General features: G+C 68.5%; 146 protein-coding genes, 3 tRNA genes and 3 pseudogenes. 62 read left to right on the forward strand and 90 right to left on the reverse strand.

Annotated elements, in window-relative coordinates:
• Window positions 1-211: 211 nt before the first annotated feature.
• The 7 genes and pseudogenes from ACFQ4H_RS07115 to ACFQ4H_RS07145 form a co-directional block, all read right to left on the reverse strand.
• Window positions 212-1687, reverse strand: a complete 1476-nt coding sequence (locus ACFQ4H_RS07115) for a tyrosine-type recombinase/integrase (protein ID WP_377568261.1) — start codon at window positions 1685-1687, stop codon at window positions 212-214.
• Entirely contained in the window at window positions 1684-2085 is a 402-nt protein-coding gene (locus ACFQ4H_RS07120) for a hypothetical protein (RefSeq protein WP_377568263.1), read from the reverse strand. Before ACFQ4H_RS07120 ends, ACFQ4H_RS07115 begins: the two co-directional genes overlap by 4 nt.
• Window positions 2082-3011, reverse strand: coding sequence for a DUF2637 domain-containing protein (locus tag ACFQ4H_RS07125; RefSeq protein WP_377568625.1), 930 nt, complete (start codon window positions 3009-3011; stop codon window positions 2082-2084). The genes ACFQ4H_RS07120 and ACFQ4H_RS07125 overlap by 4 nt, the downstream gene beginning before the upstream one ends.
• 388 nt (window positions 3012-3399) lie before the next feature.
• A complete protein-coding gene (locus ACFQ4H_RS07130) occupies window positions 3400-4290 on the reverse strand; it encodes a replication-relaxation family protein (protein WP_377568265.1) in 891 nt (296 codons plus the stop codon).
• Between the two features lie 1224 nt (window positions 4291-5514).
• Complete coding sequence (locus ACFQ4H_RS07135; protein ID WP_377568267.1) at window positions 5515-5913, reverse strand: GNAT family N-acetyltransferase; 399 nt, start codon at window positions 5911-5913, stop codon at window positions 5515-5517.
• A gap of 108 nt (window positions 5914-6021) precedes the next feature.
• The gene (locus ACFQ4H_RS07140) at window positions 6022-6585 is read right to left on the reverse strand and encodes a kinase (RefSeq protein ID WP_377568270.1); all 564 of its coding nucleotides are present in this window, start codon (window positions 6583-6585) and stop codon (window positions 6022-6024) included.
• Window positions 6586-6735: 150 nt separating this feature from the next.
• Window positions 6736-7179: pseudogene (locus ACFQ4H_RS07145) on the reverse strand (SitI3 family protein).
• Window positions 7180-7861: 682 nt separating this feature from the next.
• Here ACFQ4H_RS07145 and ACFQ4H_RS07150 point away from each other — a divergent pair.
• Window positions 7862-9238, forward strand: a complete 1377-nt coding sequence (locus ACFQ4H_RS07150; RefSeq protein ID WP_377568272.1) for a helix-turn-helix domain-containing protein — start codon at window positions 7862-7864, stop codon at window positions 9236-9238.
• Here ACFQ4H_RS07150 and ACFQ4H_RS07155 read toward each other — a convergent pair.
• Entirely contained in the window at window positions 9235-9798 is a 564-nt protein-coding gene (locus ACFQ4H_RS07155; protein ID WP_377568275.1) for an NUDIX hydrolase, read from the reverse strand. The genes ACFQ4H_RS07150 and ACFQ4H_RS07155 overlap by 4 nt on opposite strands.
• 257 nt (window positions 9799-10055) lie before the next feature.
• On the opposite strand from ACFQ4H_RS07155, the gene ACFQ4H_RS07160 reads away from it, so the two are divergent.
• The 8 genes from ACFQ4H_RS07160 to ACFQ4H_RS07195 are packed head-to-tail and all read left to right on the forward strand — an operon-like array spanning window position 10056 to window position 16954.
• Window positions 10056-10301 (forward strand): hypothetical protein, encoded by a 246-nt coding sequence (locus ACFQ4H_RS07160; RefSeq protein ID WP_377568278.1) that lies wholly within the window; start codon window positions 10056-10058, stop codon window positions 10299-10301.
• 51 nt (window positions 10302-10352) lie between these two features.
• Window positions 10353-10955, forward strand: a complete 603-nt coding sequence (locus ACFQ4H_RS07165) for a DUF4254 domain-containing protein (RefSeq protein WP_377568281.1) — start codon at window positions 10353-10355, stop codon at window positions 10953-10955.
• Window positions 10952-12847, forward strand: a complete 1896-nt coding sequence (locus tag ACFQ4H_RS07170) for a nucleotidyltransferase domain-containing protein (protein WP_377568283.1) — start codon at window positions 10952-10954, stop codon at window positions 12845-12847. Before ACFQ4H_RS07165 ends, ACFQ4H_RS07170 begins: the two co-directional genes overlap by 4 nt.
• Window positions 12844-13398, forward strand: a complete 555-nt coding sequence (locus ACFQ4H_RS07175) for a phosphoribosyltransferase (protein WP_377568286.1) — start codon at window positions 12844-12846, stop codon at window positions 13396-13398. The genes ACFQ4H_RS07170 and ACFQ4H_RS07175 overlap by 4 nt, the downstream gene beginning before the upstream one ends.
• Entirely contained in the window at window positions 13377-14474 is a 1098-nt protein-coding gene (locus ACFQ4H_RS07180) for a glycosyltransferase family 9 protein (RefSeq protein WP_377568289.1), read from the forward strand. Before ACFQ4H_RS07175 ends, ACFQ4H_RS07180 begins: the two co-directional genes overlap by 22 nt.
• A complete protein-coding gene (locus tag ACFQ4H_RS07185) occupies window positions 14462-15607 on the forward strand; it encodes a hypothetical protein (protein WP_377568291.1) in 1146 nt (381 codons plus the stop codon). The genes ACFQ4H_RS07180 and ACFQ4H_RS07185 overlap by 13 nt, the downstream gene beginning before the upstream one ends.
• Window positions 15597-16343 (forward strand): SDR family NAD(P)-dependent oxidoreductase, encoded by a 747-nt coding sequence (locus ACFQ4H_RS07190; RefSeq protein ID WP_377568294.1) that lies wholly within the window; start codon window positions 15597-15599, stop codon window positions 16341-16343. Before ACFQ4H_RS07185 ends, ACFQ4H_RS07190 begins: the two co-directional genes overlap by 11 nt.
• Window positions 16340-16954 (forward strand): histidine phosphatase family protein, encoded by a 615-nt coding sequence (locus ACFQ4H_RS07195; RefSeq protein WP_377568297.1) that lies wholly within the window; start codon window positions 16340-16342, stop codon window positions 16952-16954. Before ACFQ4H_RS07190 ends, ACFQ4H_RS07195 begins: the two co-directional genes overlap by 4 nt.
• Here ACFQ4H_RS07195 and ACFQ4H_RS07200 read toward each other — a convergent pair.
• Entirely contained in the window at window positions 16920-17360 is a 441-nt protein-coding gene (locus ACFQ4H_RS07200) for an NUDIX hydrolase (protein WP_377568299.1), read from the reverse strand. The two genes, ACFQ4H_RS07195 and ACFQ4H_RS07200, sit on opposite strands and share 35 nt — an antisense overlap.
• 691 nt (window positions 17361-18051) lie before the next feature.
• On the opposite strand from ACFQ4H_RS07200, the gene ACFQ4H_RS07205 reads away from it, so the two are divergent.
• Window positions 18052-19911 (forward strand): ATP-dependent nuclease, encoded by a 1860-nt coding sequence (locus ACFQ4H_RS07205; protein WP_377568301.1) that lies wholly within the window; start codon window positions 18052-18054, stop codon window positions 19909-19911.
• A 266-nt stretch (window positions 19912-20177) separates the two neighbouring features.
• Here ACFQ4H_RS07205 and ACFQ4H_RS07210 read toward each other — a convergent pair whose 3' ends face one another.
• From ACFQ4H_RS07210 to ACFQ4H_RS07245, 8 genes are all read right to left on the reverse strand, one after another.
• Window positions 20178-20897 (reverse strand): M48 family metallopeptidase, encoded by a 720-nt coding sequence (locus ACFQ4H_RS07210; RefSeq protein ID WP_377568303.1) that lies wholly within the window; start codon window positions 20895-20897, stop codon window positions 20178-20180.
• Window positions 20884-23970, reverse strand: coding sequence for a type I restriction endonuclease subunit R (locus tag ACFQ4H_RS07215; RefSeq protein ID WP_377568306.1), 3087 nt, complete (start codon window positions 23968-23970; stop codon window positions 20884-20886). Before ACFQ4H_RS07215 ends, ACFQ4H_RS07210 begins: the two co-directional genes overlap by 14 nt.
• Window positions 23967-25202 carry a restriction endonuclease subunit S gene (locus ACFQ4H_RS07220; RefSeq protein WP_377568308.1) on the reverse strand — a complete coding sequence of 412 codons (1236 nt, stop codon included), beginning with the start codon at window positions 25200-25202 and terminating at the stop codon, window positions 23967-23969. The genes ACFQ4H_RS07215 and ACFQ4H_RS07220 overlap by 4 nt, the downstream gene beginning before the upstream one ends.
• A complete protein-coding gene (locus ACFQ4H_RS07225) occupies window positions 25199-27613 on the reverse strand; it encodes a type I restriction-modification system subunit M (protein ID WP_377568628.1) in 2415 nt (804 codons plus the stop codon). Before ACFQ4H_RS07225 ends, ACFQ4H_RS07220 begins: the two co-directional genes overlap by 4 nt.
• Before the next feature lie 518 nt (window positions 27614-28131).
• A complete protein-coding gene (locus tag ACFQ4H_RS07230; protein ID WP_377568311.1) occupies window positions 28132-29604 on the reverse strand; it encodes a tyrosine-type recombinase/integrase in 1473 nt (490 codons plus the stop codon).
• Complete coding sequence (locus ACFQ4H_RS07235; RefSeq protein WP_377568314.1) at window positions 29601-30002, reverse strand: helix-turn-helix transcriptional regulator; 402 nt, start codon at window positions 30000-30002, stop codon at window positions 29601-29603. The genes ACFQ4H_RS07230 and ACFQ4H_RS07235 overlap by 4 nt, the downstream gene beginning before the upstream one ends.
• Window positions 29977-30903 carry a DUF2637 domain-containing protein gene (locus ACFQ4H_RS07240; protein ID WP_377568631.1) on the reverse strand — a complete coding sequence of 309 codons (927 nt, stop codon included), beginning with the start codon at window positions 30901-30903 and terminating at the stop codon, window positions 29977-29979. Before ACFQ4H_RS07240 ends, ACFQ4H_RS07235 begins: the two co-directional genes overlap by 26 nt.
• 381 nt (window positions 30904-31284) lie before the next feature.
• On the reverse strand, window positions 31285-32172 hold the full coding sequence (locus tag ACFQ4H_RS07245) for a replication-relaxation family protein (protein WP_377568316.1): 888 nt from the start codon (window positions 32170-32172) through the stop codon (window positions 31285-31287).
• Window positions 32173-32658: 486 nt separating this feature from the next.
• Here ACFQ4H_RS07245 and ACFQ4H_RS07250 point away from each other — a divergent pair, with 486 nt between their 5' ends.
• The gene (locus ACFQ4H_RS07250) at window positions 32659-33171 is read left to right on the forward strand and encodes an HAD domain-containing protein (protein WP_377568319.1); all 513 of its coding nucleotides are present in this window, start codon (window positions 32659-32661) and stop codon (window positions 33169-33171) included.
• A gap of 113 nt (window positions 33172-33284) precedes the next feature.
• Here the strand turns inward: ACFQ4H_RS07250 and ACFQ4H_RS07255 are convergent, their stop codons facing one another.
• The 6 genes from ACFQ4H_RS07255 to amcA (ACFQ4H_RS07280) form a co-directional block, all read right to left on the reverse strand.
• On the reverse strand, window positions 33285-33854 hold the full coding sequence (locus ACFQ4H_RS07255; protein ID WP_377568322.1) for a kinase: 570 nt from the start codon (window positions 33852-33854) through the stop codon (window positions 33285-33287).
• Window positions 33855-33869: 15 nt separating this feature from the next.
• Complete coding sequence (locus tag ACFQ4H_RS07260; RefSeq protein ID WP_377568324.1) at window positions 33870-34532, reverse strand: pentapeptide repeat-containing protein; 663 nt, start codon at window positions 34530-34532, stop codon at window positions 33870-33872.
• Window positions 34533-34594: 62 nt separating this feature from the next.
• A complete protein-coding gene (amcA, locus tag ACFQ4H_RS07265) occupies window positions 34595-34777 on the reverse strand; it encodes a multiple cyclophane-containing RiPP AmcA (protein WP_377568327.1) in 183 nt (60 codons plus the stop codon).
• On the reverse strand, window positions 34774-35910 hold the full coding sequence (gene amcB, locus ACFQ4H_RS07270) for a cyclophane-forming radical SAM peptide maturase AmcB (protein WP_377568330.1): 1137 nt from the start codon (window positions 35908-35910) through the stop codon (window positions 34774-34776). The genes amcA (ACFQ4H_RS07265) and amcB overlap by 4 nt, the downstream gene beginning before the upstream one ends.
• A complete protein-coding gene (locus tag ACFQ4H_RS07275) occupies window positions 35907-36254 on the reverse strand; it encodes a hypothetical protein (RefSeq protein ID WP_377568333.1) in 348 nt (115 codons plus the stop codon). Before ACFQ4H_RS07275 ends, amcB begins: the two co-directional genes overlap by 4 nt.
• Complete coding sequence (gene amcA / locus ACFQ4H_RS07280) at window positions 36251-36415, reverse strand: multiple cyclophane-containing RiPP AmcA (protein ID WP_377568336.1); 165 nt, start codon at window positions 36413-36415, stop codon at window positions 36251-36253. Before amcA (ACFQ4H_RS07280) ends, ACFQ4H_RS07275 begins: the two co-directional genes overlap by 4 nt.
• Before the next feature lie 370 nt (window positions 36416-36785).
• Between amcA (ACFQ4H_RS07280) and ACFQ4H_RS07285 the strand changes: the two genes are divergently transcribed.
• Window positions 36786-38012, forward strand: coding sequence for a helix-turn-helix domain-containing protein (locus ACFQ4H_RS07285; RefSeq protein WP_334459561.1), 1227 nt, complete (start codon window positions 36786-36788; stop codon window positions 38010-38012).
• Between the two features lie 6 nt (window positions 38013-38018).
• Here ACFQ4H_RS07285 and ACFQ4H_RS07290 read toward each other — a convergent pair whose 3' ends face one another.
• Window positions 38019-38699 carry a YdcF family protein gene (locus tag ACFQ4H_RS07290; protein ID WP_309223766.1) on the reverse strand — a complete coding sequence of 227 codons (681 nt, stop codon included), beginning with the start codon at window positions 38697-38699 and terminating at the stop codon, window positions 38019-38021.
• Window positions 38700-38845: 146 nt separating this feature from the next.
• A complete protein-coding gene (locus ACFQ4H_RS07295) occupies window positions 38846-39643 on the reverse strand; it encodes a DeoR family transcriptional regulator (protein WP_334459562.1) in 798 nt (265 codons plus the stop codon).
• A 523-nt stretch (window positions 39644-40166) separates the two neighbouring features.
• Here ACFQ4H_RS07295 and ACFQ4H_RS07300 point away from each other — a divergent pair.
• On the forward strand, window positions 40167-41054 hold the full coding sequence (locus ACFQ4H_RS07300) for a hypothetical protein (protein WP_377568340.1): 888 nt from the start codon (window positions 40167-40169) through the stop codon (window positions 41052-41054).
• Here the strand turns inward: ACFQ4H_RS07300 and ACFQ4H_RS07305 are convergent.
• The 4 genes from ACFQ4H_RS07305 to ACFQ4H_RS07320 form a co-directional block, all read right to left on the reverse strand.
• Window positions 41047-41469 carry a DUF4326 domain-containing protein gene (locus tag ACFQ4H_RS07305; protein ID WP_377568343.1) on the reverse strand — a complete coding sequence of 141 codons (423 nt, stop codon included), beginning with the start codon at window positions 41467-41469 and terminating at the stop codon, window positions 41047-41049. The genes ACFQ4H_RS07300 and ACFQ4H_RS07305 overlap by 8 nt on opposite strands.
• Before the next feature lie 469 nt (window positions 41470-41938).
• Window positions 41939-48106: a hypothetical protein gene (locus ACFQ4H_RS07310; RefSeq protein WP_377568346.1), complete on the reverse strand. Its 6168-nt coding sequence runs from the start codon at window positions 48104-48106 to the stop codon at window positions 41939-41941.
• 129 nt (window positions 48107-48235) lie between these two features.
• The gene (locus tag ACFQ4H_RS07315) at window positions 48236-50635 is read right to left on the reverse strand and encodes a hypothetical protein (protein WP_377568349.1); all 2400 of its coding nucleotides are present in this window, start codon (window positions 50633-50635) and stop codon (window positions 48236-48238) included.
• Entirely contained in the window at window positions 50632-56718 is a 6087-nt protein-coding gene (locus tag ACFQ4H_RS07320) for a DEAD/DEAH box helicase (protein ID WP_377568351.1), read from the reverse strand. Before ACFQ4H_RS07320 ends, ACFQ4H_RS07315 begins: the two co-directional genes overlap by 4 nt.
• A 1015-nt stretch (window positions 56719-57733) precedes the next feature.
• On the opposite strand from ACFQ4H_RS07320, the gene ACFQ4H_RS07325 reads away from it, so the two are divergent.
• From ACFQ4H_RS07325 to ACFQ4H_RS07335, 3 genes are read left to right on the forward strand one after another with little or no spacing between them, the layout of a single operon-like run.
• Window positions 57734-58846, forward strand: a complete 1113-nt coding sequence (locus tag ACFQ4H_RS07325; protein WP_377568354.1) for a pPIWI_RE_Y domain-containing protein — start codon at window positions 57734-57736, stop codon at window positions 58844-58846.
• Window positions 58843-62187 carry a pPIWI_RE_Z domain-containing protein gene (locus ACFQ4H_RS07330; protein WP_377568356.1) on the forward strand — a complete coding sequence of 1115 codons (3345 nt, stop codon included), beginning with the start codon at window positions 58843-58845 and terminating at the stop codon, window positions 62185-62187. Before ACFQ4H_RS07325 ends, ACFQ4H_RS07330 begins: the two co-directional genes overlap by 4 nt.
• Window positions 62188-64767, forward strand: a complete 2580-nt coding sequence (locus tag ACFQ4H_RS07335; RefSeq protein ID WP_377568360.1) for a pPIWI_RE module domain-containing protein — start codon at window positions 62188-62190, stop codon at window positions 64765-64767.
• Between the two features lie 58 nt (window positions 64768-64825).
• Here ACFQ4H_RS07335 and ACFQ4H_RS07340 read toward each other — a convergent pair whose 3' ends face one another.
• The 4 genes and pseudogenes from ACFQ4H_RS07340 to ACFQ4H_RS07355 form a co-directional block, all read right to left on the reverse strand.
• Window positions 64826-66301: a tyrosine-type recombinase/integrase gene (locus tag ACFQ4H_RS07340; RefSeq protein WP_377568362.1), complete on the reverse strand. Its 1476-nt coding sequence runs from the start codon at window positions 66299-66301 to the stop codon at window positions 64826-64828.
• The gene (locus tag ACFQ4H_RS07345; RefSeq protein ID WP_377568365.1) at window positions 66298-66702 is read right to left on the reverse strand and encodes a helix-turn-helix transcriptional regulator; all 405 of its coding nucleotides are present in this window, start codon (window positions 66700-66702) and stop codon (window positions 66298-66300) included. Before ACFQ4H_RS07345 ends, ACFQ4H_RS07340 begins: the two co-directional genes overlap by 4 nt.
• Window positions 66677-67494: pseudogene (locus ACFQ4H_RS07350) on the reverse strand (DUF2637 domain-containing protein). The gene ACFQ4H_RS07345 and the pseudogene ACFQ4H_RS07350 overlap by 26 nt, the downstream one beginning before the upstream one ends.
• A gap of 380 nt (window positions 67495-67874) precedes the next feature.
• Window positions 67875-68762: a replication-relaxation family protein gene (locus ACFQ4H_RS07355; protein ID WP_377568367.1), complete on the reverse strand. Its 888-nt coding sequence runs from the start codon at window positions 68760-68762 to the stop codon at window positions 67875-67877.
• Window positions 68763-69275: 513 nt separating this feature from the next.
• On the opposite strand from ACFQ4H_RS07355, the gene ACFQ4H_RS07360 reads away from it, so the two are divergent.
• Window positions 69276-69764, forward strand: coding sequence for an HAD domain-containing protein (locus ACFQ4H_RS07360; RefSeq protein WP_377568634.1), 489 nt, complete (start codon window positions 69276-69278; stop codon window positions 69762-69764).
• A gap of 125 nt (window positions 69765-69889) precedes the next feature.
• Here the strand turns inward: ACFQ4H_RS07360 and ACFQ4H_RS07365 are convergent, their stop codons facing one another.
• Complete coding sequence (locus ACFQ4H_RS07365) at window positions 69890-70687, reverse strand: DeoR family transcriptional regulator (protein WP_377568369.1); 798 nt, start codon at window positions 70685-70687, stop codon at window positions 69890-69892.
• Between the two features lie 623 nt (window positions 70688-71310).
• Here ACFQ4H_RS07365 and ACFQ4H_RS07370 point away from each other — a divergent pair.
• Window positions 71311-71472 (forward strand): NUDIX domain-containing protein, encoded by a 162-nt coding sequence (locus ACFQ4H_RS07370; RefSeq protein WP_377568371.1) that lies wholly within the window; start codon window positions 71311-71313, stop codon window positions 71470-71472.
• Window positions 71397-71657, forward strand: a complete 261-nt coding sequence (locus tag ACFQ4H_RS07375) for an NUDIX hydrolase (RefSeq protein WP_377568647.1) — start codon at window positions 71397-71399, stop codon at window positions 71655-71657. The genes ACFQ4H_RS07370 and ACFQ4H_RS07375 overlap by 76 nt, the downstream gene beginning before the upstream one ends.
• Window positions 71658-71777: 120 nt before the next feature.
• On the opposite strand, the gene ACFQ4H_RS07380 is transcribed toward ACFQ4H_RS07375, so the two are convergent.
• The 5 genes from ACFQ4H_RS07380 to amcA (ACFQ4H_RS07400) all read right to left on the reverse strand — a co-directional run bounded on the left by ACFQ4H_RS07380 (window position 71778) and on the right by amcA (ACFQ4H_RS07400) (window position 73945).
• Window positions 71778-72230, reverse strand: a complete 453-nt coding sequence (locus tag ACFQ4H_RS07380) for a SitI3 family protein (RefSeq protein ID WP_377568374.1) — start codon at window positions 72228-72230, stop codon at window positions 71778-71780.
• Window positions 72231-72240: 10 nt separating this feature from the next.
• On the reverse strand, window positions 72241-72639 hold the full coding sequence (locus ACFQ4H_RS07385; RefSeq protein WP_377568377.1) for a CdiA C-terminal domain-containing protein: 399 nt from the start codon (window positions 72637-72639) through the stop codon (window positions 72241-72243).
• Between the two features lie 158 nt (window positions 72640-72797).
• Window positions 72798-73316 carry a DUF6244 family protein gene (locus ACFQ4H_RS07390; protein ID WP_377568637.1) on the reverse strand — a complete coding sequence of 173 codons (519 nt, stop codon included), beginning with the start codon at window positions 73314-73316 and terminating at the stop codon, window positions 72798-72800.
• Between the two features lie 156 nt (window positions 73317-73472).
• Window positions 73473-73784: a hypothetical protein gene (locus ACFQ4H_RS07395; protein WP_377568380.1), complete on the reverse strand. Its 312-nt coding sequence runs from the start codon at window positions 73782-73784 to the stop codon at window positions 73473-73475.
• Window positions 73781-73945, reverse strand: coding sequence for a multiple cyclophane-containing RiPP AmcA (amcA, locus tag ACFQ4H_RS07400; RefSeq protein ID WP_377568382.1), 165 nt, complete (start codon window positions 73943-73945; stop codon window positions 73781-73783). The genes ACFQ4H_RS07395 and amcA (ACFQ4H_RS07400) overlap by 4 nt, the downstream gene beginning before the upstream one ends.
• Before the next feature lie 426 nt (window positions 73946-74371).
• On the opposite strand from amcA (ACFQ4H_RS07400), the gene ACFQ4H_RS07405 reads away from it, so the two are divergent.
• The 3 genes from ACFQ4H_RS07405 to ACFQ4H_RS07415 all read left to right on the forward strand — a co-directional run bounded on the left by ACFQ4H_RS07405 (window position 74372) and on the right by ACFQ4H_RS07415 (window position 76861).
• Window positions 74372-75709, forward strand: coding sequence for a hypothetical protein (locus ACFQ4H_RS07405; protein WP_377568385.1), 1338 nt, complete (start codon window positions 74372-74374; stop codon window positions 75707-75709).
• Complete coding sequence (locus ACFQ4H_RS07410) at window positions 75706-76281, forward strand: flavoprotein (RefSeq protein WP_377568387.1); 576 nt, start codon at window positions 75706-75708, stop codon at window positions 76279-76281. Before ACFQ4H_RS07405 ends, ACFQ4H_RS07410 begins: the two co-directional genes overlap by 4 nt.
• A gap of 64 nt (window positions 76282-76345) precedes the next feature.
• On the forward strand, window positions 76346-76861 hold the full coding sequence (locus ACFQ4H_RS07415; protein ID WP_377568390.1) for a P-loop NTPase family protein: 516 nt from the start codon (window positions 76346-76348) through the stop codon (window positions 76859-76861).
• A 153-nt stretch (window positions 76862-77014) separates the two neighbouring features.
• Here ACFQ4H_RS07415 and ACFQ4H_RS07420 read toward each other — a convergent pair.
• A tRNA-Lys gene (locus ACFQ4H_RS07420) sits at window positions 77015-77090 on the reverse strand.
• Between the two features lie 191 nt (window positions 77091-77281).
• Between ACFQ4H_RS07420 and ACFQ4H_RS07425 the strand changes: the two genes are divergently transcribed.
• Both ACFQ4H_RS07425 and ACFQ4H_RS07430 read left to right on the forward strand, forming a co-directional pair.
• Complete coding sequence (locus ACFQ4H_RS07425) at window positions 77282-78541, forward strand: L,D-transpeptidase (protein ID WP_377568392.1); 1260 nt, start codon at window positions 77282-77284, stop codon at window positions 78539-78541.
• Window positions 78542-78734: 193 nt separating this feature from the next.
• Window positions 78735-80024, forward strand: a complete 1290-nt coding sequence (locus tag ACFQ4H_RS07430; RefSeq protein WP_377568394.1) for a L,D-transpeptidase — start codon at window positions 78735-78737, stop codon at window positions 80022-80024.
• 148 nt (window positions 80025-80172) lie between these two features.
• On the opposite strand, the gene ACFQ4H_RS07435 is transcribed toward ACFQ4H_RS07430, so the two are convergent.
• Window positions 80173-80248, reverse strand: a tRNA-His gene (locus ACFQ4H_RS07435).
• Window positions 80249-80347: 99 nt separating this feature from the next.
• Complete coding sequence (orn, locus tag ACFQ4H_RS07440; RefSeq protein WP_377568397.1) at window positions 80348-80944, reverse strand: oligoribonuclease; 597 nt, start codon at window positions 80942-80944, stop codon at window positions 80348-80350.
• Between the two features lie 67 nt (window positions 80945-81011).
• On the opposite strand from orn, the gene ACFQ4H_RS07445 reads away from it, so the two are divergent.
• Entirely contained in the window at window positions 81012-82274 is a 1263-nt protein-coding gene (locus tag ACFQ4H_RS07445; RefSeq protein WP_377568400.1) for a glycosyltransferase 87 family protein, read from the forward strand.
• A 479-nt stretch (window positions 82275-82753) separates the two neighbouring features.
• On the opposite strand, the gene ACFQ4H_RS07450 is transcribed toward ACFQ4H_RS07445, so the two are convergent.
• The 4 genes from ACFQ4H_RS07450 to ACFQ4H_RS07465 all read right to left on the reverse strand — a co-directional run bounded on the left by ACFQ4H_RS07450 (window position 82754) and on the right by ACFQ4H_RS07465 (window position 87479).
• A complete protein-coding gene (locus ACFQ4H_RS07450) occupies window positions 82754-84223 on the reverse strand; it encodes a hypothetical protein (protein ID WP_377568403.1) in 1470 nt (489 codons plus the stop codon).
• A 142-nt stretch (window positions 84224-84365) separates the two neighbouring features.
• Window positions 84366-85106 carry a YcnI family copper-binding membrane protein gene (locus ACFQ4H_RS07455; protein ID WP_377568406.1) on the reverse strand — a complete coding sequence of 247 codons (741 nt, stop codon included), beginning with the start codon at window positions 85104-85106 and terminating at the stop codon, window positions 84366-84368.
• A gap of 16 nt (window positions 85107-85122) precedes the next feature.
• Window positions 85123-86790, reverse strand: a complete 1668-nt coding sequence (locus tag ACFQ4H_RS07460; RefSeq protein ID WP_377568410.1) for a copper resistance CopC/CopD family protein — start codon at window positions 86788-86790, stop codon at window positions 85123-85125.
• Between the two features lie 35 nt (window positions 86791-86825).
• Window positions 86826-87479 carry a zf-HC2 domain-containing protein gene (locus ACFQ4H_RS07465; RefSeq protein ID WP_377568413.1) on the reverse strand — a complete coding sequence of 218 codons (654 nt, stop codon included), beginning with the start codon at window positions 87477-87479 and terminating at the stop codon, window positions 86826-86828.
• A 101-nt stretch (window positions 87480-87580) separates the two neighbouring features.
• On the opposite strand from ACFQ4H_RS07465, the gene ACFQ4H_RS07470 reads away from it, so the two are divergent.
• From ACFQ4H_RS07470 to ACFQ4H_RS07485, 4 genes are all read left to right on the forward strand, one after another.
• Window positions 87581-88165 (forward strand): sigma-70 family RNA polymerase sigma factor, encoded by a 585-nt coding sequence (locus ACFQ4H_RS07470; RefSeq protein ID WP_377568416.1) that lies wholly within the window; start codon window positions 87581-87583, stop codon window positions 88163-88165.
• A gap of 243 nt (window positions 88166-88408) precedes the next feature.
• Complete coding sequence (locus tag ACFQ4H_RS07475) at window positions 88409-88933, forward strand: MauE/DoxX family redox-associated membrane protein (protein WP_377568419.1); 525 nt, start codon at window positions 88409-88411, stop codon at window positions 88931-88933.
• On the forward strand, window positions 88920-89633 hold the full coding sequence (locus tag ACFQ4H_RS07480; protein ID WP_377568421.1) for a DsbA family protein: 714 nt from the start codon (window positions 88920-88922) through the stop codon (window positions 89631-89633). The genes ACFQ4H_RS07475 and ACFQ4H_RS07480 overlap by 14 nt, the downstream gene beginning before the upstream one ends.
• Complete coding sequence (locus ACFQ4H_RS07485; protein ID WP_377568424.1) at window positions 89630-90901, forward strand: hypothetical protein; 1272 nt, start codon at window positions 89630-89632, stop codon at window positions 90899-90901. Before ACFQ4H_RS07480 ends, ACFQ4H_RS07485 begins: the two co-directional genes overlap by 4 nt.
• 101 nt (window positions 90902-91002) lie before the next feature.
• Here ACFQ4H_RS07485 and ACFQ4H_RS07490 read toward each other — a convergent pair.
• The 4 genes and pseudogenes from ACFQ4H_RS07490 to ACFQ4H_RS07505 all read right to left on the reverse strand — a co-directional run.
• Window positions 91003-91752, reverse strand: a pseudogene (locus ACFQ4H_RS07490) (energy-coupling factor ABC transporter ATP-binding protein); the annotation flags it as partial.
• Window positions 91749-92519, reverse strand: coding sequence for a cobalt ECF transporter T component CbiQ (gene cbiQ, locus ACFQ4H_RS07495; protein WP_377568427.1), 771 nt, complete (start codon window positions 92517-92519; stop codon window positions 91749-91751). The pseudogene ACFQ4H_RS07490 and the gene cbiQ, both read right to left, overlap by 4 nt.
• 10 nt (window positions 92520-92529) lie before the next feature.
• A complete protein-coding gene (locus tag ACFQ4H_RS07500; protein WP_377568430.1) occupies window positions 92530-92955 on the reverse strand; it encodes a PDGLE domain-containing protein in 426 nt (141 codons plus the stop codon).
• Window positions 92952-93677: an energy-coupling factor ABC transporter permease gene (locus tag ACFQ4H_RS07505; RefSeq protein ID WP_377568432.1), complete on the reverse strand. Its 726-nt coding sequence runs from the start codon at window positions 93675-93677 to the stop codon at window positions 92952-92954. Before ACFQ4H_RS07505 ends, ACFQ4H_RS07500 begins: the two co-directional genes overlap by 4 nt.
• A 178-nt stretch (window positions 93678-93855) precedes the next feature.
• Here ACFQ4H_RS07505 and bcp point away from each other — a divergent pair, with 178 nt between their 5' ends.
• From bcp to ACFQ4H_RS07520, 3 genes are all read left to right on the forward strand, one after another.
• Window positions 93856-94332, forward strand: coding sequence for a thioredoxin-dependent thiol peroxidase (bcp, locus tag ACFQ4H_RS07510; RefSeq protein WP_377568434.1), 477 nt, complete (start codon window positions 93856-93858; stop codon window positions 94330-94332).
• A gap of 102 nt (window positions 94333-94434) precedes the next feature.
• Window positions 94435-94515: transfer RNA gene (locus tag ACFQ4H_RS07515), tRNA-Leu, on the forward strand.
• Between the two features lie 104 nt (window positions 94516-94619).
• Complete coding sequence (locus tag ACFQ4H_RS07520; RefSeq protein WP_377568436.1) at window positions 94620-95138, forward strand: GNAT family N-acetyltransferase; 519 nt, start codon at window positions 94620-94622, stop codon at window positions 95136-95138.
• Between the two features lie 31 nt (window positions 95139-95169).
• Here the strand turns inward: ACFQ4H_RS07520 and ACFQ4H_RS07525 are convergent, their stop codons facing one another.
• Together ACFQ4H_RS07525 and ACFQ4H_RS07530 are read right to left on the reverse strand one after the other, a co-directional pair.
• Complete coding sequence (locus ACFQ4H_RS07525) at window positions 95170-95988, reverse strand: MOSC domain-containing protein (protein WP_377568439.1); 819 nt, start codon at window positions 95986-95988, stop codon at window positions 95170-95172.
• Between the two features lie 51 nt (window positions 95989-96039).
• Window positions 96040-96873 (reverse strand): class I SAM-dependent methyltransferase, encoded by an 834-nt coding sequence (locus ACFQ4H_RS07530; protein ID WP_377568442.1) that lies wholly within the window; start codon window positions 96871-96873, stop codon window positions 96040-96042.
• Window positions 96874-96974: 101 nt separating this feature from the next.
• Here ACFQ4H_RS07530 and ACFQ4H_RS07535 point away from each other — a divergent pair, with 101 nt between their 5' ends.
• Complete coding sequence (locus ACFQ4H_RS07535) at window positions 96975-98036, forward strand: LCP family protein (RefSeq protein ID WP_377568444.1); 1062 nt, start codon at window positions 96975-96977, stop codon at window positions 98034-98036.
• A gap of 104 nt (window positions 98037-98140) precedes the next feature.
• Here the strand turns inward: ACFQ4H_RS07535 and ACFQ4H_RS07540 are convergent, their stop codons facing one another.
• Window positions 98141-99691 carry a sugar transferase gene (locus tag ACFQ4H_RS07540; protein WP_377568447.1) on the reverse strand — a complete coding sequence of 517 codons (1551 nt, stop codon included), beginning with the start codon at window positions 99689-99691 and terminating at the stop codon, window positions 98141-98143.
• 103 nt (window positions 99692-99794) lie between these two features.
• Complete coding sequence (locus ACFQ4H_RS07545) at window positions 99795-100772, reverse strand: endo-1,4-beta-xylanase (RefSeq protein ID WP_377568449.1); 978 nt, start codon at window positions 100770-100772, stop codon at window positions 99795-99797.
• A gap of 518 nt (window positions 100773-101290) precedes the next feature.
• Here ACFQ4H_RS07545 and ACFQ4H_RS07550 point away from each other — a divergent pair.
• Entirely contained in the window at window positions 101291-102736 is a 1446-nt protein-coding gene (locus ACFQ4H_RS07550; RefSeq protein ID WP_377568451.1) for a lipopolysaccharide biosynthesis protein, read from the forward strand.
• On the forward strand, window positions 102733-103776 hold the full coding sequence (locus tag ACFQ4H_RS07555; protein WP_377568454.1) for a glycosyltransferase: 1044 nt from the start codon (window positions 102733-102735) through the stop codon (window positions 103774-103776). The genes ACFQ4H_RS07550 and ACFQ4H_RS07555 overlap by 4 nt, the downstream gene beginning before the upstream one ends.
• Window positions 103777-103880: 104 nt before the next feature.
• Here the strand turns inward: ACFQ4H_RS07555 and ACFQ4H_RS07560 are convergent, their stop codons facing one another.
• From ACFQ4H_RS07560 to ACFQ4H_RS07570, 3 genes are all read right to left on the reverse strand, one after another.
• On the reverse strand, window positions 103881-104795 hold the full coding sequence (locus tag ACFQ4H_RS07560) for a glycosyltransferase family 2 protein (protein WP_377568457.1): 915 nt from the start codon (window positions 104793-104795) through the stop codon (window positions 103881-103883).
• A gap of 196 nt (window positions 104796-104991) precedes the next feature.
• A complete protein-coding gene (locus ACFQ4H_RS07565) occupies window positions 104992-106836 on the reverse strand; it encodes a hypothetical protein (RefSeq protein ID WP_377568460.1) in 1845 nt (614 codons plus the stop codon).
• 101 nt (window positions 106837-106937) lie between these two features.
• The gene (locus ACFQ4H_RS07570) at window positions 106938-108950 is read right to left on the reverse strand and encodes a trypsin-like peptidase domain-containing protein (RefSeq protein WP_377568463.1); all 2013 of its coding nucleotides are present in this window, start codon (window positions 108948-108950) and stop codon (window positions 106938-106940) included.
• 140 nt (window positions 108951-109090) lie between these two features.
• On the opposite strand from ACFQ4H_RS07570, the gene ACFQ4H_RS07575 reads away from it, so the two are divergent.
• The 7 genes from ACFQ4H_RS07575 (at window position 109091) to ACFQ4H_RS07605 (ending at window position 117606) form a co-directional block, all read left to right on the forward strand.
• Window positions 109091-109936 (forward strand): MurR/RpiR family transcriptional regulator, encoded by an 846-nt coding sequence (locus tag ACFQ4H_RS07575; protein ID WP_377568466.1) that lies wholly within the window; start codon window positions 109091-109093, stop codon window positions 109934-109936.
• A gap of 14 nt (window positions 109937-109950) precedes the next feature.
• On the forward strand, window positions 109951-111597 hold the full coding sequence (gene hutU, locus ACFQ4H_RS07580; protein ID WP_377568468.1) for a urocanate hydratase: 1647 nt from the start codon (window positions 109951-109953) through the stop codon (window positions 111595-111597).
• Window positions 111598-111611: 14 nt separating this feature from the next.
• Window positions 111612-112829 (forward strand): allantoate amidohydrolase, encoded by a 1218-nt coding sequence (locus ACFQ4H_RS07585; RefSeq protein ID WP_377568470.1) that lies wholly within the window; start codon window positions 111612-111614, stop codon window positions 112827-112829.
• Window positions 112826-114151, forward strand: coding sequence for a formimidoylglutamate deiminase (locus tag ACFQ4H_RS07590; RefSeq protein ID WP_377568472.1), 1326 nt, complete (start codon window positions 112826-112828; stop codon window positions 114149-114151). The genes ACFQ4H_RS07585 and ACFQ4H_RS07590 overlap by 4 nt, the downstream gene beginning before the upstream one ends.
• Window positions 114152-114182: 31 nt before the next feature.
• A complete protein-coding gene (gene hutI / locus ACFQ4H_RS07595; protein ID WP_377568474.1) occupies window positions 114183-115397 on the forward strand; it encodes an imidazolonepropionase in 1215 nt (404 codons plus the stop codon).
• Window positions 115394-116950 (forward strand): histidine ammonia-lyase, encoded by a 1557-nt coding sequence (gene hutH, locus ACFQ4H_RS07600; RefSeq protein ID WP_377568477.1) that lies wholly within the window; start codon window positions 115394-115396, stop codon window positions 116948-116950. The genes hutI and hutH overlap by 4 nt, the downstream gene beginning before the upstream one ends.
• Window positions 116951-117060: 110 nt before the next feature.
• Window positions 117061-117606 carry a DUF1877 family protein gene (locus ACFQ4H_RS07605; protein ID WP_377568640.1) on the forward strand — a complete coding sequence of 182 codons (546 nt, stop codon included), beginning with the start codon at window positions 117061-117063 and terminating at the stop codon, window positions 117604-117606.
• A gap of 104 nt (window positions 117607-117710) precedes the next feature.
• On the opposite strand, the gene rdgB is transcribed toward ACFQ4H_RS07605, so the two are convergent.
• The 3 genes from rdgB to ACFQ4H_RS07620 all read right to left on the reverse strand — a co-directional run bounded on the left by rdgB (window position 117711) and on the right by ACFQ4H_RS07620 (window position 120028).
• Window positions 117711-118331 (reverse strand): RdgB/HAM1 family non-canonical purine NTP pyrophosphatase, encoded by a 621-nt coding sequence (gene rdgB, locus ACFQ4H_RS07610; protein ID WP_377568480.1) that lies wholly within the window; start codon window positions 118329-118331, stop codon window positions 117711-117713.
• Window positions 118328-119056, reverse strand: a complete 729-nt coding sequence (gene rph / locus ACFQ4H_RS07615; RefSeq protein ID WP_377568482.1) for a ribonuclease PH — start codon at window positions 119054-119056, stop codon at window positions 118328-118330. Before rph ends, rdgB begins: the two co-directional genes overlap by 4 nt.
• A 225-nt stretch (window positions 119057-119281) precedes the next feature.
• A complete protein-coding gene (locus ACFQ4H_RS07620; protein ID WP_377568485.1) occupies window positions 119282-120028 on the reverse strand; it encodes an MBL fold metallo-hydrolase in 747 nt (248 codons plus the stop codon).
• A 419-nt stretch (window positions 120029-120447) separates the two neighbouring features.
• On the opposite strand from ACFQ4H_RS07620, the gene ACFQ4H_RS07625 reads away from it, so the two are divergent.
• The gene (locus ACFQ4H_RS07625; protein WP_377568488.1) at window positions 120448-120831 is read left to right on the forward strand and encodes a hypothetical protein; all 384 of its coding nucleotides are present in this window, start codon (window positions 120448-120450) and stop codon (window positions 120829-120831) included.
• 99 nt (window positions 120832-120930) lie between these two features.
• Here the strand turns inward: ACFQ4H_RS07625 and ACFQ4H_RS07630 are convergent, their stop codons facing one another.
• The 4 genes from ACFQ4H_RS07630 to ACFQ4H_RS07645 form a co-directional block, all read right to left on the reverse strand.
• Entirely contained in the window at window positions 120931-121896 is a 966-nt protein-coding gene (locus ACFQ4H_RS07630; protein WP_377568490.1) for a PLP-dependent cysteine synthase family protein, read from the reverse strand.
• A 10-nt stretch (window positions 121897-121906) separates the two neighbouring features.
• Window positions 121907-122242, reverse strand: coding sequence for a MoaD/ThiS family protein (locus ACFQ4H_RS07635; protein ID WP_377568493.1), 336 nt, complete (start codon window positions 122240-122242; stop codon window positions 121907-121909).
• A gap of 73 nt (window positions 122243-122315) precedes the next feature.
• On the reverse strand, window positions 122316-122819 hold the full coding sequence (locus ACFQ4H_RS07640; RefSeq protein WP_377568496.1) for a M67 family metallopeptidase: 504 nt from the start codon (window positions 122817-122819) through the stop codon (window positions 122316-122318).
• Between the two features lie 97 nt (window positions 122820-122916).
• Window positions 122917-123723, reverse strand: coding sequence for a TetR/AcrR family transcriptional regulator (locus ACFQ4H_RS07645; RefSeq protein WP_377568499.1), 807 nt, complete (start codon window positions 123721-123723; stop codon window positions 122917-122919).
• A gap of 108 nt (window positions 123724-123831) precedes the next feature.
• Between ACFQ4H_RS07645 and ACFQ4H_RS07650 the strand changes: the two genes are divergently transcribed.
• Both ACFQ4H_RS07650 and ACFQ4H_RS07655 read left to right on the forward strand, forming a co-directional pair.
• On the forward strand, window positions 123832-124794 hold the full coding sequence (locus ACFQ4H_RS07650; protein WP_377568502.1) for an ATP-binding cassette domain-containing protein: 963 nt from the start codon (window positions 123832-123834) through the stop codon (window positions 124792-124794).
• Entirely contained in the window at window positions 124791-125573 is a 783-nt protein-coding gene (locus ACFQ4H_RS07655; protein ID WP_377568505.1) for an ABC transporter permease, read from the forward strand. Before ACFQ4H_RS07650 ends, ACFQ4H_RS07655 begins: the two co-directional genes overlap by 4 nt.
• 105 nt (window positions 125574-125678) lie before the next feature.
• Here ACFQ4H_RS07655 and ACFQ4H_RS07660 read toward each other — a convergent pair whose 3' ends face one another.
• The 3 genes from ACFQ4H_RS07660 to ACFQ4H_RS07670 all read right to left on the reverse strand — a co-directional run bounded on the left by ACFQ4H_RS07660 (window position 125679) and on the right by ACFQ4H_RS07670 (window position 128055).
• On the reverse strand, window positions 125679-126200 hold the full coding sequence (locus ACFQ4H_RS07660) for a DUF2017 domain-containing protein (protein ID WP_377568507.1): 522 nt from the start codon (window positions 126198-126200) through the stop codon (window positions 125679-125681).
• Entirely contained in the window at window positions 126176-126466 is a 291-nt protein-coding gene (clpS, locus tag ACFQ4H_RS07665; RefSeq protein ID WP_377568511.1) for an ATP-dependent Clp protease adapter ClpS, read from the reverse strand. The genes ACFQ4H_RS07660 and clpS overlap by 25 nt, the downstream gene beginning before the upstream one ends.
• A gap of 80 nt (window positions 126467-126546) precedes the next feature.
• Complete coding sequence (locus ACFQ4H_RS07670) at window positions 126547-128055, reverse strand: hypothetical protein (RefSeq protein WP_377568514.1); 1509 nt, start codon at window positions 128053-128055, stop codon at window positions 126547-126549.
• 307 nt (window positions 128056-128362) lie between these two features.
• Here ACFQ4H_RS07670 and ACFQ4H_RS07675 point away from each other — a divergent pair, with 307 nt between their 5' ends.
• From ACFQ4H_RS07675 to ACFQ4H_RS07685, 3 genes are read left to right on the forward strand one after another with little or no spacing between them, the layout of a single operon-like run.
• Entirely contained in the window at window positions 128363-131044 is a 2682-nt protein-coding gene (locus ACFQ4H_RS07675) for a helix-turn-helix transcriptional regulator (protein WP_377568517.1), read from the forward strand.
• A gap of 16 nt (window positions 131045-131060) precedes the next feature.
• Entirely contained in the window at window positions 131061-132347 is a 1287-nt protein-coding gene (locus ACFQ4H_RS07680; RefSeq protein ID WP_377568520.1) for a nicotinate phosphoribosyltransferase, read from the forward strand.
• 40 nt (window positions 132348-132387) lie between these two features.
• Window positions 132388-132969 carry an isochorismatase family protein gene (locus ACFQ4H_RS07685; RefSeq protein ID WP_377568523.1) on the forward strand — a complete coding sequence of 194 codons (582 nt, stop codon included), beginning with the start codon at window positions 132388-132390 and terminating at the stop codon, window positions 132967-132969.
• 127 nt (window positions 132970-133096) lie between these two features.
• Here ACFQ4H_RS07685 and ctaD read toward each other — a convergent pair whose 3' ends face one another.
• A complete protein-coding gene (gene ctaD / locus ACFQ4H_RS07690; RefSeq protein ID WP_377568526.1) occupies window positions 133097-134857 on the reverse strand; it encodes an aa3-type cytochrome oxidase subunit I in 1761 nt (586 codons plus the stop codon).
• Between the two features lie 153 nt (window positions 134858-135010).
• The gene (locus ACFQ4H_RS07695) at window positions 135011-136117 is read right to left on the reverse strand and encodes an FAD-dependent monooxygenase (RefSeq protein ID WP_377568529.1); all 1107 of its coding nucleotides are present in this window, start codon (window positions 136115-136117) and stop codon (window positions 135011-135013) included.
• Between the two features lie 361 nt (window positions 136118-136478).
• Here ACFQ4H_RS07695 and ACFQ4H_RS07700 point away from each other — a divergent pair, with 361 nt between their 5' ends.
• Window positions 136479-137648: a GH12 family glycosyl hydrolase domain-containing protein gene (locus ACFQ4H_RS07700; protein ID WP_377568532.1), complete on the forward strand. Its 1170-nt coding sequence runs from the start codon at window positions 136479-136481 to the stop codon at window positions 137646-137648.
• A 42-nt stretch (window positions 137649-137690) separates the two neighbouring features.
• Here ACFQ4H_RS07700 and ACFQ4H_RS07705 read toward each other — a convergent pair whose 3' ends face one another.
• The 7 genes from ACFQ4H_RS07705 to ACFQ4H_RS07735 form a co-directional block, all read right to left on the reverse strand.
• Window positions 137691-138662, reverse strand: coding sequence for a hypothetical protein (locus ACFQ4H_RS07705; protein WP_377568535.1), 972 nt, complete (start codon window positions 138660-138662; stop codon window positions 137691-137693).
• A gap of 80 nt (window positions 138663-138742) precedes the next feature.
• On the reverse strand, window positions 138743-139522 hold the full coding sequence (locus ACFQ4H_RS07710) for an aldo/keto reductase (RefSeq protein ID WP_377568537.1): 780 nt from the start codon (window positions 139520-139522) through the stop codon (window positions 138743-138745).
• A gap of 64 nt (window positions 139523-139586) precedes the next feature.
• Complete coding sequence (locus ACFQ4H_RS07715) at window positions 139587-141419, reverse strand: glycoside hydrolase family 15 protein (RefSeq protein WP_377568642.1); 1833 nt, start codon at window positions 141417-141419, stop codon at window positions 139587-139589.
• A gap of 128 nt (window positions 141420-141547) precedes the next feature.
• Window positions 141548-141940 carry a cupin domain-containing protein gene (locus ACFQ4H_RS07720; RefSeq protein ID WP_377568540.1) on the reverse strand — a complete coding sequence of 131 codons (393 nt, stop codon included), beginning with the start codon at window positions 141938-141940 and terminating at the stop codon, window positions 141548-141550.
• Window positions 141941-142001: 61 nt separating this feature from the next.
• Window positions 142002-142892 carry a hypothetical protein gene (locus ACFQ4H_RS07725; protein WP_377568543.1) on the reverse strand — a complete coding sequence of 297 codons (891 nt, stop codon included), beginning with the start codon at window positions 142890-142892 and terminating at the stop codon, window positions 142002-142004.
• Between the two features lie 148 nt (window positions 142893-143040).
• Window positions 143041-143451: a hypothetical protein gene (locus ACFQ4H_RS07730; RefSeq protein WP_377568546.1), complete on the reverse strand. Its 411-nt coding sequence runs from the start codon at window positions 143449-143451 to the stop codon at window positions 143041-143043.
• 242 nt (window positions 143452-143693) lie between these two features.
• Window positions 143694-146867: a BTAD domain-containing putative transcriptional regulator gene (locus ACFQ4H_RS07735; RefSeq protein ID WP_377568549.1), complete on the reverse strand. Its 3174-nt coding sequence runs from the start codon at window positions 146865-146867 to the stop codon at window positions 143694-143696.
• 247 nt (window positions 146868-147114) lie between these two features.
• On the opposite strand from ACFQ4H_RS07735, the gene ACFQ4H_RS07740 reads away from it, so the two are divergent.
• Window positions 147115-147984: a hypothetical protein gene (locus ACFQ4H_RS07740; protein ID WP_377568552.1), complete on the forward strand. Its 870-nt coding sequence runs from the start codon at window positions 147115-147117 to the stop codon at window positions 147982-147984.
• 28 nt (window positions 147985-148012) lie between these two features.
• Here ACFQ4H_RS07740 and ACFQ4H_RS07745 read toward each other — a convergent pair whose 3' ends face one another.
• Complete coding sequence (locus ACFQ4H_RS07745; protein ID WP_377568555.1) at window positions 148013-149230, reverse strand: SdiA-regulated/phytase-like domain-containing protein; 1218 nt, start codon at window positions 149228-149230, stop codon at window positions 148013-148015.
• 270 nt (window positions 149231-149500) lie between these two features.
• Here ACFQ4H_RS07745 and ACFQ4H_RS07750 point away from each other — a divergent pair, with 270 nt between their 5' ends.
• Window positions 149501-149641, forward strand: a complete 141-nt coding sequence (locus tag ACFQ4H_RS07750) for a hypothetical protein (RefSeq protein WP_377568558.1) — start codon at window positions 149501-149503, stop codon at window positions 149639-149641.
• A 15-nt stretch (window positions 149642-149656) separates the two neighbouring features.
• Here ACFQ4H_RS07750 and ACFQ4H_RS07755 read toward each other — a convergent pair whose 3' ends face one another.
• Window positions 149657-150412 (reverse strand): hypothetical protein, encoded by a 756-nt coding sequence (locus tag ACFQ4H_RS07755; RefSeq protein ID WP_377568561.1) that lies wholly within the window; start codon window positions 150410-150412, stop codon window positions 149657-149659.
• Window positions 150413-150591: 179 nt separating this feature from the next.
• Between ACFQ4H_RS07755 and ACFQ4H_RS07760 the strand changes: the two genes are divergently transcribed.
• Together ACFQ4H_RS07760 and ACFQ4H_RS07765 are read left to right on the forward strand one after the other, a co-directional pair.
• Window positions 150592-151719, forward strand: coding sequence for a DNA/RNA non-specific endonuclease (locus ACFQ4H_RS07760; protein WP_377568563.1), 1128 nt, complete (start codon window positions 150592-150594; stop codon window positions 151717-151719).
• 341 nt (window positions 151720-152060) lie between these two features.
• On the forward strand, window positions 152061-153215 hold the full coding sequence (locus tag ACFQ4H_RS07765) for a DUF3103 family protein (RefSeq protein WP_377568566.1): 1155 nt from the start codon (window positions 152061-152063) through the stop codon (window positions 153213-153215).
• A 97-nt stretch (window positions 153216-153312) separates the two neighbouring features.
• Here the strand turns inward: ACFQ4H_RS07765 and ACFQ4H_RS07770 are convergent, their stop codons facing one another.
• The 3 genes from ACFQ4H_RS07770 to ACFQ4H_RS07780 form a co-directional block, all read right to left on the reverse strand.
• Window positions 153313-153957 (reverse strand): MmpS family transport accessory protein, encoded by a 645-nt coding sequence (locus tag ACFQ4H_RS07770; RefSeq protein ID WP_377568570.1) that lies wholly within the window; start codon window positions 153955-153957, stop codon window positions 153313-153315.
• A gap of 104 nt (window positions 153958-154061) precedes the next feature.
• Window positions 154062-154421 carry a nucleotide pyrophosphohydrolase gene (locus tag ACFQ4H_RS07775; RefSeq protein WP_377568573.1) on the reverse strand — a complete coding sequence of 120 codons (360 nt, stop codon included), beginning with the start codon at window positions 154419-154421 and terminating at the stop codon, window positions 154062-154064.
• 54 nt (window positions 154422-154475) lie between these two features.
• The gene (locus ACFQ4H_RS07780) at window positions 154476-156080 is read right to left on the reverse strand and encodes an LLM class flavin-dependent oxidoreductase (protein ID WP_377568575.1); all 1605 of its coding nucleotides are present in this window, start codon (window positions 156078-156080) and stop codon (window positions 154476-154478) included.
• 106 nt (window positions 156081-156186) lie between these two features.
• Between ACFQ4H_RS07780 and ACFQ4H_RS07785 the strand changes: the two genes are divergently transcribed.
• On the forward strand, window positions 156187-156864 hold the full coding sequence (locus ACFQ4H_RS07785; RefSeq protein WP_377568578.1) for a MarR family winged helix-turn-helix transcriptional regulator: 678 nt from the start codon (window positions 156187-156189) through the stop codon (window positions 156862-156864).
• 49 nt (window positions 156865-156913) lie between these two features.
• On the opposite strand, the gene ACFQ4H_RS07790 is transcribed toward ACFQ4H_RS07785, so the two are convergent.
• A complete protein-coding gene (locus ACFQ4H_RS07790; RefSeq protein WP_377568581.1) occupies window positions 156914-158137 on the reverse strand; it encodes a sodium:proton exchanger in 1224 nt (407 codons plus the stop codon).
• Between the two features lie 157 nt (window positions 158138-158294).
• Window positions 158295-158585 (reverse strand): HesB/IscA family protein, encoded by a 291-nt coding sequence (locus tag ACFQ4H_RS07795; protein WP_377568584.1) that lies wholly within the window; start codon window positions 158583-158585, stop codon window positions 158295-158297.
• Between the two features lie 299 nt (window positions 158586-158884).
• On the opposite strand from ACFQ4H_RS07795, the gene ACFQ4H_RS07800 reads away from it, so the two are divergent.
• Window positions 158885-159637: an SDR family oxidoreductase gene (locus ACFQ4H_RS07800; RefSeq protein WP_377568587.1), complete on the forward strand. Its 753-nt coding sequence runs from the start codon at window positions 158885-158887 to the stop codon at window positions 159635-159637.
• Between the two features lie 61 nt (window positions 159638-159698).
• Here ACFQ4H_RS07800 and ACFQ4H_RS07805 read toward each other — a convergent pair whose 3' ends face one another.
• From ACFQ4H_RS07805 to ACFQ4H_RS07815, 3 genes are all read right to left on the reverse strand, one after another.
• Window positions 159699-160157 (reverse strand): lamin tail domain-containing protein, encoded by a 459-nt coding sequence (locus ACFQ4H_RS07805; protein ID WP_377568589.1) that lies wholly within the window; start codon window positions 160155-160157, stop codon window positions 159699-159701.
• A 236-nt stretch (window positions 160158-160393) separates the two neighbouring features.
• Complete coding sequence (locus ACFQ4H_RS07810) at window positions 160394-160678, reverse strand: hypothetical protein (RefSeq protein ID WP_377568592.1); 285 nt, start codon at window positions 160676-160678, stop codon at window positions 160394-160396.
• A gap of 213 nt (window positions 160679-160891) precedes the next feature.
• Window positions 160892-161365 (reverse strand): MarR family winged helix-turn-helix transcriptional regulator, encoded by a 474-nt coding sequence (locus ACFQ4H_RS07815; protein WP_377568595.1) that lies wholly within the window; start codon window positions 161363-161365, stop codon window positions 160892-160894.
• Between the two features lie 74 nt (window positions 161366-161439).
• Here ACFQ4H_RS07815 and ACFQ4H_RS07820 point away from each other — a divergent pair, with 74 nt between their 5' ends.
• Complete coding sequence (locus tag ACFQ4H_RS07820; protein ID WP_377568598.1) at window positions 161440-161814, forward strand: cupin domain-containing protein; 375 nt, start codon at window positions 161440-161442, stop codon at window positions 161812-161814.
• A 58-nt stretch (window positions 161815-161872) separates the two neighbouring features.
• On the opposite strand, the gene ACFQ4H_RS07825 is transcribed toward ACFQ4H_RS07820, so the two are convergent.
• Window positions 161873-162502, reverse strand: a complete 630-nt coding sequence (locus ACFQ4H_RS07825; RefSeq protein ID WP_377568601.1) for a DUF6642 family protein — start codon at window positions 162500-162502, stop codon at window positions 161873-161875.
• A gap of 326 nt (window positions 162503-162828) precedes the next feature.
• Here ACFQ4H_RS07825 and ACFQ4H_RS07830 point away from each other — a divergent pair, with 326 nt between their 5' ends.
• The gene (locus tag ACFQ4H_RS07830; protein WP_377568603.1) at window positions 162829-165384 is read left to right on the forward strand and encodes a tetratricopeptide repeat protein; all 2556 of its coding nucleotides are present in this window, start codon (window positions 162829-162831) and stop codon (window positions 165382-165384) included.
• 73 nt (window positions 165385-165457) lie between these two features.
• On the opposite strand, the gene ACFQ4H_RS07835 is transcribed toward ACFQ4H_RS07830, so the two are convergent.
• The 3 genes from ACFQ4H_RS07835 to ACFQ4H_RS07845 form a co-directional block, all read right to left on the reverse strand.
• Window positions 165458-166483, reverse strand: coding sequence for a hypothetical protein (locus ACFQ4H_RS07835; protein WP_377568606.1), 1026 nt, complete (start codon window positions 166481-166483; stop codon window positions 165458-165460).
• Window positions 166484-166554: 71 nt separating this feature from the next.
• Window positions 166555-167874 carry an AAA domain-containing protein gene (locus ACFQ4H_RS07840; RefSeq protein ID WP_377568608.1) on the reverse strand — a complete coding sequence of 440 codons (1320 nt, stop codon included), beginning with the start codon at window positions 167872-167874 and terminating at the stop codon, window positions 166555-166557.
• 112 nt (window positions 167875-167986) lie between these two features.
• Window positions 167987-168601 carry a LysE/ArgO family amino acid transporter gene (locus tag ACFQ4H_RS07845; RefSeq protein WP_377568645.1) on the reverse strand — a complete coding sequence of 205 codons (615 nt, stop codon included), beginning with the start codon at window positions 168599-168601 and terminating at the stop codon, window positions 167987-167989.
• A 162-nt stretch (window positions 168602-168763) separates the two neighbouring features.
• Between ACFQ4H_RS07845 and ACFQ4H_RS07850 the strand changes: the two genes are divergently transcribed.
• From ACFQ4H_RS07850 to tmk, 5 genes are all read left to right on the forward strand, one after another.
• Window positions 168764-170101, forward strand: a complete 1338-nt coding sequence (locus ACFQ4H_RS07850; protein WP_377568611.1) for an MFS transporter — start codon at window positions 168764-168766, stop codon at window positions 170099-170101.
• Between the two features lie 74 nt (window positions 170102-170175).
• Window positions 170176-173265, forward strand: a complete 3090-nt coding sequence (locus ACFQ4H_RS07855; RefSeq protein ID WP_377568613.1) for a DUF3427 domain-containing protein — start codon at window positions 170176-170178, stop codon at window positions 173263-173265.
• A 119-nt stretch (window positions 173266-173384) separates the two neighbouring features.
• Window positions 173385-174191, forward strand: coding sequence for a DNA glycosylase family protein (locus tag ACFQ4H_RS07860; protein WP_377568616.1), 807 nt, complete (start codon window positions 173385-173387; stop codon window positions 174189-174191).
• Entirely contained in the window at window positions 174124-175629 is a 1506-nt protein-coding gene (locus tag ACFQ4H_RS07865) for a B12-binding domain-containing radical SAM protein (protein WP_377568619.1), read from the forward strand. Before ACFQ4H_RS07860 ends, ACFQ4H_RS07865 begins: the two co-directional genes overlap by 68 nt.
• Before the next feature lie 4 nt (window positions 175630-175633).
• Window positions 175634-176245, forward strand: a complete 612-nt coding sequence (gene tmk / locus ACFQ4H_RS07870) for a dTMP kinase (protein ID WP_377568622.1) — start codon at window positions 175634-175636, stop codon at window positions 176243-176245.
• Window positions 176246-176371 lie beyond the last annotated feature (126 nt).

A 176371-nucleotide genomic window follows, 5' to 3' on the forward strand; every position in this document is an offset into this window, starting at 1 on the left:
CCTGAAACGCGGCCTCGGCAACCTCGCTGTCCGTGGCGTCGAGCACCTCGCTCAGGTGGTGAAACAGCGGTTACGACACATCCAGCGCGAGCCTGATCTCATCGCCGGCTTCCTCGCTCAGACCGGCATGACCCTCGAACCCGAAAGGACGTGACGGATCAGACCTCAGCCTTTCAACCTCTGTAGCGTGCCGAGACGTAGCCCTATGGCCCTACGCCGGCTGCGCTCCGCCACCGGGACGTCGTGGCACAAGAGCGGCGGTGGCTTCGGCTGCGGCGTGGGAGAGCTCGGGTAGGACGTCGCCGTAGAACTTGGCGGTGAAGTATGGGCTGGAGTGGCGGAGCCGGTTGGAGATGACTTTCATCTGAACGCCGGCTGCGAGTCCCATGGTCGCGGCACCATGCCGGAGGTCGTGGAGCCGGATAGGTGGTAGCCCGGCTTGGGTGGCGAGGTGGTGGAAGTGGTCGGTGACGTCGGCGGGGTGTAGCCGATCGCCGGTCGGGGCGGTGAAGACGAGCCCGGTCTTGGTCCAGGCGGTTCCGGCGGCGAGGCGTTCGCGGTGCTGCCGGGCGCGGTGAGCGCGCAGGACGGTGACGGTCTCGGTGTCGAGGGCGACGACTGCTTCACTGTCGGTGGTTTTAGGGGCGTCGATGGCGGTGGCCCAGCCGTGTTGGACGAGTTGCCAGCGGACGGTGAGAGTCAGGGCGTCGAGGTCGAGGTCGTCCCAGTGCAGGCCGCATGCTTCGCCTCGGCGTAGGCCGGTGAAGGTGATGAGGTGGTAGAGGGCGTAGAGCCGGTCGCCTGCGTCGTGGGTGTGGTCGAGGAACCGGCCGGTGTGTTCGGGGGTCCAGATCATGACAGGGCTCGGGGTCTTGCCGGTGTCACGCCAGGTGCGGATGCGTTGGTCGGTCCAGACGGTGGGCTTGGGTGGTCGGGCTGTGGGTAGTTCGATCATGAGGGCGGGGTTGGTGTCGAGGTAGCGGTGGCGGCGCATCGCGTCGTTGAGGGCTTTGCGCAGGGTGGCGTGGATGACGTGCAGGGTTCTGGGGCCGACGATCCGCTGGTTCTTGACCTGGTCGCGTTTCGCGGGGTCGCGGCTGGCGCGCAGGGTCGCGATGGTGGCGTTGCGTTCGGCGATGGCGTCGTACATGGCGTCGATGTGGCCGGGCCGGAGCCGGTCGATGCGCAGGTGCCCGAGGTGTGGAATCAAGTACAGGCGGATGTGCCCTTCGTAGGAGCGCAGAGTGCCTGCCTTGATGTTCTTGCGTCCAGCGAGCCAGTCGGTCAGGTACACCTCCATCGTCGGAAGTTCGGTCGGGGTGATATCCAGGTGCAGCGCCCGCCGAACCTGATCCGGGCTGGGAACGGGCGCGCCGGTCTTGACGGCGGTCTCGATGAGGTCGCCGGTCTTGACGGTGGCGTGCGGGTCGCTGGCGTCGGGAACGGCCAGGGCGGCGCGGATGCGGTCCAGAATGCTGTCGGCGTCGGCTTGGGTGGGGTAGGGGCCGTGGCGTAGCGAGCGGCGGGTGCCGTCGGCGCGGGCAGGAATTTCGATCTGCCAGTGCCATTGGCCGTGGTTGCGGGACCAGCCGCCGCCGGGCCGGCGAAGCTGGGGACAGGAGCGTCCCAGCCTGCGGCCAGTGGTGGTGTCGCGGCAGCCACAGCGTTTGAAGGTGGAGCCCTTCACTCATCGTCTCCTGGGTGCTCGGGGTGGTGCCGCCAGCGGTGGTGGGTGTAGTCCGCTGGCGGCGGGGTCGTTGCATCCACGCTCGACACCGGACCGGGATCAAGTCGCCGGCCGCTGCCCGGGTCCTGGGTGGTCGGCTCGTCGAGCAAGAGGAGTCGGAGGAGGCCGGCGACCGGGACGATGATGCGGGTACCGGCGCGGATCAGCGGTGCGGGAAAGGCGTCGGTGGCGGCCAGGCGGTAGGCCTGGGATCGGCTGATACCGAGTACGGCTGCGGCGGTGGGCAGGGTGGTGGCCGCGCCGAGCGCACGGATCTGCTCGGCGGTCCACACCCCAGCCGCATGCGGTCGTGGGGTGTTCAGCGGTGCGTGGTACGTCGAGTCGGCGTTGGTGCTCATGGCGTCGGTTCTCCTTGCGGTAAGTGGGGTACCCGTCGTGCGGGCGAGGTGTCAGGCTCGGCGGTGGCGTACGTCGTAACGGGCTGGGTGTCGGCCGCGAGGTCCGGGGCTTCCTGGTCCTGCTGCGGTGACCGACCTGCCGGGGGCTGTTCGTCTCTGAGGGTTTTCAGCAGGTGTGATGCCCTGGTGTTGGACACGGTGTGCCCGGCGGTACGCAGCGCTGTGGCGAGCGCCGCGCGGGTCAGTGGCTGTTCCTGGGTGGCGAGTTGGTCGCGGGCACGTCGTGCCGCTGGGAGGAGTTCGTCGGATCCGTTCGTGCGGCCGGCGGACGGTCCACGCCGTGAGGTGCGGCGCCGGTGGACCGGTCCGCCCGTATGGTGGCGGTCCGGTCCACCAGGACGGTGCTCGTCATCGGCCTCGTGGTGGACAGTCCGCGCGGAGGCGGACCGGTCCGCGACAGGCACGGGAGACGGGACCTCGCTGTCCGGGGCGGTCGGCGGGGCGGTGCTGTCGATGGACGGCTCCGCAAGTTGGACGGCGGCGGGGTCCACCGGTTGGGTGGTGGACGGGGTGACATTGGTCCAGCCGGTCCCGGACCTGGTGGTGGTGTAGCCGAGGGCGATCTTGACCATGACGAGGAAGCCGAGCGCGGGTACGGCTGCGGCGATCCAGCCGATCGGTGACGGCTCAGCCTCGACGACCTGCGCCAGGGACAGTGTGACCGCGCAGACCAGCACACTCGCCGGGCATGCTGTCGAGGCGTGGGCGCGTTTGCGACGGCGTAGTTCCAGGCCGGCGGCGATGGACATCAGTTCCAGCACAATGGCGTCGGCCCAGGCCAGCCATCCGGGTTGGCCGTAAGCGGCGGCGACGTTATGGACGTGGGTGAAGCTGGCCGCACCGGCCGCGCCGCCGATGGCAAGCATGATCACGATCTGGACGCCGCCCTCGGCCCGGCTGTGGCGCGTACCAGGAGCCAGGTCATCTGCCGATGGCGTCGTGGCGGACCACCTCCCCCGCCAGGTCCGCGAGGGTAATCTGGCCGCCGTGTGGTGTGTACTGGGTAGGCGGGCGGGCAGTCCGGACGGCCCGGTCCGTAACCGGGCGGCGGACCGGCGGGCCTCCGATCGCGGACCGGACCGCGCAGGGGCGCGGACGATACCCGCATCCCTGCATCCTGGGAACGGTGCCGGTCTGTCACGGGTCTGTCAGCCGTCGCGTACCGGATGCTGACAGACCCGTGACAGTGGCCAGTGGTTCCGATCCCGACCACTGTCGAGGTACCGTGCGCGGCTGCCCGCGCGATACGGGATGTCATACGACCTCGCCCGGGTAGTCTCGGCCGTCGACGACGTAGCGAGCGAGATCGGCCAGGCGGTGCCGGGGCCCTCCCCTACCGGCGGCGGCCCACACCGCCTCGGCCGGACACAACCCGGCTCCGGTGGCGTGGTCGCGGGCACCGGTGGCCACCGGCAACAACGACGGGGGCAGGTCGGCGAGCAGGCGGCGCAGGTTGGCCTCCCGGGCAGCGGAATGCAGCCAGAACAACACCGGCCACGCCCGCCCGGTCGTGGCGAACAACTCCCCGTAGCCGGCCAACTTGCCGACCAGCACCGACAGCGGCTCGCGACCGGTGTCGTACTCGACGAAGAACGGCACCCTGGCACCGTCTTCGGCCCACCGGCCGTAGCCGTCCGGACGCACCCGCGGCTGGTAGGCGCGTACCAGCCCCGAGTCCGCGCGTGTGGTGAAGGCGCCAGCGCGGGCGCAGGCGGCCTCCGGCAGCCACTCGACCAACCCCACGTCACGGTGGGTGCGGGCGTAACCGGCCAGTTCGGTAAAGAAGCCGTTCACCCCGAGGCGGTGCGCCAGCGTGCGGCTGGATGTCCACCGCCGCCGCTCGACGCGGGCATGGTCACGCCGAGGTAGCCGCTCCTGCCGGTCGACGGCGACAACCTCGGCGCCGAGCCGGTCGATCACGTAGTGGTAGGGATAAGAGCCACCGTCGGCGCGCTGCGGCCGGAACCGGGCCATCAGCCGCAACCGGTAGAGGGTACGCAGCCGGCGTTGGCAGAAATCCAGCAACGGGAACAGGGCATGGGCGATCTGGAACGAGGTCAACACCCCGTGGTCGAAGAGCCAGCCCAGCAGAATCCGATCCCGATCGGTCAGCTGGGACTGAACGCGAAGGACTGGATCATCCACCGGATCTCACGCTCCTATCGGATTTCGTGATGCGGATGCGGGTCCCTGGGGAGAGACCCGAGGCCATGCAGGGTCTCTCGCAGGACACGTGGCAGGTGCTGACAGAGGTCGTGACCTGCGTTGTGAGCGATAGTCGGGGGTCAGTTCGGGGGTCCGGCTGAAGACTGACCCCAACCCGGACGTCAAGAAGGACGCCCAAACCGAGGTCAAGTTGGGATCTGTCACTGCCGCCGGCAAGAAGCCGAAGCGGCGAGGGGAAGCAGTCGGAGAACAACACAACTCCTTCATTGAAGGTCTCGACGGCGCCGACAGTCAGGACGCCGTGGTGAGGTCGCTGGCCGCACCCGCCGCACGGCCAGATCGAGACGTGCGGCGGGCAGCCGGCACCCAGCCGGGTCACGCCTGGCAGGGCGGGCCGCGCGAGGACGGCTGGAGGGAATGCTCACTGTGGAGGTGTCAACGAACACGCCGCCGGGCGCACCGGAGAACACGAGACGGATCAGGGCAGCAGTCATCGCCACGACCGTGACCAGCACGATCGTGTACACGAAGATGAACATCAACGGCGACCCGAACCGGCGGGACTCACACCCGCTTCCGGCAACCGGAGCAACCGCTCTGGGACAGGGGCACTCCCGCTCCGGCCGCTCAGCACACCGTGCTGCGGCCAGACGGGCGTCGGCTCAACCCGCCGGGAAAAGATCCTTCATCGCGGTCCTCCTGTCACTCGGTCGGCACCCCGTCGACGGGACCGCCGCACCAGGCCACAACGAGAAGAAGCGCCCTGACGGGCGCCCACCCATCGACCAGTTGGCCCAGCGAACAAGCCCGCCGTACGGGGAACGTGCGTCCAGTACCTCTCGACCAGGCTGCCGCTGTCAAGCGAGTCAACCCCAACGATCGACGGCCTCGGCACGCCCTCGACGCGGCACGGCGCGGGACAGCGCTGGTCCGGCCTCACCAGGCCCGCTACCTGCCGTAACGGTTCCCACCATCCACACGACCCGACCGTCCCACTCGGATACGCCCGACCTGAGAGCGCGTCGAAATAGATGGCCTTGACCGAAAGCCGAGCATTCTCTGGAGCACTTTGTGACGACGAACACGGAGTCCTCATGCTCGCCGACACCCGCCCGCCTAAGTCAGTCCGGGTTCTGGCCGATCAGATACCCCTCGCCAGCGACGGTGACCCCCAGCCGGAGTCAGCACGCGTGTCGACGGAGCTCACGAGCCGACGCGGCACTCGTACACGGCGCGCTGCTTCCCGAGCCCCTTGTAATCGAAGATCACGGACACGCCGTCTGCCCATCTGTCGCCATCGGTGTTGACGAAGCCGAGCGGAAGCCAGGCATCGTGAGCGGGGCGATTGTCGGGTTCGGACGTCAGGTAGAGGCATCGACAACCCCAACGAAAGGCCTGCCGCCGGACATCGCCCACCAGTGACCGGGCGATCACGCAGCCGACGACCTCACCGTCCGGAACGGCAACAGGGCAGGTCGTGGAGAACAGCTTCGCGTACAACCAGTAGTCGGATGACACGCGCAGCTTGATGTAGGGCTTGCCGAGAGCGAGCAGCGTCTCCACGTCGGGAATCCGGTCGGTGGTGGCCGGAACGACCTTCATGAGCGTCTCTCCGGTTCGTTGGATCGCTGCGGGTTATGCCGATACGCGACCTGCTGAAAGGAGAACTCGAGCCAAGATCTGGATGGCCAACGTGGCCAGCTGTCCGGTTTACGGGAGGAGTGGGAGTAGGTCATCGTCGTGTCCGGTCTGAGACAGCCCGGCGGTTGCGGCGATGATCTCGACTGCCTCCTCGAACGTGGTGCTCTCCGGGAGAACGAGTTCGTCGGGCCAGCCCAGGATGTCGTGGGCGGCGTACCAGCCGCTCATGTGCTCGGCGGTGAACTCGCTGGCCTGCGGACGGGTCAAGTGCCGGCGCAGAGTCTCAGGCAGGGACACGTCGAGGTAGCAGAACAGTGACCGCCCCCGGTGACCGTCGCGGAGGTCGGTCAGCACGCTCCGGTAGCGGTAGCTGTGCATGATGCCTTCCAGAACGACGTGGTAGCCGTGATCCAGCGCGAACCGGACGGTCTGCGCGATCAGCGCGGGGGCCGCGCCGCCAAGCTTGTCCCGCTCGCGCAGCACGATGCGGCGCAGGTAGTCCTGCTCGACTAGGGCGCAGCCCCGGCCATGCCGGTGCCGCAACTCCCGGGCAATGCTGCTCTTGCCCGACCCGGAGTTGCCCCGGATACACACCAGGATCGTGTCCAGGCTGCCAGTAGGTTCAACGGGCACGATGCCTCCGCAGATTCAGTCGCTGCCCACGACGAGGTCGAAAGCCTTCATGGTCAGCTGCGTACGATCGGGAAGTGGTCCACGGGCCAGCGACACCATCGCTCGGCCCGAAAAAGCCAACACCCAGCATGAGTCAGTCCGGCACCCCGATCAGAGGGCGAGGATGTTGCCGACGCCGTAGTGATCCCACCATGTCGTCCTGTGCTCGCGCAGTTCGCCGCCGGTGTGTATCAGCAGCAGATAGTTGCCGTTCTGCACCAGGGCCGCGTCCGCGCCACGGCCAGCCAGGATCCGGGCCACCGCCGCAACCATGTTGGGGATCCCCTTGTCCAACAAATCGTCCGCGCGCATGGCAAAATCGACGTTGACGCACCTCTCCGGCTCCCACTCCCAGCGTCCCGTCGTCGTCCTCGGCATCGAAGTAGCCGTTATCGCCGGAGTAGACACTCAGGGCGTAGCCTCGCTGCTCATAGAGTCGGACGCTGAGCAGTCGGGAGTTGGCAGTCGGTACCGGCCTCTCGGTGATGTCGGCGGCAGCGAGTGCGTCACGTCCCCGAGCAGGACAGCACCGGCCAGTGTCAGTCGGAACTCCACGGCCGTCTCTGCTACCTCTTCTCAATCTCGCCGCACGATCTGCACGATCCCACCGTCCGATTTCACCGCGACGAGTTCCTTGAGCCCTGTCCGGCGCGATCGGCCCCGGGCCTTGTCCCAGTGCGACTCATGAACAGGGCCAGCGCCGATCCCGTCAGCCACCATCGGCTAGGCTGCGGCAGCGCATCGGCTCACCCAGCCGGGAGAAAATCCTTCATTGGTGGTCCCCTGTCACTCAGAACCATCGACGGCCTACCCGCCCCCGAACGACGGGCGACGGGCGACGCCCCGAAAACGCGCCACCAAATCGGCCGATCGAACCCGGCAGGCAAACCGCCAAAGCGGTCACGTGCATTCCAGTACGCCTCCGCCAGCAGCGCCCTGTCAACCAGCTTCACCGGCAATCGATCATGACGCTTCCGGACGCAGCAGGACGCGTCAGCACCGGTCAACCCGCACTGGTCTCAGTCAGCACGGATTCCCCGCCCGGATAGGCAGGATAATTTTGGCACGCATTCCCCTTGATCTCACAAGTGAGATGTGGTGGCGGATAGTGGATCTCGGCAGACAGCCGACACGTTTCGTGATCCCGTGGTCGCGGAACAGGCGGTACCGTCAAGCCACACCGTCGTTACCGGACAGCCCAGCGACGGCTCCATGATTCCGCTCCGAGGAGCGCGCCATGCCGCGACAGAACCTCGCCGTCAACCCGACCTTCGGGCCACGTCTGAGGGAGCTACGCATACAGCGAGGGCTGTCGCTGCGGCGGCTCGGCCAGCAGGTGCACTGCTCTCACGGATACCTATGGGACCTTGAGGCAGGTGGCAAGCGTCCGAGCGCCTCCGTCGCCGCACTGCTCGACGCCGCCCTCGGTGCCGGTGGACAGCTGCGCGCCCTGGTTACGAGCGTGTCAGCCGACAGCGGCGGACTGACCGCAAGCGTCGCAGCGCCGGTTCTCGACGGGCTGGGCGGGCTAGAGTTCGCACCGGACTGGCGACACGGTGCAGAGGTCGCGGCGGAGCTCTGGCGGAGAGACATGCAACGGCGAGATCTCCTGGTGGGGGCCGGGTTCAGCGCGGCGGCGTTCGTCGCTCCGGCTTTCCGCTGGCTGACCGTGCGACTCGATGAGCCACCAGTCGGTGACGGCGAGCGCCTCGTTGGCCAACCGGACGTAGACACCATCCGACAGATCACCAGCGTCTACCGAGGGCTGGACAACCGGTACGGCGGCGGCCACGTCAGGGATGGGCTGGTCCGATTCCTCGACATGGAGGTGGCGACGCTGCTGCGGGGCCGCTTCGACGCCGGCACCGGTGCCGCGCTGTTCTCGGCGGCAGCGGAGGCCACCCAACTCGCCGGGTGGACGTCGTACGACGTCGGCCTGCACGGTTTGGCTCAGCGGTACATGGTCCAGGCGTTGCGGATGGCGGCCACGGCAGGCGATCGGCCTCTCGGTGCGGAGATCCTCGCCGCGATGAGTCATCAGGCGGCCTACCTCGGCGCGTCGGCGGAGGCGGTCGACCTGGCGCGCGCAGCGGGACGGACAGCGGCCGAGTCCGGCATCGCCGCGATCCAGGCTGAGTCAGCCGTTCTGGAGGCGCAGGGCCATGCCGTCGGCGGCGACGAGGCCGCGTGCGCGGCGGCGTTGGACCGCGCCGAGCGCGCCTTCGATCGGGCAGAGCGCACCAGCGCGCCACAGTGGATCGGGTACTTCGACGAGGCGTACCTGTCGGCGAAGTTCGGCCACTGCTTCGTTGCTCTCGGCCGTGGCGAGACTGCGGCCCGTTTCGCGGTGCGTTCGTTGGAGATGGACGGCCATGCCTATGCCCGAGGGCGGCAGTTCAACCTGGCGCTGCTGGCGCTTGCCCACGCGCAGGCCGGCGACCCGGAGCAGGCCAGCGTGGTGGGATGCCAGGCCGCCGAGGCAGCCGAAGGGCTTCGCTCGGAGCGGGCGCGTGGCTACCTCGCCACCCTCGCGGACCGGCTCGCCCCGCACGCCGGCCTGGCCGCCGTCCAGGAGTTCTCCCACCGGGTGCGGCCGGTGATCCAGGCTGTCTAGATTCGCCCGGTCGCTCTGGCCAGCAGGACTGCGAGCAGGCCGGCGACCGAACCAGCGCCGACGATCTCTCCAGCGTTGATCCGCTGCTCCACCTCGCTCAGCGGGATCCAGCCGATCCGCTCCGCCTCGTTGACATCCGGCGCGGCGCCCGTCGGATCTGCTCCGCGCGCCAGATAGACCAGATTCTGCTGGTCGATGGTGCCGACCATCGGCTGGAACTCCAGCAGCGGCTCCATGGTTCTCGGCCGCCACCCGGTCTCCTCCTCGACCTCCCGAGCGGCGCACACGGCCGGATCCTCGTCGTGGTCGAGATAACCGCCGGGCAGCTCCCACACCCAGCGGTCGATGATGAAGCGATGCCGCCACATCATCAGCACCCGGTCGGCATCGTCGAGAACGATCACCATCGCCGCCGACGGCACCCGCAGCACGTACTGCTCGAACCGGACGCCATCCGGTAACTCGACATCGGCGATGCTGAGCACCGCCCGGCGGGTGTCGTCGACGACCCGTTCGCCGTGGATGGTCCACTCGCTGGCCCGCCGAGCGTCGGTAGTCATGTTCGCACCCTATCGCCGAGTCGGCAGTCGTCGTACTCAGCGGAACCAGCAGCGTCGGCTGACACCGGCTGACGGCGCACCACTTCATCTGGGCTGGAGGCGCAGCCAACCTATCTATCGAGGGATGTGACGGTCGGCGCCGCAGCGGCCAGGCCGTTGGGTCCTTGGTAACGGCGGCGGCGATCGGTGTCGGCTGGAGCCAGCTCGCGCGACCCGCTCACCGCCGCCGGGCCAATCAGACAGAGAAGTGGGGAGTCATGGCTACGTATCTCGGCGGCGAGCAGATCGAGGAGGCGCAGGCCGTTCTGGCAAGGCACGTCGTGTCCTGCGCCGACGGCAGATGCTTGGCCTGCGACGTACCGGGTCCGTGTCCCGCGCACGAGCGGGCCACGAGCGCCTTCTTCCAGTCGCTGCGGCTACCCCGACGCACGCCCGGTGCATCCCGCCCCGAGCTGTGCGGTGCTCGCCGCACCGCCGTGTCGGGCTCGTGGTGGTCGGCGTGACGACAACGCGCATCGCCCCATGCGGCTATCGCTATCGATTCGCTTCACGGCATGCCGAACGAGGCTTTTGGAGGCTTCATCGTGCCCCTTGATGCTGTAACTGACTCCGCCAACCCTGCAGGCCAGCTCGGCAGGCAGAACGTCCTCCCGGCCTCCGGTCTGGTCATCGACTCGTTCCGGGACGGCTCCGCCTGCTTGATGTCTGCGTGGCAGATCCCGTTGCGGGCAGCCGGGCGACTTGCCGTGCACCACGGCGACCAGTGGTCAGCTGAGATGATCTCTCGGGATCCGAACGCTGATGATCATGTCGTAGCCGCCGCGAAGCGATCCATCGACCTGCTGAACCGCGTTCGGGTGGACCTGGTCACGGAGATCGACACGTGGGTCGACCGCGTGCTCGACGATCCGGGCACCGGACCGCTGCACACCGAGACGATCGGATCGATCATCGACCGGTTGGCCATTGCCTGGGTGCGGTGCCAACGCCTCATCGACCACGAGGGGCAAGGACGGAGTGACAGCCAGGCCGATACGGCTTTGCGGCAGTTTCGGGAGCTGGCGCGCGCGTACGACGATCTTGTGCGGGATGTGCGCGAGGGTTGCCGACGGATTCCTCGTTGGCGTGCCCTCAAGAGCTACGGCGAGCGCCGATGAACGTCGCGGTGACGCTCAACGGTGCGGACAACGTCGGCAAGTCCACGAATGCGCAGTGGCTGGCCTCGGCGATACCGGGGATCACCCTGACCGGGACCATCGACCGGTGGGACCCACAATGGGCGGAGGTGTCACGGGACGACTTCAGCCGATGGTGGTTCGTCGACAGCACCACCGACAAGCATGTCGATCTCGTGTTCCGTTCCTACGCCGCCCGGTGCCAGGGAGGCGGCATGTTGGCGCTGGAGGACCGGGGCTACCCGATGCTCCTCGCCACCTGCGCGGCGACGGCCGCGGTGAAGGACGGAACGCCGATCGGTGAGGCCCTTGCCGAGGTAGAAGCCCGAGCACTCCGATACCTCCCCATCGACAGACGCGAAATCCACATCCTGCTGCGTCACGATTTTGATCCTTCCGCCGAGGCGCGGCAGGCGTTGGCCCGGGACCGGACGCTCGCATCCGATCAGTACGCCGCCTACCAGCGCCAACTGGCCGAAGCCATCGAGCTCCAGGTCCAGCGAGGGGACTACCACAGATTGATCGTGCGTGGTGATCGGCCACTGCTCGATGTGCAGCGTGAGGTTCGCGAGGCCGTCGCCCAGTTCGGCGTGCCCGTCACCCTGCTGGCTCCGGATCGCGTCGACCGGCTCTGGGTCCTCGCCGGCATGTCCGAGAGCGGCAAGAGCACCGTCGGGGAGTTGTTCCGTACCGAGCACGCCGTCACGCGGCTGAAGATCGGATATCTCCTCCGCCTTGCGGCCGACCGGGTCGGCGTGACCGACCCGTACCAGGCGTGGGACGAACTGACCGAGGCACGGATGCTGTCCGAGGAGATCCTCCGCTTCGCCGCGCTCAATCCCGGCTCCCACCGGATCAGCGTCGAAAGTGCGCATCGCTTCGAAGCAACCAGGCATGTACGGCAGATCTGGGGAGATCGCTGCGAGATCATCTATCTCGATGCACCGCCGGCAGTGCGTCTGGCCCGTGGCGAAGAATCACCCGATTCGCTAGCGTCTCGGGACGCGACGAAGCAGAGCCGGGGTGCCGAGCGCATCGCGGCGATCGCCGACTCCGTCGTCGACAACACGGGCAGCCTCCTCGCCCTGAAACGAGCGGTCGCCGAGCTGGTGCACCGCGCTTCCGGCGACCGACGACCGCCGCAACGTGAGACCCTGGTGCCAGCGGCCCTGCAGCCCTTCCTCGCCGCCTACGCCGCCGAGTTGGTCGACGACGAGACGGCACTGGTCGCGGTAACCGGAAGCCTGGCCTACGGGAACTGGCAGCCTGGCTGGAGCGACGTGGATGTCCTCGTCGTCCGCGACACCCTTCCGGTGCATTGGCTCGCCAACCCATCGCTCCCACCTACCGGCCCGGACGGGGCGAAGATCGCGCTGTCGGCGTTCACCACCAACGAGGCGCGCACCGGCAGGCTGCCGCCACGGCTGCTCTATGCGCTGCGGCAGATCGCGCACGACGGCCGAGGAGTGTTGTACCGCCGACCCGGTCTCGTACTCCATATCCTCGACCACGCCAACGACGAGCGCGCCGCCCGCAGTGACCTGCCGCTGGTTGTCATGACGCTACGGCGGCTGGCTGCCCGACCCGACACCGATGTCAGAGCGCTCTACAAGCACGTCGTCCTCGCCATGAAGATCATGCTTCGAGCGGACGGCATCGACTTGGACGCCAGTGACGATGTCCGCCGGGCCTTCGCCAGCCGGCATCCAGCAGCCCGCGTCCACCTGCCCTCGGTCACCGACGCCAGTCGCGCCGGCTGGCGCTCGGACGACGAACTCACAGAACGAATCCGCCGCGCCGCCAGCGATCTGCTGGCCTACGACGAGACCCTCGGCTACACCCGGGACCATGGAAAGGACGACGAAAGTCAATGACGGCCACCACACGTAAGGCGATCACCGCCGACCGAGTAGCCCGCCTCGGAGTCGGCGACACCACCCGCCCGGTCAGGATCATTCACGAGCTCGACGGTGTCCGCAGTGATACCGCGCCGGATCGGGTGATGGCCGCCGGTGACCACCTCTGGCGGCGCTGGTGCGAGCATCCCGCCTACCGGCCGCACGACGTGCTACTCGGCCTGGACGCTGGCGGCATCATCCCCACGCTCGCGGTCGCCTGGGCGAGCGGCAGCCACTACCGCATCGCCTGGAAGGTCAACCTCGACCTGCCGGACAAGCTCGTCTTCCACGAACCTCACGCTCGCCGACTCGAGGTGTTCGCCTACGGCCGCTTCAAGGATCAGCGCGTCCTCATCGTGGACGACGAGATCACGACCGGGCTCACCCTCACGAACCTCGTCACCGCGCTCCGCAGTGCCGGAGCCGACGTCACAGGCGTGCTCTGTCTGGTCGAGGACACGACCGGAGGCGGACGGGATCTGCTCGAACAACACGAGGTCCCGCTGTGCGTACTGACCACGCTCTGACCGCCACCGACAGCCCAACCTGTTGGCAGGGCGGGCCGACGTTCGTCCGACGCGATCGGGCCCCGCTTGGCCGACTCCTGCCGTACCGGCGGGCCGCGGGAGAGCTGCCACCACCGAAGGCCACCCTCGACGCGGTACACGAAAACGGCTGGCACCTCGACTTCGGCGCACGAGGGCTCGGCGACGTACTGCTGGGTCTCGCCCTAGCCCAGGCTCTTCACGAGGCCACCCGCGACCGGTACCCGCAGCTGGCATACGTCGGCCCCCGGGCGGCTCTCCTCGCCCGATGCACCCTGCCGCTCACCGTCACCTCCGCGAACGGCCACCACTCGATCGGCACCGAAAGCCCAACACCGCGCACCTTCGACGCCGTTCCCGAGATCCCGCCGACGAGGCTCGACATCGTCGACGCCAACATCCTCCAGGTGCACGCCGCGCTGCCGATGCGCTACTACCTCGACATCGAGCAGACCCTCGGGGTACGGCTGCCTGCTGACAGCGACCCGTGCCCGCGGTTCCGCGCCACGGAGCCCACACCTACGCCCTACCACGTGCTCTTCGTGTCCACCACCAGCCGGCCAGAGCGCAAGGACTACGGCATCGAGAACTTCGGGGCAATCGCGCGCTGCCTCACTGCTCAACGTCCTGACGTGCCCTGGCGGTTCACCCTGATAGCCGCGCCGGACCGAGCGGCACCGCCGCCCGTCGCGCTGATCGAGGTCTTCCACGGTCCGACGGCCGTGGACTGCGTCGATCTGTTCGGTACCGCCGAACTGGTCGTCGGCAACGACACCGGCCTGACCCACCTCGCCGCTCTCACCGAAAGACCGGACGGCACCGGGCCTACCGTTGTCGGCCTGTACGGGCGGCACGCGCACACCAAGTGGATTACCGGCTCAGCCCGTCACCACGCGGTGGCGACGCCGTTCTCGCAGCTCATGTCCATTGCCGACGCGTGCCCGGTCCGGGACGGCTACGACGACACCGTCTGGTCCGCTGCCAGCGACCTGCGAGCCGTACCGGCTGAGCTGATCGCGCGTTTCGCCGGCCGGTGCGCTGGCTGGTGGGACTCGTGATCCGCGTCGCCCGCCACCGGCGGTTCACCGCGAACCACACCTTCCATCTCGATGTCGGCGCACGCCGGCTGTTCGTCAAGATCAACCCGAATCCTGCCGAAGCTGCCGCCGAGATCGCCGGGTACCGGCGGATACAGCACCACTATCCGCTTCCCGCCCTACACGCGCACCACCGCGTCGGCCGTTGGACCCTGACCGTTTACGACCGGCACCGGCCCGACCAGCCCGACACCGGCCTGCTCCTGGACGCCATCACGGCCGGCAACGTCGGCGCCCTTGCCAACCTCGACCACGGGCTCGACGCCATCCTCAGCCACTACCGGCACGTCATCGGCACGACGATGCGTCACCTGCCCGCCTCCCAGACCATCGGCAAGCTCTATCGCGACCGTGCCCAACCCGGCGGCCGGCTCGACCTGTACTACGGCCACAACCCAAACCTGCTGACGATGCCCGACAGCTCCGGCATCCGCTGCGGCGACCTACACGAGACGACCCTCATCATCAACGGACAGCCTCGACGACTCGACTTCGACGCACTGGTCACCGATCTCCGCACCGCCCTGCAACCGGACCAGCAGATATGGGCAGCGACGACCCAGGGCGATCCCACCGACGTCAACATCGGCCTGGACGACCAGAACCGACCCGTCTGGTTCGACTACGACACCGCCGGCCTCAACTCACTCGCGGGGGAGATCGCCTGCTTCCTCTGGTACCAACGGCTACACGCCGCATGGCTCGTACCGCGCTACAACCCCGGAGCCTTCGCCGACCACCGGCGGGCACTCACCGACGCCGTCAGACCACAGATCCGACTGGCGAGGCTGTCGGCCCGGACGATCGCGATCGACTACCAGCACCGGCCGTCAGCCGCGCGCCAGCACACCGTCGCCCGCTACCTCGGCCAGCTCGCCCAACCACTCGCCACCAGCATCGGCACCGACCTGCTCACGTGGCTACGGCCGTACCTCGCCATGCGCCTACTGGCCGTCTACCCACTGCACCAGCTGGAGCCGGCGGACGCCGCGTTGTCGATCGGCTTGCTCGCGGACCTGTACGCGCCCGAAGCCGACCTGGCCCAACTGCTGGGACTCACCACCACACGTGGGAGGACAGTCCATGAATCGTGAAGTCGCAATCGTGACCGGAGCTGGCGGCGGCATCGGAGCCGCGATCGCCGCCCGTCTCGCCGCCGACTTCGACCTGGTCCTGGCCCACCGCCACGACGATGACGACCTCGGGGCAGTCGTCGAGTCGGCCCATCAGCGCGGCGCACGCACCAGCACCATCATCGGCGATCTGACACGGTCCACCACACAGGCAATGTTCCAATCCACGGTCGATGCCCATGCCGACCGGCTGGTTGCCGTAGTCAGCAATGCTGGCGCATACCCCCGAATCCCCTGGCACGAACTGGACCTGGACACGTTCCGCAGTCAACTCGAACTCAACCTGGTGACCCACGCCGCGTGCATCCGAGCCGTCACGCCCGTCCTGATCGCGAACGGCCACGGCCGTATCGTGGCCGTCTCCTCGATCCTGACCCAACTCGGCCGCATCGACCTGGCCGGCTACATCGCAGCCAAGAACGGGCTCGAAGGCCTCGTCCGGGCCCTGGCCCGTGAACTCGGCCCGAATAACATCACCGTCAACACGGTACGCCCGGGCTCGATCGAGGTCCCCGCCGAGCGCGCCGTCGTCGACGACCACGCCGCCATGGTGCAACGCCAACTCGACCGGCAGTGCATCAAGCGTCGTGGCCAGCCTGCCGATGTGGCCGCCGCCGTCGCCTTCCTGCTTTCTGCCGCCGCCGGGTTCATCACCGGGCAGGCGCTCAACGTCGACGGCGGCTGGCATCTGTCGTGAACGACCGGCTTCTCTGGATGCGCCACGGCACCTGCCTCGACGGCCTCTGCCGCCCCCGCGCCCACGCCCGTCCCGACACGCCACTGACGATGCGTGGGATCGCCGAGGTCGTCAGCACAGCCCGCCGGCTGTCTGAACGAAACGCCAAGCCGAACGTCATCCTCACCAGCCCTCTACCGCGAGCGACGATGAGTGCCAACATCCTGGCCGAGATCCTTGATGCGCCGATCGCGCCGCCAGATCCGCTCTACGCGGAATGGCGCGCACCCGACTGCGTACTCGGCCTGAGCCCCGACGACTACCCGAGCGAGTACCAAGCGTGGCGCAGCGAACGCCTTCGTGATCCGGATTCGGCTCTCCATGGTGGGGAGAGCCCGACCGCGCTACGACAACGCGCGGTGGAAGCCGTACTGCGCGCCCACGAGGCCGCCCAGCAGGGCGTAGCCCTCATCGTGTCGCACCGCGTCTTCATCGGCGCCGTAGCCGCAAACCTGGAGGGTGCCCGCAGCCCGCAAGAAGCGTTCCAGGCAGCCCGGGACTTCAGACTCGGACCGGCGATGGTCTGGCCAACCTGCCCTACACCGAGAGCAGGGCCTCCTCGTTGGAGATGATGAACTCTTTCAGCGCATCCGGCTTAAGATCCACCGCAGGCAGCTTGTCGATCGCCACCCGGTCGAGCTGGTAGCCACCACGCAACGGATCAGCGAACTCCTCCCCGGTACGGGCATCCTCATTCAGCTGACGTAGCCGACAGGCGAAGAAATGCTGAACGGAAACGCCCTCACCAGCGGGGGCGGTGAACAGGAACACCTGGGCGAACCGGTCCGCCTCGGCACCGAGTTCTTCGTGCAACTCGCGGCGAAGCGCCGCCTCCAGGGAGACATCCGTCGACTCCAGGCCGCCGCCCGGCGTTGTCCAGTACGGTGCCTGGCCGGGCTTGATCCGCTTGATCAGCACGAGTCGGTCGTCCTCATCCAGAAGAACGGCCCGCACCGACCTACGTACGATCTGACGCACGACTTGCCCCTATCCGCGCCCAGAAATCACTAACAGTAGCGTGAAGGTACCCGTCGCAGAGTTGGACGCACAACGAGGCACCTGGTTCAAGCCGCACCCGCCGACACGAGGCTTCAGGTAGTTAATCCATCTCTCCACCGACAAGGCACCCTGTCCCGCGAAGCGCGGATTGGTCCAACGGCTCCCGAGCACCCGCCGAGCGACCACCGACCACCGGCGTACACGAAAAAGGCCCCGACCGGCAGAGAACTACCAGGTCAGGGCCTTGCTCGTTGGTGCGCCGCCAGGGACTCGAACCCCGAACCCGCGGATTAAGAGAATGATCTTGGTTGAGTCATTTAATCCATGTCGGTCGCTGAAGTCCACCTGTTCGTGTTCATGGCCCTGCTTCCTCAAGATGGTGTCCCGCTCAGTCCGTCCGTTGCGAGCCTGTCCCTGGCACCGGAGCACCCGGTGAGCACCCACTGATGCGCCCCGTTGATCGACGGGAATGGCCGCGTCAAAGATGACGAGGTTCAGAGGCCGGGCCTGCCGATTCCGGGCATCGGCGCGCTGCACAGGGCTTCGTCACAGCGGGCGTCCCACGAGGTACCCGGCCGCCACGGGACCCGAAAGGCAGCGGGAGTTGTCAGCGGTCGCGACTACGCTACGTGGGCATTCGATCAACGAAGATCAACCTAAGAGAGGCCAGATGCGCGTCACCAAGGCGCAGATCACGAAGTACAAGAGCGTCACCGACTCCGGCGAGTTCGCAGTCAACGACCGCCTCACGGCACTCGTGGGCAAGAACGAGGCTGGTAAGACCGCCGTCCTAGAGGCCATCTACCGCTTCAACCCCCTGGCGAGCGGTCACCCGACGACGTTCGATCCGCTACGGGATTACCCCCGCAGCAGCTACAACCGCGACAAGGCTCAGATCAGCGCCATTGAGCCGATCCAGCTAACGTTCGCGCTCGACCCTGACGACATGGCTGCCGTCGAGGCCACGTTCGGCAAAGGCTCGGTGATTGCTACCCACGTGAGGGTCGCCCGCCGGTACAACAGCACGACCACCTACTGGAGTTCGCCGATTATCAGCGAGGCCAAGGCGATCGGGCACCTAGTGGAGAAGGCCGGGCTCGACCGGGGCAAGTACGCCAAGCAGACGCGCGGGGCGACGATCGCCGCACTCCGGGCCGAAGAAGAACCGCCGACAGCGGCGGCGGAACTGGCCGGCGACCTGGAAGACCGCGATCTTGTGAGCGAGGCTTGGAGCATCCTGGCCCGTCGACTTCCGAAGATCCAGTATTTCGACGAGTACAGTGTGCTACCGGGCAGCGTCTCGATCGAGCGCCTGCAGAAGGCCGCTGAGGACGATCTCAGCCCGGGCGAGCGCACCGCGCTGGCGCTGCTGCGGCTGGCCGGCGTTGACAGCGAGGAGTTCGCTGAGGCGGACTACGAGGCCCGGAAGGCGTCGCTGGAGGCCGCAGCCAACCAGCTCACCGACGAGCTGTTCGAGTACTGGACGCAGAACGACGGCCTGTCCGTCGAGCTCGACATCGAATCGCGGCCGGTGCCTAACCGGCCGGGGCAACCGGAGCCGTGGCTGCAGATCCGGGTGCGCAACGCGACCCACCGAGTCACCCTCAACATGGCCGAGCGGTCCAAGGGCTTCATTTGGTTCTTCTCGTTTCTGGCCGCGTTCTCTGAGTACGCCGAGGAGGACCGCCGGGTAATCCTGCTCGACGAGCCGGGCTTGAACCTACACGCCAAGGCTCAGGGCGACCTGTTGCGCTACATCGACGAGCGGCTGGCCCCGGACCACCAGGTCATCTACTCCACCCATTCGCTGTTCATGATCCAGCCGCGGCACCTGGAGCGGTGCCGCACGGTCGAGGACCTCCCGAAGCAGGGAACCCAGGTCAGCGAAGACGTGTGGGCCGCGCGGCCCGAGACCGTGTTCCCGCTGCTCGGCGCCCTGGGCGTGGACATGTCCCAGGCGCTGATTGTCGGCCCGGATCAACTGGCCGTCGAGGGCCCAGCCGACGTGGTCTACCTCTCCGTCATGAGCGACCTCGCCCGGGAGAAGGGCAAGACATCGCTCGATCCTCGGTGGACCATTACTCCTATCGGCGGGCTCGACAAGATTCCGACGTTCGTCGCGCTGCTGCGCGCCAGCGACCTGAACATCGCGGTCGTCATGGACGTCGCCGCCGGCGGCAACCAGAAGATCACCAACATGGTCCAGCGCGGGCTGCTGGCCCAGGACCACCTCATCCCGCTGACCGACATCACGGGCACGCCGGAGGCGGACATCGAGGACCTTTTCGATCAAGGTTGGTACCTGAAGCTGCTCAAGGAGAGCAAGGTCGGGGTCGTCGCCAAAAACAAGCTCACCGGCGGCCGCATCGTCAAGCAGGTCGAGGCCGCCCTTGGCTCCCGATTCGATCACTACCAGCCCGCCAGCTACCTCATGCGCACGGCCACCAAGCTACGCGACGAGGTGGACGACGCCACCATCGACCGGTTCGCACAGCTGTTCGCCCGGATCAACAACCTGCTCAGCACCTAGCCCGCCCGTGCCTCGGCGTCCGCCCTGGCCCGGGCGCCGGGGCGCGGCCCGATGCGGCCGGCACGTCGAATCAGGGCCGGAGCTCGTGGACATACTCTTCTCGCTCGATGAGCCGGAGCCGAACCCTCAACGAGCGTCGATGGCGGCCTGCAGATTCGTGTCGGGATCAGGGTGCCATCGACGATGGCGATTTGGTCGACCCGGCGTCGGCGTACCGGGCCAGAGCGAGTAGGGGCCGCGGGTGTCGATGACGACGAGTCCGAACCTCACCAGGTCTCCTCGGCTAGAGGAGCATCGTTTAGCTGGTCGCGAAGACTCCGCCAGTTGGGCATGAACCGGTCCATGAGCTTGGTGAAGCGCGGGCCGTGGTTGCGTTCAAGGTGATGCGTCATCTCATGGACGACGATGTAGTCCAAGCAGTCTGGGTGCTTCTTGGCAAGCTCGACGTTGAACCAAATGTGTCCGCTCTCCCGGTTGCATGACCCCCACTTGGTCTTCATGCGCCTGATTGTCCATCGCGGCACCGACACTTCTAGGATCGGTTCCCACTTGGCAATTAGGTTTGGAATCGCTTGTCGTAGCTGCTCCCGATACCATCGATCGAGCAGTTCACGTCGTCGTTCGGCTGTGGTGCCTTCCGGGACGTACAGCAGCAGCCGTTCGCCGTCTACCTCGAAGTGCGCCCGCCCTGGGCGCTCTATGACCTTTATTCGGCGGCGGACGCCCCAAACATAGTGGGACTCGCCTGTGACCATTTCTCGCTCGGACTGGCGCGCGGCCGAGCGCAGCTGCTCACGCCGGTGTTTGATCCACGGCAGCCGCTGAATCACGGCCAATCGAACGTGCTCGTCGTCAAGCCTGTGGGGAGCTGCGACCCGGACCCGCCCGAGTGGTGGATAGACGCCTATGTGCAGGTTCTTGATGTCCTTGTAGATGACATCGACGTCGATGCCAAGGACCGTCAGGTGCGTGTTAGCGGTACTCATGGCGTGCCCGTACCAGCTCAAACAGTTCATCAAGCCGGTCGAAGTCGTCCGGCAGTGCCCGAGCGATTGCGCGCTTGACCTTCTTTTCCTTGATCGGGTTGCCCACCCACGAGTCTGGCTTGGTGTGCCGGATCGTCGTGTCGATCTCGGCAGCGATCTCGGTCGACGGCCAGAAGAAGTCGATCAGGGCTCGGCGAGCACCGTTATTGGCCCACTCCGGGTATTCGGTGTCGGAATCGCCCTTGCCGAGCTTGGTCGCGTGCTCCAGGAGCTTCGCGAGGTAGTCCTTGTAGTTCAGTGCTCCCTGACGCCGCTCTTCGAGGATGGCGTCGAGCAGTTCGGACATCTTGTCGTAGTACTTAGGGTTCATTGCGCGCTCGTCGATGATCACCTTGCGCATGTTGTTGGTGATGGTCTCCGCTACCGCTTCAGGGTCCTTCTTGATTCCTGCGGGAAGCCTGTCGAGCGCACTGGCACCCATTTGCACAATCAGCTGAATAAGCCCGGCGTCCTGAAAGTCGGACACCACCTCGGAGGGCTTGGCACTGATATAGGTGTCAAGCAGGTGGCGCATGCCGGCCTCGTACTGCTTGAAGTCGACGTTCTCGCCGGCGCCCAGCTTGACCTCGTCGCGCACGTTGGCATAGTGGGTGATCTCGTCCTTGATCACTGCGGCTTCGGCATCGCTGTAGCCAGCGGCGTTCATCTCGTTGGCGAGGTTGCCGTACGCGCGAGTCACGGCCGCCACAGCCTTATACAGCGCCACACGCTTCGGCTCGTTGGACTTAAGCTGCTCGGCGTTGCCCTGCTCGCGGGCACAGAAGTACTGCTGATACTGCAAGGTGTTCTTCGGCGGCTCGACGGGCTCACACAGCGCCCTAATCTTCTCCAAAGCTCCGTCGAGGTCCTCGCGGGCCTTCTCGACCCGGTCGGACAGCAGGCCCTCGATGTCCTTCTTCTCGTAACCTTCCAAAGCACCGCCGGTGTAGTCCGTGATCGCGGATTCAAGCGAGTTGAACAGGTCCCGATAGTCGACGATGTAGCCATAGTCCTTGTCGTCGCCGTCGAGGCGGTTGACTCGGCAGATGGCTTGGAACAGCCCGTGATCCTGCATTTTCTTGTCGATGTACAGGTAGGTAGCGCTCGGGGCGTCGAAGCCGGTCAGGAGCTTGTCGACGACGATGAGCAGGCGCATCTGACCGGGATGGTCGATGAACCGGTCCTTCACGTCCTTCTCGAACTGCTCGACCTTGGCCATCGCCTTGTCGGCAGCCTCGTTGAAGTGGTCGGCAAGCATCTGCCGGTAGATCTCGTACTGGCGCAGTCGCTCGGTAGCACCATGGCCGGAGTCTTCCTTGGCGATATCGCCCGCCTGCGGCGCGTAAGACGTTACTATGGCGCACTTGCCCTTGAACCCCGCGCGCGTGAAAAGTTCGTAGAACTTGCAGGCCTGATATATGCTCGAACTGACTAGGATTGCATTGCCGCGACCGTTCGACAGACGCGGTTTGATCTCCATATCGAGCAGAATGTCGTCGACGATCTGCCGGGCACGCGGCTCTGAACTGACAACCTTCTGCATGGTTCCCCAGCGCTTCTTAAGCTCAGCGCGAGACAGGTCCGTCATGCCCTTGGTCTTAGTTTCGAACCACTTGTCAACCTTTTCGGGGGACGTCAGCTCCTGGTCGATGTTGCGCGCCTCGTAGCGCAGGTCGAGTACGACGCCGTCTTCCACAGCCTCATCGAACTTGTAGGTGTGGATGCAGCTGCCGAATTTATCGATCGTGGTGGCCTTGTCGGCCTTGAGCAGCGGCGTGCCGGTGAAGCCGATGAACATGGCGCCCGGCATGAGCGCCTTCATGGAGTCGTGCATCTTGCCCGACTGGGTGCGGTGAGCCTCGTCGACGAAGACGAAGAGGTTGCCCTTGGCGCGGAAGTCCTTGGGGATGGCGGCGTTTAGCTCGCGGATGAACTGGGTCTCGGCCGGGTCGGGGGCCGACTCGTCCTCTGAGCTGCGGAGCTTGTGGACCAGCGAACAGACCAGCCACTCCTCGCCCGTGTTGAGGGTGGCCAGCAGGTCGGCGCCGCTCTTGGTTCGGTAGATCGACTCGTTGACACCACGGAAGACCTTCTCGATCTGCTCGTCCAGCTCGGTGCGGTCGGTGATGAGCAGCACGCGGCCATTCGGCTGGTTCTCGCGAATCCACTTGGCCAGCCACACCATGGTCAGCGACTTGCCGGACCCCTGGGTGTGCCAGATGATGCCACCCTCGCGCTTGGCGATGCGCTCCTGGGCCGCCTTGACGCCGAAGTACTGGTTATGCCGGCAGGTCTTCTTCTGTCCCGCGTCAAAAACCATGAAGTCGTGGACCAGCTCAAGCAGACGCTCTTTCGAGCAGAGCTGGGTCAGGGAACGATCGAGCGGGTCGGCGATGTCAGACGGCTCGCGCCAGGCCAGCCAGTACTTCTCCGGTGTGTCGACGACGCTGTAGCGCAGCCCTTCCACATCGTTGCCAGCCATCACGAGCTGCACTGTCGTGAAGAACGACCGGATGAACTCGGGACGCTGGTTCCCGTAGCTCTGCCGGATTCCCTCGGAGACCGCGACCTTCGAGCGCTTCAGCTCGATCGTCCCGAAGGCGATGCCGTTGACGTACAGCACGATGTCCGGCCGCTTGGTGTGCTGCCCGAGCACCGTCACTTCCTCAGCCAACGCAAAGTGGTTAGCCTCCGGGTGTGCCCAGTCGATCAGCCACACCGTCTCCGTCTGCTCGCCCACACCGGGCTTGACCTTCACCCCATAGCGCAGCAGGCCGTACACGTCGCGGTTCGCCTCGTACAGGTCACGGCCACCACCGAGCGAAGCGTCGCTCTTTAGCTTGTCGACAGCCTTGTTGATCAGGTTGTCGCTGTAACCGCGAGCACGTAGGTTCTGCGCAAGCAGCTCGACCTCAACGTTCGAGTTCCCATCGCGGTATTCCCAGTTGCCGAGGTACTCGTAACCCAACAGGTTCCGGAACAGCGCGACGACGCGGTCTTGAGCCTTGCGCTCTGGTTGCCCAACATTACTCATGCCGCACTCTCCTCGACCGGAAGACGGGTACGACCAGTCAGAAGCTGCTGCATCATTCCGATCTTGATCTCGCGGGCCTTGGTTAGGCGGGCCCCGAGAGCCTCGATCTCAGAGTCCGCATCGCGGAACGCGCAGACAATCGCCTGCTGCTCATCAATCGGAGGTAAATACAGCTGGACGTCAACCAGCTTGGTCTTCGCGATGTTGTATCTCGTGGCACCTTGCGCCAACGAGGCCACCAGCTTCCGCCCAACATTGGAGCGAAAGAAGTAGGCTAAGTATGTCGGATCAATAAGCTGTGCATTTCTAAGTCGGTAACCGAAGCAGAAGCTGTTCAGGTATGTCGCGGGAGGCGGATCGAAGTCGACGACAGCCGCAAGAGCAACCTCATCGGGGGTTTCAGAGGAGCCGTTGAAAAGGACATCCCATCGCTGCACCTGGTTCTGGTGTTCGCCTGAATTAACGCGTACCCGCTCAAGTCCACGACCGCGGAGCCTCGCGCCTTCCATCACCTCCGTAAAGGTCACGAAGGATGCCGATCCAGAGCCAAAGTCGTGCTTGTCCTTGCCAATAAGGCCACCGTATGTAGCGCCCGCCTCGCGGAGCCTGACTTCCCGCCAGTCGCCAGCAAAGCCGGCGAGGCGCGTTTTCCCGGTCAGGAGTTGCTGCATCATGCCCTGCTTGATCGCCTGCTTCTTGGCAATCATCCGCGCCAGCGTGGCGATCAAGTCGTCTACGTCATCTAGCGCGCGACCGATCGCCCTCTGCTCACGTGAGGGTGGGACGGTCAGCCGGTACTCGGACAGCTCCGCACGGTTAATCTTCGGGATCCCGCTCCTCGCAGACACACTCGTTGCGAAGTTCGTGAAGTCGCTACCAAGAATCGTGTGCAGAACAAAGGAGGCGTCAACGCCTGGCCGCGGGGTAAGCGGATACATGTCTGCACTACAGAGTGCGTCGAAGTCGCACTTGTATGCCTTCTGCAGGTATGGACGAATCTTGCTGTAGATGACGTCTCCGGGCTTCACAAGGTACTTGCCGCTGATGGCACCTTGCGCCGCTGCCGACTCCTTCTTGAGCAAGCGTCCCGTCTGAGAAGCCAAGTGATCCGGTGCGATAAGCGGAAGGTTCCGATACGCAGGTGCCCGGGGATCGACTTGGCCGCTCTTGACCGTCACCAAGTCGAGCAACGCCGTCTCGTTCCACGTTGACAACGTGGTGGACGAGGTCATGACTCGACCCCCATGCTCGCCAGGTGAGTGGCGACCTTCGCTTCGAGCCTCTCTAGTTTGGCATCGAGCGCACTGACGGTCTCGGCGTACCGTTCACCAAGTTCCTGGATCCGCGCAACCAGGACAAGCGTCAGCGAGCTGCCCACACGGGCAATGCGATCCGCGACCGTGGCGTGCCACTTGTCGTCGAGCACGAGCTGCTTGATCTCGGGCAGCGTGAGGTCGCCGTACTTCTTGACGGTCGCCAGATCGAGCGCGGCCTGAGCCTCCTTGGCGGCCTTTTTGGCGATGGCTTCATCGTTGTACAGCTTGATCAGGTGTTGGAGAGCCTTGATCTCTTCTGAGTCAGCTCCTTCGTGCCGGGCTACCGTGAGCCGCGTCGAAGCGAGCACCTTTGAGATCTTGCCGTCGTCCATCGCCTCGGCGAGCAAGCCGTCTTCGACGGCATGCTCCTCGATGTACTCCTCGACAGCGCGGCCGGCTTCCTCGGCCGCCGCGTTCAGCGTGTCAACCTCGGTCTGCTCGTCTGCAAAGTAGCGGGCGACGACGAGCGCAGGCGAGATGAGGTCCATCTTGTACTTGATGGCTCTACGGCCCGAACCAACGATGAGATCGGGCGTCTCAGTGAGCTTGCGATCCTTGTCCTCGATGGTCTTGCGAGGCTTCGCCCCGTCGAGCCATCCATCGTTCATGATGAGGAAGACATCATCGTGCATGTCGCCGTGCCAGTACGTCATGAGCTGCTCGTAGACGTCGTACTCGTCGAGCAGCGGGGTGTCCTTGAACCGGGCCAGTAGATCGTCGCTGATGTGGGCGATCAGGTCCTTCGGGACGGTGTTGGCGTCGATCGCTTGCAGGATAGGCCGGTGGGCTGCGAACCAGTCGTCAACCTGGCCGCGCACATCGGTAGCGAACTTCTGGAACTCGTCGGAGTCCAGGATGGTCTGCTGCACCTCGGTCACGCCGACCGCAAGGTCGCTGTAGCCGGGGCGGTTTGGCTTGAAGAGCGTGGCGCGAAGGTTCGGGAAGGCCTCCCAGTATCCGCTCAGCGCGTCCAGGTCGCGGTCTGGGATACCGCCGTGCAGGTGGGCGTGGAGGTCCTGGATGTCCTCCGGTTCTGACGAATCGATGTAGCGCGGGATGTTGAGATTGTAGTCGTTCTTCGGATCGGCAATCTCGTGCAGCGGCACCATGCGCGAGTAGCGCTCGATCTCGACCTGCCGATTAAAGACGTCGACAATCTTGTGGATGTCCTGGCTGCGGAGGCGATTCTTGTTGCCGTCCTTGATGAAGCCCTTGGATGCATCGATCATGAAGACGCCGGTGCGTGCCTGGGCATTCTCCTTGTCGAGGACGACTATGCAGGCCGGGATGCCGGTGCCGTAGAAGAGGTTGGCGGGCAGGCCGACGATGCCCTTGATGTAGCCACGGCGCAGCAGTTCCTTGCGGATGCCGGCCTCAGAGTTACCGCGGAAGAGCACACCGTGCGGCAGGATGACTGCGGCCTTGCCGTTGCTCTTGAGAGACTTGAGAATGTGCAGCAGGAAGGCGTAGTCACCGTTCTTCTCCGGCGGCCGGCCAAGTTCGAAGCGACCGTACTCGTTCTCCAGGCCGTTGCTCCACGACTTGATCGAGAACGGCGGATTGGCGACAGCGAAGTCGAAGGTCCGTAGTTGCGCACCCTGGGTGAACTGCGGGCTGGTAATCGTGTCACCCTTGCGGATGTCGCGGTCCTCGTAGCCGTGGAGGATCATGTTCATCTGGGCCAGCGCCCAGGTAGCGTTGTCCTTCTCTTGACCGTAGATGGTGAGGCCGCGCGGGGCCTCATCAGCAACCTTGAGGAGCAACGAGCCAGACCCACAAGTGGGGTCGTACACCGTGTGGTCCTGCCGGGTGCCCGGTCCGATACCGACGACTTTGGCAAGTACGCGCGAGACCTCGGCCGGGGTGTAGAACTGTCCCTTCGACTTGCCCGACTCCGTGGCAAAGTGCCGCATCAGGTACTCGTAGGCGTCGCCGAGCAGATCGTCGCCCTCGGCGCGGCTCCCTCGGAAGTCCAGGTCAGCGAAGATCGTCACCAGCTTGGAGAGGCGATCCTGCATCTCCTTGCCCTTGCCAAGCTTCTCCTCGTCGTTGAAGTCGGCCAGGTCAATGACCTTCTCCAGCCCGTTGGCCTCGGCGAGCTTGCCGATGATCTTGTTGACCTTGTCGCCGATCTCCTTGTCCCCCTTGAGGGCGACCATGTCATCGAAGGAGCCACCTACGGGCACGTCGATCAAGGAGGTCCGGTCGGACTTGGCCTTGTCCGTCACGTACTTCACGAACAGCAACGTGAGGATGTAGTCCTTGTACTGACTGGCATCCATGCCGCCGCGCAGCTCGTCGCAGCTCCGCCAGAGTGAGCTATACAGGTCCGACTTCTTGAGAGCCAACGTCACTCCACCCCCTTGTCCATGTCGAGAGCGGGGCCTGCCCACAGGACAGGGCGGGAGTGCGACTTGTGCATGCTGGGACGTCCATCCTTCATAACGCTGAGCGACAGTTTCGTCACATTGAGCAACGCCTGAACTGCGTGCCCTAACGATAGCGTCGGGCACTGACGGGTCACGTCCCGCGCTGACGGCGCGGCGGATGGCACGGGGTCTCCTTGCAGGGCCGGGGAAGGGGGTCCGGCGAGGAGGGCAGACCAACTTCGGGCTTAACAGACCGCTCTCGAGCCACTCCCGCCACCGGTTGTGGCCGGGGCGCAGGCCGTTAGGGAGCCAGCCCGTGGGCGGGAAGTGTTTCCCGAGCGACCCCGACCACAACCTCGAAGATCATGGCTGCAGACCCTGATCTCCGGCCACCAATTCAACAAGTTGGAGACCTCTCTACTGTCGGCGGGTTGACAAGAGAGGTGCCGTTAGATCCACACTCCCGCAGGTCGCGGCTACGCCGGCTTTGTCGCGCCACGGCGCCGAGGGACGACGGCGGCGGTGGCTTCGGCGGCGGCGTGGGATAGCTCGGGAAGGACGTCGCCGTAGAACTTGGCGGTGAAGTGTGGGCTGGAGTGGCGCAGCCGACTGGAGATGACTTTCATCTGGACGCCGGCGGCGAGTCCCATGGTGGCGGCGCCGTGGCGGAGGTCGTGGAGCCGGATGGGTGGTAGCCCGGCTTGGGTGGCGAGGTGGTGGAAGTGGTCGGTGACGTCAGCAGGGTGGAGGCGACCACCGGTCGGGGTGGTGAAGACGAGCCCGGTGGTGGTCCAGGCCGCCCCGGCCGCGAGGCGTTCGCGGTGTTGCCGGATGCGGTGGGCGCGCAGCACCGCGACGGTTTCCGTGTCGAGGGCGATCGCGGCTTCGCTGTCGGTGGTTTTGGGTTTGTCGATGGCGGTGGTCCAGCCGTGTTGGACGAGTTGCCAGCGGACGGTGAGGGTGGCGGCGTCGAGGTCGAGGTCGTCCCAGTGCAGGCCGCAGGCTTCCCCGCGGCGTAGGCCGGTGAAGGTGATGAGGTGGTAGAGGGCGTAGAGCCGGTCGTCGGCGTCGTGGGTGTGGTCGAGGAATCTGCCGGTGTGTTCGGGTGTCCAGATCATGACGGGGCTGGGGGTCTTGCCGGTGTCGCGCCAGGTGCGGATGCGTTGCTCGGTCCAGACGGTGGGCTTGGGTGGTCGGGCGGTGGGGAGTTCGATCATGAGGGCGGGATTGGTGTCGATGTAGCGGTGGCGGCGCATCGCGTCGTTGAGGGCCTTGCGCAGGGTGGCGTGGATGACGTGCAAGGTCCTCGGCCCAATGTTCCGCTGGTTCTTGACCTGGTCGCGTTTCACGGGGTCGCGGCTGGCGCGCAGGGTGGCGATGCTGGTGTTGCGCTGGGCGATGGCGTCGTACATGGCATCGATGTGGCCGGGCCGGAGCCGGTCGATGCGCAGGTGGCCGAGGTGCGGGATCAGGTACAGCCGGATGTGCCCTTCGTAGGAGCGCACGGTGCCGGTCTTGATGTTCTTGCGTCCGGCAAGCCAGTCGGTCAGGTACGCCTGCATCGTGGGTAGCTCGGTCGGGGTGATGTCCAGGTGCAACGCCCGCCGGACCTGCTCCCGGCTGGGGATGGGCGCGCCGGTCTTGACGGCGGTTTCGATCAGGTCGCCAGTCTTGACGCTGGTGTCCGGGTCGGTGGGGTCAGGGACGGCGAGCGCTGCACGGATGCGGTCGAGGACGGCGTCGGCGAGCGCCTGGGTGGCGTAGGGGCCGTGGCGTAGTGGGCGGCGGGTGCCGTCGGCGCGGGCGGGGATTTCGATCTGCCAGTGCCAGTGGCCGTGGGTGCGGGACCAGGCGCCGCCGGGCCGGCGAAGCTGGGGACAGGTACGTCCCAGTCGCCGGCCCGTGACGCTGTCGCGGCAGCCGCAGCGTTTGAAGGTGGATCCCTTCACTCATCGTCTCCTGGATGCTCTCTGTGGTGCCGCCAGCGGTGTCGGGTGGAATCCGCTGGTGGCGGGGTCATCGCATCCACGCTCACCTTCGCAGCAGCATCAAGTCGCCCGCCCCCGGTCGCGGCGGGTTCGGGTTGGAGGAGGTGGAGCAGGGCGGCGACCGGGACGATGATGCGGCTGCCGGCCCGGATCAGCGGTATAGGGAACTGGTCGGTGGCGGCGAGCCGGTACGCCTGGGATCGGCTGATCCCGAGCACCGAGGCGGTGGTGGCGAGGGTAGTGGTGACGCCGAGCGCACGGATGCGCTCGATCGTCCACACCTCCCCGATGCCAGGCGCGGTGGTGTTGTCGGTCGTGGTGCGGGTGGTCTGGTCAGCGTGATTCGTTGCGCTGTTCATGATCAGGCTTCTCCTGGCTGTGAGAGGGATGGCTGCGCGGTAGGAGCGGGGTAGCCCCGTCGCTGTCGACCGGGACAGGGGTGGCTGCTCCGCCACCGTTGCGCCGCTCCGGTGACAGAGGCAGTGACGTCGGGTTGGTCGGCGTGACTGGGTTGACGGTCGTGTCGGGTGGTGCCGACGACTCGGTCTTGAGGGTCTTGAGGGTCTTGAGGAGTTCGGATACTCGGGTGTTGGACACTGTGTGACCGGCTGCGCGGAGGGCTTCGGCGAGTGCCGCCCGGGTCAGTGCCTGCCCGTCCGCGGCGAGCCGGTCCCGAACAGTTCGCGCCGCCGGCAGCAGCTCGGCCACGTCACCGGACGGCTGCGCGGACGGTCCCCGGTCCGCTCGCCGCTGCCGGTCCCGTCCGCCATGTCGGCGACGAGCCTCCGGTGAGCGGACGGTCCGGGTGCTGGACCGCTCCCCCGCCGTGACAGCGGACCGGGTCGCCTCGTCCGGTCCGCTGTCCGCAGCGGTCCGTCCGGCTTCGTACAGTCGGTTGTGCCCGACGGTCCCGGGTTTGGTGGGCGTGGCGGTGCCGGTGCGGCCGAGGGCGATCTTGACCATGACGAGGAACCCGAGCGCGGGGACGGCGGCGGCGACCCAGCCGATGATCGAGGGTTCGGCCTCGACGACCTGCGCCGCCAGGGACAGGGTGACGGCGCAGGCGAGCACGGTGGCGGGGAACATGGTGGAGGTGTGGGCGCGTTTGCGGCGGCGGAGTTCCAGGCCGGAGGCGATGGACATCAGTTCCAGGACGATCGCGTCGGCCCAGGCCAGCCAGCCGGGTTGGCCGTGCGCGGCGGCCACGTTGTGCACGTGGGTGAAGCTGGCCGCCCCCGCTGCGCCGCCGATGGCCAGCATGATGACGACTTGGACGCCACCCTCGGCGCGGCTGCCGCGCGGACTGGTGTCCGGGTCAGGGACCGGTGCTGTCGTGGCCAATCACCTCCCCGACCCCGGACAGGGGTTCCGGTCCGTCCGTCAGTCGCAGGAGGCGGGACCGGATGGCGGACCGACCCAGCGTCGGACAACCATCGGGACAGGGACCTGACTCTGGTCGGGGACCGCCCGCAGCGGACGCGGGACTCGGACGCGGTCCGCCCGGTGTGGGAAGGGACGTCCGGTCTCTCACGGATCTGTCGGGACCGGCTGAGCCGGTCCCGACAGATCCGTGACAGACGCCGACCTCTGCCGTCCGCCCGGCGGTAGAGGTACCGTCCGCCGCCGTCCTGCGGTCGCCGATCACGCCACCTCACCCGCCCGACGCGAGGCGTCCACCACGTACCCGGCAAGGTCGGCAAGCCGCAGCCGCTGCCATCCCCCGCTGGCCACCGCCCACACCGCCTCCGCCGGGCTCAGGCCCGCCGTGACGGCGTGGTCGCGGGCACCGGTGGCGACCGGCACCGACAGCGGCACCTCGCCCAGGACGCGGCGCAGATTGCGTTCCCGGGCGGCCGAGTGCAGCCAGAACAGCACCGGCCACGCCCGCCCGATCTTCGCGAACAACTCCCGGTAGCCGTCCACCTTGCCGGCCAGGATCGACAGCTGCTCGGCGCCGGTGTCGTACTCGACGAAGAACGGCACCTCGACACCGTCCTCGAGCCACCGGCCGTAGCCGTCCGGACGGACCCGCGGCTGATACGCCCGCACCAGCCCCGGATCCTGCAGGCTGGTGAATGTTCCGGCGCGCTGGCACACCGCCTCCGGTAGCCACTCCACCAAGCCGGTGCCCGGATGGGTGCGGGCGTGCCCGACCAGGTCGGTGAAGAAGCCGTTCACCCCGAGGCGGTGGCTGAGGGTGCGGGTCGAGGTCCAGCGCCGCCGCTCCACCCGGGCGTGGTCCCGCCGCGGTGGGCGTTCGTCCCGGCTGGCCGCGATGACCTCGGCGCCGAGCTGGTCGATGACGTAGTGGTACGGGTACGAGCCGCCGTCGGCCCGCTGCGGCCGGAACCGGGCGACGAGGCGCAACCGGTACAGGGTCCGCAGCCGCCGCTGACAGAAATCGAGGGACGGGAACAGGGCGATCGCGAGCTGGAACGACGTCAGCACGCCGTGGTCGTACAACCAGCCCAGCAGCACACGGTCACGGCCGGTCAGCTGGGACTGGACCCGAAGGACCGGATCATCCACCAGCTACCACCTCCTTCCCGGGTAGGGAATGCCAGCCCCAGGGGGAGAGACCCGAGACCAGGCAGGGTCTGTCGCAGGACAAGGCGACGGCTCTGACAGCCGGGGTGACCTGCGGTGTGAGAGGAAACAGGGGGTCGGTTCGGGAGTCCGGCTGAAGACTGACGTCAACGCTGACGCCAAGCCCGACCCTCGAACGGGGATCAAGCCGGAACTTGTCACTGCCGATGCCTATGGCAGCAGGTGAGGGTGTGGGCGAAAGCACGAGAACTCCTTGGTTGGGGATGGGGAATGTGATGTTGCTGGCGCGGTCGGGTCACCGGCGCCGCGGAGCGGAAGAGTCCCGGTGAGAGGCATCCCTGCGCCGCCCCTGCCGTCATCGTCGTCAGCGGCGCACGACTGCCGGCCGCCGTGAGCACCGGCAGACGAATGGACCTGGGAAAGCGCGAGCAGGTAGTTGACGGCGGAGTGGGGCTAGCCTGTTGGGTCATGTCCGCCCCTGCGCCGCGTCCGTTGCTGTTCCTTGACGTGGACGGCACCCTTATCCCGTTCGGGACATCGACGGCGGCTCCGCCGGGCATGTCACACGATTCGACCGGGGCAGCGGCCCTACCGGCCGACGCCCATCCCCTGCTGCACAGGGTCGATCCGGAACACGGCCGCCGGCTGAGGGCCCTGCCATGTGATCTCGTGTGGGCGACAACCTGGATGAACGACGCGAATGACATGCTCGCGCCGCTGCTCGGGCTACCGCCTCTGCCGGTCGTGGACTGGCCCGACTCCGACGAGGTGGGGATCCTGCACTGGAAGACCCGCGGGCTGGTCGAGTGGGCGCAGGGAAGCCCCTTCGTCTGGGTCGACGACGAGATCTCCTACACCGATCAGGAATGGGTGTCGACGCATCACCAGGCTCCGGCCCTGCTACATCGGGTCGACCAACGTCGCGGGCTGACCGAGCGCGACTTCACGGTCATCGAGGGCTGGCTCATGCAGGCGCGGTAGGGCGAGTTCCATGCCACCGCAGTCACCGTGCTTGACGGGCTGTCTAGCCAGTCGGGCCGGCGTTTGCGGACGGTGCGCGTGGAACGGGGGCACCGTTCGCCGGCTGGGCCGCTCTACGGGGACGGAACGTTAGGAAGCTGGTCGTCGTCACGTCCGGTCTGGGGTAGCCCGGCGGCAGCGGCGAGGGCCTCGACGGCCTCGTCCAGACCGGTGGTCTCGGGGAGCACCAGTTCGCCCGGCCAGCCGAGGACGTCATGGGCGGCGTACCAGCCGCTCATGTTCTCGGCGGTGAACTCACCGGCCTGCGGGCGGGTGAGGTGCCGGCGCAGGGTCTCCGGCAGGGACACATCGAGGTAGCAGAACAGCGACCGGCCGCGGTGGTCGTCCCGCAGGGCGGCCAGCATGCTGCGGTAGCGGCTGGCATGCATGATGCCCTCCAAGACCACATGGTAGCCGTGGTCGAGGGCGAACCGGACGGTCTGCCCGATCAACGCCGGTGCCGCGCCGCCGGGCAGGTCCCGCTCCCGCAGCACGATCCGGCGCAGGTAGTCCTGCTCGACCAGGGCGCAGCCCCGGCCGTGCCGGCGTCGTAGCTCGCGGGCGATGCTGCTCTTGCCCGAGCCGGAGTTGCCCCGGATGCAGACGAGGATCGTGTCCGGGTTGCCGGTGGGTTCAGCGAGCACGATCCCTCCTCGGATTCACTCGTTGCGCACGGTGAGGTCGAGGGCGGCGACGGTCAGCCGGGTGAGGTCAGGAAGTTGGTCTTCGTCGACGGTGACGCCGCGCAGGTTGTCCAGCGACGTCTTGAGACCGTGGAGGCGGCTGCCCCGCAGGTCGGTCCCGTCGAGGTGACAGGAGTCCAGTTCCAGACCGGCGAGGTCACATGACCGCAGCGCGATACGCGGTAGCCGGCAGGAAGACCACGCGCCGTTTGTGAGAGTGCAGTCGGTGAACGCGACCGAGCCGGCGGCGGTGACGCGCTGGAGGGTGGCGTAGTCGAAGCGGCAGCCGTCGAACAGGACGTCCTTGAGGCGTACGTCGGTGAGTCTGGTGCCGGTGAACCGGGAGCCGGTGATCGCGCAGCGTTCGATGGTGATGCCGGTCAGGGTCGCGCCGGAGAAGTCGGTGCGGGTGATCTCGCAGCCGTTAAGGCTGCCGGCTTCCCAGGTGCTCTCGCTCAGGTTCACGCCGGTGATCAGGCTGCTGCGGATGCTGATGTCCTCGAGGTGCGAGCCGTGCCGCGCGGCACCCTCGACGAGGGCCTCGGTGAGGCTGCCGGCCAGGTCCGTGGCGGTGTCGAGGTCGTCTGGTTCGAGGTCCGGCAGCAGGATCTTCACGTCGCCGATCGTGGTGGTGCGCATGTGTCCTCAACCTGTGTGGGCGCGGGGTGGGCACGCCACCCCGCGCGTCCCGTGGTGGGGTATTACTTCTTCTTGTTCCAGTTGTCCCAGCCGGGTCGGCTGTCGAACTTACCCTTGTTGTCCCAGGTGGGGCGGTTGTCGAACTTCGCCGCGTCGATTGACGCTACCGACCGCTGCGGGTCGACGCCGAGGCGGGCGAGTTGCTCGGGTGCGGCGTTGATGAGGGTCGCGAGGGCGTTGGTCATGGGGCTCCTCCTTGAGGGGTGAGGTGATCCGCGGCGGCGCAGACGAGGGCCTGTCGGGTGGTCCGGCAGTAGGTCGTCTCGCGGGCAGTGAACGTCGCGTGCTCGAAGTAGCGGTTACCGGCCTGGGCGCCACGGCAGAAGTCGTAGAAGGCGCAGTGGTCGGCGCAGTCGTTGAGGGCCGTGACGAACTCGGCGACATAGGCCAGGTCGCCGGCGCGGGCGAGCATGGCCGTGATCGGCTGATGGAGGACGTTGCCGGCGATGAAGTCGCCGTATCGCGGCTCGGCGATGCCGAGCAGCTCCGGTGACAGCAACACCACCTGCCCATCCCAAGAGACGGTCGGGATCGGCTCATACGGCTCGTGGTCGACGCGGCCAGCGCGGGTGGCGGCGAGATAGTCGGCCAGCCGGTCCACGTCGCGGATCCGCAGCGGACTGCCGCCGACGCGACGGGCGATGACGTGCTGCCAGAACCGGTACGCGGCATCCTCCGACACCGGCGCCCGGTCGGCGACCTCCTGCTCTTCGATGTTGAAGCCGACCGACTGACAGCCGGGCAGGCCGGTGAAGAAGTCGACGAGGGCTTCCGCGTGGTCGATGGTTTCCGGGGTGACAACACAGATCACCGAGTACCTCAGCCCCGCTTCGGCCAGGGTCTGCATGCCGCGCAGGGTACGGGCGTCCGTTCGGTTGGCGGCCCGGTCGAGGCGGTTACGGTTCAACGCGCGCGGTCCGTCGATGCTGACCCCGACCTCGAAACCGTAGGTGGTGAACAGCTCGCACCACTGGCGGTTGATCAGCGTCGCGTTCGTCTGGATCTCGTGACGCACCATCCCCGCGCGCCGCAGCTCCTCAAACGGGGCCAGCAGGCCCCGGAACAGCCCGATGGGTGTGGCGGTGGGTTCACCCCCGTGCCACACGACACTCACGGGATGACCGCTGTTCTGCTGGGCGATCGACTCGGCACAGGCCCGCGCGACCGCGCCGCTCATCAGGCGGAGGGATCTCCGATCGGGCAGGTAGCAGTAGGTGCAGTCGAGGTTGCAGAAAGTCGTCGGCTGCACGACCAGAGTGTGGAAGCTGCCAGCGATCGCCGGCTGGTCGGTGGCGTTGATGAGGCCGATGCCGTTCACGAGGGGGCCTCCTCGATGCTGGCGGCCGTGGTGGTGCTGACGCGGTAGGCGTGGGTGTGGCGGGCGGGCCAGCCGAGGAACCGGTCGAACATGTCGGCGGCGCTGCCCGTGACGTTCGGGTTGAGCCGGTGCAGGTCGTCGATCGCGTCGTGCAGGCAGCCGGCCAGGTAGAGGAACAGGCTCACCGGCACTTCTCGATACTCGGCCAGGAGCGCGAGCTTCGCCGCGCCGCAGGGCCACGGCTGCCCGCACCGGCGGCACAGCCACAGCGGGCGCATCGGCAGATGCTCCACCTCGGCTGGCGCGAGCCGATTCGCCGCGAGACGGCGCTGCTGGCCGGTCACCGGCGACCGCCCTCGCGGGCCTGCTGCTCGAACAGCCGACGCCACACGAAGGTGAGCAGCGGCGGATCAGCGGGCCACACCTGCCCCGGCGAGGCCGTCCACCTGGGCTCGGGGCGCCGGGACTGGCCGGCTATGGCGTTACGCGAGACGTACACCGTCATGCCGCCACCCCCACCAGGGACGATGAGCGGCGGGCTCGCCGGGGGAAGGGCGGGCCCGCCGCCGCACCACGGCGGCTGGGAGCAGACCGCCGATCACCCACCCGCGCAGCCCTCATGGCGGTACGCAGGCGGGGAAAGCGCCGAGACAGTTCGCTCCTGGACAGGCCGAGCCAGCGGCCCAAGCCGTGGTGTGGTGCGCCGCTCATCGATCCCTCCATCTGCAGCTCCCTGTCAGTCATCCCTAACACCGGCATCGACACGCGCCGGTGATCCGGGGTGAACTGAACGTAGGGGCGGCCGGTACGGAGGACCGGGAAAATCCGTACCGGGTCCGGCGGGCTTCAGCGGGCAGGGTGATGGTGTGCGAGGGATGACGGACGACATGACGATCGGCCAGCGCGTCGCCTTCTACCGGCGTCGGCGAGGGCTCTCCCAGGAGGTGCTGGCCGGTCTGGTCGGCAAGACGCAGGAGTGGTTACGCAAGGTCGAGACGAACCGGGCCGACCTGGACCGGCTGTCGGTCATACGCGCGATCGCCAAGGCCCTCGACGTGTCCCTCGGCGACCTGATCGGCGCCCCGAGCCTGTTCGAGTGGTCGGACGACTCCGGACGCGAGACCATCCCCGCCTTGCGGGCCGCGCTTCACGACTATCGTCACCTCGCGCCGGCGCTTGCCAGCACGGGAGACGTCGAGGCACCTGCCCTGCGCGAGATCGAGAACGACGTAGCCGAGATCTGGACCGCCTACCAGCACTCCCGTTATGGCACCCTTGCCCGCCGGCTGCCCTACCTCATCCACGACTGTCTCACCGCCACTGAGGCGTACGACGGAGACGACGGCCAGCGCGCGCACGCGATGACCGCCTACGCGCACCAGCTCGCCGCGTTGTTCCTCACCAAACTCGGCGAAGGTGACCTCGCGTGGACCGCCGCCAGCCGAGGGCTGGCGGCCGCTAACGCCAGCCACGATCACGTCGTCATCGGCTCACTTAGCCGCTCCGCCGCGCACTCGCTGGCGTCCATCGGTGAGTACGCCCAAGCCCGCGGCCTCGCCGCCACGGCGGCGCGGTTCCTGGAACCCCGGCTCGTCAGGCCGACTCCGCAGCTGCTGTCGGTCTACGGCAGCCTGCACCTCGTCTGCGCGCTGGCCGCCGCTCGAGACGACGACCGCGCCTCGGCCGACACCCACATCACCGAGGCCGATGCCGCCGCACAGCGACTCGGTGCCGATGGCAACCACGTGTGGACCGCGTTCGGGCCGACCAACGTGTCGATCCACAAGACCACCGTGGCGATGGAACTCGGCGACGTGCAACGCGCCATCGCCATCGGCGCCCCACTCGACACCAGCACCGTGCCCGTCGAGCGGCGGGTCCGGCACGCCATCGAAACCGCCCGAGCCCTCGCCCGATGGAACCGCATCGACGACGCGCTCGCCGCGCTCCTAGACGCCGAGACCCTCGGGCCCGACCAGGTGCGCTACCACCAGCTCTCCCGCGACCTCGTCCGAGACATCCTCACCCGCCCCCGGCCACCACGACTGGCCGTCGAACTCAGCGACCGAATGGGCGTCCGGACGGGAGGCCCCCGCTGGTAAATGGACTCAGATCAACCGGCTCGTGTAGCCGACTGCCACCAGGCGCTCGAAGGCCGCCCGCACCTCGTCCGGCATCTCCTGCGGGATCGCGAACCCGCGCTCGGCGTACACCTCGATCCGCTGCGTGTCGCCGACCAGCATGTCCACCACCCGCCGCGGGTCGCCAATGCTGCGCACGTAGTCGTCCAGTTTTAGTGGATTCGAGGCGCACACCACATCGACCTCCGGCCAGATCAGCCTGCAGGTGGCGTAGGCCCGACGCTGTTGGTAGGGCCGCGACATGATCAGCACCGACTTCACCGGAATCTGGTGTTCGGTCAGGAGCTGACGCGAGTACTCCAGGTTCTGAGCGGTGTTCGTGGCACGCGGCTCCACGAGAATCGCTTCCCCGGGTACGCCCTGCTCGATGGCGTACTCGCGGTAGTGCACTGCTTCTCCACGCGGAAAACGCTCGACGGTCGTCGGGGCGTTCGCGCCGGTGAACACGATCCTGGGGAACAGGCCCTCGTGAAACAAGCGCGTCGCGATGACAGCCACCCCGAGGTCATGACTGCCCAATCCGATCCCCACGTCGCACGGGCGCAACTCGTGACGCATGTCGTGGTAGCGCCACAGCGTCTCCACATCAGCCCGGATCGCGTCAGGGATCGCCTCGGCAGGTGCCTCTGCATGCCGGTTCATCAGCACCTACCAGGTCCGGTCCGCGCTGGTTCCCTCATGCCGCCAGCGTAGGGCTAGCAGGGCAGCAGGACGCCGCTGACTCCAGCACCACGCCGCTGACCTCGTCAGGACCAGAGGGCTGGCGGCGGCCAAGGCATCGTGAAGGGCTGCGGTCAGTATCCGACCTCGACGAGGCAACGCCTGCCGCCTTCGCCCGGCACCTGCCACACCTGCTCGTCCGGCCAGTGGCGATACAACAGCTGCCGTGTGGTCGTGGCGACAGCGTTCGGCAGCGGCCCACGAAACAGGTCGGCCTGCAGTCGTTCCTCCCGCTCGGCGTCCTGCGCGATCAGCAGAACCGCCCCGACCGGCACCAGCCGGTCCGCACGCCGGTAGCCGGCCAACAGTCCACCCAGCCCTGACGCCGGCCGCTCATGCTCGGCGACAACGTCGCCGACCGGGCCACGGTCGACGTGTACCAGGAACCGCAGGCACCGCCCGTCCTGCAGCCATATGCCGTAGCCGTCGGCCCGCAACTGCGCGAGGTCGTGCTGGCGCAACCATGACGAGGTCTCCATCGTCGCCAGCCACTGGAACAGCTCGCACCGCCCCGGGTTGCGCCGCGACACCTCGATCAACGGCAGGAACAGCAGGGCATCCGCCCTGCCGGAGGGCCGCTGACCCAACCGCAGCGGAACCGGCCGCCCCGACGCCGTCAGGGCGCGGCGGAGCACCTCCGTCCCCTCGGCCGTGACCTCGTACCACCAGGTGTGGGTCCGGTCCTCCGGCGAGCGTTCACGGCGCACCAGCCCCGCCTCGTGCAGCCACACCAGGTCGCGGTGGGCCGTCAGCCGCGACACCGCACAGACGAGCGCCACGTCCAGCGTCGACGCGGAACCGTGCTGCGCCAGGTACGACAGGATCCGCCACCGCCGCGGGGACAACCGCCGCGCGGCACCCTGGTCGCCCATCCCCTGATGATCCCTCCGAGCCCCGGCGGTCCGACATCCTGTTTCCCACAGCTGCAACAGAGAGTGATCGATGCTTTGACCGGGAGATCGGAAGTTGGGACCGCCGTGGCCGGAGACAGCGCCCGCCGTGGGCCGTTGGGCCAGGCGTCGGCGAGCCGTGCGAGCACCCACATACCCAAACCGTGGTTTTGGGGCCGATTTTGGAGATCACTGTTCAATGAATCAGCCGAAGAGCTGAGGACGAAGGAAGCGAAGCGGTTAAACCGGGCCACCAAAAGTTGATCTCCACGGAGTGCACCGCACTGCGGTACCGATCGCCAGAAACGCCTGACGCACGCCTTCCCGGCTCGGCGATGAAGCGCCACCCACCGAGACAGTGGTTACTGAAAGTGATCAATTCAGGAGAACTCTCCGCGCCAGCGTTCGGCTGGGCAGCCGCCTTCGCCCCCGGCCGGCTAGCGCCAGATCCCCAGATGTGAGACTGTCTATGTAACTAACAGTGCATGTCCAACTGCGTTGAGCAATGTGGGTGGTTCCGTTGGAACAGCTTCCGTTGTGGGGACCGAGCACCGACGAAGAGCCGAGGCCGAAGCCAGTCCTGGCACGACCAGCAAAGCTGCGCCTCCTGATCACGGTGAAAGCGGCACCCAACCCCTCCGCGCGGTACGGGGAGACGGTCTGCGTCGGGGCACTGGGCATAGACCCACCCTGGACGGGCTGGATTCGCCTCTACCCGGTCCACTATCGAGACCTCGACGACGACGGCAAGTTCCACAAGTACGACATCATCTACGTCGACGCACTGCCAGCCAGGCAAGACCAGCGACGCGAGAGCTGGAAGCCGATCGTGGACACCATCACCACCGAACGGCACCTCGCCAGTCGGCAGTCGCGTCGAAACCTCCTCGATCCACTCGTCGAAGACTCCATGTGCCGGCTCAACAAACAGGCCCGCGACGACCCGAGCGCACGATCGATCGCACTGATTCGCGTGGCCGACATCTCGGCTCTGCAGGTCAAGCGACATCCCGGATGGTCGGCGGAGGATCGCAGGAAGATCACTGGCTACCTCAACCAGCTCGACCTACTGGAACCGGCGAAACGCAGCCCGCTTCAAGCACCACGCTTCACCGGCGCCTACCGCTACCGCTGCGCGGACCGTCAGTGCCGCGGCCACCAGCAGACACTCTGGGACTGGGAGTTCGTCGCCCTACAACGTCGCCTGGGCCAGCTCACCGACCCGGAGGCCGAGGAGCAGCTGAAGAACAAGTTTCTCACCCAGCTCTGCGCCGCCGACCGCGACGTCGCCTTCTACGTAGGCAACCAAGCGGCAAGACCGCAGTCCTTCAGCATCGGCGGCGTCTACGCACCGAGACGGCCCACCGCCCGGTACCGGCTGCACGTCAACTAATGACGTCGGCCAGCACGTCGGCATGGCACGCATCCTCGACCCGACACCAGCACGCCAACTGCTTCCCCGCGAGTTCCCGACGCGCCCGGTCAACAAGGGCCGGCTGCCCCACAAGCCACTGCCGATAGAGGCGTAACGCCTCCGCCCGATCATGCTTCCGCAGGCTAAACGGATTGGCCCAAGGAGAACGCCGCAACCCGAACCCCTGCCGCCCCACGTACACGGCACCCGGTGGTACCACCGGGTGATAGAGATCCCCCTGCACACGAACCCGAGGCTGTCCCCCCACGCCGCCAGCGTAATCGGCGACGACCGGCCCCGCGTGGATGCTCGAAGGAAGCGCATCGACGCCCGGACTGGCGGATGCTCCAATGACCACGGCCCGATGCAGGCTGGCCACCTCAGAGATGACCATGAGGGCAGTCGTCCACGGAACAACTACATGTCCCAGCAACCCCGGCCCGGTCCAACGGCTCCCGAGCACCCACCGAGCGACCACCCACCACCCACGTACACGAAAAAGGCCCCGGCCCGGTGTGAACCACCAGGCCAGGGCCTTGATCGCCTGTGCGCCGCCAGGGACTCGAACCCCGAACCCGCGGATTAAGAGCCAGCGTCAATCGATGCCCCGCGTGCCCACGCTTCCCACCAGTCCACGAATCGGCAGGTCTCGGCTGATACCACCGGACGCACGTACCACACAGTCCATATGACGCCGACCCTGTCCACGGCGACCGAGCACCCGCCGAGCACCCGGATGTACGTCGCCCGGCGCTACGCCGACAGGCGATAACCGCCACCCCACGACGAAACCCAATGCTTCGGGCCAATGGTTCACCAATCTGTTCCGGCGGCAGTCACGAACCCGCCGCCGGACCAGCCTGTCACTGCTGTCGCGCTTTCCTCCACGCCGCCGCGAACACCGGCTCCGGTTCCCACAGCCCGTCGTCGGGTCGCTCGACGAGCACGTCGAAGTACCGCAACGCCTCCACCGACCGGGCGCCGCCACATTCGGTTACCTCAAGCCAGGTGGCCAGGTCTTCGCTGCTCATCGGAGCGTTGTAGTCGAGCAGCGAGTCGAAAGCGGCCGCCAGCGTCGGGTTGTTCGCCAGTCCGACCTGGTCGACGAACACACTGGCGACTTCGGCGCTGTTGAGCCTTGCTGCGGTGATCGCATCGCACACGCGTCGGGCGGTGCGTTCGGTGGCCGCGAGCCGTGCGGCGTCGTCGAGTAGCACCGTCCATCCGCCGGTGGCCTCCAGCAGCATCTTCTGGCTGGCCGCGTCACCGAAACACGAGATCTCGTTGTCGACGACCCACGACCGCAGCCCGCCCGGCGACAGCCGGCGCAGCACGATCACCCGGTCGGTGACCTCCCCCAGCGGCGGAGCGTCGTCCTTGGTGAACAGTTCGCTGACGCTGGCGTCGACGACCGCGACCAGGGAGCGGGTCACCCCGGCTGCCGGCAGCAGGGTGTCGGCCTGGAGCAGTTCGTTGAGCGCGTTGTCGAGCCTGGTTGTCGACAGGTCGCTGAGCACGACCCGGTGCCGGTCACCGGGCGCCCCGCCGCGCAGTTCCCGCCGGTAGCCCGCTGGCCCCCTGGTCACATGCAGGGTGAATCGCGCCCCGATCATGTCCGCTTCCTCGGTCAGCCGTGCCGCGACCCGGTCGATCCCAGTCGCCTGGGTGCCGACGACCACCCACAGGTGGTTGCTCCGTTCGGTCAAGGTGGCCAGCTGCTTCTCGCTCACCGGCGAGATGCGGCCGTCGGTCAGCGTGCGGCGGGCCTGCTCGGCCGACAGGATTGTGACAACGTTACGCCATTCCAGCGCGCACAGCTCTTCCTCGATGGTCTCCGCGGTGCCGAGAAGACGCAGCACGTTGCTGGACCGCAGCCGCCACCGGCCGCCAGTTTCCGACAGGACCCCTAGGCCGCTCATCTCCGACAGCAGCGACCGGAACTCGTCGGCTCCCTGGTCGGCGAACCCTTCCGGCCACCACGCCAGGCACTCGTCCCGCAGCATGTTCGTGGGGATGGCGTGGTCGGCGCCTTTCTCCAGCGCGGAGAGGGCGACGACGAGCGCGATCAGCTTGTACCGCGAATCGAGGTTGAGGGTCAGGTGCACCGTCTCACGGATCTTCTGCCGGACGGCGTTGGAGCCGATCACGCGTTCCAGGTCCTCGTCACGGATGCGGTACCGCGGCCCTTCCAGGCCCCGTCGGCTCAACGCTTCCCGCACGAGCTCCTCGCCGACCATCTGCAGCAGCTTCGGCTGGTAGTTGCAGTAGGCGAGGACCCGGTGGATGAGCTCGTCGGAGTCGAAGGAGATCCCAAGGGTGTCCATCGGGGTGAACATCAGATCGTGCGCCGCGGCCGGTGTCAGCGGGCCGATGGCGATCGGGTCGCCGAAGTGCGCGCTGGCGAGCGGCTGGTTGGGTAGGTGCGCGAACCGCTGGACCTGGTGCAGGCCGGCGAACACTGGCTTGAAGTTGCGGTTCGTGGTCATCATCAGGTTACGCAGGCGGGTGGTGTGCTCGAACCCTGTCCGGGCGTCCGCGTCGAAGAACCCGTCGCATTCGTCGAGAAGCAGCAGCAGCCTGCGCTGGTTGTTGCTGCCAAGCCACGCGGTGATCGTCGTCTCGACGTACTGGGCGGCGTCGCGGGCCCGTTTGCGCGGCGAGGTGATACCCCGCTGGGCGAGCCGTTCGGCGATCATGTTCCACAGGTCGTCGATCTTGACCGTGGCGCCGAACCCGCCTGACAGCGGCAGATACACCGCGACCCGGTCCTGGTAGAGCTCGAACTGGCGGGCCGCGGCCTGCAGCAGCGCCGACTTGCCCAGCTGCCGGCCGCCGTAGAGCAGGTTCGCGCCGTACGGGTCGAGGATGCTCTTGCGTTCGTCAACGCGGCCGAAGAACATCTCCCTGGGCAGCGCGTCGTGTCCGCTCGGGTGGTACGGGTTCGTCGCCGCGTACGGCAGCAGGATCCGTTCGGTCGTGGCGAACAGCCCGCCTCCGCGGGCGGCGAGGAACGCGATCGCGGCGTCGTCGACGACCATGACCGGCCGGTCGGCGCGGGCCGCGCACTCCTTGGCCAGGACCTTGCGGTGGTCGGCGGACATGCTGCCGAACAGCAAGACGAGGATCGGGTCGTTGCTCTGATCCTGCTCCACCCAGGTCAGCAGCGTGGCGGCGTCCTGCACGCCCCAGCACAGCATCACCTTCAGCAGGTCACCGGCGCGAGACCCGAACGCCGGAACCCGTGCCCCACCGGTCAGCTTGACGCCGGTGAGCTCGACCCATTTCCGGGTCGGGGCGTTACCGAGCTTGTACGGGGTCCTTTCGCCGGTGAACTCGACACCGGCCAGCCGCAGCGCATACCCGAGCACCGACTTCGTCCGCTGGTGGCGCAACGACTGCCGTTCCGTGGTCATCCGGTGCCACTGCTCGAGGCCCTCGACGGCGTTGGTCCGTTCAAAATCGTTGAGCCGGCTGAAGTCGAGGCCGTTGTGGGTGTCCCCGTCCCGGGCAGCCCGGATCAGCGCCGGGGGGACACCGTCGGTGGCGGCGCCGAGGACAGCGAGGAACTTCTCCAGGTCGGTCGAGCGGATGGTGCTGGGTGGATCCTCTCCAGCGAGGATGTTGAGCAGGTACTCCTCGGCGGTGGCGAGATCTCCGGTGTCGATGCGGGCGTTGATGAGCTCCGCGGCGTTGTCGGAGACCTTCGGACCGGTGTTGTTGGCCGCCCGGCTGGCGGCCTCATTGAGCTCGATCGTGACACGGCTTCGCATCGCCTCCTGAGCCTTGCTGGCGTACTCGGGCAGACGGCCTGCGATGTCTTCGAGCTGGCGTCGGACCGCTCCCAGGTCGGTGCGCTTGGGGTTGGCTGCCTCCAGCTCGGCGATGACCCGGGAGTTGTCAGCGTGGCTGAGCTGTCCCAGCCGGGCGGCTTTCTCCACCTGCGTGGCGACATCCGCCCGCAACGCCCGCACCTCGTTCTGCGACCGGGCGATGCTGCCCTCGAGGCGGTCCACCATCTCCTCGACCCGCAGTGGGTCTGCGTCTGCGACCGCGTCGATGATGATCCGCGCCGCGCCGTAGTCCTCGAAGGCAAGCCGGGCGTCGAACGCGGCCGCCCACGACGTCGCCACCGCTGACTCGATGTCGGTGATCGTCACCGGCCTGGCGGGGTTCAGTTTCGCGTCGACCGGCAGGGCCGGGCTGCGCAGCAGCTCCCGGTTGAGGACGATGTTCGGGTCCGGTTCGGTCCCGCTGAGACTGGTTCCGTCCAGCAGCTCGACACTGCGGGCGACGCTGTCCCGGCAGGCAGCCGCCGCGGCGGCGAGGAGAACATCGTCGCTGGTTCCCGCCGTGTCGCGCAGTTCGATGTCGGCGTCGACCCATCCGGCGCGGACCTCGTTGCGCAGCTCCGCCAGTTGCGGGGGCACCTGAAGGCTGTCTCGGGCCGCGTCCGGGTTCGCCCGGACCGCGTCGACCCAGGCGCCGACGGCGTCGAGGCATTCACGCGCGTGGTCGGTAAGGCGCCGACGGGCCGCACCTTCCAGCGGCCGGGAGTTCTTCGCCCGGATCTGGGCGTCTTCACGCATCAGTTCCTCGACGATCGCCTCCCGGCGGGCGAACTTGCGCAGCCGTTCGACGGCGACGTCGATGTCGACGCGACGGTCGTGGGCGGCGATGTCGAGCACCTGGCCGATGAGCCCGCCGGCAGACCACCAGCGGTCGGCGATCTGCTGCGCGCGGGCGAACCGCACGGTCCGCAGCCGGTCGCGTGCCTGGGCGGCGGCCTCGACGGCGGTGGCGATGCTCTGGTCGGCTCCTGCGATCGGGGCGAGCGCGGCGAGGATCGCGCTGCTGGACAGCAGGCCGCGGGCGGAGGCGGTGCCGATCGCGCCGGCGACCCGGGTCAGGTGCGGCAGTTCGTGCAGAGAGCCGACCAGGCCCTCCAGGATCGTGCCGGCGTTCGGGTCGGCGGTCACCAGCGCCCCGCGGACGGCGGCGGCGAGCAGCGCCAGCTGGGAGGCGCGGTCGCCGTCGAAGTGGTGTACGTGGAGCGTGTCGAGGTCGGCGCGCAGCATGGCCGAAGTGGCGCCGCTTTCGCTGCGGACCGCTTCGGACAGCGTGAGCATGCGCAGCGCCTGGGCGCGGGTGGCGTTCCCCCGGGCGGTCGCGGCGTGGAACGCCAGACAGTAGCGCCGTCTGCGTAGCAGCGACGCCATGAGGCTGTCGTCCGCGGCGTCGTCGGGTTTCCGCGGTGCGCCAGCTGGCCGATGCTGCTCAGACGGCGCCTTCGGCTGCAGACTGATCAGGTCGGCTCCGTCGCTGGGCTGGTCACCGGGCCCGTCCTGCGCCGCCGCGTCGGCGGCGGCGCGGGGCTCGATCGCCTCCGCCCTTGTGGCCGCACCAGTGCCGTTGTCTCGTGTGCTCACGGGGTCGTCATGACCGCAGCCGTTGGCCGTGACCGGCGCGACGCTGCCGGCGGTGCCGTTCGGGGCGGCCGGCGATTCGTTGACAGCGATGCCGTCGGAGACGGCGGGCGCACCGGTCGGCGGGGCGGTCGCTACCGCTACGGCGAAGGTGGTCCGGGCCTCTGACGCCGGCGCGTCCACGCTCTCGGCGGGATCGTCTTGGCGGGCGGCGGCGTTGTGTGCGCCGGTGGTGTCGTCGGTCCTGGCGGTCAGTTTTCCCATGAGTGCGACGACCAGCACCGGGCCGAGCTCCGTGGGCAGGTGCTGCTGCGCGGTGGAGTACAGGTGTGTCGCCTGCGCGATGTCGTCGGCTTCGGCGGCGTCGATGATCTGCAGCAGGGTGATGAGCGCGGTGACGTGGTTGCGCTGGTCGTCGTCCCAGCAGTCGGTGTCGAGGAGTTGCTGGGCGAGCTGTCGGACGCCGGCCAGCATGTCGGCGCTCGTGTCGGGTCCGGACAGGTGCGTCAGCCGGGTCAGCTGTTCGCGTGCTGTGCGGTCTTTGTCCTGTACGGCTGAGGCACGGTCGAGCGCGGCGGCGAGTTCGGCGCAGTCGTCACCGAAGTCGGGGTCCACGCCGAGGCCGGCGAGGACGGCCCGGGCATGCGTGACGACCGTGCCCAGCTCGGCGACCCGGTCGAGCAGGTGCTGATCGGGCAGCTTTGACGCGGCGAGAGCGTCGAATATCTGCTGGGTGGCATCGTGGGCGGTGTCGACGGTAGTACGCAACCGGACGGCGAGTTCCGCGACGGTCGTGTCCGCCGCCGGGCCCCCTTCGACGTCGGCGTCCGTCACCGCGGTGGTGACGTCTGGTCGGTGAGCGCCGATTTCAGTGGGACCGTGGTGGCTGGCGGCTAACCCTACGGTGGTTTCGCTGCTGTCTGGCATGTCTGCCCCGTCTTCTGTTTCTGTGTCCGAACCGGGGTCGCTGATCGCGTCGGCTCCCAGCACTTCCAGGCGGGCGCAGGCGGCGGCGATGTCGTTGACCACCTCCGCAGGCCAGGTCGGCAGGGCCAGTCCGCTGGTGAGCGCGAGCCGCAGTGCGGCGACGACCTGTGGCAGGTCGTACCAGAACACGAGAACCATCAGCCGGACGGCGTTGGCCTGGCTGGCGTCGTCGACCAGCGCCTTGCGCAACGCGTCGTCATCGCGGTCGGTCAGCCACGCGTCGAGTGGTTCCATCAGCCGCCGCAGGACCGGCCGGGTGATGGTGCGTGCGGCCCGTCTGCGGTCTGCGGTGGTCCAGGTACGTAGCTTGGCCAACCCGTTGGCGGCCGCGATCGGGACGGGTTTCCTCGCCGATGGCACACGCAGGTGGCTCAGGAAGTCGGTGCGCTCCGGGTTGGGGATGCGCCAGACGAGGTCGGCGAACTCCTCCGGGGTCAAGACCTTGAATGCCGCCTCCAGCGCGTCGTTGAGACGCTCGAGCTGGGCGGCGAGTTCGGCCTTCGCGGTGTATCCCTGCCGCTCTTCGTCGTCGGTGGCCTCGGCGGCCAGCTCGGCGAACCCTTCCGAGGTGCAGATCAGCACCGGTGTGTGACGGTGACGGTGCCGCAGGCGACCACTCATCTGGGGTGTGACTCCTATCCGCGGAGGGCTGTGTGCTGGAAACGGTGCTGGCGGCCGATGGACGGGCGAGACGTCAGTAGAACAAGCGGGTATGACATCGACGACGTCGGCGAGGGGACGTCGTCGATGTCATGTCAGCGGTAGCCACAATGGACCCGGATCACTTCCCCTGCGGTGTCCTTTGACGAAGGTGAACCCGTCGGGCAGTCTCGTGTCGGCGTGCTGGCCCCATACTCTCCGGACATGCCGGGCATAGTTCTCCTTCGCCTGGTCGCTGGCGCGGTACCCGCTCGGAAGCGCCCGGCAGTTGGGCGGCACCCAATGCTCGCGGGTGCGCTCCCGCAGCGCCGCGTGCCGCTGTTGCGCCGCGGCGTAGTCGGCGTGCTGGCGGGCCGACTGGCTGGGCCACCACACGAACGTGTCCGGTCCACCGCTTCCCGGCTTGTCGGGACGTCCCGGGTTCGGTTCACGGGTGAGCTTGCCGGCGTCCACAAGACGTTCACAGGTGTAGATCACCTGCCACATCAGCGGCGGGTTGTCGAAGTCTGCGCCGAACATGACGCCGAGCAATTGTTTGCCGGTCAGCCTGCGGGAGCCGAACGTGCCCTCAGTGCCGTGACGGCGAAACGCGGCGAGGATCAGCCGCCGTAGCGGGTCGATCCCCTGGTATTTCGCCGGCACCGTCGGCGGTGCCGGTTCGTCGTCTGCGTCCGGCTTGGTGCCGTCAGTCTCCTCGGGTGCCGGGTCGGGGTCGAGGTCGATTCCGAGGGCGGTGGCAAGCAGTCGATGGTCGGCGTCCCAGCGGAACTCGTCACCGTAGGGCAGCGGCCGTTCGAGCAACGTCGTCGTAGCGGCCAGTCTGCGGGCGCCGCGGGCGAGCGAGACCATGACCTTGATCCCCGGGTAGAACGACAGCGGCCAGGCGACACCGGTCAGCGCCCCGTCGCCGTGTTCGACCGTATGGATCCTCTCGTCGTCGGAGAGGTCGTCGCCGTCGTGGTGCAGTTCGATGACGACGGCGCCGTCGGCGAGCATGGCGGCGATCCGGTCAGGTACCGGCAGGGTGTCGTTGTCGAGGTGGATTGGTCGCAGCGCCACGGTGTACACGGCGATGTTGTCGTCGAGGTGTTCGACAACGACCTCGTCTCCGGCGGGTCCTTCTGTCTCGGTGTCGTCCGGTTCCGGGTCGGTCGTGTCGGGGTCCGGACCGGGTTCCCGCTGATCCGTGCAGGTGCCGGTGATCGCTTCGGTGTCGTCAGTCGGCTGCTGGATTTCGGCCGGATCGGTTGCGCCGGTACCGTCATCGGTGCTCTGGGACGGCGGCTGTGACTGGTGGTAGCCGAGCCCGAGGGGTCGTAGCGGGTCGACGTCGCGCAGGTCCGCTGGGACCGGGGACGGTTGCGCCAGCCACACGCCGCCCACCTGCCACAGGTCGTCGACGCGCAGGTGGACTCCGTTCGGCTGCAAACCGTCGACGGCTGCCGTGGCGTGGTCGGCGACGGCGAGGTTGGCGTGCACGACCGCTTCGGCGGCCGCGGTGAGCTCGAACGGGTCGACGTCGACGTCTTCCGGGTCGGTGGCGAAAACCTCGTCGACTCTGCCAGCCAGCCACGGCCATACACCGGTGAACCGTGGTCCGGTCCCCGACCGTGCGATGGTGTGGACCAGGTCGTCGAGGTCTTCCCCGCCCAGCAGGCCGGGGTCTTCCCGCCGGTGGTGGTACCGGTCGACCGGGGTGGCGTAGCCGCCCCATCGACGCAGGTGCGGTGCGACGTCCAGCAGTTTGTCGATCGTGTGCAGCGCCGTCTGCAACGCTACGGCGAGGGTGTCGTCGTCGTGCGGGTCGATCAGCAGACCGCCGAGCGGTCCACCTACCAGTAGTGGTTTGCCGGCGGTGAGCAGATGGTGGGCGTACAGGGCGATGTCGTCGAGGCCGGCCAGCCGAGGACCGGGGTAGCAGACCTGTCCTGTCAGGTGTCCACGCTCGTCGAGGAGCACACCACGCTGGCGCAGCCGGTGAAGTTCGGTGCGTTCCCGGGGTGTGAGTGGTGCGCCGAACGCTTCCGGGTCGACGATCACGCGTACCGACCGGCAGCCGGTGTCGTCGAGGACCGCCGGTGCTCCGGACAGGCGTGCAGGGACCCACCCATCCGGGTGGACGCCGTCGGCGGCGCCGAAGCGGGCGACGACCTCGGCCCACAGCGACTGCTGACCCCGTTCGATGCGCACGAACGTGCCGACGGGCAGCGCCGGCAGCGTCGCGGCATCGGTGGTCAGCCGCACAAACAGTTCGGGGTCGAGGACGGCGGCCTGGTAACCGCGGGTCTGCAGGTCGAAGCCGAAGTGAAGCGCGTTGAACGCGGTGGTGGTGTGCAGCGGCGCCCGGCGAACGTGGGCGACCTGCTCGAGGTAGGCGATGATGGCCGCGCGTACCGCGTCGGGGATGTCGTCGACGTCGCGTAGCAGGTCGTCGGTGAACAGCGGTTCGTCGTGGAACGGTCGCCATGTCGGTGTCGCGGTCATCGTCATCGGGCGGCTCCTGCCTCCCGCGCCGCGGCGCGGGCGTTGTCACGGTCGACGTGCCGGCGAAGCCGCCAGACTCGGACGCCGTCTGTCAGGGCCGCCTCGCCGGCGGCTTCAAGCCGGGCGAGCGCGTCGGTGACGTGGGTGAGCTTCATGCCGGGGTCGACGCCGCGCAGCCGGTGGTAGAGCAGCTGCGGCCACAGCGGTCGCAGCCGACCGGAGCGGCTGTCGCGGTAGGCTTCGTCGCCGCGCAGGACCCGGTGCAGCATCCCGGCGGTCAGGCCGTGGAAGTTGTCCCACAGCAGCGCCCGCAGGTAACGGTCGACCGCCGCCTGGTATGGCGCGCCGTCACGGTCGGCGGCCGGCCGCGGCCGCGGGGTGTTCAACGCGTTCAGCAGCACCGGTGTCGGTGTGGTGTCGGCGCTCGACGACCAGCAGGTGGAGCAGCGGCACGCGGCGGTGCTGCAGGTGCCGTCGGGTACCGACTGCCCAGGCTGACCGAAGTACTCGGCGAAGCCGACGTTGGCGCACTGGGCCTGCTCGGCGTACCAGTCCCGCAGCGCGGTGAGCTCGGTGTTCAACCGGGCCCGGTGGGCGTTCATCCGGGTGGCGAAGTCAGCGGGCAGCCGGCCGGTCCGGTCGAGCATCCGCACCGAGACCAGGGTCTGGGTGTTGCCGGCCTGGGAGACGTCGACGACGCCGAGGTCGTGCAGGGTCGCCAGCAGCGCCCAAGTGCCGGCGACGTCGTCGGCGAGGCCGTCGTAGCCGGTCACGGCTGCGGCGAGCTGTTGGTGGACGTCGGTGAGCTGGTGACGTCCCGGCCGGGTCGCGGCGAGCTGCTGCACGACCGCAGCCGCGTCGGCGAGGGTGTCGTCGCAGCGGATCGGATCGTCGAGCGGGGTCAGCGTGACCGTCGCCGGGAAGTCGCCGCAGTCGTCGACCGTTCCGGCCGCGTCGAGGGCGGCGAGCGCCCGGATCACCGCGGTGCGGTACATCGTCATCGTCGCCGGTTTGCGGGCGTCGTCGAGCGACATCCACCCGGCGTCGACCTCCTCGCCGATGACGATGTCGGCGACGTGGTCGGGGTTGAGCACTCCGCTGCCCCGGGCGGCGGCCACGACTGCGTTCCCGATGCGCTGCAAGGTCGGGTTCGCCAGACCTTGCGAGATCATCCAGGCGACGGTCCGGAAACCACGGCCGGTGCCTAGGGCGAGCCCGTACGACGGTGCGGTGATCTCCGCGGGGTCACAGCCGGCCTGGTCACGGCCGGCGCGGCCGAGTTGCTGGTACAGCCCGGCGAGGTCGGTGGGTGGGGAGACCACGAACACGCAGCGGATGTCGCCACGGTTGACCCCGAGACCGAATGCGCTGGTCGCCACTATCAGCAGCGGAACGTACCCCTCCTCCCCGTTCTTGGGCGCGTCGCGGAACTCGGTGAGGACCGCCGCTTTCTCCGCCTCCGACAGCCGGCCGTGGAAGCGGCGCACCCGCCGGGTTTCGCCCTCTCCCACGAACTCGCGCAGGTGCGCGTACAGCGTGTCGACCTCCCGGACGGTCAGGCAGTAGAAGATCGCATGGTCGTCGCAGGCGGAGGTGACCGCTTCGGCGAGCCCAGCGACGACGTTCGGACCGGCGGCCCGGAACGTCCGCCGGTAGATCGCAAGTTCCGGCCGTAGCGGGTCCGCGGTGACGGTGACAAGAGGTTCACCGGCGGACGGGGTCTCGGGCAGACCGAACAGGCCGCTGCGCAGCCCGGCGCGCACTCCACGGTTGGCGGTGGCGGTGACCGCGGTGACCCGGACGCCGTGCCGGTCGCGCAGCTCAGTCAGCAGACCGGCGGCGCGGCGGAAGCTGGGGCGGAAGTCGTCGCCCCATTGCACGAACGTGTGAGCCTCGTCGACGGCGACCCGCCGCAGCTGCCCGTTGGTCGCCCCGGTGCGCAGCAGCTGCTGGAACCGCCGGTTGCCCAGTCGTTCCGGGGAAATGTAGACCAACTTGATGCCGTAGTCGTGGACACCGGTGAGCTGTTCAGCGACCTCGGTCTTGCCGCGGCGGCTGTTGGACTCGGCCATCGGCCCGACGAGGGCACGGACGGCGCCGCCGACGCTGGCGTTGAGTTCAAGGGCCTGGTCGGCCATCAACGCCACGAGCGGTGACACGACGACGGTGACGCCGGTCAACGCAAGCGCGGGCAGCTGGAACGTGTAGGACTTGCCGAAACCGGTCGGCAGCAGCGCGAGCACGTCAGCCTTGTCGGCGACCGCGCGGATCACCTGCTCCTGCTGGTCGCGCAGCTGCAGTGGGACGTCGGAGAACCGCAGGTACCCGGCGATCTGGGAGCAGCGTTCGACGAGCAGGTCACCGAGTTTACCTTCGGCACGGGCAGTGGTTTCGGTGTCGTCGTCGATGCGGGCGGCGAGAATCTTGCGGGTGGCCGGCAGCAGGGTGTGTTCAGCGAGCGCGTCAGCGGTGCACAGCTCGTCGGCCCGCGCGGCAGTGATCTTTCCGCAGTCGGCGAGGAATCGCCAGATCCGCTCCCAGCCGTCAGCCATCGTCGTCAGGTTCCCACCGGCGGCCTCCCCCGTGTCGGGATCGGCGACCAGCAGCCCGGGGTCGAGCGACTCGAGGAACACCCGCCGGTAGCTTCGCCGTAGCGCGGTCTGGCCGGCGAGTTTGCGGTCGCTGATGATCACGACACCGCGGTGGTGGGCTGACCGGATCAGCCGGCCGACGGCCTGCCGCAGATCCATCGCCGCTAAGGGCAGGTAGTACGACTCGGTCGCGACCCGGTCCGGATCCGGATGGCCGGTGTCAGCGGCCCGGCGGGCGACCGCGGCGCGGCGGGCGGCGACGACCGGGTCGGCGAATGGCGCGAATGGCAGCTTGTTGATCCACACCAACGACAGCCGCTCGGCGGGAAAGTCGACCCCCTGCCACATCCCGCGGGTCGCGACGCAGAACCCTCCGGTTTCGGTGAACGCCCGCGCCGCCCGCGCGTTGCCGAGGATCGGGGCGACCGCAACCGGGACGTCCGGCGCGACCGCGGGCAGTTCGGCGAGCAGCCGTTCGGAGATCGCCGACGCCGCCCGTGTCGACGTGGTCAGCACCAGCGCACCACCGGTGAACACACCGGTGGCCGCGCTGCCGTCATCACCGGCGGTTTCCGGGCGGATTACCTCTCGGGCGTAGCCGGTGAGGTGGTGGGCGACGGTGCGGACCGCACCGTCGGCCTGCTCCGCCCAGCTGGGGAAGTCGGTCAGACACACCAGTCTCGCCTGGGAGGCGAGGTCGAACGGGCCGGACAGGTAGTGGGCGTCGACGTCGGATCCCAGTCCGAGCCGACTGCGGATGTAGTCCCATCGGCCGGACACCTGCAGCGTCGCCGACACGTAGAAGATCCGGTCGAACCTCGACCGGGCGAGCCTCCACTGCGGGTCGTGGGCCAGTTCGATCGGCGCGGACGTCACGGTGAACGCGTACCGGCGGGCGGAGACACTCAGGCCTTCCAGCTCCAGTTCGGTGGCGAACACGACCCGGTTCGACACCACCGGCGCCGATCCGGAGTCGTCCGGCATGAGGTCCGGCCCAGCGTCGTCAGCGCCGACCTCGCCGAGGCGCTCCTCGAGCGGGTCCACCGGCGCTTCGGTCTCCCCCGACTCATCGTCGTCGACGCCCCGAGCGTCGTCCCCACCGCTGCCGGCAGGTTGGTCGGCTGGCGTGCCCGGCTGCCCGGCAGCGTTCCCTGCGTCGGGGCGGGGAGGGTCGAGGATGGCATGGGCATCGGTGGTGATCTGGTCGGCTGCCTCGGCCAGACTGCACACCCTGCTGGCCAGTGACGCCGCCCGTTCCCGTTCCCACCACGACGCCGCCTGCATCTGCTCCGCTCCGAGGTGACCGGACAGTTGCCGGTAGACGAGCCCGGCGACGACGGCGAGGCGTTCCACCCGGGCGAGCAGCTGCCGCGCCGAGGCGCTGCCGCCGAGCCCACCGAACGGGCTCGCCAGGGTCGCCGCGCGGTTGCCCGGCTCTCCGCCGGTGGCGTCGAACACCGCCTGCGCGGCCCGTGGCATCACCTCGGTGTCGAGCATCGCCTCCAGGTCGGCGATCTGCTCCCCCAGCGCTGCCGGTGCCCCGCGCTGGCTGGCAAACCAGCGACGCAGCTCGGCGACGAGGTTCTCCACCGCCCGATAGTCCACCTCGGCGCTCGCGGCTCCTGTCGCGGCGTGTTCGAGGGAGTGCGCCTCGTCGACGACGAGCAGGGTGTCGTCGGCGAACGCGTCCGGGTTGCTCAGCAGCAGCGCATGGTTGGCGACGACGAGGCGATGGTTGACCAGCGCTTCGCCGACGGTGTCGGTCATGTGGGCAAGCGGCGACGCGGAGCCGGGCCCGTAGTCGTCGGACTCCTGGCTCACGCTGGCCAGCCACAACCCCATCAGCGGGCCGGCTGTCGTCGAGATGTACTCGGCGAGGAAGATCGGAATGTCGACGGTGTCGACACTTCGTGCCACCCACGCCTGCTGCGCCGATGTCGCGGTGGCCAGCCGCTGGACCAGGTACACCAGCAGCTCCCGGTAGCCCGGGTGGGCGGCGAACCGGTTCCGGCGATCCCGGTGGCTTGCTCCGGCGGCCGCGGCGACCGCGTCGGTGAGCGCGGCGACGAGTGCCCGCAGTGACAGCCGGTTGCCTTTACCTTTCACCAGGTCGGCGACGTCGTCGAGGCCGGGCACGACCATGGCGAGCCGGGTGATGTCGGCGGCCAGCTGGGTCTGCAGCTGTTTGGTGAACGTCGCCAGGACCACCCGTCGGCGGGAGTTGCTGGCGAGCCAGTCGAGGGCGGTGGCGAGAACCGCGAGGCTCTTACCGGTTCCCGTCGGCGCTTCACACAGCGCATCCCGGCCAGCGTCGACCTGGCGCGCCAGGAGTTCGGCCATATGCTGCTGCGCCGGCCGGCGTTCGACCGAACCGTGCGCGGCCACCAAGGCGAGTGCGTGCGGGTCCACGTGACCGATGCGGTCGAACAGTCGCACCGGCACCGTCAGGTTCTCCGGGACGGCTCGGCCACGCCGGGTTGGTTCCCGCAGGTCGCCGCTGCCGAGCACGTCCGCGAGCACCTGGGCGACCGAGCCGTCGTCCGCGGCCGGCCGACCAGATGGTGCGGATAGCAGCGACGTGAGCAGGTCCCAAGCAGGTGACCCGGCACCGGCGGCGAGCAGCAGATCCCGCAACGGCCCGTCCAAGCCTGAGACGGTGTCCGCGGCGTGCCGCAGCAGCCGGGCTGTCAGGTCGGCATCGTCTGCGGCGTCGTGCCAGCTCAGCCCGGACCGACCGACACCTACCTCGTCGGCGAGCTCCGCCAGGCGATGAGAACGGGCGGTCGGCCAGACCGCGTGGGCGAGGTACAACGCGTCGGCTCGGCGCAGCGCGCCGAACGGTGGCTGCTCGGCGCGGGTGGCCGCATCGTCGAGCATCGGAAAGTCGGCGCCGGTGCCGTTGTAGGCCACGAGGACGTCCGCGTCCGCCAAATAGTCCCGCAGATCGTGCAGCGCCTGCTCGACAGGGATCGCGTGTGCGGCGTACTGGTCACGGACGGACGCGGACCGCAGCTGCTCTTCCCAGTCAACGTCCGGCAGCCGCACCCAGGCGGTGAAGCGTGGCGCCTCCTCGACCCAGCGCCGTTCCGACGACAACCGCACCGCACCGATCTGGTAGATGCGCCGGTCCCCGTCGGGGTGATCCGCAGTGGGACGCACAACAGCTTCGACGTCGACGACGACAGCCCGGGGAACCTGCGCAGTTATCGCCGATCGATGCCCGGAAGGGATTGGCGTTGCGGGCGCGTCGGCTGCCCTGAGGATGCCGTTGTCGTCGTGGATGAGCCCAGCGCCCAGTGCCGAAGCGGCGATCCTCTGAAGTCGCGCCTGCGTCATCGCCGGCCAGCGCTGCCGCGCGGCCTCGAGTACCTGGCCACTGTTACAGGGTCCGATGTCCGAGATGAGCCGCGCGAGTTGCTGCTCGCGGCTAACTGCTCCGTCCGTTGTGCCGTCCCTTCCGCCCGTTCGGCACACCGCCCCGGCGTGCGGCGCTGACACCTGCTCGTCTATCGCACGTTCCGAATCGTCTTATCAACCCTGCATGCGACTGCCATCGTGGCCGATCAACTCCTGCAGGGCACTTAGTACGCGCAGCCGCCGTTGGAGATGTTGCTGGTGAGGTGGGGTGAACGCGAGGCGGCCGCCGTGTAACCGCCTTTGCGTTGTGGACATATTTTCAGATCTGGCGGTGCCGTATGGACCCGGCCGGACTCGGACACGCCCGTTGGACCAACCGATGGAAGGCCACACTCAACGCCTTCGACATCACCCTCATCGACCGCGTCAGCGCCAGCCACCGCTAGACCATACCGGACAGACAACTACCCAGAAACCAGTAGTTGCACCGAAACCGGATAGACCACCCCCTGACATCCGCAGCGACTGATGTGCCGCCGATCGCGATGAGTGCGTACTGTAACGAGACTGCAGGGCTCGCAGGGAGGGGTCGCAGGACCGAAGTTGTGTCGGGAAGAAGACAAACGGGACGTACGCACCGCCGAGGATCCGCAGGCGGCCGGCTCGAGACAAGTCGACGTCCTACAAGGATCGCCTCGTGGCATCCATCTACCTGCAGACGCACTTCGGGACGATCCGTGACGTGAACGACCCGGCCCAGTCATCGGGGGACCTGGCTCCCGACCGGACACCGCGAACCCGGCTCGACAAATCGGCCATCCCGACAGCCACGGATGACCAAGCGGGGACTTCGGTCTGGTTACCGACAGCAATTTGCATTGCTTTGAGACGCAGTCGCCCCTCTAGAAGTCAATACTTCAACCGCGGTTCAAGCTCCCTCTGAGCAGGCAGCACAAATGCCAGTTGCAAGCTCAAGACGGAGTTGACCTTTCGGATTGGGCGAGGACTCCAATCGCACGCGCGAGCACGCGGGGCCACATGCGGCGCCTAACACGAAGACGCTTCGCATGTTGTAGGGCTGCGCGGTTGTCATACCGATGCGGTCCAATGGAACCCACCCCGCCTTGCCTACGTCTCTCTCACGCGGAGTGCACATATGATCGAACCACCTTCAGACCCGTCATGGCTGCCCACTCCGCAGGTTGCTGTTGCGCAGCTCGCCAGCGGGATCCTAAAGTACGCCCAGCAGACCGCATCGGGTGACGCGTTCCGGCTGCCGTACCCGGCAAACCTGCAGCTCGCGCTGGACCGGCTGACCCTGCTCGCCTGGCATCAGGACGCGCCCGCGCCGGCCAGCGCGGTGGAACTACTCCAGCTTGCGCAGGAGCCGTTCGGCGACTGGAAGATCGACCTCACCGACGCGGACGTCGACCCAGACGAGTCGCTGCTGATCTATGGCCGCCCGACGGCGACCTGCGAGGAACTCGGTAGCCTCCGTGGGGATGTCGAAGGCGAGATCCGTGAGAACGCGCTGCTGCGGGCGGTGATGGACAAGGCCCGGGCCGCCAACGCACCGCGGTCCTACGTCGCGTTCCGTGAGCTCCTGATTCGGCAGCCCGCGATCGCGGCAATCGAGCTCGATGCGCGGCTGGCGAATCCGGACCTGGCGCTGCTGGCGAACGAGGTGCGGCAGGCATATGTGGAGGCACCGCCGGAAGCGATGGCGGACGGAGTGATCCGGACCTGTGGCGGATGCGGCGGTCTTCGGCTGCCACTGGACGACGACCGGACCTGGATCTGCGAGGACCAATTCTGCCCGGCGCCCGGAACAGCCGGGGAGGACCACCCGGCCAGCGAAGGCGTGTGGTGGTTGCGGCGTGAGCTGCGCACCTTCATCACCGCACCGGGTCGTGCAGAGCTGCGCATCGCCGACGCGATCCGGAAGCTCGGCATACCGGTCGCTCTGTGGCCGGACTTCGACGCCTGCGACATCTCGATCTTCGAGGATCGACCGTGGGTCGCCGACATCAAGGCCTGGCGCAACCCGGTACGGCTCGCCCGGCGGCTGCGGGAGCGGCTGTTCACCGTGCCACCGGAGGCGGAGAGGGCCTACGTCGTCGTCGGCCAGGAGCAGGTAAAGGCGCACCCTCGGTATGTGGCTCGGCTACGGCAGGCGTGCCCCCAGGTACGGCCGGGCCGGCGAATCGTGGCGGTCTCCGAGGCGGAGTTCATCGGTGCCGTGAAGCGCCGGGTGGAGGCCGGGGCATGAGGCAGACCAACACCATCCGTAACCGCTTCACCCGCGCCCTTCGCGGCCACTACACCCCGACCGGGGACCAGCCTTCGCCGTCCCGGCTGATGGACACCGAACTGTGCCTGTATCTGCTGGAAACAGTCGCCGCCGGCCAGACCGCCCACGGAGTACCCGCGTTACTCGACGGCTACCGGGCGCTGTGGGACGCGGTGCCGAGCCCACCAGCCGACGCGACGGTCCGACTCGCCAACGCGCGAGCCCTGCTGTGGCGCAGCCAACGCCCCTACGGGTGGGACGAGTTGCTGCGGGCTTACCTGTCCGCTCCTGAGGCAGTACGGGGTTACCACCTGGACCCGCTCGGCCGACCGGTACGCCGGCAGTGCAGCGTGGCGACCAACCGGTGGGCCTGGTACGAGCAGCTGATCACCGAGCCGCTGCCCTTCGCCGCCACGGGCGTGCGGTTCGCCGCGCCTGGGCAATACCGCATGAGCTCGACGGCGCGTGGTCAGGGCGTCACGGTACCGAACAACCTTCCGCCCGCGCCGGCTCCGGCTCTGCATGACCTGGCCGTCCGGACCCGAGCACCGATCGAGGTCACGTGGCAGGAGTTGGTGGAGACCGCCCGAGGTATGGACGGTGCCGATCTGGAGGCCGGGCGTTCCTCTTACCGATGGGAGGAGCGCCTGCAGGACGTCACGCTGCAGATCCGGCTGGCCGACCATACCTTCGGCGACGCCACGACCCTTTGCATCGATCGGATCCTGCACATGGTCGGCATGGTCAGCGTCGGCAAGAGCACCCTCGTGACGATCCTGACGACCTGGGCGGCGCAGCATGACCTGCGGATAACGATCGTGGTCGGCGACAACTCGGCAGCACTACGCATGGCGCACGAGCTGTCCCGCTACGACGACGTGGTGGCGGCGCCGGTCATGGGGCAGAACCGCACCCGGCACGCGGAGCGATTGCATCGACTCCAGCCGCCGGCGCCTGGCCGGCTTGCGCCCTCCGAGCCGTACGGGTTCGAACTGGTCAGCACGGCGTGCCCGCTCGATGCGATCCGAGACAAGGCCACCCCACTTGAGGTACGCGAGGCGCCCTGCCAGCACCTGATCGAGACCGATCCGGATGCCCCGGTGGATGGCTGGCGGGACGGGACCCGGCGCACATGTCCCCTGTGGCATCGATGCCAGCGGCATGAGGCCGCGCGCCGGCTGGTCACGGCGAACGTGTGGATCGCGACTCCATGGAGTCTTGTGCACACCCCCGTGCCCGGACCGTTGAGCCACGAGCAGATACGGTACCTGGAGGCGGCGTGGCGACGCACCGACCTATTCCTGGTCGATGAGGCCGACCAGGTGCAGGCAAACCTCGATGAGATGTTCGCCAGCGCCCAGGTACTGCTTGGCCCCAGCCAGGAAGCCTGGATCGACGAGATCGGGGCGCGGGTAGCGGAGAAGCTGCGCGCGACCGGCCGCGCACCGGTCAGTTCCCGGCAGATCCGCCGGTTTACCACGGCCCTGAACCAGGCCCGTTCCGCAGCAGACATCATCTACCAGTTGCTGCAGCGAGACCGGGTTCGGGCTGGCAAGCCGGTGTTGGACTGGCTCGACCCCGACTACTTCACGGCCTGGACCCTGTTCAACAGCCTTGCCAAGGACTGGGCCGGCTACACCGCCGCAAAGGGTCACAGGCCGGACCCCGGCTGGGACAACGATCCGCTCTACAAATTCCTGCGCGAGCAGTTCAACGCGTTCATCGACGATCCGACCGGAGCATCCGGCGAGGTAGCCGAGGGCTTAGCCACGTTGGCCGAGGCGCAACTGTCCGACACGGAAGAGGAGACGCGGGAGGACACCGTCCGGCAGTGGCTGACCGAGCTGAGCGACCGGGAGTTGGTCGAAGGTAGGAAGATCGCACCCGCAGAGCTCGACCGCAACGTGTGGCGGCTGGAGCTGGCGATCGCAGTAGCGGTAATGGCACACCGACTCAACCTGATGCTCGCAATCTGGCCGGAAGTCGCGGCCGAGCTGGACATGTTCGACACGCTTCCGGCAGAGGTACGCCGACCGCCCAGCGACCTCGCCGTCGCGGTGCCCGAATCCCCGATGGGCAACGTGCTCGGCTTTCAGTATGTCGAAGACCAGACCGACCGCCGAGATGGCCAGCTGGGCGAGTTCCGATTCTTCCGCTACACGGGCGTAGGGCGGGCCCTGCTGGTGGGCCTGCCGGACCTGTTTCCCGCCGAGGGGCCGGGCCCTAACGTGCTGCTGTTGTCCGGGACCAGCTGGGCCGGCACCTCACCTCGCTACCACATCGACGTGCCGGTCGAGGCGATCCTGCGCCCCTCACCGCAGAAACTCGCCGCCATCTCCGAGACCACCTTCACCCTTGACATCCAGCACCAAGGCGAACGCAGTACCCCGATCTGGGTGTCCGGCCGCTACGGGGAGGAGCGTGCGAGCGCACTGCGGCAGATGGTCGCGGCCCTGACCCAGCCGGGCGCGGGTCCCGGGCGACCGAACCGGCTGGAGCGGGAACGAGCCGCCCTGCCGCCCGGCCGGCAGAAGGTCATGCTGCTGGTTGGCAGCTACGCCGAGGCCCGCACCGTCACCAACGAGCTGCTTCGCCGCAAGTCCTCCTGGGAGGGGCAGGTGCGCTGCCTCATCGGCGACGACGAGTTGGAAACCGGCTGGGACGACGGCCACTTGCTGCGCCGCGGCGACGTCGCGGACTTCGGCACCGACAATGCGTGGCTGCTGGTCGCCCCCATCCTGGCCGTCGAGCGCGGGCACAACATCCTCAACAACGACGGCGTGGCCGCCATCGGCGCCGCGTTCTTCCTCGTACGTCCTCACCCGCGGCCGAAGGATCTCAGCTACGTCACCCAGCGGATCAACCAATACGCCCTCGAACAACTACGCCCGCACCCGCTCGACGACGACTGCCCGGCACACGAACGCCTCGTAGGTGCCGGCAGCCAGCGTCGCCGAGCCGCGCAGCGCCAGTGGCGGCGGTTGCTGCACGCCATGGTCGCCTACAGCCAGCTCGGCACGGACGAGCGCCAACGCGTGGCCTGGACCCAACTTGTCACCATCTGGCAGGTCGTGGGCCGGCTCCTACGCGGCGGCCAAGCCGCGAAGGTCTACTTCTGCGACGCCGCCTTCGCACCGGTCACTGCGCGCAGGAGCGACACCGACACCGACCTCGACGATGCCAGCACCAGCCTGCTGCACGGCATGCGTGAAGTGCTCACCCCGTACTTCGAGCCTAACGGCGTCAACACCGATCGACACCTGGTCCAGGCGCTCTACCAGCCCCTGTACCGCGCCCTCACCAACATGGGAGACCGCTGAATGGCACCCCGCTACGACAACCTCGCTGTCACCGTCCTGCGTCTCGATCCCGCAGCCCCGATCGAGCGCACCTACTACCTCATGCGGTTCCCTGGCCGCTGGAAGGAACCGCTGCGCCGGCTCGCCCAGGCGCAGCGCGGTGGCGACGTCGCCAGCATCCCGATCTCCTCACTCAACGACGCGATCACCGCCCTCGTCCCCGACTGCGTCGTCACGCTTCCGTACGCTGGACGCGGCGACGACGACCAGGAATGGCTGCTCGCATACCACGCGGTAAACCCGACAGCCATCTTCAACCTGGTCGCGGCGTGGGTACGCGCGCAGAAGGGCACCCCGGAGCAGATCTCCCTGGCCCTGTCCGAGCTGAACGCCAGCCACCTCACCTGGTCGCCGGTTCACCTGGACCTGACCGCGCCCGAAGAACGGCAGCGCGCCATGCGTCTGCTCCCGATGGAGATCGCGGCGACATTGTCCCGCCCGGACGCAACGTGCCCGCACAACGAGTTGCGGTTCCTGCGCTGCCCGAGCGCCGACGGCGCGGAGATCATGTCCTGGCCGCCGGAGCGGATCGAGGACCAGACCCCGTTCTCGGTCAAGATCGGAATCAGCGCGCAGACCCTGCCCATCAGTGATGAGCTGCTGGTCTATCTGTCGTACGGCGTGCGGCGCTGGATGCCCGTGCGAGGCAAGCTCGCCTTCGAACACGGCCACTCGGTGTACATAGCACCGACCGTGCCGTACCTGGCCGGCCTGGAGAACTCTCGTCATTTCGGCACGGCGCGGATCAAGCAGGTCAGGGCGACGGAGAGGGATGGCTCGAACAGCTATGGGCCACGCTGGGACGACGCCCTCGCGAGGGTACTGAAGGAAGCCGGTTGTCTCGACCGTCTGCCCGACCCGCAGCAGCTGGTCGACAAGCCACTGGACTACCTCCAGCGCCACGGCGACGCAGCTGCGCTGGTATACAGCACCGGCATGCTCTCGGCTGAGAAGGTCAGCGCCGGGCTGTCGGTCGCCGATCGCCAGCCGCTGATGGACTGGGTCATCAGCGAGCTCAGCCCACACATCCGTCCGGCCGCGGCGCTCCCCCGCGAAAAGTGCACTGTTTACAAAGGGCTTGGCGGCATCAGCGAGAGTCAGGTTTCGGCCAACTACCTCGGTGAGATCGTCGGGCCGCGCCTGGACATCGAACTGCTCACCGACACCGACCGCGCCACGCAATACGCCCTCGACCGGCTCGCCACCCGTCTCGGTGTCCCGATGCCCCGTGCCGAGCAGCTTGACGAGGCCGGGGCCCACATCGACCTTGGCGCGGCGACCATCAGGATTCGGCGGCTGGCGGCACCGACGATTCGCGCCGACCTTGACCAAGTCGGACGCCGGCCCCAGGCCGCGGTGGAGGCTCGCATCGAGCACATCGCCGACGCACTTGGCGAGGCGGCAAACCCGACAATCGCCCTGGTCGAGATCGCCCACCCCGACGCCTATCAGGGCCGGCGACGCGGCGACGATCCCAAGTTCGCCATCCGGCACGGCCTGCTGCGGACGGGCCGGCTCAGCCAGTTCGTCACCCCGGTGGCCGAGCCGAAGCGTCCCCCTCGCGCCCGTGAGGGCAGGGAGCCCTCTGACCCGAACCGAGAGCGGTTCGCCGCAGCCGTCGATGATCTGTTCCGGCAGCTCGGCGTACGCCCCGAACCGCTGCCTGAGCCGGCGCAAAACACCCTCATCCGACGGCCGGCCCTCCTGGCCATCTGGATGATCCGCCAGAACAAGGGACGCGTCTGGGGGCTCGCGCGACAGGTCCCGGTCGCCGTGCTCGTCGACCCCACCGGTCAGCATGTGGAAGTCCGTGCGCCCAAGGTGCCCTGGCAGCCTCTGCACACCGGGCTCGTGGAGATCGGTAAGCAGTACGTCAACGTGGACCTCAAGTGCGGCCCCGACGACGTGGTCCGGTTCGCCAAGGACGTCATCGATGAAGCCACCAGCGCTTTCCCCGACACCCTGCTACTCACCCATGCGCAGAACCTGCGCAGCGTCTGGAACACCCTCACCAACGGCCGCATCCAGCTCGACAGCCTCGGCTTCGGCGGCGGTGGACCTCAGCCGATCAGCAAGCTGCCCGGCCTGCGTCATGTACGCATTCGCACCGCTGAAGGCGGCGAGACGCCGGAGTGCTACGGCGTAACCGACGATGACACAGGCCAGCCCAAGGGTCTGTGGCGCTTCCTGGCGCCTCGGGTGTACGGCAGCACTACGGGCAAGCCCAGCACGCACTCCGGGGCGTTGAAGGGCGTGTCGAAGCTGATCCCCGGCGAGCACAACGGCAAGCTCACTGCCCCAAAGCCGAAGGCCCAGGTATGGAACCCGCAGTTCATCGAGCTGCTCGTGGCGGGAATCCAGGACGGCGACCAGCCCGAGCACTGGGCGGCGCTGGCGCACGAGCTGCGAGATGCAGCACCGTACGTACGGGGCACCACCGTCCTGCCGTGGCCGCTTCACCTCGCGGAGCAGATCGAGGAATACCTCCTACCAACCAAGATCGCTAACCTCGGTTCGCAAGAGGTTCTCAGGGACGAGTAGGGGCCGTGGGCCTCCCCGGTGCGGGAGGCCCACGACCACGAGCATCTGTCGCCCCTGCCTATGCCGGTTGCGCTCCGCCGCCTCGCCGTCGGGGCACCACAGCCGCAGTAGCTTGGGCCGCGACGTGCGAGAGCTCGGGGAGGACATCGCCGTAGAACTTGGCGGTGAAGTGTGGGCTGGAATGGCGCAGCCGGTTGGAGATGACCTTCATGTGGACGCCGGCAGCGAGTCCCATGGTCGCGGCGCCGTGGCGGAGGTCGTGGAGCCGGATGGGTGGTAGTCCGGCTTGGTTGGCGAGGTGGTGGAAGTGGTCGGTGATGTCGGCAGGGTGGAGCCGGCCTCCGGTGGGCGTGGTGAACACGAGTCCGGTGGTGGTCCAGGCAGCACCGGCGGCGAGGCGTTCGCGATGTTGGCGGGTGCGGTGGGCGCGTAGTACCGCGACGGTCTCGGTGTCGAGGGCAACGGCGGCTTCGCTGTCGCTGGTTTTGGGTGTGTCGATGGCGGTGGCCCAGCCGTGTTGGACGAGTTGCCAGCGGACGGTGAGGGTGGCGGCGTCGAGGTCGAGGTCGTCCCAGTGCAGGCCGCAGGCTTCGCCTCGGCGGAGGCCGGTGAAGGTGATGAGGTGGTAGAGGGCGTAGAGCCGGTCGTTCGCGTCGTGGGTGTGGTCGAGGAATCTGCCGGCGTGTTCCGGGGTCCAGATCATGACGGGGCTGGGGGTTGTGCCGGTGTCGCGCCAGGTGCGGATGCGTTGGTCGGTCCAGATGGTGGGCTTGGGTGGTCGGGCTGTTGGTAGTTCGATCATGAGGGCGGGGTTGGTGTCGATGTAGCGGTGGCGGCGTATCGCGTCGTTGAGGGCTTTGCGCAGGGTGGCGTGGATGACGTGCAGGGTTCTGGGGCCGACGATCCGCTGGTTCTTGACTTGGTCGCGTTTGGCGGGGTCGCGGCTGGCGCGCAGGGTGGCGATGGTGGTGTTGCGTTCGGCGATGGTGTCGTACATGGCGTCGATGTGGCCGGGGCGGAGCCGGTCGATGCGCAGGTGGCCGAGGTGCGGGATCAGGTACAGCCGGATGTGCCCTTCGTAGGAGCGCAAAGTGCCTGCCTTGATGTTCTTGCGCCCGGCGAGCCAGTCGGTCAGGTACGCCTGCATCGTGGGCAGCTCGGTCGGGGTGATGTCCAGGTGCAGCGCCCGCCGGACCTGGTCCGGGGTGGGAACGGGTGCGCCGGTTTTGACGGCGGTTTCGATCAGGTCGCCGGTCTTGACGGTGGTGTGCGGGTCGGTGGGGTCGGGGACAGCGAGCACCGCGCGGATGCGGTCTAGGACGGCGTCGGCGTCGACCTGGGTGGCGTAGGGGCCGTGGCGGAGTGGGCGGCGGGTGCCGTCGGCGCGGGCGGGGATTTCGATCTGCCAGTGCCAGTGGCCGTGGGTGCGGGACCAGCCGCCGCCGGGCCGGCGCAGCTGGGGACAGGAGCGTCCCAGTCGCCGGCCCGTGACGCTGTCGTGGCAGCCGCAGCGTTTGAAGGTTGATCCCTTCACTTATCGTCTCCTGGATGCTTCGTATGGTGCCGCCAGCGGTGTCGGGTGGAATCCGCTGGTGGCGGGGTCATCGCATCCACGCTCACCTTCGCGTCGGCTTCAAGTCGCCCGCCGCCGGTTTCGGCGGGGGCGGGTTGGAGGAGGTGGAGCAGGGCGGCGACCGGGACGATGATGCGGCTGCCGGCCCGGATCAGCGGTATGGGGAACTGGTTGGTGGCGGCGAGCCGGTACGCCTGGGATCGGCTGATCCCGAGCACCGAGGCGGTGGTGGCGAGGGTGGTGGTCACACCGAGGGCACGGATGCGCTCAACCGTCCATACCTCCCCGACGCTGGGCGCGGTGGTGGTGCTGTCGATCGTGGTGCGGGTGGTCTGGTCAGCGTGATTCGTGAGGCTGTTCATGATCAGGCTTCTCCTGGTTATGAGATGGATGGCTGTGCGGTAGGAGCGGGGTGCTCCCGTCGGGGTCGACCGGCGCAGGGGTGGCTGCTCCGCCACCGTTGCGCCGCTGCGGTGACAAAGGCGGCGGCGTCGGGTTGGTCGGCACGGCCGGGCTCGCGATCAGCTCGGGTGGTGCGGACGACTCGGTCTTGAGGGTTTTGAGGAGTTCGGATACTCGGGTGTTGGACGCGGTGTGACCGGCTGCGCGAAGGGCTTCGGCGAGCGCCGCCCGGGTCAGTGCCTGCCCGTCCGCGGTGAGCCACGTCGGCGACACGCGTCCTGTGAGCGGACGGTCCGGGTCCTGGACCGCTCCCCCGCCGTGACAGCGGACCGCACCGTCTCTTCCGGTCCGCTGTCCGGAACAGTCCGTCCGGCCTCATTGAGCTGGCAGTCCAAAACCGCCATGGCAGGGGCGGGCGTGGCGGTGCTGGTCCGTCCGAGGGCGATCTTGACCATGACGAGGAATCCGAGCGCGGGTACGGCAGCGGCGACCCAGCCGATGATCGAGGGTTCGGCCTCGACGACCTGCGCCGCCAGGGACAGGGTGACCGCGCACGCCAGCACTGTGGACGGGAAGACGGTGGAGGTGTGAGCGCGTTTGCGGCGGCGCAGTTCCAGACCGGAGGCGATGGACATCAGTTCCAGGACGATCGCGTCGGCCCAGGCCAGCCAGCCGGGTTGGCCGTGCGCGGCGGCCACGTTGTGGACGTGGGTGAAGCTGGCCGCCCCGGCTGCGCCTCCGATGGCCAGCATGATGACGACCTGGACGACGCCCTCGACGCGGCTATCGCGCGGCCGTGCCTCCGGGTCACGGATCGGTGCTGTCGTGGCCGATCACCTCCTCGACCCGGACCGGGTTCCGGTCCGTCCGTCAGTCGCAGGAGGCGGGACCGGATAGCGGACCGGCCCGGCGTCGGACAACCGTCGGGACGCCAACCGGACGCCGACTGCGGACCGCTTGCCCCGAACGCGAGACGGGGACGCGGTCCGGCCGCTGTGGGAGCGGACGTCCGGTGCTCTCACCGATCCGTCAGCACCAGCCGAGCTGCTCACGACAGAGCCGTGACAGACGCCGGCCCTTGCTGTCCGCTCCACGGCAGAGGTACCGTCCGCCGCCCTCGTGCCGTCGCTGATCAAGCGGCCTCACCCGCCCGCTCGGAGACGTCAACGACGTACCCGGCCAGGTCAGCCAGCCGCAGCCGCGGTCCTCCTCCGCCGGCCACGGCCCACACCGCCTCCGCTGGGCTCAGGCCCGCCGTCGCGGCGTGGTCGCGGGCCCCGGTAGCGACCGGCACCGACAGCGGCACGTCGGCCAGCACGCGGTGTAGGTTGCGCTCCCGGGCGGCCGAGTGCAGCCAGAACAGCACCGGCCACGCCCGCTCGATCGTGCCGAACAGCTCCTGATAGCCGTCCACCTTGCCGGCCAGGATCGACAACTGCTCGGCGCCGGTGTCGTACTCGACGAAGAGCGGCACCTCGACACCGTTCTCGACCCACCGGCCGTAGCCGTCCGGGCGTACCCGCGGCTGATACGCCCGCACCAGCCCCGGATCCTGCCGGCTGGTGAACGTCCCGGCGCGCTGGCACACCACCTCCGGCAACCACTCCACCGAGCCGGTGCCCGGGTGAGTGCGGGCGTGCCCGGCCAGGTCGGTGAAGAACCCGTTCACCCCGAGGCGGTGGGCGAGGCTACGGGTCGAGGTCCAGCGCCGCCGCTCCACCCGGGCGTGGTCCCGCCGCGGCGGGCGTTGGTCGCGGCTGGCCGCGACGACCTCGGCGCCGAGCTGGTCGATGACGTAGTGGTACGGGTACGAGCCGCCGTCGGCCCGCTGCGGCCGGAACCGGGCGACGAGGCGCAGCCGGTACAGGGTCCGCAGCCGCCGCTGACAGAAATCGAGGGACGGGAACAAGGCGTGCGCGAGCTGGAACGACGTCAACACGCCGTGGTCGTACAACCAGCCCAGCAGCACACGGTCACGGCTGGTCAGCTGGGACTGGACCCGAAGGACTGGATCATCCACCGGCTAGCACCTCCTTCCCGGGTAGGGAATGCCAGCCCCAGGGGAGAGACCCGAGACCAGGCAGGGTCTGTCGCAGGACAAGCCGATGTCGCTGACAGCCGGCCTGACCTGCGGTGTGAGAGGCAACACGGGGTCGGTTCGGGGGTCCGGCTGAAGACTGACGTCAACGCTGACGCCAAGCCCGACCCCCGAACGGGGATCAAGCCGGAACTCGTCACTGCCAATGCCTACGGCAGTCGTTGAAGGTGTCGACGAAAACACGTGAACTCCTTGGTTGAGGATGTGGAATGTGGTCCTGGTGGCCTGGTCCGGGCACGACAGCGCCGCCGGAGCGGAAAGAGCCCGGTGAGATGAATCCCGGCGCCGCCCTGCCGTGGTCGCCGTTAGCGGCGCGTGAGTGCCGACCGCCGGGAGCACCGGCGCGACGAATGGCCTTGGGGCAAGCGCGTGGAGGTAGCCGTTGGCGGGGTGAGGGCTAGCCTCTCGGTCATGTCCGCCCCTGCCACACGCCCGTTGCTGTTCCTCGACGTGGACGGCACCCTCATCCCGCTCGGCACACCCACGGCGGTTCAGCAGGGGATGCGGCACGGCCACACCGAGACACCGGTCCCATCGGCCGACGCCCATCCCCTGCTGCACAAGGTCAATCCGGAACACGGCCGCCGGCTGGAGGCTCTGCCGTGTGATCTGGTGTGGGCGACGACCTGGATGAGCGACGCGAATGACGTGCTCGCGCCGCTGCTCGGGCTACCGACCCTGCCTGTCGTGGACTGGCCCGACTCCGACGAGGTCGGCGTCCTGCACTGGAAGACCCGTGGTCTGGTCGAATGGGCGCAGGGACGCCCCTTCGTCTGGGTCGACGACGAGATCTCCCACGCCGATCAGCAGTGGGTGTCGACTCATCACCCCGGCCCGGCCCTGCTGCATCGGGTCGATCCACATCGCGGCCTGATCGAGCAGGACCTCGCTGCCATCGAAAGCTGGCTGGTGCAGGCGCAGTAGGGCCAGCTTCCAGCCGTCGCGGGTGCCGCGCTGGACGGCTGTCTGCGAGTCGGGGCCGTCGCTTTTGAGGTGCCGCACCATGCCGCTGGCGTCGGCGGCGGCCCGGGAATCGTGACGTGGTGCGGTCAGGATCCGACCTCGATGAGGCGACGCCTGCCACTCTCGCCCGGCACCTGCCATACCTGATCGTCCGGCCAGTGGCGGTACAACAACTGCTGCGTGGTCGTGGCGGCAGCATTCCGCAGCGGCTCGCGGAGCAGGTCGGCCCGCAACCGTTCCTCCCGCTCGGCATCCTGAGCGATCAGCAGAACCGCCCCGACCGGTACCAGCCGGTCCGCGCGCCGGTAGCCGGCCAACAATCCACCCAGACCTGACGTCGCTCGCTCGTGCTCGGCGACAACGCCGCCGCTCGGGCCACGGTCGACGTGGACCAGGAACCGCAGGCACCGCCCGTCCTGCAGCCAGACGCCGTAGCCGTCGGCCCGCAACTGCGCCAGGTCGTGCTGACGCAGCCACGCCGAGGTGTCCATCATCGCCAGCCACTGGAACAGCTCGCACCGCCCCGGGTTGCGCCGCGACACCTCCACCAACGGCAGGAACAGCAAGGCATCCGCCCGACCGTAGGACCGCTGCCCCAGCCGCAGCGGAACCGGCCGCCCCGACGCTGTCAGGGCTCGCCGGAGCACGTCGGTTCCCTCGGCCGTGACCTCGTACCACCAGGTGTGGGTCCGGTCCTCCGCCGAGCGGTCGCGGCGCACCAGTCCCGCCTCGTGCAGCCACACCAGGTCCCGGTGAGCCGTCAGCCGCGACACTCCGCAGACAAGCGCCACGTCCAGTGTCGTCGCGGAACCATGCTGCGCCAGGTACGACAGGATCCGCCACCGCCGCGGGGACAACCGCCCCGTGGCACCCTGGTCGCCCATTCCCCGATGATCCTCCTGGCGTCGATAGTCCGACATCCCGTCCCTGACAGCCGTAACAGAGAGTGATCAATGCGCCGACGGGAACATCGGAAGCCGGGACCGCCGTCACCGCACACAGCGCTCGCCCTCGGCCGCCATACGAGGCGTCGGCAGGCCGTGCGAGCACCCACATATACAAACCGGGGTTTTGGGGCCGATTTTGGTGATCACTGTTCAGTGAATCAACCGAAGAGTTGAGGACAGAAAGCGCGGTACGGTCAAATCAGACCGCTGTTAGTTGATCTCCACGATCGGCGCCCTACAGCGCGCCGATCTGCCAGAGGCCCGAAACCTAAACCAGCTCGACTCGACAACGCAGCGCCACGCACCGATGCGTGGTTACTAAAAGTGACCACGCCCCGGGGGGAGCGTTGCCGCGTCTTCCTTCAGGAACGGACGATGCGCCGAGGCGAGCCCCCGTAGGGTCGGTCGCGTGGCCGAGACGTGGACCGAACCGGACCTGTCCTACATCGCCAGCGTGACGCGGGTCCGCGCGGTGGCCGGCGTGATCCTCCGCGACCAGACCGGCCGGGTGCTGCTGGTCCACCCGGCCTACAAAGACGTGGGAAGTTCCCGGCGGAACCGTGGAGCCGGACGAGTCCCCGGCAGACGCCTGCACCCGCGAGATCCAGGAAGAGTTGGGTCTGTCGATACCCGCGGGAGCGCTGCTGTGCGTCGACTGGGTACCGGCGAGCCAGCCGTGGGACGGCGGGGACTCATGTTCGTCCTCGACGGCGGGGCGCTGACGGCGGATCAGATCGCGGCGATGCGACTGTGCCGGGACGAGTTGGACGGCTTCGAGTTCGTCGAGCCGGAACGCCTGGACGAGATGTTGATTCCCCGACTGGCTCGGCGGGTCACCGCGGCGATCGCCGCTACCGGCCAAGGCGGCGCCTACCTCGAGGATGGAGCCGCGACCTCGAACAGTTAGCCGTCAACGCGGAGCCTCGGCCGCAGCCCGGTACCGGGACATAGAGGTCCACCTGCATACGAAGCCAGAGAGGTCTCCTCACGGCACCGGCGTCATCGCCGACGACCGGCTCCGAACCACTCACCGGTCGACAAGATCTTCCCCGCCGTGCACACCCCACCAACTCGGCGCGTACCTGCGCAGCGCCCCCGAGAAGCGGGTCAGCAGCAGCCAGTCGGCGTCGAGGATCAGCGCGGCGTCCTCCGACCGCTCGTCCAGCACCCGGGCCACCGACGCCAGCATCTCCCGCGTCGCCCGGTCGGAGGATTCGTCCTTACGCAGCCGGAAGCCTATGGTGACGTACCGCTCCGGTTCCCACTCCCACATCGAGCCGTCACCATCTTCGACCTCGAAGTAGCCGTGGGACCCGCCGTAGATGCTCACCGTGTAACCGCACCGGTCGCTGAGGTCCGCACTCCACACCCGGGGCCTGCCATCTACCGCCGACTCCTCGGCACCGTCTGGGGCGACGACGCCGGCCAGCACATCGAGAGGAACGTCGCCGGCCAGCGTCAAGCGGTACTCGGTCGCCATGGATAGCCCTTCAGTCTCGTCGCAGGATCTGGATTATCGCCCCGCTGCGCGTCACCGCCACCAGTTCCTTTAACCCTGCGATCGGCCAGTCGTCAAACTGCCTCTGCAACGCCGGGAGATCGCCACGCCAGTCGTGGAGGTTCACCACCACCCGTTGGGTCTGCTCGCTGTCGATCTTGTCGGATACCCCGCTCCACACGCCTCGCACGCTCTTCGCCGGCATCGGGGAGTAACAGTCGAAGACGTGTCCCTCGATCAGGTAGTCGGGATCCTTGCCCGGTTTCCCGGAATCACCGGTACCGAGACGGGCATCAGCGACCTCCTGCCGGGTCGGGTTCTGGTGGAGCCGGTACCCCTCCGCAGCGACGGTATCGGCGCACTGGTTCTCCAGTTCCAGGGAGCGCCGCACGCGTTCGTCCTCCTTCGGAGGAATCCGGGTCCGCCGACCGGTAGGCGCGCCCCCGTGCTCTCCGGTCGGCTTGCGCGTCCACGGCGTCGTCACGCCCCTGCCGGGGGACGGTGTGGGATCCGAGGCAGGGCTGGTCGGTACGGCACCGCCAGCCCCGCTCAGTTTCCCAACTGGCGTGCCTCGGCGATCGCCGCGTCAACCGCCTGGCGGGTGGTGGCGGTGCGCTGAACCAGCATGACGAGCACCTGTTTGATGCTCTCCAGGGCCTGCAGCAGCGGCCCTGGCTGCCCACCCTGCAGAACCCCGACGACAAGCTGCTGCGCCTCACCGACCTGGGTGATCGTGGCGGCAGTCTGGTCACGGATGCCGTCGACCGCACTCTGCACCGGCGTCAGCCCGCTGATCGTCTCCCCCGGACTGGCCTGCTCCGGGACACCAGCGGCCACCTTCGCGGCATCACCGACAGCCCCGGCGAGACCACCCAGTCCACCCCGGACGGTGGCGATGGCTCCGCGAACCCGCGCCACACCGGCGGCGACCGCGGCGAACCCGGCACCCGCCGCGCGCAGCGCGATCTCCTGCGCCTGCTGATCAGCGGCGGCAGCCAGGGCCTGGGCACGTTCGACCCCGGCGGCCAGCGTACGTAGCTCCGTAGTGATCTTCTCGACGTGCGACACGCTGCCGGATTCCTCCACCTGACGACGAGAGCTCAGGAGGTCGAACCTACCGGCACGGCACCGACGTCACCAGACGTCGCGGAGGAGTAAGCGATCAGTGGTCGCGGCCGAGGAGGCGGTAAAAGGAGAGAGCGATGAGACGGCGGAAGATCGCGGTCATCGGGGCGATTCAGCCCCACCGTGGTGTCGGGCGGGCCAGCCGAGGAACCGGTCAAACAGGCCTTTGACATCGCCGCCGGTGCTCGGATCGAGCTGGTGAAGGTCGTCGATGGCTTCATAGAGCAGGCCGGCCAGGTATAGGAAGAGACCGACTGTGTTGTCGCGGTACTCGGCGACCAGTACGAGCCGCGCCCGTCCGCAGGGCCAGGGCTGCCCGCAGCGGCGACACAGCCAGAGCGGACGCAACGGCAGATGCTCCGCCGGCACGGGCCGGTGCTGCTCGGCAGCACCGGTTCCGTCCGTACTCATCGGCGGCGGCACTTCCGTGCCTGTTGCTCGAACAAGACCCGCCAGACGTGCGTCAACAGCGGCGGGTCGGCCGAGCCCGGTCCCACCGCCGCCGGGACCACCGCTGCGCGGTCTGTCGCCAGCTCGCCGGTCACGGCGTACCGCGACACGTACACGGTCATGGCCGACCCCCGGCCGATGCCGGCATCGGTGCGAGGTGGGCTTGCCGGCGTACCGGCAAGCCCACCGCCGTCGGCCGGCGGTGGGGAGCAGACCGCCGGTCACCCGCCCACGCAGCCCTGCTGGCGGTACGCGAACGGGGAGTCACCCGTGCGGTCGACGGAGTGCCCGGCGCGAGCACTTGCCGGTGCGTCGGGTCGCGTTCCGACCTGTCGCCGATCGACACGTCCATCTGGATCTCCCTGCCGTGAAGCTGCCGCTGGCCCACCGGCGCGCCGTTGGAGATCGGGCGCGCCGGCACATCCAGGCTCGCTTGGGCCGTGCACGGACGGAATGTCTCGCCGGTGCACCGGCGGTGCACCTGTGGTCACCGCGTGTGCGGCTACCATCACGTCCACCGGTGACTGTCCGTTCCGGAAGGACGTGCGATGGCTACGGTGACGACCTGGACCGGCCAGGATGCGAACGCGCTGCGCAAGGCGTTGCGGATGAGCGTGACCGCCTTCGCCGAGCACCTCGGCGCGGCGCGGCGGACCGTGGCCAAGTGGAGCAGCCAGGGCGACAAGGTGCTCCCCCGTGCGGACATGCAGGCCGCGCTGGACACCGTGCTGTCCCGCGCCACACCTGAGGTACGGGAACGCTTCGATGCGTTGCGCGCGGCCGGCACCGACGGTGCACTTGTAGGTGCGGGTGGCCCGGACACCGGCCGGGATGCGGATACTGGCGACAACGGTGACGGCGACTCAGGTTCGGATGGTGACGTGCGGCGCAGGCAGCTTCTACGCGGAGCGGCGGTTGGCGTCGCCGCCGCGCCCAACGTGGCGTTGCTGCTCGACGCCCTCGTCGCGCCAGCGCACCCCGACGGTGCGGCACTGTCCGTACCGCAGCTGTCCCGGGCTGTCGCCGGTGCCAAGATCGACTATCAGGCGTGCCGGTACGCGCACGTACTCGATCGGCTGGTGGCGTTACTGCCGTCCCTCGATGCGGTGAGGTCCGGTGTAGCGGGCGAACACTGCTCGCAGGTCGAGGTGCTGGCCGCCGAGCTGTACCACGTCGCCGGGAGCGTCCTACTCAAGGTTGGCGATCAGGGGATGGCCCTGGTAGCGGCCGAACGGAGCAACCGGGCCGCGGCCAAGAGCCAGAACCCGGTGGCGATCGCCGCGAGCGCCCGGATCATGACCCACGCGCTCATGGGCAACGGCCACGACGCCCAAGCGGTGGCCCTCGCCGGCAACGCCGCTGATTCGCTCGACCGGGACACCCGCCTCGCGTCGTCCGATGCGGTGGCCGTCTACGGCGCTCTCGTCCTTCGGGGGGCCATCGCCGCCGCCCGCCGGGACGACCGGGGCACCGCGCACGCGCTGCTCGATGAGGCAACCCGCGCCGCGACCCGACTCGGCTACGACGGCAACGATCGGTGGACCGGCTTCGGCGCCGCCAATGTCCTACTGCACCGGGTCAACATCGCGCTGACCCTCGGCGACGCCGGAACAGCCATCGCGATCGCCCGCACCGTGCCGCTGGACAAGGTGACCCTGGCCGAGCGCCGGGCGTCTCTGTATGTCGACGTGGCACGCGCCTACACGCAGTGGGGACGCTACGAGCGTGGCCTCAGCGCGCTGCGCACCGCGTACGAGGTGGCACCCGAGGAGATCCGCTGCCGGCCGGCGGTCCAGCGCATCGCTGGCGACCTCGCCATGCTCGCCACGGGGTCGGTTCGCACCGCCGCTGCCGGCTTCGCCCGCAACGCCGGGATCCGGCTATGACCGGCGGTCACCTCCAGATCGTCGTCTGCGGTGCGGGGCCCGCCGCAGACGTAATCCAGCTCGTCAAGGCCGCCCAGAGGCGATCCTGGACAGCGGCGGTCACGGCCACACCGAGCGCGATGGACTTCATCGACCCGCAGCCGATCGAGAGCCTCACTGGTCATCCGGTGCGGTCGACCTACCAGTCGTCGCCCGGAACCCGCCGGTCGCTTCCCGCCACCAACGCCCTGGTCATCGCCCCCGCGACCTACAACTCGATCAACAAGATCGCCCTCGGCCTGGCCGACAACTACGCCATGACCTCGGTCGCCGAGCTGATCGGCAGGCAGGTGCCGACCGTCATCGTCCCGTTCGTCAACGCCGCCCTCGCCGCCCGGGCACCGTTCCGGCACGCCGTGGCCAGCCTCCGTGGCGAAGGGGTACGCGTCCTGCTCGGCCCCGAAGACCAGTGGGAACCGCACCCGCCCGGCAGCGGCAACGAGCGGCAGGAAGCCTTCCCCTGGACGGTGGCTTTCGAGACAGCCGCCCAGCTCGCCCACGGATCTCGACCGGCCGCTTCCGGCCACGCCTGACCGCAAACGAGTCAGCCACCGTGTCGCGCCAGGCCGGCGCGTCTCGCCGCTAGCGTTGAAAGCCGTGGACCGAATCGCCATCATCGGCTGCGGTGGCAGCGGCAAATCCACCGTCGCCCGGCAACTCGCGCAGATCCTCGACGCACCGCTCATCCACCTCGACACGCTCTACTACGACAAGCAGTGGAATCCCGTACCCAAGGACGAGCTCGCCGCCCAGCAGGAGAAACTCATCACCGGCGAGCGGTGGATCATCGAAGGCAACTACGCCGGCACCCTGCCGATCCGGCTCGCCGCCGCCGACACCGTGATCTTTCTCGACCTGCCAGCCAGGACATGCCTGTGGGGCATCGCCGAACGCCGGTGGCGCTACCACGGCGGCCAACACCCCACCGACGGCGTCTACGACCGGATCACCTGGAGCTTTGTCCGCTACATCCTCGGCTACCGGCACACCATGCGCCCCCGCGTCCGTCACCTGCTCCAGGAACATGGAGCGAAGGTCCGGCTCATCACTGTCACCAGCCGGCGGCACACCAACCGGTTCATCGACCGAATCAAACGGGAGACAAATCGGTGACCTGACCCCGGACGTCGACGAGGACCCGAGCGCGTCCAACCGACGCCAACAGGTCCAACGGCTCCCGAGCACCCACCGAGCCACCACCACCGGCCAGCAGGCACGAAAAAGGCCCCGACCCAGTGTGAAACACCAGGTCAGGGCCTTGATCGTTGGTGCGCCGCCAGGGACTCGAACCCCGAACCCGCGGATTAAGAGTCCGCTGCTCTGCCAGTTGAGCTAGCGGCGCTCGCTGGCAACGGGGAAAACCTTAACACGCCCCTGCCGGGGGGCTCCAATCAGATCCACCTCCCCCGGCCGGCCTCATCCGTTCAACGGACTCCCGGGCGGAAACCCGGCAGAGTTCCCAGGGGGGACAGAAATTCCTGGCGTGGATCGGGCACGATGTGCTCCGAGCATGCGAGCGAAACTGAGGTGGGGATGGGCAAGGTCACGGGGACCTGGGCGGCTGCTGTCGCCCTGGCGACGTTGGTGCCGTTGGGTCTGACCGGGTGCGGCACCGAGCCGCGCTTCGTGAGCAGCGATTCGTCCGGCAGTCCGAGCAGTCCGAGCGCCGTTCCGCCGACTGAGCCGCTGAGCCTCGCCATCACCCCGGGGACCGGCGGCACGAAGTTGCCGGTCAGTACGGAGATCGGCACCACCGTCACCGGTGGAAAGGTCACCGACGTCACACTGACCGTGGACGGCGGCGGGAAGGTCACCGGCTCGATGCGGGAGGATGGCTCGGCCTGGGTGCCGGACAGTCCCCTCAAGTACTCGAAGAGCTACACGGCCAGCGTCACCGCGACCAGCCCGGGCGGCCAGACGGAGACGAAGACGACCTCCTTCACCACGATGGCCAAGCCCGGTAAGCAGATCGGCTCGGGGCTCTACCTGTTCGACGACAAGACGTACGGCGTGGCGATGCCGGTGGTGGTGGAGTTCTCTCCCGGCATTCCGACCAAGGACCGGGCTGCCGTTCAGAAGCGGATGTTCGTGAAGTCCGACCCACCGCAGCCGGGCACCTGGCACTGGGTGAGCAACGGCACCCAGGCCTACTACCGGGCACCGGAGTACTGGCAGCCGGATACGAAGCTGACCGTACGGATCGCGCTGGAGGGTATTCCGCTCAGCAATGGCCGGTACGGCAACGTCGACCGGAAGGCCACCGGCAAGATCGGCAGCCGGTTCGAGATGAAGGTCGACAACTCCACCAAGCAGATGTCGGTCTACGAGAACGGCAACCTGATCAAGACGATGCCGGTGAGTCTGGGCAAGAAGAGCACTCCCTCCTCCAGCGGCACGATGGTGGTCATGGAGAAGAAGGCAGCAACGGTATTCGACACCCGGGACGACCCGAATCCGGCGAACCGCTATGTCACCGACATCCAGTTCGCACAGCGTCTGACCTGGGGCGGCGAGTACATTCATGCCGCACCGTGGTCGGTGGGTGACCAGGGGCGACGCAACGTCTCCCACGGCTGCGTCAACGTCTCCACGGCCAATGCACAGTGGCTGTTCAACAAGACCAAGGTCGGCGACCCGATCACCGTCAAGGGCACCGAACGCAAGCTGGCATCCGGCAACGGTTGGACGGCGTGGGATCTGTCCTGGGAGGAGTTCGTCAAGGGCAGCGCGCTGCCCGTACCCGCCGAACTGGGTGCCCCGGCTGCCGCCCCCACGACCACTCCGGCTAGCTGAGCAGTAATACCATGGCCTGTCCGGTTGGGAGCTTTTTCCGCCGGACAGGCCATTTCACTAGCGACCAATAACGCTTATCCGATATGTCCGTCTAATCTCGGCCGGTGTTCTTGTTCACGGCCGGCAACCGAGATTTGCCGTGGCGCGTCATTGAGAGACGATGGGTCACGGCAACCGGGACTGTGGGGGAAACATGCGAGTGAGTCGAAACCAATCGGTGCGGCATGACTCGAGGAGGCGCACCCGAACACTGGTGGCGGCTTTCCTGGCCGGTGCGGTGGCACTGACCTCCGCCGCCTGCAGCAGTGACGGCGGCTCCTCACCGGCTTGGCGCGGCGGTGGCGACGGCGACAGCAAGACGTCCGCCTCCGCGACGATCACCACCCCGGCGGCGGACGCCAAGGACGTACCGGCGTCGACCGAGATCGGCTTCACCGTCCAGGACGCCACCAACCCGGCCGTCGAACTGAAGGACGCGACCGGCAAGGCCGTCGAGGGCAAGCTGAATCCGGACGGCAAGACCTGGCTACCCAACGGTCAACTCCAGTACGGCACGACGTACACCGCGACGGTGACCGCGACCGGCAGCGACGGCAAACCGACGACGGCGACCAGCACCTTCACCACGATGGCCAAGCCTGCCAACCAGGTACGGGTGACCAGTTTCCTCGGTGACGGTGCCGTGGTGGGGGTCGGCATGCCGCTGCGGCTCAGCTTCAGCCGGGCGATCCCGGAGAAGTACCGCGCCGACGTGCAGCGCCGGCTGATGGTGCAGGCCACCCCGGCCCAGGAGGGCATCTGGCACTGGATCAAGCCGACCGAGGTGCACTACCGGCCGAAGACCTTCTGGGAGGCGAACACCAAGCTGTCGTACAAGGCTCAGGTCGGCGGTCTGCCGATGGGCGAGGGCTGGTACGGGCGTTCCGACCTCACCGTCGACCTCAAGGTCGGTTCTTCGGTGATCATGGTCGTGGACAACAAGACCAAGCAGATGACGGTCACCAAGGACGGCAAGGTCATCAAGACCATCCCGATCAGCCTCGGCAAGGCCAGCACACCGTCCTCCAGCGGCACGATGGTGATCATCGAGAAGTTGAAGAAGACCGTCTTCAACACGATGGACGACCCCAACCCGGCAAACCGCTACATCACTGACATCGAGTACGCCCAGCGCATGACCTGGGGCGGCGAGTTCATCCACGCCGCACCCTGGTCCGTGGGCGACCAGGGCCGACGCAACGTCTCCCACGGCTGTGTCAACATGTCGACCGCCAACGCCGCGTGGTTGTTCAACCAGACCCGGGTCGGTGACCCGATCACGGTCAAGGGCACCGAGCGGAAGCTGCAGAACGGTAACGGCTGGACCGACTGGAACATGAGCTGGGAAGAGTACGTCAAGGGCAGCGCGATCCCGTACGAGGCTCCGACGGACGCCCCCGACACGGACCCCTCGGGCGACCCGCCCAGCTCGCCCACCGCCTGATCATCCCGTCCACCGGAGGCCCGCCCGGCAACATCGGGGCGGGCCTCCGGTGTTACCGGGTACGGACGCACCGCTCATCTCACCGGAGGCCCCGGTCCCCCAAATAGTGATCAGCCCCCCTCGGATCCGAGGGGGGCTGATCACTATTTGGGGTGACTGAAGGGATTTGAACCCTCGACACCCGGGACCACAACCCGGTGCTCTGCCAACTGAGCTACAGCCACCATGTCGACCTACCCGGAACTTTGCCCTCCGGGCGGGTGCCGACCAATGATAGCCACAACCCTGCCCCCCGCGTCGAGCGGGTTACCCCCAACCGCGCGCTACAGCTCGGCCGCGATGGCCTTGGCGGTCTCGACGTCCGGACCGGGCAACGGCACGAAGACGGTCCGTCGGTAGTACTCCAACTCCCGGATGCTCTCCCGGATGTCCGACAACGCCCGGTGCGCCAGTCCCTTGGCCGGTTGCCCGAAGTAGACCCGGGGGTACCACCGACGGCACAGTTCCTTGATCGACGACACGTCGATCATGCGGTAGTGCAGGTGCGCATCCAGCCGGGGCATGTCCCGGGCCAGGAAACCCCGGTCGGTGGCGATGGAGTTGCCACACAGCGGCGCGCTGCGCGGATCCTTGACGAAGCTGGTGACATAGTCGAGAACCATGTCCTCCGCCTCGGTCAGGGTGACCGTCGAACGGCGCACCTCCTCGGTCAGCCCGGATCGCTCGTGCATCGTCCGCACGATCTCCGGCATCCCGGCCAGCACCTCGTCGTCGGCGTGGATGACGACGTCGACGCCCTCACCGAGCACGTTGAGATCGGGATCCGTGACCAGGGCGGCAACTTCGATCAGTGCGTCTTTGCCGAGATCAAGCCCGGTCATCTCACAGTCGATCCAGACAAGAAGATCAGCCACTGACACAGACTACGCGCAGCCCAGCACCCCGCGCCTCAGCACAGCGGCCATAACCGACCGCTAGGGTTTCCCCGTGCCAGCAGATCCAGCCGCGCCCCCTGTCACCGCCGAGGACGATCCCGGCGGTAGTACGGCACGTCGACTTGTCGGCGTGGTCGCCCTGGCCGCCCTGATGCCGCTGCTGTACCTGATCGTCAATCCGCACAACTTCTTCGATCTCCGGATCTACATGAGCGCGATGCGCTGGTGGGCGGAGGGCAACCCGCTCTACGACTACGCGCAGGCCGATCGGGTGCAGGGTGAGCTCTACTTCACGTATCCGCCACTGACCGCCCTGCTGCTACGACCGTTCGCCGACCTCCCGCTCGGCCTCACCATCGCGATCTTCACCATCCTCACGGTCGTCGCGGTCGTGGTGACCACCAAGTGGCTGCTCGCCCCGGTGGCCGACCGGCACGACGTGTCCCGTTGGCTCGTCGTGGGGTTGGCCGTACCGCTCGTGTTCGCGGTGGAGAGCACCCGGGAGACCATCACCTTCGGTCAGATCAACATGCTGCTGGTGGTGCTGATCCTGGCCGACCTGCTGTTCGCCGTACCCCGTGGGTCACGCTGGGCCGGCGTCGGCATCGGGCTGGCGACGGCGCTGAAGCTGTTCCCGGGCATCTTCATCGTCTATCTGCTGGCCTGCCGGCGGTGGCGGGCCGCCGTGGCCGCCAGCGCCACGGCGGCCGTCGCGACCCTGCTGGCCGGGGCGGTCGCGCCCGGCGACTCCTGGCGGTTCTGGACGCACGAACTGTGGGCCACGGACCGGGTCGGGCGGACCGACTACACCGGCAACCAGTCGCTGTTCGGACTGCTGAGCAGGTTCTCCACACCGGACAAGCCGCATCAGCTGCTGTGGCTGGCGCTGGTGGCGATCATCGCCGGATACGGGCTGTGGCGGGCCGCCCGGGCGGCTCGCGAAGGCGACGAACTCGCCGGCCTGACCTTGACCGGGCTGGTCGGTGCACTGGCCAGCCCGATCAGCTGGACGCACCACGTCTACTGGTTCATCCCGGCGGTGGTGGTGCTGGCCGACGCCGGGCTGGGAACGCCGTCGACGGGACTGAACGGTCGCGGGCAGGGCCGCCGGAAACCGCTGCTGGCCCTCGCCATCGGGGTGTACGTCTGCGTCGTGTACGGGGTGGTCTCGTTCTACGACTGGGGTGTGGCCACCGAGCGGACCAACTCCCCGATCGAGTTCCTCCTGCGCAACGTGTACGTGCTGCTGGCGGTGTTGTTACTGGTGGTGCTACCCACCCGCCGCCCGGTGACGACCGTCCCGACGACACGCTGAGCCACAGACGACACGCTGAGCAGCCGATGCGACGTGGTCGGAAGGTCCACACGGCGGCCGGGCCGGGCGGGTACCGGACCGGCGGAGCTGCGGCGACACGGACCGATCACGACCACGGACCCACCACGAACATGGATCAATCGCGACCATGGATCCATCACGACCACGGAACTGCCGCGTCACGGAACCGCCGCGACATGTCCCCGGTAGCCAAACTTGCACTAAATGGACAGATCTATCCAGTCTCCCTAATGCCGGGTAATCTATCGCCAACAACGCAGCGTTCCTTCGGTCCACCGATCCCCCGGTGAGAGTGGCCCTCCGCTTCGGCAGCGCGGAGGGCCACTCGCCGTGACCGGGAACCTCCATCAGCCCATGGGTTCACGTCCGTCGCCAGGCAACGTCATCACCCTCAGGCGGTATCGCTCTCAGCCGGCTTCGCCCTCAGGCGGCTCGCCCTCAGCCGGCACCGCCCGCCCTCAGGCACCCGTCGCCGCATCCCATTTTGCGCTGTTCCGCCGCCGAGTCGCATCGGCCATGCTCTCCGACAGCGCGTTGCCGACCTCGTTCGCAGGGCCTGCATCGTCTGTCTCGTCGGGCGGCGCGTCGACCACCGTGCCCTGCCGGGCAGGCATGTTCTCCCCCGACGCCGCACGGGGCACCATCGTCTCGGAAGCCCCTGCCCCACCTGCGGCCTTGCAGCCCCTCGGCCGGTTGACCGTCGCACGGCCGATGGCCTCCCTACCGGACCGGCTGGGCACGACCAGGCCGGCCTGTCCGGGCAGGGGTGCCGGCCAGGTGAGAGCCAGCGTGACCGGCGGCCGACCACCGTGACTCGGATCGTCGACCGCCAGATGGGACGGTGCCAGGTCCGCCAGCGTCGCCGGCCGGGAGGGGGCCACCAGATCCGCCGATCGAACCAGCCGGGAGGGTACGGTCTCCAGCGACTCCACCGGCCAGGCCGGGACCGCCCGATCGACCGGCTCGGACCCGCTCTCCACGTCCTCCGACACCGACTGGTCGACGGGCCCTGACCCGTCCACCGAACTCGACGCTGCGGCTCCGGCCACCGGCCCGGAATCGGCTGGCTGCTCGACTGGCCGCTCAGCCGGCTGCTCGACCGGCGTCGGGTCGCTGTCGGCCGACACCGGTTCGTCCGTGCGCTGCTTACCTGGTCGACCGAGATCGTTCAACGAGGACACCCCCACCCGGGCAGCCAGCACCGGCACCTGGCTGGGCTCGACCACGAAGATCACCTCGCGGGGACGCACCGGCCAGACCAGGCTCGCCACGCCCAGCAGGCTCAGCACGACGCCACCGGCCAGCAGGCCCCAGGCGGTCGGGTCGAGCCAGCCCGCACCCACCTCGGCCCGCACGTCCGCCTTGATCCCGGCCTCGGCGTCGGTACGCATGATCACCAGGCTGAGTTGCCGCCCCCGTACGTCGGCGGGGTTCAGGTCGAGCATCCCGTAGCCCTCGCTGTGCCAGAAGGACTGCGCCAACGGGGCGGCCAGTCGTGGCCCGGGAAGCTGGGTGGTGCCCGGTCCCGGCAGACTGGCCTGCACCGGCATCGCCGGCTTCAGCCGTACCGGTAGCGGGCCTTTCGTCACCGCCACCCGGTCGACCGTGACGTACGGCACCTGCGCGAGGTAGCCGGCCACCTCGGCGGCGGGGGCGAGACCGATGAAGGCGGGCCCCTCGTCGTGCCGTACGGCGATCCGCAACCGGGTCTTGCCGGTGGCGATGAAGGGGATGTCCCGGTCCAGCAGCGCGTCCAGGTCGGGCACGACGACCGCGTGTCCCGGCGTGTTCACCTTTTCCAGGCTCGCACTGAACGTCCCGCTCGCGTCACGGTGCTGTAGCACCATCCACAGTGCCCCGCCGACGAGTAGCCCTGGCAGTCCGATTGTCAGCAGCAGTATTCCGGTGATCGTGCGCGCGAACCGCATCCGCGTCTTCCCCTCCTGGTCGCAGTACCTCGACGACCATACAGAGCGAAACGGACCAAACACGGATTATTCAGTAAGAGTAAGACTCAAAACGGCAGTGGCCCGCCGACACGTCGGCGGGCCACTGCCGGGGCGGAGGAGATCAGGCAACGGGCGGTTTCGCCGCCCCCGATCGGGTACGGGCGAACGCCAGCCCGCCGAGCAGCAGACCGGCCAGCCCGGCCACCAGGCCCGCGATGCCCAACCCCAGCGCCACCGAACTGTCGCCGCCATCCGTGTCCGCCTTCGCCACCGGCGCGGGCGAGGAGGAGTCCGAGGTGGCGGTGGTGTTCGCCGCCGGGGCCAGCTTCAGCACCGGCGCCGGCTGAGCGGACTCCTCCCCACCGGTCGGCTCCTCGATCCAGCGCACCACACTGCCGTCGGAATAGGTCTGGAGGGTCTTGAAGACGATCTTGTCCGCCTTCGGCAGCGGCCCCATCGAGACCGGGAACTCCTGGAACTCTCCCGGCTTGATCGCGGCATCCGGGTCGGTTGTCGTCCAGGTGATCTTCGATACCGCCTCGGTGACCTGACTGCCGTGCACCTCCAGTGGCGGATCGACCTTGCGTTTCTCGACCGCCACACTCCAGCCTGGTACGGGCATGGTGGTCACCGAGGCGATCGGGGCATCCGCGGGCAGGTTGACCTCCACCTTCGTGGTGGACGCGGTGTCGCTCTCGGTCGGCACCCGGAAGGCCAACCGGGCGTAGCCGCCCTGGGTCGCCTCACTCGGGTTGACCGACACGTGTGCCGACGCGGGCGCGGCGAAGCCGAGCACGCCGGTGGCGACAGCACCGAGGGCGAGGACGACCGCGGCGGTCGCGGTACGACGGAGACGGGTCATTGCAGACCTTCCTCTGCTACTTGACGGGTACGGTGGCGGTCACCGTGGCCTGGTCGATGTCGGACGTCCGGATGGTGAACCGCATCTGCCACTCGCCGGGTGCGGGCAGGCTGATCTCACCGGTGGCATGGTTGTCGGTGAGGGGCAGCAGCGGAATCTCGATCGGTTCGATCCCCTGCGCCGGCAGTGCCGCGGTGGCCCGCCACTCGACCACCGGCAGCGGCTTGCGGTCCGGGGTGAAGACATCAATGTGGATCGTGTTGTTGCCCCGGGCGGCCGGATCCACCACCAGCTCCAGCGTGTAGATGTTGCTGGTCAGCGTCGTGGCGTAGAAGGCGGCGGTCGCACCGGGGGCATTCGCGTCGACGGTACGGGCCGGCGTGGTCTGCACCAGCACCGCCGCCACCGCGACGATCACCGCGCCGATGCCCAACTCGACCCAGACCGCCCGCCGCATCCGGCCCGGCTGCTCGGCGGCCGTCCGGCGCTGCACCATCCTCCGGGCGTACGCCGCCACCGCGATCACCACCGCGAAGAGTCCCACCTTGGCCAGCAGCAGCCAGCCGTACCGGGTGGACACCAGGGCGCCGGGGGTACCGATCTCGATCAACGCCTGGACGGTGCCGGCCAGCACCAGCGCGGACACGGCTGCCGTCGCCCACCGGGACCAGACCGGCAGGATCGCCTCCAACTCCCGGTCGTCGGCCTGGCGCAGCAGTACGGCGACCAGCATGGTCAGGCCGCCGAGCCAGAGGGCCACACCGCCGAGATGGACCGCGTCGACGACCACCGACACCGCCGGCACCGGTGACGCGGCCGGGTGCCCGGCGATGGGCCAGGTCAGCAGGGCGGCACCGCCGAGGATGGCCAGCAGCACCCCGTCGGCCCGGCGGGCCGGTCCGGTCAGCAGTGGTCGCAGGATGATGCCGGCGGCCACCAGGATGCCCAGCCGTACCAGATGGGCTGCGCCGAACGTGCTGCCGAGCACGTCACCCAGCTCGGTCCCGCCGACGCTGAACAGGCCACCGCCGGTGGTGTAGGGCACCTGTAGCCACAGCCCGGCCAGGGTGGCGAACGCGACCAGTCCCACCCCGGTCCAGGCCAGCTGGGCCGGCCGGCGGCGGGACAGCCGCTGGGGCCAGAGCAGGCTGAGCACCAGCACCGGGCCGACGAGCAGGACCAGGCCGGCGTACCCGAGGTACTTGACCACCGGGACCGCCACCGCAACCACCCGGTTGACCTCGTCGCCTCCCTCACCCGCCGCCGTCGGCGGAGTCGACGGTGCCCCGACCGAGTAGGTGTAGCCGCCGGCCACCGGGTGGCTGTCCGCGGAGATCACCCGGTAGCTCACCAGGTATGTGCCACGTGGACCGGTCGGGTCGACGGGGATCTTGACCACCGCGCCGTTGAACGTCGGCTCCCCCCGGTCCACCCGGTTCCCGTCCGGGCCGAGCACCCGGATCTTGCCGGGCACCTTGCGTACCGGCTCGGTGAAGGTGAGCACCACCTCGGTGGGCGCGCTGGCCAGCACCGTGTCGGGAATCGGGCTGCTACTGGCCAACACCGCATGGGCACTGGCCGGGACACCGGCACCGAGCAGCAGGGCCAGCGCCGTCACCAGGAGGCCGAGGGTCGCGGCGGCGCGCGCCGCCCAGCGATGCTTCGCGACAGTCATGCAGGACATGCTGGCCGAAGCACGGGCCGCCGCGCGACCTCGGCTCACCCTCGACCGGCCGGCACCACGGCGGACACCGACGGGTCGATTCGCCTACTGACCCGGCCCAGCGCCCAGAGCAGTCCGGCCTGCACGACCGCGGCCAGGTGTCCGATCTCGTGGACCAGTGCCGTCGTCGAGTTGGCGATGTCGATCACGCTGGTTCCGGCCAGGCAGATCGCCAGTACGAAGGCGACCGGCACGAACGCCTGGGCCCGTTCCGGTCGGTAGGCGGCCAGTACGAAACCGACCGCCAACGCCACGTCGAACGAGGCCATCTCGCGACTCGTGTGCGGATCGGCCGCCACCCCCAGCCCGGCGAGGAGGATGGGCAGCGCGACGGCGAGTTGCGCGACCGCCGCAACCGCCACCGCGACCCGCAGGATCTGCCGGCGGCCGTACGCCGTGGCCGCCCGGCGCTGCCGCTCGGCGGCTGCCGCCCTGGGGTCGGCGGCGACCGCCGCCAGTACCGTGGCGGTCAGATCGGGCACGTCCGCGACCCGTACCCGAACCAGCCGGGTGACCTGTTCGGCCCGGGCCAGCCAGTTCCGACATCCCGAGCAGGTCGTCAGGTGGCCGTCCAGTACCGTCGCCGGCGCCTGCGGGTCCTCCCCGTCCAGTCGAGCCGACAATGCGATTCGCACCTTGTCGCAGGTCATGTATGGATAGTCGGCGGGCGGGCCGGAAAAGTTCCGTCCGGGGGCGGGCGTTTCGTGAACCCGCCGTTGCTGGCCGGGCGGGCCGCGTACCCTGGGTTGCCGTGATCCCCGCCCAGCGTGACTCCGTGGCCGGTACGGCCGACGCGACCACCTCCGCGTTGGAGACTGCCACCCACTGGGCGCTGGCTGCCCGTAACGGGGATCCGGTGGCGCAGGCGGCCTTCGTCCGGGCCACCCAGGCGGAGGTGTGGCGGTTCGCCGCCGCACTGGTCGACCCGGACAGTGCCGACGATCTGACCCAGGAGACCTATCTTCGGGCGTTTCGGGCGTTACCCTCTTTCGAGGGGCGATCCAGTGCCCGTACCTGGCTACTCGGCATCGCCCGGCGGGCCTGCGCCGACCACCTGCGCGTCGTGGTACGACGACGGCGGCTCGACGCACGGCTGGCGGCGAACGCGCACACCGACCACCCCTACCCCGACCCGGCCGGGCAGTTCGGTGTCGCCGACCTGCTGCGCCGGCTGCCCACCGAGCGCCGGGGAGCATTCGTGCTCACCCAGGTACTGGGGTTGTCCTACGCGGAGGCCGCCGCCGTGGAGGGGGTACCGGTGGGAACAATCCGGTCCCGGGTGGCCCGGGCCCGTGCCGACCTGGTCGAAGCAGTCGGCGACGCCCTGGCCAGCTGACCCGGCGCCCGCCGAACCACCCGATCGCCCCGCCGGGTCCGCCAGGTCCGCCAGGCCGACTAGTTTAGCCGCTTTCGTCGGTTTCGCCGTTGGGATGGGTCAGCCGGCCCGATAAGCAAGGGCCACTCGACCCGGACGGTACGGGACGACTGGCCCGACCACGGGGCACAACGGAACCGGCACAGTGAAAGTGAGACCTGGCACAGCCGGAACTTCCAAGGGGGGTCGGTACGACCAATGGCCGTGACTCTCACCACCGGCATCCGCCCACGCTGGCGTATCGCGCAACCCTGGATCGGTCTGGCAGCCCGTCTCGGGTTGGCCGCCGTGTGGATCGTCGCGGGCGGCTCGAAGGTCAGTGACCTCGCCGCCTCGGGTTATGCAGTCAACGCCTACCAGGTCATGCCGTACGACCTGGCGATGGTGATCGGCGCAGCGCTGCCGTTCGTGGAGCTCGCCCTCGGGGTGCTGCTGCTCGTCGGACTGGCCACCCGACTGTCGGCGGTTTTCTCCGCAGCACTGCTGGTCGTCTTCATCGCCGGGATCATCTCTGCCTGGGCCCGGGGCCTGAACATCGACTGCGGGTGCTTCGGTGGCGGCGGCGAACTGGCTGCCGGGCAGAGTCCCACCTACGGAACGGAGATCCTCCGGGACGTGGGCTTCCTGGTTCTGGCGGGGATCCTGCTGATCTGGCCCCGCACACCGCTGTCCGTCGACACCTGGCTGGCGGGTGGAACACTCCCAGAGGAGAACAATGAGCAGTCGTAAGGGGCAGCGCGCCGCCGCCCGGGTGGTACGTGAGCAGATGGCCCGGGAACGTCGCCGGCAACGCACCCTGTGGACCTCGGTGATCGCGGTGGCGGCGCTGGTCATCGCCGGCCTGGTCGGCTGGGGCATCTACGCCAGCCAGAAGAACGGCGACTACACCGCCCCGCAGGGCGCCACCTCCGACGGGACCGGCATCATTGTGGGCTCCGGCCCGGTCACCATCGACGTCTACGAGGACTTCATCTGCCCGGCCTGTGGACAGTTCGAGAAGCAGATCGGTGGCACGTTGGACCAGCTCGTCTCCGAGGGCAAGGCGAAGGTCATCTACCGACCGGTCGCCTTCCTCGACCGCTTCTCGACCACCGAGTACTCGACCCGGTCGTCCGCCGCGTCCGGCTGCGCCGCCGAGGGTGGCAAGTTCCGCGAGTACGCCAAGGCGCTGTTCGACCGGCAGCCGCCCGAGGGCGGGCCGGGTCTGAGCAACGACGAGCTGATCAGCATCGGCACCGGTGTCGGGCTGGACCAGGACAGCTTCGGTTCCTGCGTCCGGGACGGAAAGTACAAGTCGTGGACCCGGCACGTCACCGAGGGCGCGGCCAAGGCGAACGTCAACGCCACCCCGACCGTCCTGGTCGACGGCAAAGAGGTGCAGAGCAGCGCCGAGGCCATCACGGCGGCTGTGGCAGCGGCAGGCAAATGACCTCACGCGGTGCGGCGATCTCGGCCGGCGGTCCGGGCAGGACCGTCGGCCGGGTCGTGTCCGCCGTCGTCGCCGCTCTCGTCGGGGCGCTGACCTTCGCCACCCCGGCGTGGGCCCACGGTGCCGACGCGCCGAACGGCACCGACTACCGCACCGAGGTACGGGAGGTGACGCCGGCCGTACCCGAGCTCACCGTCCGGGTCATCGAGGCCGGTGCCCGGCTGGAACTCGTCAACCGGACCGGCCGCACGATCGAGGTGCTCGGCTACTCCGGTGAGCCGTACCTGGCGGTCCGACCGGACGGGGTGTACGAGAACGTCAACTCCCCGGCGACCTACCTGAACCGTACGCTGGCCGGGGACACCACCCTGCCGGCCAACGCCAATCCGGCGACCGCCCCCTCGTGGCAACGGGTCTCCACCGAACCGGTGGCTCGCTGGCACGACCAGCGCACCCAGTGGCGGGAGGCTGGCCTCCCCCGAGCCGCCCAGGTCGACCCGGGCCGGGAACACCGGATCCGAGACTGGGCGGTGCCGTTGCGCGACGGTACGAGCGCCCTGGAGATCCGGGGCACCCTGGACTGGGTGCCGCCACCGAGCCCGCTGCTCTGGTGGGCGATCACCCTGCTGTTGGCCGTCCTGGTGGCGGCCCTGGGCCGGGCGACCATGGGCCCGACGACGCCGGTCCCGGCATCCGGCCCGGTGACGGACCCCGTCACTCCGGGCGAAGAGACCGGGCTCAGCCGCACGGGCACGATCGCCCTGGCGGTGCTCTCCGCCATCGGGGGTGTCGCGGCGATCTCCTTCGCCGTCGCGCGCGAGTTCGACGCCGGTGCCACCGGCTTCGGTGACCTGCTCCAGGGGCTGCTGACCGGGCAGATCTGGGCGGTCCTGACCGGGCTCGGTGCGCTGGCCGCCGGGGCGTACGCCCTGGCCCGAAGGCCGGCAGCCGACTTCGCCCTGGCCCTGGCCGGTGCCTGTCTGGCCCTGTTCGCCGGGGTCACCAACGCGGCGGCCTTCGCCCGCTCCATCGTCCCGGTGCCCTGGCCGGCGACCCCGGCCCGGTTCGTGGTGGCACTGACCATCGTGACCGGTGCCGGGGTGGGTCTCGCCGGCGTCCTGCGGCTGCGCGCCGCCGGCCGGGCCGGTGCGGCGGGCATCGCGTCGACCGGCACCGGAGATCCGACTCCCGCCGGCCAGGAAAGTCCTGTTCCCGCTGGTCAGCAGGATCCGGCCGAGCCGGACGCCGCCGGGCGACCCGGCGGTTGACCGGTCCCGTCCCCAGCGGCCGTTCTCGCAGCGGCGGCCGTCTCCCCAGGAGCCGTCTTCGCAGCGGCCGTCTCCCCAGCGGCGGCCTTCGCGACGGCGGTCTTCGGGTCGAAGCCGTGGGGCAGTTCGAGCCGGTGCCGGGCCAGCAGTACGTCGTCGGTCAACAGATCGATCGTCGACCCGTCGGCGACGATCCGTCCCTGGTCCAGGATCACCGCCCGGTCACACAACTCCAGCGCGTACGGCAGATCGTGGGTGACCATCAGCAGGGTCACCGGCAGCCCGCGCAGGATCCCGGCCAGCTCACGGCGTGCCGCCGGGTCGAGGTTGGACGACGGCTCGTCCAGCACCAGGATCTCCGGGTGCATCGCCAGTACGGTGGCCACCGCGACCCGCCGACGCTGACCGAAGGACAGGTGGTGCGGAGCCCGGTCGCGGTGCTCGCTCATGCCGACCGCCGCCAGCGCCTCGTCCACCCGGACGGCCAGCTCAGCTCCCCGTAGCCCGAGGTTGGCCGGGCCGAACGCCACGTCCTCGGCGACCGTGGGCAGGAAGAGCTGGTCGTCGGGGTCCTGGAAGACGATGCCGACCCGTCGCCGGATCTCGGCCAGCCGGCCCCGGTCCCGGTCGATGGTCAGGCCGCCGACCTCGATCGTCCCCGTGACCGGGGTGAGGATCCCATTGAGGTGCAGCACCAGGGTGGTCTTACCGGCGCCGTTGGGCCCCAGCAGGGCCACCCGGCCGCCACGCGGCACGGTCAGGTCCACCCCGTGCAGGGCGACCCGGCCGTCCGGGTAGGCGAAGTGCACCCCACGCACGTCCAGCGAGGGGCTCTCCACGTACCCGATCATGACAGGCCGACCGCGACGGCGGCGATGGTGGCGGCGCAGGCTGGCACGGACGCGGCGGTCAACCACTGGCCGGCGGTGGCCGCCCCGGCGGCCTGCCAGACCGCCGGCATGCGGCCCTGGTAGCCCCGGGAGACCATCGCCAGGTAGACCCGCTCCCCCCGTTCGAAGGCCCGTAGGAACAATGCACCCACGCCGGCCGCGAAGCCGCGCAGCTGCCACAGAAACCTGGGATCGTCACCGCGGGAGATCCGCGCCACCCGCATCCGGCGGGCCTCGCCGACCAGCACGTCGAGGTAGCGCAGCATGAACGTGGCGATCTGGGTGAGGATCTGCGGGCAACGCAGCCGGTCCAGGCCGACGATCAGGTCACGCATCGTCGTGGTCGCCGCCAGCAGCAACGACGCCAGTACGCCGAGCGTGCCCTTGGCCAGGATGTTCCAGCCTCCGTAGAGCCCGTCGACGGACAGGTGCAGTCCCAGCCAGGTGACCTGTTCACCGGTGCCGAGGAACGGCAGGGCGAACGCGAAGAACACGAACGGCAACTCGATCAGTGCACGGGTGGCCAGCCAGCGGGCGCTCACCCGGGCCAGGCCCGCCACCACGACGACGAGCAGGGCGTACCCGCCGAAGGCCCACAGCGCCTCCCGTGGGGTGGCGACCACGGCGAGGGTGAACGCCACCATCGCCGTGATCTTCACCTCGGGCGGGAGCCGGTGTACGGGTGATGCCCGGTCCAGGTAGAGGACGTGCGCATGCCCGGCACCCACGGCAGACCTCCTAACCCGCCGAGTCGGTGGGCGTACCCGCACCGGTCCCGGCGGTGGGTGTACCGGCACCGGCGGTGGGCGTACCGGCACCGGTCCCGGTGGTGGGCCGCCGCCGGACCAGCCAGAACGCCCCGACACCGACGCCGAAGGTCAGCAGTATGCCGGCCACCCCGGACAACCCGGTCGACAGGTACGCGTTGTCGATGCCCTTCACCCCGTAGTCGGCCAGTGGCAGGTCGGCGAGTTCGTGGTCCTTGGCCGCCCGGGCCGGACAGTCACCGCCGGTGATGTTGTCCTCGGCGTCGAAGGTGCAGCCCCTACGCAGCGACGAGTCCAGACCGTCGGGGTGCGGTGAGGCGAAGTTGCTGACCACTCCGGCCAGCAGCAGGGCGACGAGGAGTCCGCCGACGATGAATCCCCAGGAACGCTTCGTCACCGGGCACCTCCCTGGGTCCGGGCCGGTACGGACGCAGCCGCCGGCACAGGCCGGAAGGCGCGCAGGGCGTAGACCAGGTCGGGGCGTACCTTCGCCACGGTGGCCACGGTGGTGGCCGCGATCAGTCCCTCACCGATGCCGATCAGCAGGTGCACGCCGGCCATCGTGCCGGCGAGTCCACCGAGGGTGTTGCCGACGTCCGTGGTGCCGCCGAGCCAGTACTGGAGGATGAACCCCTGCGAGGCGATCACGACGCTGACCACCGAGGCGACGAACGCCGCGATGGCCACCCCGGTCGGGGTACGGGGCAGGATCCGTACCAGTAGTGCGATCAGCAGGTACGCGGCGGCCGTACCGAAGATCGCCATGTTGGTGATGTTCAGCCCCAGCATCGCGACCCCGCCGTCACCGAACACCAGTGACTGGACCACCAGCACCACCGCCACGCAGAGCGCGCCGACCCAGGGGCCGACCAGGGCCGCCGCCAGCGCACCGCCGAGCAGGTGGCCGCTGACCGCGCCGGTGAAGATCGGAAAGTTGAGCATCTGTACGGCGAAGATGAACGCCGCGACCAGACCGGCCATGGGTGCCAGCCGGTCATCCAGGTCGTTGCGGCCCCGGATCACGCACAGGGCGAGCACCACCAGGGCGAACACCGCGAACGCCGCAGCGACCGGACCGTCGATGATCCCGTTCGAGATGTGCATCGCGAGGTTTTCCACTACACCTCCCCACATCGCCTACGGCGGGTCGTCCCCTGCCGAGAACGATCAGCGTATTTATCGATGGGTACTGTTGCCAATAGTTGGCAGCATGTCGCCCAACCGGACATCGGCGGCATGCGGTGGGGTCGGCGCTCCGCCCGGACCACGGCCCGCCGTCGGCGGTAGGGTCACAACCATGACCGCGCCCACCCGCCTCACGCCCGGCGACACCGCGCCGGACTTCACCCTGTCCACCGATTCCGGCGACCCGCTCTCGCTGAAGGACCTGCGTGGCCGCAAGGTCGTGCTCTACGCCTACCCCGCCGCGATGACGCCCGGCTGCACCAAGCAGGCCTGCGACTTCCGTGACTCACTGGCCTCGTTGCAGGCCGCCGGCTACGAGGTGGTCGGGATCTCCCCCGACACGCCGGCGAAGCTCGCCAAGTTCCGCGAGCACGACGCGATCACCTTCCCGCTCGTCTCGGACACCGACAAGGCGGTACTCACCGCGTACGGCGCGTACGGCGAGAAGCAGCTGTACGGCAAGACGGTCACCGGGGTCATCCGCTCGACCTTCGTCATCGACGCCGACGGCAAGATCGAGAAGGCGATGTACAACGTCAAGGCCACCGGACACGTCGCCAAACTGCGCCGGGATCTCGGTCTGGACTGAGGAAACGACCACCCGGTAAGTCACGGCACCGTATCGAACGTACTTCGACAGGGCGGCGGGCTTAACAGCACCGCAGCACGACGCTCTAGACTCGTGGTGCCAGCGGGAGTGGTGTAATGGCAGCCACGCAGGATTTAGGTTCCTGTGCCTTCGGGCGTGGGGGTTCGACTCCCCCCTCCCGCACAATCACGTCGGTACGACCGGCCGCCGGTCACCGACTGTTAGCACTGTCACGATGACCTGCTGACATTCGGCAGCGCTGCCCGGCAGCCGTCAGGATTACCGACATGCCCCTGCGTTTCGCGCTCGACCCGGAACTGACCCCCGAGCTACGTCAGCAGCTCGTGACGCTGTGGGTGGACGCGACGAATGCCGGCGGTGCGGTCGGCTTCGTCGCACCGGTCACCCCGGAAGAGGTCCAGCCGGTCGCGGAGGCGACCTTCGCCGGGGTCACCGACGGTCCGGACCGGCTACTGGTCGGATACGAGGGCCGGCAGCCCGCGGCGATGTTGTTCTTCGCCGACAACCGGTTCGCGCTCAAGGACCACTACTGCGTCCTCAAACGGGTGATCGTCCACCCGGACCGGCAGGGCCATGGCTACGGCATGGCGCTCATGCGCGAGGCCGAACGCCTCGGCCGGGAGATCGGTTACGAGGCGTTGCACATCACCGTACGGGACGGCCACGGGCTGGACCGGTTCTACCAGCGATGCGGCTACAAGGAGGTCGGACGGCTGCCCGGCGCGCTCCGGGTCGCCGCCGGCGACGACCGTGACGAGATCATGATGTGGCTGCCCCTGTCCTAGCCGCTTCGACCACGCTGCTGGACGGTCTCCGTCAGGGCAGCAGGCGTACCTCGTCGCCGACGTGGACCTCGCCGGTGCCGTCCGGTACGAGGTTCAGGCCGAAGAGCAGACCCTGGTCGACGTTGCGGTGCCGGCCCAGCGTCCGTAGCGGCTCCCGCCCCCGCTGACCGGTCTCCTGGTCGGTGGTGGTGACCACGCAGCGGTCGCACGGCTTGACCGCCCGGAAAACCACCGTGCCGATCTGTAGCCGCCGGCCGAGCCAGTCGTCCTCGGCCCACGGTTCGGCACCGTCGACCACCAGGTTGGGCCGGAACCGGGCCATCGGCAGCGGCCCTTCCTCACTGCCCGAATCCCGGATCCAACCGTTGAGCACGTCGAGCGAGGCGGTGTTGGCCAGCAGCACCGGATAGCCGTCGGCGAAGCTGACCCGGTCACCGGGCTCGCCGTACCTCGGGTTGACCGGACGCACGGTCGGGTCGCCCAGCCAGACGAGCCGCACCTTACGGTCGAGCAGCTCGCCGAGCCACTCGTCGGCCGTCGGCCCGGCGAACCGGGCCGGCAGCGGCGTCGTACTCCGGAACACCCGGACCTCGACCTGGTCCCCGTCGACCGGTTCGGGCAGTTCCACGGTCGGCAATCCGGCGGCCCGCAGTTCCAGGCCGCCGGGCCGGACCTGCGCCCGGAGGGCGGTCAGCCGGGTGGTCTCACGCTGGGTGACGCCGACCCCGTCCTCGTCGAGGATCATCCAGCGTCGGTCGCCGGCCAGGCCCCACGGTTCCACCGACGCGCCGTCGTGGTCCAGCCGGTGACACCCCTTGATCGGGTACGTGTGAATCGACGCCAGTCGCATGTAAGCAGCTTTCCACAGCCGCACCGGACTGTGAATCGCCTGATGCGTCCGTCACCAGGCGGCACCGATCCCGTCACCGGGAAACCAGTGCCGGGCCGGGGTCTCCCGATAGGCGAGGAACCGACGGCCGGTGCGTTCGGCGTGCTCGGCCAGCACGTTGGTGATGGTGACGTTGTCGGTGAGCAGCAACGCGTCCGGGCTGAGCTTGGCCTCGACCGCCTCGAACTCACGCCGTTCGTGGGTCACACTGTGGTCGCTGTCGTGCAGGAAGATGTCGACCGGGCGGTCCAGTTCGGCGATCGAGGCGATTGAGTCACCGACGACCAGGTCGACGACGCTCGCCCAGGGTTCGGCGCGGGCCAGGTAGCCGGCCTCGGGGTTGATGTCCAGCGAGGTGAGCCGGCCGGGTGTCCCCTCGGCGGCGTTGCGTAGCAGGGCCGAGGCCAGTACGCAGGTGCCCAGCCCCTTGTCGACGCCGGTCTCCACCACATGGGCCGGTCGGGTGGCCCGCACTATGGCGTACCAGCCGATCCGTCGCGCGTAGCGCACCTGACGGTCGGCCAGGCCACGCCGCGCCGAGGCCGCCGTCGCCCGTTGGATGTGCGTACGCAGATCGTCGTCGGCCTCGATCTCGGCGAGGTATGTCCGGATCTGTTTCACCGGTACGACGCAGATCACGCTGACGAACCAGGCGAGGTGCTCGCGGCTGAGCCGGGTCAGGTCGTAGGTGTAGTTGTGATGTTCGCGGGAGGTGACCAGCCATCGAGCTGACACCCCGAGCACCCGGGCGTTGTGCCGGGCAACGCGCAGCAGCCGCTTGGGAAAGGCCGCTACCGGCGCAAACGGGCTACGGGCAATCGCCCGGCGGAACTGCAGGGCATTCATCCACATGGTTCTACCACGTTTCCGGCGAGGATCTGCGCGGAAGCGGGACATCGACCACGGCGGGGCATCGGGCGTCGGTGACCAGTCAGTACCATCGCCGTATGCCGCAGAGTCAGCAGTCTGCTGAAGTCGAAACGACCGTCCCGGAAGACCAACCCTCCGATGTAGAGCCCATCGAGGCGAAGAAACCGCGACGCCGTAAGGGACGTCGAATCGTCCTGATCACTCTACTGGTGCTGGCGTTACTCGGCGTGGGAGGTGCCGTCGCGGGAGGGCTCTACCTCCGGTCGGTCGAGTCGGGCATCGAACGGGTCGACGCCTTCGAGGAGGTACCCCAGGCGGATCGCCCGGAGATCGTGGCCAAGGAGGCCATGAACATAATGATCCTCGGCAGCGACTCCCGTGACCCGGAAAAGACCACTGGTTCCCGTACCGACACGATCATTCTGGCCCATGTTCCGCAGGACCGGAAAAGCGCACAACTGATCTCGATCCCCCGGGATACCTGGGTGCAGGTACCCAAATCGAAGGACGGCCAGCACGGCGGCCGGGAAGCCAAAATCAATGCCGCGTACGCCTGGGGCGGTGTTCCGCTGATGGTGCAGACCGTGGAGAAGTTCACCAAGGTTCACATCGACCACGTCGTGATCATCGACTTCGCCGGCTTCAAGGAAATCATCGACGCGCTGGGCGGCATCGACATCAACTCCGAGAAGTCCTTCACCTCGATCCACCCGCCGTTCCGCACCTTCAAGCAGGGGATGCAGCGGATGGACGGCGAGACCGCACTCGACTACGCGCGCCAGCGTAAGCAGTTCGCGGACGGCGACTTCGCCCGCATCCGGCACCAGCAGCAGGTAATCAAGGCGATCCTGGACAAGGCGGCGTCCGGCGGACTCCTCACCAACCCCGGCAAGCTGAACGACTTCATCCAGGCCGCCTCGAAGTCGGTCTCGGTCGACAAGAAGATGTCCCTCATGGACACCGCGTCCCAGCTGCGTAACCTGCGTGGCGGGAACCTGGTCTTCATGACGAGCCCCACCAGGGGTACCGGCAAGGTCGGCAGCGAGAGCGTGGTCTTCGCGAACGAGGAGAAGGCGAAGACCTTCTACGATGCCGTACGACGCGACGCGGTTTCGGAGATCATGAGCGCCGCGAAATAGGGCGCCGGAGTCGACCGTCCGGCGAGGCGCCACCGTCAACCCATCACACGGGTGTCACGGCCGGCACCCGTATCGGTCAGGTGCTTCGAAGATTGCCCTGCCGGTCAGTAGGCGCCCCGCCGGGCCATGACAACGCTCACCGTACGCCAGAGAATTCCGAGATCGTAGGCGAGCGACCAGTTGTCGACGTAGTGCAGGTCGAGCCGGACGGCATCGTCCCAGCTGAGATCCGAGCGACCGGAGATCTGCCAAAGCCCGGTGATCCCGGGTCGGACCAGCAACCGCCGACGGACATCCCCCTTGTAGTCGTCGTCTTCGGTGGGTAACGGTCGTGGTCCGACCAACGACATCTGTCCCATCAACACATTGATCAGTTGTGGCAGTTCATCCAGCGAGAACGCGCGCAGGTAACGGCCGATCGGCGTGACCCGTGGATCATCACGGATCTTGAACAGCAGACCGTCGCTCTCATTCTGTCCTCGCAACGCCTCGAGCCGTTGTTCCGCATCGGTGTACATCGTGCGGAACTTCCAGACCTTGAAGGCCCTGCCCCGATAGCCGATCCGGGTCTGCCGAAACATCACCGGCCCGGGATCGGTGACTTTGATGGACAGCGCGATCGCGATCAGCACCGGGCTCATCAGGACGAGACCGCCCAGGGCGGTGAGCCGGTCCAGCAGCCCTTTGACCAGCAACGAGAGTCCAGAGAGCGTCGGCTCCTCCACGTTGAGCAGCGGCAGCCCCTCGACCGGCCGGACATGGATCCGGGGGCCGGTGACGTCGGTGACCTGGGGCACCACGACCAGGTCGAGACCAGTTCCCTCAAGCTGCCAGGCCAGCCGACGCAGTTCGTACGACTCCAGACTGGCCGGCCCACACACAGCAATGGTGTCCGCGCCGATCTGCTGCACCAGCGGCACCAGTTCCCAACCCACGTAGACGGGAACGGGCGCGGTGACCCGTTCACCTGGTCGGGGATAGTGCGGCAGATGGATGGCGATCGGTTGCAGGCCCGCACCCGGGTTCCGCGTCGCGATGTCGTAGAGCGCCATTGCGTCGGAGAGCTTTCCGACCAGCAGCGTCTTCTGCCCCCCGCGTCGCCGGGTACGCCGCAGGTACTGCAGAACGGTACGGGCCACAAACCGGCTGGTCAGGCTGTAGACCAGAACCGCCAGGATGACCACTACCACCGTCATTCGGGAGAGGTCCTTCTTGAAACCGAGCGCGAGGAAGGACACGGTGGCGGCCAAGGCGACGCTGGACCGTGCCACCCGCTTGAGCTCCTCGGTTCCGATCCCGAGCGCGCGCCGGTCGTAGGCTCCGCACGCCGCGAGCAGCACCATCCATCCGGCAGGAACACCGAAATTGGCCACCAGCACGAAGAGTCCGTCGACGCCGCCCGGCACGTCCGGATCGTGGAATCCGGCGTCGGCTTTGTCGAGCAACGCGATCGTCGTCCGGCTCGCCGCCAGGGCACTGAGAAAGTCCAACAGAAGGAGCCAGGCCACATAGGGCCGGTGCCAGTTGACCCGCGGTACGACCGGCCGGGCGAACGCCGCACGCGCGATGCCGTTTGAGGGCGTGATGACGCCGGTGTCACTGGCCGCCGGTGGCTGCGGAGAGCCGCCCGAGCGGAAGTCGATGTGCGTGGACACGGCTTTCCTCTTCTGGTCACCAATCGGATGGGAACCGCGAGGTGACCCTATGCCTACACGGGCGCCCTGCCTAGGTGTCCAGTCCGCAGCCGGGTCGCACGGTTCAGCCGCCAGGTGCCCCGGTCCGGTCTTCCCGCAGCGCATCCACCAACGCGCTGTGCGCCAGCTTCGGCTTCATCTCTGAATCGAACAAGCAGGCCGCGCCGTAGCCCGGGTAGTTGTACGGAATCCAGCTTCTGGCGTCAGTAAAACCCCAGAGCGTGAACGACTCGCAGGTGGACACGGCCAGGCAGGCGGCCAACATTTGCTCGTAGAGCATCGCCTGGCGGGCCAGCCTCTCCGGCGTCACCGGCAACTGGATCCGGACGTCCAACTCGGTGATGGCGACCGAGAGCCCCCGGTCCGCGAAGCGACGCAGGTTACCCGCCACCTCCACCGGCGCCTTGTCCCACTGGAGGTGGCTCTGGAAGCCCACCCCGTGGATCGGCACCCCGCTGGCTCTGAGCTTGCTGACCAGCCGCAACAGACCGTCAGCCTTTCTGGTGCGTCCCTCGGTGCCGTAGTCGTTGATAAAGAGCCGGGCATCCGGGTCAGCCGCATGCGCCCAGCGGAAGGCGTCGGCGATGTAGTCCGGGCCGAGCTTGCGCAGCCAGATCGTGTCCCGCAGAGAGCCGTCCTCATCCAGCACCTCGTTCACCACGTCCCAGGCCCAGATCTTTCCACGGTATCGGGAGACGACGGCCGTGACGTGCTGCCTGAGCAACTCCCCCAGTTCCTCCGCCGACCACGACTCCGACACCCATGACGGGACACTGCTGTGCCAGACCAGGGTGTGCCCGTACATCGCCAGGCCGTTCTCCTCGGCGAAGGCCACCAGGTCGTCGCTGACCTGCCAGACATACGTGCCCGGAGTCGGTTGCAGCTGACTCCACTTCATGGCGTTCTCGGCGGTCGCAGCGTTGAAGTCCCTGCCGAGTACCGCACGGTACCGGGCGTCGGTGGCCAGCACCCGTCCGTCGACCGCCGTACCGATCCGCACGTTCGATGGCATGAGGCTGCGCAGCGCGGGCCAGTCGGGCACGACCGGGGCTGCGCCCTCCTGCGCATCACCGCGCTGGGAACGAACATAGGCCCCACAAGCCGCGAGAAGTAACGTCACCACAGCCAGCACCGTGATCCACATTCGCCCGGAGGGCCGACGCGTCCGACTGGTCGAAGGTCCCACGTGTACCGGCATCCGCCGAGGAATGGCAAAGCGGTCAGGTCGGGCCCGTACCGTGGTGCCGCGCACGTCTTCGGCCATCATCGTCCCCAACTGAAGCAGCGACGCCAGCGCGACGAGGACCAACGGGCGGCCCCCGGCGATCCTACGATGTCGGCTCCAAACGCACAGCTTAGCCGCCATCTGCGGAATCACGGTGTGCATGTATCATTCAACGCTCGCCCATCACGATCCGTCACTCGAACTTCGCAGCAACACGTGAGGATGAGGATTTCGCACATGTCGCGGCACCTCCAGTGAACGCCGCGACAAGGGCACCTGCCGACCGCCGAGCTTCCGCCCTCATCCGGACCGGCGCACTGTCGATGCTCGCGCTGGTGGCGGTCGGAGTCACCCGTATCGTCCATGGCTCCCTCACCAGCCGCGCCACCGACCAGGAGACCTACGGTCTCGTAGGCATCATGCTGGCCGCCAGCATGATCGCCAGCCTGCTCCTGCCCGGCGGTCTCTCCAGCGGCATCGCCAAGTTCGTCGCCTTCCATCGTGGCGCGGGTGACGTGGCAGGTGCCTGGGCCGCACACCGGTTCCTCTCCCGTCTCGGACTGGCATCGTCGGTCGGCCTCGGCGTGCTCAGCGCCCTCGTAGTGGGACGACTCCACCAACTCGACCCGCTCGACGCCACTTCGTTGGCGCTCCTGACCGCCACCTACTCGCTCTACACCCTGGACAAGGCTGCCATGTACGGTCACAGCCTCGTCCCCCAGTACGCCCGGATCGAACTCGGCACGTCACTGTTGGCGATCGTCACGACCGTGGTCGTGATCGTTACCGGGGAGAGCGCCTACCTCCTACCGCTGTGCCTGGGCTACGGGTCGTTCGCCGTGCTGTGCCGTCGTCAACTACGCCGGCACCGCCGGTCGGAAGGGGTGACCGAGCAGGGCTCCTTCGACCGCCGTCAGGTGCTGACGTTCGCCGTTCTCGGCAGCATCGGGACCCTCGCCAGCGCAGGGTTCCTCCAGGCGACCCAACTTCTCGCGGGACAGTTCGCCGCACCGGCCGAGGTGGCCTTCCTAGCGGCGGCGGTCGCCCTCATCGCGCCCCTGTACTTCCTGCCGAGGGCGATGGCACTGGCACTCTTCCCGGCGATGGCCAGCGCCCACGGGTCGGGCGACCGATCGGCGGTAAGGAAGCAGGTGGACGCCTCGACCCGGGGTCTCGCCGTGACCATGACGCCAGTTTTCCTGGTAGGTCTTCTGGCCGCACCGCTCATCCTCAGCCTCTACGGCGGCAGCGAATACGCCGACGGTGCCGGAGTTCTCCGAATCATGCTCTGCGCCTCCTACTTCGGCATCCTGCAGGTACCTTCGGTGAACGCCCTGGCCAGCGGGGCACCCGCGCAGGCGCGCATTCCGGTCGTCTCCGCAGTCGTCGGCTGTCTCGTCGGCCTCAGCGTCGTGATCGCCACCGCCGGGTCCATGGGCGCGATGGGGGTGGCCATCGGCTACCTCGTAGGCACCACGATCACCGCGCTCATTCCCATCGTCGCGATCTGGCGGATCCATCAGCTAACCTGGGCCGGCGTCCTCACCCGGTGCGTCACGTTGATCACCATCGGCACATTGGTCACACAACTCGACCTTCTGCTCAACTGGTCGTGGTCGACGGCGGTGGTTGCCGGCACCGTCCTCGTAGTGGCCCTGGCGGTGCTCAGTGGCGACCTGCGGCGGCTGCTCTGGCTGCTACGCCAGGGTCGCACGTCGCGCGCCGGCCAGGATCCCGGCCCTCGACCCGAATCACCAGCCCTTCAGGGAGAAACTCCGTGACCGCAGCCTCCGGCGCCCGACCACAGGCGCTACCGCCGGCCCGCCCGCTCCGCATTCTGGCGGTCACCAACCTGTGGCCCGAGAACGGGAGCTATCGAGGCATCTTCGTGCAGCGTCAGGTCTCCGCAGTGCGGGCACTCGGACACCATGTCGATGTGGAGGTGATCGCCCAGTCCCGAGGTAAGCACGACTACTTCACCGCAGTGCCACGGGTGCGGCGGCGGGCCCGACAGGGCGACTACGACATCGTGCACGTGCACTACGGCATGGCCGCGCCAGCAGCCCGCCTTACCGGCCATCCGGCCACGGTGCTGTCGTTGTACGGCAGTGACATCAACGTCCCACGTCAGCGCCTTATGACCAGACTTGGTTGGGGTACCAGCCGGGCCCGCATCTACGTGTCCCGTCGACTTGCCGAGACGGCCGGGGATCCCGAGGGTCACGTCATCGCCAACGGAGTGAACTTCGAACTCTTCCAACCGAGTGACCGGCTCGCCGTCCGACAGAAGCTGGGGATTGCCCCCACCGCCAAGGTCGTGCTCTTCGGTGCCGATCCCGCCCGTCCAGTGAAGAACTACGGCCTTTTCCGTGAAGTCATCGCCGAACTGCAGCGGCGGGACGATTCAGTACAGGAACTGGTCCTGCATGCCGAAGGTCAGTCGGAGACCGACCTGGTACGCAAGTACGATGCCGCCGACGTCCTGCTGTTCACCTCACATCGAGGCAGTGAAGGATCACCCACCGTCGTGAAGGAGGCCGTCGCGATGGGCCTTCCTGTCGTCTCGGTGGACGTCGGGGACGTCGCGGAGGTCCTGGACGGCGTACGACCGAGCGCCGTGGTCCGGTACCCGACGGGACCACTCGAGGGCATGACACACACCCGCCTGGTGGCGGAACTGGCCGACCGCACGGCGGAGATCCTCACTGACGGACGACGTGCCGACGGGCGTGAGCAGGTCTCCTGGCTGGATGAGCGTCTCGTCGCACAGCGAATCACCGAGGTCTACCGCACGGTACTCGCGTCGTCACCACGGCGCTGATCACCCACTCCTACGGCCGGTCGCCACTGTCCTACCGTCCACAGAGGCTTGTCCGCTCTCCCGGCGACGCTTCCCGCACCAGCTTGGCCGACAGAGTGCAGGCATCACCGACGGACCGAGGTCACAAGCCACTTGCCTAGTTCACTAAGTGCACGGAACGCGACGACGGACAGGGCGATGCCGGGAACTCGTGGCATGCTGTACTTCTGAATGAGCCTGTACCACACGGAAAGTCCCGCCAGCCGGCGGCGACTGATGTTGCCGCCATGCCGGTGAAACCTGACGACCGGATACGGAAGATGTTGGGGCTGTAGGCCGCTGCTGAGTACGCGGAGAATCAGCTCGACGTCGACCTTGATCGGGATCTGCTCGTCGTAGCCCCCAAGCCCTTCGAGAAGGGTCCGGTCGACCGACATGCCGGAGTGTTTGAACGGCAGTCGCGGCCGAAGCATGACCGCCCAGAGCATTCTCCGCGCTGTCCGATACGTGGGCAGCCTGATGATCTTACTATGACCGTGTCCGGTGATCTCCTCGTAGTCGGTGTATAGCCAGCCCGCCCCGGTGGCAGTCAGGAATTCATGGATGCGGCTGAGACCGTCCACAGTCAACTCGTCGTCCGAGTCGAGAACGGTGACGAAGCGGCCACGGGCCACTCTGAGCGCGATGTTCCGCGCTGCGCTGATCCCTGTCGCACGCTGACGGACCAGCCGGATGCGCTGGTCGGCCAAGAGACCCGCCTCGGCCAATGCCTCCTGGACCGGCACCACGGATCCGTCGTCCACCACCACGATCTCGAAGTCGCCGAACGCCCCGGCGAGAACGCTGTTGATTGCCTGGACCAGGAGGACCGGACGGTCCCGAACCGCGATGCAGACCGAGATCGCTGGCGCCACTGGTGCTGCGGACTCAACCGCCTTGAATGCTTGGCGATCAGTCGCCGGGCCGCCGTCTTTCCCGGGAATCGCGGTGGAGGTGCCGGCGGGCGGCTGCGTCGAGGCGGACGTCGGTCGATGGCTCATCGGCCCGGCAACCCACGGCCCGCCGGGCTGTGCCCCAATACGCCCATACTCCCGTCACCCCCGTACTGGCCACCTTCGCAGCGACAATTGTCGGCGACGTCCTGAGCAGCAGAGAGTCTAACCTTCACGGTTACGGCACACCACCGCCTATAGATCATCGCGGTTTGGGTCGATTCCCGGGCCTCACTCCGCTCGCTCAGTCCGACGGCGACGGTCGTCGCATCCTCCGCGCCGTGGCAAGAATCTCCTCAGTCGACAGAACCTGTGTATCGGCGTCCCCATCATCGGAAGGGCCACGAAGTGTGGGCAACTGCGCCGTGTCCGCAGTGTAGACAAGGGACTCGAGCTCCTTGGCACGACGCTGCGCCCACCAGGCGATACCGACGATCGCCCAGAGCAGCGCTGGCAAGAGCGGATCCTCGAAGGCCGGCGACAGGAACGCCGCGACTACGCTGAACACCATCGCGGCGATGCCCCAGGCCATCGCCGCAGTGACAGGCGGGCGATGCACCGCTTTCCGACGGCGGGCCCGCATCAGCGGGGAAATCAAGGGCCGCACAATCAGCACGAGCCAGGCTAGGTACGCCGCCAGTCCGAGGACTCCCACCTCCATGACGAGATGCAGCCAGAAGGAGTCGATCTGGACGGCCTGGAAGCCGTATCGATTGAAACCCCCGGGCCCCAGTTTCGGATTCTTGTGCCAGTCCGGGTTGTTCTTCTGTGCAACGACGCCGCCGAACTGTCCGATGCCGAAGCCGAGCAGCGGTTGACGAGGCAGGATGTCGACCACCTGTTGCAGGTACAACACTCGAATCTCGCGGGGCGGCGCAGGCGAGGGACGTCCGACGCTGGTTGGTGAGGGCTTGGCTGTCGGCTTAGGGGTCGCGGGGGCGCTGGCCTTCGAAGCAGTCGGCTTAGGCTCAACCGTGCCAGCGCTGGCCTTCGAAGCAGTCGGCTTAGGCTCAACCGTGCCAGCGCTGGCCTTCGAAGCAGTCGGCTTAGGCTCAACCGTGCTCGGCGCGGGTTTGCTGCTGGTGGCCGCAGACGTGCTCTGCGGACTGCGCTCGCTGCCGGCCGGATGGTAGATCCCGGCCACGACGTTACTGATCCGTCGCTCCCACTCCGCACGATTGTCGGGCCGGGCGACGATCTGGGTCACCGTACAGACGACGAGAACAAGGCAGATACCCATCACCCGACGTGCGCCCTGCGGCACCAGTATCGCGACCAGCACCCCGGCTATCAGCACACCCAGCAGGGACTCCCGCGACTGGCTCGCGGAGAGCGCGAGCGCGACCAGGCTCGCGACCACCCACCAGGCGAATCGGACCCGGTTGACCGTCACCCACGCAATGAACCCGAGTAGGGCGAGACCAAGCACGTGGCCGAGGTGATTCGGGTGGGACAGCAAACCCTGCGCCCGGCTCTGCTCCGCCCAGGTCAGGTCTACCCAGCCGAGTACCGAGTAGGCGGACCGTCCCACCACCATCTGTATGACGGCCAGCAGCACGTTCAGCCCGATCACCGCGCCCACTACCAGGAGCAGCCGGCGGACCATTGTCTCGTCGAGGTCTGCAGCACGGAGAGCGTAGAAGATGACTACGCCACGGAAATATACAAAGAGCGCCTCCCCCATCAGCGTGAGGGAGGAATCGTTGACCACACCGGCCAGCACCATGACCAGGCCCAGCACGAGCAGCGCCAGATCGGCGCCGGTCTGGAAGCGGCGCCACAGCCGGTCGACGGCGACTTTGACGACCGTGAGTGCGGCTAGGAGGAGGTAGAGCCCGGATTTGAGCGTCTTGGGCCACTGCGCAGCCGTTTCCAGATTGACCCGTGGGTCCTCGCTCGTGGGCCCGGTCAGGACCTGTGCCCATGTTTCGAGCAGCACATGTACCAGAAGGACACCCACGACCGACACGAGCACGATCGAGAGCAGCTGTGACAGCGGTCTCAGGCGAGCGACGTCCGGATCGGCGCGTCGAACGGCGAAAGGGGATGACACGCCGCAAGAACCTTTCAGTCGCAACTGACCCGTCAATTACATGACGCTAGCAGCCGTGCGACGACGCGGTGCAGACGACCGAGGCTACGGAGAGTCCACAATCGAGCCGAAAGGACCGTAGACGCTCCGCATCGGCCTCAGCGACGACGGATCGTCATGCGCACGATGAGCACGACGAGCCCGACGATCAGTGCTCCAGCGACTCCGCCGAGTAGCATAATCGGCCAGATTGGCCGTCCCGACGAGTCGTCCTCCGCTTTCTGGCGCTCAGCGGCAATCTGGCGGTACGCCTGCGCCAGCAGGTTGGTGGGCGATTCCGTGGCGGCCTTCTCCAGTTGCGAAACGGCGGTCGAGTGCCGTCCGGCGAAATACGCGTCGAGCCCGTCGCGGTACGCCCTGTCCGGGGCGCCGAGTTCGTTCTTCACACCCGACTCCGTCAGCAGTTCAAGCAGGCTGGTGGTCGGTAGCACCACTCGGTTCGCCCGGTCGGGCCGCGCCAGATCCTGATCCACCATCCCGACGACCCGACCACTCGGGTCAAGGGCCAGTCCTCCATGGGAGTTGGCACCGACGTCGTCATTGATCCGGTACATCGACGCGTCGCCCCGCCGAGCGGTTCCGGTGACTGTCACCAGCTTCGGCCGCGGCGTGTAGCTGGCCGTACGGAAATCGGTGTCGTCCGTACCGAAACCGACCACGAGCAGCGAGCCACCATCCTTGACCTCGGCCGAACCGCTCAACTCCACAACCGGGAGATTCTCCCTGGCGAGTTTGATCAGTGCGGTATTGCCGCTCTCTGCCGGCCGCGCCTTGACTAGCTCGGCCGGAATCGCCGGATCCCCGACGGCATTACCCTTGGCATCGTTCAACTGGCCGTACAACTGGCTGGTGGGCGCCGACCCCGGATCGATTCCCGTGAACTCGGTCTTCTCAAGGTTGGATTTGATGTAGTTGTCGACCTGCCCGGAAGCGAGCGTCCCTTCCCGCACCAGCATCCGGGCAGCCGCGTCGAGGGCGATCTGGCGGACGGTCTCCGCCGACGGCTGCACGCAGGAACTACTGGTGAGCACGTGCCCGCCGGTGGTCACCACGAAGCCGCTGCACCGACGATTGAAGGTGATCGGCGTCGCACGCACCGGTGCCTTGGTCGCCCGATCCCGCAGGTAGCCGGTGAAGACCGCCTCGATGAAGACCAGCGATGGTGCCGCAGTCGCCAACGAGCGCTCCTCCGGACCGTTCGGCGGAAACAGCGCCCAGGGCTTCAGGCTGGGGCCTGTCACGCCCGCCGGCGGGAAAGCCGAACTGCCAGGTTCCGGTTGCGCGGCCGGTTCCTTCGTCCCGGAGCCGAACCAGAACACCAGTCCGCCCCCGGTGGCCACAAGCACCAGGACGAGTGCCACGACCGCGACCCAGAGCCCGGTCCGCCGCTTGGGCGGTGGTGATGGCTGGATCCGACGTACCGGGGCGGAGAACGGGTCGTACGGCGCAGGATCGGCGGACCACGGTTCCTGCACTGGACTGGTCACCGCCGGCCACGGCTGACGTTCTCCGCCCACGCTGGGCGGCGCGGACACCGACTGCGGTGGAACGGAAACGGGCTGCGGTGGCACGGAAACCGGCTGCGACGGTAGCGACATCGGCTGCGGCGGTACGGAAACCGGCTGTGGTGGCGCGGACACCGGCTCTGTTGGGCCCATCGCCGGCTGGGGCGGCGAAGATACCGGTTGTGGTGGCGCGGACACCGGCTGAGACGGCTCCGGCTGTGGCGACGCCTGCTGCGACGGTAGCGACACCGGCGCGGACGGCCCGGTCGTCGGCGTCACCGACGGCGGGGTGCCCGGTTCGGGGTGCAACTCCATACCGAGGGCCCGGAAAAGGTGCTGGGCGCCGAGTCCACCCTCGGACGGGTAAGCCACCCACGGGTAGCTGGCTGAGAAGTCGGCCCGTTCGTAGCGGGGACCGGTGGCGGCCTTCGACATCGCCTCGGCCGCGTTGGCAAATGCCTCGCGCCAACGTTGATCGGCGGCAGCAGCGCCCTCCAGCACCGCGACCGTCACGGGTCGGCCCTGTCCGTCGACGGCCCACCAGGCTTTGCCTACCAGGCAGACACCCATCGTCTCGGTGAACCTGTACGGACCATCCGGCTGCATGTCTACCCCTCCCCGCTCACCCGACGTGCGGATCTTACCGAGACAGCGCTCACCGATCTGTCCAGCAACCGTCTCAACCGCACCCACCAACCGGTTCGCGACGATTGCCTAATGAAAGTTCTCATGCATAGAGTCGCAGCATGAATAACGGAGCTGCCGTGGTGCCCGTTGAGCGGGTACTCGATCTGTTCCACGGCGTACGGCTCACTCCGACCCAGCGCCGGATCGCGCACTGTCTGGTGCAGCACGCGACCGCCGCGGCGTACCTCTCCGCCGCCGAGGTGGCCGAACTGGCCCAGGTCAGCCAACCCTCGGTAACCCGGTTCGCGATGGCACTGGGCTTCGACGGCTACCCCGCGCTGCGTCGCCGGCTACGTGAACTCAACAACACCAGCACCGCCGAGCATGCCGAGAACGAACTACAACGGGCGGTTCAGGCCGAACGCGAGAACCTCGCCCGGCTGACCGAGCAACTGACCGACCGTGAACCGATCACCGCCGCTGGAGCACTGCTGGCCGCCAGCCGTCCCCTGCCGGTAGTCGGCCTACGCGCCGCCGCGCCGCTGGCCGCGTACTTCGCCTACTTCGCGGCCAAGGTGCACCCGGACGTCCGGGTGCTCGACGACGGCGGCAGCCTCCTCACCGACCGGCTGGAGCAGGCCGGCGCGGCGGGAGCAAGCGCCCTGCTGGCGTTCCTGTTGCCCCGCTACCCCCGGGAGACGCTCGACGCGCTGGGCGAGGCCCGCGCCGCTGGGCTCCGCATCGTCGCGATCACCGACTCCCCGGTCAGTCCGGCGACGGAGTACGCCGACATCGTGCTGCCCGCCGCAGTCGGCGCGCACCTCGTCTTCGACCTGCACACCGCCCCGATGGCGCTGGCGATGGTGGTGCTCCAGGCCATCTGCGACGCCATGCCGGCGGAGACCCAGCGCCGGCTGGAGGCGTTCGAGTCCTCCGCCGCCCGTCGTCAGTTGTTCCTCGGCTAAGGAGGAGACCCGAGATGTACCAACCCGTCCGTGCCGCCCGCGGCACCACCCGTACCGCCCGGGGTTGGCCGCAGGAGGCCGCCCTGCGGATGCTGATGAACAACCTCGACCCGGAGGTCGCCGAGCGCCCCGAGGACCTGGTCGTCTACGGCGGAACCGGACGCGCCGCCCGGGACTGGCCGTCATACCACGCGCTGGTCCGTACGCTGCGCGACCTGAAGGACGACGAGACGATGCTGGTGCAGTCCGGCCGTCCGGTCGGCGTGATACGTACCCACGAGTGGGCACCCCGGGTGCTGCTGGCCAACTCCAACCTGGTCGGGGACTGGGCCACCTGGCCGGAGTTCCGCCGCCTCGAACAGCTCGGCCTGACCATGTACGGCCAGATGACCGCAGGTTCCTGGATCTACATCGGCACCCAGGGCATCCTCCAGGGCACCTACGAGACGTTCGCCGCCGTTGCCGCGAAACGGTTCAACGACACCCTGGCCGGGACACTGACCCTGACCGCTGGCTGCGGCGGGATGGGCGGGGCACAGCCGCTGGCCGTCACCATGAACGGCGGGGCCTGCCTGATCGTCGACGTCGACCCGGCCCGGCTGACTCGCCGGGTGCAGAACCGCTACCTCGACACGGTCGCCGCCTCGCTCGACGAGGCGGTGGCGCTGGTCGTCGCGGCGAAGCAGGAGCGCCGGGCGCTCTCGGTCGGTGTCGTCGGCAACGCTGCCACCATCTTCCCCGAACTGCTCCGCCGGGGCGTCGAGATCGACATCGTGACCGACCAGACCAGTGCCCACGATCCACTGTCGTACCTGCCCGAGGGGGTGGAGTTGGCCGACGCGGCGGACTACGCGGCCAGCAAGCCGACCGAGTTCACCGAACGGGCACGAGCGTCGATGGCGAAACACGTCGAGGCGATGGTCGGTTTCCTGGACGCCGGGGCCGAGGTGTTCGACTACGGCAACTCGATCCGGGGCGAGGCACAGCTCGGCGGCTACGACCGGGCGTTCGACTTCCCCGGCTTCGTGCCCGCGTACATCCGGCCGCTGTTCTGCGAGGGCAAGGGTCCGTTCCGCTGGGCGGCGCTCTCCGGCGACCCGGCCGACATCGCGGCCACCGACCGGGCCGTGCTGGACCTGTTCCCGGAGAACGAGTCGCTGGCCCGCTGGATCCGACTGGCCGGCGAGCGGGTCGCCTTCCAGGGCCTGCCGGCCCGGATCTGCTGGCTCGGCTACGGTGAACGGGACCGGGCCGGGGTGCGGTTCAACGACATGGTCGCCTCCGGCGAACTGTCCGCCCCGGTGGTGATCGGTCGGGACCATCTGGACTGCGGCAGCGTGGCCAGCCCGTACCGGGAGACCGAGGCGATGGCCGACGGCTCGGACGCCATTGCCGACTGGCCGCTGCTCAACGCACTCGTCAACACCGCCTCCGGCGCGTCCTGGGTCTCCATCCACCACGGCGGCGGGGTCGGCATCGGGCGGTCCATCCACGCGGGCCAGGTCTGTGTCGCCGACGGCAGCGCGCTGGCCGGTCAGAAGATCGAACGGGTGCTCACCAACGATCCCGCCATGGGTGTCATCCGGCACGTCGACGCCGGCTACGAGGCTGCCCGCAGCGTCGCCGACGCCACCGGTGTCCGCGTTCCGATGGCCGAGTAGTAAGGAAGAGCCCCTTGTCATCGCATTCTGTGGAAAAAGGGTCCCTTCCTGACCGGTTCCGCGACCTGTGGAACCAGCTCGCGCCGATCGGACGGGACGAAAACACCGGCGGCTACCTGCGCTACACCTGGACCGAACCAGAACTGCGGCTACGCGACTGGTTCCGGGATCAGGCCGCCCAGCGGTCGATGCCGGTCACCGAGGACGGCAACGGGAACCTGTTCGCCTGGTGGGGTGACCCGGCCGACGGGAACGCCGTACTGGCCGGCAGCCACTTCGACTCGGTGCCACACGGGGGTGCCTACGACGGCCCGCTCGGCATCGTCAGTGCACTGCTGGCCGTCGACGAGCTACGCCGGGCCGGGGTCGCCCCGACCAGGCCGGTCGGGATCGTCGCGTTCGCCGAGGAGGAGGGGGCCCGGTTCGGCGTACCCTGCCTCGGGTCACGGCTGCTCACCGGCGCGCTGGCCCCGGACCGGGCGGCGGCGCTGGTCGACCAGTCCGGGGTGAGCCTGGCCGAGGCCCTGGGCGACCGGCCGGCCGGGGCCGACCCCACCCTGCTGGGCCGGGTCGGGGCCTTCGTGGAGCTGCACGTCGAGCAGGGCCGCGCACTGGTCGACCTGGACTCACCGGTCGCGGTGGCGAGTGCGATCTGGCCGCACGGCCGGTGGCGGTTCGACTTCACCGGCGAGGCCAACCACGCCGGTACGACCCGGATGGCCGACCGCCGGGACCCGATGCTCACCTACGCGTTCACCGTGCTGGCGGCGAACAAGGAGGCCCGGCTACGCGACGCGCACGCCACCATCGGCCGGGTACGGGTCGAGCCGAACGCGACGAACGCCGTTCCCGCCCGGGTGACCGGGTGGCTGGACGCCCGGGCCGCCGAGCCGGACACCCTGGCCGCCCTGGTCGAGGCGCTCGGGACGAAGGCAGCCGAACGGGCCCACCGGGACGGTACGCAGCTGTCGGTGACCGAGGAGTCGGTGACTCCCCTGGTGGGCTTCGACGCGGGACTGGCCGGACGGCTACGGGACCTGCTGGACGTACCGGTGCTGCCGACCGGGGCGGGCCACGACGCCGGCGTGCTGTCCGCACACGTACCCACGGCGATGCTCTTCGTACGCAACCCGACCGGGGTGTCCCACTCCCCCGCCGAGTCGGCCACCGACGAAGACTGCGCCGCCGGGGTCGCCGCCCTGGCCCGGGTGCTGACGGAGTTGTGTCGATGACCGCCTACTTCGCCGAGTACGCCTGGCTGCCGGACACTTCGGCACCGACGGCCGACGTGCTGATCGAGGTCGCCGACAGGCGGATCACCGGGGTGACCGCTGGCGCACCGGCACGATCCGACGCCGTCCGGCTGCCCGGGCTGACCCTGCCCGGCCTGGCCAACGCCCACTCGCACGCCTTCCACCGGGCGCTGCGTGGACGTACCCACGGTGGTCGGGGCGACTTCTGGAGCTGGCGGAACCTCATGTACGCCGTCGCCGACCGGCTCGACCCGGACAGCTACCTGGCCCTGGCCAGGGCGACGTACGCGGAGATGGCGCTGGCCGGAATCACCTGCGTCGGCGAGTTCCACTACCTGCACCACCGCCCCGAGGGGGGCCGCTACCACGACCGGAATGCGATGAGCGCGGCGCTGGTCGAGGCGGCGGCCCAGGCCGGCATCCGGATCACCCTGCTGGACACCTGCTACCTGACCGCCACGGTGGACGGGCAGCCGCTCACCGGGGTACAGCGCCGGTTCGGCGACGGCGACGCGTACCGCTGGGCCGAACGGGCCTCCGCCTTCGCACCAACCAGCCGCAACGCCCGGGTGGGTGCGGCGGTGCATTCGGTACGGGCGGTGCCCGCCGAGCAGTTGGCGGTGGTGGCCGCCTGGGCAGACGAGCGCGGGGAACCGTTGCACGTCCATCTCTCGGAGCAGCCGGCGGAGAACGAGGCGTGCCTGGCCCGGTACGGGTGCACCCCGAGTGAGCTGCTGGCGGAGCATGGTGTGCTCGGCCCGGCCACGACGGCCGTGCACGCCACCCACCTGACCGACGCCGACCTGGCCCGGCTCGGCGGGACCGGCACCGGCGCCTGTTTCTGCCCGACCACGGAACGGGATCTGGCCGACGGCATCGGGCCCGCCCGGGAACTGGTCGACGCGGGCAGTCCGCTGAGCCTCGGCAGCGACAGCCACGCGGTGATCGACATGTTCGAGGAGGCCCGGGCGGTCGAGTTGGACGAACGGCTGCGTACCCGGCAACGCGGTCACTTCACCGCCGCCGAGTTGCTGGTCGCCGCCACCGCCACCGGCCACGCGGCCCTGGGCTGGACCGACGCCGGCCGGATCGCGGTCGGGCAGCGGGCCGACCTGGTCACGGTGCGGTTGGACAGCGTACGCACCGCCGGTGTGCCACCGGTCGGTGTGTTCTTCGCAGCCGGTGCGGCCGACGTCACCGACGTGGTGGCCGACGGCCGGCCGGTGGTCCGTGACGGACGGCACGTGACCATCGACGTACCGGCCGCGCTCCGGGAGTCGATCGCGGCGGTGACCCGATGAATGCCCTGGCCACAGTGAGCGAGGTGACCTCATGAGCCCTCGGACCGACAGCAGCCTGCTGGTCGACGACATCGGCGAACTGGTGACCAACGTCGCCGGCACCGGAGAGGGTGGACCGCTCGGCATCCGACGCGGGGCGGCGGTACTGATCGAGGGCGACCGGATCGCCTGGGTCGGCCCTGCGAAGTACGCCCCGGCCGCGGATCGACGGATCGACGTCGGGGGCGCGGCGGTGCTGCCCGGGTTCGTGGACAGCCACGCACACCTGGTCTTCGCCGGGGACCGGGCGGCCGAGTTCGCGGCGCGGATGGCCGGGCAGCCCTACACCGGCGGGGGGATCCGCACCACGGTCGCCGCAACCCGGGCCGCCAGCGACGACGAACTCCGCGCCAACGTCGCCCGCCTGCACCGCGAGGCGCTGCGGCAGGGCACCACCACGATCGAGATCAAGAGCGGCTACGGCCTCAGCGTCGCCGAGGAGGCCCGGTCGCTGCGGATCGCCCGTGAGTTCACCAGCGAGACGACGTTCCTCGGGGCGCACGTGGTGCCGACCGAGTACGCCGACCGGCCCGACGACTACGTGGGCCTGGTCTGCGGGCCGATGCTGCGGGCCGCCCTGCCGTACGCCCGCTGGATCGACGTGTTCTGTGAGCGGGGTGCGTTCGACGCCGACCACACCCGGGCGATCCTGACCGTCGGGCAGGCCGCTGGTCTGGGCGTACGGGTGCACGCCAACCAGCTCGGTCCCGGACCGGGCGTACAACTGGCCGTCGAGGTCGGGGCGGCCAGCGTCGACCACTGCACCCACCTGTCCGACACCGACATCGAGGCGCTGGCCTCCACCACTGTGGACTGGGTGTCCGGCCCGGAGACGACGACCGTGGCGACGCTGCTGCCGGGCGCCGAGTTCTCCACCCGGTCCCCCTATCCGGACGCCCGCCGACTGCTCGACGCCGGGGTCACCGTGGCGCTGGCCACCGACTGCAACCCCGGCTCGTCGTACACCTCGTCGATGCCGTTCTGCGTCGCACTGGCCGTACGCGAGATGGGGATGACCCCGGCGGAGGCGGTCTGGGCGGCGACGGCCGGCGGCGCGCGGTCGTTGCGCCGCGATGACGTCGGTGTGCTGCGTCCCGGGGCCCGGGCCGACCTGGTCGTCCTGGACGCCCCGTCCCACCTGCACCTGGCCTACCGGCCGGGAGTTCCACTGATCAGCAAGGTCCTGCACAACGGAGTGCCGCAATGAGTGAGCGAAGCGAACGAAGCGCCGTGATTGTCCAGCCCACCGGGATCTCCCCGGCCGACGTGCTGGCCGTGGCCCGGGGCACCGCGACCGTGTCCCTCGCCCCGTCCACCGTGGCGGCGATGGTCACCAGTCGCACCATCGTGGACGAAATCGAGCGGGACGGGCGACCGGTGTACGGCGTCTCGACCGGGTTCGGGGCACTGGCGAACACCTTCGTCGCCCCGGAGCGGCGGGCCGAGTTGCAGCACGCCCTGATCCGCTCGCATGCCGCCGGGGTCGGCGCGGCCATGCCGCGCGAGGTGGTCCGGGCGATGATGCTGCTGCGGGTACGCTCCCTGGCGCTGGGCCACTCCGGGGTCCGACCGCTGGTCGCACAGGCCCTGGTCGACCTGCTCAACCACGACGTCACCCCGTGGGTACCGGAGCACGGTTCGTTGGGTGCCTCCGGTGATCTGGCGCCGCTGGCGCACTGCGCGCTGGTGCTGCTCGGCGAGGGCTGGACGGTGGGCAAGGGCGGTGTCCGGGAGGAGGCGGCGCAGGCCCTGCACCGGGCCGGACTGTCGCCGATCGAGCTGTCCGCCAAGGAGGGCCTGGCGCTGATCAACGGCACCGACGGCATGCTCGGCATGCTGCTGCTGGCGATCGAGGATGCCACGCACCTGTTCACCATGGCGGACGTGACCGCGGCGCTGGCCATCGAGGCGATGCTCGGCTCGGAACGCCCGTTCCGGCCGGAACTGCACGCCATCCGCCCGCACCCGGGGCAGGCGGTCTCGGCCGCCAACATCCACCGGCTCCTCCAGGGCTCGACGATCATGGACTCGCACCGTGACGACCTGGCCCATGCGGTGCAGGACGCGTATTCCATGCGGTGTGCTCCCCAGGTGGCGGGTGCCGCCCGGGACACGCTCTCCTTCGTGGAGGGTGTGTCGGCCCGGGAACTGGTCTCGATCGTCGACAACCCGGTGGTGCTGCCCGACGGGCGGGTGGAGTCGACCGGTAACTTCCACGGCGCGCCGCTGGGCTTCGCCGCCGACTTCCTGGCCATCGCCGCCGCCGAGGTCGGCTCGATCTCCGAACGCCGGGTGGACCGGCTCCTCGACGTGTGCCGCTCGCGGGACCTGCCGGCCTTCCTGTCCCCCGACGCCGGGGTCAACTCGGGCCTGATGATCGCCCAGTACACCGCTGCCGGCATCGTCGCGGAGAACCGACGGTTGGCCGCCCCCGCGTCGGTGGACTCGCTGCCGACCAGCGGGATGCAGGAGGACCACGTATCGATGGGCTGGGCGGCGGCCAAGAAGCTCCGTACGGTCCTGGACAACCTGACCAGCCTGCTGGCGGTGGAACTCCTCGCTGCCGTACGCGGGTTGCAGTTGCGGGCCCCGCTCACCCCGTCACCGGCCGGACAGGCAGCGGTGGCCGCCGTACGGCAGTTCGCCGGGGAACCCGGGCCGGACATCTTCCTCGCCCCGGCGATGGAGGCCGCCCGTGGCGTGGTCGCCGGCCGGGAACTGCGGGCAGCGATCGAGGCCGAGGTCGGCCCGTTGGCCTGAAAAGAGGGGCTCCTTCCTGTCGTTCCGCACAGGAAGGGGCCCCTGCTGACCGCTCAGGCCAGCGAGGCCGACGGTTTGTCGGCCTGTCGCTCTAGGGTGCCGCCGTGGGCATGTACGGCAACTATCTACGGGTCACACCGGCCGAGTTGGCTCGCGCGTTGGCGGATCCGGCCTGGGCCTTCGAGTACACCAACAAGGTCTGGAGGGCGGAGGACGAGGTCGCCCGGGCCCTGACCGACACCGAGCCCCGGCCCGCATCGGCCCGGCGACACCTCGGCACGGACAAGGCCTGGCACGCGATCCTGTTCCTCCTCGACCGGGCGGATCTCCCAGGACCGGTCCTGTTCGGCGAGCTGCCGGACGACGAAGACGACGACTCCGACCCGGACGAGTACGAGCTGGACTGGGGCTACGGGCCGCCCGCCTGTTTCCCGCCCGACGACGTACGCGCGGCAGCGGCGGCGTTGGCCCGCACCTCGTACGACGACCTGACAGCGAACCTGGATCCGGCGGAGCTGACCCGGGAGGCCATCTACCCGAACGGGTGGGACCGCCCGGAGGGGCTGGATTGGGTTCGGGGCTACTACGACGAACTGCCGCCGTACTTCGCCGCTGCGGCGGAAGCCGGCGAGGCGATCATCTTCTGGTTGGACTGAGGCCAGCGGCCCCGGGTTGATTCGGCCTGTCAGCCGGCGGCCGGATAGCAGGGGTGGGTGCCGTCGAGGCACCCCCGCCCAGCGACGTTCTTCAGCCGGAATGCCTAGCCCGGTGAGACCGGCAGTACCTTCGCGACCACCTTGGCCAGCGCCCGGAGCGCCTTGCCCCGGTGGCTGACCGCATCCTTCTCCTGCGGGGTCAGTTCGGCGTTGGTCCGGTCCTGCCCGTCCCCGAGGAAGATCGGGTCGTAGCCGAATCCGCCCTCGCCGCGCGGCGCCCGCAGCAACCGGCCGCTCTGGCGGCCCTCGACCAGGTGCTCCTTGCCGCCGGGCAGCACCAGCGCCACCGCGCAGACGAAGGCACCACCCCGGTGCTCGTCGGGCACGTCGGCGATCTGGGCGAGCACCAGTTCCAGGTTGGCCCGGTCGTCACCGTGCCGCCCCGACCACCGGGCGCTGAACACCCCGGGCATGCCGCTGAGCGCGTCCACAGCCAGTCCGGAGTCGTCGGCGATCGTCGGCAGGCTGGTCCACTTGCAGCCCTCCCGCGCCTTCAGCAGGGCGTTCTCGCCAAAGGTCAGACCGGTCTCCGGAACCTCCTGGTATTCGGGCACGTCGTTGAGCCCGACCAGCTCGATCCGATGTGGACCGAGCGCGCCGTCGAGGATGCGCTGTAGCTCGGCGAGCTTCTTGAGGTTGCGGGTCGCCAACAGCACGCGGGTCATGCGGCCAGTGCCTTTCGCTGGGCTTCGGTCAGTTCGGCGCAACCGGCCACCCCGAGGTCGAGCAGGGCGTCGAGTTGCTGGCGGGCGAACACCCCGGATTCGCCCGTACCCTGCACCTCCACGAAGTCGCCGTCGCCGGTGCAGACCACGTTCATGTCCACCTCGGCGTTCACGTCCTCCTCGTAGCACAGGTCGAGGCGGGGTTCTCCGTCGATCATGCCGACGCTGACCGCCGCCACCGAACGGCGCATCACCGAGGCTGGCTTGCCGGCCAGTGCCTTGCGCCTGGCCAGCCAACTGACCGCGTCGTGCAGGGCGACGTACGCACCGGTGATCGCGGCGGTCCGGGTGCCCCCGTCGGCCTGTAGGACGTCGCAGTCCAGCACGACCGAGTTCTCGCCGAGCGCCTTGAGGTCGATGCAGGCCCGTAGGCTGCGCCCGATCAGGCGGGAGATCTCATGGGTACGCCCACCGAGGCGGCCCTTGACGCTCTCCCGGTCGGAGCGGGTGGTGGTGGCCCGGGGCAGCATGGAGTACTCGGCGGTCACCCAGCCGAGGCCGGAGCCCTTGCGCCAGCGGGGCACCCCTTCGGTCACACTGGCCGTGCAGAGCACCCTGGTGGCACCGAACTCGACGAGCACGGAGCCCTCCGGGTGCATGCTCCACTGTCGGGTCAGGGTCACCGCGCGGAGTTGGTCGGGCTGCCGCCCGTCAGGTCGTGCCATGTCGGAAGCCTATGTGTTGACCGAATCCGGCCGCTGCCGGGTGTGCCCCCACCGGCTCCGACGTCACCCCCCAAGATCGACATGATCGGGGAGATGGTTGCGCGACACGCCGTCGCGACACGCGGTCATTCCCTGATCACGGGGATCCTGCCGGGGTTCTCCCGACCGCCCGGGGTCGCCGCCCGGCCTGGACCGTGGGCTGGACCGGGGGCTGGACCCGGCTGGCTAGACCTCGTAGGAGGCGCCGGGCCGGACGACCTCGATCGGGCCGGCAAAGGCTGAGGAGGCAGCCTCGAAGGTCAGCGCCTCGCTGCCCCACGCGGTGACGAGGTGGGTGAGCAGCAGCTGTCCGACCTCCGCCTTGGTCGCCGTCTCACCCGCTTCGCGCCCGGTCAGGTGCAGGTCCGGCGGGTTGTCGACGCCGTCGAGGTAGCTGGCCTCGCAGAGGAACAGGTCGGCACCGTGCGCCAACCTCAGCAGCGCGTCGCAGGGGGCGGTGTCCGACGAGTAGCAGAGCACCCGGCCACCGTGCTCCAGCCGTACGCCATAGGTCTCCACGGGATGATTGACCCGGTCGACGGTCACCGAGAACGGGCCGATGGGGAAACTGCCGGGTTGCAGCCCGTAGAAGGTGTAGACGTCGTCGACCGGCCCCTCGTCCTGGCTGTACGCCTGGGCGATGCGTTCCGGGGCTCCGGCGGGCGCGTAGACCGGCAGCGGCGGGTACGGTGCACCCGGACCGTAGCGTCGTACCACCACGTACGTGACCGCGTCGAGAACGTGGTCGCAGTGCAGGTGGGTAAGGAGGATGGCGTCGATGGCGTTCAACCCCGCATAGCGCTGCAGGGCGGACAACGAGCCTGACCCGAAGTCGATCAGGAGTCGGAAGCCGTCGACCTCCACAAGGTACGCCGAGCACGCCGACTCAGGGCCGGGGAAACTGCCGGCACATCCCAGAACGGTCAATCGCATCCGGCTATCCCGACTTCACTCGCGGCCGAAAACAGCGCGCTCCCCGCTACGTCGAAGATCGTTTTCGGCGAGTCTGCCACGGTGGGCAGCCTACGCCGCGACGTGTACGGGAACAGAAGATCTGCTCCGAGTTGTCGTCAAGGCGACAGCGACCCACCCGCAGACCCACCACACGTAGGGGCAATAGCCTCAAATCGGGCGTTACGCCAGACGTACACATCCGTTGCACTACGTGAGGCATGGCGTAGTTGCCAACGAGTCAGACAACGGACCAGGATGGTGAACGGGTGCCCACCCAAGTCGGCAGGTTACCGTCCGAGATCACGAAGCGACCGTTCGCTACGTCGCCCCCGAGGCCGGACAGAGTCTTCGCCCTACGCGGAGCACCATCGCTCACCACCAGGTTCAGCTCGGCACCGGTGGCGGTGGCGACCCGGGTCACCCCGCCTCCGACCAGGCCCTCACCGTTCCGGACACCACAGTCCGCCACCGGCAGACACCGCTTCCTGCCCCGGCGTCCCCTGCCCCGCAGCGCCAACAAACGGGGCCTGAGCATCTGTGGCTGGGCCGCCGGGCTCGGCATCGTCGGGCTCGGGCCTGCGGCGCGCGGACTCAGCAGCGTCCTGTCCGGCACCGCGCCGGGCTGGTACGAACCGACCCTGGCCGGCCTCGGTCTGGCCAGCATCGGCCTGACCGTGGTCGCGTTCGGTGTGTCCCGACACGGACGACTGCCCTGGATCGCGTTGGCGCTGGCGACCGTGCCGGTCGGAGTCAGCCTGGCCCTGACGGTCGCCACGCACTGATCCGGTCGCCACACACTGGCCCGGTCACCAGCCATTGATCGTGGGCAGGCAACCAGCCAGCCAACTGGGCGATCCCACTGGGCAACCGCGACGGGCGGGCTAGGCCCAGAGCTGGCCCTCCAGAGCCTCCTCGGCGTCGGCCAGGGTGCCGCCGTACGCCCCGGTCGACAGGTACTTCCAGCCGCCGTCCGCCACCACGAACGCGACGTCGGCCCGTCGCCCGGCCCGTACCGCCTCGTGTGCCACGGCCAACGCGGCGTGCAGGATCGCGCCGGTGGAGAACCCCGCGAAGATTCCCTCCACCTCGACGAGCTGCCGGGTACGCAGTACGGCGTCCCGGGTGCCGACCGAGAACCGGCGGGTCAGGACGCTGGCGTCGTACAACTCGGGCACGTAGCCCTCGTCGATGTTGCGCAGCCCGTAGACGAGTTCCCCGTATCGGGGCTCCGCCGCGACGATCTCGATGCCGTCGACCTTCTCCCGCAGGAACCGTCCGGTGCCCATGAGCGTGCCGGTGGTGCCCAGCCCGGCCACGAAGTGCGTGATCGTGGGTAGGTCGTGCAGCAGTTCCGGGCCGGTCGTCTCGTAGTGGGCGCGGGCGTTGGCCTGGTTTCCGTACTGGAACAGGGTCACCCAGTCGGGGTGCTCGGCGGCGATCTGCTTGGCCGTCGCCACCGCCTGGTTGGAGCCCCCGGCCGCCGGCGAGAAGATGATCTCCGCGCCGTACATGCGGAGGATCTGCACCCGCTCGGCCGAGACGTTCTCGGGCATCACGCAGACCAGCCGGTACCCCCGGGTCTTGGCCACCATCGCCAGGGCGATCCCGGTGTTGCCGCTGGTCGGTTCGAGGATGGTGTCGCCCGGCCGAAGCCGCCCGGACTCCTCGGCCTCACGGACCATGAACAGGGCCGGCCGGTCCTTGATGCTGCCGGTCGGATTCCGGTCCTCCAGCTTGGCCCAGAGGCGCACCGACGGTGCCCCATCGGGCACCGTCGGCGACAGGCGGGGCAGACCCACTAGCGGCGTACCGCCGCAGGCGTCGAGCAGGCTGTCGTACCGCGCCATGACGGCCGCCTCAGCGGCCGGTGGCCGGGGTACGACGACCCGACAGTGCCGCCGCTGCGGCGAATCCGAATGCGCCACCGGCCACGGCCGGCAGGATGGTCACGCTGTCACCGTCGGCGAGCTTGGCGTCCAGCGCACCCAGGAAGCGCACGTCCTCGTCGTTGACGTAGACGTTGACGAACCGGTGCAGGCCGCCCTCCTCGGTGACCAGGCGACCGCGCAGGCCGGAGAACTTGCCGTCAAGGTCGGACAGGAGTGCACCCAGGGTGTCTCCGGCGCCCTCGACTACCTTCGCGCCGCCGGTGTAGCTGCGCAGGATGGTGGGAATACGAACCTCAATGGCCATGATGTCTTGCTCCTAGGAAACGACGGCGTCGTGGAAAAGGGGGACTACGGGTACGGCGTTGAGCTGCTGAAGGTCAGCGGCCGGAACACTCGTAGTCGACCGTCGCCGGGCTCTGCCCGAACATGTACGACTGCACGGCGTGCTGGTCCACGGTGGCGTCGACGCTGTCGGCGTCGAGGATGCGGACCGGTTCCTCGGTGATCACGCCGTCCACGATGCGGAACGAGCGGATCTCTTCGGTGTCTGCGTCCCGCGTGGAGACCAGCAGGTAGTGCGCGTTCGGTTCACCGGCGAAGGACACGTCGGTCCGCGAGGGGTAGGCCTCAGTCGCGGTGTGCGAGTGGTAGATGACCACCGGCTCCTCGTCGCGGTCGTCCATCTCCCGCCACACCCGCAACTGCTCCATCGAGTCGAACTCGTAGAACGTCATCGAGCGCGCCGCGTTGTCCATCGGGATGTGCCGAGTCGGGGTGTCGCTGCCGGCCGGTCCCGCGACAACGCCGCAGGCCTCGTCGGGGTGGTCCCGACGAGCATGCGCGACGATCGCGTCGACGATCGACCGGTCGATACTCAGCACGCCTTCCAGCCTACCCGTTGCCACGGGACGTTTTCACGTGGCGACCGTCACCCTCGTCGGCCGCCCCGTTCCCGGCCCGTCCGGAGCCCGGCCCGGTTCACCGCCCGTCGGTAGCTCCGTTCGCCGTCCCGGCGTCGGCGGACGCACAGGGTGGCGGTCCCGCGTTCTCCCGGATGAACACCTCGATTCCGTCCAGGACCCGCTGCAGGCCGAACTCGAAGTCCTCGGCGTCGACGTAGTCACCGATCTCGTCGAAGAAACCGGCCGACGTCATCTCGTACAGCGCCGGATAGCGGTCGGCGTCGGTCACCTTCCGCAGGATGCGCCCGTACCGGGTGAGGTCGTAGTCCCCGACGACCGTCGCCCTGGTCAGCTCCCGGGAGAAGTGCGCCTCGCCGTGGACGTACCCGGTGAGGAGCTGGACCACGGCCAGCCGGTGACCGTACGTCAGGCCGGTGTCGCCGAGGACCCGCAGTCCGCGATCCATCCAGGCCAGGCCGTTCGGGGTGACCGGCGGCCCACTGATCGGCACCTCCAGCAGCCACGGATGCCGCCGGAAGATGAGCAGGTAGTCCCGGGCCCACCGCTCGAGACCGGCCCGCCAGCCGTCGTCCGCCACCCCGGGCGTCGGCGTTCCACCGGCCGCGTCCTGCATGAGCATCAGGAGTTCGTCCTTGCCCTCCACGTAGCGGTAGAGGGACATGGTCGTGAAGCCGACCCGTTCGGCGATCCGGCTCATGGACAGCGCGCCGAGTCCGTCCTCGTCAGCCAGCTCGATGGCCGCCTGGACGATGCGCTCCAGGCTCAGTCCGGGCTTGGGCCCCCGGCGCGGTGGTTCCCGCAGCCCCCAGAGCAGTTCCAGGCTCCGCGGCAGCTCGTGCTCGGCGTTGTCGTCGTTCGTCATCCGTGTCCCTCGGTCGTCTTGACCCCCATCCTAGAACTGTGTATAACCTACACTGAAGCGTGTATGACATAAACAGTTTCATGACCGACAGTGCTGGAAAGGAACGGGATGACCGGCGAATCGGTCGTACAAACGACCGGCATCACGAAGGCGTACAAATCAAACAAGGTCCTCGACGACATCGACCTGAGCGTCCGCAGAGGCACGGTTTTCGCGCTCCTCGGCCCGAACGGAGCCGGCAAGACGACGCTGGTACGGATCCTGTCCACGCTCATCAGACCCGATTCCGGTACGGCGACCGTGGCGGGCCACGACGTACTCCGCACACCGGAACGGGTCCGGGGGGCGATCAGCCTCACCGGGCAGTACGCCGCCGTCGACGAACTGCTCACCGGCGAGGAGAACCTGCTGATGATGGGCCGCCTCTGCCATCTCGGCCGCCGGGGTGCCCGTCGCCGGGCCGACGAGCTGCTGACGCAGTTCGACCTGGTCGACGCCCGGAAGCGTCTGGTCAGGACCTATTCCGGTGGCATGCGACGACGGCTCGACCTGGCGGTCGGCCTGCTGGCCAGGCCATCCGTGATCTTCCTGGACGAGCCCACGACCGGGCTCGATCCACGCAGCCGCCAGGGCATGTGGGACGTGGTCAGAGAGCTGGTCGCGGCGGAGACGACCGTCTTCCTCACCACGCAGTACCTCGAAGAGGCCGATCAACTGGCCGATCGGATAGCGATGATCGACAACGGTCGGATCGTCGCCGACGGCACCACCGACTCACTGAAGTCACAACTCGCCGGTGAACGCCTGGAGCTGACGCTGCACGACCGGGACGACTTCGAGCGGGCCTGCCAGGAGGTCGACCGGGTCACCACCGGCACCGATCCGGCACGGCTGGCCGTGACCGTCGCCACCGACGGCAGCGCCGCCCAGGTCAGCAACCTCCTGGACCGGATGGCGAAACTGAACGTCACCGTCGAACGGATATCGACCCACCGTCCCAGCCTGGACGACGTGTTCATGGCATTGACCGGCCGATCCTCGTCGAACGATGCAAAGGCGGACCACCGATGACCGGGAATTCGAGCCTCTACTGGGCGGTCAGCGATTCAGTGACGATGATCGGTCGCAGTCTCCGACACACCAGACGCAATTTGGACGCCCTGCTGCTGGCCGTAATGCTGCCCGCCATCCTGTTGCTGTTGTTCGTGTACGTATTCGGCGGTGCGATCACGACCGGCTTCGCCGAATACATAAACTACGTCGTACCCGGGATCATCCTGCTCTGTACGGGATACGGCGCGTCGAGCACCGCCGTCAGCGTGGCCAACGACATGGTCACCGGCATCGTGGACCGGTTCCGGTCACTACCGATCCTGAGCTCGGCGATGCTCACCGGACACGTGGTGGCGAGCGTGGCCCGCAACGCCTTCGCCACCGCGATCGTCATCGGTCTGGCGTTCCTGATGGGATTCCGGCCGAGCGCCGAGCCGATCGAATGGTTGGCCGTGATCGGCCTGCTGCTGCTCTTCATCCTGGCGATGTCCTGGCTGGCGGTGACCCTCGGTCTGCTGGCCGGCAGCGTCGAGGGCGCCAGCGGCTTCACCTTCGTCATCCTCTTCCTGCCCTACCTGAGCAGCGCCTTCGTGCCAACCGAGACGATGCCGTCCGCGCTGCACGCCGTTGCCGAGAACCAGCCGATCACCCCCATGATCGAGACGGTGCGTGGGCTGCTCATGGGCACCCCCATCGGCAACAGCGCCCTACTGGCACTGGCCTGGTTCGGCGGCATCCTGATCGTGGCGTACCTGCTGTCGGCCCGCCTGTTCCAGCGTCGCGCCGTCCGCGGCTGACCGGCAGCCGGACCGGCAGCCCGTACGCCCGGGGCTGACCGCTGCCACCACGCCGCACCCGGGGTTGACAACCGGGAGCGCGCCACGCCCGGGGCTGGCGCGGCGTCAGGTCAGAAGCGCCTCCAGCAGGGACTCCTGCAGATAGCCGAGGTAGGCGTAGACGGAAAGTTGGAAGACACGGCTGGAGCCGGGATCCTCACGCATCGCCAGATCGAGTTCGGTGCTGAGGTCGGTGTCACCACTCACCTCCAGCCGTACCCCCATCGCCAACCGGGCGTCGTTCAGGGCACGCAACCACGCCTCGGCCGCCTCTGCGTCGAGGCGTACCTCACCGGCGGCGGTATCGGGCAGGGCGGCCAGGATCGCACCCGCCTGGTCGATCTTGGCCGTCTTGAGGTCCCCCTCGGTATACCGGCGGAACTCGGCTGAATCGGTCGGATCCTTCGGGTAGATGTCCGGGAAGAGCCGGCCGACCACCGGGTCGTCGTGATCGAAGCCCTCGGTGAGCAGCCCCACGACCTCCGAGGCGACCTTGCGCAACACCCGGACCTCGTCGGCGGCCAGATCGGCCACGCAATGCTCACCCTGCCGACGGAACGTACTCACGCGCGATCCACCGTCGCCCACAGCCCGTACGCGTGCAACTGGGAGGCGTCGTGTTCCATCCGCTCCCGGGCGCCGCTGGACACAACCGCCCGGCCCTTGTGGTGCACATCCAGCATCAGCTTCTCGGCCTTCTCATGGCTGTATCCGAAGAGTTTCTGGAAGACCCAGGTGACGTAGGACATCAGATTGACCGGATCGTCCCAGACGATCGTCACCCATGGCCGGTCAGCGACCGGCACCTCTTCTGGGTCCAGCGTCTCAACCGGGGCAACCTGTGGAGCCGTCACGTCCCCCATCGTGCCACCGTCTCCCGGGAACCGATTACCCGGAACACTCCAGCGGTCGGAGCACCGTGGTCGACCAGGCACTAGGCCAGCATCCTTCTGCTGTCGACGGCATCGACCACGACCGAGCCCAGGGCCAGTCGTAACTCCTCGAACCGGCGGCTGACCTCCCGCGACAACTGCAGCTCGACCTCACGCAGCACCCGTTGCAGCCACGACCTGGCCCTACTGGCGCTGAGGTTGCCCGGTCGACTCCAGTGCTGGTAGCAGCCGCCGAGCAGGCCCACACCGAGCGGCGGCAGGATCGTCGCGTCGACCGCACCGGAATAGGCCGGCAGGACGGCCACCGCGTCCGCTCCGGCCATACCCTCCACGCCGCCGAGGGCGGTGACCAGCAGGGCACGCTCCAGGCTGCGGCTCCGTGGGCGGTCGGCCAGTTTCAGGCGTACGGCGACTGCGACCCGACGCCGGGCGTCGTCAGCGGCGGCGTCGCTGAAGACCAGCGAGATGATCTCGTCCAGGATCTGGTCCACGGCGGCTTCGCTCTCGTTCATCGCGCAGAGCGACAGCGCGTGCATCTCCCGGTCCAGCGCCTCGGCCAGTCCCGCACAGCCGGTACCGAAGATGAGGTCCTGCACGCACCGCAGATGGATGTTGGCCAGGTCGAGCGCGAGATGCTGTCGCACCCGGTGGGCCCAGGTGCGTGCCAGGCCGTCGAGCCGGTCCGCCCAACCGGAGTCGTGCACGTCGGACCGGATCCGGACCGGACGGGTGATGTTCTCGATCACCGGTGGGTTGCCGCTGGCCCGGCGCAGGCTCTCGTCGATCGCCCAGTCCTGCAACGCTCGGCGCAGGTACGCGGTGTCGCCCGTGGCCGGGTCCAACGCGAACCACTGCGCGGCGGCAAGCCCCGGTACGGCCGCCAGCAGGGCGGCCCGATGCGCGTCGCAGACGACCGAGACCGGGTCGATCGGAATGTCCTGCTCGATGACCAGGCCGGCGGTCGGGTCCACCGGTCCGTGGACCGGATGTCCGTCTGCCGGATACTCGTCGGCCGGATACTCGTCGGCGTGGACTCCGGACCAGCTGGAGCCGGGTGCCGGGGTCACGACGAAGAAGACCGTGACATCGTCCTTGGCCACTCCGGCCAGCAACTCCAGATCGGCTGCGGCGAGGGTCTGCTCGGCGGAGACCACGAAGAGCAGGGCACCGGCGCGGCTGACGCCGTCGAGCAGCACCCGGCCACCTGGCAGTCCGAGCGTGCCGGTGTCCGGGGTGTCCACGACGGCGAAGTGCCGAAGCAGAGTGTCGGGCAGTGTCATCTCCACCCGACGCGGGGGTCGGGCCAGTGCGGGTCCGGCACCGAACGGCTCCGCGAGGTAGGGGTAGGGCTCATCGTGCCCGGGCAGGTAGGCGTCACCCCGGCCCGTCTCGGGGCCGTGGCTGATCACGAGATAGCTGCCTGCTGGCACCCGGAGCGCGGCAGCGGGGACATCGAGCAGGGCACCGAGCACCTCGCTACGGCGGCCACCCTCGGGGCCGGCAGCCACGACCGCCACCGGCTCATCGAACTGTGGACCACCCACGGTCACGTGCGCACCCAGCGATTCCCACCCCGGCTGCCAACTGGGACCACGTTGTTGGGACGCAGGGGCTACATGGCGACGCCGGGACCCCATTCACGGCCTCCCTCACCTTTGGACGACACGGCCCAGCTGGTTGGGCTATGAGGATGTCGGGCTAATGACGATTCAGGCACGAAAGCCGGATATCGAAACGCTACGTTTCTATACCTACAGACCACGACCACTGCGGGTACTTACTGGTAACCCTACCGCTACTCAACTTCGGTGCGTCACCAGTCGCACGCGGACCGAGTACGGTCTATATGCTGCGCGAATGGCTCTGTGGAACTTCGTCGGCCGCCGGGACGAACTCGACCAGGTGATGGCTGCGGTCACCGGGGTGGGCGGTCATGGACTGATTCTCAGCGGCCCAGCGGGCATCGGCAAGAGCCGGCTGCTGGCCCACATCGTCGAGAAGCTAGCCAAATCCGGCTATGCGGCCTGGACCGCGTCGGCCAGCATCGCCACCTCCGGCCTCCCCTTCGGGGGACTGGCCCAGGTGCTGCCGACCGATCAACCGGCCGGCCTCTCCCCCGCCGGCATCCTGCGCTGGGCGGTGGATGCCCTGCATCAGCAGGCCGCCGGCCGGCAGATCGTACTCGCCGTCGACGACGTCCACCTGCTCGACGATTCGTCCGCCGCCCTGGTCTACCTGATCGCCCGATCCGACAACGCCACCGTGCTGTGCACCATGCGCAGCGGCGCACAGATCCCGCTACCGGTCCGTGCACTGTGGACGGACGACCTGGTCGGACACATGGAACTGCACGAGCTGTGCCGCAACGACGTGAAGGCGTTGGCGGAGGCGATCCTGGGCCAGCAGATCGACGAACCCACCGCCGACCACCTGATGCGCCTCTCCAACGGCAACGCGCTGCTGCTTCGCGAGCTGGTCACCGCCGCACAGAACAGCGCCGAGGTGGTCGAGAGGTACGGCGTACTGCACTGGACCGGCCAGCCGAAGCTGGGCACCGACCTGGACGTACTGATCGACACGCGGTTCGAGCAGCTCGATCCGGACGTCCGTACCGTGGTGGAGCTGGTGGCGCTGGGCGAGCCCATCGGGGAGGGGCTGCTCCAGAAGCTGGCCCTCTGCAAACACGCGGAGGTGGCCGAGAAGCTGGGATTCATCCAGCTGGTGGAGAACGACCGGCGGCGGAACCTGGTGCTGGCCCACCCGATCTACGGCGAGGTCGCCCGGCAACGGTGCACGGTGATCCGTACCCGGCAGCTGACCGCGCAACTCGCCGACCTGGTGGAGGCGACCGGCGCCCGACGGCGGGACGACCTGCTCCGGATAGCCGTGTGGCGGCTCGATTCCAACACCGCCAGCGACCGGGGCCAGTTGCTCGAGGCAGCCCGGCAGGCGTTCGGGCAGTACGACGTGCCGCTGGCCGGGCGTCTGGCGCGGGCCGCGCTCGACATCGACGGTAGCTACGAGGCCGCCGAACTGCTGGCCACCATCCTGATGTTCGGTGACCAGCCGACGGAGGCGATCAAGGTACTCGACTCGGTCGCCGACCAGATCGGCACCAGCGGCGAGCGACGTAGCCGGTGGCTGACCGTGCACGGCATGGTGTCGTACTGGGGGCTCAGTCAGGAATCCACCGTGGAGTCGATCGCCGCTGCCGCGGACCAGATGCCCGACCTGGCGCACCGGGCGAGGGTGCGCGCCTTTGAGGCGATCATGCGGTTGCACCGGCTGGACTGCGACCGGGCCCTCGAACTGAGCCGGAGGGTGCTGGACCGGCCGGCCGCATCGGTGGCGGCCCGCGGGCTCGCCCAGTGCACCATCGCCCACCTTCAGGCCGCCCGGGGTGAACTGGCCCGCAGTGGACGTGCCCTGGCCAGCGTCGAAGCCGACGCCGCGCAGTGGCGCCCGGACATGCCGTACCTCCAGCTCGCGCTGGAGCTGGCCCGGGGCACCCGGCTCGCGCTCTCCGGCGACCTGACGGGCATCGACGCGATCGTGGCCGACGAGTTCGCGGACCTCGCCGACGCGGGTGACTTCCGGCTCGGCTCCGGCTACCTGTCGATCCTGCGGGCGCAGGCAGCCCGACTACGCGGCCAGACCGGTGACGCACTCCGGTTCAGCCTGGGTGCCTGCGCGGTGCTGGCCGGCAGCCCGGCCTTCGCCGGGCTGGCGAACGCGGAACGGGCCCAGGCCGCCGCGCTGCGGGGCGACCTGCCACAGGCTGTCGCCGCGATGAACGAATCCGACTTCCTGCACATCACGGGGATGGAGGTGCTCTACCCCTGGCGGGAGCAGGCCCGCGCGGCGGTGCTGGCGGCCGAGGGGAACCTCCCCGGCGCGGTCGCGCAGCTCGGCAAGCTGGTCCACCGGCTACAGGCGGACGGGTTCGCCGGCCACGAGGTGCATGCCCTGCACGATCTGGTCCGGCTCGGCCATGCCGACGCCGAGGTCGGCCGGGACACCGGCGACGGATATCGACAGAGTGTCGCGCAGCGGTTGACCGAACTGTCCGAGCGGGTCGAAGGGCCGCTTCCGCCGCTGCTGGCCCGACACGCCCGGGCCGCCGTCACCCGGTCCGGCGAGGAACTGTTGGCCGTCGCCGAGAGCTTCGCCGAACTCGACCTGAACGTCTACGCCGCCGAGGCAGCCGCCTCGGCGGTCGCCGTGTTCCGGGCGTCCCGCTCGGCGCAGGCCCACGCGGCCAACGTCTGCCTCGGGGACCTGCTGGGGCGCTGCGACAACGTACGGAGTCCGATCTTCTCGATGCGGCAACCGACGCTGACCGAGCGTGAACGCCAGATCGCCCGCCTGGCTGCCGGTGGGCTGCCCAGCCGCAACATCGCCGAGGAGCTCTACATCTCCACCCGTACCGTAGAGAACCATCTCCAACGGGTCTACAGCAAGCTCGGCGTGACCGGGCGCGGTGAACTCTGGTCGGCGCTACGCGCGATGCCGGACCACGACGGCAAGTCCGGAGGGTAGACCCTAGGCTGGGCAGGTGAACACCTCTCGTCCCGCGTTGCTGACCGACCACTACGAGCTGACGATGATCAGTGCCGGCCTCCGGGACGGTACCGCCGACCGGCACTGTGTCTTCGAGGTCTTCGCCCGCCGGCTCCCGACCGGACGGCGCTACGGTGTGGTGGCCGGCACCGGCCGGTTGGTCGACCTGATCCGCGACTTCCGCTTTGACGAGGCCGAGATCGCGTTCCTGCGGTCCAGTGGCGTGGTCGACGACGAGACCGCCGCCTGGCTGTCCCGCTACCGCTTCACCGGCGACATCGACGGCTACGCCGAGGGTGAGCTGTTCTTCCCCGGCTCGCCGATCCTGACCGTCTCCGGCACCTTCGCCGAGTGCGTGTTGTTGGAGACGCTGATCCTGTCGGTGCTCAACTACGACAGCGCGGTGGCCGCCGCTGCCGCCCGGATGGTGACCGCAGCCCGGGGCCGTACGCTCATCGAGATGGGTGCCCGTCGGGTGCACGAGGAGGCGGCGGTGGCCGCCGCCCGGGCCGCCTACCTGGCCGGCTTCGGTTACACCTCCAACCTCGCAGCCGGCCAGCGGTACGGGATACCGACGGCCGGCACGGCCGCGCACGCCTTCACCCTGCTCTACGACGACGAGCCGGCCGCGTTCGCCTCCCAGGTCGCCGCCCAGGGCAAGAACACCACCCTGCTCGTGGACACGTACGACATCACCCAGGGCATCCGTAACGCGATCGAGGTCGCCGGCACCGACCTGCGGGCGATCCGGATCGACTCCGGGGACCTGTCGGTCCTGGCCCTCCAGTCCCGGCAACTGCTCGACTCGCTCGGCGCCACCGAAACGAAGATCATCGTTTCCGGCGATCTGGACGAGAACGCCATTGCCGCGCTGGCCGCCGAGCCGGTGGACATGTACGGCGCTGGCACGGCCGTGGTCACCGGCTCGGGCGCGCCCACGGCCGGGCTGGTCTACAAGCTGGTCGAGGTGGACGGCCGGCCGGTCGTCAAGCGGTCGGAGAACAAGGCGACGGTCGGCGGACGCAAGATCGCGGTACGGCGGCACAAGCCGACCGGCACGGCGACCGAGGAGATCGTCGTTTCCCAGGGGGTGCCGGACCGCCTGCCCAACGACCGGGCCTTGCAGCGGTCGTACGTGATCGGTGGTGAGCCGGTGACCGGACCCGCGCTCGCCGAGTCACGGGACCACCTGCGCCAGTGCCTGATCTCCATCCCCTGGGAGGGCCTCAAGCTCTCCGCCGGTGATCCGGCAATCCCGGTCACCATCGTTCCCGCCACCTGATCCGGTTTTCCAGATTCGCAAGTCACGGTAAGGAGCTTCGATGAGCCGGGCACTGATCATCGTCGACGTACAGAACGACTTCTGTGAGGGCGGCTCGCTGGCCGTCGCCGGAGGGGCCGGCGTGGCCACGGGGATCTCCCGCCTCCTGGCGGACCAGCCGGACCGATGGGATCACGTGGTGGCCACCAAGGACTACCACGTCGATCCCGGATCGCACTTCGGCGATCCGCCGGACTTCGTCAACTCGTGGCCGATGCACTGTGTGGTGGGCACCGACGGCGTCGAGTTCCACCCCAACCTCCGCACCGGCCGGATCGAGGAGGTCTTCCACAAGGGCGAACGCGCCGCCGCCTACTCGGGGTTCGAAGGGCTGTCCACGGATGGCGCGGATCTGGCGACCTGGTTGCACGAGCGCGACGTCGACGCCGTCGACGTGGTCGGGATCGCCACCGACCACTGCGTACGGGCCACCGCGCTGGACGCCGCCCGCGAGGGCTTCGCCACCACCGTGCTGCTGGACCTGACCGCTGCGGTGTCCCGCCCGACGACCGACGTCGCGCTACGCCAACTGGCCGAGGCCGGGGTCCAACTCGACGGTGTGCCGGTGGTCAGCCCCGCATGACCCGTTGACCGCTGGCCGCCCGCCCAGCGGGGGCGCAGACAACGAAGAGGGCGCAGACAACGAAGAGGGCGCCGCTTCCCGGGTCGGGAAGCGGCGCCCTCCTGATTGCCTGGCGGGTGCCGATCGGTCAGTTCCGGTCGACGTTGGACGCGACGTCCTCCGTGTAGCTGGCACCGTGGTCCGACTCACTGGTGAGCGGCTTCGCGCCCCCCTCGGGCGGCCCGGCGATCGACTGTCCACCCGCTGCCAACTCGGGGAACTTGGCGTCGAACGCGGGACGCTCGGAGCGGATCCGGGGCATCTGGTCGAAGTTACGCAGCGGCGGCGGGCAGGTGGTCACCCACTCCAGCGAGTTGCCGTAGCCCCACGGGTCGTTGACCTCGACCACCGGGCCGGTCCGGTACGACTTCCACACGTTGTAGATGAACGGCAGGGTCGAGATACCGGTGATGAACGATCCGATCGTGGAGATCATGTTCAGTTCGGTGAAGCCGTCGATCGCCTGGTAGTCGGCGTACCGACGGGGCATTCCCTCGTTGCCCAGCCAGTGCTGGACCAGGAAGGTCATGTGGAAGCCCACCATGGTGAGCCAGAAGTGAATCTTGGCGAGCCGCTCGTCGAGCATCCGACCGAACATCTTCGGGAACCAGAAGTAGATGCCGGCGAAGACGGCGAACACGATGGTGCCGAAGAGCACGTAGTGGAAGTGGGCCACCACGAAGTACGAGTCGGAGACGTGGAAGTCCAGCGGCGGGCTGGCCAGCAGCACGCCGGTGAGGCCACCGAAGAGGAACGTCACCAGGAAGCCGATCGACCAGAGCATCGGCGACTCGAAGCTGATCTGGCCGCGCCACATGGTGCCGATCCAGTTGAAGAACTTCATACCGGTCGGTACGGCGATCAGGAAGCTCAGGAAGCTGAAGAACGGCAGCAGCACCTGGCCGGTGGTGAACATGTGGTGCGCCCACACGCTCATGGAGAGCGCCGCGATGGAGAGGGTGGCCGCGACCAGACCCTTGTAGCCGAAGATCGGCTTGCGGGAGAAGACCGGGATGACCTCGCTGATGATGCCGAAGAACGGCAGCGCGATGACGTAGACCTCAGGGTGTCCGAAGAACCAGAAGAGGTGCTGCCAGAGCAGCGGTCCACCGGTCGCCGGGTCGTAGACGTGCGCGCCGAGCAGTCGGTCCGCGGCCAGCGCGAACAGCGCGGCGGCCAGCAACGGGAAGATCAGGAGCACCAGCAGGCTGGTGATCAGGATGTTCCACGTGAAGATCGACATCCGGAACATCGTCATGCCCGGTGCACGGAGCGTGAAGATGGTCGTGATCAGGTTGACCGCGCCGAGGATCGTGCCCAGACCGGAGATGGCCAGACCCAGGATCCACAGGTTGGCGCCGACACCCGGGGTGTGCTCCACGCTGCTCAGCGGCGTGTAGGCGAACCAGCCGAAGTCAGCCGCACCACCGGGGGTGAAGAAGCCACCCATGGCCATCGTTCCGCCGAACAGGTAGAGCCAGTAGGCGAAGCTGTTCAGTCGGGGGAAGGCCACGTCCGGCGCACCGATCTGGATCGGCACCATGTAGTTCGCGAACGCGTACACGATCGGCGTCGCGAAGAACAGCAGCATCACCGTGCCGTGCATGGTGAAGAGCTGGTTGTACTGCTCAGGCGACAGGAACTGCATTCCCGGTCGGGCCAGCTCGGCCCGCATGATCAGCGCCATCAAGCCGCCGATCATGAAGAACACGAACGCGGTGATCATATACATGATCCCGATCTGCTTCGCGTCCGTCGTACGCAGCAGCCGCGCGAATGCCGAGCCCTTGACCGGCTGTCGGACCGGCCATGGCCGGGTCACGATCGGCTTGGGTGCGACGGTGGTCACGAGTGGCCTCCGGTTCTCGTTAGTCCCACTCGGCACGTGCTGATGATCTGCAAGCCGTACCTCGCAGGCAGAATAGTCCCCATCTGCGGCGGGGGCATCGTCGGGTGCCCGACGCGCCGTCGTAGGTGCCTCCCGCCACCTCGTCAGGCCCCGTCACGCCGGTTCCAACAGCAGACGGTAGTGCTCCTGGAAAATCCGCCCGCCGCGCCCCCGGAGCAACGGATCGCGCAGCGCCGGCGGCACGTCGCGGGTCCGGTCCCGGTCCCGGGTCCGGTCGAGCACCCATTTGGTACGCGGCCGGCGGCGGCTCTCGTACCTGCTCAGCGCCTCGTCGACGGCGTCGAACCGACGCAGCGCGTCGGCCAGGACCACCGCGTCCTCGAGCGCCATCGCCGCCCCCTGGGACAGCGTCGGCGAGGTGGCGTGGGCGGCGTCCCCGACGAGCACCACCCGACCGCGTGACCAACGTCCCAACTCGACCTCGTTGGTCGTCTCCACGCGGACCGTCTCCATCGCGTCGAGCACCGCCGGCACCGGACCGCCGTAGTCTCCGAAGATCTCGCGTAGGCGGGCCCTCGGGTCCCTCGGCGCGACCGTGCCGGCCTCGTCGGCATAGCAGTAGAGCCGTCCCGCCCCCATCGGCATGACGATGAAACCGGCCCGCTGACCGAGCAGTGAGGTCCAGTCGACCACCCGTGGGCCACCGGTGACCACGCTGCGATAGACGACCTGACCCGCCGGGCGCGCCGAGCCGCCGAGGGCGGCCAGGGTACGGACTGCCGAGCGTCGCCCGTCGGCACCGATGACCAGGTCGTATTCGGCCAGCCGACCGTCACCGAAAGTGACCGTGACGGCTTCCGGCGCAAGGTCCAACCGTCGCAGTTCGACGCCGTGCCGGACCTCACCTCCGGCGCCGGTGAGCAGCACCCGGTGCAGTTCCGAGCGCGGCAGCGCACGACACTCGCCGACCCCGGACCACAGCCGGGCGAGATCGACCTCGCAGAGCTCCTGCCCTGCCGCGTCGAAGAACCGCTGGCGCCCGATCACCTGCCCGAGTGGACGGACCGGACTGTCCAGGCCGATCTCACGTAACGCCCGGGCCGCGTTCCCGGGCAGATAGATACCGCCCCCGGTGCCCGGGGAAGCGGGGAGTCTCTCCACGACCTCGGGTCGGAAACCCGCAAGTCGCAACGCGCGAGCGACCGCCAGACCAGCGATGCCCGCGCCGACGACAAGGATGCGCAGGGTGGATCCGGGCATGGTGGTGACGCCTCCGGAGGGGAATCGGCACGCCGTGAAGGCAAGACACTACTCCGCGCAATCGCGCGACGAAAGTTCCGCCCAGATGTAACCAGGTCACCGCCATTGTCCGAGTACCTCGAACCTGGGGCGAGCATCCCGACTCCCTACAGTCGGCCATCTTTCCATGACAACAGGTATCCAAAACCGACCCGCCACGACCGCCGCGCCCGGCGCGTCGCACTCCCCTCCCCACCGGGCACGGTTGCCAATTTATTTCATGGATGTGAACCTATACAAGGGCATGGGAGCGCTCCCGGGCATGCGTTTCCGATTCCGTCGTCTCGGCTGGAGAGCCGCCAATCCCTCGACAAGGAGCGTCATGAAACGCCCGATCCACGCCATCGCGGCGGCCGGTCTGCTCGTCACCGGCTCACTCTTCGCGACGGTCGTCACCAATCCCGCCATCGTCACCGCCGCCGGCCCCGTACCCGCCGACACCCGGATCTGCGAGCAGTACGGCACCACCACCATCGGTGGCCGGTATGTGGTCCAGAACAACCGCTGGGGCACCACCGCCCAGCAGTGCATCGACGTCACCGGTACCGGCTTCACCATCACCACCCAGCAGGGGTCCGCCCCCACCAACGGCGCACCGGTGTCCTACCCGTCGGTCTTCATCGGCTGCCACTACACCACCTGCTCCCCCGGCACCAACCTGCCCATCCAGGTGGGACAGATCAGCAGTGCCACCAGCAGCATCGACTACCGGTTCGTCGGCGACGCGACCTTCAACGCCTCGTACGACATCTGGCTCGACCCGACGCCCCGGACCGACGGCGTCAACCAGATGGAGATCATGATCTGGTTCACCCGTCAGGGCCCGATCCAGCCGATCGGCTCCCCGGTCGGTAACGCCACGGTCGGTGGCCGCACCTGGGAGGTGTGGCGGGGCAGCAACGGCTCGAACAACGTCATCTCGTACCTCGCCCCCGCCGCGATCAGCTCCTGGAACTTCAGCATCCTGGACTTCGTCGACGACGTACGGAACCGGGGCGCGATCACCAGCGCCTGGTACCTGACCAGCATTCAGGCCGGCTTCGAGCCCTGGCAGGGCGGGGTCGGACTGGCGGTCGACTCGTTCTCCGCCACGGTCAACGGCGGGGGCAACCCGACCCCGACGGTGTCACCGACGACCCCCGCGCCGACCACCCCGCCACCGAGCCCGGGGACCGGGACCTGCCGGGTGACGTACGCGTCGAATTCGTGGGGCACCGGCTTCACCGCCAACGTCACCATCGCCAACACCGGCCCCAGCCAACTGAACGGCTGGACGTTGCAGTACAGCCTGCCGACCGGGCAGCAGGTCACCAACGTCTGGAACGCCAACGTGACCCAGAACGGGTCCGCCGTCACCGCCCGGAACCTTGGCTGGAACGGCGCGATCGCCCCGGGCGGCACCGCCTCGTTCGGCTACCAGGGCACCCTCAACGGCGCCTACACCGCACCGACCGCGTTCGCCCTGAACGGCGAAGCCTGCACCCTCGGCTGATCGGATGGGCCGGGCCGGTCAGTACCGGCCCGGCCCATCCACTCACACCAGGCCCAGGTCCAACGGATCGAGCGGGGACCGGCGCGGCCCCGCACCGGGCGCGAGCCCGGGACCGAGATCCAGGTTGGGGGTGGGGTTACGGGCATCGGCGAAGACCACCCGGCTGAGATCGTGCCCGGGCAGGTCGCAGGGCTGCCCGGAGGGCAGGACCGGGGCCAGCGCCCGGAACACCGCCCGCACCCGGTCGGCCCGGTAGTCCGCTGGCGACTCCGTCGCCCGGAGCAACGCGCCACCGTGCGCCAACGGCAGCACCTCGCTGAACGCACCGCCGGCCCGCAACGCGGACACCCCGCCCACCACGGGGGTCAGCTCCTTCGGGCAGACCGTCACCCACTCGTAGCCCCGCAACCGGGTCCGGCTCGTCCGGGCCGACTCCTCGTTGGGCCGGTACAACGCCGAGTCCAGCATCGTGGCCGGCGACACCGTCTCCGCGTTGACCACGATCTCGCCGTACGACGGGTCGGCCACGTCCGCCACCGATCGGGTCAACTCCACCAGGGCCGGCAGTACCAGCGGAAGCCGATCGGGGCGGTCCTGGAAACCGATCGACACCTGGAGCTTGACGTGCCGGCGCTGCGCGAACCGGAAGACGTAGAGATCGAGTTCGGACGCGATCGACGACGGCGTGACGTCGAACCAGTGCGCCGACAGTTGGAACAGGTCCTCGGTCAGTCCCTCCGCCCAGGTTCCCGGCCGGCGGCGCCGCCCCCGTCCCTCGGCGTTCTCCTCGTAGGCGCTCAGTGACCTCGTCGGCTCCGGTGCGCCCAGCGGCTGCACGAACGGCAACAGCAACCGGGACGCTTCGTCGTACCAGAGCTGTAGCAGCGGCGCGATGTGCTCGAGGTCGTCGCCCCGGTCCAGATAGAGCAGGCACGTCGCGAAGTCCGGCTTCGGCCCGCCGCTGGGTGCCCATTCCGCGACCGGTCCGCCATCCCCGAAGTAGTAGTCGCTCAACCGCATCCTCCCCCGTCTCCGCCCCCTCAGTTGTAAGCAGTCACCGTAGCGGCAGCAGGCCACAAACCGGGGATGGCGGCTCAGGCGGCGAGCGCGTCGATGTCGCGGATCTCGTCGGCGGTGAGGGAGAACCCGAACACGTCGAAGTTCGCCCTGATCCGCTCCGGCGTCACCGACTTCGGAATGACCACGATGTCGTGGTCCAGGTGCCACCGCAGCACCACCTGTGCCGGGGTGACCCCGTGTGCCTCGGCCACCCGGACCAGCACCGGATCGTTCAGGTCGGTCTTGCGGAACGGGCTGTAGCCCTCCAGCACCACGCCCCGGTCCCGGTGTTCGGCGACCAGCTGTGCGTCGTACCGCGCCGGGCTCCACGAGATCTGGTTGACCGCAGGTGCCTCGTCGGTGGCCCGGATCAGCACGTCGAGTTCGTCGGTGCTGTAGTTGCTCACCCCGACCGCCCGGGCCCGGCCCGTGTCCCGGGCGGCGAGAAGCTCCCGCCAGGTCGCCAGGCCGGCGGCGTCCGGTGGTGGCCAGTGGATCAGCCACAGGTCGACGTAGTCCGTGCCGAGCGCAGCCAGGCTCGCCTCGAGCGTCTGCTGTTCCTGGCCGACCCGTTCGGGCGGGAGCTTGGTGGTGATGAAGATGTCCTCCCGGGGCACGCCGCTGTCCCGCACCGCCCGGCCGACCTCGGCCTCGTTGCCGTACATGGTGGCGGTGTCGATGTGTCGGTAACCCGTCTCGATCGCGTCCCGGACCGCCTGGTAGCCGGCCTGTCCGGTCGCCTGCCAGGTACCGAAGCCGACCAGCGGCATCCGGACCTCGCCGGGCAACATCACGGTGGGTTGGTCGGCAGCCATGAGGCCAGTTATACCCCGCCGGCCGGGTCTCGGACGAGGTTTCCGGCAGCAGTCTCCCGGATGGTCATCGACCGGCGGGGGCCGATTCGGTGAGCCGCCAGGCCGCGTTGATCAGACCGATGTGGGACAGCGCCTGCGGGGTGTTCCCCAGGTGCTCACCGGTGGCGGGGGCGAGTTGCTCGGCGAAGAGGCCGACGTCGTTGGCATGCGCGGCGGTACGTTCGAACAGCGCTACCGCGCGGTCGTACTCGCCGGCCAGCGCCAGGCACTCGACCAGCCAGAAGGTGCACAACACGAAGCCGGCCGGATCGCCGGACCAACGCCGTACCAGCCCGTCGACGGTCAGCCGGGTCTCGATCGCGTGGATCGTGGCCCGCATCCGTGGATCGGTGGCCGGCAGGAAGTGCACCAGCGGCAGGATCAGCGCCGACGCGTCCAGTTCGGGCGAGCCGAACGCCCCGGTGTAGGCCCCGGTCTCGTCGTTCCAGGCGCTGTGCAGCACGGCCAGCCGGATCTCGTCCCGGACGGCGGCCCAGCGCTGCGGGTCGGCCCGCTCGCCGAGCAACGGTGCCAGCTGTACCGCCCGGTCCAGCGCCACCCAGCACATGACCTTCGACGACAGGTAGTGCCGTTCCTCGTCCCGAGCCTCCCACATGCCGGCATCGGTCTCCCGCCAGGTGGCGGCGGCCTGCTCGGTCAGGCCCACCAGCAGTTCCCGTAGCTCCTCGTCGAACTCGTGCATCTGCTCCCGCAGCCGGTACGCGGCGGCCAGCACCTCACCGAGCACGTCGAGTTGCCGCTGTCGCCACGCGTCGTTGCCGGTGCGCACCGGCCGGCTGTCGGCGTACCCCCGCAGGTTGTCCATGTCGTGCTCGGACAGGTCCCGCTCCCCCTCGACGCCGTACATGATCGGCACCGGGCCGACCCCGATCCGACCGGCGGACCGGGCCGCCCAGCCGAACAGCCGGGAGGTCTCCTCCGGGCACGCGCCGACCCAGAGCGCGTTCATGGTGAACGAGAAGTCACGCAGCCAGGCATACCGGTAGTCGTAGTTACGGTCGGTGGCGATCTGCTCGGGCAGCGAGGTGGTCGCTGCGGCCACCACCGCGCCGCTGCGCTGGTAGGTCAACCCCTGCAGGACCAGCGCGCTGTGCCGGACCAGCTCCGGGTAGCGCCCCTGGTAGCGGTGGGTCTCCCGGATGGCCCGCCAGCCCTCTGCGGTGTCGGCGACGGCCGCCACCGGATCCAGCTCGGCGGGCGGCCCGGTGCCGTACGCCGGGGAGTACGCCACGTCGAAGCCGAGCACCTGCCCGGCGGTCACGTCGAACTCGGCGTGCACCCGGCCGGGCTCGCAGGTCAACGGCACCGGCGCCCGCAGGGTCAGGGTCGTCGGACCGGCGGCGGCCACCACCCGGTCGGGATGGCTGTGCAGGTACGGCGTGAGCAGCCCGTACTCCGGCCGGGGTACGAAGTCGAGGCGCATCCGTACCGTGCCGGTGAGCCCCTTGACGACGCGTACCAGCACGGCTGGCGAGTGCCGACCGATCTCGTGACCACGCGCCCCCGGTTCCACGGCCAACGCCTCGACGACCGCCACGCTGCCGGTGCCGGTGTGGTGAACGGTCCGCAGCACCAGGGCGTCCTCGAGATAACCCCGTTCCGTCCGGGCCCGCTCCCCGTCCGGATCCTCCTCGTCCGGATCTTCCCCGTCCGGGTCCGTGCCTTCCTTCGGTCGCAGCGACCAGTAGCCGGCGTCCCGGTCCAGCAGTCGGCCGAAGACCGACGGGCCGTCGAAGCGGTCCGGGCACCACCAGTCGACCGAGCCACCTCGGCTGACCAGCGCGGCCGAGCGGCAGTCCGACAGAAACCCGTAGTCGGAGATGGGTACGTCCGGCACGTCCCCCCGGATACCCAGTTCTGCCCCGCTCAGCCCCACCTACCAGGATCCCCGTGATCAGGGACTGACTCCGGAGTCTCGTCGGCGTGTCCCGGCATGACTCCCCGAGCACGGGGGATCAACCCGGATCAGGTGGCAGGCGGTTCGTCCTGGCCGGCCTCCTCGGCGGCTTCGGCCTCGGCCTTCGTCCGGTGCACCACCTGATCGGCGTGCTCGGGCGGACCGTAGACCGTGTAGAGCACGAGCGGGTTGGGGCCGGTGTTGACGAAGTTGTGTTTCGTACCAGCCGGCACGGCGACGAGATCCCCCTGGGTGACCGTCTTCTTCTCGCCGGCCACCCGGGCCTCGCCAACTCCACTGACAAAGGTGAGAATCTGGTCGTTCTTCTCGTGGATCTCCTCACCGATCTCACCCCCCGGCGGGATGGTCATGATGACCAGCTGGGTGTGCTTGCCGGTCCACAGAACCTGTCGGAAGTCTGGGCTCTTCTCCGCCACGGTGGCGATCGTGAAATGTTCCATGCCTGGTGACATACCCGGTCGGACTACCGGTTACGCCCCACCGGAGGCCTCGTCGACAGGGTCACATCGGCCTGTTCCGCTCGCCGAAGGACCACCACGTCCGGCCAGTCGTCCGGCCAGCCGTCCACAGACAGCCCACGGCGACCAGCATCGCACCGAGTAACCGTACGACAGCGAAGACGGCATCCGCGACGTGCAGGTAGCCGGTCCCGGGACCAGCGACGGCCACCGCAACCGTAATAGTGACGCCGGCCCGGGACGACCCGTACGGACTGAAGGCCCACCAGGCCAGCGCCCGGTCCAGGATTTCGACGATGGCCAGTGCACCGAGTGCCAGGCCGAGGCCAGCCAGCCGTTGGCCGCCCCGGGCCAACGCGGCTCCCGCCGCCGCGAACACCACGACCGTGAGGGTCAACGACACCAACAGCGCCGTCGTCTGACCACGCCATTCGCCCGATCCCTGGCTCCACAGTCGCAGTCCGGCGTAACCGATCGCGAGAGCGCCACCGATCAGCCCACCGACGAGGGCGGTACGGGCCGACCGTCGCCCCGGCAACCCGAACACCGCGACGGTCAGGCCGGCGTAGCCGACCGGCAGTAGGGCGAGTTGCCATGGGCGCAGCCCCAGCGTCTCGAACAGGTTCGGTGGACGCGGGGCCGGCCAGTACGCGAACCACCCCGCCGATTCGCCGTACCCGCCACCAGCATCCAGGGAGGCGCCGTGCGCCAAGAATTCGGCACCCGCAGGGAGCCCCAACGCCAGCAGGCCGCAGAACAGGGCGAGGTGAACCCGGGGCGGGACGGTACGACCGGCAAGTACGGCGTAGGCGAACAGCGCCGCCCAGGCTGACACTTCCGCGTACGACAGGATCGGGGAGCCGAAGGTCAGCCCGACGGCGTGGATGACGGTGAAGCCGCCGAACGCGACCAGCAACCATCGACGGATCGACACGGGCGGTAACACTGCCACACTCCGGCGACATTTCCGTCTCCCCGCTCCAATGAGGATGAACCGGCTGGGCCGACAGCAATGGCAGCTGCCTCTCCCGTACCCCGGTCGGTCCCCGTGGGGGTGCCACGGGGACCGACGGGTCAGCGATTCAGGAGAGGACGCTCAGGTGGAAGGAGCGGTCTGCGGCGGCACCGGTCGCGTTGAACGTCTGGACGTACGCCCCTGCGGGGATACCGTTACGGCCGACCACCGCGATCTGCCCGGCCGGTGAGGTGCCCGCGTTACCGGTCAGCCCGATGGTGCCGAGGTAGGCGGAGCCGGTCACGTCCTGGCTGAACACCACCTGGTACGTCCCCACGCCGAGGCGGGCGGACGAGACCGCACCGACCCCCCGGACCAGCGTGCCGTTGGCCTCGACCACGGCGAAGAAGACCTGGGCGGTGAGTGGAAGGCCGCCGGTGATCGCAGAGACGAACGCGGCAGCGGACTCGTCGACCGGCGCGACGCTGGCCGGGGGCTGTTCGTTTGCACCGTGCTTGGCGTTACTGGCTTCGGACATGCGGAGGCTCCTTACTCGGGGTTGACCAGGATGAGGCCGGGACAAGGGTGGATGACGGAGAACGCACTGATCGGCGAGGATTTACCACTCGATACCGATCAATGTCCATGTATATCGATAGATTAGGCCGCAAGGCTCACAGCAGACCAGATCGAACACTTGTCTAATCATGGACAGATAGCCAGCAAATCGAAACAATTTCGCAAACCCTGCCATGGGCGGCTGAACCGGATCAGCGGACCTCAGCTGAGCTGCTCACGCGATCGCGGTACCACCCCGATCGTGGCCATCTCCCGGCAATAACAGCGGTACGCCGCATCCGCCTCGCCATGTCGACCCGCCTCGGCCAGCACGACGATCAGCTCCGCATGTGTCCGCTCGTCGTACGGCTCCACGGCCAGCGCCCGACGCAGCTGATGGGCGGCCTGCTCGGAGTCGGACCGGGCCCGGGCCAACGCCGCCAGGGCCCGGACGACCCGCAGGTACAGCCGCCGTACCTCGTCGCGGACCGGCGCCGCCCAGTCGTCGTACGGGTCGTCGGCCAGGAAGTCCCCGAGATACCGCTGCTCGGCGATGGCCAGTACGTCCCGGGCCTCCTCAGCCAACCGCCGGTCAGAACCGGGCGCGTCCTGCTTTCCGCCGGCGACGATCCGCTCGACGAGGCGCAGTCCGTACAGCGCCTCGCCCCGGAACAGTTCCACGTCAAGGTCCAACTGCTCGGCATCCAGCATCAGACTGGCCCGCTCGGCCACGATGTACCGGTCGGGTGGAGACTCCCGGCCGGGATCCAGCACCCCGCGCAGAATGGAGAGCACCACCGAAAGCCGGTGGGCGACCCGGCACGGATCCTCACCCGGCCAGAGGAGTTCGCCCAACTGTTCCCGGGAGATCGCCCGTCCCGGCCGGGTGGTCAGGATGCGTAGCAGCTCGCGTGCCTTGCGGGACTGCCAGGCCGAGACGGGTACCGGTCGACCCGCCACCACCACCTCGAACCGGCCCAGCGTCTGTACGGCGACCCGGCTACCCCGGTCCGCCTGTCCCGGCACGGGTACGGACATCCGTAACCCGACCAACCGGTCGGCAGCCAGCCGGGCCGCTATCCGCTCCGCCGGAGTCGCCCCGGGGAGATCGCCGAGCAACACGGTGATCCGGTCGGCATCGACTGCGGCACCGATGTCGCACCGGATCGCCGCCGATTCCGCGTACGCCTCCCGGGCCAGCCGCGGCTCGTCGGTGGCGAGCCCGCGCAGCTCCAGGGCTTCGGCCAGCCCGGCCCGATCATGGTGGACCCGTGCCTGGCCGGCTGCCTCGATGGCGAGTTCGGCCGCCCGGGCACGGTCCGACAGGGCGAGCGCCACCCAGCCCGACGCGCACCGGGCGACGGTCTCCTCCGGACCACAGGCCAGCGAGACGGCCCGTTCCGCCAGGACCACGGCACCGCGCGGGTCGTCCCGTACGGTCACCCGGGCCAGCCCAGCCAGCGCCGGGACGAGCACCGGCAGACTGCCGCACGGTTCACTGATCCGCACCGCCTCCTCGTACGCGGCACGGGCCAGGCTGTCCCGGCCGCGGAGCAGATGCAGGTCGCCGATGCGGGTCAGTGGCTGGGCCAACTGCCGGGATCCGTTCCGGTGGCAGAGTCCGACCGCCCGCTCGTACCGGGCCATCGCCTCGTCGAGCCGACCAAGGCGGGTCAGGACGACCCCCTCCGTGGTCAGTGCCCGGACCAACGCCGCGGCGTACCCGATCCGCTCGGCCACGTCGACGACGTGGGCCGCCTCGGTCGACGCCTCCGGATACCGTGCCTCGCCGCAGAGAGCCAGTACCTGCTCGATCCGGATCCAGACGTCCAGGTGCATGTCGCCGGCCGACGCGGCCAGCTTCGCCGCCTCGGCCAACCGGGTGACGGCCGTGGACCGGTCCCCGCTCAGGGTCGCGCTCAGACTCGTCGCAAGCTGCGCCACCGCCAGCGCCGACACCGGGTCCGCGCAACCGTCGCCGCTGACTGTCGACCGGGCGACGACGCGGGCGGCGGCCGACGCCCGCCCCGCCCGGTCCGCGCAACCGACGAGGTCACCCGTCATCCCGTACGCCAGGGCGCTCCAGCCCAGCAGCAGCGCCTCGTCGGCCGTACGCTCGTCGCCGCACCGGCCCCGGTCGAAGATGGCCAGTGCGGCGACCGGATCGCCGTACAGGTAGTGCAGCAGGCCATGCCGCCAGGCCAACGCCGGCGTCAACGGACCACCCCGGTCTCCGAGTGCCTGGTAGGCACCGACCGCCCCGGCCAGGTCCCCGACCGTCCGCAGCGCGTCCGCGTGGAGCCGACGTAGCCACGGCGTACGCAGCCGGGCCGGCAGTGCCTCGACCGCTGTGATCACCGTGGCGCTCTCGCCCTCGTTGAGGAGTTGCGGTCCACTGCGCCGAAGCAGTCGGACCGAGGCGGCCTCGGCACCGGCTGCCTGGTGACCGCGTAACGCCGCCGCCAGCAGCCCGTGCTCCGCGTACCAGGTGGCGGCCCGGCCACGTAGCTGCCGTACCTCGGCGGCCGGTAGCGGTAGTCCCCGCGCAACGGCCCGGGCGACCACCGGGATGGACCGGTAGCCGGCCCCGTCCGGGCCGGCTGGCCTGAGCAGTCCGACCTCCACCAGCCGGGCAAGTGCCCGCTCGACCCGTGCCGGGGCGCCAGGCGAGATCAACTCGGCCCGGACCGGATCGAGGTGGGCAGCCTGGCACAGCACCCGGCGGGTCTGCGCCGACAGCTCCGGAAACACCTCCTGGACGAGGTACGCCCCGACGACAAGGTCGTCCTCGACGATCGTCTGCCAGGTCCGGTCACCGGTGACCCGTCCCTTGCTGATCGACTGGGCCAGGAGATGGACGAGGGCCGGCCAGCCGGCGGTGGCGGTGTACACCAGTCGGGTCAGGGCCGGGTCCGGCAGGTCGTGGTCGTCCCGGAGCACGCTGGCAACGTCGTCCGGGGTGAGGGCGAGATCAGCCGGACCGAGGACCGTCAACGCGCCGCGACGCCGGCCGGAGACGATGCCTTCGAACGTCGGCGGACGACGGGTCGACAGCACCAGCCGGACCGGCTCGGGCAGCAACTCGGCCGCCGCCAGCACGGCCCGCAGCCCCACCTTGGACAGCCGCTCGACGTCGTCGAGGACCAGCCAGCACCCCTGCCCGGGTTCGACCGGCCGGGCGGACCCGGCACCGGCCAGACCGGCGAGGTGACCGGCCGCGGTCCCGGGACACTCCCCGGCGATCAGGTCGAGCAGCCGGGCCGATTCGGCCCGCCGGAACCAGACCGCGCTCGCCTCGGGCAGCAACCGCCGTAGCGTGGTCGTCTTGCCGTAGCCGGCCGCGCCGAACACGAGCGTGCACGGCCGATCCAGCAGGCGGATGGGTGCCGGGTCCATTCGGGAGCACCTCCCCGATCAGGCCGAACCCACGTCCGCCGTTCCCGGCCAGCATGGCCGGCAAAGCCGGGCATTTAACAGCGAACAGTCGAAAAATTGACACAAGCCCGTTGCCGACCGTCATCGGAGCATGACGCTGCGACGACCGGCCCGTGAGCGAACCCGGACGGCACCGTAAGCCGGCTGACCACGCTGGACGATGCCTCGCCACCAGCACCGGGGCGAGCGGCGAAGGGAGACCATGGCAATGAATGCCATAGGAGTCAGAAGTTGGCGTGGCGCGTCGGCGTCGGCCCTCATCCTGATCATGACGGCGGCGACGGTGGGCGTCGTCGGCCCGGCTCGGGCCGATCCTGCCGTACAGGTGGCCAACCCCGTACGGGTTGCGGTGACCAGCGCCTCCAACTCGATCTCGAAGAGCGTCACCGTCAACTGTCCCGTCGGACAACGGGTCTACGGAGCCGGCGGTGAGATCAACGGCGGCAGCGGCAACGTGACCCTGGACGACATCACCCCGAACCTCACCCTGACCAGTGTGTTCGTGACCGCGGCCGAGAACGGCGCGTTCGCCGGCAACTGGACCGTCACCGGTTACGCGATCTGCGGCCCGAACACGTTGAACCTCCAGCGCATCCAGTTCACCAGCGCCACCAACTCCCTGTCGTCCAAGAGCGTCTTTGCCGGGTGCCCGACCGGACTACGGCTCTACGGACTGGGCGCCGAACTCAACGGAGCCTCCGGTGCGGTGTTCTTCGACGACCTCACCCCGAACGCGGGCCTGACCGGCGTCACCGTGACCGCCTTCGAGAACGGCGCGTTCGCCGGCAACTGGAGCGTCACCGGCTTCGCGATCTGCGGCAACCCGGCGACGACCATGACCCGTGTCGTGGCCAGCAGCGCGACCAACTCGTTGTCGTTGAAGTCCGTCTTCGCCGGATGCCCGGCGGGCACCAGGGTGCACGGTGTCGGTGCCGAGATCGACGGCGCGATCGGCAACGTCGTGATCGACGACCTGACCCCCCACCCGTCCCTGCTCGGCGCGACGGCCAGTGGCTTCGAGAACGGCGCGTTCGCCGGTAACTGGCGGGTCACCGCGTACGCGATCTGCGCGTCGTAGCGCCCCTGACGGCCGGCTCCCCCAGCCGTCAGCCGCCGGCGCGCCCGGACCGGTCGACGACCCGCCGACGGTTACGTAGGCGACCGGTCCCACCGATCAGGATGAGAACCAGTCCGGCCACGCCAACCAGGCAGGCCACCCCGGCCAGGGCAAACTTGCTGGCCCTGGCCGGGGCACCGCCGGCCGGATCGTCGGGTGCCGGAGCGGCGGCGATCGAGGTGGGGACGGCCGACGGCGGTTTCGGCTCGGCGGTCGTCGGGGCCACCCTGATCTTCTCGGTCGGCTCCGCACTCGGATAGCGCAGGATCACGGGTCTGGTGCCGGCGGGGGCGTTCGTGGTCTCCGAGACCGTCAGCAGGGACCGCCCGTCCCGGGTATAGGTGATCGACTCTCCCTGTGGCTCGTCCGGTAGCGGAACCACCTTCGGTTTGCCCTGAGTGATGGCCTTGACCACGTCGCCATCGGTCACGTCGAACTCGAGGGCGTCGGCATAGGTACGCAGCACCACGCGGGAGCCGTCCGGCGAGTTCGCCCCACCGGTGACCACCACCCGACCGGCCATCGCGAACGGGTTCTTCGTGCTGGTCAGCGGTAGCCGGAACTCGCCGACCCGGGCCAGCCGTACGGTCTGGTTCGCCTGCAACGGCCCGACCGGGGCGTACAACCGGGGCCGGATCGGGTCCTTGGTGATGATGATCGGCGTACCGTCACCGGCCAACACCAGAGCCTCGGCGTCACGGGCACCGTCTGGATAGCTGAGTCGGTGGATGACCGGCGTTTTCGCCCCCGGAGCGAACTTCCACAGTGCCACCGTCTCCCGCGACGCACCGTTGTCACCGACGTCGGCCACCCAGAAGGTGCCGTCCGGGGCGAGTGCCAGGTCCTCCGGATCACGTGGCCGGGACGGGTAGGAAACCGCCCTGGTCACCGCACATGCCTGGTTCAGAAAGAAGATCTTCCGACGACTGGCCGAATCGGCACCGTCGTTGATCACGACATAGCCGTTGTCAGTGGCCACCATCCCGGAGATCTCATCCAGCCGTTCGTCGGTGATTTCACAGACCCTGGCCGCCTGGGCCGCGCCGACAACTGCCCGGACCGGCAACGCACCGGCTCCACCGCCAGTTGCCCGGGCTGCCATGTCCGCCCCGGTCGTGAGCACCCGGCCGGCGGTCTGCGGCCGGGCCGCGAACGCCGGACCGACAGATGTTGCAACGAGACCCGCTGCCACGGTGACCGAAAGCATGATCCGACGCACCCGCACAGTTTTCCATGCCGACCCCGATCCACCGAGTCGCGCTTGTCGCCCATCTGTCAGAACATCACAATTCACATTTATTACGGTAGATTTGATGCTGATCATGTGGTACCCGGATGCCGCTCCACTTGCCGATGCGAAGGGTCGACCAGCCCATGACCCAAAAAATGATCTGGACGAAGCGCAGGCCACGGAAACTGGGCGCATTGATCGCCACAATCTCGCTCAGCGCCGTGGGGACCGGCCATCACGACCCGGGTGCTCCGGAAGAACCGCGACGGTACCTGGGGAAACGGGAACGTCTGGCTCTATCGACTGGACGGCTCGTACGCCGGCAACCGCTGGGTACGCGGCGCAGCCATCTACCAGGCCCGGCCGGTCGTCTGGACCTACGAGTAGCCGGTCAGCCGCACCTCACACCCGGCGGAACACGATCCCCACGGACTGGCCCGGCCAGCTGACCGTCAACCGGTCACCGGCCAGGTCCAGTTCCGCCGCCAGCGAGGTGCTGACGAGTCGACAGTCGACGTCGATGGTGTAGCTGGACCGCGACGGTGAGGAGACCTGGCCGACGCAGGGCCAACGGCTCCCGCCGATCCGGGCCACCCCGTCGGCGGTGATGGTGAGGACCAGCTGGTCGTCGCCCACCTGCCCCCGCCACTCGCCGGCCAACCGGTCCAGCCGGGCCCCCTCGGTGATACCGGCGTACGGAGACACGACGTTGACGAAGAACGCTGCGCTGAGCACCAGCAGTACGGCCGTGATCGCCGCAGCCACCACGACGACGCCCTGGTTCACCCTCGGTTTCCCGCCCGCCGCGCCGGCCACCATCGGGGTCGGTCCCGGCGCTGCGGGCGGCTGGCCGCCGTACCCCGAAACCGTCAGGTCTCCGGACAGCAGCCGGATCTCCTCGGCGAACCCGGCGTCCGCCTCGGACTCGGCCGCCACGGCCTGTACGACGTCCCGGCGGGCGTCGGGCTCGGCCGGGCGGGCCTCCAGCGCCCGCAGAAACCGCAGGCCGATCGGTGACCCGCTCAGCCGTACGGCGATCACCTCGTACAACCGGTCCACAACGGACCCGGTGAGGGGGGTGGCGTACGCGTCCCCCACCGCGAAGATCCGGTCGGCCACGGCCGAGACCGCCCGATGTGCCTGTTCGCATGCTTCCACCAGTCGGCCCACCTTCGTCCTACACCGCCCGCTGCGCCTTCCGGCAGGCGTGCGATACCGGTCGATACGCGCCAGAACCTACCGCCAAACCTGCGTATCCGAGAAGCGCTCGATCGATCGCAACAAGGCGATAACAAATGGAACGTAGGATTTGACCCAGTTCGATTAGGGAGGCCGCGTTGCACGTCTACGAGCAGCCAGACGGGGCGGAGCACCCGAGCCGGCCCCTCCGCCCCGCATCGCAGGGCACCCCGGAGAACCCGACTGTCCGAGCCGTCACCGGCCGGCAGCCGGTCGCCGTCTCCGCCGCCCAACTGCTGGCCCTGCAACGCACGGCGGGCAACGCCGGCGTCGTCCGGCTGCTCCATCAGCAACGGCAGCCGGCACCCGTTGTGCAGTTGGCCGTCCAGCGCGCCGCCACCTACACCGACGAGGCGGCCACGATCTCGCACTACCTTCCGAACCCGCACGCCTACCCGTCGGCCTACCAGGCCAGGGACCTCCCGATCAGGAGACCGCAGAAGGTCTCCGGCACCATCTCCCCCACGGTGACGAAGGGCCGTGGCGGCGCTCCGAACCCCTGGGCGGTGGTGAAGCTCTTCGAGGCGTACAAGGCGGCCCGTACGGCGGCCACAGCGCCGCCCGGCACGAAGTATCCGCACCTCAGCGAGGACGACGTCTGGCGGGACCTGCTCGGCGGTGCCGGACACGACCGGGGCCACATCATGGGCCTCGAGGTTGGCGGCGACGACATCTCCGAGAACATCGTCCCCCAGTGGTCCCTCAACCAGCAGTCCGGCAACTGGCGTGAGCAGGAGAAGGCGGCGGTCGCCAACAAGACCGGCAACATCGAGTACACCGTCAACTACAAGGCCAACTCGGGCTCCTGGCGCAAGGTGATGATCCCGACCGGGATCGACGTCTCCCTCAACACCACCGCGTTCCATGCCTGGGACAACGCACCTGACGCCAACGACATCGCAAGGGCCGGCACCGACCCCGGTCGTCGCCTCAAGGACCTGTTCTGGTTCATCGAGAGCAGATATCCCAAAGGCAGCATCTGCACGCCCGACGACCTGGACGAGGTGGTCTTCGACGCTCTCGCGGACGAACTCGCGGACATCCAGGATCAGGAACAGTACGTCGCCGCTGGCGGATCCGCGAATGCGGGACCGCCGCAACACGCCACGTTCCTCGCCACGATCACGAAGTCCGACATCGAGAAGAAGAAGCGTAAGAGGCAGATCGACGAAATGCTGAAAGCCCGCTACATCAGGAAGGTCGGCAAGGACTACGAAATCCTCTGATCCCCAGGATCCCCGTGATCAGGGAGTACGTCCGGCGTGTCGTCGGCCTGTCCCGTACCTCGTCCCCTGATCACCGGCCCGACCCCCTTCACCCCGGTCTCCTGACGGCCCGCTCCGACCCGGGCCGGCTGCCGGCGGCCGTCTGGAAGTCACGTCCGTCCCGGGACTCGCGCGGATGCGGTACGACGTTCAGGCGCGCATGAGGTTCGACCGTCAGCCGGCGGGCCTACGGGCAGACCGGGTACGCCCGCGCATTGACCCCCATGGAATGAACATGTATCAATTTCATATCTCGCTCGGCTACCGCCCAGTAGAGGACTGATACATCCAGAGGAGCCAACGTGCATCCACCACGTGCCTTCCGCCGTACCGCGCTGTCCCTGGGCCTGACCGCCGCCCTGGTCGCTTCGGTGTCGGTGCCCGCGTACGCCGGCCCCGCAGACGGACTTCGAGGGACCGGCGCAGCAACGTCCCCCGCTGCCGGCCCGGTTCACTCGATCACCGACAGCCTCGCCCGGCAGGTCGCCAGTTCGCTGACCGACCGTTCCGCCAGGAACCGGATCGTCTCGGCCGTGACCAGGGACTCGGTCGACCTGGCCAGTGTCGAACCAGGGTCGGCACTGAGCAGTGCCATCCGCACCGCCAACCGGGACGTGCTGGCGGCCAAGGGACTGCCGGCGAGCGGCGGCTCCCTGCTCCGCCTCCGACTGGCCGACGCCGGCATGCGGGCCGCCCTCGACCGGGGCGAGACCCCGCTGGTCACGGCAGCGCCGAACGACGACACGGTCACCAGCGTGACCGCGTACGACCCGGCCGGCCGGGCGGTCCAACTCGACGCGGTACGGCTGCCTGACCGGCCGGTGCTCGTCGTCGAGGTGGACACGTCGAAGGCGCTGCCGATGGGGCTGAAGCTGATCCGTGACGAACTGGCGGCCCGTGGCCTCGCCAGCACCGCTGCGGACCCCACCGCCACCACCAGGACCACCGGCTCCGCTACGGCGACCGCCGGTTACTGGGCGACCAAGGTCACCGCTGTCCGGCTCAGCGACGACAAGGAACCCTGGATCAAGGGTGACGCCGAGATCTTCAACCTGGTCGGCGGCTTCGGTCTCGACGGCAAGGCCAAGGTCGACGTGGTCCAGATGCCGTACCTGGACAAGGACGGCCAGACCTACTACCCGAACCAGCTCCTGGTCCACTTCAACGGCTACAAGTACAACCTGGCCGACGTGGTGATGATGGAGGACGACGGCGACACCAACTACCAGGGGCTGGTCAAGGCGATCGTCACCGCCCTGCTGACCATCGTCGACGGCGGAATGTACATCCCGCTGGTCAACGCGATCCTGGACGCCATCCCGACCTCCTGGTACACGGACGACCCGGACTACGTCGACTCGTGGTACACCCTGTCGACCAGCAGCAGTGGCCGCCTGAACGGTGCGGCGGGCAACGGCTGGCTCGACGTGGTGCCCTACTTCGTCCAGCCGCTCTGATTCTCGGACGGGGCGTGACGGGTGAGCCGCCATGCCCCGTATCCGAACTGACCACGACCGAGGTCCCGTACGGTGTGAACTCGGCCGTCGCTGGCCCCTACTCCAACGTGTAGGAGCAGTTCGCTGCCGCCCTGCGGTCCTGTGTCTCGTTCTTGACCTCCCCGTCGACGGATATCCGGCAGCTTGCGACTCCGTCGGGGACGAGGACCAGTACCGCGATTCTGTCGCCAGGGGACACTTCGATCGTCTTGCTCCATGGGCTGGACACGTTCGTCTCATGGTCATTGTCCATGCGGGTGTGCCAATTGATCGACGTGATGGTTCCCGTGTCGGACGTCGCCTCCACCCGTACCGTCTTGCTGCCGTCTCCGTCGCCGCTGTTCAGCGCGACGAAACCGACGACACCCGCAGCACCGCAGACCAGCAGCAGGGCCACCACCACGATCACCGCGATCAGCCAGCCCTTGCCTCCCGACTTGGGCCGGCCCGGCGGGCCGGGCGGCGGATAGCCGGGCGGTGGATAGCCGGGCGGTGGTGGCGCGGCATGGCCCTGGGTCGGGTAGCCCTGTGCGGGATATCCGTACGGGGGCTGAGCAGGGTATCCAGCCGGAGACGGCGGCTGGGGCGGATAACCAGGGGTGGGCTGTTGGGTGGGGAAACCAGGCGCGGGCTGCTGCTGCGGTGAAGGAGCATCCTGCTGCCATGGCCCCTGGGGCGTGGAGCCCCCCTCAGATGGCTGCATCTGGCCATGATGGACGTGATCCGGTCGCGACGTCATCCGCCAAAGGGTGGCATGGAACTCAATGTCCAGGTTCCTGACGGATTGATCCACGGTACGGGCGGCGACTACCGGGGCGCTTTGACCGCACGCCCCCGAGCGGTCGCCACCGGATAGCGCCGGGCGGAATCCGTGAGCTTGTCCTGCGCCGCCGCCACGAGGCCAATCCCGAGCACGTCAGCCAGCCGGGTCAGATAGATCATCACGTCGCCGATCTCGGCCCGTACCCGGGCTCCGGCCTCGGGGTCGGCCATCACCCGTGCTGACTCGTCGGGGGTCAGCCACTGGAACTCGGCCAGCAACTCGCCGACCTCGCCAGCCAATGCCATGGCCAGGTTCTTCGGGGTGTGGAACTGCTGCCAGTCCCGCTCGTCGGCGAACGTCCGCAGCCGTTGCGTCAACTGCTCGACGCTGTGTCCCTGCTCCATCCCGACGAGCCTAGCCGCCGGGATGGAGCCGGCCCGTGGACGTACGTCGGTCGATCAGCGGTACCCGAGACGGGCCAGCGGTTCGACCAGTTCCCGCTCCTCGTAGGAGAGGTGGGACAGCAGCGTGTCGGTGAGCAGGTCGATGGCAGCACGCAGTTCCGCCATGCCGTCGGGTCCGGTCACCAGGGCGACCAGCGCCCGGTCCACCCGCTCGAGGACACCGTGGATGACGTGGTGCTCCTCCTCGAGTCGGTCGATCACCGGGGCGAGGCGGGCGTCGGCCCGGCGCAGGTGCGGGAAGAGGGCCTGGTCCTCCAGGGTGTGGTGGGTGGTGACCACCCGGCAGTACGACTCGCAGTAGGCACCCAGCGTCCAGTTGTTCTGCCGCATGGTCATCGTGTTCAGGTGTGACCGGGCCTCGCCGGGATCCATCGTTCCGGCCGCTACCTGATCCACGATCCCGCGCAGCTGTGTCAGTTCAGCCCGTAGGTGGTCGTGCACGTCGATTAGGTGTTGCCCGGCGGCCTGTTCGTGGCGGGTATACCGCCGGTCCGGGTCGGGGGTCGGGCCGACGGGCCGGGTCGACTCGTCCCAGGGCTGGATCCGGCTGAGGCGTACCCCGTCGTCCGGGGTCGGTACGGCGGCCAGCGCCTCGGCGGAGTCCCGCTTCGCGGTCCGGACCCGGGCGGCCACCGGCCCACCTGTCCCGGCCCGCTGCGGGTTCTCCCGCCGAACGGTCACGGACGGGTGCGCGGGGGCCTCGGGTTGCGCACCGCCGGCTCGTGCCGCCGCGACCAGCTCACGGACGGCGGGCACGACCTCAGCCGCGAACCGACGCATGGTGTCGGCCGACTCGACCATCAGGATGTAGCCGCTGACCCCCTCGGTGAGGGTGAGCTCGGTGAGTTGTTCCACCCAGACGGCGGACGGTCCCTGGAGGAACTCCCGGCCATCGCCGGTGAAACTGCCGACGATGTTGTAGAGGCGGCGCACCGCCTCCGGCTTTCGACCCGCCGCATCGGCCGCCTCGTCGATGATCCTGTTCGACACCGCCAGTTGCTGCGGCGGCACGTACGACGAACTGGGCAGCCAGCCGTCGGCGGCACGTCCGGTCAACCGCAGCATCCTGGGCTTGATGGCACCGAGCCAGATGCCGATGTCGTGCGCCGGGAACGGCCCGGGCTTGGCTCCCCGCAGGGAGTAGTGCGTGCCGTCGAGGCGTACGCCCCGCCCCGGCGTCCACAGCGTCCGGATCACCTTGATCGCCTCGTCGAGGGCGGCCAGCGCCTCGGCCGGGGTACGCCTCGGTCCCCCCTGGGCGGCGATCGCGTCCCAGAACGCCCCCGCCCCGAGTCCCAACTCGACCCGTCCGCCGCTGAGGATGTCCAGGCTCGCCGCCGCACGGGCCAGCACCGCCGGCGGTCGGAGCGGCAGGTTAGCGACGTTGGGAAGCACCCGTACCCGGGTGGTCTGGGCGGCGATGACCGACAGCAGCGTCCAACTGTCCAGGAACGCCGGCTGGTACGGGTGGTCCTGGATGCTGACCAGGTCGAGCCCGACCTGCTCGGTCAGTTGGGCCAGCTCGACTACCTGCTGCGCCTGCTCCGCCGCCGGCGTCAGGAAGGTGCCGAACAGCAGATCGTGGCCGTAGTCAGCCATGGGGGCCTCCTCGCTGCGGAGATGCGTTAGCTCAACAATATTATGCAACCAAGAAGATTTGCCAAACAGAAGGTTTGCATCACCACAGGTGGGCTACACTCCCTCCATGCCACCCTCGACCTCCGCCAGCAGCGCAGCCGGGGAGGATCCGGTCCACGCGGCCGAAGAGAAGGTGACCGGCGGCACGCCGAACGGGGACACCCGGCCGACCGGCGACATGCCGAACGGGGACACCTCGCCGACCGGCAAGGGCCTGCACAACGATCTCGGCTGGGCGCTGGGCGTGGTCTTCCGCTCGTACGTCAAGGCCGCGGACGCCGTCGTAAGCGACCTTCCCGGCGGCCCCCGTGGCTACCAGGTGCTGGCCTCGGCCGCCCAGGGTCTCGCCGGCAACCAGGGGGTCCTCGCGCACCGACTCGGAATCGACCGTACGGTCCTGACCTACCTCATCGACGATCTTGAGGAGATCGGGCTGGTCGAACGACGGCCCGACCCCGCCGATCGGCGTAGCCGTCAGGTCATCGCCACCGAACAGGGCCGGACCCTGTGGGCGCAACGACAGGAAGCGCTGGACCATCTCGAACAGCATGTCCTCGGCGCGCTCGGCGACGACGCACCGACGTTCCGTACGCTGCTACAGCGCCTCGCGGCCCACGCCAACGAACTCGACCCGCTGGTCGACACCTGCCAGGTCGTGGAGCAGTTGACCGCCGCCGACCGGGCCAGGCCGGTCACCGCCACCAACCGTCCCCGGCGGGGCGGCACCCGCACCAGGGGCAACTGAGCCACCACCGGTCAGTCCGGACATCGGCGGCCCATCCGGACAGCAGCGGTCAGTCCGGACAGCGAACCGTCCGGACCAGGTCGGGCAGGTGGCGACGGTAGCGGATCAACAATGCGACCGCCACGACGACGTACGTGACGGCGATCAGATAGCGAACGGTCGGCGTGGGTACGGCGAACTGGACGGCGAACAGGCCGAAGAGCAGTGCCGCCTCGATCCGGGAGATCCGCAGATCCGCCAGTACCGCGACCCCGAGCACGGTCTGCGCCGCGGTGAGCAGGAGTTCCTCGACCTGGCGGGCGTCCAGGGGCAGGCCGGCAAGCTCACCGCCACCGAGCAGAAACGCCACCGGCAGGCAGGCGATGAGCAGGGTCCACTGGTTGAGTTTGGCGGCCAGCAGGGCACCCAGTCCGTCGTCGGCGCGTCCGCGCAGTGCGAAGGCGACCGCGACGATCACCTCGGGCGCCTCGGAGGCGACCGGTGCCAACCACTGGACCAGCAGGAACTCGTCGATACCGAGGGACGCCCCGGCCTCGACGAGGGAATCTCCGAAGGGTTCGGCAGCGGCAAGGATGATCACGGCTGCCCCGACAAAGAGCGCACCGGCGGTGATCCGTCGCCGAAGGGCCGGTTGGTCGGCGAGGGTGGCCGCCACCCCGACCAACTCCTCCTCGTTCTGCTCCGCCCGGCTGATGCGCCACAGATAGACCAGGTACAGCCCGCCGAGGACGAGGGTGTCGTACCAGGCCAGCCGCCGGGTCAACGGGATGACCACCGCGTACACCGTCGCCACGGCCAGGAAGAGGATCTCGATCCGGCGGTGGGGCTGCAGTCGTACGGAGTTGCGGTCCCCGGGTCGCCCGCGCCGCCGTACCGCCCAGATGGCGAAGACGACCAGCAGTGGCCAGGCCACCCCGATGAGCAGCCGGTTGGCCCCGGTCATGTTCGCCGTGGCGTAGGCGGCGTAGTCCGGGTGCGACCCGGCCGCGTAGGCGAAGTAGATGTCGATCGCGTACTCGGGCAGGACCGCCACCAGCGCCAGCAGCGCCAACGCGAGGCTCCCGGAGACGTCCACCCGAACCACCTCGGCGGCCCACATCAGCAGGGCGACCGCCGCCAGCACCGCCACGCCGAAGACCACCATCGCCGCCACCGGCGGCAGCTTCACCCCGGTTGCCCGTACGACGACCGCCGGCAACGCGGCCACGACCGCCACGGCGACCCGTACGGCCGCAGCCCAGCCAGGGATCGTGACGTCGAGTTCCACCCGCATCGTCACCACCCCCGTCCCCTCTGAGGGTGCCCGACGGACCTGGCGGCAGTGGCGAAACCGGAGATCTCTACGACCGCTGCCTGACCGCCCCGTCGGGACGGCCAGGCATGCGATCAGCCCTGGTCAGCTTGCTCGGCTGGCCCGGGTCGGGCGCCAACTATCCCAGGGCGGGCTGCTCGGCGATGCCGAACTGCACGGCTCCCTGGGCGTCGACCGTGGCGTCCAGGGCCTTGTCGTCGAGCAACTGTGCAGCATCGGCGTCAAGGAAGATCCGCGCACCGGAATTGGCTACCACCTGGTCCCCCAGGGCGGGTTGCTCGGCCAACGCGAGCGTCAGCGAACCGGCGGTCGGATCGGTTGCGATACGCAGCCCCGCTTCCTCCGGTACCGCCTGCTGAGCGGTCAGGTCACGGATCACGAGCACGGCGTTCTCAGTCAAGGTGAGCATGAAACTCCTCGTGGATTCTCGTAGCGGTCACCCGGCACAGGCTGATCAGGCCCGATTGCGAGCACACGTGGGAGGGCTCAGACGTACGGCTGGAGCGTTCTCTGTCGAATGGATGGGCAGGTCAACGGCCGTCCTGCCCTACGTTGCCCGCTCTTGCCCGATTCGTCAAATCGACCGGCGCCGGCGCCGGGGCGGGTCACCCGGCACTTTCCTGATCAGATCCGCTGCACACGATCGACGCCGACCACTTGCCCATCCGTACCGTCGGTGTTGTGATCAATACCGTCCAGTGACGACGGATGACGGATGACGGAGGCACCATGGGGAGACTCGACGGGCAGGGCGCGATCGTCACCGGTGGTTCCCGTGGCATCGGCCGGGCGATCGTGTTACGCCTGGTAGCGGACGGCGCAACGGTCGTGTTCACGTACCAGCAGGACGAAGCCGCGGCCAAACAGGTGGCCGAGGAGACCGACGGACGGGCCGTCCCGGTCCGGGTCGACCTCGGCGTGATGGCGGACGTGGCCGCCCTGTTCGAGGCGGCCGACCAACACCTCGACGCGTTGGACATCCTGGTCAACAACGCCGGTACGGCGGTGGCCACGCTGATCGCCGACGTGACCGAGTCGGACTACGACCGTCTCATGGCGGTCAACGCCAAGGGCGTGTTCTTCACGATCCAGCACGCGATCCGGCGGATGCGCGACGGTGGACGGATCGTGAGCATCTCCAGCGCCAACACGGTGATGGCGGGTCCCGGGGTCGCGGTCTACGCGGCCAGCAAGGCCGCGGTGGAACAGTTCACCCGGGTAGCTGCCAGGGAACTCGGCAGTCGCGGTATCACGGTCAACTCGGTGTCCCCCGGTGCGACCGACACCGACCTGCTACGTGGCACCAACAGTCCGGAGGGGTTGCAGAGGGCCGAGCAGATGACCCCGCTGGGCCGGCTCGGGCAGCCGGCGGACGTCGCCGACGTGGTCGCCTTCCTCCTCGGGCCGGACGGGCGGTGGATGACCGGCCAGAACCTCGTGGCGGCGGGGGGTCTGATCTGACCGGCCCAACACCATGATCGACTGGCCGGACATCACTCACCGGAACGGTGTCCGGTCAGTTTCAGCAGCCCACCCAGGTCCGGTTCTTCTTGTTGCCCCAGGAGCAGGAGTCGACCGTGCCGCCCTTGGCATTACGCAGGTAGGCCGTGTCACCGGTGTTGTTCCAGATGTAGTTGCCGCTGTTCCAGTAGAGGTCACGGCCGGCGTTGCGGCCGGATCCGGTGTGCAGCCAGAGTCGCCCGCCGTTGCCGGCGATCGTGACGTTTCCGAACCGGTACACCTTGCCCGCCTTGTCGCGGATCGTGTAGCCGTTCAGGTTCACCGACGCCCTACCGCTGTTGATCAGCGAGATCCACTCCGCGTTGCGGCTGGCGTTGCTCCGGGTGTCCTTACCAGGCGAGTCGTACTGCGCGCCATGGAACCGCAGGCTCGGGGTTGCGGCGTTCGCGGGCGATCCCGCCACCAGCACTCCACCGAGACCGAACAGCACCGCAGCCAGCATGCCGACAGTTTTCCGCACGTTGCCTCCAGGCGATTGCGATCGGAACCGATCGTGGATGAGGCGACGACCACCGGAGCAGGCCGGTGATCGTCCACGTCGGATTCTGCGGACCCGCCGATCAATCCACCGGGACACCACGTCACCGTGTCAGTCGCATTCGGTCACCGGTCAGTAACGCCATCGCCCCGCTCGGCCGCACCTGCCCGGATGATCAGCCAGGCCGGTCGACCCGTACGCCGATCGATCGCCCTCGGTCATCGACCGGCCGCTCCCCTCTTCGCCGGGTAGCCGTCAGCTGACGCGGCACAGGGGCCGGGGTGCTCGTGACGTAGTCCGCAGCGGCGCTGATCAGGCAACGTGACGCCACAGAAGACCTGGTGACGCACCATCAGCCTGTCCTTTTCGGACAGCGTCGCCGCGTTGAAGTCGATGACCGCGACATGCGACAGGGCGTCACGGAGGCGCTCGATCAGGGCGGTCGCTTCGTCGAGCGAGGTCAGCTTCGTGGGCAGATGCAGGACCCACCGGGGTGCGGTCAAGGGGGACCTCCAAGCGCGTGGACCAGCCGTCCTCGGGGCGAACGGCATGACAACTGACGGAAAGCTACCGGACCATCGACGGAGGGCGACGGACACGTTGTGCTAGCGGCGAGTCGCCGCATTTCGCCCACCAGCCAACCGGGGCACGGCCATCCTGCGGCCATCCTGCGGTAACGCCGCCGGCAGCCCAGGCTCCCGGGTCCGGCAGCGCACTCACCACACCGGACGCAGCGGAGGCAGTTGGTCGCCGGCCAGTTCCCGGATCAGCCGGGCCAGGTCCCCCCTCAGTCCCGCGAGGTTCGCGTCACCGAGCTGACCAGCCAACTCAGCCTCCAACCCGTGCAACACCCGACCGGCCACCTCGAGATGGTCGTGCGCCCTGTCGGTCAGTACGACCAGCCGACGCCGGCCGCCACCGGGATGCGGCTGCCGGCTCACGTACCCGCGCTCCTCCAGGTCGTCGACGATCTGTCCGGCGGCCTGCTTGGTGACGCCCAGCCGCTGGGCCAGTTCGGTGCTGGTGATACCCGGTCCGCGCAGCGCCTGGAACGCCAGCCCGTGCACCGGCCGCAGGTCCGGATAGCCCGCCTCGGCCACCCGGCGGTTGAACTCGCCGAGGACGAGCTGGAAGCCCAGTCCGAGCAGGAAGGTCAGCTCGGTCCGCTCAAGTGGATCGTCGGTCGGCACGCCCCATCTTGACACATGCAAGTCAAGCAGCTTTACTCATCAGCCAAGTAAAGCCACTTGACTCAGGAGTCGCCATGTTCGTGATCGACGAGACCGAAGCGCGTACGACCAGGACCCCCAGCGGTGTGATGACCGCCCTCGCCGGCCCCAGCCAGGGCAGCACCGAGCTGAGCACCTGGCGGGTACGGATGGAAGCCGACGCGGAGGGACCGGTGCACACGATCGACCGGGAACAGGTCTGGATGCCGCTGACCGGATCGTTGGCGTTCACCGTGGACGGCGTGGCGGCCACGGCCTCCGCCGGTCAGGCCGCCGTCCTGCCGGCCGGTGTCGTACGTCAGGTCCGGGTTGCCGAAGGGCCGGCGGAGGCGCTGGTCTGCATGTCCATCGGCGGCCAGGCCCGGGTGCCCGGCAACGACGAGCCCCGCCCGCTCCCCTGGGCCCAATAGTCGGCGTCCAGGTCAGGACGTGTCCCGGCGACCACACTCCGCCCGGTGGCCGGGACGGTCAACCGTCGTGCCGGGCGGTAGACTGCGCGGGCACCTTCGACCGCACCGACGGCCGCCAGGTACGCCCGTTGGCATAGACGATGCGGAACCCGAGGTACGACGCCAGCGGCGCCCAGTGTGCCGACCCCATCCGCATCTCGGCAGCGTTGAGCCGCTGCCCGTTGGCCAGCACGTCGAGCAACACGGTCTCGAAGGCCGCCGACTCGACCCAGTCGACCTCCCGGCTGAACCCACAGATGAGCGCGGCTCCGGTCTCCGCCAGAAAGTCCTGCAACCGGGCATCGGAAGCCCGGAGCACGGAGCAGCTGCCGAAATACAGGAGCTTGCCCTCGCACCGGCCGGACATCTGCGCCGCGACATCATCGAGATCCACCGAGTGCCAGTCGGTCAGGCAGAGCTTGCTGGGTTCACCGTGCATCGCGAAGAAGCCGACCCGGTAGTCGGCGTACCGGCGCAACAGCCAGCGGTTGAGGAAATAGAACAGTTCGTCGGGGGTGGCCGCGTCCTTGCAGATGAAGCGGATGCGCCCGAGCCGCTCAAGCAACTCCAGGGTCGGCAGCACCGACCCGCGCTCGTTGAGGTCGCGGTGCCACTGACCCTCGACGCAGAACACTCCGCCTCGCGCCACCGTCGACCTCCCCGTGCGCGGTCTTCCCCGTACGTGGACCAGCAAGGTGACGATACCGCTGTGACTGGTGGGGCGGATGGTGCTGGTGTGCAGCAGCGGAACAACGGTTTCCGGCGTCCGTCAGCGCGGCCGGTGGAGCGCTCCCTAGCCTGAAAGTTGCAGGTCAACCGGCTACAAGCGAAAAACAGCAGCACCACCGATCGGCGGCCGAGATGGCAGACGGGGCCAGGAGAACGGGAAACCGGAACGAGCGATCCAGGCAGTGGGACGAGCGGACGCCCCACCGGCTCAGGAGAGACACGCGTGCCGCCCCCTCGCCACTGCCGATGCCCCGGGTCTGGTTCTGGCGGCTACTGGCGCTGGCCACAACCGCAATCGTCCTCGTCGCCCTGTACCGGGAGGGCAGTGCGACCGGGGAGTGGTGGCGGGGGAGCCCGGCCGTCGCGATCCTCGACGGCCTCGACGCCCTGCTCGTCCGCAACGGCCTCGCACCGTGGAAACGCTTCGGCTTCCTGCTGCTCGGCATCGTGTGCTTCCTCTGCTGGCGACACTGGCAGATGGCCCGACTGGCCTACCTGCCCGGACCGGTGGACGTACACCAGTTCACCAACGCCACCCCGGACGAGAAAGCGCCGGTCGACGACGTGAAGAGCCGACTGTGCCGGCACCTGTCGGAGACACACATCTACCCGCCGTACGCCGGCCCGGCGGATCCGCCGCCAAAGGGCTTCCTGGACGTCGCGGAGAAGATGGACACCAGAACGACGAATCCCGTTCTGCTGGCGCTCCAGGCGCTGCCCCGGCTGTGGCCCCGCACCGGCTACCTGGTCACCGGGTCACTCCAGATACGCCAGCAGGAACCGAGGTACGGGATATCGGCCACGGTCACCTCCTTCCTGGGCGGCGGGCGCAGCGCCATGACCACCCAGTGGGGCCGGAGCTGGGACGAGGCGACCTGCAAGACCGCCTACTGGATCCTCGCGACGGTCCTGCCGGTGACCCGGCTGGCAAAGATCGCACCATGGCGGAAGTGGCTGGGCCGGGAACTGCCGGCCGACCTCTTCGAGGCGTACAACGAGGGAAAGAAGGCACAGGACAACCGGCAGCTCGACGCGGCGCTGTGGAGCTACGCCCGGGCCCTGCGCAGCGACCCGTTCAACGCCGACCTGCGGTTGATGGTGGCCAGCGTCCAGGAGGACCTGGGACTCTTCCTGGACGCGCTGGACACCTACCAGGGTGCGCTGGCGATCGGAGAACTGACCGGGCGGTACTCCGATCACCTCTGGAGCACCCGTCGCCGCCGCCTGACCCACCCCTGGCGGTATCTGCTCGGCATCCTCGGCTACGTGGTCCGGCGACGCGAGTCGATCAAGCTCCGTTACCAGTACGCCTGCACACTGGCCTACTCGGAGCGTACGGTCGAGCACTGGTTCGAGGAGGACGCGGTCGGCGAACGGGAGAAGGTCCACCGGCAGATGCGGGAACGGCTACGGGAGGCGTTCGTCGACCGGTACTGGCCCGCCGCCCTGGCCTTCGCCGAGCAGGCCGACGAGCAGTCGGCCAAGGACTGGTTCCGCCGGATCCTCCAGGAGTCCCCGGCGGCCACCCGGGTCGTCCTCCAGATCGCCGCAGCCCAGGAGATCTACCGGCTCCGGGAGGACATCGTCCTCGCCCGGTTGGTGCCGGGTACGCAGTCGGCCGCCACCCGGACGGTGCTACGGGTCGCCCGGGACGTCTGGACCCCGCTGCGCCTGTCGAAGGCGCTGCACGAGTGGCGTGAGCAGGGTTGGCAACCGGCCCGGCTGGACGGTGCCGGGGTGCCCACGCCGGTATTCGACCGCTCGGGGTCACTGCGCCACTGGTGGGGGCGGACCGCCCGGCGTCGGGCGCAGGCGATCACGGTAAGTTGGCCGCCCTCCGTCGAACTCCTCGATCGGGCGATCAGCCGGGCACAGCGACGGTGGCTACGTTGGCCGCACCTGAGTTCCTACGACTACTACACCGCAGCCTGCACCTACGGTTTCGCCCTGTACGGCTATCCGCCGGACAGTCCGGGCGTCGAGCAGCTTGCCTGCAAGGCGGTCGCACAACTGCGTGCCTCGCTGGCCTGCACCGAGAGCGGGGTCGCCGCCCGGCTACGGGCCTGGATCGTGAGCAGCGATCCGGATCTGGCACCGTTACGGCACCAGCCGGAGTTCTGGCACTTCGAACGGGACGAGTACCCCAGTCTCAAGCTCTTCTTCCCCCGCCCGGACAAGGTGATCAACCTTCGCATGTCCGCGTACGTCAAGGAACTCATCTGCGAGGGAGCGAGCCTGCTGGAACAGACCTGGCACCACCGTGGCCTGCAGTCCGGAGAGGTCGACATCCACCGGTTCCTGGACTGGCTGAGCCTGGACCTGCAGACCTGGGAGACGCTCGAACGCATCGCCCGGGACCGGGCCCGGTACTGGCGGGACCGGGCGGACTTCATCCACCTGGTCCGGGACGCCGTCGATCCGGCCCGGGTGGCCGCAGCCGGGTTCCCGCCAGCGGTGCCGGGCTTCGACGACGTGGTCATGGCCGGCTCCGAAGACTTCGACTGGGCTGACCTGCGTTCCCCGGACCTGATCGAGGAACTGGTCCAGCAACGCATCGACCGGGTCGATCGGACGATCTCGGCGATGGAGACCACGTTCGCCAGGCGTGGCTGCGATGCCAGCCTCCGGGACAGCAACCGGCTGTGTGGCCGGGAGATGCGCGACGGGCGGCTACGGGAGGGGCTCTCCCGCGAGATCTGCAACGGCCATTCGGCCCGCTGGCGGGGCGTCATGGAGCACATGGCCAAATCCGGTCTCTCCGTGACGGCCAACGAGCCGGCCGACATCCAGCAGCGCCCCTGACAACGAGCCGGCCGACAGCCAGCGGCGCCGCGAACGATGATCCGGCCGACAGCGGCGCCGCTGAGCGGAGCGGCTACTTCGCCCAGACGGCGATGAAGTTGGCCGTGCCGCCGACGTCGTACCCGGCGATCCCCCTGGTCCGGTAGCCCGCCCTGGTGTGGGTGGCCTGCTGGCTGGCCAGGGTCGAGGCGGTCAGATTGTGCCGGGCCTGGAAGGGGGTGGAGGCGGTCGAGGCGAACATCGCGACGAAGCGCACCGACCCGTTGACCGTGTACGCGTTCACGTACGCCAGCCCCAGGCCCTTGCCGGTCATCTCGTTGAACAACGTCTGGTAGCTGGCCGGGGTGAGTTCGGCCCGGACCACCCAGGACCTGCCGAGGCTGCGCTTGAGCAGCAGACCGGTGAAGAAGGTCTTGCCACCGACCGTCACCCCGGAGATCTGGGCCGGCAGGTACCCCTCCTTCACCTTGCTGTCCACGATCGACTGCAGTTCGGCGGCGGAACGGTGACTGAACGCGTAGTACGCCGGACCCGTGCTCTTCTCCCAAATGGCGGCGTAACGGACCTGGTCACCACGTAGGTAGCTCTCCACGAAGATCAGCCGGTATCCCTGGCCCTTGAGGGTGTCGAAGCGGGTCTGGTAGCCGCTGGCGCTCATCTCGGTGTACTCGTACCAGGCAGCGCCCGGGTCCGGACGGAAGCCCACGTTGAAGTACGTCCGACCGGCCACGTCGTAGCCGTCCACCCAGACCGGGCGGTACTTCGCCGCCACCGCCTGCTTGAACAACGCGTGGTACCGGTCCACCGGAACCGCCGTACGGACCACCTCCGCGACACCGGTCGGGAACGGCTCGACGGCGGCGTCCCCACCCGTCGGGGCGGTGGTGGCCCCTGCGCCGTCCGGTGTCGGGGTCGCCCCGTCGAGGTCGGTGTCCAGGGTGCCCGTACCGCTGCCGGTGCCCAGTCCACTCGTGTCCGCCGCGGCGCTCGGGCTCGCCTCGCCCGACCTCCCGGCCGACTCGTTTCCAGCATCGCGACAGCCCACGACAGTCGACAGTGTCACGGTCGCCAGGACCAGCACACTCAGGACACGCTTCACGTGGCTCCTCCCCCAGACAGCCAAGATCGGCATATTACCGCTGCGTCAGCATCGGCTACCGGTCGCGCCCGTCACAGCCGGGTACGGTGCAGCCATTCCAGGATCGAATGGTTGGCCTCCCAGCCGTCGGGAAACTTGACCGGGACGTTGAGATGGACCGGTTCGGTGGACGGGTGGGCGTCGAGCAGCTCGGCGATCCCCGCCCTGGCCACCACGATGCAGGCGTGCCGGTGCCGGCTCGTCAACACGCAGAGGCGACCGGACTCCAGGTGGAAGGCGGTGGCGTCGCGCCGGCCGGAGAGCGGATGCAGCACGATGGTCACGTCGTACTCCCGCCCCTGGAGGCGGTTCGCAGTATCCACGGTGATCTCCGTACCCGCCGGGCCGAGCTGGGAGCGGATCACCGCAACCTGGTCGCGGTGCGCGGCCCCGATGGCGATCCGGTCGGCGGTGACCGGCGCTCCGCCCGGCGTACGCTCCGAGAAGGCCACCGCACCCCGACGCAGCACCCGCAGCGCCAGCGCGGCACAGGCCGTCGCCGCCTCGGCGTCGGTACGGGGAACGTGTCGGGCGGGCAGCTCATGGAGTCCCCAGCCGGACCGTGCCGCCAACTCCACGGTGTCGTCCAGCGCGTCACCGGGGCCGGGCTCGGTCAGGGTGAGCACCCGGTCGGACTCGACGGTGCCGGCGCGGAACCCGGTGAACGGATAGAACGCCGCTGCCACCACCGACGCTGCCGACTCCGGCAGCCGCCACGACACCGGCAGCCGGTGCACCGGCAACTCGGGGTTGTGTCGCAGCAGCACCGCCACCGCGCTCTGCATCGGATCCCAGGTCAGACCGATCCAGCGGGCGGTCTCGACCGTCGAGAACGGGTCCAGCTGTCCGGGATCACCGACGAACAACGCCCGCTCGAACCTGCCGGCCACGCGCAGCAGGGCGTCCGAGCGCATCTGGTACGCCTCGTCCACGATCGCCCACGGCCAGGAACCGTCCGACAGGGTCGCCCACTTGGCGGCCGTACCGATGATGACCGCAGGACCGCCCAGGTCCGCGACCTTGGCACCGACCCGGACGCTCCCGTGTTCCCTGACCCGCTGCGAGGGTACGTAGTCGGTGGCCGACAGTCGGCCGATACGCAGTTCGGGCGCGGCCAGCGCCAGCCGGTCGATCAGGTCGTCGACCTGCTCGTTGGTCTGGGCGATGATGATCAGCGGCTCACCGGCCGACGCCAACTCGACCGCCGCGCGTACGACCAGGGTCGACTTTCCCGCCCCGGGTGGCGAGTCGACCACCACCCCACGGTGCGCGCCCGATCGCAGGTCGGCCAGGACTGCCGTGATCACCCGCTCAGCCTCGGCCGCGGGCGGCAGTTGCAGCTTGGTGAACACCCTCGTACCGGTCCTCCCTGATTGGTTCCCGCACCCTACCGCTCGACACCGACCGGAGCGGTTGGTCAGGTTTTACGGAGCGGTTCGACGGGATCCACGGAGCAAACTCCCGTCAACTGCCGACGAGCAACGTGACCGCGATCGCGATCATGACGAGCGCGATCACCACATCCAGGACACGCCAGGCCAGCGGGTTGGCGAAGACCGGCCGGAGCAGGCGGGCCCCGTAGCCGAGTGCACTGAACCAGAGGCAGCTGCCGACGGCGGCACCGGCCGCGAAGAACCAACGTCCCGGGTCGCCCTGGGCGTTGGCGATCGACCCGAGCAGCAGCACCGTATCGAGGTACACGTGCGGGTTCAGCCAGGTCAGGGCCAGGCAGGTCAGTAGGACGGCACGAAACGACGTACGGTTGCCGGTCGGGTCGGTGGAGATCCGCTCATTCGAGAAGGCACGTCTGGCCGCCAGCAGGCCGTAGACCACGAGGAACGCGGCACCCGCGTACCGGATGATGTCGAGAACTACCGGTACCCGTCCGACGATCGTCCCGATGCCGCTGACCCCGGCCAGGATGAGCACCGCGTCCGAGGCCGCGCAGACCAGCACGACCGCACCTACGTACTCGCGCCGGAGGCCCTGGCGGAGCACGAAGGCGTTCTGCGCGCCGATCGCCACGATGAGTGACAGTCCGGAGCCGAGCCCGGTCAGTGCCGCGATGAGCGATGGCATGGCGTCCACCGAGCGACCGTAGGGGCATCGCCCGATTCGGGGCAAGCTCATGATCGCGAAGTTCTGTCGGCCCCGGCTGGCATGGTCCCGTTAGAAATGGGTTTCTCGGCTACAACCCGATCGGGGATAGTCGCCTCGTCCGTGCACAGTTGGGATCTGCCGTTGACCGACATCACCGCCGAGACCACCCCCGGTTGGCTGCGGGGCCCCCTGCGACCGTTCCGTCGGGGCCAGTACCGGTTGCTGGCCAGCGCGGTGACGATGTCGCTGTTCGCCTCCGGGGTGTGGATGATCGCCCTCGTCTGGCAGATCATCGCGTTGGGCGGCGGTCCCACCGAACTGTCGTTCGTTGCTGCAGCCGCCGCTGGCGGCACGTTGATCACCAGCCTGCTGGGCGGGGTGTTGGCCGACCGGATCCCGCAGCGTCGGATCCTGCTGGCCGTCGCCGGTGCCCGTACCGTTGCCGTCGGTGTGGTGGCGTTCCTGGCGGTGGTGGGTTGGCTCGACCTCCTACCGCTCGTGGCCATGTCGCTGCTGATCGGGCTCGGAAACGGCTTCACCTATCCGGCCTACTCCGCGCTGCTGCCCGCCATCCTCCCGCCCGAGGACCTGATGGCAGCCAACGGCGTCGAGGGGATGCTGCGGCCGACCATCCTGCAGGCGGCGGGCCCCGCAGTGGCCAGCACGATCATCGCAGCCTCCTCCCCCGGGGCTGCCCTGGTGGCGGTGTTCCTGCTCGAGGCGGTCGGTGTCGCCTTCCTGTTGGTGCTGCGACCGGTGCCGCTCCGGCGGGACCGCAGCGCCGAACCCGAGCATCCGGTCCGGGCCACGCTGATCGACCTGCGGGACGGTTTCGTCTACATGGTGCGCACACCCTGGCTGCTGGCCACGCTGCTGTTCGCCTCGGTGGTGATCCTGCTCATCATGGGCCCGATCGAGGTGCTGATCCCGTTCGTGGTCAAGGACCAGGCCGGCGGTGGTCCCGGTCAGCACGCCATGGTGATGGCGGCGTACGGCGTAGGTGGTGCCATCGGATCGTTGGGCATGGCCGCGTTCCGGATGCCACGACGCTATCTGACGATCATGAACTTGTTCTGGGGTGTGGGCTGCCTACCGCTGGCAGTGGTCGGTTTCGCCACGAACGTCTGGCTGATCGCGGTCGCAGTCTTCGTGCTCGGAATCTGCTTCTCCGCCCCCATGGTCATCTGGGGCACGCTGCTGCAACGCCGGGTGCCACCGCACATGCTCGGCCGGGTCTCCAGCCTGGACTTCTTCGTCTCACTCGTGTTCATGCCGCTGTCCATGGCGCTGGTGGGTCCGGTCAGCGCCGGCATCGGACTCGGTACGACGTTCTTCGTCGCCGGCCTGTTGCCCACGGCGTTCGCCGTACTGGCGATCGTCCTGGCGAGAATGCGTCGGGACGAGTTGGAGAACCCACTCGACATCAAGCCGGAGAAAACGGAAGAGTCATCCCCTCTGGCGTCGGCCACCAGCCCGTGACAGGCCGACGGATCGAACGCGCCGCATCGTGCCCCGAACCATCGGGATCGTCGACTACCGGTTAGCTTTCCCGGGTGACGGATCTGCCACCGGGCATCTACGAACATCTGATCACCGACGACCTCGCCGACCGGCTCCGATCCATTGATCCGGGCCTGGTCCAGCGGATCGGCCTCGACCCGGCGGACGCCGACGAGGTGCTCACCCGACACATCGCTGGACTGGTCCGCCGCGCGATCCGGGCGGTCCCCAACTCCGACCGGAACCGGCTGGCCCGGCAGGTCGAGGTCGCGAACCAGATCGCTGCGGCAATCGAACACCTCGACCCGCAGGCCGCCCGGGTCACCGACCGGGTGGCCGGTTCGCACGACCTGTTGGCGGCGATCGCCGACCGTCCCACGACAACGAACGTGGTTGCCTTTCCGGTACGTCCCACCACCCCGCTCGCCACCGGGGCGTTGCTCGTCAACGGCCGGAACCAGCCGCGCATCGGGCACGAGGTCAGCCACGAGATGGCCTCCGCGGACGAGGTCGACCTGCTCTGCGCGTTCATCAAATGGCACGGTCTGCGTCTGCTGGAACGGCCGATCCGGGAACTGATCGATCGGGGCGGCCAACTCCGGGTCATCACCACCACCTACCTGGGCGCGACCGACCAGCGGGCCCTGGACCGGCTCGTCGAACTGGGTGCCCAGGTCAAGGTGTCGTACGAGACCCGGACCACCCGACTGCACGCCAAGGCCTGGCTGTTCCGTCGCGCCAACGGGGTGAGTACGGCGTACGTGGGCTCGTCCAACCTGTCGAAGGCAGCGCTGGTGGACGGGCTGGAATGGAACGTACGGCTGGCCAGCCTGGAGCAGCCGCAGGTGGTGGACACCTTCGAGGCGACCTTCACCGACTACTGGGACGATCCTGCGTTTGAGACGTACGAGCCGGAACGGGACGCGCTACGTCTGCGGTGGGCGCTGGGGGCGCAACGGTCGGGTGGCGGAGTCGATCCGCTCGGGATCGAGGTCACCAGCCTCGATGTACGACCGTACGGTTATCAGCGCGAGATTCTCGACGACCTCGCCGCCGAGCGGGCGGTGCACGGTCGGCACCGGAACCTGGTGGTGATGGCGACCGGCACCGGTAAGACGGTGGTGGCCGCCCTCGACTATCACCGCCTGCGCCAGGCCGGCACCGTCGATTCACTGCTCTTCGTGGCGCATCAGGAGCAGATCCTGCGGCAGAGCCGATCGATCTTCCGGCATGTGGTGCGTGACGGTAGTTTCGGGGAGACCCTGGTCGGCGGCGACCGGCCGGCCCGGTGGCGGCACGTCTTCGCCAGTATCCAGTCGCTTCAGCGGTTGGAACTGAGGCCGGACCAGTTCGACATGGTGATCGTTGACGAGTTCCACCATGCCGAGGCCCCCACCTACCAGCGGCTGCTCAACCGGCTCGAACCGAAGATCCTGCTCGGGCTGACCGCCACCCCGGACCGCTCCGACGGCGGGGACGTCCGTCGCTGGTTCGATGGTCGTACGGCGGTCGAACTTCACCTGTGGGAAGCCCTGGACCGACAGTTGCTGGCACCGTTCCAGTATTTCGGTCTGCATGACGACGTCGACCTGTCCCGGCTGCACTGGAAACGTGGCCAGGGCTACGACAGCACCGAACTGGACCAGCTCTACACCGGTAACGACGCCCGGGCCCGGCTGGTGCTCCAGGCCGTGCGGGACAAGGTGGACGTCGGCCGGATGCGGGCGCTGGCCTTCTGTGTGAGCATCGGGCACGCCGAGTTCATGGCCGACTGGTTCACCCGGACCGGGGTGCCCGCCCGGGCTGTGACCTCCCGGCTCGACGTGGCTGGACGGCACGAGGCCATCGCCGCGTTCCGGGACGACAAGGTACGGGTGCTCTGCACGGTCGACCTGTTCAACGAGGGCATCGACCTGCCCATGGTGGACACCATCCTGCTGCTACGGCCCACCGAGAGCGCGACGATCTTCCTGCAACAGCTCGGCCGGGGACTGCGCCTGGACGACGACAAGGCCTGCCTCACCGTGCTCGACTTCATCGGCGGCCAGCATGCCAACTTCCGGTTCGACCTGCGCTGGCGGGCACTGACCGGGACCAGCCGTAGGGCACTGGAACAGGTGGTCGCGGACGATTTCCCGACCCTGCCCAGTGGCTGTCACATCGAACTGGACCGGGTCGCCAAGGAGATCGTGCTGGCCAACCTGAGGTCGGCCCTGCCCACCTCGAGGAACGGGCTGGTCAACGAGGCGCGTCAGCTCGGTGACGTCTCCCTCGGTGAGTTCCTGCGGGAGACCGGCGTGGAAATCGAGGACATCTATCGCCGGAGATCCCTCGGTGGCTGGGCTGGCCTGCGACGTACCGCCGGGCTGGACAGCACCCCCGCCGGTCCCGACGACGCCACCCTCAGTGCCGCCTTCGGTCGGCTGCTGCACCTGGACGACCCGGACCGGCTCGATCTGTTGGCCCGGGTCGCGGCCGGGGAACGCCCGGCAGACGGCCGACTGTTGCACATGCTGCACTTCATGCTCTGGGGTCCGTCGACGCCACTGGCCGAACTGGATGATCGACTGGACCGGCTCTGGGCCGACCCGGCCCGCTGCGCGGAACTACGTCAGATCGCCGGGGTGCTGCGTACCCGGATCCACCGGGTCAGTACACCGGTCAGCTCGAAGAGCGTGCCGCTGCGGATACACGCGCGATACAGCAAGAACGAGGCATGTGCGGCCTTCGGCATGACCAATCCGGGGGCGCTGCGGGAGGGCGTCAAGTGGATCGAAGCCGAGCGGGCGGACATCTTCTTCGTCACACTGGTCAAGTCGGACCGCCACTACTCCCCCACCACCAGGTACCAGGACCGGGCGCTGACCGCCGAGCTGTTCCAATGGGAGTCGCAGAGCACCACCTCGTCCGGCTCACCGACCGGGCGGCGCTACGTCGAGCACGCACACCGGGGTTCGACCGTGCACCTGTTCATCCGAGAAACCAAGATCGCCGAGGGGGATCTCGGGGTGCCGCCGTACCTCTACGCCGGGCCGATGACGTACGAGCGGCACACCGGCGACCGCCCGATGCGGATCATCTGGCGGCTCGACCGGCCGCTGCCCGCCGACGTACTGCAGGTGGCCCGGGTGATCGCCGCCTGACCAACCATCGACCAGGCAGGGCTACGACTGCCGACGGTGAGCGCGGCGCTGCGCTGAACGCTCCGCACCGGAGTGGAACAATCACCACGTCGCGCTGACCGATCGCGGGGAGAGACGTCATGGACTTCGACCTTCTCATGACGGACCATCCGGCGTGGCGACCAGTGTCGACAGGCGTCCGCCGGCTCCTCGTCGACGACCGGGGATCCCACTGGCTGGCCGAGTCCGACGAGCGCCATCAGTTGACCATGACCCCGCCCGCTGGCGCGGTTCCTCCTCCCACCCCCGGCTTCTACTCAGCACCTCCGTCACAGGTTTCCGCCCGCTCTCCGCTCACGGCTCCACTTCGTACGCTCGGCGTGGTGGCCCGGTTCGCCAACCCGAGCCTGTGGGATGCGCTGGCCACCGCGATCGTCCGGCAGGTCATCCGGGCGGCCCAGGCACGCAGGCTCTACCGCGAGTTCTGCGACGCGTACGGGCCACGAGTCGCACTATTCGGAGACAAAGACATCAACGCTTTTCCATCACCCGAACATCTGTTAGCTCTGAGTGATGCCGACTTCACCATCAGTGGCATGGGTTTCAAGTGTCGTCCGCTGCGCCACGCCGCACGGGCCTTCCTCACACATGGCTCGACGTGGTGTCAGCTCACACCATCAGTCCTGGTCAAGGAGCTACAGACGGTCAAGGGCATCGGTCCCTGGAGCGCCGGCGCGGCAGTCGCGGACTGGAGCAACGACTGGTCGCTCTACCCATACGGAGACCTCGCGGTCCGCACCTGGGCCGGACACATCGCCCCGGAGTACCCGTGGCCGGACGACGAAGCGGCCTTCGCCCGAGCCTGGCAACGGCTGACCGGTGACCACCTCGGGACGTACACCCTGCTCACCCTCGCCTGGGGGACCCGTCACAGCGGCGCCATCTGAGTCGTACATCCTCGGCGCTGATCCACTGCGCTCACTCGATCTCCTACTCGTAAACGCCCCGCTCAGGGACTACAGTCGGCGTCCGCGAACCAACGACTTCACGTTGCCGGTGCTCGGCATGGGCTACATCGCGACCTATGCCGCCGCAAACGGCTTCAACGTCGGCGTGCTGGATGGCGAGGCATTGGGGCTGACTGTAAGCCAAATTCAACAGACCATAAATCGGTCAGCGCCTCGGTGGGCTGGATTCAACCTACTCGCTCCCACATACGAACTCAGCGCCACGATCGCGAGCGGCCTTGATCCCAGTATCGAAATAATGGTCGGTGGCCACCAAGCCAAGGCGATGCCACACGCAATAATCGACGATCCGCGGTTCGATCGGCTTGCAGCGCTTGTCGTCGGCGAGGGCGAGAGCCGAGTGGTAGAGCTACTTAAAGATCGGAGCAGCCGCAGTCAATTACCCGGCGTAATGTGGCGTGACCGGCTTCTCAACTCACCCGTCACCGGCGGAATACCGGGTACAAAACATCATCTCGCCCCGGACATCAACGCCCTGCCCTTCGTCGACCGCCGCTTCTTTGCTGCGGACCCGTACCCAACCGCCAACGGCGTACTGGAATCTGCGATGGTCGGAGCCCGCGGCTGTCCGTACGACTGCACGTTCTGCGGCGCGGCCGTAAGCGCCAACCCCGACATCACGATTCGGACTCGGGACCCGATCAACCTCGTCGCCGAGATGGACGAGGTGAACCAGCGATTCGGCGTGACCGCCTTCCGTTTCGTCGACGATCTCTTCCTCGGCTACGAACGGTTCATCCGCCAGTGCATGGCGGTCTTCTCGGACAATGACATCGGCGAACGGTACCGATGGGATGCGACCGGCAGGATCAACATCCTGGCACGAGCCGACGAGAAGCTGATCGCTACGCTTGTTCAGAATGGCTGCCGGGAGATAGCACTTGGCGTGGAGTCGGGCAGCGAGCGGGTGTTGCGACACATCGGGAAGCGGATCACTCCGGAACTGACCAGACGGGTAGTCAGACGGCTGACCCAGCATGGAATCAACATCAAGGGGTATTTCATCCTGGGGTTGCCCACCGAGACCCGCGATGAACTCGACATGACCGTACGACACATCCAGGAGTTGTGGGCCATCGCAGATGCAAATCCGGGGTCATTCCGAGCCAGCGTCTTCGAGTTCCGCCCCTATCCCGGCACCCCCGAGTGGAATCGACTGATGATGACCGGCCGCTACGACCATCGGCAGCTATTGGACTACAGCGCGGTCGACCTGACCACAGACGGCCTGGACGAAGCATTACGAGAGCGCGATGAATTCAACTTTTCGGTCAATATTCAATTCGGCGAGGCCGAACTGGCCTATGTACGACACAAGCTCGTCGAGGTGGCCCGTCAACAACACGATCGGCGGTGAGGTAATGAAGGCAGTGGGCCGCTTCATCGTGCTGGACGGCCCCAGCGGAGTAGGAAAGACTACCGTAGCCTCGCGACTGTGTGCCCGGCTACGCGACGGGGGATGGGCCGTCCATCCGACCAAGGAACCAAGCCGGACCAAACTCGGCGACCTGGCCCGCCATGGCACCGACGAATACCGGGGCCTCACCCTGGCCTGTATGGTCACCGCAGACCGGTATTACCACCTGGAAGCAGAGGTACGCCCTGCGGTAGCCGCCGGCAAGGTCGTGGTAAGTGACCGTTACCTGGCGACCTCATTGGTCCTACAGCGACTCGACGGCGTCAGTCCCGAATTCATCTGGACGATCAACAGGTATGCCGACCGGCCCGATCTCGTCATCATCCTCACCGGTGACCCCATCCGGTCCCGCGACCGAGCGGCGGTTCGGGGCATCCACAGCCGGTTCCATCGGGGCGGTGTCGAGGCTGGCCACATCGAAAACGAACTGTACGGCCAAGTAGCCAATGAACTCACCGCAGCGGCCTGGCCGGTTCACCGACACGATGTGTCGGATCAGACACCGGATGAGGTGGTATCGGCGCTCTGGCCACAGGTACTACCACTGCTTCCCTAGTGTCGCGTGATTGAGATCTCTTTACCTGTTGGGAGTGTGGTCAGGGAGCCTGCCGCGGAGGCTGTCGAGCTGCCCCGCCTGTGCGCCCGTTGCGGCGTCGACCCAAGCGGACACCTCCTCGGCCAC

Source organism: Micromonospora sonneratiae (assembly GCF_042679305.1).
Lineage (GTDB): Bacteria > Actinomycetota > Actinomycetes > Mycobacteriales > Micromonosporaceae > Micromonospora_H > Micromonospora_H sonneratiae.

What these genes read in the sequence shown, in the direction of transcription:
- ACFQ4H_RS07120 (WP_377568263.1), bottom strand. Translation starts at nt 2,085, where the DNA reads ATGAGCACCAACGCCGACTCGACGTACCACGCACCGCTGAACACCCCA.
- ACFQ4H_RS07125 (WP_377568625.1), bottom strand. Translation starts at nt 3,011, where the DNA reads ATGCTTGCCATCGGCGGCGCGGCCGGTGCGGCCAGCTTCACCCACGTC.
- ACFQ4H_RS07135 (WP_377568267.1), bottom strand. Translation starts at nt 5,913, where the DNA reads ATGAAGGTCGTTCCGGCCACCACCGACCGGATTCCCGACGTGGAGACG.
- ACFQ4H_RS07150 (WP_377568272.1), top strand. Translation starts at nt 7,862, where the DNA reads ATGCCGCGACAGAACCTCGCCGTCAACCCGACCTTCGGGCCACGTCTG.
- ACFQ4H_RS07155 (WP_377568275.1), bottom strand. Translation starts at nt 9,798, where the DNA reads ATGACTACCGACGCTCGGCGGGCCAGCGAGTGGACCATCCACGGCGAA.
- ACFQ4H_RS07160 (WP_377568278.1), top strand. Translation starts at nt 10,056, where the DNA reads ATGGCTACGTATCTCGGCGGCGAGCAGATCGAGGAGGCGCAGGCCGTT.
- ACFQ4H_RS07165 (WP_377568281.1), top strand. Translation starts at nt 10,353, where the DNA reads ATGCCGAACGAGGCTTTTGGAGGCTTCATCGTGCCCCTTGATGCTGTA.
- ACFQ4H_RS07170 (WP_377568283.1), top strand. Translation starts at nt 10,952, where the DNA reads ATGAACGTCGCGGTGACGCTCAACGGTGCGGACAACGTCGGCAAGTCC.
- ACFQ4H_RS07175 (WP_377568286.1), top strand. Translation starts at nt 12,844, where the DNA reads ATGACGGCCACCACACGTAAGGCGATCACCGCCGACCGAGTAGCCCGC.
- ACFQ4H_RS07190 (WP_377568294.1), top strand. Translation starts at nt 15,597, where the DNA reads ATGAATCGTGAAGTCGCAATCGTGACCGGAGCTGGCGGCGGCATCGGA.
- ACFQ4H_RS07205 (WP_377568301.1), top strand. Translation starts at nt 18,052, where the DNA reads ATGCGCGTCACCAAGGCGCAGATCACGAAGTACAAGAGCGTCACCGAC.
- ACFQ4H_RS07210 (WP_377568303.1), bottom strand. Translation starts at nt 20,897, where the DNA reads ATGAGTACCGCTAACACGCACCTGACGGTCCTTGGCATCGACGTCGAT.
- ACFQ4H_RS07215 (WP_377568306.1), bottom strand. Translation starts at nt 23,970, where the DNA reads ATGAGTAATGTTGGGCAACCAGAGCGCAAGGCTCAAGACCGCGTCGTC.
- ACFQ4H_RS07220 (WP_377568308.1), bottom strand. Translation starts at nt 25,202, where the DNA reads ATGACCTCGTCCACCACGTTGTCAACGTGGAACGAGACGGCGTTGCTC.
- ACFQ4H_RS07235 (WP_377568314.1), bottom strand. Translation starts at nt 30,002, where the DNA reads ATGAACAGCGCAACGAATCACGCTGACCAGACCACCCGCACCACGACC.
- ACFQ4H_RS07240 (WP_377568631.1), bottom strand. Translation starts at nt 30,903, where the DNA reads ATGCTGGCCATCGGCGGCGCAGCGGGGGCGGCCAGCTTCACCCACGTG.
- ACFQ4H_RS07250 (WP_377568319.1), top strand. Translation starts at nt 32,659, where the DNA reads ATGTCCGCCCCTGCGCCGCGTCCGTTGCTGTTCCTTGACGTGGACGGC.
- ACFQ4H_RS07260 (WP_377568324.1), bottom strand. Translation starts at nt 34,532, where the DNA reads ATGCGCACCACCACGATCGGCGACGTGAAGATCCTGCTGCCGGACCTC.
- amcA (WP_377568327.1), bottom strand. Translation starts at nt 34,777, where the DNA reads ATGACCAACGCCCTCGCGACCCTCATCAACGCCGCACCCGAGCAACTC.
- amcA (WP_377568336.1), bottom strand. Translation starts at nt 36,415, where the DNA reads ATGACGGTGTACGTCTCGCGTAACGCCATAGCCGGCCAGTCCCGGCGC.
- ACFQ4H_RS07285 (WP_334459561.1), top strand. Translation starts at nt 36,786, where the DNA reads ATGACGGACGACATGACGATCGGCCAGCGCGTCGCCTTCTACCGGCGT.
- ACFQ4H_RS07295 (WP_334459562.1), bottom strand. Translation starts at nt 39,643, where the DNA reads ATGGGCGACCAGGGTGCCGCGCGGCGGTTGTCCCCGCGGCGGTGGCGG.
- ACFQ4H_RS07300 (WP_377568340.1), top strand. Translation starts at nt 40,167, where the DNA reads ATGTGGGTGGTTCCGTTGGAACAGCTTCCGTTGTGGGGACCGAGCACC.
- ACFQ4H_RS07305 (WP_377568343.1), bottom strand. Translation starts at nt 41,469, where the DNA reads ATGGTCATCTCTGAGGTGGCCAGCCTGCATCGGGCCGTGGTCATTGGA.
- ACFQ4H_RS07310 (WP_377568346.1), bottom strand. Translation starts at nt 48,106, where the DNA reads ATGAGTGGTCGCCTGCGGCACCGTCACCGTCACACACCGGTGCTGATC.
- ACFQ4H_RS07315 (WP_377568349.1), bottom strand. Translation starts at nt 50,635, where the DNA reads ATGACGATGACCGCGACACCGACATGGCGACCGTTCCACGACGAACCG.
- ACFQ4H_RS07325 (WP_377568354.1), top strand. Translation starts at nt 57,734, where the DNA reads ATGATCGAACCACCTTCAGACCCGTCATGGCTGCCCACTCCGCAGGTT.
- ACFQ4H_RS07330 (WP_377568356.1), top strand. Translation starts at nt 58,843, where the DNA reads ATGAGGCAGACCAACACCATCCGTAACCGCTTCACCCGCGCCCTTCGC.
- ACFQ4H_RS07335 (WP_377568360.1), top strand. Translation starts at nt 62,188, where the DNA reads ATGGCACCCCGCTACGACAACCTCGCTGTCACCGTCCTGCGTCTCGAT.
- ACFQ4H_RS07345 (WP_377568365.1), bottom strand. Translation starts at nt 66,702, where the DNA reads ATGAACAGCCTCACGAATCACGCTGACCAGACCACCCGCACCACGATC.
- ACFQ4H_RS07365 (WP_377568369.1), bottom strand. Translation starts at nt 70,687, where the DNA reads ATGGGCGACCAGGGTGCCACGGGGCGGTTGTCCCCGCGGCGGTGGCGG.
- ACFQ4H_RS07380 (WP_377568374.1), bottom strand. Translation starts at nt 72,230, where the DNA reads ATGGCGACCGAGTACCGCTTGACGCTGGCCGGCGACGTTCCTCTCGAT.
- ACFQ4H_RS07395 (WP_377568380.1), bottom strand. Translation starts at nt 73,784, where the DNA reads ATGAGTACGGACGGAACCGGTGCTGCCGAGCAGCACCGGCCCGTGCCG.
- amcA (WP_377568382.1), bottom strand. Translation starts at nt 73,945, where the DNA reads ATGACCGTGTACGTGTCGCGGTACGCCGTGACCGGCGAGCTGGCGACA.
- ACFQ4H_RS07405 (WP_377568385.1), top strand. Translation starts at nt 74,372, where the DNA reads ATGGCTACGGTGACGACCTGGACCGGCCAGGATGCGAACGCGCTGCGC.
- ACFQ4H_RS07410 (WP_377568387.1), top strand. Translation starts at nt 75,706, where the DNA reads ATGACCGGCGGTCACCTCCAGATCGTCGTCTGCGGTGCGGGGCCCGCC.
- ACFQ4H_RS07425 (WP_377568392.1), top strand. Translation starts at nt 77,282, where the DNA reads ATGGGCAAGGTCACGGGGACCTGGGCGGCTGCTGTCGCCCTGGCGACG.
- ACFQ4H_RS07430 (WP_377568394.1), top strand. Translation starts at nt 78,735, where the DNA reads ATGCGAGTGAGTCGAAACCAATCGGTGCGGCATGACTCGAGGAGGCGC.
- ACFQ4H_RS07450 (WP_377568403.1), bottom strand. Translation starts at nt 84,223, where the DNA reads ATGCGGTTCGCGCGCACGATCACCGGAATACTGCTGCTGACAATCGGA.
- ACFQ4H_RS07455 (WP_377568406.1), bottom strand. Translation starts at nt 85,106, where the DNA reads ATGACCCGTCTCCGTCGTACCGCGACCGCCGCGGTCGTCCTCGCCCTC.
- ACFQ4H_RS07460 (WP_377568410.1), bottom strand. Translation starts at nt 86,790, where the DNA reads ATGTCCTGCATGACTGTCGCGAAGCATCGCTGGGCGGCGCGCGCCGCC.
- ACFQ4H_RS07465 (WP_377568413.1), bottom strand. Translation starts at nt 87,479, where the DNA reads ATGACCTGCGACAAGGTGCGAATCGCATTGTCGGCTCGACTGGACGGG.
- ACFQ4H_RS07480 (WP_377568421.1), top strand. Translation starts at nt 88,920, where the DNA reads ATGAGCAGTCGTAAGGGGCAGCGCGCCGCCGCCCGGGTGGTACGTGAG.
- ACFQ4H_RS07485 (WP_377568424.1), top strand. Translation starts at nt 89,630, where the DNA reads ATGACCTCACGCGGTGCGGCGATCTCGGCCGGCGGTCCGGGCAGGACC.
- bcp (WP_377568434.1), top strand. Translation starts at nt 93,856, where the DNA reads ATGACCGCGCCCACCCGCCTCACGCCCGGCGACACCGCGCCGGACTTC.
- ACFQ4H_RS07520 (WP_377568436.1), top strand. Translation starts at nt 94,620, where the DNA reads ATGCCCCTGCGTTTCGCGCTCGACCCGGAACTGACCCCCGAGCTACGT.
- ACFQ4H_RS07525 (WP_377568439.1), bottom strand. Translation starts at nt 95,988, where the DNA reads ATGCGACTGGCGTCGATTCACACGTACCCGATCAAGGGGTGTCACCGG.
- ACFQ4H_RS07530 (WP_377568442.1), bottom strand. Translation starts at nt 96,873, where the DNA reads ATGAATGCCCTGCAGTTCCGCCGGGCGATTGCCCGTAGCCCGTTTGCG.
- ACFQ4H_RS07535 (WP_377568444.1), top strand. Translation starts at nt 96,975, where the DNA reads ATGCCGCAGAGTCAGCAGTCTGCTGAAGTCGAAACGACCGTCCCGGAA.
- ACFQ4H_RS07560 (WP_377568457.1), bottom strand. Translation starts at nt 104,795, where the DNA reads ATGAGCCATCGACCGACGTCCGCCTCGACGCAGCCGCCCGCCGGCACC.
- ACFQ4H_RS07570 (WP_377568463.1), bottom strand. Translation starts at nt 108,950, where the DNA reads ATGCAGCCGGATGGTCCGTACAGGTTCACCGAGACGATGGGTGTCTGC.
- ACFQ4H_RS07575 (WP_377568466.1), top strand. Translation starts at nt 109,091, where the DNA reads ATGAATAACGGAGCTGCCGTGGTGCCCGTTGAGCGGGTACTCGATCTG.
- hutU (WP_377568468.1), top strand. Translation starts at nt 109,951, where the DNA reads ATGTACCAACCCGTCCGTGCCGCCCGCGGCACCACCCGTACCGCCCGG.
- ACFQ4H_RS07590 (WP_377568472.1), top strand. Translation starts at nt 112,826, where the DNA reads ATGACCGCCTACTTCGCCGAGTACGCCTGGCTGCCGGACACTTCGGCA.
- hutI (WP_377568474.1), top strand. Translation starts at nt 114,183, where the DNA reads ATGAGCCCTCGGACCGACAGCAGCCTGCTGGTCGACGACATCGGCGAA.
- hutH (WP_377568477.1), top strand. Translation starts at nt 115,394, where the DNA reads ATGAGTGAGCGAAGCGAACGAAGCGCCGTGATTGTCCAGCCCACCGGG.
- ACFQ4H_RS07605 (WP_377568640.1), top strand. Translation starts at nt 117,061, where the DNA reads ATGTACGGCAACTATCTACGGGTCACACCGGCCGAGTTGGCTCGCGCG.
- rdgB (WP_377568480.1), bottom strand. Translation starts at nt 118,331, where the DNA reads ATGACCCGCGTGCTGTTGGCGACCCGCAACCTCAAGAAGCTCGCCGAG.
- rph (WP_377568482.1), bottom strand. Translation starts at nt 119,056, where the DNA reads ATGGCACGACCTGACGGGCGGCAGCCCGACCAACTCCGCGCGGTGACC.
- ACFQ4H_RS07620 (WP_377568485.1), bottom strand. Translation starts at nt 120,028, where the DNA reads ATGCGATTGACCGTTCTGGGATGTGCCGGCAGTTTCCCCGGCCCTGAG.
- ACFQ4H_RS07630 (WP_377568490.1), bottom strand. Translation starts at nt 121,896, where the DNA reads ATGGCGCGGTACGACAGCCTGCTCGACGCCTGCGGCGGTACGCCGCTA.
- ACFQ4H_RS07635 (WP_377568493.1), bottom strand. Translation starts at nt 122,242, where the DNA reads ATGGCCATTGAGGTTCGTATTCCCACCATCCTGCGCAGCTACACCGGC.
- ACFQ4H_RS07645 (WP_377568499.1), bottom strand. Translation starts at nt 123,723, where the DNA reads ATGACGAACGACGACAACGCCGAGCACGAGCTGCCGCGGAGCCTGGAA.
- ACFQ4H_RS07650 (WP_377568502.1), top strand. Translation starts at nt 123,832, where the DNA reads ATGACCGGCGAATCGGTCGTACAAACGACCGGCATCACGAAGGCGTAC.
- ACFQ4H_RS07655 (WP_377568505.1), top strand. Translation starts at nt 124,791, where the DNA reads ATGACCGGGAATTCGAGCCTCTACTGGGCGGTCAGCGATTCAGTGACG.
- ACFQ4H_RS07675 (WP_377568517.1), top strand. Translation starts at nt 128,363, where the DNA reads ATGGCTCTGTGGAACTTCGTCGGCCGCCGGGACGAACTCGACCAGGTG.
- ACFQ4H_RS07685 (WP_377568523.1), top strand. Translation starts at nt 132,388, where the DNA reads ATGAGCCGGGCACTGATCATCGTCGACGTACAGAACGACTTCTGTGAG.
- ACFQ4H_RS07695 (WP_377568529.1), bottom strand. Translation starts at nt 136,117, where the DNA reads ATGCCCGGATCCACCCTGCGCATCCTTGTCGTCGGCGCGGGCATCGCT.
- ACFQ4H_RS07700 (WP_377568532.1), top strand. Translation starts at nt 136,479, where the DNA reads ATGAAACGCCCGATCCACGCCATCGCGGCGGCCGGTCTGCTCGTCACC.
- ACFQ4H_RS07710 (WP_377568537.1), bottom strand. Translation starts at nt 139,522, where the DNA reads ATGGCTGCCGACCAACCCACCGTGATGTTGCCCGGCGAGGTCCGGATG.
- ACFQ4H_RS07720 (WP_377568540.1), bottom strand. Translation starts at nt 141,940, where the DNA reads ATGGAACATTTCACGATCGCCACCGTGGCGGAGAAGAGCCCAGACTTC.
- ACFQ4H_RS07730 (WP_377568546.1), bottom strand. Translation starts at nt 143,451, where the DNA reads ATGTCCGAAGCCAGTAACGCCAAGCACGGTGCAAACGAACAGCCCCCG.
- ACFQ4H_RS07735 (WP_377568549.1), bottom strand. Translation starts at nt 146,867, where the DNA reads ATGGACCCGGCACCCATCCGCCTGCTGGATCGGCCGTGCACGCTCGTG.
- ACFQ4H_RS07740 (WP_377568552.1), top strand. Translation starts at nt 147,115, where the DNA reads ATGAATGCCATAGGAGTCAGAAGTTGGCGTGGCGCGTCGGCGTCGGCC.
- ACFQ4H_RS07745 (WP_377568555.1), bottom strand. Translation starts at nt 149,230, where the DNA reads ATGCTTTCGGTCACCGTGGCAGCGGGTCTCGTTGCAACATCTGTCGGT.
- ACFQ4H_RS07770 (WP_377568570.1), bottom strand. Translation starts at nt 153,957, where the DNA reads ATGCAGCCATCTGAGGGGGGCTCCACGCCCCAGGGGCCATGGCAGCAG.
- ACFQ4H_RS07775 (WP_377568573.1), bottom strand. Translation starts at nt 154,421, where the DNA reads ATGGAGCAGGGACACAGCGTCGAGCAGTTGACGCAACGGCTGCGGACG.
- ACFQ4H_RS07780 (WP_377568575.1), bottom strand. Translation starts at nt 156,080, where the DNA reads ATGGCTGACTACGGCCACGATCTGCTGTTCGGCACCTTCCTGACGCCG.
- ACFQ4H_RS07785 (WP_377568578.1), top strand. Translation starts at nt 156,187, where the DNA reads ATGCCACCCTCGACCTCCGCCAGCAGCGCAGCCGGGGAGGATCCGGTC.
- ACFQ4H_RS07790 (WP_377568581.1), bottom strand. Translation starts at nt 158,137, where the DNA reads ATGCGGGTGGAACTCGACGTCACGATCCCTGGCTGGGCTGCGGCCGTA.
- ACFQ4H_RS07795 (WP_377568584.1), bottom strand. Translation starts at nt 158,585, where the DNA reads ATGCTCACCTTGACTGAGAACGCCGTGCTCGTGATCCGTGACCTGACC.
- ACFQ4H_RS07800 (WP_377568587.1), top strand. Translation starts at nt 158,885, where the DNA reads ATGACGGATGACGGAGGCACCATGGGGAGACTCGACGGGCAGGGCGCG.
- ACFQ4H_RS07820 (WP_377568598.1), top strand. Translation starts at nt 161,440, where the DNA reads ATGTTCGTGATCGACGAGACCGAAGCGCGTACGACCAGGACCCCCAGC.
- ACFQ4H_RS07830 (WP_377568603.1), top strand. Translation starts at nt 162,829, where the DNA reads ATGCCCCGGGTCTGGTTCTGGCGGCTACTGGCGCTGGCCACAACCGCA.
- ACFQ4H_RS07845 (WP_377568645.1), bottom strand. Translation starts at nt 168,601, where the DNA reads ATGCCATCGCTCATCGCGGCACTGACCGGGCTCGGCTCCGGACTGTCA.
- ACFQ4H_RS07860 (WP_377568616.1), top strand. Translation starts at nt 173,385, where the DNA reads ATGGACTTCGACCTTCTCATGACGGACCATCCGGCGTGGCGACCAGTG.
- tmk (WP_377568622.1), top strand. Translation starts at nt 175,634, where the DNA reads ATGAAGGCAGTGGGCCGCTTCATCGTGCTGGACGGCCCCAGCGGAGTA.